Here is a 226,421-nt window from a genome sequence, read left to right as displayed (position 1 = left end):
TGTTCGAAGCCCCCAGCATCCTGTTCTTCGAGGCAGGCCTCGCGGTCTTTGCCGCGGCGATCCTGCCCAAACTCCTGCGCAATATGCCGCTCTCCATGCCGATGGTCTTCCTCGGTGCCGGAATCCTTGCTTTCACCTTGCTCCAGAACCTGCCGGACCCGGATCCGGTCAAGTACGGAGAATTCACCACGCATCTGACCGAAATTTGCGTCATCATCTCGCTCATGGGCGCCGGCCTCGCCCTGGACCGGCCGTTCCGCTGGCGCGAATGGTCCACTACCTGGCGCATGCTGGGGATCGTCATGCCGCTGTGCATCCTGGTTATGACGCTGCTGGGACTCTGGTTGCTGGGCCTCGGGCTGGCCGGAGCCATCCTCATTGCGGCGGCGCTCGCGCCCACCGATCCGGTGCTGGCCTCCGAGGTGCAGGTGGGGGAGCCTGCGGACGCCGAAACCGACGCCAATGAGGACGAGGTCCGCTTCAGCCTGACCTCGGAAGCAGGCCTCAATGACGGGCTGGCCTTCCCCTTTGTCTATCTGGCTATCGTGATGAGTCTGGTCGGGACGGCTCCGGAGGCCTGGTTCCCGCAATGGTTCGCCGTTGACGTACTGTGGCGGATCGGCGTCGGCGTGCTGCTCGGTTTCGGCACGGGCAAACTTCTGAGTCGGATTTTCTTCGCGGCACGGTACAAGAGTCTGCGGCTGTCCGAGCATTCCGAGGGCTTCGTGGCGCTGGCCGCCACTTTCCTGGCCTACGGCGTGGCCGAGATGGTGGAGGGCTACGGCTTCATCGCAGTATTCGTCTGTGCCGTCACGATCCGCTCTGCCGAGCACACCCACGGGTACCACAAGGTGCTGCACAGCTATGTGGAGCAACTCGAACGGCTTATGACCGTGGTTATCCTGGTGCTCCTCGGTGGCGCCATTGCCCGCGGCCTGCTGGCAGGAATCGGCTGGACCGAAGTGCTGGTGGCGTTGGTGTTCCTGCTCCTGGTCCGGCCGCTGGCGGGGTGGCTTGGCCTGATGCGCGGCAAGACAGGACCGCGCGAACGCCTCGCCATCGCCTACTTCGGCATCCGCGGGATCGGCTCCCTCTTTTATCTGGGGTATGCCCTCAGCCATGGGGAATTCGACGCCGAGGCGCGCGAGCTCTGGGCCGTTGTCGGGCTCGTGGTGGCGATGTCCATCGTCCTGCACGGAGCCACCACGGCTCCCCTGATGAACCGGCTGGATGCCCTGCGCAAAAAGGAAGCCCTTCGGCGATTCGGTGACGAGAACCAGGCCCCCAACACCACGGTGTGACAAACAACGACGGCGGCCGGCAGCTCGCGCTGCGATCCCACCTTGGCAGCCTTGGCAGCGGAGATACTAAGCATGCTGAATTTCGCGCTGAGCTAAGTCAGCGGTATTCCGTGGACGGCCAGCGCTGGTGTGGCTAGGTTGGAGGAAGTGGCGTGCCGATACGCGGCGCACCGAGTAAGGAGGTTTTTGATGGCTGCAAAGGACCGATCGAAGGCAGGCTTTACGGTACCGGGACTCTCGCTCGAGGATGGCTACAAGGTGGGCGAAACGCTGCAGATGCGGCTGCACGCCCTGAATGACCTGCAGTTGACCCTCAAGCACGCACACTGGAATGTGGTGGGCCGCGATTTCATCGGCGTCCACGAAATGCTGGACCCGCAGATCGAACAGGTCCGCGCCATGGTCGACGCGGTCGCCGAGCGCATGGCAACCTTGGGCGTTTCGCCCAACGGCCTGCCCGGCGCCATGGTCAAGGCCCGCAGCTGGGACGACTACTCCATCAACCGCGCCGGAACCGCCGAGCATCTGGCCGCGCTGAACGTCGTCTATAACGGCGTGGTGGAGGACCACCGCAAGGCCATCGAGGAGGTCGGCGAGCTCGATCCCATCACGGAGGACATGCTGATCGGCCAGACGGCGGAGCTTGAACTGTTCCAGTGGTTCATGCGCGCGCACCTGGAGAACGCCGGCGGCGAACTCTCCACCGAGGGTGCCAAGACCGAGAAGGACGCAGCGGCGAAGAGCAAGGGTTCCAAGTCCAAGTAACTGTGCGAACCGTCTGTCGGTCGGAACTTTGACCGCAGGGCGCTGAACGCAGGAACCCTGCCCGGCGGCCCTCTGGATATTCCGGAGGGCCGCCGGGCTTCTGCGTGAGCCCGCCCTGTCTGGCCTTCGGCCGCTGCCCCTATCCTTCGGCGTTGATGAAGCCGACGATGATCGCCGTCCACCAGGCCGTCTGCGAGATCAGCGCGCAGGAGACCATGTGGAACCGCTGGCCCAGCGGCAGCTTCGCGAAGGTGGTGCTCGGCGGCATCCTGACCAGCCGCTTCATCAGCGGAATCAGCATGATCCCGTTGAGCGTCGCGATCAGCACCGCGGCAAGTTTCACCTGCGTCAATGGTTCGGTCAGCACCGGGTTCAGGAACACGCCTGTGGCGAGCAGGCCGGCGAGTCCGCCCCAGATCAAGGTCCCGGCTGCCCCGTCCAGCCGGATGGTTTCGCTCAGTTCCCGCCGGCCTAGCAGCCAGAGGAAACCGTGCCAGTCCACCAGGATGATGGCGCCGAAAGCCACCACCAGGAACAGGATGTGCAGCACCAGGGCGATGGTGAAGACCGCGCCCTCGGTCCGCACGATGGATGAAAGGTAGACCGACAATGCCCAAGCGACAACGCCGGCAAGGACCAGCGCAGCCACCAACTTCCTAATGTCGCTCTCCGTCGCCGGCTTGCTCAGCCGGCGGTTTGCGGTTGCAAAAGTGCCCATGGCAATCCTCCAGGGTGACGTTTCCGAGCCCCCTGAGACTGAGCAACAACACCTCCAGATTGAGAGACGCACAAGACCCCCAAACGGTTCAATACACTGATCGATGTACTATTGCGGTATGGAAACCATCGTTCATTCTTCGGTGCTCTCCCGGTTCGGTTACGCGCTGTCGGACCCGACGCGCGCACGGATACTGCTGGCGCTGCGGGATGCCCCAACCTATCCGAGCGATCTGGCGGAATTGATCGGCGTCAGCCGGCAGAGCCTGTCGAACCACTTGGCGTGCCTGCGCGGTTGCGGACTGGTGGTCTCCGTTCCCGAAGGCCGTCGCGCACGCTACGAACTAGCCGATCCGAAACTGGGCCATGCTCTGACCGACCTGCTGGGTGTGGTGCTGGCTGTCGACCCGGCCTGCTGCAGGATTAGCGAAGCGGAGGGGTGCTGCTGATGCCCGCCTTCAAGGCAGATCCCCGGTTGGTGGCTTCCAACGAACGACGGCGGGTGCTGTCCCGGCGAATCCGGTTCTTCGTCGCTGCCACCATCACCTACAACGTGATCGAAGCAGTGGTGGCGCTCGCTGCCGGCACCGCAGCCTCATCCAGCGCCCTGATCGGCTTCGGCCTGGATTCCGTCATCGAAGTTTCCTCGGCCGCCGCCGTAGCGTGGCAGTTCGCCGGCCGCGACCCGGAAGCGCGGGAGAAGAAGGCCCTGCGTTTCATCGCGTTCTCGTTCTTCGCGCTGGCCGCCTTTGTCACGGTCGACGCGCTCCGGTCCCTGTTGGGCGCACGCGAACCTGACCATTCGAGCGTGGGCATCGTACTGGCCGCCGTCAGCCTGGTGATCATGCCGTTGCTGTCCTGGGCGCAGCGCCGCGCCGGCCGGGAACTGGGCTCGCGTTCTGCCGTGGCCGATTCCAAACAGACCCTGCTTTGCTCCTACCTGTCCGGTGTGCTGCTGGTGGGTCTCCTGCTGAATAGTTTGTTTGGCTGGTCCTGGGCTGATCCGGTGGCCGCCTTGGTCATCGCCGCAATCGCTCTGAAAGAAGGGCTGGAGGCGTGGAAAGGTGACGCGTGCTGCGCCCCGGGATTCCACTTCGATGTGGACGGCGATGCCGCGAGCCAGGCGCCGACAACAACCCCGCCTGCCTGCTGCAGTCACGACTAGACTCAACCCGAGAAGCTCGCGCAACTAAAAGGAACAACCCCGTGACAGCCAAGTCCACCATCAGCCTGCCCAACAAGATCGCCATCGGCATCATCGTCGCCACCGTGGTGGCGGTTATCGGCATCGTGGCCCTCATCAACACCAAGGACGCCGCTACGCAAACACCCCCGGCTGCAGCCTCCGAGGTAGTGCGCAGCGACAGCCACCGGTTATCCGCAGCCGAGGACGAAAAGGCGGTCCTGGTTGAGTTCCTGGACTTTGAATGTGAATCCTGTCTCGCCGCTTATCCGTTCATCGAGGAGCTGCGCCACAAATACGAGGGTGAACTGACCATCGTCAGCCGCTACTTCCCCCTGGCCGGCCATCCGAATTCCATGAACGCGGCCCTTGCCGTGGAAGCAGCCGCCCAGCAGGGCAAATTCGAGGACATGTACCACCGGATGTTCGAAACCCAGAAAGAGTGGTCGCACTCCGCGGACTCCCGGGCAGCGACGTTCCGCGGCTACGCCGAGGACCTCGGTCTCGATCTGGCGGCTTACGACGACGCCGTAGCCGATCCTGCTACCGCCGCCCGCATCGAGCAGGACAAGAATGACGGCACCGCCCTCGGCGTTTCCGGCACGCCGACCTTCTTCCTCGACGGCGAGCTCATCGAACCCTCCAGTCTCGAAGAATTCGAACAACTCGTGAAGGACGCCATCGCCAACTAGCCGGCGATCGTTCTCTGCACCGGAATAGGTACCGGTGCCCGGCTGCGGTTGGGGGATACGGCCGGGCACCGGAGCTTGATCGTTGGCCCAGGGTCATCTTCCCGGCGATCAAGACAGACAAAGTCTTACCGGCCCGGCTTGTAAAAACCCGAACACTCAATTGGAGGGGTTTTCAATCCCCAAAGCGTCCCAAAACTGAGGGTGGCAGGGGGAAGCCTGGGTACGGAAGCCGCGCGAGAGGCAACGAACGTCCGCTCCAGCAACAGGGCAGCGGGAACCGGGACGCGCGTCCGTCGGCTTAGCTACTGGCTGATCACCTGCGGGGTGCCCAGGGCCTTGAGGCCGGCGATGCCGAATTCGAGGCCGTAGCCGGATTGCTTGGCGCCGCCGAAGGGGACGCGGGGGTCAACGGCGCCGTGCTTGTTGATCCAGACCGTGCCGGCCTCGATCCGTGCGGCGACTTCGCGGGCCTTGGCCGGGTCGGAGGACCAGACCGAGGCGCCGAGTCCGACGTCGAGTCCGTTGGCCATGGTCACTGCTTCGTCGACGGTGTTGTAGCGGATGATCGGCAGGGCCGGGCCGAACTGTTCCTGGGCCACCAGCGGGTTGTCGTTGTCGATTTCGGCGACGAGGGTGGTCGGGTAGAAGTAGCCGGGCTGGCCGGGCTCGGGGTTGCCGCCGGTGAGGACCTTGGCGCCGCTGTCCTTCGCCTGCTGGACCAGGTCCGCGACGATGTCGAACTGGGCCTTGTTCTGCAGCGGGCCGAGCACGTTGTTTTCGTCCAGCCCCACGCCCATCGGCATGTTCCGGGCGACCTGGACCAGTTCCTCGCAGACCTGGTCGTAGAGCGAGTCGTGGACGTAGAGGCGCTTGAGCGCGGCGCAGGTCTGGCCGGTGTTGATGAACGCGCCCCAGAACAGGTCCTGCGCGATGGCCTTCGGGTCCGCGTCCTCGAGCACGATGCCCGCGTCGTTGCCGCCGAGTTCCAGGGTCAGCCGCTTCACGGTGTCCGCGGAGGAGCGGATGATGGCTTTGCCCGTGGCGGTGGAGCCGGTGAACATCACCTTGTCGATTTCCGGGTGGGAGGCCAGCGCCTCGCCGACCTCGCGGCCGCCGGAAACCACGTGCAGCAGGTCCGCCGGCAGGACCTGGTTGATCACCGCGGCCAGTGCCAGCACGCTCAGCGGCGTGTATTCGGAGGGCTTAATCACCACGGTGTTGCCCATCCGCAGCGAGGGCGCGAGCTGCCAGACGCTGATCATCATGGGCCAGTTCCACGGGCCGATCGCGCCGACGACGCCGAGCGGGCGGTAGTGCACCTCGGCATGGCTTTCGCCGTCGTCCACCACGACCTCGGGCTCCAGGGCGAACGACGCCGTGGCGCGCAGCCAGGCGGCGCACGCACCGACCTCGAAACGGGCGTTGGGTCCGTTCAGCGGCTTGCCCTGTTCTCGCGAGAGCAGCTCGGCGAGCGCCTCGGCTGATGCCTCGATGGCGTCCGCTGCCTGGTTCAGGTACTCGCTGCGCTTCTCGTGGCCCAGCGCAGCCCACTCCGGCTGCGCGGCGCGGGCGGCTGTGACGGCGGCATCCAGGTCAGCCGCAGTGTGGACAGGGGCGGATCCGACAATATCGCCCGTGGCGGGGTCGAAGATCTCGCGCCCGCCATCGACGGGCTGGATGGCGGCGAGCAGATGGGATGTGGTGGCATAGCTTGTCTGCACGGTGGAATCGGCGGTCATAGTGTTCTCCGGTGATCGTGTTGGGTTGGCAGGAGTTGCCTACCGGGGAGGGTCCGGGGCTTCACGGCGAGTCTTGTTCCTCGCCCTGATCGAGTTTTGCTGCGACGTCGCGGGCTGTTGTCAGACCGCTCTCGATGGCACCGTCGATGAAGCCGCCCCAGCCGTTGGCATAGTCGGAGCCGGCTAGGAAGACGTTTCCTTCGGGGCGCTGCATTTCCTCGAGGCTTTCGGACAGGAAGCCGGTGTAGTGCATGGGCCAGGTGGACTTGGCGAATTCGTCGCCGACCCAGGAGTGGCCGGTGATTTCAAGGACCTCAATGCCGGGAACGAGCTTCTCGAGTACGGCCTGGGCCGCGTCTTTGTCTTCGACGTCAACGGCGTTTCCGTCGGGGCCGAAGGCCACCAGGGTGGTTGTGTCCTCGTCAAAGTACTCCGACTGAACAAAATTGATCGGCCAGTCCTCCGCGCCGAAGGCCACAAACCGGTCCCACTTGCCCTTAACCTTGATCCACACTTTCGCGCCGAGACCGGCCTGGCCCCGAGAAGCGGCTGCCTGCTTGCCTTGAGAGAGCGCGGGAAAGAACTCGACCGTGTCCAGGGCATTCAACGGCAACGTCACGATCACGGCCTTCGCGGAATGGGTTGCCCCATCAGCGGTGGTGACGGTGACGCCGTCGTTGTTTTGCTCGACTCGTCTGACGGCTGTATTGAGGTACAGGTCCGCGCTGGTGTCGGCGAGGATCGCCTCGGCCAGCGCCACTGTTCCGCCCTGGACCTTGTAGGTGGCGCAGGCTTCGAACATGAGCATCCAGTCGCCGCTGGCGGCCGAGCACCAGCGAAGCGCCTGGGTGAATGCGGCATCCTCGATCTTGCCGTTGAAGTTCAGCGACCAGAAGGTGCGCAGGAGTTGGCGGGCTTCCTCATCCAGCTCGAGAGCGTCGATCCGTGCGGCGACACTTTCATGGTCCACGCCCTTGACAGCCGGATTGGTCAGCGGCTGGTACGGCAGCGGGATGAGCTCGCGCGTCTGTTCGAGCAGACGCTTGTTGGGCTGGTCGATGATTTCCAGCACGCGTTCGGCTGGCCCTTCATGCCGCTGCCCGTCCGCCCACCAGTAGGCCTTTTCGAACTCCGGCCCGGCGATAACGCCGATGCCGTAACGGGTCATCTCGGCCCACACATGGGGCTGGACCCAGTGGACCCAGGTGCCGCCGAGCTCAAGGTTGCGGCCCATCCGGTTCTCCACCCAAGTGCGGCCTGCGATCCGGTCGCGGGCTTCGAGGATCTTGACGGTTCGTCCCTGTTGGGTGAGTTCGCGCGCCGCGGTGAGGCCGGAAAATCCGGCACCGATGACAATGACGTCGGTGGTAGTGCTCATGATTGTCCTCTTTTCGGTCCGGCTCAGCTGTAGACGAAGAATTCGACGGTAGGCTCGACCACGGTCCAGCGGGTCTTGGCTCCCTTGGAGAAGGAGGCCATGCTGCCGGCCGTCAGATCGAAGGTGTCGCCGTCGAGGACTTCGATGTGGAGGTGGCCGGAGACTATGTAGATGGTCTCGTCTTCTTCGATGGGCAGGTCGAACGGTTCCGGGGCATCTGCCGGGGTGACATGCCAGATGCCGGATGCGAGGGCCTCGTTGCCGCCGTCGCCGTTGCGGCGCAGCCACTGGACCTGGCCGACCTCGAACGGCTCGTACTGGGTTTCGACGTGGTCGGTGTGGAAAACAGGTGCGGTCATGGTGATCTCCTGGTGGATTTAGTTGGTTGGTTCGGTGGTGGATACGGGGTCGGCGGCAGTCGGATACTCGGTGCGCCGCGGTTCGCGCAGCAACGGCAGTTGTTCCTGGCCGCGGCGGCGGATGACGTAGAGGACCAGCGAGAGCAGCAGGATGCCGACGCCGATGGAGAGTTCCAGCGGTCCGCCGTAGCCGGTGAGCTCGGAGGATAGTGAACCGACCACCAGGACGACGGCGCCGTAGATCGTCAGGGTGATGGCCAGCGGCATCGCGGTCTTGCCAGCGCGGAAGCGGCGTGGCATGTCGGGATGGTCCTTGCGCAGAATGATGAAGCCGCTGACTGCCAGCAGGATTGCCACCAGGTAGCCGAGGTTCGCTGCCACGAGGATCGAGATCGGATTCGAGACGAAGATGATCAAGAGGATGTTCATGACCACGGCGGTCAGGATTGCCCGGGCAGGTACCTGGTGCTTGTTGAGCTTCTCGAACTGCCGGGGAACCAGCCCGTCCAGTGCTGCCCCATACAGTGCACGCGAACCGTCGGCCATGCTGGCATTGACTCCCATGAGCAGTGCGCCGATGGAAATGATCAGCATGATGTCGGCGACGGGGCCAGCCGGCAGGACGCTGGCGAAGGCGTTGACGAAGACGCCTCCGACATCGGCCGCAGCGTCTTCACGCGAAACCAAGCCGCCAACACCGAGCGGAACCAGGGCAAACATCGCGAAGGTGTAGGCGCCCGATGCGGACAGCGCGCGCTTGGCGTCCTTGCGGGACTTGTATTCAGGGGTGAAGGCGGCGCACATTTCGGTGCCGTAGGCGGTCCAGCCCACCAGATACAGCCAGACAATAGCGTCCTGCCAGCCGCCCCAGTGGTCGGTGCCCTCGCCGCCGAGGCCCCAAGTGAGGTTCTCGAACTGCCAGTTGCCGCTGATGATGGGCGAGACGACGAAGATCAGCAGCGGAATGACCAGCAGTGCGCCGAGGAGTTTGTTCACCCATGCTGCCGGCTGCGCGCCGAAGAGGTTCGGGACCATGATGGCCACGATCAGGCCGATTCCCAACAGCTGGCTCAGTCCGATCTGGGCGATGCCCAGGTTCAGTACCCAGATCTGGTCCGGGAACCAACGCGCCTGGATGATCGCACCGGCTGTGAAACTGACCACGGAAATGACCGCGGACCAGCCGAACCAGTAGCCGAAGGTGGCCAAGGCACCGGCGGGTGCGAAGCGCTCCTTCCACGCCTCGTGTGCGTAGACGGGAACGCCGCCCGGCTTGTTGGGGAACATGGACGCCATTTCGGCAAAGAGGTTGTTTTGCAGCCAGCCGATTCCTGCTGCCAGCGCCCAAATGAACAGGGCGGACAGGGCACCGATGGCCGCCATCGTTGCGCCGAAGGAGACGAACAAGCCGCCGGAGACGGCCATGGCAAGCGCGAACGCATCCTGCCAACGGAGGGTTTTATGCAGGGATGACGGTTCTGCTGCAGGAACGGCTGCAGCAGGTGTGGTGTGGTCGGTCATCACAGGACCTTTCGGGAAGTAACGCCGCGAAGCATTCGAAGGAGGAGGGAAGGAAGCAGGTGTGTGAGCTAAAGCACGTAGTAAGAACTATGCATCTGCTTAGTTCTGTCCGTCAAGCCCTGGAGGCCTTTAAATTTCCGACGACGAACAGCAGTGTTCGACGCGGAGACTTGGCCCGGGCCCGGTGCGAGGTTGGATAAACTCGCTTCATGGCCAACGGACGAGCACACAAATACGGTGACGGGCGGGACGCCTTGCTGGCCGCTGTGGTGGCAGTGGTCGCGGAAAAGGGGCTACGCGGGCTGACGTACCGAGCGGTGGCGGATTATGCAGGGGTAAACAACACCCTGATTTCGCATCACTTCGGCTCCCGGGGCGCTCTCCTGGAAGCCGCCATGGAATGGGCCTCCGCCCGCTCCATCCGGCTAAGCGACCTCTCCGCCACGGAGGAAGTCAACGTTGAGTTCGCGCAGGCGTTGGTGGAACTCGTGCAGTCGGAGCCTGAACTACAGCTGTTCCAATACGAAATGATCCTGGAATCCCGCCGCAAACCCGAGCTCCGGCCGGCAGCTGTCAAGCTTTACGACAGCTACGTCGAATCGATGCAACAGGCACTTCGAAGGCACGGTTATCAGGACACGGAGCCTCTGGCCCGGGCCATTTTCGCAGCCTTGGACGGACTGGTCCTTCAGCAACTGACAGTGGCGGACACGGATTCGATCCGTGATGCGATTGTCAGAGTAGGGGAGTTGCTGGAGGGCCAGCCCGTGTCGCCGCCCCCGCTGCTCGAGGAAAATCACCTCTCCGGATAAGGGTGAAGCTGACGCTGGGGCCGTGAAATGTGGTTTTTCGGCCACTTTTCAGGGTGTGGCAGTTGGGTGCATAGCGTCGCCATCGCTGCCGTTTGAAACTGGCAGAGTGGAGAAAAGTCTGCCTACCCGGATCACCGCCGCCCTGATTTTCTTAGCATCGCCGATGGTCAGGAATTGGAGCATAAGGCCGTCCATCGCAGCAAAGATCGCCAGGGAGGCTTCGTCGCCTGTGTCGAACCCCCGTTGCAGTAGTGCGGCTTCAACTGTGCTGATGTAGTTCGCGTATAACCGCTCGACCATTGAGCGCACCTCGGTGTTGCGTCTGGATTCGAGGAGCATTTCGAACTGGAACAGCTGCAATTCTGGTTCTGCGGACACCGTTTCGATGAGGGAATCGGCGAAGTTCTCATCAAAGTCCGCAATTCTTTCCAGGCCGGTCTCCTTGATGGAGCGCTCAATGGCCCACTCCATCGTCGCAGCGAGAAGCCCCTCAAGTGAACCGAAGTGGTGTGAGACCAGCGTATGGTTTACGCCTGCCCTGGCTGCAACGGCACGGTAGGTTACACCCCGCAGACCTTTCTGCGCCACGATGTCGACAACCGCTGCCAATAGGGCGTCGCGCCCGTCCCCATACGGCAAGCGGCTAGAAGACTCACTCATGGCCCGATTCTAGCTCTTTGCAACCTACTGCCGAGGAAGCGTTGACAGCTCAAACTAAACAAACGTATAGTTTCGTGCTGTCGCCGGGATCACTGCCCGTAGCAAGCGCTGGCACATCTTCCTTGGATCAGAGCAGTCTGTGGACGCAAAATCCTCAGTCAGCTCCGCCGTGAAAACCGTCTGACTTCCACCTCTTTCCGAGGCCCGGTGACCCACACAAACAGCAAAGGAGCCTCGACATGACTTCATCGGATATTCAGGACTACATTCCCGAAAATCAGTGGCCGCCTATTTCGGTCATGCTGGACGGCTTTGGAGACCAGACCTTGCCTGCCTCCACTGCACTGGCTGGCGTCACTCTGCGCATTCCGTCAGATGCTGGCCCGATCGCCGAGTACGTCTTCCGAAACGATTCTTCTCTGACCTGGGCCGTCGAAGGCACGGAGGAGAAGGCATGGGGAACGGCTGGCTACAAAGCCATCGAGGCGCGGTCCGGAATCTTCATCATCGATTTCATTCGAGGTGAGGGAGCCGATGCCGAGAACGTCACCGTCATCTGGGATCGCAACACCGGGGCCGTGACCATGGGTGCGTCCCGTTTCGTCACTGTGGACGGCAGGACCCGGACCGTCACCGAGTTCAGCCAGACGAACACTCTCGGCTCGCCGGTGCGTCACGAACGCTCCTCCGCTTTGGTGGGTAAACGGGTTTTCTACCGCTACAGCGACGTCGAATCGTACGAACATATCTACCTTAACCGGGGCACCTTTACGTGGCACTGCATCCGGGGCGGCGAGACGGGGCTGGCCGATACGGACCGGTGCATGACATGGGAAGCGGCGGAGGACCTCTTCATTTTCTTCTGGACGGAAAAGGTTATGCCCGTCGAAGCAGTGCTGCTCGTTGACCTACGAGAGCAGCGCTCCATTGGCCGGATGTTCGGCTGGGAGGAGATCACCGGAGAATCGATGACTCTGCCCTTCAACTCCCGGCTCAGCGTTCTGAACGTCACGGAATATCCACAGGACACCGAGAAGGATTAACCAGGACGGGGATGTGTGGTGTCAGTCCGGACATCCCCGTACCGCGCGCCGTGACATGAACGAGTGAAACGCCTGCAATGATTGGGCTGTGATTACTGAACACGCGCTGTTGCCGGTCCGTCCAGGCCAGGAAGCGGCTTTCGAAGCGGCCTTTCGGGAGGCTTCGGCCATCATCTCCGGCATGCCGGGCTTTGGCGGGCTCTCACTGTCCCGGTGCATCGAGCAGGACGGCAAGTACTTGCTGCTGGTCGAATGGGACCGGCTTGAAGACCATACCGAGGGCTTCCGCGGATCCTCTGAGTACCAGCAGTGGAAGAAACTGCTGCACCACTTCTACGAGCCGTTCCCCGTCGTGGAGCACTACTCGCTGGTCGTCACGGCTACTTAGCCTCGACCTCCACGAAGACAAATTCGCCCGGCCCCGGGTTCACCACGTTGTGCTCGCTGCCCGCGGCCCTTGTATAGGACTGCCCGGCGGTCAGTTGGTTCACGGAGTCGCCGTCGTTAGTCTGCAGTTGCAGCTCCCCGGTTGTCATCGGCACGACGACGTAGTCCAGCTCGTGCCGGTGCCAGCCCGTCTCCGTCCCGGGCTGGAACCTCCACTCGGTGACGCGGAACTGCTCGTTGTCGATCTGGACCGTGGCGGTGGCCTTGCTGCGCAATCTGTCCTCCAAATTTTCCCGTGCAACTTCCAACCTAGCCGGACTAGATCCAACCTATCCGGCTAGGCTGTGGTTGATGGACACCAATGAGATTCTGCTGCAGCGTGCCGGCCGCCTCGGGCACATCATCCTGAACCGGCCCAAGGCCATCAACGCGCTCAATGACACGATGATCACCGCGATCACGGCCGCGCTCCAGGAGTGGGCAACGGACGACGACGTCGAAACCGTCCTGCTCTCGGGTGCGGGTGAGCGCGGGCTGTGCGCCGGCGGAGACATCGTCGCGATCTACCGCCACATCCAGGCCGGCGCGGAGAAGGAAGTGTTCTGGGAAGACGAGTACCGGATGAACTCGCTGATCTCGCGCTACCCCAAGCCGATGGTCGCGCTGATGGACGGCGTGGTACTCGGCGGCGGCATCGGTCTCTCCGCCCACGCCTCGCACCGTGTGGTGACCGAGCGGACCACAGTCGGTATGCCGGAAACGCGCATCGGCTTCATTCCCGACGTCGGGGGCTGCTTCCTGTACTCAAGGGCGCCGGGGGAGCTGGGCACCCACCTGGGTCTCACCGCCGGGACCGGTAACGGGGCGGACGCCATCCTGCTGGGCCTGGCCGACTACTACGTCGACAGCGCCGACCTGCCGGAGTTGTCGACGGCGCTCGCCGAAACCCCCGCGGAAGAAGCTATCGCGAGGTTCGCGCACCAGGAGGTGCCGCCGTCGGGCCTTGAAAAGGAGCGGCTCTGGATCGACGCTTGCTACGCGTACGACGACGCCGAAGAGATCCTCGCCGCGCTGCAGGAATCCGGCGAACCCAACGCCCGGGAGGCAGCCGCGGAGCTCGCCGCCAAATCGCCGACCTCCGTGAAACTCACGCTCGAAGCGTTGCGCCGGGCCCGCGGGATGGGCACGCTTGAGGAAGTGCTGGACCAGGACTACCGCCTGGGCATCCGCCTGCTCGCAGCGCCGGACTTTGCCGAAGGGGTCCGCGCCCAGGTCATCGACAAGGACCGCAACCCGATGTGGAAGCCCGCCACCTTGGCCGAGGTGGACCGCGAGACGGTGGAGTCCTACTTTGCTGACCTCGGCGAGGACGAACTTGGACTCAGTTCTGCGCACCTACCGGCCGGCCGAACAAAGGCGTAATCAGCGGGCAGCGGGAGCAAAGCATTCGCCGTCGTTATCAAAACGTGATCTAGTAGGGAGGCGGTCGGGACTCAGCCCGCTGCCGATGAGGAACGGAGTACCATGTCCACTCGGACCCTACTGAAACGTGCAATCGCTGCCACCACCGTGGCCACTGGCCTCGCCGCCCTGGGTGTTGCCGCGGCCCATGCAGCCGGCATGAACTACGTGTATTGGGAGCCCACCTACGTCCACTGCAAATGGAAGCAATGGACCGTGCTCAACGAAGAAGGCACCACGCTCCTCCGGGACTGCACGGAATCGAACGGCCAGTGGTACTTCACCACGCTGGAGTAAGCGGCCGCGGTTGCGGCCACTTGTCTTCAAGTACTTGAAGTTCCTATCGTTGATGTTGTGAGCGCACCAATCATCCGGCACACCTACTCGATCAAGGAGGCAGCGGCCCTGACCGGGCTGCCGGCCAGCACCCTGCGCTACTACGAATCCATCGGTGTCATTACCCCGATCCGTCGCGGCGAGAGCAGCAAGCACCGCGTCTACACGGACGACGACCTGGACCTTTTGACGTGGGTGTCATGCCTCAGCGCGACGGGTATGTCGGTCGCCGACATGCGCCGCTACCTCGCAAACGGAGCCCTCGGGCCGGCCGCTGCCCCGGAGCAGATCGCGTTGTTGAAGGCGCAGCAGGAGCAGCTGGAGGACGAAGCGAGGTCCATCGCCCTGCGCAAACGGTACGTAGCGCTGAAAATCGACTACTGGCAGGCTGTCCACGACGGTGACGGCGCCAAGGCCGAAAGGCTCTCGGACGAGGCACGCACGCTGGCCGAAGACCTCAAGAAAACCAGGAAACAGTAAACAACACGCCCCTCAATTCGCGGACCCCATGGTCCGCCGATCCGGCGTGCCCGAATCAGCCCCCTAAAAGGAGCAAACACATGACCACCATTTCCCACGCCTACGCTGCCCCGTCTGCCACCGAGGACCTCGTTCCCACGACCATCGCACGCCGCGACGTCGGACCGCACGACGTCCTGATTGAGATCAAGTATGCGGGCATCTGCCACTCGGACATCCACACCGTCCGCGGCGAGTGGGGACCGCAGGCCTTCCCGCTGGTTCCCGGCCACGAGATCGCCGGCATCGTCACCGAGGTCGGATCCGAGGTGACAAAGCACGCCGTCGGTGACCGGGTCGGCGTCGGCTGCATGGTCAACTCCTGCGGCGAGTGCAGAAACTGCACGGCCGGCGATGAGCAGTACTGCCTCAACGGCATGGTGGGAACCTACGGCGTGACCGACCGCGACGGAACCATCACGCAGGGGGGATACTCCACCCATGTAGTCGTTACCGAGGACTTTGTGCTCCGCATCCCCGACGGCATCGAACTCGACGTCGCCGCCCCGCTGCTCTGCGCGGGCATCACAACCTACTCGCCCCTGAACCGCTGGGGCGCCGGCCCGGACAAGAAGGTCGCCGTCGTCGGCCTCGGCGGACTCGGCCACATGGCCGTCCAACTCGCCCACGCCATGGGCGCGGAAGTAACTGTCCTCTCGCAGTCCCTCAAGAAGCAGGAAGACGGCCTCCGCCTCGGCGCGGACCGCTACTACGCGACGAGCGACGAGACCACCTTCACCGAACTGGCAGGCTACTTCGACCTCATCATCAACACCGTCAGCGCGTCGATCGACATCAGCGCTTTCCTGGGGCTGCTGACCGTGGACGGCGCCATGGTCAACGTCGGCGCACCCGCGGAGCCGCTGCCGGTCAACGCCATGGCGCTCATCGGCGGGCGCAGGTCGTTCGCAGGCTCCATGATCGGCGGCATCCCCGAAACCCAGGAAATGCTCAACTTTTGCGCCGAACACGGAATCGGGGCCGAGATCGAACTCATCTCCGCCGATAAGATCAACGACGCCTATGAGCGCGTCCTCTCCTCGGACGTGCGCTACCGCTTCGTCATCGACACCGCCACCCTTGTATAACGCAGCGGCTTAACAGGGAGCGTGGCGATCCTATCTGGCTCGCCACGCTCCTGAGGATTCCGCTTAACGGCCTTGCTGCCGCTCCAGGTAGGTCTCCAGGTTCGCCAGCGACGAGGCCAGGCCGGCAGCATGGTCTTCGGCGGAAATGCCGGCAGGGACATCGTCGGCGCGGATATCCACCCGCGTTCCGGCGGCCACCGGCGCGACTTCCCACGTCATCGTCATCGTTCCGGCATAGGCGGGATCATCTGATTCGAAGTCGACCGCCTGGACAACCCGGACGCCCGGAACGATCTCGACGAAACGTGCCTCGACGACGTCCGTGTCACTCGTGGCCTTGCCTGCTGCCGTCGATGGGTCCGTATAGGTGAGGACCAAGCGGTAGGAGCCGCCCGGCCGGGGGTCGAACCGTTCGAAGCTGCCGCTCATGCCCTCCGGCGGCAGCCAGGCCGTGAGCGAATCCGGGTCGATTAGAGCAGAGAAGACTCGTTCAGGCGGCGCCGCAACAACGCGGGAGGCCTTGTCAGTGTGTGACATGGTTCCATCGTAAAGCCCGCTGGCCTGCTGGGACCGGGGCGGGGCGTGCCGGAATCGAGGCTGGGAGGGGCCGAGCGTTTCGCCGGCGCTAGGGGTGCTTGCGCTTCCAGATGGCGTGACCCCAGCAGGCGGCCGCCACGAGGACGATACTGACGATCAAACCGAGGTTGAAGATGCTGCCGTAGCGCCTCTCGTCCGCCAGACCGGCGGTGAAAAAGGTGAACAGCGAGCTGCCCAGGAACAGCGAGAAGGCAAACAGGGACACGCTCGTGGCGCGGGCCTGCGGGGCGACGTCGGTGGCCCAGCCTTGCATGGAGGAGTGCAGGATGGCGTTGGATGCGCCGACCAGCAGCGCGGTCGCGGTCAGCGCCGCGGGCAGTTGCGACAAGGAAGAGGTCAGGTAGGCGACGACGAGGACCAGTCCGCCGAGGGCCATGAGTCGAGTGCGGCTGAAATGGCGGACCAGGCGCCGCATCAGGCGGGCACCAAGGATGACCCCGATGCCGTAGCCGGCGGCGAGGATGCCCGCCAAGGTGACCCCGATGCCGGCGTTCTGCAGCGCCGGGACGAAGTAGGTCAGGATGCCCATCAGCACCGCGCCTTCCAAGGCTGCCAGACCGTAAACCCCAAGGGCGGAGCCGGAAAACGCCAGGCGGAAATTGGCGCCACCGCAGTGCGCCGATCCATCGCCCGCCACCCCGCGAAGCCAGATCAGCAGGACCAGGCAGCCAAGAGCCGGCAATGCGAAGACCAGCCGCCAATCAAGCACGGCGGCCAACGTTCCCGCTGCGAGGGTGGCGATGGTGGTTCCCAGCGACGAGTAGATTTGCAGGTCGGATAGGCCGCGGGCTCGCTCAATCCCGGTCCGGGTATCGCCAAGGATGGTCAACAGCGTGGGATACAACGCCCCCGCCATGAGGCCGGTGAAGGCCCGGGCCAGGAGGAGCGGGAGGTAGGCGCTGAACAACGTGCTCGCCAACGCGCCGACCAGGACGCCCGCCAGCGCCGTGCGCAGGACGGCCATGCGGCCGAACCGGTCACTGAAGAAACCCCACAGCGGCTGCCCAACTGCATAGAGCAAGGCGTAGGCTGCCACGAGTTGGACGGCCTGGCCGAGGGACATTTCTGTCCGCTCTGCGAGCACAACCAGCATGGGCGGGGTGGCAAAGCGGTCGAAGAACGAGAGGAAGCCGATGGATCGCAGGACCGAGTCGGGCACGCGTGCCCGCGGCTTGCCGGACTTTCCAACGGAACCGGATGCGTGCGCCATCATCTGTTTACTGGTTCCTTGTCGTCGGGCCTGCTCCGGTAGCTGACATTAGCAGGGGTGAGTCCCTTTTCAGGCAGTGGCCGTTTGAGCGGCAGGCTGCAATAATGTGCACACCTGACCCAGGAGAATTGTGTAGAAATGGCCAACTTCGTACTGATTCACGGCGCCGGCGACGTCGGCTGGTACTGGCATCTGGTGGAAGCCGAGCTGCGTGCCCGCGGGCATGACGTGCTCGCCCCCGATCTGCCTTGCGAGGATGAGACTAAGGGCCTGAAAGAGACCGCGGACGTCGTGGCTCAGGAGATCGGCGGTCGCCAGGACCTGGTGGTTGTCGGCCATTCTTTCGGGGGAGTCACCGCGCCGCTGATCGCCGACCAGCTACAGGTCAAGGTGCTGGTCTATCTGGCAGGGATGATCCTGGCGCCTCGCGAGCGGCCCGCGGACTGGTGGGCCAACACCGGCTACGCCGAGGCTGCCAGAGAGCAGGCCGCTAAGGACGGCGGGTTGACCGGCAACGAGGACCCGTTCATCAGCTTCTACAACGGCGTCCAGCGCGAGCTGGCCGAGGAAGCGCTGAGCTATGAGCGAGGCCAGTCGGACGCCACCCAAGCCACGCCCTGGCCGCTCAAAGCCCATCCGGAGGTGCCAACGAAGTTCATCCTGTGCAAGGATGACCACATCTTTCCCGCCGACTTCTTCCGCCGGCTCGCACCCAAGAGATTGGGCGTCGTTCCGGACGAGATCCCCGGCTGCCACTGCGTCGCCCTCAGCCATCCCAAGGAGCTGAGTGACCAGCTGGAGAGCTACCTCGGCGCCTGAACACGCGGGGGCCGGTCCTCCGCCTGCCCCTGACGCGATGTTCCTCAACTGCTGTCAGGACACCGGCTCCGGCGATCGTGCGGATATGACGTATGTTTCTGTACACACCAGTTGCAAGTGCTTGGGGGAGAGACAATGACGCGGTTGGTCGTCAGCGATGGAGTTGTCCGCGTGGAGCTGAGCAGAGGGGAGAAGGTCGCCGGTCTGCTGCCGGATCTGAACATACCGGCCACTGCGGTGGAGGACGTGCTGGTCCTGAAGGACGGCTTCACCGGAGTCACCGGCATACGGGCGCCGGGCCTGGCACTTCCCGGCCGCGTGCGCATCGGCACCTGGCGCGGATCCCGGGGGAACACCTTCGCCGTCGTCCATCAGGGAAAGCCAGCCGTCCAGCTGACGCTGAAGGGCCAGAAGTACCGCCGTGTCGTCGTCGAGGTCGAGGATGTCGAAGACGCAGCCTGGCAGGTGCGGGAGGCAGCCGGTTTGGGTGAGAGTGGGGCGCCGGTTCTTGAAGGCGCCACCTTCCAGTCGGACGGCCTGAACCTCGCCGGAACCTGGACCCTCCCCGCAACCGGATCTGTGAAGGGCCTCGCCCTCTTGCTCCCCGGGTCCGGCGAAGTTGACCGGAACTCGGACCACCGCCGGATGCCGCTGGGCGTCACCCGTGATCTGGCCGAGGCGCTGACGCTGGAGGGCATCGCTTCTTTCGGCTACGACAAGCGGGGCGTCGGCGCGTCCGAGGGATCCTTTCTCGCAGCGGGCTTCCACAATAATTACGACGACGCCGCGGCGGCCCTCAAGATGGTCGCCCGGCGCTCGCCGGACTTGTCGGTCTTCGTGGTTGGCCACAGCGAAGGTGCCTTTCACGCCACCGCGCTCGCCGCGCGCCAGCGGGAGCGGGTTGCCGGCGTCGTCCTGCTCTCGGCATCGGCCCACAGTGGCCAGGAAACTTCGCAGTGGCAGGTCGGGCAGATCGCCGGTGCGCTGCCTGTCTTCCCGCGGGTGGTGCTAAAACTGCTGCGCACCGATCTGGCCAAGCAGCAGCGGAAGTCCATGGAGAAACTCCACGCCTCGGGTCAGGACGTGCTGCGGATGCAGGGCCGGCGGATGAACGCCCGCTGGATGCGCGAGTTCCTCCAATTCGATCCGCTGCCCCTCCTTAAGCAACTGGACATGCCTGTACTGGCCATCAGCGGCGGAAAGGACCTGCAAGTCAACCCCGCCGACCTGGAGATCATCGCCAGCACTGTTCCGGGACCGGTGGAAACCAAGTGCATTCCTGACCTGACGCACCTGCTCCGCCGGGATCCGCGGACGCCGATGCTCAGTGACTACAAGCGGCAGATCCGTGCGCGCACCGATACTGAGGTGCTGGAGACTGTGGCAGGCTGGGTGCGGACGCAAGTGCTGGCCGCACCCCTGCCACCGACCTAAAAAGTAGTACTATCCCTGCAGGCGCGCGCGTCGACGGCGCAGCGCGGCTGCTTCTTCCTGCTAAGTGGAAACCAAGGGTCTGGTGGCTACTTGGTGGCCTTGTATGCGTTCACGCGGCCATGTGCCCAGTGAGTGCCAGTGCCGGAAATTTTGTCGGCGGTTGATTCAATATTGGCGCGGACGGAAGTGTTGGTGGCGCCAGGATGTGAGGTCCAGGCAAGTGCGGCAGCGGCCGCGACGATCGGTGACGACATGGATGTACCGTTGCCGACGTCGTAACCCCGTGAGCGGTTGTACTGCTTGGCCAGGACGAAGTCGTGGTTCGGGAAGGTGGAGTAGACATTGACCCCTGGTGCGGCGACGTCCACCCACTTGGCCCCGTAGGTTGAGAAGGATGCCTTCGCGTCCTTGTTGTCTGTTGCCGCAACCGCAATAACGTTCGGATATGCGGCTGGGTAGATCTTGGACTGACTACCGGTGTTGCCAGCTGCGGCAACCAGCACAGCACCTTTGTTCCAGGCGTTATTGACGGCAGTTTCCAAGGTGCGCGATGAGGTGCGCTGTCCGATGCTCATGTTGATGACCTTGGCCCCATTGCTGACAGCCCAATTCAGAGCGTTTGCGATGCCGGATGTAGTGCTGACCCCGCTGTCATTAAGGACTTTGCCATCCAGGATTGTGCAGTCCGGGCATACGCCGGCGACGCCCTCCGTGTTGTGAGCGGCGGCAACAATGCCGGCGACGTGGGTGCCGTGACCGTAATTATCTTCACCGGTTGCCCCATTACTGAAGTTGGCTCGTGCAACGACCTTGGGTGTGATGTCGGGGTTGTCGCTTGCAACACCCGAATCGAGAACAGCAACTTTTATGCCGCTACCCGTCGTGACGTTCCACGCTTCGACGGCATCCACATCAGCGTCCACTTTGCCCCCGGGTACTGATAGGTCCCCGGCAGTGTTAGTGAACGACTGACCCTGGTTGTGCACGGCGTATTGCCGCGAGAAATACTCATCAGTTGTAGCGGCAGTAACGAGTTCGTCCGGCTCGGCATACTCAACCGCCGGGTTCCGGTCCAAGGCCTGGATGAGTTGGGATTCTTTACCGGCCGGTACCTTGATGAGGCGGGCGCCAGTGCTGCCGATACCTGGGCCCTCGCTGAGGCCATGCTGGCGCAATACGTCAGAGGCAGTACCGGTGTCGCGGAATTTGACGATTATTTGTCCCGTGGCGGGTGATGATTCGGATGCTGCATTGCCGGGGGCTGCCAAGGTGACTGTGCCAAATCCAATGACAGCCGCTGCGAAGCTAGCTAACATGACTTTTTTCATGAAGCTATCTTGCGCTAGTCTCCATTGGTTGGATAGCCCAAGCATGCCCCCCCAATTTGGAACTGTCTGTTTGAAATGCTGGCGGTCTGTCGCCTCATCCTGGAGGAATACTTCGGGCTCGAGGACGCGCCGGACTACCTCTCAGCCGAGCGTCTGCGGGACGCCCAGCCTTGCTCATGCAGGCGTTCGAACCCGTCCAACAGCAGGTCCAGCGCGAACTCGAACTCGAACTGGTCGTCGCAGCCCTGGCCGACGACGGACTCGTCGTCGTGGTCCGCCCTCATGGCGATCTCCATGACATGCGGATACTTCTCGGCCATCGCACGGAGCACCTCCGGAGGCACTTCCTCCGGGGCATTCGCGGAGTCGTCGAACACTTCCTGCGTGAAGCCCCACATCCGACTCCCCAGCGCATGCATTACGTGATGGGTCAGATCCACCGAGAACCCGCCAGCCCGGAACATCCCGATCATCGAGTCCATATACTCCAGCACCACCGGTGACTTGTTGGTCCGCGACTCGATCACCCGGCGTGCCCACGGGTGCCGGAGGAGGATCTGCCGCGCGGCGAGGACCCGCTGCCGGACCGCGCTCTTCCAATCCCCGCCACTGGCACCGGTGTCGATCTCGCCAACGATGACGTCGACCATGCCGTCCAGCAGCTCTTCCTTATTTGCGACGTGCTTGTACAGCGCCATTGGCACCACGCCCAGCTCCTGAGCGAGCTTCCGCATGCTCAGCGACTCGACTCCTGACTCATCCGCAAGAACGACGGCGGCGCTCAGCACGCGTTCCCGGCTCAGGGGAGCGCGGCGTACGGATTCCGTCTGCTGAGCCATCTGGAATCCCCTATCTTTAGGCAGCCAATTTCTATTGACAAGTGTACGCCGTACACCTACCTTTAGTTGCATCAGGTGTACGCCGTACACCAAAGGCGAATCGGGCCGCTTCTCCCGGACCATCCAACGAAGGATTCCAAATGAACGCCAGCAGAAAGACTGCGACTGTGGGGGCGGAAACCAAGGCAAGTCCCCGCGCCCGTCGAAGCACTCGAGGCCGGTGGCTCGTGCCCACCGCGTTGATCTTCGTCAGCCTCATCCCGGTGTTCTTCGGGACGGCCCGGCTGGCTGAACTGACGGGCGGGGCCGAGGTGACGCCGGCCAACCACAGGTTCTTCGACTCACCTATCCCCGTGCTGATCCACATTCCCGCCGCCATCGTGTACTCCTTGGTCGGGGCGTTCCAGTTCGTCCCCTCGCTCCGTCGCGGCAAGCGCGGCAGGCCCAGCTGGCATCGAATTGCCGGGCGGATTCTGGTACCCGCAGGCCTGCTCGTCGCTTTATCGGGTCTGTGGATGGCTGTCTTCTACGATCTTCCGGCCAGCGACGGACCGCTTCTGCTCGTTTTTCGTTTGATCTTCGGTTCGGCCATGGTGGCGAGCATTGTCATGGGTATTCTCGCGATCCGGCGCCGGGACTTCGCCGCCCACGGCGCATGGATGGCACGAGGCTACGCCATTGGTATCGCCGCGGGAACCCAGGCACTCGTGAGCATCCCCTGGCTTCTCCTTGTTGGCCCGGCCGACGTGCTGACTCGGGCGCTGCTGTTGGGGTCAGCATGGGTAATCAATCTAGCGGTCGCTGAGTACTTCATCCATCGCCGCGCCCGTCGGGCGGCGCGAAAGAACAATGTCTCCAGCCCCCTTGCCGCGCCGGCAGCCACAGCGTCCCCCTCTGATCGCTTGCTTCGATCAGCGCCGTCCAGCTACATGCCGGGCATGCCGGGTGACATGTCCCGTTCCATGTTCTGCGAGATCCCGGGGGCCGGATACAGCCCGGGCAAAAGAGCCGGATTCGCCGGAACAAGCAGGGCTAAAATAATCAAGGCGATGCCGGTGATCTTGCTGAAAGCGAGCCCACGCGACCAGGTCTTTTCCAGCAGGATTGCCGCGGCTATGACCGCCATCCACGTCAGGTTCATCGTGCCCACCAGGATCAGCACGACCATCATGCCCCAGCAGCACCCCACGCAGTAGATGCCGTGGTACAAACCGACGCGGACGTCGCGGAGGGGACCTTTGTATCTGGAGACGTGGAGGAGGAATGCAAGCGGGGAACGGCAGTGCCGAAGGCAGAAATTCTTGAGCGGGGTCAGCTGGTACATCCCCGCTGACACAAGCAGACCTGCTCCTATCCACGGGGCCGTGTCCTGTGCCTCCGCCGCCAGCATCCCGAACAGTTCAGCTGCCCCGTAGGCAACAAGGCCAAACAATAGCCAGGTCAGCAGGTAGCCGATAAGCAGGGCAGAAGAGCGGGAAGCTCTGACCCAGTTGTTCTGAACGATTCGAATCGAGCGAAGATATGCGGAGAGAAGCGGGGCCAAAGCGGGGAACATCATGGCGGTCATCATGAGTATCCAGCCAGCGAGGAATCCCATTAGGCCGATCCCCATGGTTCCGGGACCCGCTGGCATTCCGCGAGCGGCGAGGACAGTGAAGTACCAGGCCAGCACGGCGCAAACAATCAGCACCACTAGGCCCGGATGGGGCCGGGCCAGAATGGTGCTTGCAGAACCTTTATGCTGACCAGGCGAAGGGAGCTGAGAAGGAGTTCTTGCCGGCATTGTCCCAGCTCATCCCGAACACATCGACGCGCCCTTTGCTGGCCGTACCGGCTGCCAAGGTGTCGGCGGGGAAGCCCACTCCGCTAACTTTGATGCCCTTCTCTGTAGGATCCATGGGCGAGACGAAGTCCTCGACCGCAACATCCAAGGCAGTGCCGACCTTGACCTGGTGCTGGCGTCCGTTGTCCGAGTAAGTGATGTCCATAGACTCCGAGCCCGCCATCTCACCAACCAATTGACCCAGATCTTCCATCGGGCCACCCAGCTGGCCGCCGAACACTGCAGCGAGAGCTTCGGCCTGTTCTTTGGAGGCTGCCGAGTCCAGGAGTAAGCCGAGTTTCCAGCCTCCCTCGCTCATGAGTGCAGGCGCATCGCCGACGATGCAGACATTCATGCCGCCAACGTCGACCCCGTTTACTTCGCCGGTATCTACATGGAATGCCAGTGCTGCATTGCAGCGCTCGTTGTCGGCTGGGGCGGTAAGGCCCGAAGTCGAGCACGGACAAACCATGTCGCAATTGCAATTTTCGAAGTATGTACCTTCAACATGCCAAGCCATTTTGAGGCCCCTTCCGCAATAAAGGCATCCCCGCTATGAATTTTCCTCTCGGCCAGAAGGGGAATCAAGGCATTTTCGTCTAGTTAGGCGGCCGGTAGAAGGTTGTTCCGCAGCGAGCGCCGTTCACCCACGGCAGGAGAATCTGAAGGCGAAAAATATTCACGACGGCGGTGCTCCAGCCGCCGCTGTCGGCCGGGGGAGGGCAGTCGCGCCCCCTTCGTCCGATTGCACCTCGCGCAGGCAGCCACAAAGTTCTGCAGCGAAGTCGCACCGCCCCGGGACCACGGGTAGAAGTGATCTCCGTGCTCGGCAGGGCGCGAACAGCGACGGCGGAACCCGGCTTCCAGCTCGCAAAGCCCACCGGCGCGGGCCATGCCATCGCGGCGCTGCTGCCTGGTGAACCGGCGCACCGGGTCGCGGCGTCGGGCATCTCGAGCTGTCATGACGGCGCCAAGCACTGCGAACAGCGCAATCGCAACCATAGGAGCTACGGCAACGGGCACGACCTGTGCCGCCAACCCGCCCAGCACGTCCGCTGGGGCGGCAAGCACGGGAGGTACCTCGAGCCGCTGCAGGGCGAGAAACACGGATGCCAGCAGCCACAGTGACACGCACGTGCAGGCGTACCCCAAGAATTTGCGCGACCAATAGATGCGACCAAGTTCAGACACTGTTCCCCCAACATCACTGGGCCTCTGAGCCCGTCGGTCTCGAACAACATGATGGTCTCCATCGAACACCATGTCGATTGGATCAGCGATTGTGTCGGCTATCGGCTCCGTAAACCCCGGGCCTGGTACCTTGGGCGCATTGTCGAGGACAAACCACGGCTAGGCGATGAGCGCCACCGCCATGACCATCGGCAGCGAGACAACCGAGGCGATGGAGGTGACCATCGTCAGGGTCTTGAACGTTCCCTGGGTCGACAGTCCGAGCAGCGATTTGAACATCCAGAAGAAGTTGCTGTTGACCTGAAGAGCGAACATGGCCCCCGATGCGATGGCGAGGCCGATGACGATCGGCGGGACGCTGATCGACCCGAGTACAGGGCCGATGATCCCGGCGGCCGCGATGGCAGCCACGGACACGGACCCGATTGCCAGGTGCAGCACTGCGGCGATGACCCAGGCGAGCAAGATGCTGAGGATGACCGGCGCCGTTGCGTCGGCGGTGAAGAGGCCGGCCAGGATTGTGTCGAGTCCGGTCTCCCCGATGACGGCACCCAGCGACCCGCCGATGCCGGTGATCAGCAGGATCTCACCGGTGGTGTGAAAGCCCTCACCCATGGCCGTGTCCGTGCCCTTCGGGCCCAGGGTGCGCCGGCACAGCACGTAAGCACCGAGCAAGCCCACGAAGAGCGCGAAGTTGGCGTCGCCGAGGAAAGCGATGAAGTCGTTGGAGAACCCGAACAGCTCCGCGAAGGCACCGAAGGCGATCATCACCAGCGGTACGAGAATGGGCAGCAAGCAGACGAACAGCGGGGGAGTCCTGGTGTCCTTCTCGACCAGTTCGGTGGTCTCCAGTTCGACCATCGCCTCATCGACTTCTTCGTCCTTGTCCGCTTTCCAATAGCGGCCGCGCAGGAGCCAGCGGAAGATCAACGTGGTTACGATCGCGGTCAACGGCCCGAGCACAAGGCCGTAGACCAACCAGAGACCTAACGGAATGTCCATCAGGCCCGCGATGGAGACCGCGGCCAGTCCCGGGATCACGAAGACGTAGCCGGCGAAGATCCCGGTCCCGAGCGCCCCGGCCATGTGCGGTAAGCCGGTCCGGCCGATAAGGGGTCCGCTTGAGCGGGCCACCGGCGAGGCCAGGACAACCTGCACGTCCACGTAAATCGAGGGGAAGATCGTCGACATCGCCGCCGTCAACGCGTACGGAAGCCGGCGCGCACCGACACCGTTGACGAGCATCGTCACCATCTTCCCAAAGGCGCCGATCGCATGGAGCATCGCCCCGATGAGCACCCCGAAACCGATGAGCAGGCCAACCTCGCCCATGATTTCGCCGAAACCGGTGGCGATCGCAACGATCGTTGCCGTGAAGCCGACGCCGGTGGCGAGGCCAAGGTAGAGCGAGCCGATGATCAGCGAGATCACCGGGTCGACTTTGACCTTGATGATGAGCAGGATGATGACGATGATGGCTATCGCGGTGTGAAGGGCGATCATGGCCTGCTCCTGCCGTTACGCGGAATGGCGAGGTCTACCCGGCACCGTCGCCACATAGGCCCAACACTCTGGCCCCCAGTCCATACGCTGAGGTTGGCAGTGTCAAGGAATCCAAGTTAGTTAGTTCTTCGGCACAACCACTTCATGCTGGTGCACCTTGGACTCCTGCTTGCCCAGGATGCCACCGGCAAGCTTTAGGGTGTCGCCCTCCTGCAGGTAGGGGAAGCGTCCGGACATGGCGACGCCTTCCGGGGTGCCGGTGTTAATAAGGTCGCCGGGTTCGAGCACCATGTATTGGGACAGCCGGTACACCAGTTCGACGGCGTCGAAAACCATGTCCGTGGTGGAGCTGTCCTGGCGCGGATTGCCGTTGACCCAGGTCTGCAGCCGCACGCCGGCATCACCGGCCGCGTGAACTTCCGCCGCGGGGACAAGCCATGGCCCGACCGGAGTGAACGTGGGGCAGGACTTACCCAGCGTCCACTGCGCCCCCGAGTGCTCCAGTTGGAACTCGCGCTCAGAGATATCGTTGGCCAGCACGTAGCCGGCGATGTGAGCAGCCGCGTCGGCCGGGGAAGTGAGGTAGCTGGCGCGCCGGCCGATCACCACGCCCAGCTCCACCTCCCAGTCCACCTTTTCGGCGCGGGGCGGGATGACGACGTCGTCGTTTGGCCCGATCACGGTGTTGGGGTGCTTGTAGAAGACGATGGGCCGCTCGGGAATGGGGTTGCCCGATTCGGAAGCGTGGCCGGCGTAGTTCAGGCCGATGCCAAGCACGGCGCCGGGTCGGGCAATCGGCGCACCGATGCGCAGGCCGGCAGTATCAAAGGGCGCCAAGGCCTCGAGCGGCAGCTCGTCCAGCCGGTGCGCCCAGGTTTCCAGGAACGCCCCGTCGATATCGGCTGTGACCGGCCGGAGGTCGTACGCCTGCCCCTCCGTGGAGACGAAGACGGGCACTTCCTGTCCGGCCTCGCCGATGCGCATAACTTTCATGCGGGGTCCTTTCGCTATGGTCTGGGATCCGCGCCGGGCAACCAATCCGAGCCGGTGTGCCAATCGGCAAGCAGTGAGCCGCGTGCGCCAATGTTTCATGATGCGGAAACTAATTCTCGCTACGCGGTATGGTGACTTTATCCAGCGAGCGTGGGCGCGTCAAGTCTTTCCGGCACCGAGCCGAGCAACCTGCCCCACTTCGCATCCAGCAGAGGAGCCCCGGCCAGTTTGAGGGTGTGCCAGAGGGTGACGGCCACGGAGTCCAGTACGGGAACTCCGGTCTGCTCGATCTCCGCGGTGATGCGGGCGCCGTAAAGGTTGGTGCACAGGTAGACCAGGGCATCCGGGTTAGCGGCCGCGAGTTCCAGGGAGCCGGGCCGTATTTCCTCATCGGTAGCCCGCGCAAAGGACTCGTTGTCGCTCAGGCCCAGCGCGACGTCGTTAATTGTCTTGATGCCGGCCCGCCCGTAGGACTCGATAATGGCCTGGTTGACGTCCTGCGTGTACGGCGTGAACAACCCGATCCGTTCCGTGGCGAAGGCGGCGAAGGCCTCAAGATAGGCTAGCGTCGACGTGGTGGCGGGCAAGCCTGTGGCCTCGTGGATCTCCCCGACCAGCTGCCGGTCATGGTCAGCGCCGAGCCAGGAGCCGGACGTACCGTTCCAGGCGATGACATCCATGTCGGCCGTCGCCAGCAGTTCCGCGGCGTTGCGCATGACGTCGGCGTCGAACTGCTTGTCGGACGAGGAGTCCAAGGCAATGCGGGTGACCGGGATGCGGGTGAAGTGCAGGGTGACGTCCTCGCGGTCGCCGAGGATCCTGTAGCTCTGCGGCTCCAGACAGGTGTTGGACGAAGGGACGATCATCCCGATGCGGGTGGGACGGGTGGTGCTCGGCATTGCTGCTCCTAAAGTTGTGAGGCGAAGGCGGTCAGGAGTGCGCTTGGGCTAGAAGTGGGCAACCAGTGCGGCAGGGGACTGTGCGTGGTGCTCGTGGAAGCCGTCGCGTTCGATAAAGCGGCCCACGGGGCCGGGATCGTGGAAGGCTCCGCCGCTGACCACCACGCGTCCGGCACTAACAACGACGGCGGGCCAACCGGTGAGTGCCGTGCCATCGAAGGGCGAGAAATCCGTCCCCATGTGCAGGTCGGAGCCGTCGACTGTGCGTTCCTCGGCTGGGTCGAAGATGACGAGGTCCGCGTCGTAGCCCTCGGCGAGGACGCCCTTGCCCGGAACGGCATTGATCCGCGCTGGCCCGGTGGAAAACACCTCGACGAAGTCCTCCACGCGGGCCCCGGGGGACGCCATCAATGCGGTGAACGTGACAGGCATCCGGGTTTCGACACCGGGGAGGCCGTGCGGCATGGCGCGGACATCATCGGTCCGTTCGCGCTTCTGCGAAAGGTCGTAGCAGGAGTGGTCCGACGCGACGGTATGCACGGCTCCGGCGGCCAGGCGTTCGCGCAGTGCGGCAACCGTTTCCGGGCTGCGCATCGGCGGGCAGCAGGCGTACCACTCCGGGAACATCTCCCCGTAGACCGTCTCATCCAGCGTCAGGTAGTGCGGGCAGGTTTCGGAGAACGCCTCCTGACCCCGGCTCCGTGCCGCGGACACCAGATCCACGGCTCCCGGCGTCGTCTGGTGCACAAAGTAGACGGGCGCTTCGGCATATTCGGCCATGGCCAGCACCTCGCGGACCGAGATTTCCTCGGCCAGTTCCGGGCGGGTGCGATGCAGGTGTTCGATGCCGATGGTGCCGGCGTCGGCGTGCTGCTGCGTGCAGTCGGCGATGATCGGATCGTGCTCGGCATGGATGTAGGTTAGCCCGTCCAGCCGCACCATCTCGCGCATGACCTTCAGGATGGTGCTGCCTTCGGCCATAGTGGTGCCGCGGTTGGTGGTGTACATCTTCACCGAGCGCACGCCCTCGGCGGCGAGCTGTTCCAGCTGCCAGGGCACGGATTCGTCCCAGTCGATGACCGAGCCGTGCAGCGCGAAGTCGCAGCGCGAGATGGCGGCGAGTTCCTTCTTGGACCGGACGGCCTCCAGCGGGGTTTCCGTGTCGTTGCGGGGGATGCCGAAGTCGATGATGGTGGTGGTCCCGCCCCACAGCGCGGCAGTGGAGGTGGTGGCGTAGTCGTCCAGGGTCGAGAAGCGTCCGGTCACCTGGGCTACGTGGCAGTGTCCGTCCACGCCGCCGGGGATGACCAGTTTGCCCGCGGCGTCGAGGGTGCGCTGCGCGTCCGGGACGGGCCCGGTGGGGTCGAGGAGCGCTTCGATCCGGCGGTCGCGGACCACAATGTGGGCGCGCTGCCGACCGAAGCTGTTGACCACGGTGGCGTTGGCGACCACCAGTTCGGGGAGGGAAAATACGTCGGGCATGGCGGTGTTCCTATCTGGCGGCAGTGGCGGTCTGCGCGCGCTGCACGGTCTGCGGGGACTGCGCGGCGTCGAGGGCGGCGTCGAGGTTTTCGGAAAGGCCCCGGCGCTTCTTCACCGGGGGAGCGGCGAACGCACCGGCGCGGTGCGCGCCGCAGTCCATTGCGACTACGGCCTCGGCCATCCGGATGCCGGCTGAGATCCCGTCCACCACGGGCACCGGGATCTGCCCGCGCAGCTCGCGGGCCAGCCCGGCCAGCGGCGCACCGGCAAGAATAACGACGTCGGCGCCATCCTCCTCGACGGCTTGGCGGCTCAGTGCCAGCAGAGTGTCCTTGAAATCGTCCTGGACGGAGCCAACGGAGCCGAGGGTCTCCTTAATGGAGCGGATAGAGGTCAGCCGGCCGGCTAGGCCGAAGTGTTCCACACAGTCCCGGTACCAAGCCTTGATCCGGTCGGAAATGGCGATGATGGCAAACCGCTGGCCCTGCAGGGCGGCGGCACACAGGGCGGATTCGGTGATGCCGATGACCGGGACGTCGATGAGTTCCTTCAGCGCCGGCATGCCCGGGTCGCCGAACGCTGCGACGACAACGCCGTCCACCTGGTCCCGGTGCTCGGCGATGATTTCGGCGACAGCGCCGGCGGCAATCAGGGCTTCGAAGCGGGTTTCGATGTATTCGACGCCGTGGCCGGCGGTCTGTACCACCAGTTCGGTGGCTGGCGCGGCGGAGCGCAGCGCTTCGGCCTCGATGAGGCCCGTAACGTCGTCGCTGATATTGGGGTTGATGACAATGAGTTTCATGGATTCTTCCGTTGCCGTTCCTGTTGGGAGCGGCGGTAGTCGTCGGGAAACTGGTCGTGGTACTTCTCAACATGGTGCGCGGACTGCGCGGCTGCCTGGTCCGGATCGCCGCTGGCAATGGCTGCCCAGAGTTCGCGGTGTTCCTCGATGAGTTCGGGCAGATCGGTGGCGTAGCCAAGCAGCCAGTTCATCCGCCCCTGCAGGGGTTCCAGCGCGGTCCGCAGGAAGCCGTTGTCGGCAATTCGGGTAATTTCCTCGTGGAACTCGCTGTTGGTGCGGTGCGCTTCAACCAGCGAACCCTTGGCGAGATGGCGTTCGGCGTCGTCCAGGTAGCCCTTCAGCCGGTCCAGGTCCTCGGGCGTGGCTCGGATCGCCGCGAGCCGGCAGGCCAGTACTTCCAGGGAGTGCCGGACGGCAAAGAGGTCTTCAACATCCTTCTCGCTCAGGCTGCTCACCTCCGCGCCGCGGGCTCCGCGGTCGCTGACCAGGCCTTCCTGACGCAGCATCCGCAGGGCCTCGCGGACTGGAAGCCGGGAGACGTGGAACTCGGCGGCGAGGTCGCGTTCCACCAACCGGGTGCCGGGGACATAGCGGCCTTCGAAAATCCTCGAACGGATCGCATCGCGGACAGTATCCCGGAGCGGTTTGTCCTTTTCGCGGGTTTGTTCTGCAACACTCATCGTCTTCTCCATTCGGTCTTGTCGGCGGCGCGCTGTCCCCGGCACATCGGCTGGTCTTTCCTCTTCAATTTAGACGGGCAGGCGCTTGCTGTAGTCCAGCACCAGCACCGAGACACCCATGATCAGCGCGGCGCCGACAAAGTAGAGCAGCGCCCAGGTGTAGGAGCCGGTGGCCCCGACGATCAGGCCCACCACAATCGGGGTGACAAACCCGGCAATGTTGCCGCTGAAGTTCATTGCGCCGCCCAGCACGCCGGCGTTGGTGCGGCCGCCCAGGACAGCGGGGATGGACCAGAACAGGCCAACCCAGCGCAGGAAGAACAGCACCACGGACAGGAGCACAACGGCGGTCAGCGGATCCGGAACAGCGGTGACGCCGATCAGGCCGCCGACCACCATGATGCTGGAGATACCCAGCAGGGTGCGCATGACCTTGTTGGCCGAGGCGCCGCGGCCCCGCCAGCGGTCGGCCAGGGTGCCGCCCAGGATCTCGCCGACAAAGCCGGCGCCGAAGATCACGAAGGTGGACCAGCCGATGGTCTTCAGATCGAAGCCCTTGGCCTCGGACAGGTACAGCGGACCCCAGGTCAGCAGGCCGTAGAACACGCCGTTGAAGCCCAACCAGCCGAAGCACATGGCCCAGAAGGAACGGAACTTCAGGTAGGGAGCCAGGGCCCTGCGGCCGGTGCTGCCTTCCTTCGCGGCGGCGGCGTCCTCGGCGGCGTGGGATTCCTCAATGTAGGTCGCCTCGGCCTCGTTGACGCCCGGATGCTCGCGGGGACTGTCGCGGACGTACCACCAGACGGCAACGCCCATCAGGACGGTCGCGATGCCGGCGATGATGAAGGAGGCGCGCCAGCTGCCGGTGGCCGCGATCAGCCCGGCGATGACCAGGCCGCCCACGCCGGCACCCAGCGGAGCACCGGCGTCGAGAATCGTGGCGCCGCGGCCGCGTTCCTTCGGGTGCATCCAGAGGGCGTTGAGCTTTCCGCCGGCCGGCATGACACCGGCCTCGGTGACGCCGATGCCCATGCGGGCAATGAACATGCTCACGAAGCCGCCGGCCAGACCGGAAGCAGCCGTGGCGGCACCCCAGCCGACGCAGGAGGCGGTGACCACTTTGCGCGGGCCGAACTTATCGATCAGCCAGCCCACGGGAACCTGCATCAGCGCGTAGGTCCAGAAGAAGGCCGAGAGCAGCAGGCCGACGAGTTCGGGCGGGAGGTTGAATTCCTCCTGGATGACCGGCAGGGCAACGGAAATGGAGCCGCGGTCAATGTAGTTGACGGTGACGAGGACAAGGAGCAGCAGGAAGAGCTTCCAGCGGACGTTGGTGCGTCGCTGCGCGCCGTCCTTGCCGGTCTTGCCAGCCTTGCCCCGAGGAGACGGGGTTACGGTTTCAGTGCTTGGGAGAGACACAGCTTCTCCTTCGAAGACGGGTCGGTGAGCGGTTGTTAGACGAATGGCCGCCGGGATCAACGGCGGGCCGATCTCCAGAACCTCAATGCGGGGCCCAAGCGGTTGGAACGGGAATCCAACCTAACGGTCCGAGAAATCTTTTTGGGATCCCGTTTTGGGATCCCAAAACCCAATGTAGAAGCGACGCAGGCCACAGTCAACGGGTTTTTGGGCTTCTTGCGCATACCAAGAAGCGCCTTTCTCAAGAGCACCTACTGATAAAACAACGACGGCGTTCACCACCTTCTGCCCGCAGGCCACCTTCCGCCGTGCCCACCGCGGGTGCACCACGCCACGGTTGCTGCCGGTGCACTGGTGCTCCGGTGCTGCCGGAATGTTCGCGGCCCCTGGCTGGCAGTCGGACTCGCGGCGGCGTCGCATTTTGGTGTAGCGATTTGGGCTCTATTCGCATCCCAAAACCGTGATTCCGCGACAGTCCGCGGGCGAGGCGCTGTCGGGGGCTCTGACCCCTTGACTGTGATTGGTGTCACCCCTAACCTTGTTTCAATTCCTGAAAACAATTTTCCACCATATGAAAACAGGTAGCAATGACTGCATTACAGGACCAGAGGTCAACGTCGACCGCACTGCCCCTAAGCACCCGCCTCTACAACGAGGATCTGGCGCCCACCAAGAAGGCAGGCCGCACGTGGTCGGGCTACAACATTTTCACGTTGTGGGCCAATGACGTCCACAGCCTCGGCAACTACGCCTTCGCTATCGGGCTCTTCGCCCTGGGGCTGGGAGCGTGGCAGATCCTGCTGGCATTCCTTGTCGGCGCGGTCCTGCTCTTCCTGCTCCTGAGCCTCTCGGGCTTCATGGGGGAGAAGACGGGTGTTCCCTTCCCAGTCATGAGCCGCATCGCCTTCGGTATCCACGGCGCGCAGCTTGCCGCCGTCGCCCGCGGCGGCGTGGCCATCGCCTGGTTCGGCGTCCAGACCTACCTGGCTTCCGTCGTCTTGCGGGTGATGCTGACGGCCATGTTCCCCGGGCTGGCACCGCTGGACACCAACAACTTCCTCGGCATGTCCACCCTCGGCTGGATCTCCTTCGTGGCGCTCTGGATCCTGCAGGTCATCATTGTCAGCTTCGGCATGGAAATGATCCGCAAGTACGAGGCCTTCGCCGGCCCCGTCATCCTCGTCACCATGCTGGCCATCGCCGTCTGGATGTTCATCGAGGCCGGCGGCTCCATCGCCCTCTCCACCAACGAGAGCCTGACCGGCGGCGAGATGTGGCGGCAGATCTTCGTGGGCGGCGCCCTCTGGATCGCCATCTACGGCACGTTCGTGCTGAACTTCTGCGACTTCACCCGCTCGGCCACCAGCAAGAAGGCCATCACCCGCGGCAACTTCGTCGGCATCCCGCTGAACATGCTCTTCTTCGGCGCCATCGTCGTCGTTCTTGCCGGTGCGCAGTTCAAGATCAATGGGCAGATCATCGAGAGCCCGTCCGACATTGTGCAGACCATCCCCAACACTTTCTTCCTGGTGCTTGCCTGCCTCGCGCTGCTGGTGCTCACCGTGGCCGTGAACCTGATGGCCAACTTCGTGGCACCGATCTACATGTTCACCAACCTCTTCCCGCGCCGCCTGAACTTCCGCTCGGCCGCCATCGTCAGCGCCGTCATCGGCTTGGTTATCCTGCCTTGGAACCTCTACAACAACCCGGTAGTGATCGTGTACTTCCTGGGCGGCCTCGGCGCCATCCTCGGCCCGATCTTCGGCGTCATCATGGCCGACTACTGGATCATCCGCAAGGCGCAGATCAACGTCCCGGACCTGTACACCGAGGCCCAGAACGGCGAGTACCACTACAAGCGCGGCGTCAACCCGCGGGCCATCATTGCCCTGGTTCCGGCCGCCGTTATCGCCATCGTGCTGGCCCTGGCGCCTGCCTTCAGCGCCGTCGCCGGGTTCTCCTGGTTCTTCGGCGCCGGCCTGGCCGCGGTGTTCTACCTGATCGTGGCTGACCGCAAGGCTCGCTTCCGCGACGTCGACGGCGAAGCACTCGCCGTCGCCAGCGCCCACTAACCGTTCACTACCAACGACCAATCCCTATCCAGCAGGAGAATTACTTTGCGCATCCTCGTCGTGAATGTGAACACCACCGAGTCCATGACCGAAGCCATCGGCCGGCAGGCAGCCGCCGTGGCCTCGCCGGGAACCGAGATCGTCCCGCTGACCCCGCTCTTCGGCGCGGACTCAGTCGAAGGCAACTATGAAAGCTACCTGGCCGCCATCGCCGTGATGGAAACGGTCCGCAACTACCCGGAACCGTTCGACGCCGTCATCCAGGCCGGCTACGGCGAACACGGCCGCGAGGGGCTCCAGGAAATCCTGGACGTCCCGGTCGTCGACATCACCGAGGCCGCGGCCAGCACCGCGCAGTTCCTCGGCCACAAGTACTCCGTGGTGACCACCCTGGACCGCACCGTCCCGCTGATCGAGGACCGGCTCAAGCTGGCCGGACTCGACGCCCGCTGCGCTTCCGTCCGCGCCAGCGGCATGGCCGTCCTCGATCTGGAACTGGATCCGGACGCGGCCGTCAATGCCATCGTCGCCGAGGCTGCCATCGCCGTCGAGCAGGACAAAGCGGAAGTGATCTGCCTGGGTTGCGGCGGCATGGCCGGCCTGACCGAGCGCGTGATCGAGCGGACAGGAGTGCCCGTTGTCGACGGCGTTGCTGCCGCCGTCACGATCGCGGAATCCCTGGTTCGGATGGGACTAACGACGTCGAAAATCCGCACCTATGCGCCGCCGCGGCCTAAAACCTTCAAGAACTGGCCGCTGAGCTCCGTCCCGGTACTCGCCGGCCAAGCCTAAGCAACCCGAACGACCTACCTACTCACAGGATTGCAGAACCACCATGACAGAAACCATCAGCCGTCCCTCCTCCGCACCTACCGGCCCCGCCACCGCCTATGACCTGGTCATCCGCGGCAACCGGATCATGACCACCGCCGGCGAGGTTGCCCGCGAAGTCGGCATCCGGGACGGAAAGATCGTCGCCATCGAGCCGCTGGGCAACAACCTGGAAGGCGCGGAGGTCATCGAGCTCTCCGCCGAGGAAGTCCTGCTTCCGGGGCTAGTGGACACCCACGTCCACGTCAACGAGCCCGGCCGCACCGAATGGGAAGGCTTCGCCTCCGCCACCCGTGCAGCTGCCGCCGGCGGCGTCACCACCATCATCGACATGCCGCTGAACTCCATTCCGCCGACCGTCAACGTGGACGCGCTCGAGCAGAAGCGGGCGGCGGCACGCGAGCAGGCCTTCGTGGACGTCGGCTTCTGGGGCGGGGCCATCCCCGGCAACCAGGGCGACCTGCGCGGCCTGCATGACGAGGGCGTCTTTGGCTTCAAGTGCTTCCTGCTCCACTCCGGCGTCGACGAATTCCCGCATCTGGAAGCGGACGAGATGGAATCGGACATGGCCGTCCTGAAGACCTTCGACTCCATCATGATCGTGCACGCGGAGGACTCCCGCGCCATCGACCGTGCGCCCACCGCCGAGGGCGACCACTACGACAAGTTTCTGGCCTCCCGCCCCCGCGGCGCCGAAAACGTCGCCATCGCCGAGGTCATCGAACGCGCCCGCTGGACCGGCGCCCGCGCCCACGTGCTGCACCTGTCCTCCTCGGACGCGCTGCCGATGATCGCCTCCGCAAAGCGCGACGGGGTCCGCATCACCGCCGAGACCTGCCCGCACTACCTCACGCTCATCGCCGAGGAAATCCCCAACGGCGCCACCGCGTACAAGTGCTGCCCGCCCATCCGCGAGGCCGGCAACCGCGAACTGCTGTGGGAGGGACTGCTGGACGGAACGATCGACTGCATCGTCTCGGACCACTCGCCCAGCACGCTGGACCTGAAGGACCTTGAGAACGGTGACTTCGCCGTCGCCTGGGGCGGTGTTTCCTCGCTCCAGCTCGGCCTGTCGCTGATCTGGACCGAAGCCCGCCGCCGCGGCATCACCCTGGACAAGGTCATCGACTGGATGTCCACCAAGCCGGCCGCACTGGCAGGTTTGAACTCCAAGGGGAAGCTCGCGCTAGGGTACGACGCCGACCTGTCCATCTTTGCGCCGGACGAGTCCTACGTAGTGGATCCCGCCAAGCTCCACCACAAGAATCCCATCACCGCCTACGCGCAGAAGCCGCTCTCCGGAGTGGTCCGCAAGACCTACCTGCGCGGACAGCAGATCGACAACCAGACCCCGGCCGGACAGTTGCTCCGCCGCGGCATGGCCTGATCCGAACCACAAGGGGGCGGCTGCTGTACAGCGAAGTACAGCGGCCGCCCCGACCCCACGAAAGGCAGCAAGTCCCATGAGCAGCTCCACGGCGAGTACCCTGATCAACACGTTTGCAGTCGGCGACGACGGCACTGCGAACTGTGAAGATTCCACTTGCCTCTACTGCAACGGCCCGGAGACGGACTGATCCAGCCGCCGCCCCGGCGAAAGAGTGGACAGTCCCGCAGCTTCTGCTGCCGCCAGGAGTTCGTGGTCATAAGCCACCAGTACGTCCGCGTGCAGGCGGATAGCCGTCGCTAAATGGATGGCGTCCGCCGTTCTCAATCCGCCAGGAAGCGCCACTGCAAACAACAGGTCGTCCCGGGCGACATCCACCAGACTTATCGTGCTCAGAACCGTGTTGACCGCGCGTGCCGGAACTCCCTTGGCACGCCGATTCACAGCGCAGTGAAGCTCGGTATGAAGGAGCATAGAGGCCGCCAGTGTGTCACCGTCTGCCGAGAACTTGGTGAGCTGCTGCGCCAGTGGGCCGGACTCGGCTTCGTCGATGAGCAACTTCAGCACGGCGGATGTATCGAGGTAAACGATCATCGGTCTCCGCGAAGGTCATCGAGTATGTCTTCGCTGCTTTCGTCCAGCCGCGTCCTAGCGAGCAGAGTGAAGTCCACCGGGCCCGTAGACGCTGCAGGTCGGACGGCCCCTGCGAGGAGCAGCCGTTCAAAAGGCGATGACGACGGCGGAATAAGCGTCGCTGACACCTCACCGTTGTTTGTCACGTCGAGGATCTCCCCGTTTTTGACGCGCTCAAGGATCTTGCTGCTCTCGTTGCGAAGCTGGCGATGGGGAATGGTAGTCATGATAGGCGCCTCCGTAGCACATGTAGCAAGTGTAGCAAGTTTGCGGTCGCGTGGCTTGACCTAACCAACAGGGGCGGCTGCTAAACAGCGAAGTACAGCAGCCGCTTCCGTCTTCCTATAGTTCAGGTTTCCTAACCGGTACCCGTCGAAAATCGTCGCTGTACCTGATGCGAAGTCACCGGCATGCTGGACTATGGAAGCACCCAAATCAAAGGCTGGAAAGGCACCCGATGAGCAGCTCAACGGCGAGTACTCTGATCACCACTTCGGCAGCCGGCAACGGCACGGCCCGATTCTTCAACGCGGACGGCATCGGGCCCTACGATGCGAGCTGCGAAGACTCCAGTTGCCTCTATTGCAACGGCCCCGAGACAGACTGACAGCGTGAAATGTTGGAAGGGGCTGTGCCCGGTTTAAACCGGGCACAGCCCCTTCATATTAGTAGTTATCAGCCGACGCCGACCTCTGCAGGCTTACTCAGGCGGAATGTAGGAGTCCCAGTTCCGCACATCCCATGGACGCCCGGGAAGCGCGGGATGCGGTGTCGTGAAGCGGGTTGCTCCCAGCTCGATCGTCGTCGAATCCTGTGCTTCCTCGGCTGTCCTCGCGAGGGAGCGCGCGGACGTTGACGACCAACGGCCTGACTCTAGCCGGTCTGCCACGGTTTGGATTGCCGTAATTTGTTCGGCCGTTGTGAAGGTGCAATGTCCGTCTGCGGCGACGAAGGTTTGGCGCAGATCGTGGTTGTCGCCGGCTGCGCGTACTACGTCGGCATATGCCTCTTCCTCCGCAGTGGCACCCGCGGGGTCCCCCGTAGTGTGCAGCGACAGGACCGGCACGTCGAGGTTGCCGGTGAAGGTTGCCAAGCGCTCCACTGTGCTGACAGCTGCCTGGTCCGCGGTGATACGAGGTGCGTCTGCCAGCGTCTGGAGGTCGGCTTCCAAATCGGCACCGGCTTCGCGATAGGCGCGTTGGACCTCCGGCCAACGGCCGGAAGCCCTAAGCTCCTTCCGGTAGTCAACACCGTCATTCCAGGAGAACGCACCACCGATCGTTTGCTCGAAACCGGCCCGAACACCAATGCCCAGCGCAAACGGCATTGCGTCGGTGTACTCCGCGATCCGTTTGTCCAGATCGGTCGCGGGAACGTCCTCTCCTGTTTCCGCATCGACGGCGGGGATCTTGCTCAAGGCAGCAGCAAGGACAATGCGTGCCTGTCCGTGGTCGGTGGCTGTGGCTCTGGCGACCAGTTCATTCATGGCCGCTTGTTCGCGGCGCTCATCCTGAATCCGCGTTATGCTCATCTGCGAATCCGGGTCGACCAGCTCCCGCAGGGCGAATGCGCTGTCCAGCTTGGTGTTCCACATGCTGATCGCGCCTGCTCCGCCGCCGCACATGGGAACCGCCCCATCCAGCCAAGCCGGGGCTGCTTCTGTGACGATCCTGGTGACCAGGCCGCCCTGCGACCGGCCGCTGAGAATTACGGTGTCCGGACGTCCCGCGGTTTGACTGAAGATATCGACGGCGGTGGAAGCGTTGCTCCTATCCTGGGACAGGTTCCAGTTGTCGCTGAGCTCGTAACCTATGACTCCGTACCCCTGCTCGCCCAGCCAGCGGGGAACATCCCCGGTCAATTCTTCGCGCCCGGGCATGACGATCGTGGTCCCATTCCAACCGGCCGGCCGGGCGAGCGAATACGGTGTTCCATCCGGCAGCCGCCCCTGCTCGCTGACACTGCTGGTGTCGGCCATCCCGGCTGTCATGGTGCAGGTGAACGGCACAGCCAGAGCGGTAATCAGTAGCATGCGGGCAGTCTTGTTCACAGCTGTCCGTCCCTTCCGTGGTTGGCCGCCGCCGGCTGTTCCGCTTCCGCCCGAACCATCCGGTGGGGCTTGAGCTCTGCGAATTCGGCGCTGCCGAGGTCCACCTGAGCATCAGCGGCGATTTCGGCGGCGAGCTTGTTCAGCGCTTCGGGGGTGGCGGCATTGCTCCATGTCCCGGTGTCGAGCCGCTGCTGGACGGTGGTGAGTGCTGCGGCGATCTCGGCTCCCGTGTAGTCGCAGTGTCCGGGACGGTCGACAAAGGCCTGGCGCAAGAGGTTGTTATTGCCGTTGCTGCGGACTCGGTCTTCGTAGGTGCGCGCCTGGGTGACCGTCGGCGCAGTATCTCCGGATTCGTGCAGGGTCAGGACTGGCACCGGGATCTCCCCGGTGGGAGTTGCGTTCGTCTGCATGTAGCGGACGGCGGCGGGGTCGGCGCTGATGCGTGGTGCACTGTGGAGTTGTGCCAGGTCGTCCTCCAGATTCGCCCCTGATTCCGCGTACAAAGCCTTCACAAGTTCTGCTGTTCCTGAATGTTTGAGCTGGCGGGAGTAATCGACGCCGGTGTTCCAGGAGAAGTTTCCACCTGCCCTCGCTTCCAGCGGCTCTCTCGGAGAGACGACGGCGAACATGAATGCCTTGTATTGCTGGAGTTGCCGTGCTGCCAGGTCCTTGTTGCCCGGGCGCGGGTCAGAGGCCTGCGTCCACGTCGGAAGCTGTGCCATTGAAGCCGCCAACGAGATGCGTGCCCGGCCCTCCGGGGTTTGCTGCGCCTCATTAAGCACTTCCTGGAAAGCTGCCCTGCGTTCGCTCTCGTTCGTCACATTGACCAGCTCCAGCCGGTAGTCGTTCGGGGCCAGGAGGGTCTTGAACACGAAAGAGGCGTCCAGACCCTGGTTCAACATGGGGATGGCTCCGGCAACTGATCCGCACATGGGCAGGCCTGCATCGAACACGCTTGGATATTTCTCAAGAAGGGCCGCGGAGGTGAGGCCGCCCATTGAATTTCCCCAGGCGATAACGTGTTCGGGTTCGCCGAGCTTCTTGCTGGCTGCGTCAACAGCGTCCCGCTGGTCACGCAGCAGGTCTTCAACTGCCCATCCATTGGTGGTCGGCTTCGACCCGGCAAGGGCATATCCCTCGTCGAGCAGCCAGTCATGGATAGCGCCCGAAGGGCCACCGGCAGCTTCTCCACCGGCTGGGCCACCGATGTACCCGGGGCTCCAGACCAGAAGCGTCCCGTTCCAATTGCCGGGGGTCTCGATCACATAGCGAGCGCCGCTGGGCAGACTTCCACGGGCCACGGCGTTGCTGGAAACTGCGGTGCTGGCCGCCGCTTTCTGGGGTGGTGCAATCAATAAGGGGGAGGAGATGAGGGATGCTGCCGACAAGGCGGCAGCGAGTCGTATGGGGATCATGAACAGATTCCTTTCGTGCCTTCAACTTCGAAGGCATATTATTTTGCGAGCAAACAAGGAACTGTGGCCTATTCTCGGGGGTGGGAGTCAAGGCCGATCAGGGGAGGGGCTAGTTGGTGGTGACCAAGGACGCCCAGTTGGCAAAAGTATGGTGGTTGACGAGGTCTGCAAGGCTGGGATCGTTGACCGCTATGATCCGCCGAAATTTGGCTTCCGCCTCTGGTCCCAGGGAGTCGTAGAGGGCGGCGCAGCATTCGTATGCCCGGGTCCCCGGCCAGTCTGCTCCCAGCAATTGACGAGGCAGTTGGGGATCAATGCCCACCAAGGCACGCCACTCACTCATCAACCGCGTCCTGATCAGCAGGGCATCCTGGGCGCTTGTATCATCACCGGCCAGGGCATCACCGCCGGATTCCCAGCGCTGGATGAAGGCAGTATACGCATCCCGGACCGGGCCCAGTTCGAAGGCGGTTTCGACCATTCTTTGCTCGGCGCCCCCCGGTACCTCTGCGGCGCTGAATACTGTCAATTGAGTGATTCCTGTGGTTTCTCCCAAGTGCTGCGCCGCCTCAACATGGTGACCAGGGCGGATCCAGAGCGCGTCATACAGGTTTCCGAAATGTGCCGCGCGGAGCCCTTCCCTGAACGTCCGCCGAGCGGCCTTCTCCTCCTCGGGAACTGAGTAAGCAACGATTGTCCAAGTGCCGTCCCATGAATCGGTTGCAGGAGGGGCAAAGATGTATTGGACGTGCCGGTCCAAGGCTTCGCGGCTTCGGGGAGTCACCGCGTAGGCCGTTTCCCTTCCGTTCTTCGCCGATACCAGAAAGCCTCGCTGGGCCAGGCGTTGAATGGCCGCACGTGCCCCGGCCGCCGTGATGCCGAATTCGGACATCAATTGCACCAGCGCGGCCGAAGGAATGTGCTCCCGCCGGGCGAACCAATAGTCGCCCAAAAGCGTCGTCAGCAGACGTTGCGGACGTGCGCCCTGCTGGAAGCGCGGCAGGCTGGGCTCGGCTTCTGCAGTCATATGGAGATTATGTCACCGGCCTTCTGTACGGATTCCAGTTGGAGCGGAACACTGCGCGGGCCGTACTCCAGCCAGTTCATCATTTCCACTTCTCCTGCCAACCCGAAGGACGCCGTCGCGGACAGGATGGCTTCGAGGGCGATCAGCAGCTCAGTGCGTCCCATTGAAGCGGCAGGGCAGCGGTGGGCACCCCGGCCGAAAGCCAGGTGCCGGTTGGCCGGCCGCTTCAGGATGAATTCATCCGGGTGTTCAAAGACGGTTTCATCCCTGTTTGCGGAGGGAAAGATCAACGCTACGGGTTCACCCGCGGCAATTTCGCGGCCCGAGAGCTGGACGTTCTTCGTGGCCGTGCGGGCGAATACCCGGTAAGGGGCATAGAGGCGGAGGAATTCTTCGATAGCGGCGGGAAGATCCTCGGGGTGGCTGCGGAGGTGGTCCTGCAGGCCCGGGTTCTGTGCCAGATGGACTATACAGCTGCCCAGAACGGCTTGCGGGGCACCCATGCCGGCTACGATCATCTGGCGGATGGTGGCGATGGCCGACAGCTCTGTGATGTGGTTGTTCGGGTCGAGTGCAGCCAAATGGAGCCCGGCAGCCAGATCGGTCTCCGGGTCGGCTCCGGCGGAGAGCCTGTCCCGGTAGATCTGCTCCGCGATTTTGTACAACTCAGCACTCGCCTCGCCTATAACGGCGTCGTTCATTTCCTGGATGGCGAAGGAGTAGCGCACACCGATTTCCCGGACTCGGACAGCCAGTTCGGAGGGGACCCCGAGGAACGCGGCAAAGCAGTCCGCAACGTAGGGCATGGCGAAGTCGCCGCAGTACTCCGGGTTCTCGCTCGCCAGCAGGTTCCCGACGAGTTCCTTGGCGCTGCGCCGGAAGGCGTCTTCGTGGTTGCGCACAGCTGATCGCCGAAGGACCGGATCGATGACGTCCCGGTAGGCGTCGTGCTCCGGCGGATCAAAGTGCAGGGGCGGCCGCCGGCTGGACCTCGGTACGTGGGGGACCACGTTCTGGATCGAGGTGATGAATGTTTCCGAGTCGCGCGTGACCTGCATGACGTCGTCGTAAGTCATTGCTGCCCAGAATCCCCCGTAAGCGTTGCTCCAGGGGAGCGGATTCGTCTGGCGAAGCCGCGCATAGTCCTGGTGTGCGCTGCCGAAGGTCTCCTCGGCGGTTGGATCCCATTCGGATTGGCGGAAGGGACAAGTTCCTGCCGCCTGTGTTTCTGCGGTCACTGTTGGGCCTTTCGTATTTCCTGAAGCGGGGCGAACCATCAGAGGACCCGGCTGCGGATCCACCGCGCGGCGGATTCGATGGCAAGGACCACCACAATCAGGGAGATGAGGATGGCGCTGGTTGTTTCATAGCTGAGTGTCGCCACTGATTCGTGGAGCAGGAAGCCGATTCCGCCCGCCCCGACTATGCCCAGCACGGCAGACTCGCGGAGCGCAAGGTCGGAAGTGAAGAGGCTATTGCCCAGGAACGACGGCACGAACTGTGGCCAGACGCCGCTAATGAAAACCTGCAGCCTGTTTGCACCCGTGGCCTCCAGCGCTTTGAGAGGCGCCGGGTTGAGGTTCTGCAGCGAATCGGTGAAGAATTTGGCGGCCAGCGCAGTACACGAAATGGACAATGCGAGGAATCCGGCGAACGGGCCGAGACCGAGAGCTGCCACGAAGATCAGTGCGTAGATGATGTCCGGGATACCGCGCATGAGGACGGTGAGTCCACGCAGTCCGATAGCTAAGGGGGTTATACGCACCAGCAGATCTGTAGACAGTACCGCGATGACCAGACCGATCAGGACACCCACGGTAGTGGCGGTAACTGCCATGAGGACGCTCTCGAAGACGCCCAGGAAGATGGCCGTGGAGAACTCCGGCGGGAACATGCCTGTGACGAGTTCGACGGCGGACGGCAGGGATCGGGAGATCCGCTCCAGATCTGCTTCAAGAGACCAGAGTGCGTAAAGGAATACCAGCAGCGCGGACGAACCCAGGACCGCCCGTGAGATTCGGGAGCGGTCCCAACCGGGCTGGTGAACGGCACGGCCGGGCACGAAGAGCTGGGAACGGCTGCTCTCCCGCGCGTGTTCGGAGAGTTTTACCTGCAACCGGACCGACACGACCTCCAGGATGAGCAGAACAGCGATGATGACGAGCACGATGCCGGCCGCGCGGGGGTAATTCAGGCTGCCGATCGCGGTCTGCAGGGCAACGCCGATGCCGCCGGCTCCAACGATGCCGAGGATCGCCGAGGCGCGGATGTTGATGTCCAGACGATAAAGGACGACGCCGGTAATGGAGGGCAGCGCGCGGGAGAACGTGGTGGCGACGAAAGTCCGCAGCCGCGATGCGCCGGTGGCGCTTACGGCCTCGGAAGCCGTGGCGTCCTGTTCCTCAAAGATGTCGGTCATCAGTTTGCCGATCATTCCCACCGAGTGGAAGGCCACAGCCAGGCCGCCGGCCATCGGCCCGAGGCCGAAGATACGGACGAAGATGATGGCGAAGATCAGGGTCGGCACGGCGCGCGTGAGGACGATAACCAGGCGGGCCGCCCATTGGACGACGCGCGGACCCGTGAATCTGCTGGATGCCGCGGCGGCCAGCGGGATGGAGGCAATGGTGGCCAACCCCGTGCCGGCGATGGCAATCAAAAGTGTCTGGACCAGCAGGGTGAGCAGATCCGGGACGGCCCCGGTGGTGGGCGGGACCATGCGGGAGAGCAGTCGCCCAATGTCACCGAATCCATCCTGTAAGGAGGAAGGGGAGACGCCCATCCACCAGAGCCCGAAGAGGGAGGCTCCAACATAAACAATCGGGATAACCCAGACCGCAATGCTCCTGCGCGGCCGCAACTGTTGCGGCGGAACGGGCACGCTGTTCTTTGCCGGGGTCTCGAGGATGCCGCTAGGCATTGCCGTCCCCAGCCGTGGAGTCGGAAGCGTACACGCGGCGGATCATTTCCTCCGTGGTCGCGGCAGTTGGCTGATCCATCATCATCGACCCGTTCTTGAGCGCAACAATCCGGTCAGAAACCTGCAGGGCGAGGTCCACCTGGTGAAGGCTGCACACTACCGTGAAGCCATCCTCGGCGCTGATCCGCTTGAGCATGGACAGCACAGACAAGCTGGCAGCAGGGTCCAGGGACGCCACAGGTTCATCCGCGAGGACAATTTCCGCTTCCTGCATCAGCGTCCGTGCAATTGCCACCCGCTGCTGCTGTCCGCCGGAAAGCGTGTCACAGCGCTGGAACCGCTGGTCGAGCAGACCAACGCGTTCCAAATGCCCGGCCGCCTGTATGCGCAGGCTTTGCGGATAGGTGGAAATGCCGTAGCGAGGAAATTTGAGCCTACCCAGCGTACCCATGAGCACGTTTTCCAAGGCGGTCAGTCGTCCCACGAGACCGAACTGTTGAAACACGAAACCGATCTTGGTGCGCAGAGCCTGCAGTTCCCTCCGGCTACACTCGCTGGGCGTGGTGCCGAGGACGCCCACCGTCCCCGTATCGGGATGGTGGATGCCATTGATGAGGCGCAGGAGCGTTGACTTTCCCGCCCCGGACGGTCCCACAAGTGCCACAAACTCACCGGGGGATGCTGAGAGGCTGACGTCCGTCAGAACATGGTTCCCCGCGAAGCTCTTGGCTACGTTCTGCAGGACGATGCTCGGCTCTCGCTGTCCCTGCGGTGCAGGCGTGGGGGTGGTATGTACGTTCAGCATGCGTGATCCTTGTGTTGTGGTTGCGGCGTGAGCGCCGGTCACTGCTGTTCCGCCGTGCAGACCTCGGCCTTGGTGATCTCGCAGATCTCGCGGATCGGTTCGTAGGCTTCGTCGTTTGTCGGGACAAAGGCGAACGCTGCCGTTCCGCCCCAGACGCAGGAAGGCTTGCCTGCGAACTCGCCCCAAGTCTCGGGTGCTTCCGTTTCGGCACCTTCGCAGAATCCGTTTTCCGCAGCAGTGACAGCGTCGTACTTCGTCAGTGCCGTGGTGATCTTCGTCTGCAGGTCCTCCGGGAGCCAATTACCCACCACAACTGGCGGCCCGGGGATGACCGGCGAAGTCCAAATCTTGTTTACCTCTTCCGGCTTGAGGGCTCCGCGGGCGGGGAGCAGTTCATCGACGAACGTGGCGGCGGCGAACGCAACATCGCAGTCTCCCGCCAAGAGCGATGTCACGGCGGTGTCATGGCCGCCTGCAAAGATCGCTTCAACGCCGCTCTCGACATCGATACCTGCCTCAATTAGGCCGGCCGACGGAGAGAGGTATCCCGTAGAGGAAGCGGGATCGGTGAAGCACACATTCTTGCCCTGCGCATCCTCGAGGCTGGCGATAGTGGGAGTGTCACTCCGGACTATCCCGTACGACTCGACGCCGGATTCGCCGCCAGGCTCGCGCTGGTCCACGGCCACCGGGGTCACGTCCGCTACCCCGCTGGCGAGGTAGTAGCTGAAGGCTCCGTAGACGGCTATATCCACCCGCTCGGCTACCTGGGCTTCGACGACGCCGGCATTGCTGCTGACGGCTTCGAACCGGACCGGTAAACCTGTTTCCTTTTCAAGCGCCTTGATGACCGCAGCGAAGGATTCTTCGAGTTCTTGGCTTTCCTCACTGGGAACTGCCGCAAATACGAGTTCCTGGATATCGGACGAGTCGTCGCTGCCCCGGGCATTCGGGCTTTGGCCACAACCTGCGACCAGGGTGCCGACTGCGATGGCGGCGAGGGAAATCTTCAGTGCTTTCCGCATCATGGTTGCGCTTTCTAAGAGTCGTTGTTGTTAGACATCAGTTATGTTGCCGATCAAACACAAAACTGCCGCCTATTTGTGGAGGCAATTAGGAACGTTCTGTGCGGTGAATCACAAGTGAAGCAAGATTCGTTGAGAATGTCAACGGTCATAGGAGAATGGCAACGCTTTTTTTCCTACAGCCCTGAGACTGACTAAGTGCCTACTCGTTGACTGATCCGGCCTCTGCCGGAAGGTTGCGGATGCCCCAAGCCGAGACGAGGCCTCCGGCGATAGCGAGGATGGCGACGACCACGAGTACCCGGCGGAAGCCGTCGCCGTCGAGTACGGCCCCGAGAATCACGCCGGCGAATGCCACAGCGATCAGCCCGGCGATGCGTGACACTGCGTTGTTGATGGCGGAACCGATTCCGCTCTCGCCCGGACCTACAGCGGAGAGGATGGTGGAGGTCAGCGGGGCAACCGTGATGGCAAGGCCCAGCCCGCATACGAGCAGACCTGGCAGTAGCTGTGTCCAGAAGTCCACCGGGATTCGCGCGGCCGTCATCATCAAATAACCGGCACCGATCACCAGGGGACCCACCGCCATAAAGATACGCGGACCGAACCTCCCTGCCAGGCCCCCGATGGTGCCGGATAACAGCAGCATCAATATGGCAACGGGGAGGGTGGCCAGCCCGGCTTGGGTTGCGGAGAACCCGGCGACCTGCTGAAGGAACAGGACTAGCACCAGCATGCCCAACGACAGCGCGGCGTAGATGAACGCCGTGGCGATGTTGCCGATGCCGAAGTTGCGGATCCGGAACAACCGCAGCGGCATCATCGGATGCGCGGTGCGGTTTTCCCACCAGAGGAAGACCGTGAAGGAGACAACTCCCACGGCCAGGGAACCAACGACACCGGGATGGCTCCAGCCAAGCCGTTGCTGCTCGATCAGCGCGAAGACCGTCCCGCCCAAGCCGGCCGCGGCCAGCACGGCGCCAACCACATCCAGCGGCCGGCTTTGTGTAGAAGGCTGTCCCTTGAGCCGCCCGAGAATTACCAGGGTGACGGCAATGGGGAGCACGTTGATGGCAAAGATCCAGCGCCAGTTAAACAGGTCAACCAGGAGTCCGCCGAGCAATGGCCCCGCGATGGCAGAGGTACCTGTCCAGCCGGCCCATAACCCGATGGCTCGGCCCTTGGCTGCATCCCTGTAGGAGGACATGATCAGCGCCAGGGAGCTGGGCACAAGCAAGGCGCCGCCGAGACCTTGGACCGCACGTGCTGTAATCAGTACGCCGCCGGTTGGCGCCAGCGCGCAGGCCAGGGACGCCAAGCCGAAGAGGACCAGGCCCAGCCGGAGTATAAGGACCCTGCCGAACCCGTCGGACAAGGAGCCTGCAATGAGGATGAGGGCGCCCAGGGTCAGAAGGTAGGCATCAACAACCCACTGCTGCAGCGCCAGCCCACCGCCCAGATCCTCCGTCATTGCGGGCAGGGCAACGTTGATAATCGCGCCGTCCAGGAACGCCACGAACGAGGCCAGGATCGCGACCCACAGCACCGGGCGGAGCGCAGGATCGAGGCGGACGGCTGCCTTGCGCTCCGTGCGGGAACGCTTGTTCATTCCTGCCTCGCTTTCGGACCCACTGCCGGAGCCGCGGACCGGGAGGCCGTGGCAAAGCGCTGCCCCAACTCTAGCGAGGATTCGCGAATCCAGCCTGCTAACTTATGGTCATGACTGAACGCGTAGGACAACTGGCATCCATCTCGCTCGACTGCCCGGACACCGAGCTGCTCGCAACCTTCTACTCGCGCCTGCTGGGCCTAGAGGAAGCATTCGCCACTCCGGACCGCGGCGTCGTCGCACTCTCTGGAGCAGGTCCCATGCTCACGTTGATGCGGGTGGACAGCTATGTTCCGCCCTCCTGGCCGGAAGGTCCGCAGCACCAGCAGTTCCACCTGGATGTTGCAGTCAGCGAGCTGGAGTCCGCCGTCGCGAGTGCTCTTGCGCTTGGCGCCATGGAGGCGGAGCACCAGCCCGCTCCTAACCAGTGGCGGGTGCTGGTCGATCCCGTCGGGCATCCCTTCTGCCTCACCGTCGTCCGTCCAGACTGAGTTTTGGCGCTCGTTTCCGCGTAAGGCGCGAGCTAGCCCCTGACTTCAGACCAGCTGTGCCAGCTCCTTCAGGAGGTCCTTGACTCTGGTGTCCTGGTTCTCGGCCAACATCTCGTTGGTCAGGAAGGAGAACCCGACGTTCTTGTCGGGCCAGGCGCCGTGGAGCCCGCCGCCCGCGCCGGAATGTCCGAACGCAGGAGCCACGGGCCCGTAGGTCCCGATGGGATCTGCCAGCTCATAACCGAGGCCAAACCTCAGCGGCCGGTCGTTGATGGCATCCACGCCTTCGGACCACGTCCGGGTGGCCTCCCGCAGCGCCTCGGCGGAGACCAGAGAACCTTCAGGACTTGCCAGACGGGAGTACAGGTTTGCCATCGCGTCGGCGGTGGCGATACCGCCGCCGGCCGCCAGCTGCCCGCGGCGCATGGCCACGCTGTTAAACGGGTCCTTGTCCTCGGCGAGCAGGTTCCTGTACATCCGATCGACGATCCTGCGGCGTTCGGGGTCCTGGAGGTACGTACTGATGGCGTAGCTCTCGGAGCGGAAGATGGTGGCGAGCCTGGGGTCGAGTTCCTCGGGCAACCCGAGGAAGATATCCAGTCCCAACGGGGTGCTGATGAGTTCGGAAATCAGCTCCCCAACGCTCTTGCCGGTGGCCCGCAGGAGCAGCTCGGACATCAGGTAGCCGTAGGTTGTGGCGTGATAGGCAACCTTGCTGCCCGGCTCCCACAATGGGGTCTGCGCGGCCAGTGCTGCCGAGTTTCCGACATTGTCGTACTGGCTCTCTTCGCCCGGCGGCTCCGGGTCCACGTAGGGGAGCCCCACGGTGTGGTTGAGCAGGTGGTACACGCGCACGTCCTGCTTGCCTCCGCCTGCAAACTCTGGCCAGTAATCGGCCACGGGTCGGCGCACATCGAGCTGCCCGCGGTCCACGAGGATCGCCGCGACGGTTGCGACCACACCCTTGGTGCCGGAGAACATGACTGCGAGGGTCTTAGGGCTCCAGCCCTCCTCCACGGCCGCGGTGGGCGTGCCGCGTTTTATCGTGCTGCCGCCGTAGAAGCGCGCCAGGGGTTCGCCGTCCCGGTAGACACAGAACGCCATTCCTCCCTGCGAGCGTTGCAGGTGGTTGGCGAACGTTTCCTGAAGCCGTGCGAAGCCAGCGGCGGCCAGTCCGCCGTCGTTATTGCTTTCAAAAGGTATTTCCACAATGATCCTCAGAAGGTCGGGACGTTGGCCAGCAGTTCGCGGGTGTAGCTGTGTTGCGGATTTTTCATCACGTTGTCCGTGGAACCCAGCTCGACCAGCCGGCCGTTTTGCAGGACCGCCATCCGTTGCGAGATATGCCGTGCCAGCGCGATGTTGTGCGTGACAAAGAGCATGGACATGCCGGATTCATGCTGCAGGCTGCGGAGCAGGTCGATGATGGACGCCTGGACGGACACATCGAGTGCCGAGGTGACCTCGTCACAGACCAGCAGGGACGGTGCATTGACCAGGGCCCTGGCGATGGCTGCACGCTGGCGTTCGCCACCGCTGAGGTCGCGCGGACGCCGGTCCAGGTAGCTTTCACCGAGGCGGACCTGGTCGAGCGCTTCCCGTACCCGCCGCCGTCGTTCTTTGCGGCCCATCTTGCCCGACATCTGCAGGGGCATCTCAACGGACTCGCAGATGGTGCGGCGCGGATTCAGTGAGGAGAACGGGCTCTGGAACACGTACTGGATGCTCTGTCGCTGCTCTGCAGTGCGTGCACGGGTGCCCGCCGCAAGATCACCGCCGTTCAGACGCACGCTGCCGGCGTAGTCGTCATTCAGGCCGGCGACGCAGCGCGAGAGCGTTGTCTTGCCGGAGCCGGATTCGCCGAGCAGCATCATGGATTCGCCCTGGCCCAGCGTGAAGCTGATGCCGTCCAATACCTGGTTGCTGCCGTACGCCAGCCGCAGGTCCGCAACCTCCAGCAGCTTCCGCTCACGCGCCGCAGGTGCCGCCTGGGCGGGGCGGGCTTCCGCAAGTTGCCGGTCAACCACGGGCTGCTCGCCGGTGATGGCCGCAACCCGGCCAAGCCGCCGTTTGCCGGCCAGATCCGGCACGGACGCCAGCAGCTTGCGGGTGTAAGCGTGTTGTGGTTGGTAGAGCACCTGGGAGGTGGGTCCCTTCTCCACCACCTCGCCGGAGAGCATGACAACGACGTCGTCCGCTATTCTGGCGACCACCGCCAGATCGTGGGTGATGTAGAGCCCGGCAACGTTGTGCCGTTCGGCTAACTGGGCGATGGTGGCCAGGACCAACGCCTGTGTAGTGACGTCCAGTCCCGTGGTCGGTTCGTCCAGCACCATCACGGCAGGCCGGCAAGCGAATGCCATGGCAATGCCGACCCGCTGTTGCTGTCCGCCGGAGAGCTGGTGGGGATACCGGCGCTGGTACGACGCATCATTTTCCAGGCCTACCTCCGCCAACACCTCGGCGGTGCGCGTGCGCCGGTCCGCCTCCGAGGAGCCGTAACCGTGGACCTGCAGTACCTCGAGGATCTGGTCGCCGATGCGGATGGCCGGGTTAAGGGAGAGTGCGGGGTCCTGCGGGACATAGGAAATGGCGCCCCCACGCAGTTTCCGGCGGGCGGACTCAGGCAGATCAAGGATATTTCCATCCAGGACTGTCTCGGCGGCGCCGGCGAGCCGGACGGTTCCACCTGTGTTGACCAGTCCTTGGCGGAAGTGGCCCATGCAGGCCAATCCCGCAGTTGTCTTGCCGGACCCGGATTCCCCCACTAGGGCCAGGACCTTACCGGGGCGAAGCTCGAAGGACACGCCATGCAGGATTTCGTCGCCCGAGGTGGTGGCAATCCGCAATTCCTCCGCGCTGAGGACGGGCATCGTTATCGTTGTGTCTTCCTAGACCGAAGTGCTCATTTGCTTGCTCCCACGCTGGAGTTGGCCGCGGCGCGGGCCAAGGAATCGGTTATGAGGTTGGTGCCCACCGTGAGCACGGCAATGGCCAGCACCGGCAGCAGCACGCCCCAAGGCTCGAGCACCAGTGCAATGCGGTTCTCATTGATCATCAGGCCCCAGTCCGCGGTGGGCGGTTGCATACCCAGTCCGAGGAAGGAAAGCGAGGCTACAGCCCCGATGGAGTACGTCATCCGGAGGCCGAGCTCCACCATCAGCGGACCGGTGATGTTGGGCAGTACGTCCTGGGCCAGGATCTTCCATTTCGGTACCGCATACATTTCGGCGGCCCGGATGAAGTCCTCGGTGATCACGTCCACCGTCGCCGAACGCGTGACCCGGGCAATCCGGGGTGCGTGCGTGATACCGATGACCGCCACCAGAACCCACCCCTGCGGACCGAGGACGGTAATGGCCAGCAGCGCGAAGACCAGCTGCGGCAGGGCCAGCAAGACGTCATTGGACCGCATGATGATGCTGTCCACGCGGCCGCCCTGATAGGCGGCGGTCATGCCTGTCAACACGCCCAGCGACATGCCGAGCAGGGTAGCCAGGCCGGCGTACATGAGCAGCCTCAGTCCGCCGTCGAGGAAACGGGAGAGCACATCGCGGCCCAGGTTGTCGGTGCCGAAGACCCCGTCGGGCTGGAACGGGCGGCCGGTGAACTCCGTGCTGGTGTGGCCCGTAGCCCAGGGCAGCAGCAGCGGGCCGAGCAGGGCCAGGAGCACGACGGAGGCGGTCAGCGCGATGCCGATCTTTGCCTGCCGCTGACGGAACAGCCGGCGGAGGAGACCGGGCGGGGTTTCGACTTCGCGGGCAATGGCCTGGGGTGTATCAATGACGCTCATCGCGCGCCCCCTGTCCGTAGTTTCGGATTGGTGAGAATACCGACGACGTCGGCCAGCAGGTTCACGATGATGTACACCGCGGCGATCAGGACGGAGAGCACCTGAACCACCTGGACGTCCCGGTTGGTTACTGCGTCCACCAATGCCTGCCCGATGCCGGGGTAGCGGAAGAGGAACTCGACGACCACAACTCCGCCGGCCATCCATGCCAGTTGGATGGCGATGACCTGGGCCACGGGGGAGAGCGCGTGCGGCAGGGCGTGGCGCAGGATGACCTGCCGCTCGGGGACGCCCTTCAACTGGGCCATCTCCACATAACCGGAGTCGAGGACCTCCAGCATCGTCGCCCGCATCATCCGGGCGATGTACGGCGTAACCATCAGGACCAGGGTCATAGTGGGCAGGACCAGTTGGAGCGGATAATTCCACACGGGTTCTCCGGGCGGCGCCATCGTGACCGACGGCAGGATGGCGAACACCGTGGTGGAGAAGAGCGTGATCAGCGCGATGCCGATGACGAACTCGGGCAGCGCGGCCAGTACTAGGCTCGTGCCGGTGACCACGTGGTCTCCGGTGCGGCCCTGGCGAAGGGCGCTGTAGGTCCCCACGAGAAGGCCCACGGGGATGCTGATGAGTCCGGCTGCCGCCAAGAGGACCAGCGAGGCACCGATGCGTTCGCCGAGCAGGTCCGTGACCGGCCCGCCGGATGCTGCGGAGACACCAAAGTCGCCGGTGACCAGGCCGCCGAGCCAGGAAAGGTACCGCTGCCACGCGGGGTCGTTAAGGTTCATCTGCTCGCGCAGGGCGGCGAGCCGTTCCGGCGTGGCCTGCTGGCCCAGAATCGCCTGCGCCGGATCGCCGGGCAACAGCAGGGTTGCGACGAAGACGAGTATGGATACGGCGAGCAGGATGAGCACGCTGGTGCCCAGCCTGCGAAGGATGATCGGGGTCATGACGCGTTGCCTCCTAGCCAGACGCGGCGGAATTCGAATCCTGAGAGGGCCAGACCAGTGCGGTTCGGCACCAGGCCGGCAACATACTGCTGGTACGCATCTGCCTGGTTTGCGTGGCCCCAGATGATGTAGCCGCCCTCGTTGTATTCGATCTCCATCGCCTGCGCGATGAGCGCGTTGCGTTCCTGCGGGTCCACGGTGCCCGTTGCCTTTTTCACGAGCGCGGTGAACTCGGGATGGTCCCAGTGGGTCTCGTTGAAGGGCGAGGTTGGCAGCGTGCTGGCGTTGACTTGCGGCAGGTAATTCCGGGTGTAGTAGAAGTCCTGCGCGAAGTCCCACTGCAGGTAGCCGTCACCGAAAAACGTGGTGACGTCCACTTGCCGGATCTTCACGGTGATGCCGGCCGCGGCCGCCTGCTGGGCGAAGACCTGTGCGGCTTCCACGGCGCCGGACTGGATAGGCGCGGTTACCAATTCGACCGTGAGCCCGTCCGGATAACCGGCGTCGACGAGAAGCTCCTTAGCCCGGGCAATGTCCTGGACTCGCTGCGGCAGGTGGGAGGGATACCCCGGGTCGAAGGGGGAATACATGTCGTTGCCGAGGCTGCCGTTGCCGCTCAATACTTGCTCAATCATTTGTTGGCGGTCAACCACCAGCCGGAATGCCTCGCGGACCCGGTTATCGTCAAAAGGCGTCCGGTCCACCCGCATGGTGAAAGGCATCCACGCGCCGGTCTCCGATTCAAGGATGCTGATCCGGGGATCGGCGTCGATGACCTCCAGCAATGCCAGCGGGATCTGGCCGATGGCGTCCACTTGGGTTGAGAGGAGCGCATTGATCAGGGCGTCTTCGTCGCTGAAGTTCAGGATTTCCAGTTCGTCCAGGTAGGGCTCGTTGTCCCGCCAATAATGCTCGTTGCGCACAAAGACACTGTTGCGTCCCGGTGCGAAGGACTTGTATTTAAAGGGCCCTGTGCCCACCGGGTTGGCCGGGTCGTAGTCCGCGGGGACAATTCCCAGCGTGTACTGGCCCAATGCGTCGTCGAACGCGGCGTTGGGACTGTTGAGCCGGAATTCCACTCGATGGTCGTTAACGATGACCACTTCGTCGAGGATGGCCAGGGCTGCAGCGCCGCTCTTGGGATCATCCGGGTTGGTGATCCGCTTGAAGCTGGCGGCTACGTCCTTTCCGGTTACCGGCCGGCCGTCATGGAACAGGACGTCTGGACGCAGGTCCACCGTCCACACCAGGGCGTCGGGAGACGGCGTGACCTTGGTGGCCAGCAGGGGTTTGAGTTCGTAGTTTTCGTCCCGGTAGACCAGGGACTCGTACAGGTTCACTACCCGGGCGATATCGGTGGTGCTGACCGATGAGTGGGCGTCGAGGCTGTCTGCCGCTCCGCCCCCTGCCAGCCCCACTCGGAGGCGGCCGCCAGGCTGCGGCGGTCCTGTGGGCGCGGCGATTACTGAGGTCTGGCTGGCGCCGCAGGCGGACAAGAGCCCACCCAAGCCGATCACCAGACCCATTCCCAGCACACGGCGCCGGGTCGGATGGAGCGCTGGCCCGCCGGAGGGCAGGCTGCGCATGGGGGATGCTTCCACGGATCCTTCTTTCTCAGAGGGGAACGGCTAGGAGCTGACGGTCCTGCCGATCCAGTCCGGCGCCTCATCGTCGAGGCCGGCCCGGTATCTGCTGATGCTCTCCAGGACGGGATTGGGGAACGCGCTGCTTCTGCCGCTGCCTTGGTCCACATGCAAGGCCAGCAGTTCCTCGGTGGCGATGAGCTTCCCCGCTGTGCGCATCTCGTGCGCCAGGTGGAGCTTCTTCGCTCCGCCGCCGACGATCTGCGTGGTGACTGTCAGTTCCGCATCCAGCCCCGTCTCGGCCAGGTACCGGACATGTGCTTCAACTGTGTAGAGGGAGTTTCCGGTCGACTGCCGGTAGGCTTCGCCCATTCCGAGCCGGTCCATCACCTGGTCCGTTGCGAAGCCGAAGACCAGGACGTAAAACGCTTCGGAGAGGTGGCCGTTGTAATCGATCCACTCCGGCAGGACAGTGCAGCGGTATGCGGGCAAGGCCGCCACCGCCGTGTCCGTCATGGTTTGTCCGCCTTGAGCGCGGCAATCACATTGCGCACGGCGATAATCGCTTGGTCCCTCTCAAGGATCAGCTCTGCGACGGACCTGCCGTTGGCCTCTTCATCACATCCCGCGATCACCGCGTTGCGCAGCTCGGGAGTCAGTTCGGGGGCGTCCAGCCGGGTCCAGGGCGACTTCAGCGAAGGGCCGAAGTGGTCGAGCATATGCGCCATTCCGCCTTCCCCTCCTGCAAGGTGGAAGGTCAGCATCGGGCCTTGGATCGGCCAGCGCAGACCCGGGCCATCCGTAATGGCCAGGTCGATCTGCTCCACCGTGGCCTCGCCGTTGTCCACCATGTGGAGTGCTTCGCGCCAGAGGGCTTCCTGCAGCCGGTTGGCAATGAACCCGGGTACCTCGCGGTCCATCGTGATCACGGATTTGCCGATGTGCTCGTACCAGGCGGAGGCCCATTTCACGGCCGTGGCGGAAGTGGCTTCGCCGCCGGCTACTTCGACGAGCGGAATCAGGTAGGGCGGGTTGAAGGGATGCCCGACAACCAGACGGAACGGGTTGGCAGCCTCGGTAGCCATCTCCGTCATGCCGTAGCCGGAGGTGGAGGACGCAATAACGACGTCGGGGGCTGTTACCGCATCGATCTGCGCGAGCAGGGACCGCTTGAGCTCCAGGACTTCAGGAGCGCTTTCCTGCACAAATCCGGCCCCGGCCACCGCTTCGGCCAGATCCGTATGCACGCTGATGTTGTCCTTCGAGGCATTCGGCGCCAGACCCAGTTCCGTCAGGGCGGGCCACGCCGCATCGATCAGCCGGCGCAGCTTCGGCTCGGCATCGGGGGAGGGGTCCCACGCCTGCACCCGGTAGCCGCGGGCCAGGAAGTACGCGGCCCAACCACCGCCGATGGTGCCGATGCCCACACAGGCAACGGTGTCGACGTCGTTCATATCAAGTGGAGTGAACTCAGCAGTGGTCATAGGATTCAGGCTTTCTTCTCGAGCTTCAGGATTTCGCGGGCTTCATCGGGGGTAGCCACCGCGGCACCGAGGTCATGGACAATCGCGATCGCGCGTTCGGTCAGCTGGGCGTTGGTCGCCTTCACGCCCTTGCTGAGGTAAAGGTTGTCCTCCAGCCCCACCCGGACATGGCCACCGAGCAGCACGGACTGGGCCACCCACGGGAGCTGGTCGCGTCCGATCGCGAAGGACGTCCACTGTGCGCCGTCCGGCAGCATGTTGACCATGGCCTGCAGCAGGCCAGGGTTGGTGGGTGCGCCGTATGGAATGCCCATGCAGATCTGGTACAGCGGCGGCGGGGCAATCAGGCCCTCTTCGACCATGATGTTGGCAAACCATAGGTTGCCGGTATCGAAGATTTCCATCTCCGGTTTCACACCCAGTTCCTTGATCCGCTCGGCGCCTTCGCGGAGCATATCCGGGGTGCTGATGTAGACCTGGCTGCCCTCGCCGAAGTTGAGCGAGCCGCAGTCGATGGTGCAGATTTCCGGCCGCAGTTCCTCCACATGGGCCAGGCGCTCGCGGGCGTTGACCAGGTCCGTGCCCGGCAACTGTTTTGTCGGTTCGCCCGGATCCAGCAGCAGGTCACCGCCCATGCCCGCTGTCAGGTTGATGACAGGATCCACGTCGCTCTCACGGACCAGGCGGACTACCTCGCGGTAGAGCGCTACGTCGCGCGACCCCTGCCCCGTCTCCACATCGCGGACATGGATATGGACCACCGAGGCGCCGGCCCGTGCAGCGGCGATTGCGTCGTCGGCGATCTGCTGCGGCGTGACGGGCACGTGCTCGCTCTTACCTGTGGTGTCGCCGGCGCCGGTCAGGGCACAGGTGACGATGACCTTGCGGTTCATGCGGAACTCCCTTGCGATAGGACAATGTTGCGGTCAATAAAACTTTCGATATGGCTGTACATCTGATCGGCAGTCAGAATCCCGGTCAGGACCTTGATGCCGAGGCCGTCCACCATGCTGGTCAGCTCCATGGCGAGCTGGTCGGAGGGGATGTTTACGAAAACGCCGGATTCCTGACCCTGAAGGATCGCGTCCTCCACGGTCTTGTACCAGCGGCGGTAGCCCTGCGCGTGGTTCTCCTTGCCGGACCCATCAACCGCCACGTCGGCCCAGGTCTGTAGCCAGATCGAGAACTCGGCGCTGCCGCGCTCGCCGGCGGGAAGCTGGAGTTCGATCAGCCGCTTGAGCCGGCGGACCGGATCGGTGATGGAGTGCAGTTCGGCGATCTGGCGGTCGAAGGCTAGTTTGATGGAGTAGCGCAGTGCTTCGGCAAAGATTTCGCGCTTGGTCGAGAAGTAATAGTGGATAGCGGCTGTGCTCATGTCGCAGGCGTAGGCGATATCGGCAATGCGGACCGCGGAATAGCCCCGGCGGGCCAGTAACCACCAGGCCGCCTCGATGATGGCGCGCCGCTTCTGCGCGTGTTCGCTGTCCTCCCGGTGCTTCGTCGGGAGGATCCTTGCCGGGGGCGGCACGGAGGGCCCGTGCGTTTCATCGGATCCGGACAGCAGCCAGTTGACCGTAACGCCGGTAATGTCGGCCAGATCGGTCAGCTCCTGCGGATGGAAGCGCCGGGTGCCGTTGAGCGCCTTGGAAAGCTTCGTCTCGTCCAAGCCAATATGATGTGCCACCTCACGTTGCGCCATTCCGGAGTTCCTAATGGACTTCCGGACGCGCTCTGTGACCTCCGTCTCATTTGATGTCATGAGACGAAGCTACGCGTTGTTTGCGATTATGGCAAGGCTTTCTAACTCAAAGTCAGAAAATTGCGATTTTGCGGATTGGGCCGTGCTCTGGGGCTCCACGCCTCTTCGACCTCTGCGGTGGCGACGCCGCGCTTTACCGTCCTGCCATGCCGGAGCGATCGGAGCGGCAGCGCCGCCTGTCACACTATCCGTTTCCCCGGTGTCACATGAATACCAGTCAATCAATCGACACCGCAGGGAGAGAGAACCATGGCACGCACGACAGAAGTGGCCGTCGTCGGGGGCGGATACGCCGGCGTCATTGCCGCGAACCGCCTCAGCACGAACCCGGACCTGAGAATCACCTTGATCAATCCCCGGCGCGCGTTCGTCGAACGCATCCGGCTGCACCAGCGGGTCGCCGGGTCGCATGACGCGGTCGTCGACCTCTCCGAGGTTCTGGCGCCGTCCGTGCAGATCGCCGTCGACACGGTGACCCGGATCGATGCCGCGTCCCAGACGCTCGAACAGGCTGGCGGCACCACCCGGTACGACTACCTGATCTACGCGGTCGGCAGCCACAGCGCGACGCCGGTTGTGCCCGGCGCGGCGGAGCATGCCCACCCGCTGGGCACGCTCGAACAGGCTGATGCTCTGCAACGGGCCCTCGCCGCGGACCCCGCGGCGCCTGTCACCGTCGTCGGCGGCGGCGCCACCGGCATCGAGACCGCCTCCGAGCTCGCCGAGCTCGGCCGCTCTGTCACGCTGGTCTGCGGCGACGAGCTCGGTCCGTACCTGCATCCGGCGGCGCGGCGCGAGGTCGCGCGGCAGATGAACCGGCTCAGCGTCACCGTCCTCGCGGGCACCGGCGCGCAGGCAACGGCCGTGGAGCATGACGCCGTCCGCCTTGCCGACGGCCGGCAGCTGCCGAGCGGGGTCACCGTGTGGACCGCGGGGTTCGGCGTCCCGGACCTCGCCGCCCGCAGCGGGCTGACCACCGACGCCGTCGGGCGACTGCGCACCGACGAGACGCTGACCAGCGTCGACGACGACCACATCGTCGCTGCGGGAGACTCGGCCACCCCGTCCGGCGTGCCCTACCGCATGTGCTGCGCGTCCGCGCAGCTGCTCGGCGCCCATGCGGCCGGCACCGTCCTGCGGCGCGTCGCAGGCAGGGATCCCGTGCCGTTCTCGGCGCCGATCCCGGGCCAGTGCCTCAGCCTCGGACGAAGGGCCGGGGTGCTGCAGCTCGCCCGGCGCGACGACACCGCGATCGGCATCCACGTGGGCGGCCGGCTCGGCGCCCGGATCAAGGAGTCCGTGAGCGCGGGCAGCGTGAAAGGGCTGGGTATGATGGCGCACCGGCCCCGGCTCATCGCCGGTCTGACGCTGGTCCAGGATCCGCGGAGGTCGCGGCTCCTCAGCGAAACCCCCGCCCTTGTCGGGATCCCAGGAACCCTGACAGACTGAGAACCAACCCTCCGAGAGGTCGATCATGACCGACGAATCAGCCGGCCCGGCGACCGACATCTTCGTCGCCCACCGCAACCTGCTGTTCACCGTGGCCTACGAGATCCTCGGCTCCGCCAGCGAAGCCGAGGACGTGCTGCAGGAAACCTGGCTGCGGTGGGTCGACGTGGACCTCGACCAGGTCCATAACCGGCGCGCGTACCTGGTGCGGATCACGACCCGGCAGGCGCTGAACCGGCTGCGGACGTTGCAGCGGCGAAAGGAGGACTACGTCGGGCAGTGGCTGCCCGAGCCGCTGCTCACCGCCCCCGACGTCGCCGAGGACGTGCTGCTCGCCGAGGGCGTCTCGATGGCGCTCATGGTGGTGCTCGAGACGCTCGCCCCCACCGAACGGGCCGTGTTCGTCTTGCACGAGTCGTTCGGGTTCACCCACGACGAGATCGCCGAGGCCGTCGAGAAGTCGCCCGCGGCCGTCCGGCAGATCGCGCACCGAGCCCGTGCCTTCGTCGAGGCCCGCCGTCCCAGACAGGCGGCGTCCCCGGCAGAGACCCGAAAGGTGCTCGCGGCCTTTAAGCGCTCGATCGAGACGGGCGACGTGCAGGCGCTCATGGACGTGCTGGCGCCAGACGTCGTCGTACTCGCCGACGGCGGCGGCATCAAGCAGGCCGTCCCGAACCCGGTCCGTGGTGCCGACAAAGTCGCGCGCCTGTTCCTGGGCGGCCTGAAGAAGGCCGGCGGCGTGCTGACCGCGCACCACACGACGATCAACGGACACCCCGCGTTGCTGGTCACCTTGGACGACCAGTTGGATGGCATCTTTGCCGCCAGCGTCCACGACGGACGGATCGCCGGGATCTACTACATCCGCAACCCCGAGAAGCTCTCGGGCGTGGAGGCAGAGATCGCGCTGGCACGATGGTGAGGCAGGGGCGCGGGCTGGTCGCCGCGAGACCCTACCCTCATCGGGCCAAAGAGAACGGTCTCGTCCGTTTTCTTGCTATCACCTCAGGAAAGGCAACCAGGGGGCGCCAGTGTTGTGATGAGTCACGATATCAAGGGACTGAAAGGCCAGTAACAGGTGGGAACCCTGGGGAAGGCCGAACCTCAGACTCCAATTCGGTCCAGCAGGCCGTTGGCCACTCGCATCATCTGTGCAGCACAGGATTCCGTCAGGTAGCCGGCCGCGATCTGCCGGGGTTGGGGGAGCCTTATCCAGTCGGTGCCGACGCCGGTTCATCAGTTGGAGCGGGGGCAGGCGCAGGCCCCTGTTCCGGAGCCGGTGCCGGAGCGGGCTGCGGTGTGCTGGTGGTTATCGGCGCCGGGGGAGGAGTAGCCGTTCCGGGCTCCGGCTCGCCGGGAGGTTCCTGAACGGGAGCTGGCTGGGCATCGCTGCCGGGGTTTGCCGGAGACGTTGCACCCGGTGAGGGTTCCGGATCGGAGGTATCGGGCTCCGGCGCCACAGTAGTGGATACCGGAGCCGGTCGAGGCTCCCCGTCCGTGTCCTGCTCCTGCGCGGGCTGGGTATCTGAGTCCACGTCCGGATCAGCATCGGATTCGGTTTCGGTGCTGCTGCTCCCGCCGCTGGTGGCAACGTCCTTTTCGATGATGCCGAGAATGCGCGCCTTGTAGTCGTTCAGGCGGCCGTGGATCTCGTCCAGAGGAACGTCCTCGAGCGAGCGGCCATAGGCGGCTATCTCCTCCCACAGTGCCGCGAGCTCATCCATGCCTGCATCGCTTAACGGGCCGTCGAGGGTGAGGACAAGCTGGCTGGCCAGGGCGTAGGTGAGGCATTCGACGCAGTTGTAGTTGACGGCTGCCGACAGGTTCTGCGGAACCACAACGTCGGCCTGACCCAGGACCAGGACAACTTGGAATCCGACGGCGACGGCAGTGCAGTCGCGGCAGGACGCAAAGGCGTAGGCCTCGTTGGTGGTATCCACCGGCCCGTCTTCGGCCCAGACAAGGGCGAAGGCGACGTCGTAAACAACGGACCCGTCCTCGGTGTTCACGGCAAGGGCCTGGTTTCCGTCTTCCTCTGGGGCAAGAGGCCTGTCGAAGGGGAAGACCCAGGCCGGGGGCGTATCTGCGGCGGCAGGTTCAACAACGGTGGCGCCGGAATCGTCGTCGTTCGCTTGATCTTCACTGGTTTCCGCGAGGCCGGTCCCTGCGTTGCCGGCCTGTTTGTCGCGGGGAACGAGGACCATGGCCAGCTGCGGATCCTCCGCGGTTGGAAGGTCCGTACCGGACGGCCATGCCGTGACAGCTTGGCCTGCCCGGCCCTCGGTAAGTCCGGCGGAAGAAGCCGGGGTGAGGGAAGCGGTTGCATCGAACAGGGTTCCGCGTTCATAGGGCTGCACTGGGCGGTAGGCTCCGTCGTCAGGCCACCAGGCCCAAGCCAGGCCGGCGAGAACGGCAGCCGCGGCGCTAATGGCGGTCATGCGCCGAAACGGCCGGCCACGGGTTTTCGCCCAGACGGCGGTGACGAGTTGCCGGGCCATGCGCAGCAGGATGTAGGCGAAGCCGAGGATGGGAAGTGCGACGGCGGTGATGGCCAGCACCCGTACGGCCATTCCGGCAAGGTCGCCGTTGGAGCCGGCCTCCGCCAGCAGCCGCTGTTGTTCCAGGACGCTGGCCCAGGCCGTTCCCAGGACCCGGGGAAGCGAGACCACCATCAGAAACAGGCAGAACAGGAGCAGCGGAACCGTGACCAGGACCCACGCGGTCACGACGGCTCTGGCCCACGGCTTGAGCAGCTTGGGCTCGGGATCGGACCAGCGCCAGGGCAGCAGCCCGAGCAACGTGGGCTTGATCCGCTGGAACAGGTCGGGAACCCCGGTTGCGTCGGCGAGAATGTGGTACCCGTCGAAGCGGACCAGGGGCAGCAGTTGGCGCACCATCTGCAGTATCTGGGTCACCACTACCAGCAGCAGCGCGTCGAAACCGGTGAACCACCAAACGCCTATCGTGCCCACCACGACGATGGCGTTGAAGTACAGGCCGCCCAGATCCGTGCGGATCCGGCCGCCGCGTCCGAGCCGGTAGGAGTCCGTGACGTCGGTGTAGAAGGCAGGCCAGATCAGGTACAGGCCGACGCCCATGGCGCCCGGGGTTGCGCCGCCGCGGCGGGCCGCGGCGGCGTGGCCGAACTCGTGGAGACCGGCCGAGAGGATGGTGATGGCGAAAACCAGGAGCAGCAGCCCGGGGTTGGCGAAGGCTTCATGCGTCGCCGACCCCAGGCCCTTGACCAGGAGCACCCACCAGCACGCAGCCAGGAAGGCGGCCGTAACAGGCAGCGCGATCAGCGGATGGAACAGCGTTGCGAACGGAGCCGTCAGCTTCCGTGTCCGCTCGGGATCGGTGACGGTGTAGCGGAAGCGCATGCCCAGCAGGGGGCTGGCCTTCCTAACTTCGGGCTGTGAGCCGTCCGCGAGCCGCAGCAGGCCCAGCGGCAGCAGCTGTTTGTCAATCAGGGTCTGCACGTTGCCGGCCGTGATCAGCCTGCCGGTCCTGGCGCTGGCGTGTTCAGCGACCTGATCCGGGGTGCGGGAGCCGTCCACTCCCGCCAGAACCGCATACAGCAGGGGAGTGAGCTGGATTGTCTGGCCGTCTGCGCGCCGGACCAGCGCGGGCGGCTCCCGGTAGCCGGAACCTTGTGCCGGTCCGAGGAGTTGCACGCCGTCGGCCAGCGCCGGAACTTCCGTGGAAGTGGGTGCGGCGGACCCGGCATCGGGTAGCGGGCCGCCCGTGACCGGCGGCCCGCTCGGACTCATGCTCATTCAGGGACTATTGTTCGAGATCGGACTGCTGATCGGCGCTGGCTTCGGCTGCGCCGTCGATCTGCTGGTTGATGATGGCGTCCTGCTGCGCCACCGCGGTAGCTTCGCTGTCCACCGAACCGATGTTGGCGGCCACCGCGGCGTCGATGGGCGCGGCAACATTGGCGTTGGCCGCCACAGCACCGTTGATCGGGGCGGCGATGTCGGCGTCCGCGGCCAGGTCCACGTTTACATTGAGCAGGTTCCCGTCAAGCGTGGACCCAAGGTCCTCCGTGACGGATCCGGCATCGGGAACCGTGCCATCCGGCAACAGTGCGGGATCAGCGGTTTCCTGCCCGCTGACGCTCTCCTGCTCGGGCGCGGAATCGCCGACGGCGGCGTCCGTTCCTGCGGTGGAGTCCGCAGTTGTGTCGGCGCCGCCCACAGTGTCGTTGCTCTGGTCGATATTGCTGTCCTGCGCAGACTCGGCGGTCGCATCGGCCGCAATGCCCTGGTCGATGATGACTCCCTGGTCGGACAGCGCCTGCGCGGTGGATCCGTCCGAGAGGATGTTCGCCGAGGCAGCAGCATCGATGGGCGCCGCGACATTGGCGTTAGCCGCCACGGCCAGATCGATCGGCGCGGCCGCATCGATCGCCAAGTCGAGATCCGCATTCAGATCGAGAATGGACGCGACTTCCTTATCCGGCAGCGCGGTACCGGACTGGGATTCGAGTTCCTCCGGCGACAGCGGGGTGGGTCCCTGTTCGTTGCTCATCAAAATCTCCGTCTCCGGCGCAAGGCGCCTTCAGTTCCAACCACTGGCTGAAACATGCCGATTCCTGCCAAACAGCCCGGAGGTGCCCGAGCCCTAGTTATTGGAAGCATACTGATGAATCCTTCCATTGTGGCAGCAGAGGCAGGATTTGATGGGCCCCCCGCGCTCGATCACAAGACCACGAGAGATTCCACTGCCTCTACTGCAACGGTTCATGGACCCACTAACTGCGGCCTTGAAACGTTGAAGGGACTGTACCCGGCGCAAACCGGGCATAGTCCCTTCTGTTTCCGCCTGCCAAGCCATGCTGCCGTGCAGGACGGTCCTCCGAACTGCACTTCTACTTGGCGGGGTATTCCCATTCCCAGCCGGCAGCCGCGTAGCCTGGCTTGAATACAAGGGTGCCCTCCGGCGTTTCGGCGTCGAGGACAACTTTGCCTGTCGCCTGCTCGGCAGGGCCAATGTCCTGAGACAAGATCTCCGAGTCGTCCAGGCAGGTGTATGTCGCCATGGTGCCCAAGTCCGCATTTGAGGTCGTACCATTGGGCGCTATTGTCTTGAAGTCGTATGGATTGAGACCGAAGGACGGAAATACAGAGTCAGCGAGAGCCGGCTCGGTTTTCACAGAAACATCAAGAATGAGAATGTGTCCATTCTCTGCCTTTTCTGCAAATTCGTTCGTGCACTGACCATCGACGGTAATCGAATTAATCACGAAAGACGCTACTTCTGTGCCACTGTCGGTGATGCCCGCACCTTCGCCGACCTTCTTGATTAGGTTGCCCCGCTCCGACTTTTCTCCCGCAGGTTCTGCTGGCGTTGCCTCAGCATCTACCTGAGTATCTGAGTTTTCGGCGGTGGTCGTTTCTGATTCCACGGCCGGGGGGACGCTGGGGGCATCAGTGCTCCCCGCTGTACTTCCGCAGCCTGTCAAGAGCAATAGCGTGGCGATACATGCCAGTGATTTTTTCATTTTTGGTCCCCCTGATTTTGATTCTTAGAGTTCAATGCCGAGGTGAACAAGTACCGGGCAGGAGCTACGAATAATTCTAAACGTTTTACCACCGCGGATGGCTTTCAGAGGGTAATCGTTCGCTATCGTCATCGCTTCGTTAGAATCAGCCACCGAGTTCTCTGCCACGAAAATAGAGCCACTGTCAGATCATGTGATTTGCCTTCGTTTGGGGCAAAGCCTCTTCGCTCAGATCAGCCCATGGATGAGATACACCCATCCTCCGCGATTGGGCGGCAACTCATCGCAGCGTCTCAACTGCAATCAGAGACGGACTTGTGTATCCGGTCTTGAAATGTTGAAGGGACTGTTCCCGGGGCAAACCAGGCACAGTCCCTTCAGCGTCTACGACCAGTGGAACGTCAGGCCCTCACCTCAAACGCCGAGGCGGTCCAGCAGGTCATTAGCAACGCGAACCATCTGGGCGGCACCGGATTCTGTCAGGTAGCCGGCCTCGATCTGGTCGGCGTTGGCATCCTCGATGAGCGCGAGATAGGCCTCGCGGCTGCCATAGGTCTGCTCGAACTCCTCCTGCGAGATGAGCGAGTAGCTGCCGAACACCGATCCGGGCGCGGAAGCACCGTTGAACGTGGCCAGCGGGTAGTCCAGCAGGCCGTAGCGGACGCCGCCGGTGACGTTGCCGTGGTCGTCGCGGACCAGTTCGCCGTCGTCGTTCATCTCGAACCATTGCGACGGCGCTGCCGGTTCGCCGTCCTTGGCCCAATCGACCAAGGACTCGGTGGCGGCGATGATGGCTGGCTCCAGCGGGTACGGGTTGAGCGCGTCGATGAACTCCTGGTCCATCAGACGGGGGAGCCGGCCGCTGCGGTAGACCTCCTCATTGGCGGGCGTGACGGGGGAGTTGACATCCGTGTGCGGCGTGCCGGGAACCTGCCAGTGCCGGCGGTTCTCGGCCAGGTCCTTGTTCTCGGCGAGGACGTCGGTGCCGAACAGCGATGTGTCGCCCTCGGAGGTGACAGTGATGAACGGCGTATCCAGTGCTGGCTCCGAGCCGGGTACCAACTGGAGTCCGCCCACGCCGTCGGGATCCTGCGCAAGCGGACGTTCGAGCACCGCGCCCACGCTGTTGAGGTAGCCGTCGAAGATGTTGCCGCCGTTGGCTTCGCGGGCGAGGTCATGGAAGTTGCTGGTCCACGTGTTCAGGTAGATGCCGGACTGGGACTGGCCCATCAGCAGCACCGTCTCGGCGTCCTGCCCGCCGAGCACGCGGCGTGACTGGTCGCTCTGCAGCAGCGTGCCGGCCTGCGTGATGATGTCCCACGCCAGGCCTTCTTCCGCTCCCTCGACCACCATGAACGGGTCAAATGAGCCGGGGTTGTCCGGGTCGGCGACGATCCGCTGGTCCGCGGCTTCCGGATCGGTGTTCCAGCTCAGGTTCGCGTAGCGCTCGGCGTCGAAATTCTTGAGGGCGTCCACGTTCAGCGGCTTCGAGGTAATCCCGATGTAGGTGTGGCCTTCGGCCATGGCGTGCTGCCATACCCGGCGCCAGTGATCCTCCACGTCGTACCCGTTGGAGGCGTTGAGGATGTCCACCAGCACCACGCCGGAAGCGTCCTGCGGGTTGGCCGGCCGGCGGACCAGGATGCGGTTGGTGTAGGGAACATCTTCCGTAGCGACCTCGACGGCGCCGCTTTCGTCGCTGTACACATTGGCCGTGCCGGAGAGGAAGTACTCCTTCTCCACGTAGCCGTAGTCCTTCACATCGAACGACTCTTTTGCCTTGTCCATGGTGGAGAACATGTAGCTGTTGGCGTTCTCCGCGATGGGTCCCTTGACGGACGGGACCGCACTGAGCGATTCGGCTATCGCGTCCTGCGTCGAGCCGCGGGTTTTCGAGGGCGTGTGATCAGACTGCCCAAAGGCGGACGCCGGTGCTGCCGCCACCGTGAACGAAATGGCGCCAATGCACAGTGCCGCCATCGGCAATCGCCAGCTGCGTGGATTCCCCGGTATCTTCATTTCAAACTCCTTCTTCCGGCGCGCGGCACAATCGCCGTCACGCCTGTCCTAAGTGCGAGTGGTGCCGCCGGACCACAAAGTGGCCCGGCGGCGTTTCTACTGTTGCTGCGGGTGTCCGCTTACTTCTTGCCCGCGGGCGTCCGCACCTTGACGGTGTCGGCGAGCGTCAGGTCACCCGAGGAGTTACCGACCAGGACATCAAACTCACCCGTCGGCGTGGTCCACTCGTCGGCCTCTGCATCCCAGGTCGAAAGCGGGTGGTTGGAAGCATCCGGATCGATGGTGATCTCCACGCGCTTCTTCTCGCCCGGCTCAAGCGCGACCTTCTCAAACCCGACCAGCCGTTTCGGCGGCTCGTTCGCCGACTCGGGCAGGCTCAGGTAAACCTGCGGTACCTCGGAGCCGGCCACGTCACCGGTGTTCTCCACGAAGAACTGCACCTTGATCGGATGTGTTCCGTCGTTCACCTTCGGCGTCACGGTCAGCTTGGACGTCTCGAAGTCCGAGTAGGACAGGCCGTGGCCAAACGGGAACGCCACGCAGGAGTTCGAGCCGTCCTCGGCGATATCGCAGTTACCGCTGACATTGGAGTCGTACCAGCGGTAGCCGATGTTGAGCTTCTCGGTGTATTCGACCGTCTGCTTGCCGTCGATGATGTCGCCCGGGAACTGCAGCGTCGAAGCACTGTCCATGAAGCCCTTGCCCACGTAGGGGTAGGTGACGGGGGACTTGCCGGAAGGATTCTCAACGCCGAAGAGCAGGTCCGCCACAATGTTGCCGTCTTCCTGACCCGGGAACCACGCTTCCAGGATGGCGGGACCGGACTCGCCGACGAGCTCGGGATCCATCGCAACCCCGGCGTTGTCCTTCAGAACCAGGGACGTCTTCTCTGCCATGGCAGGGGCGGCATCCATGACGGCCTTGATCATGCCCACGGTGTTGCTGTTCTTCGCCTTATTCTCGCCATCCACCGTCGCGATGGTGTTCGACTTGTCCACGTACCAGTCAAGGTTGTTGCCGATCTCGACCCGTTCCTTGCCGGTGGTGTCGGTGAACGTTGCGCGGTCGGCACCCTCCTCGGAAATCGTTCCGGCCATCATCACTACGCTGTCAGCGTTCTTCGCTTCGTCCAGCGCAGTATCGAAGGTAATCTCCTCGCCATCAACAGTGGCGGTTGTGTTCGCGTCGTCGACGAGGATCAACTTGACGTCCGCATTCGTGTTCCCGAGGTTGCCCAGGACATTCTTGATGCCCTCCACTGGCGAGACGGTGTAATCAGGAACGACGTCGGAGCTACCGCCACCAGCGCCCATCGGCTTACCGACCATCGCACCACCGGCTACGGCCTGCTGCGCGTAGACCTGCGATGCCTTGCCGATCACCACGATCTCCTCCACGCCAGAGTCGATCGGCAGTGCGCCGTTGTTCTGCAGCAGCACGGAACCCTTGGTCCCGATCTCGCGGGCCTTCTCGCCGCCGGCCCCGTAGTCGATCGGGGTCTGCTCAAGCGGCCGGTCGAAAATGCCGTACTTGAACATCTGCGTGTACCGCCGGTCCAGTGCGGTATTGATGTCGGATACCTGGATATCGCCTGCTTCAAGCGCAGCGTTCAGCAGTTCCGGTGCCCACTGCTGCGGGGTCGGCATCATGTGATCCAGCCCGTTGAGCAGCGTATCCACCGTGCTCTTCGTAGCGAAGAAGTCGGACTGGACGTAGCCCTTGAAACCCCACTGGTCACGCAACACATCGTTCAGGATGTAGTCGTTCTCGCACGACGAGACGCCGTTGACGTAGTTGTACGCACACATCACGGAGGCGACATCGCCGTCCTTGACGGCCATTTCGAACGGGAGCAGGTACATCTCGTGCAGCGTACGTTCGTCGACGGTCTCCTGGATCGTCATCCGGTTGGTTTCCTGCTCGTTGGCAACGAGGTGCTTCGCCATCGCGATCAGGCCCTGGTCCTGCACTGCCTTCGTCTCCGCAACACCCATCGTGCCGGTGAGGTAGGGATCCTCGCCGAAGTACTCGAAGTTGCGGCCCAGGACCGGCAGGCGGGCCATGTTCATGCCCGGTGCTTCGAACACATGCAGGCCAAGGTTGTTCATCTCGGTACCGATCACGTCACCGAACATGGAGGCGACACCCGGATCGAACGACGCCGCTACCGAGGTGCCGGACGGCAACGCGGTGGCCTTGGCGGACGAGGGATCGGTGTAGGCGGCGTACGGTGAGGCGTTCGGATCGTCGGCCAGCGCCGGATCGACGCAGTCGTTCTGGCCCACGCCCACCGGACCGTTGGTGATGCGCAGCGTCGGGATGGCCAGTTCCGCAATCCCGGTGACATGGCGCGCGCCATAACATTCGGGCAAGTCAGGGAGGATCTCCGGATGCGCGCCGGTCAACTGCTGCTGCTTCTGCTCAAGAGTCATCGCTTCAAGCAGCAGGGATGAGCGCTCCTCGGGCGCCAGCGTGGTGTCCATCCAGGGGAGGTCAGCGGCAGCCACCTCGGGACTGCCTGTTGTGGCCGGATCAGCGACGGCGATGCCGGCTGCGGCGAGAGCCAGCGGCACGGCCGCGGCCAGCCCTATGAGCCCGCGTCTGCGGGAGCGGCCTGTCATATGTGGTCTCCTTCGACCTATCAGAGGACGAGGGCGCGGGGGAGCCACGCCCCCAACAGCCGCGGATGCCTATGCAGCGGCGAGTCTGCTGCAGGCGCCCGGGCGTCACTGGACAGACTCACCCGGCAGACCATGCAGTAACAACTGGTTGCCGTTTGTTGCCCTGAATCCGGCCGCGCCGCGGATACTCGTGCTAAGAGAATCCTGTGCAGCCTCCGGAACGGCCCCTATTTTGCTCCTGCTGGATCGCTCGACAAAGTGGTAAGTGCATCCAGCAACTTCGTGAGCGATTCTCTTGTGACATGCGGAAGAGGAACATTCGGTTTCCTGCTGGTGAAGCTGCTTGCCCGCATAACCTCAGCGTTTTGTCGGAATTCTGGAATCGTTTCAATCTCCTGCAGGAAATTCGCCAGCGCGTTGTCTTTCGGCCGCTGTTCTTCCGGAATCCGGGGAATTCTGGAGAAGTCGAGTTCCAACGAGGTGCCCATGCCGCTGTAGTAGTAGACAGAGAGCCGACCGAGTTGGCGACCATCGGGCGACAAGATGGCGAAGCCACCAGAGGGCAGGGTAGCTTGAGAGCCTAAGAAGTTCATTCCTCTGGCTTCGCCTTCGTTCACGAGGAACTCAAAATTCGGCACTGATGCCTGATCATTCGTTAGGGCCCACGAGCGGTAGGTGTCAAAGTCCCACAAGGTTCGGCTCTTGGCAGCCTCGTGTAGTTTGGCCTCAGCGATTTCTTGCCCGTAAATCTGCGGCACGAGGAGTTCAAGATCGCCTTGGGCTAGTCTGGCGTAGGCCACCGCGATGATCGACGTGGCGGGGCCAGACATTCTGTTGAGATATTCGATAATGCGCTTCAGAGGTGGATTGATGCGATCAACGGCGAGCACTAGCCGGAATCGGCCCTCATCGAGATTTAGCGCAAGGCGACTCCGCCATGACTCGAACTGCGCTAGGCGATCCAGGGCCTCGACGTTGTCCGCTCGCTTATTCCAAGAATCGATGAAATCGACAATATCCATCTTCCAGAAGCAGGACGCGTAGTCGAAGAGCTGACCAACAATCTCGCGGCGGATCTGTGGATTGGAGGCCAGCTTGCACTCCACGATGGTCAGCTCGCCGTTCACGTCCAGAACAACAACATCAGCGGGGCCACCCTCCGTTTGGAATTCGCGACATGCCATAGCATCCGGTCCTACTCCGGGAATAAGTGCAGGATGTTCCGCGAGGACGTGCTGGAGCTCCGACTCGAGTGCGTAGCCCTTGTCGCGTGGCGCCCGCCATGAACCGTCTTTCTGCTTGATGAGTATGTCTCCCACGGGATCCCCTTCCAAACGTGGACAGATGCACCCTGCTGCCTCCGATAGAAACCATTTTCTGTTCTTGGGTTGCAGAAAGGTTGATTTCCAGGATCATTGCGCAGGCCAGAAGACATCGATAGTTCCAGCTGCCACTAACATTTTTGCTTGCTGATAGGAGCAACAGTTCAGCCCGAGCTCTCTTGAGCCACCCGCCATTCATAGCCGCAGTCTTCGTTCCGACAGGACCATTGAGGAGCGTCTGGCTCGATGACGCAGCCGGCCATGATGGCTTTCGGCGCCGGCTTATCCCTTTCGGGTATCCACATGCCATAACGGACGGGCCAGGCTTCATGCCCACACTTGGGACAAGTTGTGGTGCCATCCTTAGCCATCTTCGGCCGTGTCCTCTCGACGCCGGTCCAGCCGCCGAATGCCCTAACGATTTCCTCCTGCGAAAAGCCCACAAGCTCGGAGACTTTGTCCAGAGGAGCACCCTGATGGTGGAGCTCTACCAGGAGCGGCCATTCCGGGGAATCTCTTAGATCGCGATGCATGCGAGCTCCTCCTCCTTTTCATCCTGACTGCTGGCGGGCAACTCCATCTCGGCAGCACGCACAGCCGCAGACCAGCCACCGAAGAAGTTGCGGACCGAGGACCCGGAGGGTCGCGGTTCGCCTGCGGCTTCGGCTGCCATGACCCACTCGGTGTAGCGCTCGACGCTTGGGTGGAGCTTTAGCCGCTTCATTTCCTGGACAAAGGCATCGATAGCGTCCTGGTATTCTGCCTCGGAGAACTTGACGAGGCCGGGTGTACGTCCTTGAGTAGTGGTCGCCAGTCCGAGTGATGCCAGGGCGGCGTTCCAGTACTTGTAACGGCCCATGAGAGTCTGCCGCGTGGGCGGCCACGGGCTGGATCCTTTCCGGGATTCCCAGCCCAGCGCGGGAACCAGTTCGTCGCGAAGCTCTTGGTAGCGTGCCCCGGTGATGGTGGTGTCCGGATGTTCGGCGATGTAGCGGTGGGCAGCACCGATGATGCCGAGGATGGTCGCGACGTCGTCGTCGTTGGCCGTTCCTGACTTGAGGATTCCCGCGAGTTCCTCCATCAGCTCCAGATCCACGTTCACAGCGGTGTAGTCGGGATCCGGTGCAAGCCCCAGCTCGGCGCCAACAAGGTAGTAGATCCCTGCTTTGATGACTGCGTCGGAGAAGATGTTCTGAGCCCCATGGCCGAAAACAATGTCGGAGCCGCGGAGGACAGTATCCGCAAGCACTACGTCCATCGCCAGGAACACGAACTTCAGTCGGGCAACGGTCTGCGCCTTGGTGTACCCCTGGGCCGCGATACGCCGGGCTGCGTCGCCGTATTGCGCCATGAAAGCGTTAGCTGTCGCCTGCATCTGGGCCTGCCTGGCTTCCAGACGCTTCTGTCGCGAGTCCTGCGCGAGGCTGCCGCCGATCCTAGTAACAATTTGGCGGACGCGTTCGCGCGTGACCCCATAGTCGGAGCCAATGGCTTCCAGCGTTTCGCCGTCGATGTAACGCTGCACCCAGATGGCGTTGCGCTGGTCTTGCGTGAGCGGCTGCCGTGGAGCGGCAGCACCGACCGGGCTGATCCCGGCAGCGCCGGCGGTGGCCGGCGGGAGGGTTAGAGTCATTCAGTCTCCTCAGATAGGTAACAAGGGCAGGAACGTTGGCCAGCTACGCCGGTACGTTCTAATGGAAAAGGTCTATGGGCCGGCACTGACACCATTCAGCGGCGAAGCGCGCGTTGGTCGCGGTACGGCGAGATTATGCGGCAAGTGCCAAGTGTGAACCGAGCAACTGCCCCTCTGCTTCTTCGCGCACTGCAGCAGCCAGGCGGCCTGTTTCTTCCGGAGACAATCCGGCTTCCCGGCACCGCCGGGCGAGCACGGCCATCCTGTCAGCGAAGGTGTTCAACGGGTCGCCCGGATGCCCTTTGACCCAGCGGAAATGTACGTCCGCGTGCTTGGTCAACTCTCGGATACGCAGCACTTCACTCGCACAGCGGCCGTTTGACGACGGCGGTTGGAAACCTGGCTGCACGAGCATGCGCAGTGCCAACTGGCTATCCGTGCTGACGGTGACGGCGCTTCGGCCGTCAAGTGCACCCGTATAAGCATTCCGGGCAGCAAGGAGAGCGAAACGAATCGCGCGCAGTTCGCCTTCGAGGACATTGCCGACGTCCACGGCCTTGTGTCCGAGGACAGGCGCGACGCTTCCTGCGAACGTCAGGACCCAGCCGTGGCCTACCCAGCGGGAGCCCCTGCCCCGAGATGCATCCGTGCCAATTTCGACGGCGGAGAACATCGTATCTATGCAGGAACGCGCGGCATCGTCCAGAGCCGTGATGGCAGGAACAGGCGGATAGAAGGCAGACACTGCCAGCCCCAGCCGGCGCAGGGACTCGGCCGTGTCCTCGCTTGTGCAGAAGACGTCTACTTGTTCGGAGCTGCTCAGATGGCGCACGGCGTCGTGCATTTCACTGAGCAGTGTTCCTCGATTAGCACCACAGGCAGTCGGCTCCATAGCGGCGGAACGAACGCCAAGGACATGCTCACCCTGTGTCCGAACCGCGGCCCAGATGTAGCGACCGTGTTGGTATCTAACGTGAACGGAGACTCCGCTGCGGACGGATACTTCGTCCGCAGCACAAATGAATCGGCGGACTGGTGGAACGGGTACTGGAAACTGCATGGCGACCTCCCTGGCCTGGTAGTTGGTTTGGCGGTATTTCTCCCTTTCTTAGATGCGCTGGGATATCTGCGGTCGGCTGAGCTTGCTGAGCTCCCTCAGGATCTTGGCGCCTTCGACGTCATAGACCTCTGTCAGATCGGCGACGGCACGGCCGGTAGTCCGCGTCAGGAAGGCCAGCGAGGCCTCTGTGGAACGAATCCCAGCACGCCGCAGGCCGTGAATAATTTCAAGTTTCTTGGCCTCTCCCAGCAGCAGCCGTACAGGTTTGCGCTGGTCATTGCCCGTGTCGAAAATTGCATAGCCGTCGCTCATCATTCCCCCAAGAATGTCCGTCGTTCTGACGTGGCAGCTGATGCCTGCCCCCATGAATTCACACTAGGGCCTGCCACTGACACTCTAGGAGCGACCAGTCTGCGTACGACGGCGAGGGAGGCTTTCGCGAAGATCCCACCCTTCGCGTGAGCCAAGGATCCGGCTGCTTACAGCTCCGCTTCCTGCGAGAGGCGGCGCAGCAGCCGACGGAAGCCGGGGTTCGGGGTGGCGTGGGGAAGTACCTCCCGGACCTTCTCAAGTGCCTGCTCAGGAGTCATGCCTGTAATCAGGGAGCCGTATAGCGCCGCGACCGTGGGAGTGCGGCTTTCCATCCGGACGCAGTGCAGCAGCACGCGCTTGCCTTCGGAGCGGAAGAGAGCGACGACGGCGGCGGCCTCCCGGAGCACGAACTCCAGGTGGGCGTTAGCGTCAGCCGCCGCTTCGTCTAATATCCAGAAGGAGGCGTGGTCGGCCAGATCTACATGGGTTTCGGCGGTGCCGACCCTCGAGAGGGAGACGACGGCGTCGTAGTCGCTGCGGCAGAGTGCCGGGGCTCCGCCCAGGAGCACATCGGCATCGAGCGGGTGGGCAACGACGTCGGTCCTGGAAGCACTGATGAACGCCGAGTTGTCGAAAACGGGCAGGTCCGGCCAGCGGCCTTCTGTCCGGCCCTCGCCGCGGGTCAGTTGCAGGGCCAACCGCTGAAGATCCCGCGCTTTGTACTCTGGCCAGCCGTGCAGCTTCCGCCGCCACTCGAACGGGACTGCAGTGAAGCCATAAGCGGCACCGAGCAGTCCGCCGGCAATCGCCGAAACGGTGTCGGTATCGTTCCCGCCGCGGACCGCGGACTCAAGCGCGGCACGAAGGTGGGTCGGGCCGGAAGCCGCGTCCGCCGTCGTCGTAATTGCGGACCATGCACCCTGGAAAGCTTCGACTACCCAGCCGTTGCGGGCGAAGTCGCGCGGCCTGCTGCGTTCGGCGGTTTCGATCCGCTCCAGCCACAAGGCTGCCCGGGCGGCGGGCAGGAGGTCCATGCCCGCCCGGATGTCCAGCTCGCCGGTGAGGACGGCCCGGCGGATGGCCAGGCACCAGAGGGCACAGGCTTCACCGGCCTCCGGATCGAAGTGTGTCAGTGCGCTGACTTCTATCGCGGCGTCGAACAGCTCCCGCTCGGGCCGGCCGAGGAAGGCAAGCGCCAGGGGAGCGGTGCGCATGAGGGAGCCGTTGCCGCCGGAGCGGCCGGAGGAGCGGTGCACCTGCTCGGAGGCAGCGTAGACGTCGGCCGCGGTGATAACGCTGCGACCCTCGGCGGCGGCCGCACTCCGGGCCCGAACCAGCACCGAGCTGGTCTGCACGCCCACATCCTTCGCATCGCGCGCCCACTCCGACCATGCCTGCGCCATGGCGCTCTTGGCACGCTCGTCCAAGCCGCGGCCCTCGCCGGCGGCTTCCAGCAGGGATTCGGCGATGACGATCGCCATGGACGTATCGTCCGTCCACTCGGAGGGGGCGAAGCCGAACGGTCCGCCGCCCTTCATGCTGACGTCGGCGGTGTCCGGCAGCGCGGGGCCGAATTCGTAGCTGGCGCCCAGGGCGTCGCCAGCGGCAAGGGTGACCAGAACGCCAGCGGCGCGGTCATTCTGCAAAGAGTTAAGGTTCATGGGGCCTCCAAGGGCGCTAAGTGATGAGGTCAAGTGTTGCGGATGAGGTGGAGCAGCGGCGGTTAGATCGCCATCATCGGGTGGTGCGTGTCCCAGCTGCTCAAGTGTGCCAGCGCCGGCAGCCGCTTTGGCGGTGCCCAGGCGATGCCGCTGGCGGTGACCCTGCCGTCACCGGTGGTGATCGCCGAGCCGTCCAGCCGGGCTCCCATCTCCGTCAACCGAACTGCGAGATCGCGGGCGGATTGTGTCGGCGTCTTGATGCTAGGCACGTTGCCGGCGAACACCTGGATGTCGAGCCACGCAGCCTCCACCAGCGGCCGATAGTGCTGCAGAAACAGCCTGTGGCTCCCGAAAAGCTCCAGCATGAGGGCCTTGCCGTCAAAACCAACGACGACGCCGCGCTGGCCTTCGACCGGCCGCGGCAGCTTGGCAAGGTCAAGACCTGCGTGACGGGTACAGGCGTCTAGATGGTCAACAAGTGAGCCGGAACCGGAGACAGTGTGCAGGCCCTGGTAACGGGCGATCCGCGCCCACACCCTGCCCTGCGTTTCAGGCCCGCGGGTTTCGCGGTTCAACTCCGCCCGGACGTTCAGCGGTGCCCGGCGTGCGGATCGGCCGTGTGCGGAAGCCCCGCCCCAGCGGCCCTGCTCCACGCAGTACGTTTCGACGTCGCGGGTTTCACCCGGCGCCAGGATCACGTCGTGGGCACAGACCCTGTGCTGGTGGCCGCCCTCCAGCAGTTCGCCCTCGAGCAGCAGAACGGGCTTGGTATCCCTGTTGGTGACGGTCAGTTTGGAAACCTGCGCACCGGAGGCAAGCTCAGTGATCTGGAGGTTCGCGGCCGCCCCGGTCGTCAGACCGACGGCGCCCCGGCCTTCGGTCCAGATCGGGAAGAGAGTGAGCGGGCCGAGCTTCCTGCCGGCCCCGATGTGCAAAGTGCTGATCTTCATGATTCCCCCCAATCTGCCGCCGGTGCCCTTCAACAGGAGGGGTCGATCCGGCGGCTAATCTTTTGCGCATCTTCGCGCTTAATCTCAAGATAGAGCAGTTTGAGAATTAGCGCAACCCTGCGTTTAATGAGTTCTGTGGCTAAAACTTACGGTGCCGGCAAGAGCCTAAACGACTATCCTCGCCCTTCCATAGCAGTAGACACCGCGGTACTGACAGTTTCCGGCGGCGAGCTCTGCGTCGTGGTGGTCGCACACGACAAGGTGCCTGGCCATGAGTGGGCCCTGCCCGGCACTTTCTTGCACGAGGGGGAGCGGTTAGCCGATGCCGTGCTCCGCTCCCTGCGCGAGAAGGCGCATGTGTCCGGGCGCCGTCCGCAGCAGCTGCAGGTATTCGACGATCCAAACCGGGATCCTCGAGGCTGGGTCCTCTCCGTCGCGCACGTCGACGTCGTTCCAATGAAAGACCTGGAGCCAGCGCTCAAGGGTAGTGGCGGCAAGCTCTTGCCCCTGGGCGGCCACATCCCTAACCTGCCCTACGACCACCCGGCCATCGTCGCCAAAGCAGTGGAGCAGACCCGCAATGCCTACGTCGCTGAACCGGATCCAGGCGGCCTGCTCACCGGTGCCTTCACTCTGCGCGACTTGCGCATGCTGCACGAGGCCGTCATGGGAGAGAAGCTCATGCGCGACACCTTCCGCCGGTTGATGGAGCCGAAACTCGTTCCCACTGGTGCAATGACCGACGGCGCCAGAGGCCGACCCTCGCGCCTATTCCGGCCGTTTAGGAGCGGGCCTCGGCCGGATGCATGGAAATACACGGGGATGGGGAACCCCCATTTGCCGTAGCAGATGGGCTGGGAGGGCAGCGGCGCAGCGAAGGTCTACCTTTGAATAACCAACAGCAACTGGCGCCGCATCCCCCGTTTCTACCAAACTGGCAATTGGGAAGCGGTGCGAGCCTCCTCCTCAACGAACGCAGGAACGAGCTTCCTTGCAGCGAGCCTCCGTCTACAGGTTTGAGCCTACGTCTGCGGCTGTTGGACAAATCGTTATTCCGGGGAATGCCAACTGCATGAGACAGCCTGTGAAATGGATTACTCTATTGTGGTGAATGCTTTTTTGGGGGAGGCAGAATGAACTCACTCACGCCTGTAGCGGGCTGTCGTCCTGAACCTAGCGGTAGTAGACCGCGTATCCGGCGGGCGTTAGAAGCCGACGCTTACCCGCTGCTGTCCTGGTCCATTCGCTGCCGCCTACGCAATGCGGTCGGTAGGTCCGCGGGACCGTCAGCTGCGAGACAACCTAGGCCCAGCCTGAGATCAAATGACCTATCACGAGCGAGGTACGTATGAAGACCATTGATTGGGCGCCCGATCCTCAGCTGATGGAGTCTATGCGAGCGGTGGGTTATACATTTCCAACAGCCGTCGCGGATCTCATTGACAATTCAGTTACAGCTGGCGCCACCCAGGTATGGATATCGGCTTTGCTAGATCCCTATCAGGTTATCGCGTTTCTAGACGATGGCATCGGCATGGACGCAGACGCGGCCCAGCATGCAATGAGGCTAGCAGGAACGAGCGCGACTTCGACGCGAGACAATGACGACCTCGGACGATTCGGGCTTGGACTAAAGACTGCTTCTCTCTCCCAATGTCGCAGGCTGACCGTCGTCTCAAAAAAGAACGGTAGCTACGCCGGGTATGTGTGGGATCTTGACTTCCTCTCGGAAACTAAAAGCTGGTCGTTGATCGAACTCTCGGCATCCGAACTCAGGGATGTGCCCCTGTGGGATCGATTAGCAGCCCTCGATTCTGGCACCCTTGTTCTTTGGGAAAATTTGGATCGCCTTCTACCATACAGCGACCGCGCAACCGACGATCTTGCTGAAGCCATTAGTCACTGTAGAGAGCACCTTTCTCTGGTATTCCATCGATATCTCTCTGGTGAGCATGGACGTGATTTTACCATTTCCATTAATGACACATCTATTGCTCCGGCTGACCCGCTTCTAGCGAAACACCGAGCAACAGTCAAAGGGCATCATGAGGAATTTTTTGTAGACGACGCAAAAATTGGAATCACTCCGTTTACCTTGCCTCATGCAAATAAATTAAGCCAATTGGAAATGAAGCGTGCACAAGTCGGGGGAACCTTTCGAGAAAGCCAAGGCTTTTACATCTATCGTGAAAAGCGGCTTGTCATCTGGGGAACGTGGTTTCGAATAGCCCCGAAACAAGAGTTGGGTAAATTGGCGAGAGTGCGAGTCGATATTCCGAATACCCTTGATCATTTATGGTCCTTGGATATCAAGAAGTCCCAAGCGATCCCTCCCGCACAACTTCGGAATCGGCTAAAGCTAGTGGCCGACAATATCGTCGGTCCTAGCCGGCGAGTTTACTCGTTCAAGGGGAGAAACGCTCTTGCCTCGCACGTGGACCACTTATGGAATGTTGTCGACGAGCGCGGCTTGTTCAAGTATGAGGTCAACCGCGTTCACCCACTGATAGATTCTTTGATGCAGCGACAGGATCAAGTCGGCGCGGCTGTCCTCGGAGAACTGCTGGATATGTTAGGGGCATCGTTCCCAGTTGATGATGTCTTCAATCGAATGGGGCAGGACCACAAGTTTGATGCTTCCGCTGTCGGAGGCGATGCTTTGAAACAAAGTGCCGGATTCGCTGCCCAGATTGCAAAATCTGCTGGTGTGCCGCGGGGTGTATTTGTGGAAAAATTTGTAGCTGCCGAGCCGTTTAGTAGCTTCAGGAATTCAATAGAAATTTTAGAGGAAGCGTACGATGCTGTCTGACATCAAAATCCCCATTCATTTAAGCCTAGAACAGATTCGCGACATGGTTATTGGGTCGTTCAAGGTGGAACGCGCTAATGGAAGCAAAGAGATAAGGAGTGACATTGAAGAAGTAGAGATCTGGAGTGTTCTCGATAAGCTGGTCACCGGTTTTTGCGAAGACGCGTCACCTGAGGCTGTGGCTGCCACTCATGTGGAACTTGTGGAGCTGCTGCAGGCCGGTGTGGAAACTGGCCGACAGACTGTTGTAACCAGTGAGTACGAGCCGTGGCTCCACGCCAAGAGATCTTCAATCGACTGGAAACGTTGGAAGGCCTTCAGGTCCCTGCTCTCTGACCAAGGGCGTACGGCATCGGTTCTAGACTCGTTGCATGATGCGACGGATGAGATCCTCGATCTCGTTGGAGACCCAAAGTCTAATGGTGCGTGGGCGCGCCGAGGACTCGTAATTGGAGAAGTGCAATCGGGCAAGACCCAAACCTACCTGGCACTAATGAACAAAGCAGCTGATGCGGGTTACCGAGTAATAGTTGTCGTTGCTGGAAATACTGAATATTTGCGGCAACAAACTCAACAGCGTGTCGACGAAGGTTTCATTGGGAAAGACAGCACGAAAGTCTCGAAGGGCGCAAAATCACTTAACACAAAACTGATTGGCGTCGGAAAGATTGATTCGAGTTTACAATCCCTCGGCTTCACCACTCAAACTATGGACTATCTGCAGCTGAAAAACGATGGAATGAATATTCCGGCCGTTTCGGAGCACTCGTTTCCATATGTCTTCGTCGTCAAGAAGAACACGTACGTTCTTGAAGCTCTAGATACTTGGGCCAAGGAACAAATTGGCGCAGATGGAAAGATTGGCGTCCCGATCCTTTTCATCGATGATGAATCGGATTATGCCTCAGTCAATACAGGAGACGCGGACGACCCCACGCAGATTAACGCCGCGATTCGCAGGCTTCTATCCCGGTTTGAACGGTCGTCCTATCTCGCTATCACTGCGACTCCGTTTGCCAACATATTTATCAATCACACTGATTATGGAAACGTCGCGTCCAAAAAGAAGAACGAAGAGAGCTCGGACGAAAAACTTGAAACGTCTGATCTTTTTCCCAAGGATTACGTTATGGCCTTGAAGACAGCCTCGAGCTACGTTGGGATCAAGCAAACCTTCGGTACTATAGATAATGCAAGCAATGCCTGCCTTTTGGACAATTCTGATGCGGGTGTATATTTCCCACTAGGTCATAAAAAAGACCTGCAGATCAATGCCTTGCCCGCGAGTCTCATCCGAGCGATGGACGCTTACCTTATAGCGAATGCGATCCGCGACATTAGAGGACAGACTAAGGCTCGGCGTTCGATGCTGGTAAATGTCTCAAAGTTTACCGACGTCCAAAATTCTGTTGCAGCACTAATCGACACAGAACTTGCAGCCACACGTAGAGAGATCGAGCTTTTCGCGGGCCTTTCCAGCACGAATCCAAAAGGACGAATCGCACGTCTCAAGGAGTGCTTTGAAAGTGTCTATTCTGGATCGGATATTCCTTGGGCGAAAATTGCGAGCGAACTCCCTTCTTCTAGCGAGCTTATTCGTGTCAAAGTATACAACTCCAACCCAAACAACTTGGGCATAGACCAAGAGTTCGACTCGCGCGTTCCTGACAGACAAATCGCACTTGGAGGCGACCTGCTCAGTCGTGGCTTGACCCTGGATAACTTGATGATCAGTTACTTTTTCCGTCGACCAAGAGCTGCCGATACCCTCATGCAGATGGCGAGATGGTTTGGGTACCGCAACGGATATTTGGATATGTGCCGTATTTGGATAGAACCTGAGGTGCGTCAGAACTACAGGTGCGTTGGTGACGCAGTCGATGAGTTGAAGAGTGAGTTGCGGCTCATGAGAGATCAAGAGCGAACACCCTTGGAATTCGGACTTGCAGTGCAGGAGCATCCGGAATCCCTGATCATCACCTCACGGAGTAAGTCCAAGCATGTAAAAAAGGCAGAAAAGGTCATAGATCTAACAGGACGCCGTGTAGAGACGACCCGACTGCCAGCTGACGTTTCATTGCTTGAAGACAATTTTTCAGTCTTCGAAGAATTCCTTGATCGTCTTCTGCACGATCACGACATGACTGTATCGAACAAACGCCATCCTAAATTTCACCAAGTTCCGAGAGATATGGTGGCCACCTTCGTAGGGAAGTACGAGACTTCACCCGAAGAACGTATTCTCGATTCGGGCGCACTCCAAAGAATGATTAAGGAGAGCACTAGCGATGCTTACAAGACTTGGGATGTTGTGCTTATCAATGGGGCGACCACTGGCACCCATTACCGGAACATCAAATCAGTTGACTTTCGCTTTCCGGAGCGCCGTATCGAAATGCGTGATGTAAGCGGTCACAACGAGGAAGCGTTCCTTGCCGTCAGTGGCTCGAAAGCGAGGCTGGCGGGAAGTGGTGATCTACGACATTTGCTGACTCCCGAAAGTCTCCAAGCCCTTGCTGATGGAGTTCCTGGGAAGAAACTTACCGAGATATCCGAGGACCATTACTATCAGTACTTGAACCGACCGGCAATTCTACTTTACCCACTCGCACCTAAAATAACTGTCAGTAATTCCACGAGCGAGGGTGACGCGGTGGAAGTCGAAGAATTGGATAATCCCCGCTCCTTTGTAGCGGTGAAGATCGCGCTCCCTAAAGCGAAGCATGGTGGAAAGATAAAGGGTGATGGCAAAGCGCTTTATTGGCTAAATACTGTCGCTGCCGAGGAGCATACCACTCAGTACTGGGAGAACATATGAATTCGGAAGCATGGTCTGTGACCAAATGGCGTGAGCGGGTCGCGGGCGTTCCCGGAAAGCTCTGGGAAGTCGATGCAGGCCTCCCTGTGCGAATGTACTATGGCTCAAACGACCGGGGGCATTACAGCTTTGGCTTCATAACCGATGTTGAACCGTCATCGCCGACGTTCTCGAACTCGATAAGTACTTCCATCGGAAGACGTGCGGTGGACGGTCGATGGACTCTCACCTTCATCTTGGAGCAACAAGACCTGTCAAGTGTTTTCACACAATTTTGTAGCCATATGTACTCGCGAGTGTCCTCCTCGACGAGCGTCCATCAAGCGCTGGGAACTATTGACGAAACCATTGGTGAGTGGGTCCGATTGTTCCGAAATTTTAGGGGCGATCGGCTGGGCATCAAGGAAATGAGAGGTCTGTTCGCTGAACTTCATTTCGGCTTTTGCTCACTTGATCCTCAACTCCCGGCGGATCTCGTTGTTGCGAGTTGGGACGGACCCTTCGGATTTGATCAAGACTTCAATTTCAACTCGTCCTCCTGTGAAGTAAAGAGCCGGAAGCCTGGTTCGAAGTCTGTCCTTATCTCGAGTCAGTACCAACTGACAGGATCCAATGTTTATTTAGCAGTCTTGACGGTTTCGGATTACGTTACTCCTGCCGAAGGGGCAGTAACTCTTCCAAGACTTGTTGAAACTATTCTGAATAAGCTCGCCTCGGAATCGCGCTACAGATTCGAGATGGCATTATTGGAGCTCGGTTTTCAGTACGAGGACTCATATTACGAAAATTATTACTTTTCAGTGGGAGAGCTTCGCATTTATCAGGTGCGAGATTCATTTCCTCATATAAGTGCGGAAACCCTGCCCGATGGGGTCGACCACGTGCGTTACAGTCTCCGAATAGACGCGCTAGCCGCTTTTAGATGTGACCTTAGTGAACTTCCCGTTTCCGGTGAATATAGCCAGATTGGTGAACAAAAATGATTCGGGAACTGATCGACTACGCACAGGATCTGATTAACCAAGTTGGCACGCAAGCTGCCGTTGATGGGGTCTTTAATACAGCTGCGTTCGTCTCCTTGATAGGAGACCGTCTAGCTGAATCTGGTGAATTTGATAGTATAACCTTGGCTCATTTTGATGGCACTGGTTCTAATCGTCGTCGATTGAGGGTCGATGGATATGACATCAGCAATTCTGACGACAGCATTGCATTGCTGGTTACTGACTTCCGGAATGAAGCAGAACCACATTCGGTGGGACAGGCCGAAGTTAGCAGCGCGTTTCGAGCGTTGCAGGGATTTCTAGAAGATTCTCTTTCTGGCGCGTTCTTGGTCGACAGGGAGGAGAGCTCGGACTCCTATCAGCTCGCGTACGATCTGAAGCAACGCGGGACAAACGTCAGCCGGTTCAGGCTATTCTTCGTCACAAACGGAGCCCTTGGCAAAAGGGTTCGTTCCTTGGAGACCCAAACGATTTCGGGTATTCCCGTGGAGTATCACATATGGGATGTGGAGAGACTTCGGCAGCTAGATGAATCAACACAGGGCCGCGAGGAACTCACAATCGATCTGAGGCAGTGGCAGCGGAGCGGCTTGCCAGCGCTGCGGGTGTCTGAAGAAGAGCATTTTTCAACATATTTGGCGGCCGTACCTGGACAGATACTGGCAGATCTCTACGCTGCTTACGGCAGCAGGTTGTTGGAATCCAATGTTCGCAGCTACCTGTCCAACCGCGGCAAGGTAAATAAGGGGATCCGCGAAACTATATACGGGCGTCCCGAATATTTTATGGCGTTCAACAATGGAATTACGGCCACAGCGTCCGCCGTGCAAATCGACCCAGTCAAGAGTACGCTCCTATCGATTACGGATTTGCAAATCGTTAATGGTGGACAGACCACGGCATCACTGTTTTACGTGAGCAAGGAAAGGAAACAGCAGCAGGTCCTATCGAACGTCCACGTTCAGATGAAGCTCGTCGTCGTGGAGGAAGGCACAGCTGCTTCTTTAGTACCGAACATATCTAGGTACGCCAACAGTCAAAATGCGGTCAGCTCTGCAGACTTTTTCTCTAATGCACCCTTCCATGTTCAAGTTGAATCACTCAGCAGACGCGTCTTGGTACCGGCTGTGCCGGGTCAGCTATACCAGACGAAGTGGTTCTACGAACGCACAAGGGGCCAGTACCTGAATGAGAAGAATAAACTATCTAAGTCGGAGGGCCTCAAATTCGAAAAAACTTATCCGCGAGCCCAAGTAATAACAAAAACGGACTTAGCGCGCTATGAAATGTCTTGGCTTCAAGCCCCCCATATTGTTAGCTCGGGTGCACAGCGTAACTTCTTAGCCTTCGCATCCAAAATTGCTGAGCACTGGGATAGAGACGAAGACCAATTCAATGAAAATTACTTTAAGGAAGCGGTAGCAAAGGCTATCCTATTCAGTTCGATACGAAGGGCCATTATACCGTCTGACTGGTATAAATCGGGCGGCTACTTGGCTAATATTGTCACATATACAGTCGCGAAGATTTCTGAATTATCTAGCTCCCGAGCTGACGGTAGAGTGATGAATTTTCAGGATATTTGGATCAGGCAAGAAGTCCCCAAACATCTTCTTGACTTTGCAGTCCTTGTTGCCCGCGACGTCTCACGGATTCTGACGTCGTCTGTCCGCGAGGTTCAGAATGTTACGGAGTGGGCAAAGAAGGAAAAGTGTTGGATTCTCGTGAAGAACCATGATATCCCGCTGCCTGCAGAGGTTGTCGCTTGGATGGCGGGCAAAGAAGAAGTTATTGAGCGCCGTCGAACGTCAAAGGTTACGCAAAAGATTGATTCAGGGATTGCAGTGCAGACTCGAGTTTATGGAATTGACCGCAGAGCTTGGTCAGAACTTAAGCAGTTTTCGACTGATATGAAATTAGGCAGTTCTACGGATCACGCAATTCTTGATCTGGCTATGGGGCGTAAGCCTGGAATATTAAGCGAATCGCAGTCTGTGCGCCTGATGAAGTTTGTTGCTCAAGCCAATTCTTATGGGTTCACAGGAATATCTACCTGAAGGGTTGGCGCGACACGCTTAGATGTAGGGGGTCCAAGTTGAGCCGTCAGTTAAGCGGCTCGACTCGAGCTGCCGCAGTAGCTACGGCGGTAAAGTAATTTGCGAATTCGATTTAGGGGTCTGCTCACATCAGTCCGTCCTGGGCGCAGCGCGGTGATTAAAAATGCGCGCGGCGGCAATTGCGCCAGCACCAGGAGAACCCCAACCATGGCTAAATACGACGGGCCGGTTTTCTAACCTTCTTTATCTGAAGTGGCTAACAGTACTTCGGCAACACGCTCGCCGATAGCTTTTGCTAATAATGGTGGTACGGCGTTCCCGACTTGGGTGAATTGCTGAGTCCGGTTGCCTAAAAATATGTAGTCATCCGGGAAAGTTTGCAGACGGGCCGCTTCTCGAACTGTGAGACTGCGCATTTGCGCCGGGTCGGGGTGAATATAATAGTGACCATCTTTGGCAATGTGGGACACTATGGTTGTTGAGGGTTCCCCACTCACTTGTACACGGAATCGATCTTGGAAAGGTACGACTTCAGCATCGATATTTTTGTGATTTGGCCAAAGCGCGCGTTCCAAGTCTCGAACCTTCAGACTACGGCCTTTCTCTTTTGAGAGGGCGCTTAAAACTCCGTATCTAAGTAAGTCATCTAGCATATGTCCGCGAGATTCGTGATTCCACGTCGGCATATTCAATGAACGTTCAGGACGGATAAAGTCGAAGTATTCGCGTATGGACGTGGAAATGTCTGCGGGAATTTCCCCGGGCTTGTTAATCGATGAGGTTTGTAAATCTTTCTTTCCGGCAAGGTTTATCTTCGCCGCTCCTACTCGCTCTATGACTTGCCGTCGTGTCTGAAGCCAAAGTTCGCCGCAGGGGTCCTCAGTTCGTGAAATGCTCGAGCGCAGGGAAGGTAAATTTCCTATAGCTTCCCCAAGGCTAATTTGTTCTTTAGGCTCTAACGGTCGGGGAACTCCCAAATCTTGACCTTTACGAACTCCAACGATGATCACTCGGTGACGTTTCTGCGGGATTCCGTAGTTTTCAGCCCTGATAAGGAAGTCTGTTGTGTCGAGTTTCTGACCTGCATTAGAGGAGACCATTGAGTATAAGTCATAAGAAAGACCGTCTGTCGGATTCTCCAAGTCTCGTCTAATCAAATTGAACATGCCTTGACCTTTATTGACCGATGATAAGAGCCCCTTGACGTTTTCCATGACAAATACGGCCGGCCGGTGTTCTTGAATAATATGTAGATATTCGCGATACAAGAAATGCTTGTGATCCTGCTCGAAATTTTTATCGTGCACTCGCCGGGAGCGGCCGGCGAGCGAGTATGCTTGGCAAGGGGGGCCGCCAATGAGAACCCACGGACCTGTATGAGGATCAAGGGCTTTCTTGATAATTTGGTCTGATTCGATTCGCGAATCCTCGCCGAGCTCGAACTGATGAACCTCATCCGCAGCATGTTTATACGAGAGTTGGAAAGCTTCATCTTCCATCAGCTCGGCAACGTCAATCTCCTTATGTAGGAATTTATCCAACAAAGCGGTGTGGCCATCACCAGAGGCCCTGAAATGCCGCATGGCACTGCGCAAGCGTAAGGTGCGGACAGCGGAAGCTTCCATCTCGATGGAAGCAACGGTCTGGAATGCTATAGAGCCTGACGCGTCCTTAACACTTGAAAATCCTTCGTTCAGCCCACCCGGACCAGCAAAGACATCGATAACTGGGATCACCAAGGGTACCTCCATTGCGGCCGGATATAGCGTAATAACGTTACCAGGTTACGAGGACAGTAATGTGCCACTCGGGAAGGATGCCTGGTTGGGGACAAGCACTGCATCATGGATCGTTAGCGTTGATCAAGGATTCCTCTGATTGCGTCAGGACCAGGCGACGACGAGGCGGGCGGCTTGGCGGGGGATGGTTACGTCGATGCCGGTGAGGTCCGTGAAGCGGCGGAGCCGGTTCATGAGGGTGTTGCGGTGGCAGAAGAGCTGGTCGGCGGACTGGGCGATGCTGCCGGTAGTCAGGTAGGAACGGACGGCTTCCTCTAGTCGTGCTCGCTCCGCCGGTCCGCTTTGGGCGAGTGCCACTTCAACGTCGGGGACTACGGGGACGCCGGTTTCCGAGAGGCGGTGGCGGGCGAGCCGTGCCCAGGCGTTGCGCATGGTGAGCGCCTGCCGGTCGCTGTCTTCGACCAAAGAGGCCAAGGCGCGGGCGGCTTGTGCGGCGACGCGCAGATCCGCGAGGCCGCGCACCTGCTCAACCAGTCCGCACCTGATCTGCCTCACCTGCTCGACGGCTTCCCTGACTGCGCTGCCGGGGCGGTCGTCGGCTGCCCAGAAGGCGACCAGCCCGTCGGGCAGCGGGTGGGTGAACACTTCGGTACCACGGCGGGAAGCCGCGGCGATTACGACACGGAGGGCGGCGGCGTCGTCCGTTGTTGCTGCGGCGACGACGAGGGGTGCGTCCTGATCGATGCCGAGCTCGTCGGCAATCCGGGTCAGCATTTCCGGGGCCGGGCTGACCGGTCCGAACATGGTGGCGACGTGGCCCTGCCGCACGGAGGACGCTTCCTGGGCCATGCGCTGGCGCTCGGCAATGTAGGTGGCCTGGGTCTGGGCGGCGTAGGAGTCCACCACCTGCCACACCGTCTCCGCCCTGCGCACCAGCAGCTCGGCGTCGCCCGGATCCGCCAGCGCCATGAGCTCGCCCCAGATGACGGTGAAGTCTATCCGGATGGCCGTCATCAGCGACTCCACGGGGATGCCGGCCCGGGCACGGGAGACGCCGACGTCCAGGGAGATGTTCTGCCGTTCGGCCACCAGGCGGTCGCTGTCCGCGCCGGGGCGCAGGCTTTCGATCAGCGACGCGAACGAGGCGGCGCCGGTGCGGCGGATCTCGCTGGCGGGGAGGACGCCGTCCCGGTAGTCGTCGAGTTGCAGGACGCGCTCGATGAAAAGGTCCGTCAGCGCGTCCACAGACAACTGGTCCAGCAGGCCGTTCCAGCGGGCGGCCGATGCGGCGTCGTCGTCGTTCTTTTGTTTCCTGTGTATTGCCATGGTGTTATCCGCCCCGATTTTTGTGCTTTTGCACATTCTAGTCCTCGAAACCCGCGACTTTTCGTGCGGGTGTGATGCGGCGCACTCTGGCAGGCTGGATGCATTCCCAGTCCGTTGCGCACCGTTCGGCACAACGGGCAGTCCGAACACCAAGCGTGGAGGAACCATGTCACAAACCCTGAACCTCGAGGCCGGGGCCACCCGGAAGATTACCGACAAGGAGGCGATGAAGGTCTCCATGGGCGCCCTCATCGGCACCGCGATGGAGTGGTACGACTTCTTCCTCTTCAGCGCCGCGGCTGCGCTGGTGTTCAACGTCCAGTACTTCGCCAACGAGAACGCCACGGCGGCGGCGCTGGCTTCCTTCGCCACCTTCGGCGTGGGCCTGGTGGCGCGTCCGCTGGGCGGCATGTTCTTCGGTGCCATGGGCGACAGGATCGGCCGCCGCAAGACCCTGATGGTCACCATTGTGGGCATCGGCGCGGTGACCGGGCTGATCGGCCTGCTGCCGACGTACGCCGCGATTGGCATTGCCGCTCCGGTGCTGCTGGTGCTGCTGCGCGTGTTCCAGGGCCTGTTTGTGGGCGGCGAGTGGTCCGGCGCCATGACCATTGTGGTGGAGAACGCGCCGCTGGAGCGCCGTGCCCGCTACGCCGCGCTGCCTCAGATCGGTTCGCCCATCGGCACCATCCTCTCCTCCGGCGGCTTCTTCCTGATGACGCTGTTCTTCTCGCAGGAGAGCTTCAACTCGTTCGGCTGGCGCATCCCGTTCCTGGCGGCCATCCCGATGCTCCTGATCGCCCTCTACATCCGCAGCCGGCTCGAAGAGTCCCCGGTCTTCACCGAGCTGATGGAGCACGACCAGGTGGAGAAGGCTCCGATCCGCACCACGCTGCGGGAGTCTTGGAAGCACATCATCATCGGCATGGCCGCGGCCCTGCTGGGCGTCGGCGGCTTCTACCTGGTCACCGCGTTTGTGGTCTACTACGGCGTGGCCATCCTGGGCTACTCCGCGCAGCTGATGCTGCTGGGCGGCATGATCGCCGCCATCGTGGAAATCCCCATCCTGATCCTGGGCGGACGACTGGGCGAGCGCTACGGCTGCAGCCGCGTGATCCTGGTGGGCGGCATCGCCTCCGCCATTGCCGCCGTTCCGTCCTTCATGCTGGTGGCCAGCGGCAACCCCGTACTGGTGGTCATCGGCATGGTCCTCGCCGTTGCAACGCTGTCCTTCCCGTACGCCGCCTCCGGCACCGTGCTGACCGGCCTGTTCCCGGCCCGCACCCGCTACACCGGCGTGGGCTTCGCGCAGAACACCGCCGGCATGCTCTCCGGCTTCGTGCCGCTGCTGGCCACCGGGCTGGTGGCCTCGGCCGGAAACCACTGGTGGCCCGCCGCCGCGATGCTGGTGTTCCTGAGCCTGTTCACCGCCGTCGCCGGTGCCGTGGCCCCGCGCATGAGCGTGGACCTGCCCGGCTTCAAGCACTAAATTCAACGTACGACGACGAACCCGACCCGCTTCCGGCGTCGACCTTCCTGATGAAAGAGCTCCACACTATGTCCCAGTCAGCCGGCCACCTGATAGTCCGCCAGCTTGAGGCACACGGCGTCCGCCGCGTGTATTCCGTCCCGGGGGAGAGCTTCCTCGATGTGCTGGACGGGCTGCATGATTCGACCGTGTCCACGGTGGTCTGCCGCCAGGAGGGTGGCGCCGGGTTCATGGCGCTGGCCGAGGGGCGCAAGACCGGGATCCCGGGCATCGCGATGGTCACCCGCGGGCCGGGCGCGGCTAACGCGATGATCGCCGTGCACACCGCGTGGCAGGACGCAACGCCGCTGGTGCTCTTTGTCGGCCTGATCCCGATGGCGGACCGGGGACGGGACTCGTTCCAGGAGTTCAGTCTGGAGGGCTGGTTCTCGACCACGGCCAAGCGCGTGGTGGTGCTTGACGACGAAAACCGCGCTGCGGAGACCGTGGCCGAGGCGATGCAGCTGGCGGTGTCCGGCCGGCCCGGGCCCGTGGTGGTCGGCCTGCCGGAGGACGTGCTGGTCCGGCTGACCGACGCCCCGGTGGTTCCGCCACGGGCGCTGGCAGCTGCCGTGCCGCCGCCGGCCGCGATGGAAGAACTGGCCAATCGGCTGGCCGCTGCCGCCCGCCCGCTGATCATTGTTGGTGGCGACGGCTGGGGTAACGACGGCGGGGCTCTCGCCCAGTGGGCGGCTGAGGCGCAGGTTCCGGTGGCCGCGGACTGGCGGGCGTACGACGTCGTTCCGCACAGCTCTCCGGCGTGGGCCGGCTGGCTGGGCTACGGCCGCGCGGACACGCTGGCCGCCCGGCTGGACGAGGCCGACCTGCTGTTGTTTGTCGGGTGCGGGCGTACCGATGTGCTCAGCGACGGCTACACCAAGGGCTTCAACGCGCCGACCGTGCTGGTGCTGCCGGACCCGGATGCCGCGACACATTCCGGCCGGATCGACCTGCACCTGGCGGTGTCGCCGTCGTCGTTTGTTGCGGCGTTGCCTGCTGCTGATGAGGCGCGCGGGAGCCGGGGGAGCGGCTGGATGGAAGCACTCGCCGAGGACCAGCGCCGGTATGCCACGCCGCGGTCGGATAACAGCCCCGGCGTGGACCTGGGCGTGGCCTTCGGCGTGCTGGAAGACCGGCTGCCCGCGGACAAGGTGGTCACGTACGGCGCCGGCAACGCGACACTCTGGGGCCACCGCTACCTGACCCACCACGGGTTCGGCTCGCTGATCGGGCCGCGCAACGGGGCCATGGGGCTGGCCGTTCCGGCCGCCGTTGCCGCATCTTTGATCGAGCCCGACCGGCAGGTGGTGGCGGTCTGCGGCGACGGCGACTTCCTGATGAACGCGCAGGAACTGGCCGTGGCAGCGGCGCACGGTGCCGCCCCGGTGGTGATCGTGGTGGACAACGGGATCTACGGCACGATCGTGCTGCACCAGCGCAACCACTACCCGGATCGGCCGTCCGGCACCTCAATGGTCAACCCCGACTTCGCCGACTGGATCCGAAGCTTCGGCGGGCACGGCGAACGGGTCGAGAAGACCGAAGAGTTCGGGCCCGCGCTGGAGCGTGCGCTGTCCAGCGGAAAGTTGGCGCTGCTGCACCTGGTGACCGATCCGGAGACGATGCCGCCGGGGACCGCGAACGCGCCGGAAGAGCTGGCCGAGGTTGCCGTGGAAGAAGGCGCGCGATGAAACTGGACCTGATCCTGCGCGACGCCGACATCATCACGCTTGAGGCCGACCGTCCCCGGGCCACTTCCGTGGGAGTGCTCGGTGGACGGATTGCCGGCTTTGATGAGGAGCTTGAGGGGTGCACGGCTCAGCGGGAAGTCTCGCTGGGCGGCGCCACCGTGGTGCCCGGCTTCATCGACGCGCACTGCCACACCACGTGGTGGGGGCTGGGCCTGGGCGCCGTCGAACTGGAGCAGGCCCGCGGCCTGGAGGAGCTCTACGCGCTGCTTGAAGCCGAGGTCCGGCGGCTGGACGCGGTGCCCGACGGCGCCCGTGACTCCTGGGTCAACGGCACCGGCTTCAACCACAAGCACCATGGCGGGGCCTTCCCGGACATCCGCCGGCTGGACGAGATCACCGGCGACCGGCCGCTGTACCTGCGGCACGTCTCCGGGCACCTGTCCATCACCAACTCCGCCACCTTGCGCTTGGCCGGCGTCTTCGCGCCCGGCTTCGCCGACCCCACCGGCGGTGCGGTGTTGCGCGGGCCGGACGGCTATCCGACCGGCGTGGTTGAAGAGTCCGCGCAGCAGCTGATCCAGAACCTGCTGCTGCCGTATCCGGTGGAGCGGATCGTCGAGGCGCTGGACGCGGCAACCACGCGCTACGCCGCCGAAGGCATCACCAGTTTCACCGAAGCAGGCATCGGCGGCGGTTGGATCGGGCACAGCCCGGTGGAAGTGCAGGCGTATCTGACTGCGAAGCGGGCCGGCAAGCTGCACGCCCGTGCCCAGCTGATGCCGGCGCTGGATTCGCTGCGGCCGATCGAGGCGAATGCTGCCGATATGCACGGCACCGGTTCCGGCCGAGGGCTGGACCTCGGCGCCGTCGCAGGCTTCGGCGACGAGTGGGTGTCGCTGGGACCGGTGAAGGTGTTCATGGACGGCTCGCTGCTGGGCGCGACCGCGGCAGTCACCGAGGACTACTGCGGCCACCAGCACAACACCGGTTACCTGCTGGATTCGCCCGAGGCCTACCGCGAACGCGTCGACGCCGCCTACCGGGCCGGCTGGCCGATCGCGCTGCATGCGATCGGCGATGCGGCCATCGACCTAGCCACAGACATTATTGTTGGCTGCCAGGAGCGCTACGGCCGGAACCACTTGCCCAACCGGATCGAGCACTTCGGCATCGCCCGGCCGGACCAGCTGGCTCCTGTCGCTGCCGCCGGGATCGCCGTCGCCCCGCAGGCCGCCTTCATCGGTCCGCTGGGCGACCAGTTCGCTGCCTTGGTGGGGCCCGAGCGCGAAGGCTGGCTGTACCGGGGCCGCTCGCTGGTGGATGCAGGCATCCTGGTGGCCGGCAGCTCCGACCTGCCGGTGGCCGACAACAACGTGCTCCGCGCCATGCAGTCCTGGGTGGACCGGCGCACCGAACAGGGCAAGATCCTTGGGGGAGCGGCCGAAGGCCTTACCGCCGAGGAAGCGCTGCGGACCTACACGGACTGGGCTGCGCGGGCCACCGGCACCGCCGACCAGAAGGGCACGCTGCGCCGGGGCAAGCTGGCGGACTTTGCGGTGCTCTCCGGGTCGCCGCTGGCCGCGCCCGACATATCCGCCCTTGAAGTGCTGGCCACGATTGTCGGCGGTGAATTCAGCTACGACCGGCTGAATTCACACATCGCTGCCAGCCCCGCACCCGAGTCTCTCTTCGCGCCCGAGCCGGGCGCCGCCGTCGTTCGCTGAACATCCACACGTCAGACCGAGCCGTTAGGATTCCACCCATGACCACCACCTCCGCCCAGGGCGCCCCGTCCGTCTCCGACGACGACGCGCGCGCCTTCCTGCACGACTTCCGCTCGATGAGCACGTTCGGGGCCACGCCGGGCGGGGGAGTGGACCGCCAGGCGGCGACGTTCGTCGACGGCCAGACGCGGACCTGGTTCCGCGGCCTGGTGGAAGGCCACGGCTTCGACGTCCGCTACGACCAGGTTGGGAACCAGTTCGCGCTGCTCGAGCTGGCGCCCGGCGCCCCGTACATCGCGGTGGGCTCGCACCTGGACTCGCAGCCGCTGGGCGGGCGGTTCGACGGCGCCTACGGCGTGCTGGCCGGAGCCCACGCGGCGATCCGGCTGAAGCAGCGGCTTGCGGCAGAGGGCACGGTACCGGCGTTCAACATCGCCGTGATCAACTGGTTCAACGAGGAGGGCTGCCGGTTCAAGCCCTCCATGATGGGCAGCTCCGTCTTTACCGGCAAGCTGCCCGCCGAGCAGGTCCTGGCCACCACCGATCCGCGCGGCACCACCGTCCGCGAGGCGCTGGAGGCGATCGGGACAATCGGCGACTTTTCGCTGGATCTAGCCGCGTATGTGGAGATCCATATTGAGCAGGGGCGGTCGCTTGAGGACGCCGGACTGACCATCGGTCTGGTCGAATCCACCTGGGGCGCCAACAAGTACGAGTTCATGGTGCACGGGGAGCAGGCGCACACCGGCGCCACCGTGATCGCCGACCGGCACGACGCGCTGCTCGGGGCGTCCTCGCTGGTGGTTGCCGCGCGGGAGATCGCGGACGAGTTCAGCACCGACGAGCATTCCGTCATCACCTCCTGCGGGGAGTTCACGGTCTACCCGAACTCGCCCGTGGTGGTGGCCAGCCGGGTGGAACTGTTGGTCGATGTGCGCAGTACCGACCCGGACGTGCTGGCCGCAGCCGACGCCGAGCTGCACCGGCGGGTGGCCGAGATCGAGCGGAAGGCGAGCGTGCGGATCGAGCGCGGCGCCGAACACGTCTGGGCCGCCAAGGCCTACGACGAGGCCGGCATGCGCCTTGCTGCCAAGAGTGCCGAGGCGCTGGAACTGCCGTATGGAACCGTCCGCACGCTGGCCGGGCACGATTCGACCAACATGAAGGACATCGTCCCCACGATTATGCTGTTCGTGCCCAGCGTCGAGGGCATCTCCCACAACGAGAAGGAACTGACCAACGACGACGACATGCTCGCCGGGGTGGATCTGCTCACCGAGGTGCTGGGGCGCGTGGTGGTGGGCGACTTCGTTTCGCCGAACGCCTAGGAGGACTGACAAGGCCGTTCCTGTGTCAGTGCTTGCTAAAAGCGTGCCCTGCGGCGGCGTGTCGCAATACCTCCGGTGGGATCATCGAATCGGGGGATTTGCAGCCAGCGAAGGAGCGGATCATGGCACGCGGATCGGGAATCATCGAGCGGTTCTACCGGGAAATCATGGAGGGAGGGAACCTGGACCTGATCGACCAGCTGGGCAGTGAGAGCTACACCGATCACGAGGAGCCCATGCCGGGGCAGCCGTCAGGTCTGGATGGCATCAGGTTCTACGTCGACACGTTCAGGAAGGCGTTCCCGGACATCAAGGCGAAGAGTATCGAACCCACGATGACTGATGGGGACCTGGAGGCGGCCCGGGTCGTCCTCACCGGCACCCACCAGGGTGAACTGATGGGGACTGCCCCCACCGGCAACACTGTGGAGTTCGGCGGCATCGACATCATCCGTGTTCAGGACGGCAAAGCGGTTGAGCATTGGGGAGCAACGGACATGCTGAAACTGATGCAGCAGATCGGCGCCGTTAAATTGTAACCAGCCGCGACGGCGAGAGAGCCGGCGTTGAACTGCACCCCGAAAGTTGAACTCGAAATTTTGAGTCTGCTTATCCGAGGTGCAGTTCCTTGTGCTTGGCGGTGCAGCGTCACATGTAATGTGGATCGTATGGGAGCCCGCGACAGGGTCAACGACTATCGGCGTCGGCGTCGGATACGGGAGCAGGGATACCGCCCCGTGCAATTGTCGGTGCCCGACGTGCGCACCGAGCAGTTCGCCTCCGAGGCGCATCGGCAGGCCGCCGCAGTGGCAGCCGCCGGCAGTGACAGCGATAACCAGGACTTCATCGAAGCCGTGTCGATCGCGTGGGACGAGTGAACTGCGGCGATATCTGGACCGTGGCAGGCAGCGTGTACGTGACCAAGACGGACTGCCCTCATCATCCGTCCTGTGGATGACGACTGCGGCAGTAGATAACCCCTCACTCAGAATCCCGCAACCCAGCTACGTAGATCAACAAGCTCACCCCGTCAGCGAAGCAGCTTGCCCTGGTCCGGAGGAGGCCCCGGACCAGGGCAGGCTACAACGGTTGGGCGTCGGAAATGCCGGGTTTCATGAACCGACGACGTAGTAACCTCCATTGAGCGCGTCGACGAGGATTCTCACCGGCTGCTTCTGAAGCTGGCCTGACAACAACCAGTTTGGCTTCCATACGAGTTCATGGCTTGCGATTTCTTTCACTCTAGGGTTCTGCGCCAGACGCAAATGGCGGACGGCGACCGTGCCTACCAACCGGGCGGCTTTGTCTCTTGCCGCTTCGAAGCTTGTGCTGTTCCAACCTGGATCGCTGACTTCGTGGCGCACCGCATCTACGGCCACCGGCTCCAACTCCGGCCAGGGATCGGTGATGAATGCCTTGCCCGTGTAGCGATCCACCAGGGTATTCATCCGCTCCTGACGCAGCGGGTTCCGGAACTTCGGGACAGCAAAGGTATGCACGAAACCTGAAAACGGGTGGTACTGAAGCTCTTCTGCTCCACGCACCAGCCCCGGAGCTTTCGCGCGCACAACGTTCCACGCCTGGTCCGCGGTGACAGCGGGGGCGAACTTCACCCCACTCATTTCTCGCGGCCCGCCATTTCTGCCTGGGCTGCCAAATGCTGGTCTTGTCCGAGCATCAGCGAGGCCGGGATCGGTCCGATTTTCGCTGTCTCATCGAGGGCGCGTTGGATCGACTGTGGCACGGCATGGGAGTCCTGTGTCAGAAGGGATCCGATGATCATGGCTGCGGTCGAGGAAACGATCCCGATAACCATGGGGTCGAGTCCCGTCTTGTCGCTCATTCCCAGGAGTTCCCACAGAACGGAACTGGCTGTTCCCGCCAGCATCGAGGCGATCGCGCCGACGGTGTTGGCTTTCTTCCACCACACCGCGCAGATGTACGCAGGAACGAACGCGCTGCCCAGAACCGTCGTCGAGAAAATGACGATGGCGGCGACGGCAGGCGGGTCGAAGGCGGCGATGAGGAAGCCAACAGCAGCCAAGGCAAGCACGATGACGCGCGATACCCAGACGCTCTGCCGGTCGGACATGTTCTTGTTGATGAACCGGGCGTAAATGTCCTGGCTCGCAATAGTCCCGGATTGCAGGAGCAAGGCGTCGGCGGTCGACATGATGGCCGCCATGATCGCTGCCATCACGATGCCGATGGCGAAGTTGGGCAGGACTTCCGCCGCCACTGCAAAGACTGCCGTTTCAGGGTTGGCCAGGGTAGGGACAAGAAGCAGTGCGAAAACGCCGATGATGTAGGGGCCGGGGATGAAGAGCAGGTTGAAGATTAGGGAATAGACGCCTGCCCTGCGGGCGACGCTGGGCCGTTTCATAGCCATGTGGCTCACGACGACGTGTGGCCATCCCATGTATCCCACGGAGAAGATCAGCAGCGCGCCGATGACGATTCCCCACTGGCCTTCGAAGGCCAGGTCTTTGCCCCACATGGTCAACAGGGAGGAATCAAGTTCGGCAACCTTTTGGTTGCCTGCACTCCAGCCACCGACGGCGTTCAGCGTGGCAATCAGAATCCACACCATACCGACGAGCATGATGATCGCCTGCACGAAGTCGGTATAGGCGACGGCGAGGTATCCGCCGAGGAACGTGTAGAGCACGATGACACCGACGGCTACTGCCAGAGCGACCGGATAGGGAACTCCCGAAACCATCTCCAGGCCCCGGCCGCCGGCGATGAACTGGGCCAGCACGTAAAAGAAGATGCAAAAGAGTGCAATGGGAGCGGCGACGGCCCTCGTCCACTTCGACGGATACCTGTGTTCCAGATACTCGATAGAGGTGATCGAGCCTAGGATCTGCGAGAGTTTTCGCATCCTCCGGCCGAGCACGGAGAGGTTGAGTATGCCGCCACCGAGATCGCCGAGCGCGTACCACATGCCGAAGTAGCCCTGCGTATATCCGAGTGAACCGGCGCCGAGGAACATGTAGCCGGACATCGAAGAGCTTTGCAACCGCAGGGCCGTTACGCTCGGTCCCAGACTTCGCCCACCGAGCAAGTACCCTTCCGCACCTTTGCTGCTGCGGCGCATCGCCCAGATGCCGATGGCAACCATAGCCACGAAGTAGATCAGCAGAAAGAGAATCTCAATTTTCATTTTCGGACTCCACATCTTCCCGGGTCCAACCGCGCGAGAGCCACACAAAGACCACCGTGTACAGGATCCAAAACGCAGGAACACCTACGAGCATTGCAGTCGTAAAGACCGGCAAATTGAACATGACCGGCTTCCTCCCCTCAAGGTCGATGAACCAAAGTGCTAGGACAGTGTGTCCTGAACCACAGAGGAACGATTAATGGCTACTCTTACACGGATGGGAGAGAAGAAGGCGTGACAAATAGCAGCGATAACAGCGCATCCCGGACAATCCGTCCGGAATCTTCCTCTTTAACCGTCCGCAGCATCGTTGCCCTGCCAGAAGTCGCAACTGGCAGGCCTGAGATTGTTGCCGGGGCCAGCGGCCTGGACCGTGCAGTGCGCTGGATTCACGTGCTTGAAACGGAAGCAGTGGGTCAGTTTGTTTCCGGTCAGGAATTGGTGCTCTCCACAGGCAGGGGGTGGCCATCAGACATCGAACTTCGGGACTACGTAGGAAGTCTTTCAGCAGCCGATGTTGCGGGCCTGGTCATCGAACTCGGTACGCGGTTCAGCAGAGTCCCGACCGCGTTGTTGGAGGCATGCGATCATCACGGCCTGCCCTTGATTGCCCTGCATGTGCCCACCAAGTTCGTGGCCATCACTGAAGCGGTGCACCGGCACATCTTGGCCCACCATCTGGAGGCACTGCGAACTCGGGATCGTATCCATGCCCGCTTCGCAGATCTGGTCCGCAACGGTGCACCGAACGAACATATTGTCCAAGAAGCGTCTGGTTTGCTCGGGACCTCGTTGGTACTTGAGGACCTTTCACACAGGATGGTCATTTTTGCTTCCGCAGGTGCATCGGACGAGGAGGCATTGCAGGATTGGCGTCCGCGTTCGCGTCTCGCCCACGAACAGGGCAACCATAAAAGGCTTGCCGTGCCGGTCGAAGCCCGTCAGCGACGTTGGGGCTACCTTGTGACGCTGGAAGGGGACGCGCTTCCCGGCGAGGCCGAGCTCATCCTTGGACAGGCCGCGCTGGCGCTATCGCTGGAACTCCTCGCCAGCCAGACACCCGACCCATGGTCGCGCGTCAGCCATAGTCGACTGCTGGGCATCCTGTTAGAACGAAGGCTCTGCAGCTGGGCAGACGTCAGGCACCGTCTTGAGGCCTCGGGCTTCTCCACCGAGAACCGGCTCTTCGCCGGTCTCGGCATCCGGCTGGATCCTTCGGACGGCCGTTCCTCAGAAGGGGAAATCGAAGAATTGCGGGCCGCGCTGATGGAGTCCGCGAATAGTGTTGGAGCGGATCTGATCTGTGCCACGGCACCTTCCGCATCACCGGCCGTTATGGCAGCGCTATCTGTTCGTTCGACGACGCCGGATATGGACGGAACGGTCAACGAGGTCATTGCGCGATGCCGAGAACGGATAGGTGTACACGTCGTGACGGCGGGATTCGTGGCCGAGGATGTGTCGGCTCTTGCGCGTTCACTCGATGAAGCCGTGCACCTAATGAGCGTGGGAGTGCCGGTGGGGTCTTCCCCTACCCCGATCATCCGTCGTACTAGTCGTGAGGAACTGCCGCTGCTGTTGCATAACATGTACTCGGATCCCAGGTCGCAGAGCTTCGTGGAAAGGACGCTGGGGCCGCTACTGATTCATGACGCCCAACATGGAACCGACCTCCTGAAGGTTCTGGCCGCATATCTAGAGCACCCGGGAAACCGCACTCTTGCCGCATCGAAAAGCCATCTTTCGAGGTCGGTGTTCTACCAGCGGCTTGCCGTCATCGAAAACCGCCTTGGGCATGCCTTGGACGACGGCGCCATGGTCGCTACCTTGTACGCCGCCTTGCTGATCTATCGCCAATCCGCCTCAACGTAAAACTCTTACTCGACGGGGCCGCGAGCTTCGCGTGGAAAGGGGTGCAGGAAGGATCAGCTGGCGAGGCACCCCAATGACCTACGCCGTGTCTGCGGCACCGGTCAGGGCGCTGAGGACTCGTGCGCCTTCTTCATCGAGGTAATCGGCGAAGTAGGCGGCGATCGCGTTGCGGGCGGTGTTGCCGGCTGCGAGGGCATCGCCGGCGGCGATGGCCTGGAAAATGGCGCGATCCCGCTCGACGGCTTCTTCCATGGCCGCTGTGGAGTTTCCGGAGCGTTCCATCCGGTCATTCATGAGGTTGAGGATGGATCCGGCGACTGCTTCGCCGCAGATCCGCAACAGGCTGTTGTGGCTGGCCTCCCAGACTGCAGTGTGGAAATCCAAGTCGGCGCGGTTGAAGCTGTCCGAGCCGTTGGCGACTTCCGCTTCCATGCGCTCGACGGCGTCGCGCATTTTCTCGACTTGTTCCTCAGTGTGCAGGACTGCGGCGAGCTGGCAGGCGGCGCTCTCCAGCACAATGCGGAACTGCACCAGTTCCGAAAGGGACAGCGAGGCGATGCGGGCCATGGTGGTGAAGGAGCGTCCGAGGCTGTCGGGTGAGACAGCGAGGACTTCCGGCCCGCTGCGCCCGCCGGGACGGGACGCGATCAGTCCTTGGCTCTGCAGGACGCGCAGGGCTTCACGGATGGTGGGCCGGCTGACCGAGAACTGCACCATGAGTTCGCGTTCGCTCGGAAGGTGCTGGCCCGGCTCGATCTCTCGGGAGAGGATTGCCTCTTCGATCTGCTGCACCACGCGCTCGTAGGTCAGCGTGGGCACCGCCGGCGTGAAGGTCAGCTTGCTCATGAGGTGCCTTCCGTCGTCGTAATTTGCAACCTCTGTCAGTAAAGATTGCCCTCGAAATGAGCTTTACGCAACTGGTAAGACCATGTAACTAGGTAGAAATATAGACATGGGATGGTGTTGGATAGATCACATCACTGAAGTGTCGTTCCTAATCGATGGAGAACGCTATGCGCCTGAGTAAGAATTACGGCCGTGCGGCAGTTGTACTGCTGGCCGGATCGCTGTCCTTGACTGCCTGCTCGGCCGGGTCCGGGGGCTCTACGGCCGACGGCGCTGCGGAGAATACCGCCGTCACCGTGGCGTTGACCGGGGAACCGGTGAACCTGGACTTCACGACGACGGCGGGCGCGGCGATTCCCCAGGCGCTGATGTCCAATGTGTACGAAGGGCTGGTGGAGATCGACCAGGAGGGCGAAATCCAGCCGCTGCTGGCGGAGTCCTGGGAACTGAGCGAGGACCGCAAGACCTACACGTTCAAGCTTCGTGAAGGGGCAACGTTCTCCAACGGGGAGGCCTTTACCGCGGAAGACGTGAAGTTCAGCATTGAGCGCGTCCAGTCCGATGCCTGGGTCTCCAGCCTGAAGGCCAAGATGGACGTGGTGGATTCCGTCGAGGTGGTCAGCGACACCGAAGTCGCGGTCACCCTTAAGCAGCCCAGCAACGCCTGGCTGTTCGACATGGGCACGCTGGTGGGCGCGATGTTCGACCCGAGCGGCGTGGATGATCTGGCCAACACCGCCATCGGCACCGGTCCGTACGCTATTGAGGCGTGGAACCGCGGTCAGTCCATCGAGCTGGCGGCCCGCGACGACTATTGGGGCGAGAAGCCCGGCGTTCAGACTGCATCGCTGCGCTACTTCGCCGACGCCGTCGCCACCACCAACGCGCTGCAGTCCGGCGACGTGGACGTGGTCTACAACATGCAGGCACCGGAGCTGCTCTCCAGCTTCGAAAGCGACGACAAGTTCCAGGTTCTGGAGGGCACGTCCAACGGTGAGATTGTCCTGTCCATGAACAACAACGAGGCACCGTTCGACGACGTGCGCGTCCGCCAGGCCGTGATGCACGCGATCGACCGCCAGGCGGTGGTGGACACCGCGTGGAACGGCTACGGCACCGTGGTCGGCGGCCCGGTTCCGCCGACGGACCCGTACTACGAAGACCTCAACGACGTCTACCCGTACGATCCGGCCAAGGCGAAGGAACTGCTGGCTGAAGCCGGCGCGGAGAACCTGAACATCACCTTCACCGTGCCCACTCGTCCCTATGCCACTGCCGTCTCCGAGATCGTGGTGTCGCAGCTGGCCGAAGTGGGAATCAACGCGAAGATCGAGTCCTCCGAGTTCCCGGCAGTGTGGCTGGATGAAGTCTTCACCAAGCAGGACTACCAGATGTCCGTGGTGCTGGCCGTGGAGGGCCGGGACGTGCTCTCGATGTTCAACAACCCGGACTACTACCTGGGCTACGACAACTCCAAAATCAAGGACAAGGCTGCGGAAGCCGACGCCGCGGACGAGGCTGGCTACGTCTCCGGAATGCAGGACGTGGTCCGCACCATCGTTGACGACGCCGCTGCCAACGTTCTGTTCATCTTCCCCAACATTGTGGTGGCCGATGCGAACGTAACCGGGATCCCGGCGAACTCCGTCACCGAGGCGCTGGACCTGACCAACATCGGCTGGAAGTAAGCTCTACAACCTCGAGTAAGGAGGGGCCGGCGTGGCAATCCGTTTGCTGATCAACCTGGCCCGGTTTGTGGTCACCTACGTGGCCGCTACGGTGCTGGTGTTCCTGTTCATGCGCACCATCCCGGGCGATCCGGCGCAGATTGCGCTGGGCGTGAATGCCACGCCGGAACTGCTCGCCCAGACGCGGGCGGAATTCGGTACGGACCGGCCCCTCATCGTGCAGTATTTCGACTGGGCCTTGGGGCTGCCCTTCGGGGATTTCGGCATCTCATATGTGACGCGGCAGGACATCAGCCCGCTGGTGCTGGACCGGGTGCAGGTCAGCCTGATCCTCGTGGTGCTGGCGATGATCGTCGCGTTGCTGATCGCGATTCCTTTCGGGACCTACGCCGCGGTCAAGCACCGCAATCCCAGCGGCATTGTGATCAGCGGGATCAGCCAGCTGGGCGTTGCGGTGCCGAACTTCCTGGCCGGCATCCTGCTGGTGGTGGTCTTCGCCGTCGGGCTGGGTTGGTTCCCGGCCAACGGCTGGACGCCGCCGGGGGAGGACTTCGGCGACTTCCTGTCCCGGGTGTTCCTGCCGGTGCTGGCACTCGCCTCCGTTCAGGGCGCCATCCTGACCCGGTATGTCCGCTCGGCCGTCATGGAGGTGATGAGCGAAGACTATCTGCGCACGGCCCGGGCGAAGGGCCTCGGCAAGCTGGAGGCCCTGGTCAAACACGGCCTGCGCAACGCCTCCATTCCGGTCCTGACCGTGACCAGCGTGCAGCTGGCGGCGCTGATCATCGGCGCCGTGGTGATCGAGCGGGTCTTCGTCATACCGGGCTTGGGCTCGATGCTGCTGGACGCGGTGGGCAACCGCGACCTGCTGACCGTGCAGTCCGTGGTGATGGTGCTGGTGGCCATCACCCTGATCATCAACCTGGTGGTGGACGTGCTCTACACCGTCCTTGACCCCCGCATCCGGAAGAAGGCGTAGTGACAGCCGAGCCCGCCGTCGTCGTCCGCAGTTCCCGGCGCAAGCCGGCACCCACCCTCCTGATCGGGGCGTCCCTGGTTGCCCTGGTGGTGCTGGCCGCGCTGGTCTCCCTGGTCTGGACTCCTTACGATCCGGTGCAGGCGTTCCCCGCCGACCGGCTGCAGGGTTCCAGCGCCGAGCACCTGATGGGCACTGACCGCTACGGGCGCGACGTGTTCTCCGGGATCCTGTACGGGGCACGGATCACCCTGCTGGTGGGGCTGATCGCCGTCGGCATTGCGCTGGTGATCGGCACGCCGCTAGGCATCCTGGCCGGCATGCGCGGCGGCGCCACCGAAGAAGTAACCATGCGCGGGGCGGACATTCTGCTGGCCTTTCCCGCGCTGCTGGTGGCCATCATGTTCGGCGCCGTCTTCGGGGCGAGCACGCTGACGGCGATGCTGGCCATCGGGATCGGGTCCATCCCTGGCTTTGCGCGGGTGGCCCGCAGCGGCACCCTGCAGGTGATGAGCACCGAATACGTGCTGGCGGCGAAAGCCTCGAGCCAGAGCGCGTTCCGGATTGCCCGGCGGCATGTGCTGCCGAACATCGCAGGCATGGTGGTGGTGCAGTGCTCGGTTTCCTTCGCGATCGCGGTGCTGGCCGAGGCCGCCCTGTCCTTCCTGGGCTTAGGGACGCCGCCGCCGGTGCCGTCCTGGGGGCGGATGCTGCAGGAGTCACAGCAGTTCCTGGGCACCTACCCGATGCTGGCCGTCTGGCCCGGCGCGGCCATTGCCGTGGCGGTGCTGGGCTTCAACCTGCTGGGCGACGGACTGCGCGATAAGTTCGACCCGAAACTGAACGGAGAGCGCTGAGCATGGACAGGACTGCGAACAACGGCCGGCTGCTTGAGGTGGCGGGACTTTCTGTGGCCACCAAGGACCGCACCCTGGTCTCGGACTTCAACCTGGTCATGGACCGCGGCGAGCGGGTGGGGCTGATCGGCGAATCCGGCTCGGGCAAATCCATGACGACGACGGCGCTGATGGGCCTGCTGCCCGAAGGGGTCCGGGCGAACGGCTCCATCCGTTTGGCAGGGCACGACGGCGACCTGGTCACCGCTTCGGATAAACAATTGCGTCGGATCCGCGGGAATGACATGACCATGGTCTTCCAGGAACCGCTCACCGCGCTGAATCCGCTGATGAAGGTCGGCCCGCAAGTTGCCGAGATCATGCTCAAGCACAAGTCGGTGTCGGCTCGGGCGGCGGCAAGTGCCAAGGCGGTGGAGCTGCTGGCCGGGGTGAAGCTGCCGGATCCGGGCGAGGCCGCCAAGGCGTATCCGCACCAGCTCTCCGGCGGGCAGCGCCAGCGCGTGATGCTGGCCATGGCGCTCGCGAATGACCCGGCCCTGCTGCTGTGCGACGAACCGACGACGGCGCTGGACGTCACGGTGCAGCGGCAGGTGCTGGACCTGATCCTCGAGTCCGTGCAGCAGCGCGGAACCGGCCTGCTCTTCATCACTCACGATCTGTCCGTGGTGGCCAACGTCTGCGACCGCGTGCTGGTCATGAACAACGGCCGAGTGGTGGAGGAAGGCAGCACCGAGGACGTGTTCTCCCGGCCGCAGCACCCCTACACACGCGGACTGCTGGCCGCCTCTGACCTGGACGCGACGGACGCGGACGGACGGCTCTTCACCGTGGCCTCCGCGGCAGCGTATGTGCCTCCGGTGCCGGAGCAGGTTGTCGCCGAGGTGCCGAAGGCTGCATTGCACGTGCCGGGCACGGACGGCGTTGCGGGACTGGGCCTTCCCGAGGCGAAGGCCGAAGCCGGAACCTTGGCCGGCCCTGATGCAACCATATCGAGTGTGCAGCAGGTGCCCTTTTCACCCCTGAGAACGGCACCTGCTGCACACTCGGTTCCGACTTCGGCGCTCGGCGCCTCGGCCTCAGAGGACCGGTCCACGGCGGCCGACCCAGTTGTGGCCGGCACGCCCGCGCGAACGGAACCAACCATCGCGGAGCCGGCAGCCGCCGTCGTTAGTCCGGTGATCAGCGTCAAGGACCTGGTCCGCACATACCAACGCCAACGGACCAGTCTGTTCGGCAAACCCACTGAAGTGCAGGCGCTGCGCGGTGTCTCCTTCGATGTTGCCGCCGGGCAGCGGTTTGGCGTGGTGGGCGAGTCGGGTTCCGGAAAGTCCACGCTGCTGCGGATCCTCGCCGGGCTGGACCAGCCCACGTCCGGCAGCGTCCGGGTCGCCGGCAATGAAGTGGCGGGGGCGAAAGAAAGCGAGCTGGCCCAGCTGCGCCAGCAGCTCCAGATTGTCTTCCAGGACCCGATGGGCTCGCTGGATCCGCGCATGCGGGTGCACGACATCATCGCCGAGCCGCTGCTGGCGCCGGGCCAGAAGGTGGACAGCGCAAGGCAGCGCAAGCTGGTAGGGGAGATGCTCTCCGCCGTCGGCCTCCCGGTGGACGCCGCCGAGCGGTTCCCGCACCAGTTCTCCGGCGGCCAGCGCCAGCGCATTTCCATTGCCCGGGCCCTGATCTGCCAGCCGCGCGTGCTGGTGGCGGATGAACCGGTCAGTGCACTGGACGTCTCCGTGCGGGCGCAGGTGCTCAACCTGCTCTCCGACCTTGTGGACGAGTACCAGCTGACCCTCGTGTTCGTGTCGCACGATCTGGGCGTGGTGCGCTACATCTGCGACAACGTGGTGGTCATGAACAAGGGCCAGATCGTGGAAAGCGGCAGCACCGCGCAGATCTACGAGGCACCCCGGCACGAGTACACCCGTACGCTCGTTAACTCCTCCATGTCCCTTCGATCAGAACTTGCCACGCGCGAAGCCGCGCTGTCCCGCTGAATCCTCCCGGAAGGCGCACCCATGTCCCCGCTATCCTCATCACCGCTCCACAACCTCACCGCCCGGGAACTCGGGGAAGCATACGCCGCGAAGGAGCTCTCCCCGGTGGACGTCGCCGATGCGGTGATCGAGCGGATCGAAGAGCGGGAGCCGGTACTCAACGCCCTCTACCAGTTCGAGCCGGAGGCTGTCCGGAAGGACGCTAAGGCCAGCGAACGGCGCTGGCTGGAAGGATCGCAGCGCGGCCCGCTGGACGGCGTGCCGATGTCGGTGAAGGAAAACATTGCCCGTGCGGGAGTGCCGATGCCCTCCGGAACGGCGCTGTCCAACCCGAAGGTGCCGCAGAACAACTCGCCAATTACGGACCGGATTCTTGAGGCCGGGGGAGTGATCGTCGGATCCACTACCATGCCCGACTGGGGCATGCTCTCCTCCGGCGTCTCCAGCCTGCATGGCATCTCGCGCAGCGCGTGGAATCCGGCCTGGACCACGGGCGGCTCCAGTTCCGGGGCCGGGTCCGCGGCCGCAGCAGGCTACGGCCCGCTGCACGTGGGCACGGACATCGGCGGATCCATCCGGCTCCCGGGTGCGTGGCAGGGCCTCGCGACGTTGAAGCCGAGCGCCGGCCTGATTCCGCTGGACGTTCCCTACATCGGCCGGGCCGCCGGTCCGATGGCCCGCACCGTCGCCGATGCCGCGCTATTCATGACCATTCTGGGCCAGCCGGATATTCGCGACTACACCGCCCGGCCCTACCCTCCCATGGACTGGACCGTGGGAGAATGCGATGTGTCCTCGCTCAAGGTGGCCCTGCAGACGGAGGCGAATGCGGGAGCTGCGGCTGATCCTGAGGTGCTTGCGGCAGTGAAGGGCGTGGCCCAGCAGTTCGCGGACGCCGGCGCCCAGGTGGAGCGGCTGGAGCCGTTCATTAATCAGGACATGCTGGACGGGCTGGACCGGTTCTGGCGGACCCGCTCCTGGGCGGACTACCGCGAATTGTCCGCGGCCGAGCAGGAGAAGGTCCTGCCGTACGTCGCCCGCTGGTGCCAGGGCGGCTCGCGGTTCGACGGCGGCGACACCATCCGCAACTTCGGCAGTATTGACCAGATGCAGAAGGCGACGATCGCGGCCACGGCAGAGTACGACGTCGTTATTTCGCCGGTCGCGCCGATGGCCGCGTTCCCAGCGGAGCAGCCCATGCCGGTGGACGATCCCGACCAAACTATGGCACACATCGCGTTTACCGTCCCCTACAACATGTCCGGGCAGCCGGCGGCCACGGTGAACTGCGGTTTTACCGCCGACGGGCGGCCGATCGGCGTGCAGCTTTCCGGCCGGGTCGGCGCGGACGACGGCGTCCTGCGCGCCGCGGCATGGTACGAAAGCGTCCGTCCTGCTGCAGCAACGCCGGACTGGATCAGCCTGGATTAACGACCCGCCTGGCGGCAGCCGTGTCAGCGAGAGTGGTATACGACCACTAGATCCGAGATTTCAACGCTCCCTTCGCCCTGGACCGCGATTGTTAGCACGTTGTCAGTGTCTTTCAGATGGTTTCCGGGAATAACCTCATGCCATGATCGCGGTCGAGTGGCTTCTGGCTCTGGGGGATCAAAGTTGTAGTCGACGATGTGTTCGTGGTCGTTGAAATGCATCAGTAAACGAACCACATTATTGACCTTGAGCCGAAAGAGCAGAAGCGCAGAGCGGCTCCTTTCAACTCCATGACAGTCGATGTTCTTGATGTGCAGGTCACTGATGGAGTTGTTTGCCGGGTCAGGAAGAAGGAAGAGATCGTCGCGGATGGCGACGAACTGAGCGAAGCTTGGCATGGTCGCACCTAACTCTAGTTCTGCCGATGCAATAGTTTGCGCCTGAATCCAGACCCTGACAAGGCTTGCGATCCGGCGCCAATCAGCGCGTCTACCGGGAGATGAAGCAACCTACTCCGGCGTACCGAAGGAGGCCAGCGCCGCCAGTGCTTCGCGGTCCGCATCCTGGAGCAGATGTCCGTAGTACTCGAAAAGGCTGCTGCGGGCCAGATGCTCTGCGAGGTGCGCGTCGCGGTTGCGGATGGCTTCGAAGACGTCGCTGTGGTGGGCGATGGTCCGCAGCATCAGCTCTCGGTCATCCCCGCTCTCTTGGATGGAAGACGTGATGAGCTCCTCGATGGACTGGCGGACGGCTTCGCCGGAGATCTGGATCATGGCGTTGCCGCTGGCCCGGGCCACTACGTCATGGAAGTCCAGGTCTGCCTGGCTGAAGGCCTGCTGGCCCTGCTGCCGAGCCTGGCGCATCCGGGCCATGGCCTTCTCCAACTGCAGCAGGTCCGTCTCCGTGCGCCGGGTTGCCGCCAGGGAGTTCGCGGCGGACTCAAGGGTCATGCGGTAGATCAGCAAATCGGACAGGCTGGACGAGGACGCCTGCGTCAGCCGGGTCATAAGCTTGCGCAACGGCGCGGCTGTGGGCGCGAGGATGACGGCGCCGCGTGGATCGCCGGGGCGAGCCGCTACGAGACCGCTGCTTTCGAGGACGCGCATGGCCTCGCGGACAGAGGATCGGCTGACCTCGAAACGGGTGACGAGTTCGCGTTCGCCGGGCAGCCTGTCACCAGTTTTGAGCTCGCCGCTGAGAACCGCTTGTTCAACATGCTGGACGATCGCTTCGAAAGCACGGGCTTTCGGCGCCGACTGCACTGTTGATGTCTCGCCCATCAAAGTTCCTTCCCTGGACGGTCCCGATTCAGTCTAGGAATTCGGCGGGTCGAAACGGCCGTCCACCGCGGTCCAGCCGCCGTCTACCATGAGCACTGAACCCGTCACGTAGCTGGAGGCTTTCGAGGCCAGGTACACCACCGCGCCGGCGAGTTCTTCCGGCTTCGACCAACGGCCCAGTGCGCCCTTCTGGGCATAGGCGTTGTACCACTCGGGGTTGTTCTTGATCTGGGCGGTCAACGGCGTTTCGACCACGCCGGGTGCGATCACGTTCACGCGCACGCCGTCAGGCCCGAACTCGGCGGCGGCGGTCCGCGCGAGCTGCACCAGGGCGGCCTTGGTTGCCGCGTAGACGCCTTGCCCCGGCTCCACGACGTAGGCGCGGATAGAGGCGAACCCGATAATGGACCCGCCGCCGTTGGCCGCCATCTTCGGCGCGAAGGCTTGGACCAGTGCGAAGGAGGCGCGCAGGTTCAGGTTCACCACGCGGTCGAACTCCTCCATGGTGTAGTCCGCGATCCGCTTGCGAACGTTCATGGCGGCCGTAAAGACCAGGGCGGAAATGTCGCTGAATTCATCCGCCGCGGCGCGGACTGCGTCGATATCCAGGACGTCCAGCTGGGCGGAGGTCGCGGAGCCGCCGATCATCGCGGCAGTTTCTGCCGCTGTCGTACTATCCCTGTCGGCACAAACTACGGTGGCGCCGTGAGCGCCGAGGGCAAGGGCTGCTTCGCGGCCGATGCCGCTGCCGGCGCCGATCACCAGGACGCGGTCGCCGGAAAACCGGAAGAGCTGGGTGTAGTCCATTCGTGGGTCCTTCGTGGAGGGCTGGTGCTTACGGTCTGATCATGGCCATGCGGGTCACGGTGAATTCCTCGATGGCGAAGCGCGGTCCCTCGCGGCCGATGCCGGAATCCTTCACCCCGCCGTAGGGCATGATGTCGGAACGGAAGCCGGGGATTTCATTGACGACGACGCCGCCGACTTCCAGCTCGTTGACGGCGCGGAAGGCGGTCTCCAGCGATTTGGTGAAGACGGCAGCCTGCAGGCCGTAGCGCGACTGGTTGACCAGCTCGATCGCCGCGTCCACGTCCGGCACGGTCTGCAGGCAGACCACGGGCCCGAAGATCTCCTCGCACCACAGCTCTGCATCCGCCGGGACGCCGGTGACGACGGTGGGCTGGATACTCCCGTCGCTGAGCTCGCCGCCGGCCAACACCTGCGCACCGCGGGCGGTGGCGCTGCCGATCCAGCCCATAATGCGCTGGGTGGAGGCCTCATTGATGACCGGGGCAACGCGGGTGTCCGCCGAACGGGGATCGCCGACCGTTACTTCGCCCAGCCTGGCCAGCAGCGCCTGCTCGAATTCGGCCGCGATCGGCTGCTCCAGGACAATCCGCTGGACGGAAATGCACGCCTGGCCATTGGCATAGAAGCCGCCACGCAGCACCGCATCAACCGCGTCGGCGATGACGGCATCCGCGGCAACGATGAAGCCGGTATTGGACCCGAGCTCCAGCACGGCCTTGCGCGGTGCGGCGTTCTTCGCGATCTGGTGGCCGACCGCGGCGGAACCGGTGAAGGAAACGACGGCGGCGCGCGGGTCGGCCACGAGCGTTTCGCCGACCTCGATGCCGCCGGTGACCAGCTGAACAGCGGCGGACGTGACGCCGTGATCGGCGAGGACCTCGCGGATCAGGTGCACCGCCCACAGCGTGGCCAGCGGGGTGTTCGGGGCAGGCTTGATGATGATCGGGCAGCCGGCGGCAATGGCCGGTGCAAGTTTGTGGCTTGCCAGCAGCAGCGGGTAGTTGAAACCGGCAATACCAACGACGACGCCGGCGGGGCGCCGCGTCCAGTACCCCACCATGCCTTCGCCGAGGGGCTGCAGATCCAGCGGCACGGTTTCGCCGTGCGTGTGGGCGACCTCCTCTGCGGCCGCGGCCCACGTGGTCAGGGTCCGGGCGACCTCGGTGCGGCAGTCGACCAAGGGCTTGCCTGTTTCCAAGACAAGGAGCTCTTCAAGCTCGGTGCTGTGAGCGGCCAGCGCACCGTGTACCGCCATCAGGACCGCTCGCTTCTTGCCGGCACTGAGCTTCGCGGTTTCGGCGAAGGCCTTTTCTGCCGCATCGAGGGCCAGCCGCGCATGGTCCAGGGTGCCCACCGGTGCCGCGGCCACCACCGAGCCGTCGAAGGGGAAGACCACATCGGCGCTGTCTTCACAGGGCGCCCAGCCATCACCTACAGGCAGTCCATCCGGGTATGCGTTCAAGTAGGGGGACACCATTCCTGCCTTCGCCGTTGAGGTCTCAGTCTGAGTTCTGCTGGTCTGACCAGTAGATGCTCAAGGCTAGCCAGAGCAGGACCACGCGGTCAATCAGTTTCCCGATTCTCGTGTGGATTGGCGTCATTTTTCTTACAACCGTTGACAAGTTTCGGCTGGACGGGAACAGTCGGAGCCAACAACCCGTTTCTGGATCCCGGGCCCTCCGCCGGATTGTCCAGCCAACCCACGGAGACGGTATCGATGACTTCCGCTTGGCGCAGCAGCGTCTCCCTGGTGGAGGAAACGGCGGCGTTGATCCGAGAGCGGGTTTTCGCTGGCCGCTATGAACCTGGGGACCGGCTCACCCAGGCCGGCCTCTCCGCCGAGCTTGGGCTCAGCCGGACCCCGCTGCGCGAAGCACTGCGGGTGCTCGAACAGGACGGAATTGTCGTCCTCGATCCGGCCGGCGGTGCCTCCGTGGCCGCGGCAAACCCTGCCCAGCTTCAGGACGCCTACGCTTTCCGCGAGGCGTTGGAAACGGCCGCCTGCCGGCTGGCCGGCCCACGATTGACTGGCAGTACGCTGGCGGAACTGGACCGGCTGGTCGACGAGCAGCGGAGGGTTGGCGGAACGCGCTTCCATCAACTGGTTTCGCGCTTCCACGCCGTCCTGCTCGAAGCCTCCGGCAACAGCTATCTGCAAAAGCACCTGAGCCTGGTGCGGATGACGGAGGAAGTGTTCCGTCCGCGCTACGGGCTCACCACGGAAGCCGCACTGGAAACGGTAGGTGCCCACGCCGCCGTCGTAAATTCCTTGCGGCAGCGTGCGCCGGACGAGGCGGAACGGCACATCCGCACGTACTTGGCCCAACAACTCGACATCATGATGCAGCAGGAAAGGCAGCCCCAGTGAGAACCCATAACATCGCCGTCATCCCCGGAGACGGCATCGGCCCCGAGGTGATGGACGCGTCCCTGATGGTGCTGGCGGCCGCGGAAAGCGCGTTCGGTTTCACCGCGGAACTGACACAGTACGAGGCAGGGGCACAGCATTACCTGCGCACGGGCGAGCTGTGGACTTCGGAACTCGAAGAGCGGCTGCGCGGCCACGACGCCATCCTGTTCGGAGCCATGGGCGATCCCGCCGTCAAACCCGGGATTCTGGAACGCGGGTTCATTCTTGCCATGCGGAAGGCGTTCCAGCAAGCGGTGAACCTGCGTCCGGTCAAGCTCTACCCGGGGGTCGCGACGCCGATCGCCGGGCTCACTCCGGAGCGTTGTGATCTGGTGATCGTGCGGGAAAACACCGAGGGCGCGTATGTGGGCCAAGGCTCCACGGTCCACGCCGGCACGCCCTATGCGGTCGCCGTGCAGGAATCGGTGAACACCCGTCCCGGGATCGAACGGGTGGTGGACTATTCGTTCCGTCTGGCGGCGAGTCGGCGCGGGAAGCTGACGCTGTGCCACAAGAAGAACATCCTGATCGAGGCAGGGAACCTATGGCAGGACACTGTGGACGATCTTAGCGCCAAGTACCCGGAGATCGAGGTGGACTACGTGCACGTGGACGCCATGTGCTTCCATCTGCCCGTGGCGCCGGAGCGCTTCGACGTTGTGGTCACGGACAACCTCTTCGGCGACATCATTACCGACCTCGGCGCCGTCATCCAAGGCGGGCTGGGCGTGGCCGCAAGCGCCAATCTGAACCTGGATGGCTCCGCACCCAGCATGTTCGAAGCGATCCATGGCTCTGCCCCGGACATCGCTGGCAAGGGCTGGGCCAATCCCGTGGGCGCGGTGCTCTCCACCGCCATGTGTCTGGCGCAGCTGGGCGAGCAGGACGCTGCGCTGGCTATTGAAGCCGCTGCCGTCCAGGTTCTCGCCGGCCTGCCGGAGCTCTCCGGGCCGGGAATGGGGAATGACACCGCCGGTGTCGGCAAGGAAATCGCCGCCCTGGTTGGAGCAGGTCTGCCGCCGGTTGCCGGGCGCTCGGTTATGGAAGACCTGGCCGGGCTGAAGGCGAAATAACCGCATGCCCAGGCCCTTCACGCTGATCCAGCTGCGGTACTTCGCCGTGGTCGCCGAGACCGAGAACATGACGTCCGCGGCCCAGCGGCTGAACATCACGCAGTCGGCACTGTCCAATGCGATCTCGCAGCTGGAGCAGGAGCTTGGTGTGCAGCTGTTCATCCGGCTTTCGCAGCGAGGGCTGAGGTTGAGCCCTGCCGGGCGGCAGTTCGCGCAGGAACTGCCGGCATTCCTGGAGCACGTGGATTCGCTGTACGAGTCGGCCCGGGGGCTCGCGGAGAACCTGACGGGCGAGCTGAAGGTGGGGATCTTTGCCCCGCTGGCGCCCTTCCGGGCACCGGTGATCCTGCAGGCATTCGAGCGGCAGTACCCCGACGTGAATGTGTCCTTCCTCGAGGGCGACCAGGAGTTCCTGCGCCGTTCGCTGCTGGAGGGGCACTGCGAGCTGGCGCTGATGTACACGCTGGGGCTCGGCGGAGGCGTCAGTACGCAGTTGGTGGAGCGCGTCCCGGCCCACGTGCTGGTCCATGAGGAGCATCCCTTGGCGGCGAACCCGGAGCAGGGGGTGGCGCTGCGGGACCTCGAGCAGGAGCCGATGATCCTGCTGGACCTGCCGCATACCCGCGAGTACTACCTGCAGCTGTTCCAGCTGGCCGGGGTGAAGCCGAACGTCCGGCACCGGGTGTCCGGCTACGAGACCGTGCGCTCCTTCGTGGCCCGCGGGCACGGGTATTCGCTGCTGAACCAGCGGTTGCACCACGATCTGACCTACGCCGGCGGACGCGTGGTGCCGCTGCGGCTGGTGGACGAAGTGCCGGGCATAGAGGTGGTGCTGGTCCGGCCGGAGGGAATGCGGCCGACCCGGCGCGCGTTGGCATTCGAAGCCGTGTGCAAGCAGCTGTACGGCGCCGAGCGGTAGGCGAGCCCTCGCCGTCGTTCTTCGCATCGAGAACATCGATAAGAGTTGCAGAAATAATGAATTAGACAGCTGTGAGCGCTGTCACAGAGACTGGAAGGCATCCCGAAGAGGTCTTCCCAGCGGCGGTCCTGTATCCCGGCAACGACGCCGGAACCGGCCGGACCTCAGCTAAAACACACAGGAGGAACCGCAGTGCGAGTTCACCAGTCATGTTTCCGCCACGTCATGCACGACCCCGCCGGCCCCGGCAATCCACGCCCCGAAGGGTGGCAGCGATGACCACCAACGAAACCCAGACGCGGCCCGGAGCGGCCAGCGCAACGGCCTTCGCCCAGTCCGGCAAGACCACCGGGATGCAGAAGCGCGTCCTGGCCGGCGGCAGCGTGGGGCAGTTCATCGAGTTCTACGACTTCGCCCTCTACGGGCTGTCCGCCGTGACGCTTTCGCAGCTGTTCTTCCCGGGCGAGAACGCCCTGATCGGACTGCTGGCCACGTTCGCCACCTTCGGCGTCGCCTTTGTAGCCCGCCCGATCGGCGGCCTGTTCTTCGGCCAGCTGGGCGACCGGATCGGCCGGCGCAAGGTCCTCTACATCACCCTGGTCACCATCGGCGGAGCTACCGCCGCGATCGGCCTGCTGCCGCCGTATGCCGCCGCCGGTGCCCTCGCCCCGGCGCTGCTGGTGCTCTGCCGGCTGCTGCAGGGCTTCTCCGCCGGTGGTGAATCAGTCGGCGCTCCGGCCTTCGTATTCGAGCACGCCCCGGTCAACCGCCGCGGCTTCTGGCTCAACATCACGCTGGCCGCCACCGCGCTGCCGTCCGTGGTGGCCGGCGCGATGATCCTGATCCTCAGCCAAAGCCTGTCCGACGACGCCTTTTTCGCCTGGGGCTGGCGCATTCCGTTCCTGCTGGCGCTGCCGCTGTCCCTGTTCGGCGTCTGGATCCGCTCCAAGACCGAGGAGTCCGAGGCCTTCAAGCAGGTCGCCGCGAAGGCCGAGCAGAAGGAATACAGCCCCATCCGCGACGCGTTCCGCGAGAACAAGGTGCGGATGCTGCAGGTCATCTTCGTCATGGGCCTGACCGCCATGGGCTTCTACTTCCTGTCCGGCTACTTCGTCGGCTACGTGCAGACCACCGGCAACCTCAGCCGCGAGGCGTCCCTGATGGCCAACGCCGCGGCGATGCTGTTCTACGCGCTGCTGCTCCCGGTCGGCGGAATCATCGGCGACCGGGTGGGCCGCAAGCCGATGCTGGTCGCCGGGTCCGCCGCGATAGCCCTGCTGGCCTTCCCCTGCTTCATGCTGGTGACCAGCGGATCCTTCGGCCTGGCGATGCTGGGACAACTGCTCTTCGTGGTCCCGCTGTGCATCTACGGCGGCGGCTGCTACACCTTCTTCGTCGAGATCTTCAGCACGAAGACCCGCTTCACCTCCGCCGCGGTCAGCTACAACCTGGGCTACGCGCTTTTCGGCGGCACCGCCCCGTTCATCGGCACCGCCCTGGTCACCGCCACCGGCATCGGCTTCTCGCCGGCGTTCTGGCTCTGCGGGGCAGCGGTCATCGTGTTCCTGCTGCTCACGCTGACCAAGGTCCCGGAAACCCGCGGCCGCCTCGGCTGACCAAGCACGACGGCGGGAGCCCGCCTTCCGCCGTCGTGCTCTGCCAACGCTTATATCGCCTTCACTTTTTACCGCCTTCGCTGGCCCGCGCGGCCGGCCGCTTAGCCTTCCAGGAGTTCCACCATGACAGCCGACGCCTTCCTCAAGGACTTCCACCACGTGGCCACCATCGGCGCGACGCCGAACAACGGGGTGCACCGCCAGGCCGGCACCGACGAGGACCGCCAGACGCGCGACTGGTTCGCCGGGTTCGCGGCCGAGCACGGCTGGGAGGTGCGGGTGGATGGCATTGGCAACATGTTCGCGCTGCTGGAGTTCCGGCCCGGGGCGAAGTTCGTGCTGATCGGCTCGCACCTGGACAGCCAGCCGCTGGGTGGGCGTTTCGACGGCGCGTACGGTGTGCTCGCGGGGCTGCATGCCGCGGCCAGGATCGAGGAGAAGGTGCGTGCCGGCGGTGAGCTGCCGCCGTTCAACCTGGCAGTGGTCAACTGGTTCAACGAGGAGGGCGGGCGGTTTGCGCCGTCCATCATGGGCAGCTCGGTCTACGCCGGCATCATGGACCGCGAGCAGATGCTGGAGGTGCGGGACCTGCAGGGCGTTTCGGTGCGCGAGGCGCTCGCGGGAATCGGCTACCTCGGCACGGACGAGGCGCCGGAGCCGGCGAGCTACGCGGAAATCCACATCGAGCAGGGCCGCATCCTGGAGCGCGAGGGCCTGACCATCGGCGCCGTGGACTCCAGTTGGTACACGCAGAAGCTGGATATCGAGGTGCTCGGCGAGCAATCCCACACCGGCGCCACCGCGATGGCGGACCGGCACGATGCACTGGTGGCGGCGTCCAAGATTGTCCTGATGGTCCACGATGTCACCGGCAACTTCGATGAGGAGGCGCTGGTTTCCTCCGTGGGGCAGCTGACGCTGGAGCCGAACTCGCCCATTGTGGTGGCGCGCCGCGTGCACCTGGTGGCGGACCTGCGCTCCAACAGCCCCGAGATCGTGAAATCCGCGCGGGACAGCCTGCTGGCGGACATCGCCGCGCTCGCCGAGGAGCACGACATCCGGATCAACGTGAAGGACTTCGACATCCGTGCCAACCAGTACTACCCGGAATCCGGCGTGGAGCTGACCGAGAAGATGGCGGCCAACCTGGGCCTGGGCGTGCGCCGGATCCAGACCATGGCCGGGCACGACTCGGTGGCGATGAACCGGATTGTCCCCTCGGTGATGATGTTCATCCCGTCCGTGGACGGCGTCTCGCACTGCGAGCGGGAGTTCACCACGGACGCGGACATGCTGGCCGGCCTCGACGCGCTGACTGAGGTTGCCTTGGAGCTGGTGAACGGCGCGCTGCTGGCGGACGAGGGCCCGGTCCCGGCCGAAGTCGACGCTTCATCTGCCGCCGTCGTTACCGGTTCCTCCGGCACCGTCGCCACCGCAGGAGCCAACTCATGAGCAAGCCGCATTACCTGAGCGCGGTGGAGGCGCTTCGCCTGTTCCGCTCCCGCGAGCTCTCCCCGGTGGAGCTGATGGAATCCGTCGTCGAGCGCACGGCGGAAACCAACGGGACCGTCAACGCCTTCACCGAGACCATGTTCGACGACGCCCTCGCCGCCGCCCGATACGCCGAGCAGCGCTACCAGCGCGGAGATTACGACGGCCGGGCCTCGGGTGCCGCCGCCGGTTCGGCTTTGCTTGGCCTGCCCATCGCAACCAAGGAGAAGCACGCCATCGCCGGGCGCAGCCTGAGTCAGGGGCTGCTGTCCTGCGCTGACGATGTTGCCGCTGCCGACCATCCCGTGGTCGAGCGGATCAAGGCCGCCGGCGGAATCATCCATGCGCGGACCACGTCGCCCGAGTTCAGCTGTGCGACCATCACGCACAGCCCGATGTGGGGCATCACCCGGAACCCCTGGAACCCGGAGTACTCACCGGGCGGCTCCTCCGGCGGGGCCGGCGCCGCGCTCGCCGCCGGCATGGCTACGCTCGCCACGGCGTCCGACATCGCCGGCTCCACCCGGCTGCCCGCATCCTTCACCGGTAACGTCGGCTATAAGGCACCGTACGGCCGGATCCCCGGGATGCCGCCGCTCTCCGCGGACTGGTACCGCGGCGACGGGCCGATGGCTCGCACCGTTGCGGACACCGCGCTGCTGACCAACGTCATGGCGGGCCCGCACCCGATCGACCACACCTCGGTGGGCCCGGCCGAACCGTTGCCTTTGGAGTTCGGCCCGGTCGATGGCATGCGCATCGCCCTGTGCGTCCGCCTCGGCGACTACCCGGTCATGGCCGACGTGGAAGCCAACACGCGCGCCGTCGCCGCTGCGCTGGAAGCAGCCGGCGCCGTCGTCGTCGAAATCGAACTGCCCTGGAACAGCCGGGAGATCAGCGAAACCATCTTCACGCACTTCGGCCACCTCCTCGGCCCCGCCATGGAGGAAGCGACCGCCGGCAGCGAGGACCAGCTCGCTGCCTACACCCGCCGCTTTATGGCCGACGCCCGTGCCGCCGCAACCCGCAACAGCCTGCTCGACGGGCTGAAGGCCGAGACGCGTATCCAGGCGCAACTCGCCACCGCCATGGCCGGGTTCGATGCCCTGATCTGTCCCGCGTCCGCGGTCTCGGCGCTGAAGGCCGACGAGGATTACCTCGACGGGATCGACGTCGGGGGAGTGCACCTGGACCACTACTGGCAGGCGCACATGACCGCGCCCTTCAACATCAGCAACCGCTGCCCCGTGCTCGCCGTCCCCAGCGGACTGTCCGAGGTCGGTGTGCCCACCGGCGTGCAGATCGTTGGCCACCCCTATGACGACCTCACGGTCTTCCGCATCGGTGCCGCCGTGGAGCAGGCCCGCCCCTGGGCCGGCAAGCTGCCGCCGCTTTAGGCCGTGACCTTCAGTCCCGACCTGGTCAAGTCATTCCCGAGTCGCGTCTTCTACAGGGGTGTAGGGCTATGGCGTCCAGATGAGAATGTCGGCGAGCCGAAGGACGGACAATCGGTGTCCGTCAGGGGTATTCCGAGTAGCCGCAAGGTCTGTGAGCCACTCGAGGTTTTCCCGGATGTCCTCCCACAGGGCCCGTCGGACGTGCGCCGGCCGTCTTGCGCCATAGAAGTCACGTACGCGGGAGTCGATGAGCGGCACGATGTGGGGTCGGCGGCGATGCAGCATCTTGGACACGGTTACGGCCGTCCACCACTTGACCGGGATAGCAGCAGTGTTGGCTTGGGCCAAACTCTCGAGAGACTGTTCGAGCTCATCCAACGTTTCATACGACTCGAATGATCGTGCTCCCTGGAGATTGACCAGGGCGTTGTCGAGAGCATGCCGAAGACGCTGCGCCGGTCCGTCTCCTCCTTCGGAAAGAGCGGGATGACGTCACGGCCGCTCAGTTGCAGGCTCAGGAGGTTGGCCATCAAAACGTCGGAGGGAGCGAGCGGTGCTTCGATATCACCCCTGTGGTCATAAGTATTGAAGGCATAGCCCAAGGTCGTGGAGGTGTATTTCGCCAGCTTCTCAGATGCAGACGTTTTCAGTGAAGCCAGACCGTTTGAAGCCATTACGGTTCCCCCTGTTTGAATGTGGTTACTGCTTTCGATAGCAACTGACGATCAGCCACGCCGTTCCATATGGCAAGGCTAGCCGCCGATCGGCGAGTCGTTGCCCCGGCGATAGGAATATGCTGACGAATAGCTCTTAACAGACCGCATATCAGGAATGCAGTGACCTGTTATTTACATCACATGGGAAGCATGCTTACATTTGATTGCACGTTCCATGCGGGGAGGGGGACAGCCATGGGAAACCGACTAGCGAAGCCGGTTGCTGTCTCTGCCCGCGTTCTCCTCGCCGCCGGTCTCGGCGCATTGGGGTGGACGTTCTGTTCGACAACGACGGCGGCTGCCTCCGACGAATCCGCGGGTCTACGTGCGCCCGAAGCGACGGCTCAAACAGTGGAGACCCCGGCCGCAGAATTGACCGACCCCGCAGCTGCAGCCGTCGACGCAGTGGTCGGTCAAGCCACTCCTGATCTGACCGGGGCTGAGGCGCCGCCTGCGGTCAATCCGGCTCCGGCTGATCATCGTGTAGTTCAGGAACTCGGTGCTGTCGTCGAGGCTGGCGCACCCGTTATCGAGACCCCGGCCGCAAAAGTAGTCCAAGCGGTGCCGGCAACGGAGGTTGTCCAAACGGCGGTGCCGACGGCGGAGGCCGTGGTCCAGGAACTTGATGTCGCCGTGCAGCACCTCGACGTTGCGGTGCAGGACGCGGGGCTGCCCGCCGTCCTGCCGGAGCAGCCCCTGAACTCCGTCACTGACACCGTCGTCGGCCAGTTGGATGAAGCCGTGGAAGTGGTTGCCGCTCCCATCGAGGTCGTCACCGCCCCTGTTGAACAGGTGCTCGAACCGGTGACCGACGAACTCCGTCTCGCTGTCCCGATTCTGCCCGAGCCTCCTGCTGTTCCGGTCACGGACTCTGAACCTGCACCCGAAGCGCAGGCACCGGCCGAGCCAGCCGCCGAACCGGGGCCTACCCAGGCAGAACCTGCCTCTCAGGTTGCTGAGACGGCATCGGGCGTATTCGCGTTGGGCCCGAAGGAAGCCTCCGGCTCGGCTGGAGTCGAAGAGGTGCCCCTCCCATCGGATGGTCCAGAGGGATTCGTTGCGACTGCGGAGGCCGTCGATCTGCAAGCTCAGCCTCCCAGCATGGACATTGTGCAGCTCCCGGCACCCGATGCAGCTGCCGGCATCAGCCGGGCCACTGAAGTTCCTTCCCCAACAGCAGGGCCAATTCCGGTGGCTGCGTTCCCGGTCACGAGCGGTGGTTCGTCAGGTGGTGGCGGCGGTGGATCTGCAGGCCACGGTTCGGCGGATGCTTACCTGACGGGCGGGCAATACCAGTGGGTCGCCGCTGGCCTGGCCCACAGGGCCGAATCTATAGCTCTGCCTGCGTCGCCGGTGTTTGATCCCGGCTCGACGCCTGACTGATCTTCTTCCTGCTGCGCCGGGCTTCCGGCGGCCGGTTTCTGCAGCGCGATCCCTCGCGCCGCATCTATGTAGTCGCCCCGACCGGTCTGCGCAGCTAACCATTCCTCCCCATGGCGGCGCTAGGTCGTGCCACACCACCTCTGGTATCCAGCCGTACCGGCCATCTGCCTGAAGTGCTTGCGAGGCAATCGATTGTTATCCGCGTCTTGAAGCGGACCCATAAACATCTAGTGGGATATCGTCCGCGGTCTCCCATGACCCCTCGAAAGGGTGAATTCAGATGACTAAAGCTTGGGATTGGTGAAAACAGACCAGCACCGCATTCCGTGCATACCGCGTGGAATGCGGTGCTGCTACCCGCTGGACCCCGCCTCCTCGATAGCTGTCCGGAAGATCGGCAGGCTGCGTTCGATCATGTCTTCGTTGGCCGTCAGGGATATACGGAAGAAGCCCGGTGTCTCGAACATGATGCCCGGAAAGACGAAGACATCCTTGGCTGCCAGTCTCTCGGTGAAAGCCAGGTCGTCGGGCACAGGGGATTCCATGTAGAGGTAAAAGGATCCTTCCGACCTGTTTGCCTTGTACCCCATCCCCACCAAGGCATCCACCATTACGTCGCGTTTGCGCTGCAACCGGCCGACGTCGATGGAGAACGTTTCCAGCTGCGGCAGCGCATACTGCAGGGTGGCGTTGGGATAGACCCAGCCCGTGGCCAGTTGCAGTGCCTGGATGACAGTCTGGAGCTGGTCCCGGTCGGGCATCGTGGGTGGAAGAGCGAGGTAGCCAATCCGCTCGCCGGGCGCGAGGTGGGTCTTGCCATACGAGTAGGCCAACAGCGTGAACGGGTAGAACTCCGTCGGACTGTGAAAGCGCAGGCCGTCGTACACAATGCGGTTGTAGGCCTCGTCGGAGACAAGGTAGATACGGCGGGAGTTCCGGGCCGAGGCCTCTTCCAGGAGGGCGGCCAATTTCATCAGCAGTTCCGGCGGGTAGATGCGGCCGGTTGGATTGTTGGGGGAGTTGACGATCACCACCCGAGTTCGCGGCGTGATGGCTGCGCCTATCGCGTCCAGGTCGAGGTCGAAGGTCTCGGTGTTGATCTGGACCTTCACCGGTGTCAGTCCGGACTCCACGAGGATCGGCTCGTAGCAGAACCACGGCGGCAGGCTATAGATAACCTCGTCACCGGGATCGGTCACGGCCTTTAACGCCAACGCGATGGCAGTGAAGCCTCCGGTGGAGAGATAGATGTGCTCGGGCTCGAAGGGCACGTCCAGAAGGCGCTGCAGCGAAGCCGCCGCAGCATCCTGCGCCTCCGGCAGGTTGGTCTTGTACGCGAACCATTCGTTGTTCTGCGGTGTCAGCACCTCCCGCAGCGCAGCCACGTACTCGTCCTGGGGCATCTGGTGGGGATTGCCGAAGCCGAAATCACAGGCGGTCGGCTCGAATTTGCGGCGCGCGTAAAGCGAGTTGTTCAGGAACGTGTTGATCAGCTGGTACGACGGGATGGCTGCGATGGCCGCTGCCCGTTGCGAAGCTGCAGTTCCCGGTGCTCCGGAAGCTTGAACGCCGGATTGTGTCGTGGTCATGGGAGTGTCCTTCGAGGCCGTGCCGATCAGGTCGGCGGACTGATGACTTCCCGTGCCGGAGCCCCCAGCGGCGGCGGTACGTTACATGTTCCTCCGGACCATCTGTGCACACAACGCATTCCCATGGCCCGGAGACCTTCCCGGCTCAGGCCACCTCGTGCCAGGCGGCTACGATGCCTGGAACGGCCCGTTCGAGTTCCTCGTGCGGAAGCGCAAACGGGGTGCGGATCCAGTGCTCCAGTCTATGATCTTCGACGGCGAACACGGAACCGGGAGCCAGCAGGACTCCGTGCCGTGCGGCGGCCTCGGCCAAGGCGGTCGAGCGGGGCGCGGGCAGGTTCCACCACAGCGAGAGCCCACCGGCCGGCAGATTCGCCTTCCAGCCGGACAGCTGTTCGCTTAGTGTTGCGTGAAGCCAGTCCCGCGCCGCGCGGATACGCAGGCGGGATTCGTCGGGCAATCCGTTCCCAGTCTGCAGCATCCGGGTGAGGACCAGCTGTTCGAGCACGGGTGCGCCGAGGTCCAGTGAGGTGCGCATCGTGGTCACCGCGCCCTGCAATGACTTGGGGCAGCGGATCCAGCCTAGCCGCAGGCCTCCCCAATGGGATTTGCTGGCGCTGCCGATGGAGGCGATGCGATCGGAGTAAACGGCCATCGGTTTGACGTCGGGCTTGGAGTCCCACCAGAGATCAACCGCGGTCTCATCGACGATACCCACGGTCTTGGCCGCGTCCAGCTGCCGTGCCCAGCGTTCGCGACCTTCGTTGTCCAGCAGTGTTCCCGTGGGATTGTGGAAATCGGGGAGGCAGAGCATCGCCGCCGGTTGGACTCGCCGCAGCGCCTGGCCCACCGCCTCCAGATCCGTCCCGTCCGGGCCGATGGGTACAGCGGACACCCGCGCCCCGTGGTGCCGTAGCGATGCGATGGTGTTGGGATAGCTGGGACTTTCCGCCAGTACCCGGGATCCGGGAGGCAGTACTGCGCGGATCACGGCGGCGAAGCCGGCCAGAGCACCGTTGGTAACGACAATCTGTTCCGGCGAGGTCTCCAGTCCGCGCCGCCGGTACGTCTGGGCAATCTCGCTGCGCAGCTCGGGCAAACCCAGCGGGAAGTAGCCCATGCCGGAAATGTAGGCAGGCAGCTGAGCCATGGCAGCTTCGTAGTGCTCCACCATGCCGACAGGGGCGGATGGTGCGGCACAGGTCAGATCCACCGCGTGGCGGCCGGCGGCTTCCAGCTCGACCCCGCCGTCGGGCATCGGTTCCTGGCCGCCCGACGCCGGACCGCCGGGAACCGTGATGACGGTGCCGGAACCCTGGCGTGCGGTAGCGAAGCCGCGGTCCCGCAGTTCCGAGTAGGCGCGCGAAACCGTGGTGCGGCTCAGGCCCAGCTCCGTGACCAGCTCCCGCTCGCTCGGCAGGACCGTTCCATGAAGCATCCGCCCATTAGTCACCAGCCGGCGGATGCCGCCTGCCAGCGAGGCGTACGCAGGTCCTTCCTCCGCCAACGGGCCGATCATCGAGTGCAGCCGCGTGGCGGAGACCCGCCGGTTCTGTACATCCATGTGGCCATTCTCTCGCAATTGGCTATTTTTTTGAAGGCCACTTTGAGGGAGTATTGATGCCATGAGCACGGAAGCAAGCCCCGACACCACCACTGATCTCAGTACCCAGCCAACGACGACGGCGGCGGCCGCAGTTAAGCGCCGCTTCAGGGGCGGCACTATCGAGCTCAGCAATCTCAGCCCGCTTGAGCAGCTCAAGGCAGGGCGCCTGCCGCGCCGTCTGCTGCAGCTGTTCATAGGCCTGAGCCTGTACGGGCTGGCGATGGCAGCGTTTGTCCGCGCCGGCGTCGGGCTTGATCCCTGGGACGTGTTCCACTACGGCATCGCCGAGCGGATCAACCTCAGCCTCGGCACCGTGGTCATTATCGTGGGCTTCCTGGTCCTGCTGCTCTGGATCCCGCTGAAGCAATGGCCGGGTCTCGGTACCGTCGCCAACGTCGTCTGGATCGGTGTCGCCACAGATGTCGGGTTGCATTTCATTCCCGCAGCAGATCATCCCGCCAGCCAGTGGGGCCTGTTCACAGTGGCGCTGGTGTTCAACGGGCTGGCAGGAGCGCTCTACATCGGCAGCCAATTCGGCCCCGGACCGCGCGACGGACTCATGACCGGATTACACCAGCGCACCGGACTCAGCCTGCGGTTGGTCCGTACCGGCATCGAGCTCACCGTCCTGGGCGTCGGTTGGCTGCTCGGCGGCATCGTTGGTTTCGGCACCCTGGCCTACGCGCTGCTGATCGGACCGTTCACACAGTTCTTCATGCGCTGGTCCATTGTGCAGCTGGACCGCCCTGCCCTCAAGCCGGCAACGAAGCAGTAGCCTCGCTGCCGGTTCGAGGCTCCGGACTAAAATTTGGTGACGGTGATGGTTGTCGCGGCGCAGGAATCGGCGTACTTGATCAGGGCCTTCTTCTCGGTGCTGTCCACCTTGAGCCCCCAGCGGACCTTCATCGCAACCCAGTCCGCTACGTACTTGCAGCGGTTCTTCGGCGGCATCCACGCCTCCGGACCCTTGGCTTGTTTGGCCGAGTTCAGAGCGGACGTCTGGGCGCTGAGTGCCCGGCCGTCGCCGAGGTCATTGTAGAAGGCGACACGGCGGGACTGGGACCAGTAGCGTGCCCCGGATCCCCAGGCTTCATGCACCGGGACAAGGTGGTCGATCTGCACTGCCGACGCCGAGTAGTGCGTGCGGTTGTCCCAGTTGGTTACCCACTTGCCGGTGCGGACTGTGCAGCCTTTGGAAGTGGTGTACTTGGTCCGGACCTTGGACTCCTGGATCAGTACTTCGGCCCTGGTGTTCTGGCAGTCCCGGTTCGTGTCCTTCCAAGAACCGAAGTAGCGGTCCCGGTCATAGCCGGTGTTCCGCTCCACGGCCACCGGCAGCGCACGCGCAGCCGACCGCAGTGATGCCTTATAGACAGTGGCTGCCTCGGCCGGAACGGCGAGTCCTGCAACCAGAAGAAGGGCTGCCACAACGGCAGCAAGAAATTTCCCCAACATAACAAGTCCCCAAACTTGATAACCCCAAAGCACGTAATGCGTGCGGTTATACGATACACGCCAGAGGCAGATTGCGATATGCCCGGCCGAGGACCAATCCGCGGGTTCCGGTCCTCAGCTGTAGTCGTACCAGCCCCTGCCGGACTTGCGGCCGAGGCGGCCTTGTTCGACCAGGTTCGTGATGGCGGGGTCGGGGCGGTCGGCGTCGTCGTTGGTTTCGGCGTAGGTAGCCTGGGCGATGAAGTCGATGACGTCCAGGCCGACCATGTCCATGAGTTCGAAGGGTCCCATGGGGTGGCCGAGGGCGGTTTTGGCGGTGGTGTCGATGTCTTCGAGCGTGGCGATGCCGGCGGCGTGCAGGGCGAGGGCTTCTTTCTGGAGGGCGCCCATGAGCCGGTTGGCGACGAAGCCGGGGATTTCGCGGTTGATCAGGACGGGTTCCTTGCCGAGGCGCCGGGCGAGTTCAAGGGTGTTGTCCACGGTGGCCTGCGACGTTGACTCGTTCCGCACGACCTCGACGCACTTCATCACGAGTGCGGGGTTGAAGAAGTGCATGTTGCAGACCTGCTCGGGCCGGCCGCTGGCTTCGGCAACCTTCGAGGAGCCGAGGGTGGACGAGTTGGTGGCGAGGATGGCGTGGGAGGGTGTGAGTTCGCCGAGCTGGGTGAAGATGTGCTGCTTGAGTTCGAGCCGTTCGGTGGCGGCCTCGATGACGAAGTCGGCATCCGCGGCGGATGCGGCGAGGTCCGTGCTGAAGGAGAGCCGGCCGAGGGCGGCGTCGGCGTCCTGCTGGCTGGCGCGGCCCTTGGCCACGTTCGCCTGCATCCGGGCGGTCAACTGCTCCTTGGCGCGGGCGAGCATGTCTTCGGCGATGTCCTGGACGGTGACGCGGTAGCCGGCGAGGGCGGCGACCATGCCGATCTGCGACCCCATGGCGCCGGCGCCGATGACCAGAATGTGCTTGATGTTCTCGATCGAGGGGTTCATGCGTTCCTTAGACTCCGGCCGTTCCGCCGCGCAGGTAGACAGTGGTGGTGTGGGTGAAGAATTCCTTGGCAGCGGCGCCCTGTTCCTTGGGGCCGTAGCCGGACTTTTTCGCGCCGCCGAAGGGCACGTGCGGGTCGGCGCCGGCGGACTCGGAGTTCACGTGCAGGATGCCGACGTCCAGGTCGTCGATCGCGTCCAGCGCAAGGGTGACGTCCTGGGTGAACAGGGCGGCGGAGAGCCCGAACTCACTGTCGTTGGCGAGCTCGAACGCCTCCTCCACGGTGGCGGCGCGGCGCACGGCCAGCACAGGACCGAAGAGCTCCTCGCGCCAGACGTCGAGCTCTTGATCCGCGGGGATTTCCAGGATGGTCGGCGGGACGAAGTAACCGGAGGCGAGGTCGCCGCCGTCGTACTTGTGGCCGCCGGCGATCAACCGCGCGCCCTGGGAGAGCGCGGTGTCGATGCCGTCGCTGATGGACTTGCGGGCGCCGTCGTTGACCACCGGGCCCATCTGCACGGCGGGGTCGGCCGGGTCGCCGACCGCCAGCGCATTGGCGCGCTCGGCCAGGGTGGCGAGGAATTCATCGGCGATGGCCTCGGCCACGATGAGCCGCGAGGTGGCGGTGCACTTCTGCCCGGTGGAGCGGAATGCACCGAGCATGACCTGTTCGGCGGCGAGTTCCAGGTCCGCGTCGGCGAGGACGACGGCGGCGTTCTTGCCGCCCATCTCGGCCTGCACCGGAACGCCCTGCCCGGCTGCCTCGGCGGCCAGGCGCCTGCCCACGCCGGTCGAGCCGGTGAAGGTCAGCCCGTCCAGCGCCGGATGCTCCACGATGGAGTTGCCCATCGAACCCGGTCCGATCAGCAGGTTCAGCACGCCGGCCGGCAGCCCCGCGGAATCCAGCGCCTGGGCCAGCCGCAGCGCCAGCAGCGGCACGGTGCTCGCCGGCTTCCAGACCACGGTGTTGCCGTAGGCCAGGGCCGGGGCGATCTTCCACGCCGGGATTGCGATGGGGAAGTTGAACGGGGTGACCACGCCGACCACGCCGAGCGGCTTGCGCGTGATGAGGATCTTCTCGCCGCGCCGCGGAGAGGAGAAGATCTCCCCGGCGGTACGGTCACCGTCGTTCCCGTAGTAACGGAAAATCTGCGCCGCGCGCAGCACTTCGCCCTTGCCCTCGGCCCGCGTCTTGCCCTCTTCGCGGGCCAGTTCCAGTCCCCAGGCTTCCGCGTTCTGCTCAATAACGACGGCGGCGCGGAGCAGTAGGGCGCCGCGCTCGTGTGCCGGGGTGCGCGCCCACTCGCGCTTGGCGGCAACTGCGGTGGTCATGGCCTGCTCCACCTCGGCCGGTCCGGCCTGCAGGCCCTGCGCGACGATTTCGTCCGGGCGGGCCGGGTTGTAGCTGGTGATGGGGGAGCCGGCGCCCGGCACCCAGGCGCCGTCGATGTAGTGCTGAAGCTGTACCGGGGAGGTCATGCGCGCTCCTTGAAGTAGCGGGACGGGAATCAGGGAATGGAGGCTGCTGCTAAATGCTGAAGGTTGCCCGGCCCGTGGAGCCCGGGCAACGTTCGGCGGCGGTGCGGTTACCGGAAGGCGGGGAGGCCGGTGATCTTCTGGCCCAGGATGAGGGTGTGGACCTCGTCCGTGCCTTCGTAGGTGCGCACCGACTCGAGGTTGTTGGCGTGGCGCAGCGGCGAGTAGTCCAGGGTGATGCCGTTGCCGCCGAGGATGGAGCGGCATTCGCGGGCGATCTCGATGGCTTCGCGGCAGTTGTTGAGCTTGCCCACGGAGATCTGGTGCGGCTGCAGCTGCCCGGCATCCTTGAGCCGCCCCAGGTGGAGCGCGAGCAGGAAGCCCTTGTTGATCTCCAGCGCCATGTTGACCAGCTTTTCCTGGGTGAGCTGGTAGCCGGCCAGCGGCTTGTCGAACTGCAGGCGTTCCTTCGAGTAGTCCACGGCGGCCTGCCAGGCGTCGCGGGCGGCGCCCATGGCGCCCCAGATGATGCCGTAGCGGGCCTCGTTCAGGCACTCGAACGGGCCGCGCAGCCCCTTCGCGTCCGGCAGGACGGCGTCGGCGGGGAGACGGACGTCGGTCAGTTCGATGTCGCACTGGATGGAGGCGCGCATGGAAAGTTTGGGTTCGATCGGGGTGGCCTTGAACCCGGCGGTTTCGGTGGGGACCACGAAGCCGCGCACGCCCTCGTCCGTCTGGGCCCAGATGATGGCGACCTTGGCCACGGAGGCGAGGCCGATCCAGCGCTTGGAGCCGTTGAGGATCCAGTCTTCGCCGTCGCGGCGGGCGAAGGTCTTCATGCTGGAGGGGTCGGAACCGGCGGTGGGTTCGGTGAGGCCGAAGCAGCCGATGGCTTCGCCGGCGGCCATCTGCGGCAGCCATTCCTGTTTCTGCGCTTCGGAGCCGTGTTTGTAGATGGCGCTCATGGCCAGCGAACCCTGCACGGAGACGAACGTGCGCAGGCCGGAATCGCCGGCTTCAAGTTCGGCTCCGGCGATGCCGTATTCCACCGCGGAGCGCCCGGCGCAGCCGTAGCCCTTCAGGTGCATGCCGAGCAGGCCGAGCTTGGCCATCTCCGGCACGATTTCCAGCGGGAAGACGGCCTTTTCGTACCAGCCGGCGATGTTGGGCTTGATCGCCGAGTCCACGAAGGAGCGCACGTTCTTCTGCAGCAGCCGCTCCTCCTCGGTCAGCAGGGAGTCGAGGGCAATCAGGTCATGATCCTGGGACATGGTTTTCCTTTTTTACTCAGAGTCTAGGGACGTACGACGGCGGGGGTCAGGCGAGTGCCGGGGCGACGGCTTCGGCGGTGGTTGCGTCGCGGCCGGCAGCGACATCGACGATCGCCTCGCGCAGGACCGCCAGTCCGTCGCGGAACAACTCGTCGCCGATGACCAGCGGCGGCAGCAGCCGGATGACGTTGCCGTAGGTGCCGCAGGTCAGGGTCAGCACGCCTTGGGCGTGGCAGCGGGCGGAGATTTCCTTGGCCAGGTCGGCCCGGGGTTCCAGCGTGCCGCGGTCGGCGAACTCAAGGGCCAGCATGGCGCCACGGCCACGGAACTCTGCGACGACCTCGGTCTCCGCGACGAGCGGTTCGAGCACTTCGCGGGCGGTGGCTTCGATGGCGCGGGCGTTGGCCAGCAGCGTGCCGTCCTCGAACGCCTCGAAAACGGCCAGCGCCGCCTCGCAGGCCAGCGGGTTGCCGGCGTAGGTGCCGCCGAGGCCGCCGGCATGGACCGCGTTCATCAAATCCGCGCGACCGGTGACCGCGCTGAGCGGGACGCCGTCGGCCAGGGCCTTGGCGCTGAGCGTCATGTCCCCGGCGATGCCCTCGTGCTCGCTGGCGAACAGGGCGCCGGTGCGGCCCATGCCGGCCTGGATCTCGTCGATCACCAGCACGATGCCATGCTTCGTGGCGATCTCGCGCAGACCTTTGAGGAAGCCGGGGGCGGGAACAATGAAGCCGCCTTCGCCCTGGATGGGCTCGATGACCATGGCGGCAAAGCTCTCCGCACCGTGCTCGGCCAGCGTTGCTTCGACGGAGGCGAGTGCCGCGGCGGCGACGTCCGCGCCCGAGGCGGGAACGCCGTCGTCGTTGGTTGTTGCGGTTGCAGACGCCGCGGGGCGGAGCGGGTTGGCCGAAGCGGCACGGACCACCTCAGTGGGGAACGGGCCGAAGTTGAGCCGGTACGGGTTCTCCTTGGCGGTCATCGCCATGGTCATCAGCGAGCGGCCGTGATAGGCCTCATCGAACACCAGCACCTTGCTGCGGCCGGTGGCGGAGCGGGCGATCTTGACCGCGTTTTCCACGGCCTCGGCGCCGGTGGAGAAGAGGGCGGTGCGCTTCTCGAAGTCGCCGGGAGTGTGCTCGTTGAGCCACTTGGCCACCTGGGTGAAGGACTCGTACTCGGTGACCATGAAGCAGGTGTGCGTGAAGCGCTCCAGTTGCGCGGCCACCCGCTCGCGGACCCGCGGGTTGCTGGCGCCGATGCTGGTCACGGCGATGCCGGAGGCGAAATCGATCAGCCGGTTGCCGTCCACGTCCTGCAGGATGCCGCCGTCGGCCCGGTCGATGAAGACCGGCAGTGCGATGCCGAAGCCGTCGGTCACGTGGGCCTGGCGTTCGGCGTGCAGGGCCTGCGAACGCGGACCGGGAATGGCCGTGGCCAGGTGGCGGGACTGGGGGAGCGGAGTGAGGCTGGAAGTCATGGGACAACGCTAATGTCCGCGCAAGCCATTGGTCATTGGACGCTCCATCCAAAACTTTCGCCGGTGTTGGATAATCAGACCATGGTTTCCTTGGCGCAACTCAGCACCGAACTCGGTGATTCCCTACGGAGGGCTACCCCTGGAAGCGTTCCCGGCATTCAGCTGACCGGCGTGCACGTTTCCGAACTCGAGGATCCCACCGCCTATCTCGAGGGCGGCGAACTGCTGCTCACCACTGGGATACCGCTGGGCGGCACGACCGCCACCGTTTCCGCCTACGTGGGTCGGTTGGCTGCTAAAGGCGTGGCTGCCCTTGGGCTCGGATTGGGCGAGGGGCTGGATGCTGTGCCGCCGCAACTGGTGGAGGCTTGTGCCGCCGACGGGATCGAACTGCTGGTAGTTCCCGACGGCGTCCCGTTTCTGGATGTGTCGCGCGCCTTCTGGAACTTGGCCGCCCGGAGCGGTCAGGCAGACCTGATCGCCAGCCTCGGAACGCAAACGGCACTGGCACGGGCGGCGATGCGGCAGGACGCGATTCCGTCCGTTGTGCAGGGGCTCGCCCAAGCCCTCGGGGGCTGGGCCGCGTATCTTCCGGCCGACGGCGGCGCCGCTACCATTTGGCCCGCTGGCTCCGCGGCACTGCTGCCCCACCTGCGCGAGGAGACCACCCGGTTGAATATGGCGGGAACGCACTCCGCCGCAACGTTCTGGCTGCACGGCACGCCGGTGGTTGAATATCCCATCCTTGTCGGGCGGAAGATCGAAGGCTTTCTGGCCATCGGCTCGGGACGCACGCTAACCAAGGCGGACCGGCAGGTCATCATGACCGTCTGCGTGCTGCTGGCCATGCGTGCCCAGCAGCAGGAAGAACTTTCCAGTACCGCCGGAGCGCTGGGCTCTGCCGCCGCCAAGCTCGTAGCCCGCGGGCATACCGAGGCTGCGCGGTTACTGGCTACGGACGTGGGCCTTCCTCCGCTGCCCGAGCGCGTTCGCGTCCTCGCGGTCCGGATGGACCCTGCCTCACTGGACCTGGCATCCGCGGCTTATGCGGCTATGGGCTTGGAAAGCGAGGACGGCTCTCTCCTGCCGGCGCAGGCGCTGACTGATTGTGAACTGAGATTCGCTGAGGACGGCATCGCCTACTTCCTCATCGACGCAGCCGCGCTGAGCGCGGAGATCGCAGTGGCGGGGGAGGAGGACGAAATTTACGACGACGAGTTGCTCGCATGGGCGCAAGCTGCGGCACCAACGGCTGAGTCAGGCGCCGCCCGGAAACCTGCGTGGCCGACGTCCTCGCGGCAGGTCCAACCTGCCACGGAGACCGGCGCAGCGTGGACCGGGCCGCTGCAGCTAGCCGAGGCCACCGGAAAATTCGCTGCCGTCCGGAGAGCCGCGCTGCTCGCGCCGGCCGGACGACTGGCGGGAACCTCAGGCGACGACGATGCCCGGGCGGACCGCTGGGCAGAGACGCTTGCCGGCTACAACCGGGCCGACCTGCTGGGCACCGTTGCCGCGTATCTGCGGCATCGCGGGCACTGGGAAGAAACCGCCCGGGCGCTGGACGTGCATCGGAACTCCCTGCGGCACCGGATGGCCGTGGCGGAGAAACTGCTGGGGATCAGCATCGACGATCCGGACGTCGCCGCCCACCTGTGGCTCGCGCTGCGGCGGCGCGGACTCTAGCCGTCCCCGCGAAGCCACTGCAATACCCTCTCAGTGTTCCCGCCCAGAGCAGGTGGAGCGCTGGACCTCGGCTCGAAGGCCGGGGACCAGGAAATCGGATGCCGGATCTGCCGACCCACTGACTCCCCCGCGGCGTCCTGGACTTCGATCGTCGGGTTCAATCCCAGGGACTCGGCGTACTCGATGCCCTCGTCGATGGAGGCAACGGGTCCGGCCGGTACACCCACGCCGACCAGCTTGTCCCGCCAGACGTCCGTGGATGCGGCAGCGAGTGCGTTTTCGAGCAGAGGGATCAACTCCGTCCGATGCTCCACACGTGAATTGTTGGTAGCGAAGCGGGCATCGTAGGCCAGCGCCGGTACCCCGATCACCTCGGTGAGTCGCCGGAATTGGCCGTCGTTGCCGCAAGCCACTGCAAGAGGTCCGTCGGCACATTCAAGAAGCTGGTAGGGAACGATCGACGGATGCTCGTTGCCCATCCGCTTCGGTACCTTGCCGGCGCCCAGGTAGGCCTGGGCCTGGTTGGCCAGAGCACCCTGCAAGCTGGAGAGCAAGTTCACCTCCAGATGACTGCCGCGTCCAGACGCAGGCCGCGCGTTGAGCGCTGCAAGGATGCCGATGGTCGCGTCCTTGGCTGTCAGCACGTCCACCAGCGCGACGCCGGCCTTATACGGGGCACCGTCCGCCTCGCCGGTGATGCTCATCAGCCCGCCCAATGCCTGGACGATGAAGTCGTACCCGGGCAGGTCCGCTCCACCCGCAGAGCCGAAACCTGAAATGGAGGCGTAGACCAGTCCCGGGTTCTCCGCCGCCAGTTCCTCGTAACCAAGACCGAGTTTGGCCATACCGCCGGGCTTGAAGTTCTCAACCAGCACGTCGGCTCGCCGCGCCAGTTCCCGCGCCAGCTCGAGGTCTTCCGGGCTGGACAGGTCCAGGCAGACGGATTCCTTGTTGCGATTTACGCTTTCGAAGTAGGTGGCGCCGGTAGGGGAGTATGGCGGGCCCCAGCTTCGCGTATCGTCTCCCGTGCCCGGCCGCTCCACCTTGATGACCCTGGCTCCGAGATCGGCCAGCGTCATCGTGGCGAGCGGCCCGGCGAGGACACGGGAAAAGTCGGCGACAAGGATGCCGTCCAAGGGCCGTTGTGGTGATGACGGTGGGAGGCTGGGCTGGGTTGGCATTGGAACCCTTTCGAGCGGGAAACAACCGGCGCAGCCGCGACGGTTACAGGACTGGTGTCCAGTGTAGGAAGGGCTGTCGGGAACCAGCATCGGATATCCCATCCAGGCCTTAGATGGTTTGCACAACGGAGACGTGCTCCCCGTTGATGTCCTGATCCAGTTGCCGGACTAAAATTTTGCCCATGCAGGACGCGCAGGTTCCTCCTGATTGTGCGGGCCAGCTGGACGGGGCGGACGCGGAGAGCCTCGCCGCGCAGGCCATCCTCGCGCGCCTGCAGGACCTGTCGCCCCTGCTTGGCCGGGACACGGACGGCGACCGCATTGAACCCAAGTCCCCGTTGTTCCTGCTCGACGAACGCTTCGCCCCCTCCCACAGTGTCAGCCGCATAGTCCGGCAGTCACTGGCCGCGGTCACGGACAATGCCAACGCGCTGCGGCGGCTGATGTTCGTCGAAGACCCCGGCGGCCTTGTCTATTACCGGCAGAACACGCATGCGCCATATTCGTTGGTGCGCACCATCATCGAGTGCGCGACGACGGTCCTATGGGCGCTGCTGCCCGAAGACGGCCGTGAACGATCCCGTCGGAGCCTGGTACTTATCGCCCGGGAGGTCTTCAACGCTTCATCCTTCTGGGATGCCTACCTGGAAGAATTCCGTCCAGGCGAGCATGAGCGTGCCGTGGAGTACTTCGACGGATTGCGCGGAGCGGTCAATGACGCCGCGCTGTCGATGCAGCTGCCACCGGTCTTCAGCCGGAAGGCGAGTGGCAACTGGGGTTACGCCACCAAGAACCGCACGCAGACGGCCATCCTGAAGGACCTGCGTGCTGACGGCGATGTGCCGGCCGAGCTGATCTTTGTCTGGCAGTTTTGCAGTGGATACTCCCACGGGCTGGAGTGGGCGTCTTCCATCGGGAACAGCTATCCCGACCCCGGCCGTGAGCCTGGTCCGGAGCAGCTTCCAGCCGGGAGCATGGAGCAGCTCCGCCGCATCTGTGACGCCGCGTTCGACCTCGTTCCCCGTGCATGGGAAGTCTACGACCTGTGCCGCCGCGTTTGGCCCTTGCTCTGACGAGTGCCGGCGGCGGTTCTATTGCTGCCCGGCGGAAATACATTGGAAACAAAGCTTTTCCTGCTGTTTACAGGATTTGTGACGCAAGGCATGCTCGCTGGAGGCGCAACGGGAATACCTTTGATTTCACGGGGTTCACTGTGACGGTCATGGTCCTCTCAGAAATGACCGACGCAAAACTCTTGCCAGATTAAACATTCATTAGTAGGGTTTTTCCGTGATGGTGGTCACGTGAGGTGCATCACGGAGCGGACATGGGGTTCCGCGTTGACATATTGACCGCTTCCAACCGACTTACTGCTTTGACTCACCGTTCAAGAAGGAGAGCAATGTCTGCCGAAATGACGAAGCCCGCTGGGGAGGCCGGCATCGATGAAGATGCCGCGCACCTTGCCAGCCTTGGCTATTCGTACGATCAGCAATTCAAGCGCGAAATGACGTTCTGGGGCAACGTGTCCCTGGGCTTCACCTATTTGTCCCCCGTTGTTGGTATCTATTCGCTGTTCGCGGCTTCGCTGGGCATCGCCGGGCCGCCCATGTTCTGGTCGCTGATCATTGTCGGCGTCGGTCAGCTGCTGGTCGCCACGGTCTTCGGCGAAGTCGTTTCCAACTACCCGGTGGCCGGCGGCGTCTACCCCTGGTCCCGGCGCCTCTGGGGCCGCAAATGGGGCTGGATGAACGGCTGGGTGTACCTGTGCGCCTTGCTGGCAACCATTGCCAGCGTTGCCTACGGCGCCGGGCCCTTCCTTAGTTCTCTGCTGGGGATGGAGAGCAGCGTCAACTCCGTGATTATGGCGGCCCTGGCCGTCATCCTGCTCGCCACCGTGCTGAATCTCGGCGGTACTAAAGTCTTGAACAAGGTGGCTATGCTCGGCCTGCTCGCCGAACTCGGCGGCGCTCTGGTGGTCGGCATCTGGCTGATGGTAGCGGCCCGCGAACACGATCTGGGCGTTCTGTTCCAGAGCTTTGGGGCAGGCGAAGGCAGCAACTACTTTATCGCCTTTGCGGCGGCCGGCCTCATCGGCATCTACCAGTACTACGGCTTCGAGGCCTGCGGCGACGTCGCCGAAGAGGTCCCGAATCCCGGGCGCACCATCCCCAAGGCCATGCGCATGACCATCTACATAGGCGGCTTCGCCGCGATGTTCGTCTGCCTGTCCCTGATCCTCGCCGTTCCCGATTTCGGCGCAGTCATCAGCGGCGCCGACGCCGATCCGGTGGGCAACGTGCTGCTCTCGGCCTTCGGGCCGGTCGGTTTCAAGGTAGTGCTCGCCGTCGTACTCATCTCCTTTGTCTCCTGCGTCCTGAGCCTGCAGGCGGCGTCCTCCCGCCTGGCCTATTCGATGGCCCGCGACGGGATCCTTCCGGCCAGCAAACTGCTCAGCAAGTTCAGCGAATCCCGCCACGTTCCGCCGTATGCCCTGCTGCTGGCCGGCCTGGTTCCGGCACTGATCGTGATCGGTTCCAAGGTTTCCGAGGATGCCCTGATCACCATCATTTCCTTCGCCGCCATGGGTATGTACATGGGCTTCCAGATGGTGGTGCTCGCCGCGCTGCGTGCACGGCTCAAGGGCTGGAAGCCGCGCGGCGCCTTCCAGCTGGGTGCCTGGGGCACTCCGGTCTACGTGGCCGCACTGGCCTGGGGCGTGCTCGGCATGGTGAACATGGCCTGGCCGCGGACCCCGGAAGCCGGCTGGTTCTCCAACTACATTGTGCTGATCTCGGCGGTCGGCGTCGTCGTTATCGGACTGGTCTACATGGCGTGGAAGAAGCCCTACCTCAAGGGTGACGCACCCTTCGGGGATGCGGTCCCCTCCGCGCCGGCACATTCCCTCAAGCCCTGACGCGGTTGCCGCGCCCTTCAGTTCCATCAGCAAAGAAAGAAACAGGTTCCACATCATGAGTACGCCTACCGTCCAGGTTCCCTACCTGAACATCTCGGATCCGTCGTTCGCCATGCAGTCCGAAGAGCTGCGCGCAGCCCGGGAGCAGAGTTGGTACGCACGGACCAACTACGGCATTGCCGTGCTGCGGTATGACGAGGTCAGCAAGCTGCTCAAGAGCCCCAAGCTCTCGCAGGGCAGCGCCAAGTGGCCGGCGCACAACGGCGTCCACGGCGGGCTTTTCTACGACTGGTGGACCAAGAACCTGCTGGTACTGGAGGGCGAGGACCATCACCGGATCCGGCGCCTGCTCAACCCGGCCTTCTCGCCCCGGCTGATCAAGGACCTGGTGCCGCGCTTCCAGGCGCTGGCGAACGAGCTGATCGACGCCTTCATCGACAAGGGCGAATGCGAGTTCATCCGGGACTTCGCCGAACCGTATGCCACGCGGGTGCTGACCATCCTGCTGGGCATTCCGGAAAGCGAATGGCCGACGATCGCCAGGCTGGCCTCCACCGTTGGACTGGCGCTGGGCGTGACCTTCAAGCAGGACCTCGAGAAGGTGGACGCCGCCGTCGCCGAGCTCTACGAATATGCCGAGGGGCTGATCAAGGACCGCCAGGCCAATCCGGGCGAGGACTTCGTCAGCCGACTGGTACTGGCTAACCGCGACGGCGACCGGCTCAGCGACGAGGAGCTGCGCAACGCACTGGTGCTGCTGATCTTCGGCGGCATGGACACCACGCGCAACCAGCTCGGACTGGCCATGCAGTCCTTCATGCACAACCCGGAGCAGTGGGAGCTGCTGGCTGAACGTCCGGACCTGGGCGGCAAGGCGGTAGAGGAAGTCATGCGGATCAACCCCACGGTCACCTGGGTGACACGGGAAGCAGTCGAGGACTTCACCTACCAGGACCTGTTCATCGAAAAGGGCACCACCGTCCACCTGTTCACGCAGTCATCGGGCACCGACCCGAAGGCTTTCCCGAATCCGGAGATGGACCTGCTCGGCGAGCACGCTCCGCATTACGGATTTGGCGGCGGCGTTCACCACTGCCTGGGGCACTTTGTGGCCCGCGCGGACATGAGCGAGGCGTTGCCGTTGCTGGCCAGCCGCATTGCCCAGCCGCACCTGACCGGCGGGGACGAGTGGCTGCCGGACTCGGGCAACACCGGTCCGATCCGCCTGCCCATCGGCTTCACCAAGCGGTCCTAGCGGCCCTGAAAACCTGCAGACATTCTAGGAAGGACAACACTGATGAAGACCATCGACGTAGACCGCAGCCTCTGTGACAACCACGGCCAGTGCGCCATCGCCGCACCGGATGTGTTCCGGATCAATGCCGACGGCGAGCTTGAGTACGAGGCAACTTTCGACGACGCCCTGCTAGACGAGGTGGAGGAAGCCATCGACGTCTGCCCGGTCCAGGCGATCTTCCTCAAGGACTGACATGAGCCGCAGAATTGTCATCGTCGGAGCCTCGATGGGAGGACTGCGCGCCGCCGAACAGTTGCGCGCGGCCGGCTGGGAGGAAGAGATCGTCGTCGTTGGCGATGAGATCCATCCGCCTTATAATCGGCCCCCGCTGTCCAAGGACCTGCTCGCCACACCTGGTTCCCGCGAGGAAGCGCTTGCCGCGGTACAGCTTCGGCAGCGCCGCACGGCCACCGACATCCAGTGGCGGCTCGGCTCCGCGGTTGTCGCGGCGGATCTCGCGGCGCGCACCCTGACGCTGGGCGCCGGGGAAGAGCTAGCCTACGACGGATTGGTGATTGCCACCGGTCTCCGGCCACGGCGGGTCCCGGTTCCCGGGCCCACTGCCGGCCGCCATGTGATCCGCCGTCTCGAGGACACTTTGGCGTTGCACGGCGAGCTTAAGCCCAAAACCAGGGTGGCGGTGATCGGCGCCGGTTTCATCGGCTGCGAGGCTGCGGCGACCGCGGCCGGTCTGGGCTGCCAGGTCACGCTCATCGAGGGAACCGGCGGCCCGATGGAGTGCCCGCTCGGTCACGAACTGAGCGCCGGTATCCGCACCTTCCTGCAGACGCAGGGCATTGACTGTGTGCCCGGCAAACGGGTCACCGAGTTCCTCGACATGCCCGGAACCTACACGGAAGGCGCCGGCCGCTGTGCAGGTGTCCGGCTCGAGGACGGCACGGAAGTAGCCGCCGACGTCGTTATTGAAGCCGTCGGCTCGCTCCCGAACGTCGAGTGGCTGGCGGGAAACGGGCTGGACCTCAGCGACGGCGTGCTCTGCAACGAACACCTCCAGGTGCTCGGAGCGGAACACGTGGTTGCGGTGGGCGACGTAGCCCGGTACCCGGACCGTCGCGCCGGAGGACCTGCCCGCCGCGTCGAGCATTGGGCCACTCCGGCGGATACGGCCAAAATTGCCGCGCCAGCACTGGTGGCGGGCCTCACGGGCGACGTTGTTCCAGAGCCGGCGGCACCGTTGCCGTCTTTCTGGACCGATATCTTCAAGACCCGGGTCCAAGGGGTGGGCAGCCCCGCTCTGGCCGACACCATCGAGGTTCTCGAAGGCGACCCTTCCCGCCCCTGGGAGGGAACCGCCCTGGCCTACTACAGAGACGGCCGGTTGATCGGCGCCGTGACCGCCGCCCTGCCGGCTGACCGCCAACTGCACTACCGCAAGCTCGTGAACGAATCCGGCATCCCCGCCGGCGCCGACCTGGCTGCCGTCTGACCGGCTTCGCACACTGACGAGAAAGAAGACCATCATGACACTCACCCCCGTGCGGCCCGATCTGGCCGCCAACGACCTGCAGCAATCCCTCAAAGACCGCGGCGCCTTCGCGCGGCACCAGGAGCGCAATCTGCGTCCCGAAACCGTGCGCGACCTCGGCCGCAAGATCGAGGAGGCCGGCGTCGAGTACGTGTACTACGCGCTGCCGACCATCGGCTCCCGCATGGTGGCCAAGATGGTCCCGGCCAACCATTTCAAGCGGAATCTGGAAAAGGGCATCTGCTTCCACCGGACGGCGCTGTCCGACCTGCAGAATGACCGCCACGGCAACCTAATCGGCGGCGGCATCGAGGCGCGCGAGTTCTGGGCACTGCCGGAGCCCGATACGTTCGTGGTGCTGCCGTGGGATACCTCGGTAGCGCGGATCTTCTGCACGGCCTACGAGCCCCCGCACCTGCCGGAGGTCGGCGGCCGCCTGCTGCCGATCGACACCCGCTCGCTGCTGATCCGCTCGCACGAGGCCTTCACCGCCCGCACCGGCTTCGAGGTCCGCTCCGGAACCGAACCCGAGATGACCTGGGAGGGCCCCGGCCTCGAGGTGGTCAAGAAGCCCGGCAGCAGCCCGGCCTATCAGGTGGAGAACCTGGAGCGGATGCGTCCGATCTACAAGAAGCTGGTCACCTACGCCAAGGCCATGGGCCTGGACATGATCGAGGGCGACTACGAAGACGACGGCCAGCTCGAGCTCAACTGGATGTACGACCGGGTGGAAAACACCGCGGACCGGCTGGTCACCTACCGCCAGATCTGCAAGCAGGTAGCCCGCGAATTCGGCGTCACCGCCAGCTTCATGCCCAAGCCCTACAACGGCCAGATGGGCAACGGCTGCCACCACAACCTGAGCCTCTGGGACGGCGACACCAACGTCATCGAGGACGACGGCAGGGTGGAACTGCACGTTTCCGAGACGGCGAAGCACGCCATCGGTGGCCTGCTCACGCACGCCCCCGGTTCGATGGCGGTCATGGCCAGCACCGTGAACTCCTACAAGCGGTTCTGGGACGCCGGCCAGTTCGCTCCCAGCACGGCAAACTGGGGCCTGGACAGCCGCGGCTGCCTGGTGCGCATCTCCTCCAACGGCCGGATGGAGTACCGGGTCCCGGACGCCGCCGTGAACCCGTACCTGTCCCACACGCTGCTCATCGCCGCAATGGAGGACGGTCTGAACCGCCGGCTGGACCCCGGGATGCCCGACGACGGCGGTGCGGACGTTCCGGCCCTCGGCGGCCAGCTGCCGCTCACCCTGGGCGACGCAATCGACGCCTTCGTCTCGGACAGCTATCTCACCTCGGCGCTGCCGGCGGACCTGGTATCGATCTACACGCAGCTGAAGCAGGAGGAATGGGCCCGCTACTGCGGCGCCATCACCGAATGGGACCGCGAGATGTACTGGGAGACCATTCCGTGAGCCGCATCGAAACCCTTTCAACGGGCATCCTCCGCCTGGCCTGCATCGACTCCGAGGCGCCGCCGCTGTTCAACCTGGTTGACGACGCCGGCAAACGCCGCGGGTACGAGCCGGAGGCGGCCGAGCTGGTCGCCTCCGTGCTCGGCCTGCGCATCGAATGGGCCTACCTCGACTGGGACGACATGCTGCCCGCCGTCCGCGACCACCGCGTGGATGCGGTCTGGTGCGGCCAGGGCATCATCCCGGAACGCCAGGCCGTGGTGAACTTCACCGACCCGTACGCCGTGTTCGACGAGACCGTGCTGGTGCGCAAGGGCGATCCGGCCCGTTCGCCGGAGGACCTGACCGGCTACAAGGTCGCGGCCATCGAAGGCAGCGCCAACATGAGACTGGCCGTCACCTTCGAGGGAGCCGAACCGATTGCCTTCACCGGCGCGGACGTGTTCGGCGACATGCTGGCGGCCCTGCGCAACGGGGAGGTGGATGCCATGGTGGACGACGACGTCGTGACCGTGCCGCTTGGGGCGGACCCGGCGTACGATGTCGCTTTTACACACCCCACGGGTAACCGGTGGGGGATCGGGGTGGCCAAGGACAACCCCTTCCTGCTTGCCGAACTCAACACGGCACTGGCCACGGTGGTGGCGGACGGGCGGCTGGAGCGGATCTGGACCAAGTGGATGCCGCACCTGCCGTACCCGCTGGCGGCGGAGGTAGCCGCATGAGCCGCCCCTTGATCGGAGTTCCGGGCATGTGGTCCAACTCCGTCCACGGCCTGCGCTTCGATGGCGTTGCCGTGGCGGCCAAGGTGCTGCGCTGCATCGTGGCTGCTGGCGGGGAACCGGTCATCATGTTCCCGGGAAGCGGTGACAGCGCCGCCGAGCAGGTTGCCCGTTTCGACGGCGTGCTGCTTCCCGGCGGCGCCGACGTGGCGCCCGAGCTCTACGGAGCAGAACCGGACGAACATTATTGGCCCACCGACTACTCCGGCCAGGACGTGTATGAATCGGCCGTCATGGCCGCCTGCATTGAAGCGGAAGTGCCGCTGCTGGCGATCTGCCGCGGCCTGCAGTTGCTCAACGTGTCGCGGGGCGGGACCCTGCTTCAGCATCTGGAACCAGGAACCGTGCAGCATAAGGATGCGATACATCCGGTTGCGGTTTCGGAAGGGTCATTGCTGGCAACCGTGGTCGGCAGCGGGCAGGTGGATGTCTCCTCGTACCACCACCAGGCCGTGGGTGTGCTCGGTGAGGGCCTGCAGGTAACGGCCACCGCAGCGGACGGCGTGGTGGAAGCGCTCGAAGTGCCGGGAGCTGCCACGCTCGCTGTCCAGTGGCACCCGGAAGACACCGCAGAGACCAATCCCGCCGACCATGCGCTGTTCGTCTGGGTTGTCGACGCGGCCAGGCAGCGCCGTGACGCGGCTGCCGCTGCGGAACTGGCAGGTGCCCGGTGAGCGGGCTGCGGGTCAACCCTGCGGATGTGGTTCCCGCCGCCTTCGGCGACCTGCCCGCGGATGCGCCGCGCGTCGCCGTCGTTGTTTCACTGACGTTCCCCGGGATGACCCAGCAGACCCTGGAACTGATGGAGCGGTTTACGCGTGTCGCGTTTGAAACACTGCTGGCAGCCGGTGCTAGGGCCGAACTGGTGGACAGTGCGGCGGAACATCTGACTCCGGAAGCGGAGCTGGCCAAGTACGACGGAGTTCTCTTCCTGGGCGGCGGCGACGTGGATGCGTCGCTGTATGGCCACACCGGGCCGGTGGCGAACTCCTACGGAGTCGATCTGCGGGCGGATGAGTACTGTGTGGAACTGATCCGCGGTGTGCTGGAGCGGGACCAGCCGTTGCTCGCCATCTGCCGGGGGTCGCAGCTGCTCAACGTAGCCTGCGGCGGCACGCTCATCCCTGATCTGGACCCCTGGCATCTGCACCGCGGGGGACCGGGACAACCGATGTTCCTGGACGAGAAGGTGAACCTGGCTCCGGGCTCGAAGGTGGCGGCCATCCTTGGCCGTCCCACGGTGACCGTGCGCTCGGGGCATCATCAGGCGGTGGGAACCGTGGCAGCTGAACTGAACGTTGCCGCTCTGGCACAGGACGGCGTGGTGGAAGGTACGGAGCATCCGGGCAAGACCTGGGTGGTCGGCGTGCAATGGCATCCGGAGGACTCGGACGGGGACGCGAATGATCGATCCCTGTTGTTCGAAGAGTTCGTGCGCCAAAGCAGGCTGAATCCGGTGGCTGCGCCCGACAGGCCGCAGGAGCCGGCCAACGCCTAATCAGTTAATCTGCGCGGTCATTCGGCCGCGCAGATCAGGTGCAGGTTCAGGTTGGGGACGTTCAGCGGTATGAAGCAGAATCCTTCCGGTGCTTCTTTGATCCGTTCCCCGACAATGAAACGTCCGGAGTTGCCCAGGATCACGCGGTTCTGGCCATTCAGGATGGCGGCATCTCCAGGAATCCGGCGGACGATCGGAATGAACTTGTTTTCGATGTCGCGGATCCGGATGTCGCAGCCCGTCACACCAATGAAGGATCCGTGGACGTAGGTTGGCACGGCATGGGTCATGATGTATTCGTCGAAACCGAGATAGTCAACATAGGGGCCGGCAACGGATTGCCTGCCGGTCTTGGCTGCGATGGAAAACCAGGGGAGTTGCTCATAGTCGTAAAACCGTTCGCCCTCGGGGGCTAAATCAAAATCCAGTTTTTCGATATTTCCCGAATCAGTTCTGAACCACCATTCCAATACTCCCTCGGCGTCTTTGATTGCCGAGATCGAGAAGATTACTCCCGCGCCGACAACAATGTCGTGGGAATTGAGGAATGCGGTGGATATTTCACGTAATCCGGTAATGTCTTTAGGCGATATTTTTATGCCTGCGGGAATTTTTGCTTCGAGCTGTTTTTCCACCGTGTGAGCGGCGTCGTACAGGTCTTGGTACAGCTCATTGAGCCATGCCTCGATGGCCGTCGCACTGCTGATGGCGCGGGGTGAGGCGGGCGCGGTCATGAGATCTCCTGTTCATCGCCTGCGTGGGCAAGCGTGAGCTTGGTGTCAATGAGGTGGTAGGTGTTCCGCCGGATATGTTCGACAACCAGGCGCTGGGCGTTGTCTGGTTCGTCCGCCCTGATCGCATCGACAATCCGCACATGCTCACGGGCGGCCGTAACGGGGTCGAATACACCCGCGATCGGGCTCCACAGAAGCTGGCCGACTTCGGACTGCAGGCGGATCTCCAGGCTGGTGAGCCGCGGAGACTGGGCAACCACGGCCAGCTCAATGTGGAAGCGGCTGTCTGATCGCGCCTGGGTTTCGGGGGAATCGGCTCCGGCCAGTGCCTTGGCCAGCTGTTCCAGCCGGTCCAGATCCTTAGGATGTGCACGATCGCATGCCAGGCGGGCCGCTGCTGCTGCCACAGCGGTTTGCTCGTCGCCGAGATCCCGTAGGTCGGCAATGGAAGTGTCCCGGAGATATTTCCGCAACTGCTGTTCCTGGGCCGCCGGTGACTTGACCACAAACGTTCCGCCGTTCCGGCCCCGGCGTGTTTCAACTACGCCCCGCTCCCTGAGTTCAGCGAGGGCTTCACGAAGGGTTGCTCCAGCTACGCCGAACATATCGGAAAGCTCGGACTCCACGGGCAGCCGTTCGCCGACGCGGAGCATGCCCAAGGCAATGGCCGTGGATATCCTCTGGACTATCGCCTCGGACCGTTCCTTTTCGGGCAGGGAGCGGTAAATCTGGGACTGCAACGCCGGCGGTGATGCCACGATTCTCTCCCTTCCGCGGACCGACAACTGAATGTCGGGTTTCCGACGAATCACATATGGTGCATTCTACTTTACGGTCGCTGCTGTATATCATCCATTCGGCGGAGAAGGACATATCAAGAAATGTCTCGAATTTGCTGGATATGAAGTCGTCCTGCCGATATTTTTGAAAGCATGACTTACTACAAGAGTATAAATCCTGCTACCGGCGAAACGCTGCAGGAATTCGCGGCTGCCGGCGATGAAGAAATATCCGGGTCACTCAAGAAAGCGCAGACCGCCTACGACTCATGGCGGCAGAGTGCCATTCCGGAGCGAACTGCCGTGCTGCTGCGCGTGGCCGAACTCTACCGGGACCGTCGGGATGAGCTGGCCAGAATCATCAGCCTGGAAATGGGAAAGCCTGTCAGCCAGGCCAAGGGCGAAGTCGGGCTGGTCGCGGACATTTACGAGTACTACGCAACCGAAGGTCCGGCGTTCATGGAAGACGAGCTGCTGACCGTCCGCGGCGGCGGAGAGGCCGTTGTCCGTTCGGCACCGGTCGGAGTGCTGCTCGGCATCATGCCGTGGAACTATCCCTACTACCAGGTGGCCCGGTTTGCCGCCCCGAACCTGATGCTGGGAAACACAATCCTGCTCAAACATGCGCGCAACTGCCCGCAGTCGGCGCTCGTGATGGAGGAAATCTTCCGTGACGCCGGGTTGCTCGACGGCGCCTATGTCAACATTTTTGCGACCAACGAGCAGGTCGCTGAAATCATCGCTGATCCGCGCGTCCAGGGCGTCTCCCTGACAGGCAGCGAGCGTGCAGGGTCCGCGGTAGCGGAGGTGGCTGGCCGCCACCTTAAGAAGTATGTGCTCGAGCTGGGCGGAAGCGATCCGTTCATTGTGCTGGACTCCGATGACCTGGACGCAACCGTCAAGGCTGCAGTCGGCGGGCGCATGAGCAACGCCGGCCAGGCCTGCACTGCCTCCAAGCGGTTCATCATCGTCGAGGACCTCTATGAAGAATTCGTGGATAAATTCACCGAGCGGATGGCACGGATCAAGCCGGGTGACCCGCTGAAGCCCGAAACGCGCTTCGGCCCGCTGTCATCGGAGGCTGCCGCCGAAGAACTGATCGAACAGGTTCAGGATGCGGTGGGCAAGGGGGCTGAACTGCTCACGGGCGGCAAACTTGTCGAAGGACCGGGGGCGTACGTGGAACCGACTGTGCTTACCGGCGTGAAGCCCGGCATGCGCGCCTACTCGGAAGAGCTCTTTGGCCCCGCCGCGGTCATCTACAAGGTTCGGGATGCCGAGGAAGCCATCGAACTGGCGAACGGGTCGCCCTATGGTCTCGGCGGAGCCGTCTTCAGCGTTGATGTAAAAAAGGCCAAGGAAGTTGCCGACCGGTTGGACACCGGCATGGTGTTTATCAATTCTGTGGCAGATTCGCAGCCTGATTTGCCTTTCGGCGGTGTCAAACGCTCCGGCGTTGGCCGCGAGCTGGCCAAGTACGGCATGGCCGAATTCGTGAACAAGAAGCTGATCCGGGTGCCTGCCGCAGGTTAGGAAGGGCCGCAGCAGCTGCCTTCCAGCGGGGCCTGCCGAGGGCAAACGTCCAGTGTGACTATTGCCCTCGGCAGGAGTAATGCTGTTTTCAGGAGTCCAGTGCTGCATCGAGCTTGTCGATGTTGCCGCTCATCCACTCCACGTAGGAGACATCCTCGGGAAGCGTTTCGGTGAAGTCGACTACCGGCACACCCGTCTCTTTGGCCATGGACTTCAGGCTCTCTGACTGTGGACCTTCCACCTGGCTGTTGTAAGCCAGCAGGACGACGTTTCCTGAGGTCAGGAGGTCCTGCGCTTCCTTGAGTTCGGCCGGGGGAGCGTCGTTCCCGGCTTCGATCGCTGCAATGAACCCCTCCGGCGTCTTATCGACAAGCCCGACGTCGGTGAGCAGATGCTCGGCCAGCGGCGCGGTGGCGGCGAGGGCACTGCCCTCATGTTTCTCCCGCAGATCCGCAACGCGACCTTCAAGGGTTGCCAGATCATCGGTGAACACCGCCGCGTTGGACTCGTAGGTGGCAGCATTCTCGGGATCCAACTTGGCCAGCTGCTCGGCAATCTCATCGGCGATCCCGGCCATGGCCGGGAGCGAATACCAGACGTGCTCGTTGACCGCGCCGTGGCTGTGATCGTGCTCGTCGGCATGTTCGTCAGCCGGCTCATCGTCGTGGGCTTCGTGTGCCTGCGCCTCGTCTCCATCGGCGGCATCAAGTCCCGAGACTTCGAATGCATCGATCACCGGTGCGGCTTCCGCGTCTCCTGCGAGCTGTTCCATGAACGGGTCGAAGCCACCCCCGTTGCGGATAACCAGATCAGCCTCGGTCAAAGCAAGACGGTCCCTGGCTGTGCCCTCGTAGGAGTGCGGGTCCTGGGTAATGCTGTCGATGATCGCCGTGGCCGACACGTTCCCGCCGCCGACGGCTTCCGCGATGTCGCTGTAGGTGTTCGTGGATGTGACGATGCTGATCTTGTCACTGGATGCTGCGGTCGCCTGGGTACCCGCTTCGGATTGGGATCCGGCGCAAGACGTCAGGGCGACGGCCAGGACTGCCGTTCCGGCTAGTGCCGATCGGCGGAGTTTGGAGTGCATACCTATTTACCTCGGTGGTTGGGACTGCCTGTTGTCTGGGGAGTGCTGGACCGGCTGATGCTTCAGCCCTGGCGGGCTTTCATCCGCGGGTTCTTCTTGTTAATGACGAACGTGCGGCCGCGTCGGCGGACAACCTGCGCACCGGGTATCTTCTTCAACGCCCGAAGGGAGTTACGCACTTTCATTTTCTTCTTGGCTCCATTTCTGCTGCTTCTGTGGATTCGCTGGTATCCAGCCCGAAGGGGTCCGGAAACCCGCCGGAATGCTGGGCGGTTTCGGCTGGCGTCAGCGCGCAGCCATCGAGAAGTTCTTGGATTTCGCCTGGCCGGATGTCTTCGCCGGTGACGGCTATGACCGTCGCCCTGTCACCGGATTCGGGATTCCAGTCCAGGACGGCGTCCGTGCTTCCGGCCGGGTGGTTGCTGGCGGCATCGGGCAGATCCGCCGCCCAGGGGCCGGTGTTCTCGAGCAATACACGCGGACCGATGCCTTGGATCGCGATCCTGCAGGTTGGCGCCGAAGCCATCCACAGACGCCCACGCAACCAGACGCACCCTTCGGCCAGTTGGGGTAGAGCTTGCCGGAAGCGCCCGGGATGCAGCGGCCTGCGAACCCGGTGCAGAACGGTAGTGAACAGGGTGGAAGTGTCCGCAGCCGGAATCCGCACCGTACCCGGCACGGACCGCGCCCGGGCCTCGGCGGCATCGTGGCGAGCCGGGGAGCGAGTTGATCCTGCTTCGATCAGGGTGGAGTGCGGCGCGAGTTCGCGGAGCAGCAACAAGCCTCTGCCTCGGTGGTTCCCTGCGCTGGCGGGGAAAGGGCCGGCCAGGAAGACCGTGTCGCTGAAGCTCAGTTCCTCCAGGTGGAATTCGCCCGCGGTTCGTTCCTCCTTGCGGGCCGCGGTGTAGCCGGAGCCAAAGAGTGTGTGCCGGTCCCACATCTGATCTTCCAGGGACGAAGGATCGCACGCCAGGACGACTGCCCCGATGGTAAAGGGACTCTTCACCCCCTGCGTGATTCCGTGGACCGCCATGGACGCCGCCATCGTGGGCGGCAGCCCCATAATGATGTGCTCGTAGCCGTCGGCAAGCAGGCGCTCCACCGTCGGTGCCACGTCCAATCTGACGGTGCAGCTGAGGCAGCCGTGCTCCAGCAGGTTTTCATGCCGCTCCAGCAGTCGGCCGTCATGGAGAACCTGCCGCACCACGGTGCCGTTTTCCAGCAGGTCATGGATGACGACGGCGGTATTCACCTTGCCGCCGGAGAGGTGATCGAGTGCCGGGGCGCGGCACAATGCGTCCAAAGAACTGACGAGTGTGATGTGCATGCCAGCCAGCATACATGAGAATGATTCTCATTACGACAAAATGGGGAATTTTCAACTGCGACCGATGGCCAGCTCTGAAGACCGCTAGCAGGACATAGGAAAACGGCCGGCGTAGCTGGTGTACCAACTATGCCGACCGTCCTCAGCGACCTGCCTGATTGAAGGGTTAGGCCTGTGGCTGCAGCGTCCTGGTGCGGCTTGCCAGCAGCAGGCCGGCATAAATGGCGGCGGCCAGCAGTGGTGTGAGCAGCGTTCCCGCGGTTGATCCCCAAGCGAATCCGGACTGGATCAGGCCGATGCCGATGGCTGCCGAAACACACCATGCGGTGACGCCTGCGGTGTTCATCTTCGGGAACGAGCTGTCGGGCAGGTGGCCAGATTCAGCGGGTCTGCCGGAGCGCCGGTGCAGCGCAATGTGCGTCAGGGCGATCGCGACCCACCCGGTAACCAGTGCACCCTGCCAGGACAGAGCCACCAGGAGGTACTGGACCACGGGCAGCAGCATCAGCAGGAAGATGATGACCGCGCCGAGGAGATTCCAGACGATCGCTGGCAGCTTCACATTGAAGGCGCGCTCGCCGAACTCCCGCAGGTTTGAGATGCCCAGGGCATAGTTCGCGGTGTTGATTCGCGTTTGCGAAACAAAGACCACCAGCAGGCCGAACAAGCCCATGAGGGAGACCAGGCCGCCGGCTACACCGGTTTCGGTGGCTTCCAATCCCGGAATGGTGAAGGTCAGGAAGATCCCGATCAGTGCGTTAGCGCCGAAGGCCAGCGCGTAGAACAGCCAGCCGAAGGTGTACGTCTTGTGGAACTTCTCGTCCTGCGGTTTGCCCAGCGCGGCGAAGTCCATGGTGTACATCATCAGGATCCAGACACCCATGAAGGCGGCGAAGGTGCCGAGCCAGCCCGGTCCACCGTCGGCGAAACCGAGTGCAGGCACCGAGTGGGTGAGCCAGTTGTCGGAGAAACCATGGGCGGTTCCGGCCCAGATGACTGCGGTAATGAGGCCGCCCCAGTAAACGGGCAGGAGCCAGCCGTTGATCTTGTCCAGCCAGCGGTGGATCCCACCCGCTACCAGGGGCAGGGTGTAGAGGACGACGACGGCGTACCAGAGCGCCATTGGTCCGCCGAATTGTGCCTGGAACGCGAATGCGAGGATTGCGCCTTCGAAGACGGCGTAGTAGATCGCCGTGGCGGCAAAGATGATCGTGGCCAGCAGTGCGCCCGTACGGCCGAGGAGGCTTCGGGAGAACTGTGCGACGGTCAGGCCGTTGCGCACTGCGTAGCCGGCCAGGACGCGATTGATGAGGCCGTAGCTGAGGATGGTCAGGCCCAAGCCGATCAAGGCGTCCCGGGTCCCGTAGGCCTGGGCAAGGGCGGCGCCGATGTAGACGAAGAACATTGCGCTGACCAGCCCGTACCAGGCCATGGTCAGTGAGCCGCGGCTCATGCGCATCGAATTGCTGGTTTCCTGAGGTAGTGCTTCGGTTGATGACACGGTTGTCTCCCGTAAGCGGGCATGGCGTCAGGAACAGACGTCCCTGACGCCATGCGGTGAGGATGGATTGTGGCCTTTCGGCCGGATGGTTAGTGCCAGTGGGCGGAGGAGCGCCGGCCCATCAGTTCGCGGTACTGCTCTGTTGTGGTGGGGTAAAGTTCGCCGGTTCCCCAGTCGAGAATGACACCGTAGCGTCGGATTACGTCGAGCATGTGCAGTTCGCCGCTCTGGTATTTTTCGGCGATATCGGCGGCGTCTTCGGTCAACCATCCAAAGCGGTGGCTGCGGATGTCGGTGCGGAGCTTATCGCTGGCTGCTTCATCGATCTCGAACTGGTCCAGTTCGGCGTCGATCTCATGGACGACGACGCCGTAGTCCGCCGCCGCGCGCTCGATGGAAACGTAGCCGTCGATGACATCCTCAAGGACCTCAGCATATGGCCGCTCCAGCGGGTCGCCGTAGCCGCCGCCACCAGCGGACGGCCGGGTGAACGAGTCGCCGGATTGGATAGGCACCGAGGAGAAATTGGAGCCGAGGAAACGTTCATCCGCCGTGCCCTTGTTGAGCCAGACGCCATGGGGAATGGAGGGCAGGCCGCCTTCGATACCCCAGGTGATGGAACGGGCGCGGTCGCAGCAGTAGCTCATCACGGTACTGGTGGCATCGGTGAGGATGCCGCCCTTCTCGATGCCGAGCCCGCCCCGGAAGCGTCCGGGCCCACCGGAATCCACGGCGATCTGGTGAGCGGTGGTGAGGACTGGGGAGAGGCGTTCCTGGCCTTCCACAGGTTGCACAGCCAGGCCCGGGCCGAACACGGGCGCGGTGGCGCTCGCGCCGTCCTTGCTGGCCCTGCCGCCCCAGCCGCCGGCCATCCAGTCGTACCACATGAAGTATGGGTCGTCGGAGGTGCGGTTGTCCCGTCCGCCAACCAGCAGATACTCGAGATTGAAGGCGCACGCCATGGCACGTTCGGGCATAATCCGGGACCACAGTTCGAAGATGCCGTTCATGAGTTTTTCATACGGGCCGGAACAGAAACCGGTGACGGCGTAGGGCCAACCGGCGTTGACCACTGTTCCCTCCGGCCCGATCTCCGCGTCCACGGCGGCGTAGAAGCCGGAATTGAGCGGTACATCCGGGAAGAAGGTTTTGGTTCCCGCATAGATGGCGGAGTGCGTAGTGCCGTAGCCGGAATTGAGGAACGTTTCCACCGCCGGGGCGGATCCGGTCAGATCGTAGTGGATGCCCTTGCCGTCGAGTGTCAGTTTGATGTGGATCGGCACGAGGCCTTCGCCCTTGCCCGGGTCGAAATCGATGTAGTCCACGGTTTCCCATTGGCCCTGCGGCAGGGTCTCGAGCCGCCGGCGGACAATCCGTTCCACGTAGTCCTGCGTCTCCTGCATGGCCGCCACCACCGTGTCTTTGGAGTACTTGTCCACCAGGCGCAGTACCTCGCGCTCGCAGACCGCGGTGGCTTCGGACTGGGCGTGGAGATCGCCCATGGCCTGCTGCGGCGCCCTGGTGTTGGAGACCAGCAGTTGGGCCACGTCGTGCAGGAAGGTGCCTTTACTCCAGATGCGGACCGGCGTGATGCGCAGCCCCTCGCCGAAATGTTCCTTCGCGTTGACGTCGAACGATCCGGGGACGTTTCCGCCGATGTCGGCCCAGTGGCCCTTGTTCTGGGCGAAGGCAATCACTTCGCCTTCCGAGAAGACCGGTCTGATGAAGCTAACGTCATTGAAGTGGGTGCCGCCGCGGTAAGGGTCGTTGATGGCGAAGACATCGCCCGGGTGGATATTCGTACCGAACTCTTCGAGGATGGCCTTGCACTGGAAATGCAGCGTCCCCACATGGACGGCGATGTCCCCGCTGCCCTGCATCACGGTGTTGCCGTTGGCATCGCAGAGCGCGGAGGAAAAGTCGCGCGAGTAGATGACAAAGGAGTAGCAGGTGCGCAGTATCTGCTCGCTCATCAGGTCCACACTGGTGGCGAAGGCGTTCTTGAGGACTTCGAAGGTGACGGGGTCCAGCCCTGAAGCCAGGCGGGCTGCGGAATGCGCGGAATGGGTGTCGGGTGCCAGTATCGTGTCAGTCATTACTTGGCCTCCTCGTTCTTGAATTCGGTCAGGTGGATGCGGATGTTCAGCCACTCATCGATCTCCGCGGTTGTCCGCGGCGGGACTACCGTGGTGGAGTCGAGTTGATCGATGATGGCGGGCCCGATGAACGTGGCGCCAGCGGGCAGGGAGGAACGGTCGAAGACGGGCGTCTGTACCCAGCCGTCCGAACCGAAGTAGACCGGGCGCACGGATTCCGGTTTGCCGGGATCGGCCAGGAGTTTTTTCTCCGGAGCAAACGAAGGCTTCGGGGTCTTGCCGATGGCCGACAGTTGCAGCTGGTAAATTTCCACAGGTTGGTTGTCCTGGCGGAAGGCGAACTCCCGTTCGTGCTCCTGGTGGAAAGTCTGGATGGCTTCCTTGAGGGCGCCATGGCCGGAGCCCATGGGAACGGCGAGCGAACGCCACTGGCCTTGGTAACGCATCGAGATGACCCGCTGCAGCACAGAGTCTTCCTCATCGACGCCTTCATGACGCAACCGTGCGGTGGCCTCGGTTTCGAGGTTCAGGAACTGTGCTTCTAGATCCTCTGGGTCGGCTTCGGAAGCCAGCGCCGTATACATAGCGGACAGGTCGTGGCGGATGTCTACCAGCAGGCAGCCCATGGCCGAGGTAACACCGGGGTTCGGAGGTACGACGACGGTGGGGATGTTCAGTTCGCGGGCCACCTCTGCCCCATGCAGGGCACCGGCTCCGCCGAAGGCAATGAGCGCAAAGTCTCTCGGATCGTAGCCGCGGCGGATGGAAATGAGACGGACCGCGTCGGCCATGTTGGCATTGGCGACCTGCAGAATTGCGTGCGCAGCCTCTTCATGACTCATACCGAGCGGACCGGCGATGACGCGGTTGACGGCGTCCTGGGCGAGGCCGCGGTCCAGGTTCTTGGCGCCGCCGGCCAAGGTTGTGCCTAGGCGGTTCAGCACCACGTTCGCATCGCAGTTGGTCGGCTGGTCGCCACCGGTGTTGTAGCAGGCGGGCCCCGGATCGGCGCCGGCCGACTGCGGTCCGTTCCGGAGGGAACCTGCGATGTCAATGTGAGCCAGGGAGCCGCCGCCGGCTCCGATGGTCAGCACTTCGATGCTGGGGAAGACGATGGGATGGCCGTATTCGACCTGCCATTCCTTGGTAATGCGCAGCTCGCCACCGGATACCAGCGCAATGTCCGTCGACGTACCGCCCATGTCGAGGCCGACGGCATTCTCGTAACCGCACTGCTGTGCAACGTGCTTGGCCGCAATGGCCCCTGCGGCGATACCTGAAGCGGCGAGCCGTACCGGATAGCGCTTCACCATCCGCGGCGTCATCGATCCGCCACCGGAGTGCAGCAGTAGCAGGTCTCCCGTGTAGCCGCCGCCCTTGAGCTCATCCGCCAACCGGTTGACATAGCCGGAAACCAGCGGGGCGAGCACCGCATTGGAGACGGCGGTATTGAAGCGGTCGTGCTCGAAAATCTCCGGCAGGATCTCGGCTGACGTTGAGACCGTTGCGTCGGGGAGTTCCTCCTCCAGGATTTTCCGCATGCGCACTTCGTTCTCGGCGTTGGCATACGAGTTGATGAAGCAGACTGCAATGGTAGTGACGCCACGCTTGCGCAGCAGGGCGGCAAGGCGGCGGGCATCGTCTTCATCCAGAGGCGTGACGATGTTGCCGGCATAATCCACCCGCTCGGTGACCTCGAAGCGGTCCCGCCGGCGGATATAGGGGCCGGTAACGTCGTTGTAGGCGTCCCACAGGTCGTCCTTGGTGCCGTCGCGGATTTCAATCACGTCGCGGAAACCCCGCGTAGTAACCATGGCAGCTGTCGGGAAGTTGCGCGTAATGAGCGCATTCGTGGCAACGGTGGTCCCGTGCGAGAAGAGCGAGACGTCTGCCAGATTGATCTCGGCACGTTTGACGCCGTTCATGACGGCCAGCATCGGATCCGCAGGCGTGGAAGGGACCTTCGTGACCCGCATGCGTTGTGTTTCTTCGTCGAAGATGCAGACGTCGGTGAACGTCCCACCAACGTCGACGGCGACTCGGACATTAGCCATCTTGTGATTCCTCCAAGGAAGTGGTTTTGCGTAGCCACTACGATCCAGTGTGACCCAGCTCTCTGTCACTAGAGGAATTGAAATACCATTGAAAGCACGATTGTAGTTTTTACAATGACCGCGCCAGCGCCTTTTATCCGGCACCAACGGCAAACTTTCAAGGAAGCATTCGATGGACGCAAGGCCTGCACTTTCACTCTCCGATGTCGTCGCGGAGGACGATTTGGGGTTGCATGCGGTTGTGCCGGGGGACCCGAACGCCGTCGTTATTGGGGCACATACCAGCGAGATCCACGACCCGGCGAAATGGCTTGAACCCGAAACCGTCATGCTGACCACGGGACTGCGCTTCGTCGGAGCCGAGAGCGATTCAGGGCTGGCCGATAAGCTGGTTGCGGAATTGAAGACGGCCAAGGTAGTGGCGCTGTTTTTCGGGGTGGGAGTGTACTTCCAGGACGTTCCCCGCACGCTCACCGCTGCGTGTAAACGAGCGAATTTCCCGCTATACACGGTTGCGGCGGAAGTGCCCTTCCACCACATCGAGAATTTCATCAACCAGTCCAAACTTTCGCCGGACTCCTATGTCCTCAAGCGTGCCATGCGGCTGACGAATGACCTGCTGCAAAGTGTCTCCGCCGAGAACCCTGTCCAGGCGCTGATCGCCAGGCTCGGTTCGGTCTGCCGCGGAACCGCGGTGTTGTATGAGGACTCCGGCCGGATTGTTGAATCAACGGGCGAAGGCCCGTCTCATCTGATCTGGAACGAACTGCGGGATCGAAAGCAGGTGTCGGACCGGATGTCCATTGGCCGCTGGGAGGTCATGGCCCGCCCGCTGGTGCTGCGTGGTAACGGCTACTGGCTCGCGGTCGCGAGCAGGAACACCGGCGTGATCGAAGAACTGGGCGAGATGCTGCTGGAGACAACCCAGCGCCTGCTCGGCGCGATCAACGGCATCAGCCAGTTCTCCGTTTCGAAGGAACGCCATGAAAACGCCCAGTTGCTCAGTATGCTGCAGGACGGCATTCCGGTGGCAAGGGAATACCGGCACTGGGAACGGATGCGCCCGTTTCGTTTTGTGCCCTATGAGCGGGTTCGTGCCGTCGCGGCAGCAAATCTGGAGCAGGAGCCGATTCCCGCTCCGCTGGTGGAAAGACTCCTGCAAAGGGCTTCGGTCAGCGGCTTGGGTCTGCTGCTGGCGGAAAACGGTCGGACGCCGGAGAGCCCGCCGGGATTCCACGCATTGGTTTCTGACACCGCAGCTCTCGAGGCTTGGCTGGGTTTGGCGGAGGATGTGTTCATCGGGCTTTCCGAGCCCTTTTCGGATCTCGCCACCACACCGGACGCCTTCCGGGAGGCCGAAACGGCCGCCGGAATCGCTGGCCGGAGGGCGAGAGCGGCCGGGGCGAACGGATCCGGCGGCCGGTGGATCGTACGGTTGGACGAGGTGGACCCAGTGACGTGGTTGCTGGCCAGACGGCAGTCTCCGCAGGACTCGGACAAGCTGGGTAAGTTCGCCCAGGGGCTTGACCGGGACAAGGAGCTTAGGCAGACGGTCCTGTGGTACCTGGCCCGGAACCTGGACATAGCGCAGGTTGCCAATGTGCTCTTTGTCCACCCGAACACCGTCCGGTACCGGTTGAAAAAAGCCGAGAACCTTGTTGGAGGTCCGCTCTTCAGCTCGCGGGTCATCGCGAATCTTTACTTGGTCTATCACGAGGACATCCTCGCGCTGGAAGAGACCGACCTGGTGTGAGGGAGGCGCTGGGCGTTCGAAAAGCGCCCGCGGTGTAGCTTGGGGGATAGCCAATGACAGTTTCCGAGGGGAGCCCTGACCATGACCGATCTTTATCTGTCCGGAGATCCGGTTGCTGATGATCTGCTGAACGCGAATCCGTTCGCCCTGCTGACAGGAATGCTGCTCGATCAACAGATCCCGATGGAAGTAGCCTTCAGCGGTCCGGCAAAAATGGCCGACCGTCTCGGCGGGTTGGATGCGCAGCAGGTCGCACAGCTGGATCCTGAAGAGTTCCTCGAAGTATTCCGGCAGAAGCCCGCGGTCCACCGCTTCCCTAAGTCCATGGCCGGCCGGGTGCAGGATCTCGCGCGGACAATCGTTGAGGATTACGACGGCGACGCGTCGGGCATCTGGACGGCCGGAAATCCGAGTGGCGCTGAGGTGCTTGCGCGGCTGAAGGCGCTGCCCGGATTCGGCGAGCAGAAGGCGAAGATCTTCCTAGCGTTGCTGGGCAAGCAGTTTGGGCTGGAGGCCTCCGGCTGGCAGGAGGCAGCAGGGGACTACGGGCGCAGCGATGTCGCGATGTCGATCGCCGACGTCACAGGCCCGGAGTCTCTTGTCGCAGTGCGCGAATACAAGCAGCAGCAGAAGGCCAAGAACAAGTAGCGGTAACCGGATGAAGCGGCGGAGCTGATGGCCCGTCTGGTCCGCGCAGTCGTCAGTTCAAATTTTCGCCGAGCAGGCCGTACTTCATGATCACGTTGCCCTTGCTGGTGATTTGGGAGTCCTGCAGAAACAGGCGCGTTGTCGGATCTTCTGGTTCGAATAGGTGCTTGCCCTTGCCGGCGATGACCGGATGCTGCATCAGCGTCAGTGAGTCGAGCAGCCCGGCGAAAAGCAGTTGGCGCACAACAGAGATGCTGCCGCAAACGGCTATATCGTCGCCGTCGCCCTTCTTGAGCTCCCGCACGAAGTCTTCCAGTCCGCCGTCGATTAGCCGGGCGTTCTGCCACTCGAGATTTCCGCTGAGCGTCCGGGAGGCAACAAACTTCTCGATCGGGTTGATGAAGTCGCCGAACGGGTCCGTGGCAGTGGGCCAGTAGTCGGCCCACTGCTCGTAGGTCGTCCGGCCCAGAATCACTGTGGAAGTGCTGTTGATGAAGTCGCCCAGGCCCGCGCCGAGTTCGTCATCGAAACTGTCGAACTGCCACTGGTCCGGGGATTCGACGACGCCGTCGACGGAATGGAAGAGGCCTGAGGTTACTTTCCGCATGAGTGTTCTCGTTTCTGCTGCTGGCTGCTTGGAGCGGACCGTTTGTAGAACTGGCTGGTCGCAGGCTAGCGGAGGCGGATGGGAAGGACAATAGGCCGGGCCGCACGCAGCGGTGGCACGGAATCAGGCATTTCAGTAAGTCCCCTTAGGATCTGGGCTAGCCTTAGGGCATGACGCGGCCAAATGTTTCCCCTGGAACCGTTACTGTCTTCACCGATGTCATGTGCGGCTGGTCCACGCTGGCGCTGCACCGCTTCTATGAAGCGCGCGACGCAGCCGGATTGACCAGGCGCCTGCATGTTGACCTGCAGTTGTTCCTGCTCGAGGACCTCAACCGCACTGCCCTCAAGACCTCGATGATCGAGCCGGAGAAGCCTGCCATCAATGCGCTGGAGCCGGCGCTGGGGTTCAAAGAGTGGCAGCGCGATCCCTCCGGGTGGCCCGTGACCAGCCTGCCGGCCAACGAAGCGGTCCACGGTGCCAAAGAACAATCGCTCGCGGCGGCCGAGGAACTCGACATGGCGCTGCGGTTGGCGTTTTGGCGGGACAGCCGCTGCATCAGCATGCGCCACGAAATTCTCGACGTCGCAACGGCGTGCAGGGAAGTCGACGTCGACAGGCTGCGCGATGCTTTCGACACTGGCCGGGCACGAGGGGCCATGATGCGGTCTTACTTTGCCCACCGCGACGAGGTCCAGGGCAGTCCGCACTTCTTCCTCGCCGACGGTACGGATGTGGCGAATCCTGGGATGGAGCTGCACCAGGAAGACCAGGACGGCGCCGAAGTTCCCGTGGTCGATGACGACGAGCCGGGTGTTTACGACGGGCTGGTCCGGCACGCGGCGATTGCCGCCGGCGTCGGATAGCCGCACCGCCGATCGCTCGCATAACGGATTGAAAACGGCCCGCGGGGTTGTGGGGCGGTGCTGAGCTTGGCAGAGTGGTAAGTGTGCTGATGGATTGGCGCAGACAGCCTCACAGCAGGACAATCAGGAAAGCGGGTACACATGCAGATCGACAAGCAGCAGATCCTCGACCTCCTCCGGTCTACGGGCGACACAGGTAAGGCCGAGCAGGCGCAGAAGGACCTGCCTGACCAGGTAGACACCGAACGCGATTCCGGACTGCTCTCGAACCTCGGGATCGATGTTAATGCCCTCTTGAGCAAACTCCCCGGCGGGCTGGGCGAAAAGCTCGGCGGCTTCGGAGACAAGCTCGGCGGCTTCGGCCGCTGACCAAACAGCCACCATCTAAATAAGCTCCGGCCCGGCACACCGCACGATAGTTGGGGGTGTCGGGCCGGCTCCTTCCCAAATTGCCAAAGCCTGAGGAGTTGCCATGCTGATCCTGTTCGGCTTCAGCCGGAGGCCGCGCGTGTTGGCCACCCGGCCGGGCACGTGCCCGTTCTGCGGCGTGCACGGGCCGCAGCGCCTCATCGAGGAAGCCGGTAAGTTCTCCATCTTCTTCGTCCCCATTTTCACCACCAGCCGTCGCTATTACTCGGAATGCCTCAACTGCGGGCGCCAGAACGAGATCTCCCGGCAGCAAAAGGACGCACTCCTGCATGGGTAGCAGCGTTATTTCGCGGTGCCGGTACCCATCACAAGCGGGTTGAGCGGCTGCCATTTCGGCCCGATGAAGAACTCTTCGTCCAGCTTCACGGTAAAGCCGGCGGCAGCCATGGCTCCAACGGTGTCGCGGTTGGGATTGCAGCCCTGCGCGACGAAGCGCCAGACCGGGCGGACCAGATCCTGGACCTTGGCATGGGCGCCGAACCCGCGGACATGTTCGAGGAACAGCAGTTTCCCGCCGGGCTTGAGCACTCGCCGTGCCTCGGCCAGGGCGGATGCCTGGTCCGGCACCGTGCAGAGCACCAGCGTGTAGACGACGGCATCAACGCTGGAATCCGCGACCGGCAGCTGGCCCGCTCCGCCGTCGTCGATCGTCACGTCAGCCCTCGCGGTGCCGAGCTTTGCTTCCAACCGCTTGCGCATGTCCGCGTCCGGTTCCACCGCAACAACAGTGCACGACGGCGGGAAATACGGCAGGTTCGCGCCGGTTCCAGCACCGACGTCGATCACCCTGCCCTGCAGGCCGGACAGCAGTGCCGCCCGGCGCTGACCGAGGACCTGGGTCTCGGCGAAGCGCGTCGCGGAGTCGTAGCGTGCGGCAAAGAACGCGCTTTTCAATCCCAAGGTGTACCTGCCTCCCGTGCGGCATCCGCCTTGCGCCCGGCAGCCGTGCGCCGCTCAGTAGTCATCGTCGCGAACATCTTCGTCCCGGTCCGCATCATTTTCGGCTTCATCGTCCTGCGCCCCTGCCGGAGCGGGACCGAGCGCGGCGAGGACTTCCTTAGCCACGGCCTCGCTGGACTGCGGGTTCTGCCCGCTAATGAGGTTGCCGTCGAGGACCACGTTGCTGGCCCACGCGGGACCCGCCTGGACAATCGCGCCGTTGGCCCGCAGCGTCGATTCCACCAGCCAGGGTGTGTTGTCGCCGGTGCCGCCGCCGAGTTCCTCCTCGTCCGTGAAAACGGTCAGACGCCTGCCCGCAAAGGCGAATTCGCCGTCGTCGTTCCTCGCGCTGAGCAGTCCGGCCGGGCCGTGGCAGAACGGGGCGATGATGATTTCCTCGCGGTCAGCCTCGGCCAGCAGCCGGCCAAGGTCCGAGTCCGTGGCGAGGTCGGCCATGGGGCCGTGGCCGCCGGGCAGCACAATCGCGTTGAAGTAGGAGGCCTCGACCTCGGCGAGCACAAAGGGGTGCGAAAGCTCGGCGTCGATCTCCGCCAGGTAGGCGGTGAAGTCCTCGGCCTTCTGCTGGCTGCCGGCCGACTCCGCGGTAAGGCTGACGGCGTCCACTGTGGGCTTCCTGCCGCCGGGCGTCGCGATGTTGACGGTGTGGCCGGCCTCGCTCAGCAGGCGGTGGGAGACCACCAATTCCTCGGCCCAGTAGCCGGTGGGGTGCTCGGTGCCGTCCTTCATCGTGAGCGAGTCTGCGGCCGAAACGACCATGAGGATCCGTGCCATGCTAATGCTCCTTGCGCCGGGATGGATATCTCCACCGTGCCACAGCGGCGGCGCCGGCAACAGGTGCTGAACCGGCACTCTTGTTTTCCCAAACGTTCCGGTGGAAGTATTCGTTCATGACTACGTCCCTGACAATCGGTTACGCTGCGATGCTCGAGCAGTTCCACCCCCGCGAGGCAGTTGAGCTCTCCGAGTATGCCGAGCAGAAGGGCTTCTCCGGCGTGATGGCGGCGGACCACTTTCAGCCGTGGGTGCCTGCACAGGGTGAATCGGCCTTTGTCTGGAACGTGCTTTCCGCGCTGGGGGAGCGGACCAAGGGGGATATCGGCCCCGGCGTCACCTGCCCGACTTTCCGCTGGCATCCGGCGATGGTGGCGCAGGCCTCGGCGACGCTGGCCGCGATGTATCCCGGCCGGCACTGGCTGGGGCTGGGGTCGGGGGAGGCGCTGAACGAGCACATCACCGGGCAGTACTGGCCGGAGCCGCCGGAGCGCATCAACCGGATGTTCGAGGCGATCGAGATCATCAACAAGCTCTTCACCAACTCGCTGGCGGGCAAGGATATTCGGCACAACGGCGCCTATTACAGGATGGAGTCCACCCGGTTGTGGACCATGCCCGAGGTGCCGCCGGAAATCCTGGTGGCCACCGCGGGCCCGGTCACGGCCAAGCGCGCGGGCAAGCATGCCGGCGGCCTGATTACCGTGGGGGCGCCGCTGGATAAGGTGGCGATGCTCTTCGACCGGTTCGACTCCGGCGCGAAGGAAGCGGGCAAGGATCCGTCCCGTATGCCCAAGGTGCTCCAGTTGCATCTGAGCTGGGCGCCGACCTACGAGGAAGCGCTGTCCAACGCCATGACCGAGTGGCCCAACGGCGGCATGAAGTTCCCCAAGGGGGACATCCGGTCGCCGTTCGAACTGGAGCAGATGGCCAAGCTGGTCCGGCCGGAAGACTTCGAGGGCCGGCTGGTCATCTCCGAGGATCCGGACGTGCACCGCGCGTACATCCAGAAGTTCGCGGACCTGGGGTTCGACCGGATCTACCTGCATAACGTGGGCCGCAACCAGCGCGAGTGGATCGACGTGTTCGGCGAAAAAGTCCTCCCGGCGCTGGCCCGATGAGCCTGCGCGCGCTGTCCGTCTTCGCCGTCGAGGGCATCGGCGAAATCGCTGCCGGTGACGATCTGGCGGCCATCATCCAGGGCGCCGCCGGTGGGGAACTGCAGGACGGGGACATCCTTGCGGTCACCTCCAAAATCCTGTCCAAGGCCGAGGGGCGCATGCGACCGGCGGCGGACCGCGAGGAGGCGATTACGGCGGAAACGGTGCGGGTTGTCGCCACGCGCGCCCATTCGAACGGCGTGACCCGGATCGTGGAGAACCGGCTGGGCATAGTCTCCGCCGCGGCCGGGGTGGACGCCAGCAATACGCCCGAGGGGACCGTCCTCCTGCTGCCCGTTGATCCGGACGGTTCGGCGCACCGGCTCCGCGCCGAACTGCACCGGCGCTGCGGCGTGAACGTCGCCGTCGTCATCACGGATACCCTCGGCAGGCCCTGGCGGAACGGGCAGACGGACGTGGCGATCGGGGTTTCCGGGCTGGCCCCGCTGGCCGATCTGCGTGGTTCGGTGGACAGCGCCGGCCGCCGGTTGAGCGCCACGGTCACCGCCGTGGCGGACGAGATCGCTGCGGCGGCGGACCTGGTCAAAGGCAAGACCAGCGGCTGCCCGGTCGCCATCGTGCGCGGGTTGGGCAGCCTGGTTTCGGCTCCAAATAACGACGACGGCGGCGGCGCCTGCCTTGGCCACGAGGGTGCGGCCGCGTTGATCCGGCCCGCTGAACAGGACATGTTCCGGCTGGGCACCGCGGAAGCCATGGCGGCGGGCCGGCAGGAAGGCCTCGAAACCGGCCGCCGCGAGGGGTTCGACGCCGGCCGGCGGGAAGGCTACCGGCAGGGCTATGAAGCAGGACTGAAGGCCACCAGCGGCCTGCCCGTGAGCGGGTGTTCCAGCACCACGGCGTCCACCTCGTAGACCCGGCGGATCAGGTCCGGCGTCAGGACCTCGTTTGTGGGACCGGCCGCTGCAACTTTGCCCTCCTGCAGGACGATCACCTGGTCGCAGTAGGCGGCGGCGATGTTGATGTCGTGCAGCGCCGCCAGGACCGCCACTCCGTCGGCCGTCAGGTTCCGGACCAGCTCCATGGCGGCCAGCTGGGCGTTGATGTCCAAGTGGTTAGTCGGCTCATCGAGCAGCAGGACTTCCGGTTCCTGGGCGAGGGCTTTGGCCAGCTGGACCCGCTGGCGCTCGCCGCCGGACAAGGTGCCGTACTGACGTTGCGTGAAGCCGTCGAGGCCCACGGCGGTGAGGCTGCGCCGGGCAACGCCCAGATCCTCGTCGCTGGTTCCTGCCAGCAGGGAACGGTAAGGGAGCCGGCCCAGCAGCACTACATCCAGCACGGTCAGCGGCAGGTCCGTGTCTGCACTTTGCTCCACGAAGGCCAGTTGGCGGGCGCGCTCCTTGCGACGCAGGGCATGGAGGTTGGAACCGTTCAGCTGGACGGAACCGGTATGCGGCACGGCGACGGCGCCCAGCAGCTGCAGCAGGCTCGATTTTCCCGCGCCGTTGGGGCCCAGCAGCCCGGTCACGGCGCCTGCCGGGACGTGGCAGTCCATACCGTCGAGAATGAGCTTGCCGCCTGCCCGATAGCCAAGGCCCAGTCCTTGCAGCGAAACGCCGGGCGGCGCGGCGGGAGAAACAGGCGTGGCCGGGCAGCCGGAACGCCCGTTTGAGGTCAGGGGCTGGGCAGGGCTTGTTGTCGGATTCATGAGGTGTTCCTCCAGCGCCAGAGCATGATGATGAAGACCGGCGCTCCGAGCAAGGCGGTAATGATGCCGACCGGGATTTCGCGCGGATCGAACAGCGTCCTGGCCAAGGTGTCTGCCCAGACCATGAACAGGGCTCCGGCGAGGGCGGAGAGCGGAAGCAGCGCACGGTGCCGTGCGCCCGTCAGCAGCCGGACAGCGTGCGGCAGGATCAGGCCGACGAAGCCGATGGAACCGCTGACCGAGACCATCGCCCCGGTGAGCACGGCCGTTCCGCCCAGCAGGAGCCAGCGGATGGCGGTCACGTTAAGTCCGAGGGCCGCTGCTGCTGTGTCGCCGAACGCGAAGCCGTCAAGGATCCGGCCGGACAGCAGCACCGGCGTCCCCGCCATGGCGAAGGCGACGCCGGTGATCGCCACGGAGCTCCAGGTTGCGGCCGACAGCGAGCCCATCATCCAGCTGAGTACTTCGCGGTAGGAATCGCCCTGCGCGGAGAAGAAAATGATGAACGAGGCCAGCGCGGAAGCCAGCGCGGAGACCGCCAGCCCGGCCAGAACCGTGCGGGTGGGGGTGATGACGCCCAGTGCCGAAGCCAGCCCCAGGGTGAGGGCCATCGCGGCCATCGCCCCGGCGAACGCGGCCACCGGCAGCAGTACGGCGGCGCCCAGCAGGAGGACCGCGACGGCGCCCAGTGACGCGCCAGAACTCAGACCCAGCAGGTAGGGATCCGCCAGCGGATTACGGGTGAGTGCCTGCATGACCGCGCCGCTGACGGCCAGGCCGGCTCCGACCAGCGCAGCCGTGAGCAGCCGGGGCAGCCGCAGCTCCCAGACAATGCCGTCCTGAATGGCGGTCAGCTCGACGGCGACGCCGAAGTGCTCCGGACGGAGGCCCAGATGCCCGAGGACGGAGCCGAGTACCTGCAGCGGCGACAGACTGGCCGGGCCGATCGAGACAGCGACCAGCACCGAGGCGACGAGCGCGGCCAGCAGGACCACGCCCCACAACACCCCGGAGATCGGCCGCTGGCCGGACCGGGAACCGGCTGCGGTGGCGGGCGCCGTCGTCGTTATCTTGTGCCCGGGGTGCTCGCGCAGGCTCATGGCTAATCCAGTTCCGCCAGCTGGTCCACCAGGGACTGGACTGTTTCGACGCTGCGGACACCGGCTTCGGAAGCGGCGAAGGGGACCACGAGATACCGGCCTTCCTTGACCGCGTCCAGCTGCGAGATCACCGGATGCGCCTCCAACACGCCGATCTTTTTCTCGGTGCTGCCCCAGCTGGAATCCACCAGCACAATGACGTCCGGATTCCGCGCGGCGACAACTTCCCAGGACAACGGGGACCAGGCCTGGTCCACATCGGCGGCCACGTTCCGCAGGCCCGCCGCCGCCATCACCAGCTGGGGAGCTCCGCTGCCGCCGCCGACAAATGGCGTGTCGGAGCCGGAGCTGTACCAGAGCGCCGAGAGTCCCTTGCTGTGCGGCTCGATTGCGTCGAGTTGCTCCCGCTGTTCGGCGACGAGCTGGTCGGCCGCGGCGCCGGCGTCGAAAATCCGGCCCATCTCCCGGATGTCCGCGAAGATGTTCTCGAAGGTCAGCGGAGCCGGCCGGTAGCCCGGCTGCTGGCACGCCGCGGGCGAGACGTAGGTGTTGACGCCGAGCTTGCCCAGTGCCTCGCGCTCACCGGCGCCGTCCGCGGAGAAGTTGGATTCCCACCCGGCGTAGACAAAGTCCGGCTCCAGCGCCAGCACCGGTTCCTGGGCCGGCAGCTGGTCGGAGATCACGGGGATGTCCTGCTGCCACTGCTCCGGCACGCGGCCGTCGGCGAAGGCCGTGCCTACCATCCTGTCGCCCAGACCGAGGGCGAGCAGCAGCTCCGTGCTGGTGGACTTGATCGTGACGGCGCGCTCCGGCGGTGCCGTGAAGGTGACCTTGGTGCCGCAGTTATCCACCGTGAATGGAAAGCCCGACGGCGGAGCGGAGCCAACCGGGGCGGTGCCGGCCGGAATGGAGCCGGCGGGTGCGGGGCCGGCGCACCCGGTGAGCACCAGCGAAGCCGCGGCCAGGAGGGGCAAAACGGAGCGTAACGAGGCGGGATTGCGCATGGGACCTCGGTTCGTCAGCCAGGCGCAGTGGTGTTGCAGCCAGCGCTCCGGCGCGTTGTTCAAAGGAACCGGCGACAGCCGGTGACCGGCGGCCCAATTCCAGGCCGTGCGGGCCGGTCATACGCAACCGGTGGGTCCGAGACCGAGTATAGGCCCCATTTAAATTCCGTTGGAGGTTTCGGACTTCGGACCATGGTTTTCCAAGCACGGTGCGGCTATCGTTTCAGGCACGTGACGGACGTTAAGCCCAGTCTTTAAGGCATATCGGAGGCAGTCGATGACAACGGTTAGGGCAGCACTCACCCAGACCACCTGGACCGGGGACGAGGAGTCCATGGTCAGGAAACACGAAGACTTTGTGCGCAAGGCAGCGGCCGAGGGCGCCCAGGTGATCTGCTTCCAGGAACTGTTCCACGGGCCCTATTTCGGCATCGTCCAGGACAGCAACTACTACGACTTCGCACAGCCGGTGCCGGGTCCGTTGACGGAACGCTTCGCCAAGCTCGCCGCCGAGCACCACATGGTCATCATCCTTCCGGTCTATGAAGAGGAACAGCCGGGCATTTACTACAACACCGCCGCGGTGATCGACGCGGACGGGACGTATTTGGGCAAGTACCGCAAGAACCACCTGCCGCATGTGGACAAGTTCTGGGAGAAGTTCTATTTCCGGCCCGGAAACCTCGGCTGGCCGATCTTCGACACCGCGGTGGGCAAGGTCGGTTTGAACATCTGCTACGACCGGCACTTCCCGGAAAGCTGGCGGGCACTCGGCCTCAACGGTGCACACCTGGTCTTCAACCCGAACGCCTCCAAACCCGGCCTCTCCAACCGGTTGTGGGAGCTGGAACAGCCGACGGCCGCGGCCGCCAACGGCTACTACGTGGTGGTGCCGAACCGTGTGGGATCGGAAGCCAACGAGTTCGGCGACGAGGCGGTGAACTTCTACGGCACCTCCTACGTTGTGGACCCGCAGGGGAACTACGTGGGTGAGCTGGGCAGCGGCAGCGAGGAAGAACTGCTGATCCGCGACCTGGACATGGACCTGGTGCGCACCGCCCGCAACAGCTGGCAGTTCTACCGAGACCGCCGCCCTGACGCCTATGGGCCGATCGTCGCGCCGTAAGCCGCCCGGCCCCGAGAACTTGGCAGGAGAAACTCGATGTCTACAACCCTGATTACCGGCGGGACCGTGGTCAGCTCGACGGGCCGCAACGAAGCCGACGTGCTGATCGACGGCGAAAAGATCGCGGCCGTACTGGCCCCCGGTTCCACCCTGTTGGGCCATGACCTGAAGTCTTCGGTGGACACGGTGCTGGACGCCGCCGGCAAATACGTTGTCCCCGGCGGGATCGACGCGCACACCCACATGCAGATGCCCTTCGGCGGCACCGAAGCGAGCGATACTTTCGAAACCGGTACACGTGCTGCGGCCTGGGGAGGCACGACGACGATCGTGGACTTCGCCATCCAAAAGTACGGCGAACGGGTGATGGACGCGCTGAACGCCTGGCACGACAAGGCGTCCGGCCAATGCGCCATCGACTACGGCTTCCACCAGATCATCGGCGACGTGAACGACGATTCGCTCAAGGCCATGGAGGGCCTGATCGGCGAGGGCATCTCCAGCTACAAACTGTTTATGGCATACCCGGGAGTCTTCTACAGCGACGACGCGCAGATCTTCAAGGCGATGCGCGTCGGGGCGGACACCGGGTTGATGACCATGATGCACGCCGAGAACGGGCCGGCCATCGACGCCATGGTGGCCGAACTGCTGGCCCAGGGCAAAACCGATCCGTACTACCACGGGGTGGCCCGGGCGTGGCAGATGGAAGAGGAAGCCACCCACCGCGCCATCATGCTGGCCAATCTCACCGGCGCCCCGCTGTACGTAGTCCACGTCTCCGCCAAGCAGGCCGTGGCCCAGCTGGCGGCAGCCCGGAACAACGGCCAGAACGTCTTCGGCGAAACCTGCCCGCAGTACCTGTACCTCTCGCTGGAAGACCAGCTGGGGGCGCCGGGTTTCGAGGGGGCCAAATGGGTGTGCTCCACGCCCTTGCGGTCCAAGCTCGAGCATCACCAGGACCACATGTGGCAGGCGCTGCGCACCAACGATCTCCAGATGGTCTCCACGGATCACTGCCCGTTCTGCATGAAGGGGCAGAAGGACATGGGCGTGGGGGATTTCTCCAAGATTCCCAACGGCATCGGCGGCGTGGAGCACCGGATGAACCTGATCTACCAGGGCGTGGTGGACGGCAAGATCCCGCTGGAGCGCTGGGTGGAAATCACCAGCACCACCCCTGCACGGATGTTCGGGATGTACGGACGCAAAGGCGTCATCACCCCCGGTGCCGATGCCGACGTCGTTATTTACAACCCGGAAGGGCATACGTCCATCGGGTTGGAGAAGACCCACCACATGAACATGGACTATTCCGCGTGGGAAGGCTTCGAGATCGACGGCCACGTGGACACCGTCCTGTCCCGCGGCCGCGTCATCGTCGACGACAACCAGTACCTTGGCAGCAAGACGCACGGGCAGTACCTCAGGCGTGCTCCCAGCCAGTACCTGATCTAGGAGCGAGCGATGGAATTCGGAACAGTCCTCCAGTGCAACCCGCCGGCTGCCCGGACCGTGGCGTTGGCGAAGAAGGCCGAAGAGCACGGGTTCGACTACGTCTGGACCTTCGATTCGCACCTGCTGTGGCAGGAGCCCTATGTGATCTATAGCCAAATCTTGGCCGAGACGCGCACCATCAAGGTGGGCCCCATGGTCACCAATCCGGCCACGCGGGACTGGACGGTCACGGCGTCCACCTTCGCCACCCTGAACCAGATGTACGGCAACCGGACGGTGTGCGGAATTGGCCGCGGCGACTCGGCGGTGCGGGTGATCAACGGTGCGCCGACCACCCTGAAGACGCTGCGCCAGGCCGTCCATGTGATCCGCGAACTGGCCAACTCGCGCCCGGTCGAATACAACGGGGCCACCCTGCAGTTCCCGTGGAGCGCGGGGTCCGAGCTGGAGGTGTGGGTTGCCGCCTACGGTCCGCTGGCGCTGAAGCTCGCCGGCGAAGTGGGCGATGGTTTCATCCTGCAGCTGGCGGATGTGGACATCGCGGAATGGATGATCCAGACCGTGCGCCAGGCTGCGGCCAACGCCGGACGGGATCCCCTGGCGGTCAAGTTCTGCGTGGCCGCGCCGATGTATGTGGGCCAGGACTGGGAACACATGCGCGACCAGTGCCGCTGGTTCGGCGGCATGGTGGGCAACCACGTGGCGGACATCGTGGCCAAGTACGGCTCGGACTCCGCGGTGCCGCAGGCCCTGACCGATTACATTGCCGGCCGCGACAGCTACGACTACAACGAGCACGGCCGGGCCGGCAACACCCACACTTCCTTCGTCCCGGACGAGATTGTCGACCGGTTCTGCGTGCTCGGCACTGCCGAGCAGCACATCGAGAAGCTGGAAAAGCTCAAGGCGCTCGGCGTCACCCAGTTCGCCGGCTACCTGCAGCACGACAACAAGGAAGAGACCTTGCGGGTCTACGGCGAGACCATCATGCCCGCGCTCCGGGAGCACGTGGTGGCCAAGGCCGAAACGGATCGGCCTGACCGAACGCGGCAACAGGCCTCCACGTAACGGCGGCAAACAGAGTACGACGGCGGTGCGCGCCTAGTGCACGATGGTTTTCACCGCGTCGGCGCCGGTCTTGACCACGTTGCGCTCCATCGCGTTGTGCTCTATTGCATCGGGCCGCAGGCGTGCCGCCAGTTCGCCGCGGCTGTGGACGCCGACCTTGGCGAAGACGGACTTCAAGTGGTCCTGCACGGTATGCGCGGAGATGAAGAGCCGGTCCGCGATCTCCGCCGTCGAACGTCCGGCAATGACCTCGGCGCAGATGTGCCGCTCGCGTGGAGTCAGCCCGTAGGCAGCCAGCAGCAGGGCGATCAGCTCCTGGCCGGCGGCCGGTTCAATAACGACGGCGGTCGAGGTGTCCTCCGCGCCAAGCAGCGGGGACGCGTGGAGGATGGCCCAGTGCCCGCGGGCATCGCGCAGCTTCGCCCGGAACTCACCGGTCGGCGAGGTGCGCGCGCCGGCGGCCATCACGCTCATCATGGTCAGGAAGCGGCCGGGCGAGATTTCATCCAGCCGGTTCCGCCATTCCAACGCACCAGGTGTTGCCGACCGCAGTTCGCCCTGCGGCCCGGTGACGACGATGGCCCGGCCGGTTCCAGGCGGAGTCCCGTGCAGTTCGGAGCGGACCGCCAGCCGGGTCGCCGAGGCGATGGCCGGAGCCACGGCAACGAGGAACTCCATTTCCCGTTCAGTGAAGTCGCGGCCGGCGCGGACCATTCCTGCCGCGCCCCAGCAGGCGCCGTCGGCCAGGAAAAGGACGCGCAGCTCGCGGTCCAAACCGAGCGGCCGCCACACCTGGTTGAGCCGGATGCTGTGCCTGCGCTCGTGTTCCGGCAGCTCGGACAGTGCGGCAACCGATTGCTTGCGGGCGGCCAGCTCGGCAAACCGGTGGGGTTCCGCCGTCGCATATTCGGCCTCCGCCAGCAGCGGTTCATACTCTGCCGGAATCCTCGCCTCGCCGCTGGCCATGGTGCTGATGACCAGCGTTTCCGGGTCGATGGTGGCCCAGCAGGTCAGCTCGGTGCTGATCTCCCGGCAGACGAGGCGGATGGCCTCGGCGTGCAGTTCGCTGACGCCCAGCCCGGTGGCGGCAAGTGCCGCGATGTTCCTGCGGACGCGGTAGGCCCGCTCCTCCCACATAAGAAAAGTATCCCACCGGGCGGCACTGCACGGATCCCCATAATTCTGGGATCGACGCTGTCACAGCGGGTTTCTAGCGTGGAGTCATGGCACATCTTATTCAGCACACGGCCGCCGGCGAGGGCAAGGAGTTCGTCTCGCCGGACGCCGTCCTGACCGTGAAGATCGACGCCGCACACACGGGTGGGAACTACGAACTCTTTGAGGTCGATGCCCCGCGCGGCCCGGCCACACCGCCGCACCGCACCGGTTGGGCGAAGGCGTACTACGTACTCAGCGGCCGCATGATCGTCCAGATCGACGACGACGGGTACGATCTGGGGCCGGGGGAGTCCATCGCCATCCCGCCGGCGGCCCTGCATACGTTTACGGTGCTCAGCCCCGCGGTCACGTTCCTGACCGTGAGCCTGACCGATGGCATGGGGAGGTTCCACGCGGACCTGGACGCCAGTCTGCCGCACGGCCGGCCGATGGAGGAAAACCTGGCCAAGGTCCGCGAGGTGCTGGCGCGCCACGACGTCACCGTGGAAGGAATGGAGCGCGTGCCATGACCGGGGTGGTTTGGGGCTTCGCGTTGCTGGCGGCGGTGCTGCACATATTCGTGTTCGTTTGGGAAGCGCTGCTGTTTCACCGCCCCGGTGTTCATGGGCGCATTTTTTCGACGCCGGCCGTTGACGTTCCCGCCATCCGGCTGTGGGCGTTCGGAGTCGGCTTCTACAACCTCTTCCTGGCCGCCGGTCTGATCCTCGGCGTCGTTCTATGGGCGGCGGGTGAGGTTGCCGTCGGCCGGGCGCTGGTCGTCTACATCTGCCTGTTCATGTTCCTGTCCGGCATCGTGTTGCTCATCGCGGACCGGCTGGCCATGGGCCGGCCGCGCGGAACCGGGATCGGTGGTGCCGTAGCCCAAGGTGGCCCGCCTCTGGTCGCCCTCATCGCCGCGGTGCTGTGAGCCCAAGATTTCCCTCAGCTCATGCTCGGAAACTATGACGTGGCGGACTAGTTTCTGATAGATGTTTCGCAGTGTGCGCCGGGCCGAGACGTGGACCAGACCCAAGCTTTTAGCAAGAACCAGAGGCTAAACCTTTAGGCAGGACTTGTAAGCTGCCGAGTCCCACGGACCCTGGCCTCAAAGGGGCGTTCCTTCCAGCAGCTGAAGGAGTCATCATGTCTAATCTTCCCGACAGAAAACCGATCAGGCGCCGCGCCTTCGCCTCGCTTGCAGCAGCGGTGACCCTGGCCGCTTCCCTGGTCCCGCTCGCAGCATTGCCCGCCAGTGCCGACGTTGCCGCGGTTGGCCCGGTCGATCAGCAGACCGGTTTTCCCACGTGGTATTCGGACGGCAGCGTGAAACTGCAGCTGTGTTACATGGCTAACGCAGGATGTCTGGCCGAACCGCCCAATCCAGCCGCGCCGGCGTCGTACCCCGACAACTTCCCGGAGGAGGCCTTCTGGTTTGCGGCGGAAGCCAGCGGCGGGAACCTGCGGCTCTACGAGGCCGCGCTGGAAGCCGCCCACGTCAACGGCCCGGTCACGCAGGGCGAGCAGATGGGCTTCGGCCGGCTGCGCTTCATCATCGAGAACCTTGTCCCCGACGCGTCCTACACAGTGACCCACCCCTACGGCGTCACCACACTCACGGCCGAGCCCGACCCCAAGAACGCTGCACTCGGGCGCATCAAGACCACGCTCGACTCGGGAGTCTGCGCGCCCACTGCGCTGGTGCCCTGTGACTGGGCGGGAGTCGGTGCCGCGTTCCTGGGCGACTACGCCGTGGGCACTACCGCCTCGTTCCTGCGCCAGACCGGTGCCGCGGCCGGAATGCTGGGGGATATCAACACTCCGAGGCCGGTGACCGGAGCCCCGTCCGGCACGAACGCCGTCGTTGTTACCGGACCAAACGCCGGCGGCCCGGGCGTGGACACGCTGACCGTCGACACGTTCACGGTCCAGGGGTTGGTATTCAACGGCGACGACGGCGCCCCCAGCACGCCGGACCTGACCGCAGCGAGCGACAGCGGCCGTTCCTCCACGGACAACATCACCAATGCCACCACGCCCACGTTCGCCGGCAACATCCCTGGTGCACCGGCTTCCACAGGGACCGTGGAACTGATGCTGGACGGCGCGAGCACTCCTGCCGCCTCCGTTGCCATGACCAACGGCTCCTACTCGCTGAGACCGGCGACGGCGCTGGCTGCGGGCGTGCATAAGGTTCAGGCCCGGATCGCCAACCCCGCCTACACAGTAGACCCCGTTACCGGTGCTCCGACGGATCCTGCCGTGCCGCAGTACCTGGTTTCCCCGACCCTGACATTCACGGTGGACACCACTGCACCCGCTGCCTCGATCGTGGCTCCCTTCCCATCTACTCCTACACTGGACAACACACCGACGCTGAGCTACACCGCGAATGAAGCAGGTTCTCGATTCGAATGCCAGCTGCTGCCGAGCAACGCCATCTGGGACCCCAGCTGCACCTCACCGAAAACGTACGACGCGCAGGTCAACGGAACTTACCTCTTCAACGTCCGCGCCACCGACGCCGCCGGCAACGTGGGGACCACGGCTACGCGGACGGTTCGCATTGGGCCGGCCGACACCGCAGCTCCCACAGTCACGGCGCGTGGCCCCGGTGCATCGGCCACTAACGTGGCCATAGGCAGCAACGTGTCGGCAACGTTCAGCGAGTTCATGCAGGGCGTTTCCGGAACCACTTTCACCCTGAGGAACGCTGCTGGGACCGTCATCCCGGCCACCGTGACCTATGACCAGGCGACACGAAGGGCGACCCTGAATCCGACGTCGAACCTCGCTCCGAACACTGTCTACACGGCGCGCCTGACCGGCGGCACCACCGCCATCAGGGACACCGCGAACCTCGCGCTGGCCAGCACCAGCTGGACCTTCACCACGGCGGCCGCTCCCACGGTCACGGCGCGGACGCCGGGATCCGGTGGCACAGCGGTCTCGTCCACCGGCAACATCACCGCGACCTTCAGCAAGGCGGTCACGGGCGTTAGCGGTACGACGTTTACGCTGAAGAATGCCGCTGGCACAGTCATTCCCGCCGCCGTCAGCTACAACGCTACTACGCGGGTCGCGACCCTCAATCCGTCGGCCAACCTCGCTGCAGACACGAGGTACACGGCGACGCTGTCCGGAGGAACGACGGCGATCCGGGACACCGTTGGCACCCCGCTGGCGAGCACCAGTTGGTCCTTCATCACCGGCGCCGCTCCGACGATGACCGCAAGGACGCCGGCGGTCAACGCCACGGGAGTTCGACGGGCCAACAACATCACGGCCACCTTCAGCGAGCCGATGCAGGGAGTCACCGCCACGACGTTCAGGCTGAAAAATGCCACGACAGGCGCGGCCGTGACGGCAACGGTCACCCGTAACGGCACCACCAACCAGTGGGTCCTGAACCCGGGGGCAACCCTGGCCTCGAACACGCGGTACACCGTGACGCTGACAGGCGGCACCTCCGCCGCCCGGGACCTGGCGGGTAACCCGGCCGCCACGACGGTCTGGAGTTTCACGACCGGAACGCTCTAACCAGGCAATGAGGACTGCCCGCGTATGCTCCCAGGCATGCGCGGGCAGTTCTTGTGTGAGGGCGCCGTCGTTATTCTGACCTAAGGCGCCACCACGGTCATAGTGCCGTGACTGGCCGCACCGATCGTGGTGCCAAAACTACTGCTGGCGTCGTTGAGCACGCGGTGCAGCCAGGCAGCGTCATCCCTTGTAGCCCGCTCCAGCCGCATGCGCCGGGAGCGCATGGGCACAAGGCGCAGTTCGCGCAGTTCCCGGGTGCGTGTGTCCATGGTGACGAAGTACAGGAGGCGGAGGTCGTCACGGAACTGCTCGTAACCGCTGATGCCCTCGTAGTCGTTGATCAGGTCGCCGCAGCCGTACAGGATCGGCCGGCTGCGGTAGACCTCGATCGGACGCGGATGGTGCGACGAGTGGCCGTGCACTATGTCGATGCCGCCATCTATCAGCCAGTGGGCAAACTGGATCTGGCCGCGGGGAACGTTGTAGCCCCAGTTCGAACCCCAATGCAGGGAAGCGACGGCGAGATCGCCCTCCCGCCTGGCCGCGTGCACGCGTTCGACGATCAGCCCGACGCTGTCCTCGGACAGATCCGGCAGCAGCGCCACGCCCGGGCGGTGGTCACCGGCAGCATTGGCAGAGGAGATGCCGCTTGATTCCAGGCCGGCTGACCAGACAAGCACTCTCCCGTGACCGATGCTCAGCACCGCCGGGTTCCACGCTTCCTCGGCGTCACGCCCTGCACCAGCGGTGCGAATTCCCGCCCCATGCAGCGTGTCCACTGTGTCAGTTAGGCCGGCGACACCGAAGTCCAGTACGTGGTTGTTCGCCAGCACGCAGATGTCGATGCCTGCGATGGTGAGGCAAGCGATGTTGTCCGGGCGCATGCGGTAGTGGATGCCCTTGCGCGGGGCGAAATCGCCGTCGTTGGTGATGCTGGTTTCCAGATTGATCACCCGCGCGTCCGGCGCCGCTTCGCCGATGATCTTCAACGCGTCGCCCCACGGCCAGTCAGGCTCTACGGGGCGGGGAATCGACCCGTTGGCTGCTTCGGCCAGTGCAACGTAATCCCGGGCATCGCGGATGTACCCCTCCCGCAGTTTCGGCGACCCCGGGCTGGGCAGGATCTGGTCCACGCCCCGGCCGGTCATCACGTCTCCGGCGAGGAACAATTTGGTCGTTTCGGAAGCCATTCGAACCGCCATTCCCACTGCCTGTCAATATCCACTTTATAGCTAAGCGATCCCGCTTTCCGGCTTTACCATGGGAGTCGCACCTAGTGGTAATACCGGGTTATACTTCACTTATGAAGACTGCGGTTTCTATGCCCGACAAGACTTTTCAGCGGGCCGAAGCACTGGCAAAGTCGCTCGGTTTGAGTCGGTCAGAACTTATATCGCGCGCTGTTGATCACTATGCCGATGAACTGGAACGGTCCTCGCTAACTAGTCGGATCGACGCAGCGATCCAAAGATGTGGGATCGACAACGATTCGACGACTGCTGTTGTCAAAGCTGGCCACGCGACGTTGTCGGCTGATGGTGATGAATGGTAAGCCGCGGCGAAATTCTCTGGGCTGACCTCGGGCCACCGGAGGGAAGCAGGCCTGCCAAGCGCAGACCAGTTCTTGTGGTCCAATCGGATAGCTATAACAATTCGCAGATAAAAACGACCATCGTCGCAGTAGTTACATCCAAGCTGGCAATAGCGGATATGCCAGGCAACGTATTCCTGCCGGCTAAGGCTACTGGCCTGCCGAAGGATTCCGTGGTTAACGTTACGCAACTCGCCACCGTTAACAAGTCAGATCTTTATGAGCTCGCTGGAACCATCCCCCTTGATCTGATGCGAAGGGTCGATGACGGCATCTCCGGCGTTCTGGCTGCCGACATTTGACTGGCTCTTAGGCGCTTCCTGTAGAAAGCTCCGTCGTCTGGTCCACAAACGGTTCAGCCCGGCCGATCATCGAGCAACCGGGCTGGACTGAATATTGTTCCGTCCTCGTTTAGGCGCCTTTAGGGGCGAGGACGATGTCGAAGCGGGTGCGGGCCCAGGCCTGGCCGACGAGGTCACGGCCGTCGGGGGTGGGGGTGCCGGCGGGCTGCTGGTCGAATTTCTTGATGAGGGAGTCTTTGACGCCGAACACGGAGTCGCCGATTTCGATCTGCGGGTCGCCCGCGACGAAGATGTGGGTGACGAGGGTGCGCAGGTTCTCGGCGGTGACCATGAAGTGCAGGTGCGAGGCGCGGACGGGGGAGCGGCCGACGGCTTCGAGCATTTTTCCGACAGGCCCGTCATGCGGAATCGGGTACGGCGTCGGGGTCAGGCCCCAGAAGCTGTAGTTGCCGCTCCCGTCGGAGTAGAGATGTGCGCGTCCAGCGACGCGGCCGTCGGTGTACTGGACGTCGTAGAACCCGTCGTCGTCGGCTTCCCAGACCTCGATCCGGGCGTTGGGTACGGGGTTGCCGTCGGTGTCTTTCACGGTGCCTTCGACCCAGCAGGGCTGGCCGGCGGCGCCGCCGGCGATGTCCCCGCCGATCGGGATCTCCGGGGCGTCTTCAGTGAAGAAGGGCCCGAAGACGGTGGCCTCGGTTGCATCGAGGGTTTGTTTGACGGCCTGGTTGTTGACGGCGATGGTCTGCATGGAGGCGCCGAGGACGTCGGAGAGCAGGATGAATTCCTGGCGTTTGTCGTCGGTGATGTGGCCGGCGGCGGTGAGGAACTCGATGCCCTTGTTCCACTCGTCCTCAGTGAGGCGGACTTCGCGGATGAAGTTGTGCAGGTGCTTGGTCAGGGCCTGCATCAGCCGTTTCAGCCGCTCATCCTTCGCTCCGTCGAAGGACGCAATGACGGTGTCCACGAGCTGCTGCTCGACGGCCTGCTGTTCGGGGCTCAAGCCGCCGGTTCCTGATGCAGTGGTGTTGGTTTCGGTCATTCTGGTTCTCCTAAAACTGGATGCGTCCCGGTCACAGGCCCGGGGTGGTGCCGGCGGTGGCGGCGCGAAGCAGTTCGGTGAGGTTCTGCTCGGTGGGCTGGCGCGGGTTGGACGCGGGGATGATGGGCAGGATGATGTCGACGGCTTCGGCGATGTTGTCTTCGGTGAAGCCGTAGTCCTTCAGCGCCTTTGGAGCATCCAACGTCGCACGGAGTTTGTTGAGGCCTTCCACGGCGTTGCCGGTGCCGAAGGCCGCGGCGATGCGTGCGGCGGCGTCGGGGGCGTCGGGGGCGTTGAACGCGAGCACGTACGGGAGCACGGTGGCGTGGGTCTGGGCGTGGGGCATGTTCCAGGTCCCGCCGAGGACGTGGCAGATCTTGTGGTGCATCCCGGAACCGGCCGACGCGAACGCGACCGCGGCCAGGTACGCGCCGTAGAGCGCCTGCTCGCGTCCCTCCAGCCCGGAGGGGTCCTGCTTGACGAGGGGAAGGCCTTGGTTGAGGGCGCGGATGCCTTCGGCGGCCAAAGCCTGGTTGATCGGGTCCGCCCGCGGTCCCCACATGGAGTCCACGCAGTGCGCCAGGGCGTTCAAACCCGAGGCGACGGAGAGGTCCGCCGGCAGCGAGAGGGTCAGTTCGGCGTCGTAAATCACCGTTGCTGGGAGGACGCGGTCGTCGATGCCGGTGGTCTTGCGGGCGGCTTCGGTCAGGCCCCAGACGTTGGTGGCTTCGGAACCGGCGTACGTGGTCGGGACGGCGACGATCGGCAGGCCCGAGGTGAGGGCGATGGCTTTGGCCAGGCCGGTGGTGGACCCGCCGCCGACGCAGACCAGCAGGTCGATCCCGTGCTCCGTGGCTGCGGCGCGGGCTTTTTCGGCCTTCTCGATCGGCACATGCGGGGCGACGTCGTCGTAATCCAAGGCCACGTCGATGTCCGCGGTGACGTTCTTCGCGATCGGGGCCTCGAACTCGGAGGCGATCACCATGACCTTCCGGGCACCGAGGCGTGCGACCTCGGCGGCCAGGTTCTCGGCTGCCTTGCCGGAGCCGAACAGCACCCGCTGTCCCAATGTGACATGTTCAAAATTCAGGCTCATGCTCAGGCTCCTCGGTTCAGGATGGCGGAAACGGTGTCCAGAAGCGCGGCTTCCGGGTCGGTGGGCAGGCGGTCGGTGCGCCAGCCGATGTGCTTGTCCGGGCGGACCAGTACGGCACCATCTTCTTCTACGCCGCGCAGTTTCGCCCAGTCGAAGTACAGGTCTGTAATGTCCTGGCCGGGGCCGATGACTACGGTCCTCACCGTCACGCCGAGCTGGTCGCTGACCTTCTGGGCTGCGGTTGCCCAGTCCTCGCCGGTGATGCCTGTAAAGAGGGTGAACTGGCCGTAGGGTGCCAGATCGTGCGTGGAGTATTTGCGGGCATTGTCGCCGACCCAGGCGTGAGGCAGCCGGACGCCGGGATGGGTGGACGGCTCATAGTAGAGTTCCGGATCCCGCTGCGGCGCCGGCTTGGTGCTGCCGTCACCGACCACAGCCGAGGAGACGTAGTGCTGGCCGAGCTCCACGCCGTGCGCGTTGAACTCGTAGTTCTTGATCTCCATGGCTTCCTGGACGGCCCGGCGCTTGGCTGCGCCCTCGGGCGTGCTGTCCTTGCGGGATTCGATCAGCGCGAGCATTTCCTCGGGGGTCTCGGCCTTGTCGATGCCGAGGGCCTCGAACAGCTTCACGAACTCGCGGCCGGACTGGTTGGCGCGGGTGACAATCTGCTTGGCAACCGGGGCGCGTTCTTCCGAGTAGGTCTCCAGCAGTTCCTCGCCAGCCTGCCCGCTGAGCACGGCGGCCAGCTTCCAAGCCAGGTTGTAGGAGTCCTGGATGGAGGTGTTGGAGCCCAGGCCGTTGCTCGGCGGATGCTTGTGCACGGCGTCGCCAGCGCAGAAGACGCGGCCCTTCTGCAAGTGCGTGGCGTACTGCTCGTTGTTGCCCCAGAGCGAGATGCCGGTGATTTCGACGTCGAGATCCGGCACCCCGATCAGGTTGCGGACCACCTGCCGGGCGTCCTCTTCGCTGACCTCCGGGGTTCCCTCGTTGATGTCGAAGCCCCAGACGATCAGCCACTCGTTCCATGGCCGCACCATCCGGACCAGGCCGGCGCCGATGCCGCCGATGTTGGAACCGGGCTGCACCACCCAGTAGAGCACCGACGGGCGGTGGCCCACGAGCTCGGCGATGTCCGCCTTGAAAGTGATGTTCATGGAACCGGCGATGTCCATCTGGCCCTCGTACGGCAGTGCGATATCCGCCGCCACCTTCGAGCGCGCTCCGTCCGCGCCGATCAGGTATTTGGCGCGGATGGTGTACTCACTGCCCGTGAGCCGGTTGAGCACGCGGACGTTGACGCCGTCGTTATCCTGCGTGTGCGAGAGGTACTCGGTGGAGAACTGGGTCTGGGTGCCGCGCATCGTTGCGTTCTTGACCAGGATCGGCTCCAGATAGGTCTGCGGGATATCGCAGTTCAACGACGGCGAAGCCAGCTCGTAGTCCGCATGCCGCGCCGGGTGGTTGCCCCACGTGAGGATGCGGCCGATCTCCTCGCCTGCGATGGAGGTGCAGAAGACGGTGTCGCCGATCATGTGGTGTGGGGTGGCGTCGGCCAGGACCTGTTCCTCGATTCCCAGGTCGCGGAAGATCTCCATGGTCCGCTGGTTGGTGATGTGCGCCCGCGGCGTGTTGGCCGTCCAGCGGTACTTGGTGATCATGATGTTGGGAACACCGAGTGAGGACAGGAACAGGGCGGCCGAGGAACCGGCGGGGCCGGAGCCGACAATCAGCACATCCGTCTCGACGACGTTGGAATCCGGGGTCTCGGTTTCAGCGACCCCGTCATTGAAAATCACCATGGCATTACTCCACTTTCGATAGCCGGACTTTCCGGGCAACTGCTACGAGTGTTGCAGGCCACACTGTGCTTGTGCGTGGAAATCCGGATCACGGCGGAAAGCAGCAAAACAACGGCGGAAATATGCAAAAAAGAGGCTCTACGCGCCGCCCTCATAGGTCCCGTATTCCGGAAGCCCGGTGGTTTGGTAGGTGTGGATCGCCAATCCGGCAGGCGTCACCTTATGGCTGGTGAGCTTCAGGCCGGCGGGAGCGCCGCCGTCGGGGAACAAGCGTCGCCCGCTGCCGACTACTACCGGGGCGATGACGAGCCTCAACTCGTCGACCAAGCCGGCGGCGAGCAGCGATTGGCCAAGCCTGGCGCTGCCATGGATCTGCAGTTCCCCACCGGGCTGTTGCTTGAGGTCCGCGACCTTTGCAGGAATGTCCCCGGACAGGATGGTGCTCGGATTCCACTCTGCGTTGGTGAGGCTGTTGGACGCGACGTATTTTGGCATGCTGTTCATCTTTTCCGCGAACGGATCATCGGGATCGGTCATATTCGGCCAGGCCTGGGCGAACTCCTCATACGTGCGCCGTCCCAGCAGTAGGCCGTCAGCCTCTGCCAACCAATCGGCAGCTTGCTGCATGAACGTCTCGTCCATATGCGGAACGAACCAGCCACCCTGGGTGAAGCCGCCGCTGGTGTCCTCGTCGGGTGATCCCGGACCCTGGGATACGCCGTCCAAGGAAAGAAACTCGGTCAGGGTCAGTTTCATGGCTGCCTACTTTCGGTTGGTGGCCTGCTGGTTCAGGCGTCGGTCATGCGACGTCGGTCAGTGTGCGGTTTTGCGGGCCTGCAGCGGACTGACACCAAAGAGTTCCTTGTAGGCCCGGGAAAAGTGCGCCTGCGAGGAAAAGCCGAGTTCCGCGGCAAGCCGAGCCAACGGTTGCCGGGGGTTGCCCGGATCTGCTAGCAGGCGGCGGGCCAGCTGCAGCCGTTCTTCCCGGATGAATCGCACCACGCTGATACCCTCTTGCGCGAAGACCCTTGAGAGCTGCCGGTCGCTGATCCCGATGGCGGCGGCCACCAACGGCGCCGACAGCTGTGGGTCGCGCAGCCGCTGCAGGATGAAGGATCTGGCGGCGCCGAAATGGCCGATGCCCCCGCCGTCGTCGCCGTTGACCAGGACGCGGAACAGGTCCAGAGCCGACGCTTCCAGACCGGCGCCGTCCGGCTCCGGATTTGCCAGCGCGCTCTTCATCAATCCGGCCAGCGCGTTCGCATGTTGGCCAGCAGCCACCGAGCTGCGGAAGTCGAAAATCTGCGGGCGACCCAAACTGCTTCGCCCGGAAATCTCTTTGTAGACCGGCCGCGGAATCTTGAGCGCGAGTTCACGCAGCCCATGCGAAAACCCGCGCATGAACGGCTGGTCCGCGTCGTAGAGGACGGCCTGGCCCGGGCGCAGCATCTCGCAGCCGTCCCGGTGATAGAAGAAGGCCTCGCCGTCGAGATTGAAATAAACAACGACGGCGTCCGCCGGGTTCGTGGAGATATAACTTTGGGTGCGCTCTACTACGTGTGGATTCCCGACCACATGCGCGAACTGGATGCGCGGAAGCTGAAGGTTGAGCTCGGTTGCTTCGAGCGCCGCCTCGCTGAGCGTGCGGCAACCGAGGCCGATGAGCGAGCGGGCATTATGGTTTTCCCACAGTTCCACGCGGCGCGGCTCGGGCAAGCCGGCAGTCGAAAACCGGACCACCCCAGGGGCAGATCGCGTGGCGGCTGAATTCCTCGCAGCAACCGTCGCCGAACGGGTGCCTGTGAGCTGTCTCATACCAGCCAAGCGTACGTGTGGCGGCGGCATTTTTGCTAGCGGAGATCCGGCAGACGATGCGTTGATCAGGCTTCGGGCCAATGTGACTCAATCCAAGCGATCACGGGCTTGATGGTTTCGTCCGAGTTGGACTCGAAAATGAGGCCGTGACCGTTGCCGTCGATGCCGTACTCCTTCAGGTTCAGCCATGCGGCGGCTGCCCCTGCCGTGTTCAGGAAACTGACCACGTCCGGGGTGAAGCCAGTGAAGGGGGAGGCGCTGCCGCTGATGACGGCAACCGGCTTGCCTTCGAGCGCGGGCAGCCGCAGGGAATCGGGGTCGGCAGCCTGTGCTTCTTCCGGCGTGCTGATGGACGGTCCGTAATTCAGCGGTGCGGAGGTCAATCCCCAGGACAGCGTGCCCATGCCCGGAATCTCCGTAAAGGCTGGCCCCACCGGTTCGACGGCGGCAATGCCCTTTACAAGCTCAGGCCGGGCGTCGGCAACGAGCCAACCGGCGGGCCCGCCTGCCGAGTGCGTGACGATGACTGCTGGACCGATGCGGTCCAGGAGCCTGGCCAACCGATCAGCATCCATGGCTTGCGAGTCGGCCAGGTCCGCAGGGAGCGGGCCCATCGAAGCGATCAGTTGGTCGAGATGCGCAGAACCGACCTCGCGGTCATAGCTCCAAGCAGTTTGGGCGTCGGCGGCTTCCTCGGGCAGGAAGAGACCTTGGGCTGCTTCGTACGGAAAGGCGCCGCCCATCGGTCCCACCACATCCGGATGGTAGGGAGAGCGGCCGTGGCCGGGCCGGTCCACCACATAGACGGCGAAGCCGGCTTCGACGAAGCGCTGGGCCCAGCCCGGCCGGCCATCCGGCGTGCCGGTCCAGTCTGTGCCCTGGCCACCACCGCCGTGGACCAACACCAGCGGGTAGGCCTGCGTGACGTTTTCCGGGGCTTCCCACGCTACGAACATCGGGCCGCGCTGAACGGTGCCTCCCGCCGTCGTCAGCCGTTCACCGGGAATCCAGAATTGGCCTCGGCGCGAGGTGACCAGGGGTGCGTCGGAGAGGTGCGGGGCGATTGCAGTCATATCAGGACTCCTTGGAGGACAGCAGGTCGTGCAGCAGCTTGCGGATGCGGGCTACTGAATCGTCATTGATGTGGTGCTCGGTTTCGTCATACGTATTGAGTTCGACGGCGGCGCCCGCCTTGGAGAGGGCGACGGCGGTCGCTTCGATCCGCGGAAGGGGCACCCAGATGTCTTCGGCAGCCGATGCCATCAGGACCGGGACGCCATCCAGGCGGCCTTCTTCGGGCCATTCGTGTTCATCCGGGCCGATGTACCCGCCGGTGTGCAGCACAACGCCGGCGTACCGGTTCTGGTTTCGCAGCAAGTATTCCGACAACAGGCAGGCACCTTGCGAGAAGCCCAGCAGCACCGTTTTTTCCGGACCGATGCCGCGCTCGGCCAGCCAGCCCCGATGCTGCCCGACGGCCTCGAGCGCGTGGTCCAGATGCGGCTGGTTCTTGTTCAGGGGCTCCATGAACCCGGCCGGATACCAGGTGGAGTCGTTCGCTGCCGGCATCAGATAAGCCAAACCCGAAAGGCCGACGCGGTCCGCCAGTTCCTGCATGAATGTGGGTGACTGGGATCGTCCATGCACGGCATAGACAACCAGGCCTGCGTCGGTCAGCGGAGCCCCGTGGAGTACAGGGTCCTGCTCCAGATGGGGGTTGGGCTGCATCATGCCAGCGCAGAGTGGTCGCCGAGTTGATGCCAGGTCCGGTTGTGGTAGACCAGCGGGTGGGACTGTTCAGCGGGACGGGAATCAACGTCAGGGATGTTCACCTGCAGAACCTGCACGGCGACGACTGTGGAGTCGCCGGCTTCCATCTGATTCACAATCTTGCCGCGGAGCCAGGCGTTGGCGGTGGGGAGGACGGGTTCGCCTGTGACCAGGCGGGTCCAGATGCTGGTGTCCGCGAAGCGGTCTATGCCGCTGGTGGAGAACGTTTTGGCCAGGTCGATCTGGTCCGCGCCCAGGAGATGGACGACGACGGTCTCGGCACGCCGGAGCGCGGGGGCAGAAGACGAATGGCCGGATAACGAGAAAACCAGCAGCGGAGGGTTGGCCGAGACGGAGAACACCGAGGTTGCGGTCAGTCCTACCGGTCCGTCGCCGGGGTCGGCAGTAACGACCGAGACGCCGGCAGGATGATTGCGGAAGGCCGCTTTGAAATCGTCTGCCGTCAGCATCTGGTCAAAGTGTCCCTCGGCCATGCGCGCCGGGCTGGCTTGGGTTGAAGGGCGGGTCATAGTGGCTCCTGGAATCTTGGGGCGTGCCGGCCGTAAAGCGACCGGCACGCCAAATGGGGAGGAACGGGCTACTGGTCTTTCAGATCGAGGAAGACCCACTGCGCGTTCGGCGCCAGACCGGCCAGCTGGCGTCCGCAGTTCTGCAGGACGACTGGCCCGGAGGTGACGTGCTGGGTACCGGCATGCATGTCCCTGAAGAAGCGCTGCACGTCTCCGGAACGCAAAGCCGCGGTGGCAGCCCACTTGTACACCGTCTGGGTCACCTCGTGAGCTGACCACGTGGTGTTATTCAAGGCCAGACGGGTCAGCGTTTCCTGCTCGACAGAGAGCAGCTCGCCCTTGTCCAGTGTCGCCTCGTTGTCTGCCCAGGTCTCCATGACCAGAGCGCGGGCGGAACGCAGCTTAGCTTCGGCCTGGGCATAAGCGGCATGGAACTGGTCCGTGTCCACCGATGCCCCGGGAGCGCCTGATTTCTTCTGAGCGAGTTCCCTCATTTCGTCCAGCAAACGTCGAGCTACACCGAGTGCCCAGCCCGTGTGGCAGATACCGGACATGTTGGCCAAACCGAGGTGGTAGATAGCGCCGCCGTTGAGGGCGTCCATGATGGAAACCTCGTAGGTGTAACTTTCCGGCACAAAGAGATCCTCGATCACATAGTCGATGCTGCCAGTCGCCCGCAGCCCCATGACATCCCAGTTGTCAATCAAGGTGGCCTGTTCCTTGGGCAGAGTGAAGACCAGCGCTTGACCGGTCTCTTCGCAGAAAGCGGCCGTGTGGATGTGGGTTGCCTGGTGCATGCCGGAGGCAAAGGACCAGGATCCCGAGAGCCGGTAACCGCCGTCGGCCTTTGTTGCCGTTCCCAGACGCGTGCCCTGACCTGCGATCAATGCGTAGTCGTCACCACCGGGGAAGAGGTCCTGCCTGGCTTCTTCACCAAGCCACGCCGCAGTGGTGCCGGTGATCATCTGCAATGCCATGAACACCCAGCCCGCGGACGCATCGGCGTACGAGATCTTTTCGATTGATTGTATTACCTGCCGCGGGGAGAACTCGTAACCACCCAGGTTGCGTGGAATGCCGACTTTATAGACGCCGGATTCCTTCAGTGCGGCCTCCACCTCGGGGGTGAGCCGGCCGCCTACCTCGTTGGCCTCCGCGTTGGCCTTGAGCAGTGGGGTGATGGCATCCAGACGCTCCATCAGCGCGTCGAACTCATTGCTGACGTGAAGTCGGGAATCCGTAATCGTTTGTTCACTCATGGAAATAGCTCCTTTGGTCCTGCTGGGCCGTGCCGCGTTGGCTGTTAGACGTCGATGTGCTCGAGCTGTTCGAAAATTTGTGTGCGCTGGTTTTCGAACTGCTCGGGCAGCTGGAACCTGCTGCCCAGTTCCTGCGGGGATTCGTCACAGGTCCAGCCACCGTCTTCGTGCGTAACGGCGAGCTCGAACAGGGCGCCGCCTGGGGTGCGCACGTAGACGGACTTGAAGTACTTGCGGTCCTTGAGCTCGGAGATGTCGGTGTAGCCGGCGCCTTCGATTTCGAACTTAACCTCGTCCTGGTTTTTCAGGGTGTCCAGGTTCCAAGCGAAGTGGTGATACGTGCCGGAGCCGTAGTGCCAGGTGCCTTGATCGTCGGAGATGTTGGCAGTCAGCTCCACGTGGTTCCCATACTTGGCGTTACCGACCTGGAAGACCGCACGGTCGCCTTCTTCACTGATCTGGTCCTGCGAAAAGAACGTGTCATTGGCGAAGTCAACCATTCGTTCGGGAGTGGTGACGTGGATGCCGACGCCGTGAATGCCATGGATGGCGTGCTCCTGCGGCACACCGTTTCCAGCGAAGCCTTCGCGTTCGTCCCCGTCGGTGCCGACGAAGACGTACTCGATGCCGGACGGATGCCGGAAAGCCAGACGGCGCTGGTCGAAGGCCTCTATGTTCTGGACCTCGACCTTGTGCTGGTTGAGGCGCTGGTGCCAGAAGTCGAGTGACGTCGACGGGACCGATAGCAGGACCTCGCGGGCTTGGTTTGTACCGCGCTTGCCGTACAGCCCGGCCTGAGCCCACGGGAACGTGGTGACGACAGAGGACGGGTCGCCATTGGCATTGGAGTAGTACAGGTGGTAAATCGGCTTCGAACCGTCGAAGAGCACGGTGCGCTTGATGAAACGCATTCCGAGCGTTTTGACGTGGAAGTCTACGTCTTCCTGCGCTGTGCCGACGGACAGGGTCACATGGTGTGAACCTTCGATGTAAGTCATGATGTGTCTCCTTTGACGTGTTCAACCCGCATGTTTTTTAGGGGATGGTTTTACCGTAGATGTGATTAGCGCCACTGGAATCACGAGAGAGTGCCCGCCGATATCGAATGCGTGCAGCGTTGACAGGAAAGTGTGCTCGGTCTCCGGCGACAAGCCATTCTTGGATGGTTGGCCCAGATACTGCTACCCGAAGCGAGGACATTCATGTCGCCAAGTCCCATATATACAGTCGCCTTTCCAACCAAGGAATTGGCCGAAGGTCAAGGTCAGGCGCCGGATGGAATCCGCTACGTGGTCGCGGATATAGGATCGGCCCACTGGCATGAAGTGTCAGGGGAAACGGACATGCTGGTCCTGCCGTATATGGTTCCGGCCAATGAGCTAAAGAGGCTGTCCGGATCCGCTGTTTCGTTGGTGCAGAGCCAGACAATGGGATACGACGGCGTGACCGACTACCTGCCGGCAGGGGTTGCTTTCTGCAATGCAGCCGGCGTGCATGAGACGGCCACAGGTGAACTCGCATTGACAATGATATTGGCCAGCTTGCGAGGCATTCCGGATGCCGTTGACGGGCAGCGTACGGGTGAATGGCGCCATAAATGGCATCCGGGACTAGCTGATAAGCGTGTGCTCGTTATCGGCGCCGGTGGAGTGGGGCGGGAAATTGTCCGAAGACTTGAACCCTTTGAGGTCAGCATCACCAGGGCGGCGCGCACAGGGCGGACGGATGGTTTCGGGGTCGTGCAATCAATCGTGGATCTTCCGGCCCTGCTGCCTGAAGCCGACGTCGTTGTTCTGGCTGTACCGCTGACGGCGGAAACCAAGAGCCTTGTGGACGCCGCATTTTTGGCATCGATGGCGGATGGCGCATTATTGGTCAATGTGTCGAGAGGTCCGGTGGTCCGGACGGACCAGCTGGTCGCCGAGCTGAATGCGGGCAGATTGATGGCGGCACTCGATGTGACAGACCCGGAACCGCTGCCAGCGGAACATCCTTTGTGGAGGACCCCAAATACGCTGATCACTCCGCATGTCGGCGGGCATACTGGTGCCATGTTGCCGCGGATTACGAAGCTGTTGAAACGACAAATAGCACGCGTAGCTGTGGGCCAGCCTCCATTGAACCGGGTGCTCTAGTAATCCGACGGATGCACTAGGAAGCATCTTCCAGAGCTGCCCTCCGGAAATCTGCGGGTGTTAGTCCGGTAGAGGCCTTGAAGATTTGCCCGAAGTGTGATGCGCCTTTGAACCCCCAACGCTTGGCGATCGCAGCGGCGGGCACGTTGATGAGCATGGGGTCGGCCAGGTCGCGGCGGCAACGCTCCACGCGACGTTCCCGGATCCATGCGGAAACGCTGATCCCACTGTCTTGGAAGAGGCTGTGCAGATACCGCAACGAGATGAAGTGCGCGCCCGCAATTTGCTGCGGACCAAGATCTGGGTTCCCCAGATGCTCATCAACATACTCGTGAATGCGATGCATCAGGGATTCGCGGGTCTCCGGCTGGCGTGCTGGGACGTGCAGCGCAGTTTGGCTCAGCAGCATAGATCCTACGAGATTCATGACACCACTGACAGTCGAGTAACGATTGACATTAGTCATGGAATCCAGCGTCTCGTTCAGCGTGCTGAGGAGCGCCCACACGGATGGGGCCAAGCCAGAGCCAGCGTCGATCCGCGTGGCCGTCATTTCGTTCAGAGCGTCGCTTGAGGTGCTAATGAGTTTCTGCGGGAACTTGATGCATAGTGCTCGATAGCCGTCACTGCTGGCCAGCGAGGCCGGCTTTGTTGAATCGTAAAAAGTGAATTGCCCCGGCCCGAGAACTGCCGTTCGGTCATCTTGCGTCAGCCGGAATTCGCCTGAGAGTTGTAACGTCATCAGGTACTCAGGACGCTGACCCTGTTCAATTTTCGAAGCATCACGATAGGCGGCGTGCCGGTCACATGTCATGTTGATAAATTCGAGGTCCGCAAACGGCCTGCTCCGTACAGACCCCTTGAAGGACTGCGGTTCATCGAAATCGAAATCAAAGCTCAGCAGCGAGCGTGCAACAGTGTCACGCCAGCTTGTGGACGGTACCGGTTGATCTGTCGATGTTCTTTGTTGTGCTGAGCCCGCTGAGTTTGCATGAGCCATGGCCAAAACACCCTCCTCGGATTGCCTGGTCGAAATCTCCATTCCTGCCTGCCGCGCTGCGCAGCTAGTAAGTGGATGCAGTCTACCGCCCGGGTTGTGGTGCGTGTCACGGCGTCAAGTTTTGTTGCTTCGGTGCATGTCTGCAGCAGTGCACGGATTCGACAGTAGGGTGCACGGTCTTTGGATGCCGGTGACCTGGATCACTAATACGCTCTGGGGAAAGGCCAGCAGGGCCATCCAACGGCTGGCTCCACTGCGGCCCTCAGGTGAATCCGATTACCGACATAAGGACGTGCGGACGACGATGTCTACTGCCCGAACAGATGCGGCCACAACGCCGCAAAGCATCCAGGAACTTTTCGATCTGACCGGCGAGACGGCCGTCATCACAGGAGCCGGTAGCGGACTGGGCAAGGCCATAGCCGAAATTCTTGCTCTGGCCGGAGCCCAAGTGGGGCTGATCGACGTAGACCAAGAGCGACTTGCCACGGTCGCGGCCGGTATCGAGGCCAACGGTGGGAAGACCCTCAACCTGACCGCCGACGTCTCCGATTCCACCTCGATTGCCTCCGCCATTGGAGACATCAAGGACCACTTCGGCGGACTAAACATCGTCTTCGCCAACGCCGGAATTTCCCGTGGACCAGGTTTCCCGGAGGGCGAGGGCACGCTGGCAGGCACACGGCAGGAGGACTGGAACGCGGTGGTTGACGTCAATCTCAACGGCGTCTTCAACACGCTCAGTGCCGCATCGGGAGCAATTGCCGACGGCGGGCGGATCATCGTCACCGCATCCACAGCTGGATTCCGCGCAGATCCGATGGTCGGCTATGCCTACGTCGCCACCAAGGCCGCCGTGCTCAACATTGTGCGCCAGGCCGCGCTGGAACTGGCTCCGCGGGGCATCCGGATCAATGCGATTGCACCAGGTCCGTTCCGGACGAATATTGCCGGCGAAGGAGCCCTGGACGCTCCGGAACTCAACACCATGTGGGCGGAGACGATCCCCCTGGGCAGGATGGCCCATCCGGAGGAATTGAAAGGACTGGCGCTTTTGCTGGCCTCCAACGCCTCGAGCTTCATGACAGGCGGCGCTTATGTCATTGACGGCGGCGCCCTCGCATTGTCGCATGCGCACTGAACGCCATGCTGCCCCAACCCCGTCTGCCGGTCCCCGGACCACAGGCACGGATGGACACACTATGAGTACAACAACCCCGTATGTCCTTGAATCCAAAGACATCAGCAAACACTTCGATGGCGTCTTCGCGCTGAACGAAGTGGACCTTCGGATCCGACCGGGCGAGATCCACGCGCTGCTCGGCGAGAACGGGGCCGGCAAGAGTACGCTCATCAAAATCCTCACCGGCGTCTACACTCCCGACTCCGGCTCGGTGCTTCTAGACGGCGACGGGGTCACGTTCAAGGGCGTGAGCAGCGCCCATAAGGCAGGCGTCGTCGCGCTATACCAGGAACTGTCCATCGTGCCCAACGTCTCCGTTGCGGAGAACATCGTGCTGGGTGACGACATGCCAACCCGTGCCGGTCTGGTCGATTGGAAAGAGCTTCGCCGGATTGCCCGTGAGCAGCTCGACCGGCTCAATCAAAGCCATATCCCGGTTCAGCGAATGGCCGGTCGGCTCACTCCGGTCCAGCAGACCATGGTCGCGGTCGCACGTGCCATCGCCGTCAAAGCCAAGGTCCTGATTCTCGATGAGCCGACCGCCGCGCTGACGGACCATGAGATTCAGGATCTGTTTCGGGTGCTTCGCAACCTCCGCGCCGAGGGCGTCGCCATTGTCTATGTTTCCCACCGGCTGGAAGAAGTGTTTGAGCTCTGCGATCGCGCAACCATTATGCGCAACGGGCGCGTGATGACGACGACGGATGTGGCCGACACGACCATCCGCGAGGTCATCTCCACCATGGTGGGGCGGAAACAGGAGGACCTGTTCCCCACCCGGGGGATTCCGGGTGCCGGTACGGCAGTGGAAATTCACAACCTCACGGGCCAGCGGGTCAAAGATGTTTCGCTTTCGGTTAAGGAAGGCGAAGTGCTCGGAATCGGAGGTCTTGCCGGATCTGGCCGCAGCGAACTGCTACGCATTATCGCCGGCGCCCAACGGCATACTTCTGGTCGAATAGTCATCGACGGGCAGGAAACCAACCACAAGTCGGTGGCCGCCGCCCTGAACCATGGCATAGCCCTCGTCCCGGAAGAACGGCGCAGTCAGGGAGTGGTACTGTCCCAATCCATCGGTGAGAACATCGCCGTTGGGAATTTGACGTCGATCAGCAAATGGGGACTGGTAACGCGGGCCCGCATCAAATCCTTGGCATCGAATTCGATAGCGGAGCTCCAGATCAAGAGCCGCGGACCCCACCAAACGGTAGGCCAGCTCTCTGGGGGAAACCAGCAAAAAGTTGTGCTTGCCAAATATCTGGCACGGAACCCCAAAGTCCTGCTGCTTGACGAACCAACCCGGGGCATCGACGTCGGCACGAAGTCTGAAATCTACGGACTGATACGGGGGCTGGCAGCCAAAGGCGCCGCCGTCATCGTGGTCAGTTCCGAGTTGCCGGAACTGATCGGCCTGGCCGACCGCATCGTCCTGATGCACGAAGGACATATCTCCGGTGAAGTCTCGGCAGCAGGCGCCGACGAAGAGCAGCTTCTGACGTATTGCTATGGAAGGGCAGCATCATGAACACTGCACAGAAAACACCGGTGGAGAACAAGCCGCCGCAAGGACCAACTACGCAGACCCGCGCGGCAGCAGGGGAGGGCGCCCGCCGGTATACCCCGGTGCTTGGTGCCATCAAATCAGGCGGGACAATCATCGGCTTCGTCCTGCTGGTGGCCGTCTTTGGCATGATGCGTCCGGAGGTGTTCCTGACCTTCGGGAACCTGCGCAACGTGCTGGAGCAGGTGGCTATCTTGGCGATCATTGCTTCGGTGCAGACCGTGGTGATGGTGGTGGGCAACTTTGACCTCTCCGTCGGTGCGACGGCATCGCTCTCCGGGGCCGTTGTCGCCCAGCTGTTGATCGGCGGCCAAGGAATCGCAGTCGCGATTGCTGGCGCGTTGGTGGTGGGAGCCCTCGTGGGCGCGGTCAACGGGTATCTGACTGCCTACCTGAAACTTTCTGCTTTCGTGGCCACCCTTGCCACCATGACGTCCGTCTCGGGGTTGGCTTTTATCGTCACCGACGGCACCACACTGTTCGGGCTGCCGCAGGGGTTTATGTCCCTCGGGCAAGGCCGTTGGGTCGGGCTGCCGATCCCGATCTTCGTGGCCATTGCCATTGCAGTCATGGTGTGGTTTGTGCTCCGTAACACCACCATTGGACGTCGCTGGCACGCCGTTGGCGGCAACGCCGAAGTCGCCAAGCTCAGTGGGGTCCACGTGAACCGGGTCCGTTTCCTGGCTTTCGTCGTGGCCGGAGCTGGTGCCGCCCTGGCTGGAGTGGTCCTCACTAGCAGGCTGGCAAGTGCCACGGCGACCAGCGGTGATTCCTACATGTTGCTGGCCATCGCCGCGGTATTCCTAGGCATGACCATCTCCAAGGAAGGTACGGCGAACATCGGCGGAACGCTGATTGGCGTAGGTATTCTCGGCGTCCTGAGCAACGGGCTCAACATCATCGGCGTCAGCACCTACGTGCAGCAGTTCCTGACCGGCATCATCATCATCGCTGCCGTGGCGTTTTCGCGGCTGGGCAACAAGGGAGTTTCCTAGTATGAAAAAACTACTCGCGCTGATCAACAGCCTGGCATTGGCACTCATCCTTGCCGGTTGCGGGGGAAATGCGGAATCCTCCGAGGGGGCATCAGACGACGTTGAAGTCGCCGTCATCACCGGTTCCTATGGGACTCCGGCAGCCAAGTACGCCATTGATGCTTTCAAAGAGCTCGGCACAGGCAAGGGATGGAATGTCACCGTTGCTGACACGGACTTCGACTTCAACCAAGTCAACTCTCTGATGCAGGATGCGTCCCTGCGCAAGGTGGACGCAATTGTCCTGGGATTCCCTACTCCTGAGCAGATCACCGTAGGCCTCCGCGCGGCCAATGACGCGGACGTGCCCGTTTACGTGATCGATGGCGGAACAGCGCCGATGGAAGGAGTTGCACTGAACGTCACAAGCGACTCTGTGCAGCTGGGCGAAATCAGTGCTCAGGCACTGCTGGACGCCATGGGCGGACCCGGCAAGGTACTGGTCATTGGCCATGATCCGCATCCGGGCATCCGGCTGCGGACTCAAGAAGCCATTTCCTATCTGGAGAAGGCCGGTGCCGAAATCGTAGACATCAAGCAGGTAAAAGAACCGGCCTCATCCCAGGGTGAAGCACTAAACTTCACCACAGATTTCCTACAGGCCAATGCGGATGATCTCGACGGCGTATGGGTTGGCTGGGACGCAGCAGCAATGGGCGTGGTGCAGGCGCTCAACTCTACTAAGCGAACGGAGATCCCCGTTACAGGCATTGATGCCACCGAGCAGGCAGTGGCGGAAATCGGCAAGGACGGGCCTTTTGTGGCTACCGTCTTCCAAGACTGGGATGCCATCGTCGGACGCATGGCAGAAGTCATGGAGGCAGATTTCAACGGCACTGACCCTGTCACTAACTACGAAGAAATGCCGGGAATCCTCGTGAACCAGGACAACCTGGACAGCTTCAACTCCTGACTTCCTCACTCCTTTCGAAAGGCAACGATCAAAATGCGCAATAACAGATTCCTGTCGGCCGCGGCTACGGCTGCAGTCACCCTCCTGGCCGTCACCGCTTGCGGCGGAGGCGCCGACGCGTCGGCGGAACCTGAAGGCAACGGGGCCCCGGTAGTGGCCGTCTTCACCGCCTCCTATGCCACACCCGCCGTCAAGACTGGCGTGGACATGTTCGAGGATCAGGCCACTGAGAAGGGCTGGCAGGTATCCGTTTCAGATAGCGCCAATGACTACAACAAGCTCAATGCCCAGATGCAGGATGCCATTTCCCGGGACGTGGACGCCATTGTCATGGGATATACCTCGCAGGAAAAGACCAGTCTGGGAGTTTCAGCTGCCAATGATGCCAACATCCCGGTCTTTGCCATCGACGCCGGTATCGAACCGTACGAGCCCTATGCACTCAACGTGACCAGTGACAATACACAGCTCGCGACCGCGAGTGCCCAGGCGATCATCGACGCCAATCCCGACGGCGGGGATGTTCTGATTGTTGGGTGGGACTCTCATCCAGGCATCCGCCTTCGCACCGACGTGGCTACCGAGCTATTCGAGAAAAACGGCTTCAATGTTGCCGCCAATCACCAGATCCAGTCACCCGGGGCTGCCCAGGAGGAAGCACTGTCCTTCGTGCAGGACTACCTCCAGTCACATCCAGGCGAAGCAGCGCCGGTTGGTGTTTGGGCCGGATTCGATGCTGCCGGTTTCGGAGCGGTCCAGGCAGCCGAGGCCGCCGGTGCCGAAGGTATTGCCGTGGCCAGCATGAATGGCGATGATTTCGCCATTGCCGAGATCGCCAAGGGTGGTCCGTTCCTTGCCACTGTGCTGCAGGACTGGCCCACCATTATCGGCGATGTGGTCAGCGCGATGGACACCTACTTCATTGACGGCACCCTTCCCGAAAACAACCACATTGAAATCGAGGGAACCCCGATCACCAAGGGCAACGCCAGTGAGTTCTGACATCCAGGGAGCGGTGCTGACCGCCCCGGGCTCCTTGGAATTGAAGGCGTTGCCTGAACCGGGAGAGCCCGGACCTGGGCAGGTCCTGCTCAGTCCGGAGGCCGTAGGAATCTGCGGTTCGGACCTGCATTATTTCGACGGGGACATAGGTGCTCTGACCGGTGAGAGCGACTGGTTTCCTCGAGTGCTCGGCCACGAATTCGCGGCCATTGTCGTGGCGATCGGCGACGGAGTGGATCCGGACCGGATCATTCCGGGAAACCGCGTAGTGGTCTGGCCGCTGGAGACCTGCGGCAGCTGTTACGCCTGCGACCACGGAAGGGAAAACGCCTGCTACGACATGCGAATTATCGGTGTCCACCGGGACGGAGGCATCAGCCAGCGGCTTCTCGTCCAGCAAAGGGCTGTGTTCCCGATCGCCGATACGGAACCGGAAATCGCTGCCTTCACTGAACCGCTCTCCGTGGCCGTACATGCACTGGCCCGCGTCAACATCGGTGAAGATCAATCCGCCAATGGAACCCGGGTAGCGGTACTGGGCGGTGGGCCGATCGGGCAGGCTGTTTCTCTGGCCGCAACAGTCTGGGGTGCGGACACCGCCGTCGTCGATCTCAAAGCAGACCGCAGAGCGATGGCAGAGCGTCTCGGGGCAAAGCTGACGTTGGGCGCCAGTCAGCGTGCTGTGCCAGTGGAGCTGCGGAAGTGGAGCGGAGGCTATGGGCCAGATGTTGTCATTGATACCACGGGGGTTCCTTCGGTCTTGTCGCAGGCAGTCGACATTGTCGCGCGCGGCGGGGACGTCGTCGTCGTTGGTCTGACCGGAGGAACCGCGCCGTTTTCGCCGGGCGTGCTGCCGGAGAAGGAGGTTTCCATCCATGGGGCTAGCTGCGCGGCCCCGAAGGATTTTGCTGCTGCAGTCCGGTTGGTTGAATCCAACAACGACGCCGTTGCCGCCTTGATCTCCCATGTCCTCCCCTTGGATAGGGTCAAGGACGCGTTCGGGGTGGCGCATGAGGCAGCTGAGGGAACAATGAAGGTAGTCGTCAGAATTCCGTGAACCAGTTGCAATTGCACTACGTCGAAAGGACACTTTTCAGATGGTTTCTTCCATTGCACTTCCCCGCATTATGCGCATCGGCGGCGGAGCTATCGGCGAGCTCGGCAGCGTTCTAGCAGGTTTGGGCCTGTCCAGGCCACTGCTTGTCACGGATAAGTTCTTGGCCAGCACCGGTGCAGCTGGCCGGTTGCTGGCCAACCTCAGGGATGCAGGGCTGGAGGGTGAGGTGTTTTCCGAAACTGTTCCGGACCCGACCAGCGATTCGCTGATTGGAGGACTGGAAGCGGTTGCCGCCCACCGGGCCGATTGCCTCGTCGGCTTCGGCGGCGGCAGCCCGATGGATACGGCCAAGGCCCTGGGACTGCTCTCGGCGCAGGGCGGGGAGATGCGCGACTACAAGGCGCCGCGGAACAACGGCGGCCCTGCCCTGCCAGTAATCGCCATCCCGACAACTGCCGGAAGCGGATCCGAAGCCACGCAATTCACGGTCATCACGGACAGCGCGACTGACGAGAAAATGTTGTGCACCGGCCTGGCTTTCCTTCCCGTGGCCACGATTGTCGACTATGAGCTGACCGTCTCGATGCCTCCGAGGCTGACCGCAGATACCGGGGTGGATGCACTCACCCACGCCGTCGAGGCGTATGTCAGCAGGAAGGCGAACGTTTTCTCAGATGGCTTGGCTCTGACCGCTATCGGCACCATCGGTCGGAATATCCGTCAGGCGTACGCGGACGGTGATGACCGGGAAGCGCGTGAAGCCATGATGTTTGCGGCAACGCAGGCTGGCATCGCTTTTTCGAATTCCAGTGTGGCCTTGGTGCATGGCATGAGTAGGCCGATTGGGGCGCATTTCCACGTGGCCCACGGCCTGTCCAATGCCATGCTGTTCCCAGCAGTCACTGCCTTTTCGGTGCATGCCGCCGCCGGCAGATACGCAGAATGCGCCCGTGCCTTCGGAGCCGCCGGCCAAGGGGATTCAGACGCACTGGCCGCTGACAAGTTCGTCGAAGCCCTTGCTGTCCTCTGCAAGGACCTGGATGTTCCTACCCCACAGAGCTATGGCATTGACCAAGAGAAGTGGAATGAACTGAGCCCGCTGATGGCACAGCAGGCGCTCGCTTCCGGGTCGCCGGGAAACAATCCCGTCGTCCCCACAGCAAACGAGATCGAGGATTTGTACGCCCAGATTTACAGCTGAGAACGATACGGAAGCTTGGTCTTGACCGTTACCCCGCGGGCTGGGCGCCGGCGTCCGGAAGGCGGACGGTGAACTCCGTCTTCCCTTCGCTGCTGCTGACGTCGATGCGGCCGCCGTGGGACTTCACGATGGCATCCACGATGGACAGGCCCAGGCCGTGGGTGCCGCTGCGGTCAGAGCGGGCGGTGTCTGCCCGGGTGAAGCGGGAGAAGATCTTGTCGATGAAGTCCGAGGGGATGCCGGGGCCGTCGTCGGCCACGGTCAGGACGGCGGCGCCGGGCTCGGCCGCCAGCGAGGTGACCACGGTGGTTCCGGGACCGGTATGTTTGTGCGCGTTGGTCAGCAGGTTGATGAGGACCTGGCGCAGCTGGCCGGGGTTGGCCCGCACTGTCACGGGGTCGTCGGGCAGCTGCAGGACCCAGCGGTGTTCGGGCGCGGCGGCGCGGATGTCGCTGACGGACTCGACCACCAGCTGGGTCAGGTCGACGTCGTGCTGTTCCGCCCGGTGTCCTTCCTCCATCCGCGCCAGCAGCAGCAGGTCCTCCACGAGTGCCGTCATGCGTTTGGACTCGGACTCCACCCGCGAGATGGAGGAGCGGCCTTCTTCGCTGAGGTTCTCGGTCAGCCGGATCATTTCGGAGTAGCCGCGGATGGCGGTCAACGGAGTGCGCAGCTCGTGACTGGCGTCGGCGACAAACTGGCGCAGCTTGGTCTCGCTTCGATGGCGGGCGCTGAACGCGCCGGCAACGTTGTCCAGCATCAGGTTGAAGGCGTGGCCCAGCCGTCCAACTTCGGTGGCCGGGACCGCGATCCCGGCGGGCACGCGTTCGGCCATGGCGACTTCCCCTTCACCTAGCGGCAGCCGGGAGACGCGGGTGGCCACGCCGGAGAGTTCCTCCAGCGGGCGCAGCGTCCGGCGGATAATCAGCGTGCCCAGCAGCGCCGCCGCGGCCAGACCTGCCGCGGAGACCACCGTCATGGTCCGGGTCAGGGAGGCGAGGGTTTCCTCCTTGGCGATTAGCGGCAGGCCGGTAACGATGGTGTACTCGCGGTCCGGGTTGTACGTCGCCACCAGCCGGTAGTCGCCCACCGAGAGCGCGCGGTCAACCGGCGGAACGTCCAGGGCCAGGTCGTCGAGGATCTGTTCATCCGCCTCGGTCAGGTCCTGCCTCTCGCCGTCAGGGGTGAAGATGCCGGCGCCCCGGACACCGCGGTCACCGATGCGGGCATTCAGCGTTCCCGCCCGGGTGCCTGGGCCAGCCAGCGCATCCGCAAGATTCGCCGAATCCTGGGCGCCGTCGTCGTTCTCTTCGTCTTCATCATGATGGTCTTCATCGTCCGAGTCCTGGCGGAACTCTTCCTGCGACCGGTTGGCCCGGGCGGAGGCCTGCGCCAGTTGCTCGTCCAGCTGTCCGGTCAGGAACGAGGTCATCGCGGCGTGCGCGGAGAGGCCGACGGCGAGGCAGATCGCAGCAAGCAGCGCCAGCGTGATCAGGACCAGTCTTGTGCGCAGCTGCCAGTTCCGGAACGGGCGCCAGCCGCCGCTGTGCCGGTGGCCGGACGCAGGCACAGACGGCGGGCGGGAAGGCCGCTTGTCGCTCTGCATGGGCTTCTCTTTCAATCTGATCGCCGCACTGATGGGATGTAGTAACTGTAGTGGTTATTGTTGTCTCAGTATCCGCGCAACTTGATACCAGGGGAGTAATCATGGCCGCACAGGATCCCACCGAACTGGTCAGCGGGCTGCCCAAACTGAGACACCCGGACGGCAGCCCGGTCCGGGCGCTGGTGGTCGACGACGAGCCGCAGCTTTCGGATCTGGTGCGGATGGGACTGCGGATGGCCGGCTGGGCCGTGCACGTTGCCCACGACGGCCCGTCGGCCGTGAAGGTTGCCCGCGATGTCCGCCCGGATGTGCTGGTGCTGGACGTGATGATGCCCGGGTTCGATGGCGTGGAGGCGCTGGTGAAGATCCGGGCTTTTTCGCCCAACGTGCCGGCCCTGTTCCTGACCGCCAAGGATGCCGTGGCGGACCGGATCACCGGCCTGGCCGCGGGCGGGGACGACTACGTGACCAAGCCGTTCAGCATGGAGGAACTCATGCTGCGCCTGCACCGGCTGGTCCAGCGCTCCGGTGTGGCGGCAGCGGCGGCGGCGGAGCTGGTGGCGGGGGACCTGGTCCTGAACCTCGATACCCGCGAGGTCACCCGCGCCGGGACGGACATCCAGCTCACGGCGACGGAGTTCGATCTGCTGCATTACCTGATGGACAACGTGCGCACGGTGGTCAGCAAGAGCCAGATTCTGGACCACGTGTGGAACTACGATTTCGGCGGCCAGAACAACATTGTGGAGCTGTACATTTCCTACCTGCGCAAGAAGATCGACGCCGGCCGCTCGCCGATGATCCACACGGTCCGCGGCGTAGGTTACGTCCTCAAGCCCGCTGTTTGAGAACTGGACTGAGGGAAGCAATTCGGCCGGTCCGGCGATGCGCACCGGACCGGCAGGGCTGCCGGTCCAAAGGGGGGGTTCAGACCGGCATGACTGATGGCTACAGCGGTTGGGTGATGAATGCGAGGAGCTCCGGAATGACCGGCTGGATTTTCGTCACCCAGAAATAGATGCCGCAGGCGATCAGGCCTAGGGCCAAAATGGTCCACGTGAACCACGATGATGACCAGAAATGCCAGCGGTTCCCCGCTCCGGGTGAGCCCGTGGTCCCCGGGGATTCCGTGGTCCTGCTGGTCGTGCTGGTCCCGCTCGTCGTGGCCATGGCCCGTGCGTCGGGCTGCCGATGTTTGCTTGTCATGTGTTAACGGTGGAACCAGGGCATAAGCGGGTGCTATGGCGAACCTGTGAACGGGCTGTGCCTCCGACGTCGCCACCCACTGGGCAGCAGATGCCCTTCCCGGGCATGAAAAGGGCATCTGCTGCTCAGTCGATGGCAGGGATTGAGGAGGCGCGGGAAATCAGGTCTTGACGCTGATGGTGCCCGCTGCGCCGTCGACCGTGATGGTGTCTCCGGTGGCGATGCGGGTGGTGGCATCGGGGACGCCGACGACGGCGGGGATGCCGTACTCGCGTGCGACGACGGCGCCGTGCGAAATGGGCCCGCCCATCTCCATGACGAGGGCGCCGGCGGTCAGGAACAGCGGCGTCCAGCCGGGATCGGTGGACGGGGCGACGAGGATTTCGCCGGGCTCCAGGTGGGCACCGGCCGGGTCCAGGATGACGCGGGCCTTGCCTGTCACCGTGCCGGCCGAGGCTGGCGCTCCGCTGAGGGTTCCGGGCCGAAGTTGCGCTCCCGCCGTCGTTGTTGCGGCAGCGCGGCCCATGGCGGCCTCGACGTCCGTGCCGTCGGAGAGCAGGAGCCGGGGGATACGGCGGCGGCGCAGCTCGCGGTTGTAGGTGCGGCGGCGTTCGGCGGCGAGTTCGTGCAGGTCCGCGCCGCGCAGGCCCACGCGGGCTTCGGCGAGGTCCAGGAAGAAGATGTCGCCGGGGCTGGCGATCCGGCCCTCATCGGCGAGGACCGTTCCGACCTGCCGGAGCTGGGCGCGGAGTGCGGCGAGGGCCACGATGAGGCCGAACTTCGGGTACTCGCGCCGGCCCGCGGTGGCCCTGACCCGGCGCAGGCCGTAGGCCACGAGCCTGCCGCGGAGCCGGCCTCTGGCCCGCGCGCGCTGGGCCAGCTCGGCGGCCTTGGCTTCGGCGGTTGCGGCGGCGCGGGCGAACTGCCGGTCCGGTGCCTGGTCCGGATCGCTCAGGCGCAGGTAGTTGGCGAGCACGTTGATGATGTGGGCTGGCTCCTCGGACCAACGCGGGATGCCGATATCGATCTCCGCCACCGCACGGTGGCCGTACTTCTCCAGGAACGCGGCCAGCTCGTGCTGGGCGGTCGCGGGAAGCGAGCCTTGGGCATAGCGCCGGGCGAGCTCCTGCGGATCCACGTCAGTGAGGGCGCGGGCTGCCTCGGCGTCGTCGCGGATGATGGTGGCGGCGTGCCACAGCTCCAGGTCCATCTGCGTGGTCACGTTGTCGGGCAGTCCGCGCAGGACCGCCTGCAGGTCACCGGGCTGCACCAGCGGACCCAGCAGCCAGCGCACGATGCCCAGCCAGATGTAGCCGGCGGCCGGCGGCGGCAGCTGCTTGAGCAGGCCCGGCGTGATCATCCCGCCGAGCATGCGTTCGACGAAGTCCAGCCGCCGGGCGGGCGTGGCCGGCTCGGGCAGCACCAGCATCCGGTGGAATTCCTGCTCGGCCCGCCTGCTGCGTTCCAGCGCCGCGGCCGGCCGGAGCAGGCCGTTGAGTACCTGGGGGATCATCGCCAGTTGCGGCATGGATTTGAGCGAGCCTTTCAGCGATCCTCGCAGCGACCCCTTGAGCGCGCCCAGTTTTGGCCTGCTGATGATGGGGAACCGTGGATCCTCCATCAGGTACCGCAGCGCCCCGACCGAGCGGGCATCGGCGGCCCTCATGGCGGCGGGGATGATGCGCCGTCCGGTCTTGCTGCGCAGCACCGGCGTCACATCGACGAAGAGCCGCAGCCCGGCCTGGCTGTAGCTGAAGGGGACCGGCGCGCCGTAACTCCCGCTGGCCGGCCGGTAGGCGTCGGCAAGCACCTGGAACGCGGACAGCCCCATCGGCGTCAGCGGCCGGGTGAGTCCCTGCAGCAGGCTCGCGCACAGGTAGGCGCGGGTGCCGCCGTCGCTATTTTGGCTGCCGTCAGCGCTGCCGCCGCTGCCGCTCGCGTCGGTGGTGTCCGCCGGCGCGGGCAGCGGGTACAGGGTGGTGATGGGGCGCGACTGCACCAGTTGGATTGCACCGTCAGGCCCGATGGCCCACTCCAGATCCTGCGGTTCGCCAAAGTGTTCCTCCGCGCGGGTCCCGAGTGCGGCCAGCGCGCGGACTTGTTCGTCGGCTAAACATGCCTCGCCGCTGCCGGCGGGGCTGCCGCCCAGCGTCTGCTCGAGGATCCGTCCGCTGGCGGTGTCCACCACGAACTGGTCCGGATTTACGGCCCCGCTGACCACCGCCTCGCCCAGCCCGGATGCAGCATCGATCACTGCCTCATGGCGCCGCCCGGTGAGCGGGTTGGCCGTGAACAGCACGCCGGAAACCTCGGCGTCCACCATCGTCTGGACAACGACGGCGATGCTCACCGAACGCTGGTCGATGCCGCTATCGCTGCGGTAGGCAACGGCCCGTTCCGTCCAGAGCGAGGCCCAGCACCGGCGGACCGCATCCAGCAGCGCGTCCTCGCCGGCCACATTGAGGTAGGTGTCCTGCTGGCCGGCGAAACTGGCCTCCGGCAGGTCTTCGGCGGTGGCGGAGGAGCGCACCGCCACCGCCAGCCGCCCGTCGCCGTCGTTGTTCGCGAGCTCCGTGTAGGCAGCGCGGACGGCGTCGGCGATGTCCTCCGGCATGGGCGCAGCCTCCAATACGGCGCGCGCACGTTCCGCCAGCCCGGCCAGCGCGGCGGCGCCTTCGGCGGAAGTGTCCCGGTTCCCGCCGGCACCAATACCCGCACGGGCACCTTCATCGGCAGTGGCGCCGGACCTGCCCGCTCCCGCCTCCAGCTCAGCCAGGATCGCATCCAGGCCGGCTTCCGCCGCGACCCGCTGGTACGCCGTCGTCGTAATACAGAATCCGTCCGGCACCGGCAGGCCTGCGTTGATGAGCACGCCGAGGTTCGCCGCCTTGCCGCCCACCCAGGCGAGCATCCCGCCGTCGAGCTTCGCCAGCGGGAGGACGGTTCCGGGCCGGTCCAGCAGGTGCCGTGCCGCGCTGTTCATCATCGGGCTCCTTTGAATCAGGTCATCTAAATCAGGTCGTCCATCAGCCGGGCGAGGATGTCGTTCATGGCCAGCAGGCCGATCAGCTTGTTGCCCTCCACCACCACCATCCGGTTGAGGTGGTAGCGGCTCATCAGCGCCGCGGCCTGGTGCACGGAGAGGTCCTCGCCCACGGTGATCACCGGTTTCGACGCGGCGTCGTACACGTTGAGCAGGTCCACATCTCCCTCCTCGGCGACCACGGTACGCAGCAGTTCGCTGTAGGTCAGCAGCCCCCAGGAATCATGCGGGTGCTGGCGGTCTACCACCAGGCTTTTTACCCGGCGGGTTTTCATCACCGACAGTGCCTCGCGCAGGGTGCTGAAAGGGGAGATGGTGACGATGTTGCGCACCATGACGTCCTTGACGGTCAGCATGTGGTTCCTCCTGTGATCTCGGGTCCTCTAATATCAGGTGTCTTCATGGCGCATGTGCTCCTCGAATTTGGCCACTTGGCGCAGGTCGATCCCGGTCAGGTGCTCGATGGGAATGCTGAAGGCGAGGCCGCGGGAGTTGCCGTCGTTGACCAGGATGGTGTGCAGTTCCTTCAGGATCGACGTGGACAGGTGCGAGCCCACTACCATCAGCAGCACGGACTGCGATCCCTCGAACGTCAGCCCGAAAAACGTCCGCTTGGACTCGCCGCCGATGCCTTTGCCCGGCAGGATGGTCACACCCGTGGCGCCGGCACGCTGGGCATGTTCGATGACCCGGTCCTCGAGATGGTCCGGGGCGATCACGACGACGGCGGTGAATTTCATGACGTTTCCTTCCGCAGGGTGGGAATTCTTTCCAGGAGCATGGCGTAGAGCAGGACGGAGATGATCGGAAAAATGGAGGCGAAGGCGATCAGCCCGAAGCCGTCCATCAGCGCATCGCGGCCCTCCAGCGCGGTTGCCAGCCCGATGCCCAGGGCGGTCACGAGCGGGACGGTGACTTCCGACGTCGTGACTCCGCCGAGGTCGAAGGCGAGGGCGACAATGTATTTGGGCGCCAGGAAAACCAGGACAACGACGACGCCGTAGGACACCATAACGTAGTAGTGGAACGGCCCGCCGACAAGGATGCGGTAGACGCCCAGCGTGATGCCGGCCGCCACCCCGACGGCGACCACGACTCGGATGATGAAGCCGTTGAGCCTGCCGCGCGAGGCGTCCTGGGCCTGGCTGCCGATCGCCACCAGCGCCGGTTCGGCCATGGTGGTGGCGAAGCCGATCAGCAGGGCGAAGAGCAGGATGAGTACGGGCACGTCGCGTGCGATCAGTTGCTCGGCCATCTGCGTGCCGATGGGGAAGAGCCCGATTTTGAGTCCGACGACGAAGGCATACAGACCTACCAGGACCATGACGAAGCCCACCAGGACCCGCACCGGGTGGGCGATCTTGTGCTTGAGCACCAGGTAGTGGAAGAACAGGACCACCAGCACGATCGGCAGCACATCGCGCACCGTCTCGGCCAGCCCGAGGGCGAAGTCCGCCGCCCAATGGCCGGCCCCTGCCCCGGGCGCGGCGGCAACGGCTCCGGTATTGCCGAAAGTGTAGACCCAGACCCCGTACAGCTGCACGCCGATAATCGGCACCATCACACACAGTGCCACCAGGCCGAAGCCGTCTGCGAGCACGCTGCGCCCCCTGATCGAGTTGGCCAGACCCAAGCCGATGGCGGCGATCATCGGTACGGTCACGATGTTGGTGGTGACGCCGCCGGAATCGTAGGCGAGGCCGACAACCTCCTGCGGCGCGATGAAGGTGATCGCCAGGGCCAGCGCATAGCCGCCGATCAGCAGCCGGTGCACCGGCCAGCCGCGCAGGATGCGCAGCAACCCCAGGACCAGGACGAAACCCACGGACACCGCGACGACCACGCGCAGCGTCAGCCCGTTGATCCTGCCATCGCTGACAATCTCAGCTTGTTCCGCGACGGCGATCAGCGCGGGTTCGGCGACGGCGGCGGCAAACCCGATGGCGAAGCCGAAGGCCAGCAGCGGTCCCAGCGCACCCCGGCGGGTGAACTGGTTGGCGATGTTCTTGCCCACCGGAAAGACACTGAGGTCCAGGCCCTGCAGGAACATCGCGATGCCCACGCCCACAATCAGCAGCCCAACCACCAGCTGCAGGGGATCCTCGGGCAGCCCGCGGAAGACCACCAGCTGGAACACCGCGACCACCACCACAATAGGCAGGAGGTTCCTCATCGCCTTCAGGAATTCGCGGGCGAAGCCGGTGAGGTGTTCCATCTCGTTTGGGGGACTTGCCTACGTAGCCTGCGCGTCCTGCCCGGTGTCCGCCCACAGCACGTCCAGGTTGCGGAAGACGGGCGGCCCGTCGCACAGGGCGGCGAACTTCGCGGCGAATTCGGAAGTCTCCGGACGGGCCGAATTTTCCATGGCCGACTCATACGAGTCGAACTCCACAATGGTGTAGTAGTTGCCGGGCCGGTCCCGGTCCGCGGTGACCTTTACCCCGCGGAAGGAGGCAGGCGTGCTTCCTTCCGACCTCGACGGCGTCCCTAGTTTTTCAATCTCCTCGATGCGCGAGGTCTTGAACTCGATGATCTGCACAAACCCGGCCATGGCTGTTCCTTGTTAGCGGTGGATGCTGATGCGCATCACGCTAGACCCCGCGGGGGAGCGGCGCAATAGTTGATGTCCCGGGCCACCAGGTGGCTGACCGCCCGGGACAGATCCCCCAACAGCCACAGATCGAGCGAACGGTCCCGATCAATGGTTGCCGGTTAGGAGTGGGGTCCTTTCCGGCTCCTTACATGATCGGGGCAGCACCCCTCGCTGACGCTCAAGGAAAGCTCAAGTTTTGTGCAAGAAACCGAAATCCGCCAACTGTACGATGCTCCAGCGCCCTACTTGCTGCCGCTCGCCCGGGCTGAACCGCACGGATGCGTCCGCCGCCAACTCGTCCAGCACCCCGCCGTGGCCTGCGTCCCCGGCGTCCGTCTCCGCGGCCGCGGCGCCCTTGCCCTCCGCCGGGGCACCTTTCCGCTCCGCCGGCGGCATGTACGTGTGCACCAGCTCCCAGTTGCCCTCGAGCAGCTCGTGGTTATCCAGCGCCTCGGCCAACTGCGCCGCCAGCAAACCCTCGGCGCCACGGTAGACGAAAACGGGAGGCGGGGCGCCGCCGTCGTTGTTGGGGGTTTCTGCTGCCGCGAAATACTCACCCTGAATGCTCATGCGAGCAGTGTAAGCACACAAATTACGACGGCGACAGGCCCTCCCGCGCTTCCGGTTCCATCTCCTGCCGGGTGCCATCTCCTGCGGGGTGTCAGCCCTTGCCGAGGAAGCGCAGCAGGGCCTCGTTGACCTCGGCCGCGTGCGTCCAGAGCAGGCCGTGCGGCGCGCCCTCGATTTCGACGAACTCGGCGCTGGGCAACGCCTTGGCGAACTCGCGTCCGGTAGCGTCGATGGGCAGGATGTTGTCCGCCGTGCCATGCACGATCAGCGCGGGCACATCGATCTTGGGGATGTCCGCGCGGAAGTCGGTCAGCCACGTCGGCTGGGCGGCCACCGAGGCGACGGCGCCGGAGCGGGCGGCGATGTTCCAGCTGGCGTTAACGTGCTCCTGGCTCAGGCGCTCGGTGCCCAGGAACGTGTCGGAGTTGTAGAAGTTCTTGAAGAACTCGGTGAAGAACGCATACCTATCCGCCGTCACCGCCTGGCCCAGCCCGTCGAACACCTCCTGCGGGACGCCGGTGGGATTGTCCTCGGTCTGCAGCAGGAACGGCTCGAGCGACCCGAGGAACGCGGCCTTGCTGACCCGCTTGGAGCCGTACGTGCCCAGGTAGCGGCCCACTTCGCCGGTGCCCATGGAGAAACCCACCAGCACCACGTCGGTTAGGTCCAGGGTCCCCAGTACCGTGTTCAGGTCCGCGGCGAAGGTGTCGTAGTCGTAGCCGGTGGTCGGCTTGCTGGACTGGCCGAAGCCACGGCGGTCGTAGGTGATGACGCGGTAGCCGGCCGTCAGCAGCGCGGCCGTCTGCTTCTCCCAGGACGAGCCGTCCAGCGGGTAGCCGTGGATGAGGACAACGGGTTGGCCGGCGCCATGGTCCTCGTAGTGCAATTCGATTTTGGTGCTGTTCTCGGTTCCAACCTTGATGTAACCCATGGCAGACGTCCCTTCGACAGATGGCAACTCGGGGGTTCCCCCGCACTGCCACCCAGCTTAGGCCCCGCGCGGCGGGAGGGTCACGGCCGCGACCTCCTGTACCCGAGGACGGTCGTGGTCCCCATTTTCGACGACGCCGGTCTGCCACCAGAACTTCAGTCCGTCCGGGGTGTCTTCGAGGCCGGCCAGGTTGTTGTCGAACCACGGCCCCTTGATCGTTTCCCAGCTGAACGGCGGATCCGGCACCTTCGCCGACCTTGCCATCAGGGCGCCCACCGGACCGGCGACGCCGTAGGACATGATGGCGGTGAACGAGCGGATCAGCCGGGGCAGGGGATTGCGGATCGGCGAGCAGACCGCCTGCACGATCCGGCTGCCGACGGGCCGCTGGACCTCGGCGACATAGGAGAAGTGCACGTCGCCGGACAGGAACGTAATGGTTTCCGGGGCCGGTCCGCGCTCGCCGTCGGCCACCTCCAGCACCATGGCAGCCACCTCCTGGAAGCTCTTCTGGAACGCGCCCCAGTGTTCCAGATCGATGGCCTGGCGCAGTTTCTCCCCGAGCTTCGCCGCAGGCTTGCCCCAGACCCCTTCGGAGAGCGCCTCGTTCCAGGACTCGAGATGGTGCAGCCCGGTGGGCAGCAGGAACGGCAGCGAGGTTGCCACCAGCACATGCCGGAAGCCGCCCTGCAGCCGGCCGTCCAGCCACGCCATTTCCTTGCCGTCCAGCAGCGAACGGTGTTCGGGCTCCAGCACGCGTGCGGCGCGGGAGTCCAGCACAATCAGCCGCACGCCGCCGATATCGCGCGAGAAACTCCACCGGTAGCTCTCCGGATAATGGTCCGCCTTCTCCGCAAAGGCATCCAGCGCCTCGCTCAGATCGAGTTCCTCCTCGCCCTGATGCTCGGCAACCAGCCGCCAGACGACGTCGTCGGCCCTTTGCTGCGGGGAAAGATTGCCCAGGTGCTGGTAGACCCAGTAGGAGGCCAGCCCGGACACAATCCTCCCGTGCCACCAGGAAGTCTGCTGCATCTGCTGCTTCCAGGTCTGCGAGGCGTTCCAGTCGTCGCGGATGTCATGGTCGTCGAAAATCATGGCGCTCGGCAGGGTCGAGAGCAGCCACCGGTTTGCCGCATCCGACCAAGCGAGAGAGTAAAGGTGCGCGTACTCCTCGTAATCCTTGAGCTCCTCGCCGGGAGGTTCGCTTATGTCGCGGCGGGCGCGGATGAACTCCTGCATCTCGTCGCTGGTGGAATCCGCATACACCTGGTCGCCCAGGAACATGATCAGATCCGGCCAGGACACGTCGCCGCCCTTGGCCATTTCGAAGGCGTAGGCGCGCATTGCGTCCACGCCGTGGGTGCGGTTGCCGTTCTTATCGTGCGGGACGCTGGTGCGGCAGGTGCCGAATTCCAGCCGCACCGGTTTGTCCGGCTTGAGCGTCGCAATACACGACGGCGGGAATTCGGCTCCCGCTGCCGGCCAGACTTCCTCGCCGTCGATCTCCACTGTGTAGGGAGTGACGCTGCCGGGCTCCAGACCGGCTACTTCCACCAGTGCGTAGTGGTGGCCGTGCACGGCGAAAGTCCGGGCGTTCCACGATCGGCCTCCCGCCCTGACAACAACCCGCGCGGCGTCGCGCGTTTCCACCCAGATACTCGCGGTCGTCTGGTCCACGTACCGCATCATCGGGCCAAGCACGAGGGGCGATGTCGTCATGAATCAGTTCTACCTGCCCAAGCGGCCCGCGGCTACAAAATCGGCCACCCCAAAATCGACCGCCCCGGCATTCATGCCTCAAAGGCCAAGGCGTCAGGAGTCCTCGCCTAACTCCCCACGGGCTTCCTGTTCGTCGATAAGTCCCTCGGACAGGAGCCAGGTGACGGCGTGGTGGCGCATGCGCCTTTCGTGGAAGGCGTACCAGCCTTCCTGGACCTTGGGGTAGCCGTACAGCGCGTCCTTGAAGTGGCGGAACGGACGCTTCCTTTCGATGGCGCGGAACAGGGCGGCCCGCACCTTCTCGTCCTCGAGCGTGGAGATGAAGTCCTCCATATCCCGATAGCCTCGGTGCGAGTCGGCCATTTCCACAGCCACGAAGCCGCGTTCTTCCAGTTCCTCCGGCGAGAGGCCCTCGTCCACCATGTCGCCGGTCAACTCCAGCTCGCCGGTGTCCGGATCCAGCCACCACTGCATCTCATAACTGGCGTTCTCCATCGCCGTGGTCAGCATGTCCAGGTCAATGTCCTTCAGACTGAGCATTCCCTGCCTCCCTTGAGTCGCGGCCGAAAGCGTGGGCACCAGCGTACTGCCGCCAGTTCCTACCGGTAGATTTCCCGCCGGTGGCCGATCTCGCATGTTTTGGTCACTCAAGTCCGAGGTCTGCTTTGACTTCTTCCCAGGGGATGGAACCGCCCTCGGCGCGGGCTTCGCGTGCGGCTTTGAGATTCTCGGCATCTTCCAGCGCTTCCAACGCGCGCTCAGCGAGCTCGGCATTCATGAGGACTACGGCCTCTCGTCCGTGCCGGGTAATCGACACCGGCTCCCGTGTCGCCTTGTCTATTGTTTCGCTCCAATGCTGGCGAGCAAAAGCGGCGGAAATAGAATCGCCCACGGTCAAGGCTCAGCGCTCCAGCTTGAACTCGTTGGCCAGGGCAATGCGGCGGCCGCTGATCTGCGAGGGCGTGATTTCCACAAAAGTGGACTTGACCGACGCTGTCCACGGACGCAGGGACAGTTGCTCCGCCGTCGTTATTTCTGCTTTGGTGGTGAGCTCATGGACGGTGCCCTTGACCACCACGCTCCAGACCGAGTGGAGGGAGCGGCCGTCCGCCTCCAGCGCCACCTTGTTATTGATGGCCATCGAAACCAGTTTGGTGCCCTGCATGGTGCGGATCAGGATCCGGCGGTCGTGGGCCAGGAAGTTGACCGGGTACAGCTCCGGCTTGTCCGCCACGCTGACGGCAAGCCGGCCCAGCATCGTGCCGATCAGCAGGTCCCAGCATTCATCCTCGGTCAGCTCGATGACGGGATTGTCCGGGTCCGGGATGGCAGGGAGGCTGGCGGGTGGCTCGTTGCCGGTCCGGACATCCTCCGCATGGAGGGTGGGTGGCGGGCCGTTGCGGTGCAGGGGCATGGGGTATTTCCTTTTGGCAGGCCAAGCTGGCTCAGTCATTGTTTTCAGGTCCGACGGCGATGCGCCGCCCCGTGAGTTCCGATGGTTCCAGTTCCAAAAACATCACCCTGCGCGTGAGGGTCCACGGCTTGAGTTGTCGGCGCTCGATTGCCGCAATCTCATCCGGACCGGTCAGTTCACGGAGCATGCCCTTGGCCATCACGCTCCAGACGGTTGAACCGCTGCGCCCGTCCGCCTCCAGCACTACATGGTGCCGGGCCCGGCGGACGATGTCCCTGACGTGTTCGGAGCCGTGGAGCAGAATGCTCTTCTCCGCCGCCCAGAAGTTGACCGGAATGACATCCGGTTCATTGCGGTGGCTGACCGCCAGCCTGCCCAGCGTCGTGCCCGCGAGAAGTTCCCAACATTCGTCCGAGCCCAACCGGAGAGTCGGCTTGCCGGCGTCGGGCATCCGCAGATCATCACTCATGGCGCCACTTTGCCATGAACCGGCTGTGCTGGATAGGGGAGCCGAGGATTCCTCAAGAGTAACCCCAATAATGGCCACGCCGCCCGTTCCCGGAACGGCTTTTGCAAACGTCAGGAGTTGGTCTGGTCATTGGCGACCGGATGCCGCAAAGCCTTCAGTTCGTCACGTTCCAGCAGATGGGACACGAGTACGCCGATCGCCAACGCCCAGAAGGCCGGCCCAAGGCCCAGCAGCGAGATGTCGGACAACGCCACTGCAAAGGCAAAGAGCGGCCCCAGCTTCAACGGGCAAGTCGCTGCGCGGCTCGGTGCGATATGTCAACGATTTCCGCTGTCGCAAGTGGCTGTCGTGGCGCCGAGGATGAACAACTGAAGGCCAGTTCCCAACGGTTCGGAAACCCTTCCTGAACACTCGATCAACTCTTGCCAAAGTAGGGCCTTTGCTGCGAATTCCAGCAGCAGGCCGAGCCTACTTTTGGATGTGATTACTCCTGCACCCCACAAACGCCATGTCCTTGCTGTTGCCGCAACCATCACCGCGGTCGCTGTTGTTCTACCCATTGCCGTCTCGGAAAGCGCAAATGCCGAAACAACTCCGCAAAAGCCTGTGGCTGCGCAGCTTGACCTGGGTGCAGCAGAGCTACCTGAACACCGGACCGCAACCGAACTGGCATCCGGAGTCACTCTGACCTCCATAGACCGCGGCAGCAGCAATGCAGACCTCTTTTGGACTGTCGAGGTAAAAATTCCGTCCGGAACAGACGGGATCGCCGATGCAGCTGTGGCGCCTCAAGGCGCGGCTCGGCAGGTGGTCGCCGGGCTTGCAGCCCGGGGAATCGACGCCCGATTGGAGCATGTAGTGGCAGCCGAACTTGATGATTCCGGCGGTGATCTGGGCTACCGGGTGCGGGTGGGCGAGTTCGCCAGCCGGGGCGAGGGAGCAGGTTCCGTGGCCAAGATCCGTGCCGCGGGTTACTCATCTTCCGTTTGGTACAGCGGCTGGGACGGGGATTCGGCGGGCGGCGACCAACAGCGCGGACCGTGGAATATCGATGTACTCACCATCGACCCAAAGAAGTTTGACGGCGGGCTGGCCGCTTCATTCGGCCCTGATCTCGAACGCCGCGAGACTACCAGTGAGCTGGCTTCGGCCGCCGGTGCTCTCGCAGCGGTCAACGCAGGGTTCTTCGTTTTTAATGCGCAGCATGGGGCCGAGGGCGATCCTGCAGGTGCCGGCGCCTATTCGGGGCAGGTACTGAGCGAAGCGGTAGGTGACCGTCCCGCTTTGGTCATCGACGGCAGGAAGGCGACTGCCGACGTCGAACGTCTGGGCTGGAGCGGGACGGTCAAGGCCGGGTCGGACCGGCTCGCGCTGGACGGCATCAACCGGGTGCCTGGGCTGATTCGCAACTGCGGCGGCACGGCCGACGATCTGCCCTCCGCCGCGCCTTTGCACGATGCCACTTGTACAGATGCCGATGAACTGGTCGCGTTCACGCCGGAATTCGGTGGGGCGACGCCCGCTGGTCCGGGAATCGAAGTGGTGCTCGATGCCGCGGGAAGAGTGCTCTCCGTCAATGACAGGCGGGGCGCGGCGATCCCCGCCGGAGGGCATACCGTGCAGGCCACTGGCGCCGAAGCCGATCGCCTGGCAGCTATCGCCGCACCGGGCCGGAAGCTGAAAATCAGTTCGGAGTTCACGGCGGAAGATGGCAAAAACCTGCATCTGGGCAAGGACGCCCATGTTGTCAGCGGCGGGCCCTACCTTATGCAGAACGGCGAGATCGCAGTAACGGCTGCACGAGACGGTCTGGTCCATGCAGACAATCCAGGCATGTTTTACGGGTGGGTCCACCAGCGCAACCCGCGCACTATCGCAGGGATCGATGCCGAGGGCCGGCTGATCCTGGTCACGGCGGACGGACGGCAGACCTCTTCGTTGGGACTGAGTATTCATGAAGCTGCCACGGTCGCCAAGTCCTTGGGCATGGTGGAGGCGATCAATCTGGATGGCGGCGGTTCCACCACCATGGTCGCCGGGGGAGAAGTGGTCAACGTGCCATCGAATACTGGCGCCACCGAACGCGGCGTCGGCGATGCCCTGCTGGTGCTGCCGGAGAAGGCCGGCTGACGGAAGCCGGCCGGTGGGAGCCCGCTGAGCACAAACTGTCAGACCCGGTAGCTAATGTTCAGAGCGTCTTATTAAGCACTCAATACCGGGGGAAACCATGGGAATCGAAACCAACTCGCCGTCCGTCCAGCCGATGCCGGCAGCACCGCCGCCAGCCGGGCCGCAGCAGCACAAGGACGCAGGAAAAGGCCTGGCCATCACCGCGCTGGCCATCGCGATCGTCTCGCTGCTGCTCTGCTGGATTCCGATCGTGAACAACGTGGTGTTCTTCCTCGGCGTCATCGCGCTTGGTTTCGCCATTCCGGCTGCCATCATCTCGTTCAAGCGCCGGTCCAAGGCCAAAGGGATGTCCATTGCCGCCTTGATCATCGCGGTGCTGTCGCTGGTGGGCGTCATCGCAACGCAGGCGTTCTACGTCTCCATGATCGACAGCGTCGCCGAGGCCGTTGAGGAGGGCGCGGACGGCGTAGTCCCGGTGACCGAAGCAGAACAGGAAGCAGCCGCCGAGGTTCCCGCCCTGGCTCTGGGTACGTCCTCTCCGGTGGGCAATGAGTACAACGTGACCGTCAACTCCGTGAACCTGGACGCGACGGCGGACATCCTGGCCATGAACGAATTCAACGGGGACGCTTCCGGGCAGTACGTACTGGTGGACGTGACCGCCGAGTACACGGGCAGTGGAGAGGGCGACCCGTGGATCGACCTGTCCGTGAACTTCGTCGGCAGCGATGCGCGGCAGTACGACTCATCCACCTGCATGGCGTCCCTCGAAAAGGCCGCCCTGGACGTGCCCACACTGGAGAATGGCGGCACCGCCGACTTCCAGTTGTGCATGGACGTTCCGGCCGACGCGGTTGAAAGCGGCAAGCTCTTCGTCGAGCCGATGATCTCCTTTGACAATGACTCACGGATCTACTGGGCCGTTCAGTAACTGCTAGCGAAGACCGGGAACAACGACGTCGGCCGCTCACCCGAGAAAGGTGTGCGGCCGCCGTCGTCCTTCAATTAGATTGGACGGATGAACGCAAAGCCCATAGTTACCGTCCTGGCAGGAGACAGGCCCGTCATCGGACTGGAGAAGCTGCAGGAGCACGCGGAGTTCAGGATCACGGACATCGAGGGCCTGGGAGCCGCATTGTCCGGGGCGGACGTGCTGTACCTGTGGGACTTTTTCGCCGAGGGGCTGCAGGATGTGTGGCCGAACGCGGACGCGCTGAAGTGGATCCATGTGCCGGCGGCCGGTGTGGACAAGCTGCTCTTTCCGGAGCTCATCGAATCGGACGTGTTGGTCACGAACGCCCGCGGTATCTTCGACCGGCCGATGGCGGAATTCGTCCTCGGCGGCATCCTGCATTTTGCCAAGGGATTCGGACTGGCCGGCGAGCGGCAGCGCCGGCAGCAGTGGAAAAGCTGGCCGACAACGGAGGTTGCAGGGGCGCGGGTGCTGGTAGTTGGCACCGGAAGCATCGGCCGTTGTACCGCCAGGCTCCTGCGCGCCGTCGGAATGGACGTCGATGGCATGGGCCGTACCGCCCGGACCGCGGATCGCGACTTCGGGATGGTGCACGCCGGCGCAGACTTTGCCAAGGTCGCCGGCGGCTATGACTACGTGGTGCTTGCCGCACCGCTGACATCGGCGACAGAGCGCATGGTCAGCCGAGCGGTCCTGGAATCGATGAAGTCCTCTGCCGTGCTGGTCAACGTGGGCCGGGGCAGACTGGTGGACCAGGACGCGTTGGTCCAGGCTCTGCAGGCTGGGCGGTTGGGCGGCGCCGTGCTCGATGTCTTCGAAACCGAGCCGCTGCCCCAAGACCACGAGTTGTGGCAGCTGGACAACGTGCTCGTTACTCCGCACATGTCCGGTGATTCGCAGAACTGGCTGGACGAACTGGCCGCGCAGTTCGAGAGCAATTTCCATGCCTGGCGGCAGGGGAAACCACTGGCCAATGTGGTGGACAAGCGGCTCGGCTTCGTCCCGTGGGACCGTTAGCCAGGGGTCACGTCTGCCTCAATGGTGTCCGTCATCTGAGTCGTCTTGTTCATCATCCCACTGGTCCCAAGACTCGTCTCGTTGGTCCTCCCACTGGTCCCAGGACTCGTCCTGTTGGTCCTCCCAGCGATCCTGGTCTTCGTCATCCCAGCCGTCCCGGCCGTCGTCGTTGTCCCGCTGTTCCTGGTCCTCATTGCCCTCGGAGTTCCGCCAATCTTCCCCCTGATCGGAGAAGGTTTCCTCAGGGGCCGGAAGTTCCGGCGTTTGGGCCACGTCCGGCTGGGCGGTTTCCGCGGCCAGCAGCTTCAGATCGTTGCGGACTTCGACCAACGCCTTCGCAGCTTCCTGCTGCATTTCCGCGGCGATATGCCCACTCGCGGCCGCCTTGTCCAAGTCGTTCTCCAGCAGGTCAACTTCGTCCAAGGCGGTGGAAAGGTTCTGTTCTAATGCCAGCTGCCTGATGGTGCTGGCCCGTTCCTGCAGTGTGTCGAGAACCTTTGCGGCTACATCCTCCTGCTGGGCGCAACCTGCCAGCACCGCTGCGGTGACTACGCCGGCCAAGAGCCTTCGGGTGAGGACTGTCGGCCGGTTCATGGTGTAAGGCTTTCTTCGAGCTGCTGCAGGTGCTCGTCCAGCTCCGCAGGCACTGCCGGAGCGGGCGTTTGCACGGGTTCGGACCTCCCTGACGTGGCGATCACGGCACCGAAGATCAGCGCCGCAACCATGAGGAGCAGGACCGCTGCCGCGAGAGCGAGTTGCAACTTGGGTGGCTTTCGTCGGCCGCGGGCCCGGGCGGCCGCGGACCCAGACTGCGCTGGTCGATCGAGCCCATCGACCGGAGCCGGTTGCCGGGGAGGCCTCTCCGGCAGATTCCGCCAGGGCAAGCCTTGGGTGGCGTTGGTCATTTGGCTCGTCTTCAGGACGGGCAGGGCAATGTGTGCTGTCGGCGGTTCTGGGCCGAGCCGGGCAGGGGCCGAAGGCATGGCAGCGGCAACGGCACCTGAACCCGCTCTGGCAGCGGCGGCGGGTGCCTCGCTGCCGGAAATCGTGCGGAGGGCCTGTGCGGCCTCGACCGCAACAGGCCGATGCCGGGGGTCCCTGGCTGTCATGGCTTCAAGAAGTTCGGCCAGATCCGGGCCGAGATTCTCCGGTATTCTTGGTCGGCGCGCCAGCCTGGCTCGTGCCGATGCCAGGGGCGGGCCGGGGTACTCCAATTCGCCCGTGAGGCACTGCAGCAGCACCAGGCCAAGAGAGTAGACGTCCGACGGAGCTCCAACCGCTGCGCCGGTCACCTGTTCGGGACTGAGATAGCCGGCGGTGCCCAAAGTGGTCCCGGAGGAGGCTAGCAGCGTTCCGTTGATCATTCTGGCAATGCCGAAATCGGCGAGCTTGGGGTGGGGAGCTTCATCGTCAAAGTAGCGGGCCATTACGATATTGCCCGGCTTCACATCCCGGTGGACGATGTTGCGCCGGTGGATGTAGTGGAGGGCGGAAGCCAATTCGGCGCCGAGCCGGACCGTTTCCAGCCGATCCAGCCTGCCGGCATCGAGGTAGCGTCCGAGGTCGACCCCCGGGATGAGCTCCATAACGAGCCAGGACACGGTCCCGCCGTCTAAAGGGGAGCTGCCGGCATCGTAGAGGGTGACCAGGCCCGGGTGGTTCAGCCGTGCCAGCGTCGCGATTTCCTCCTGGTGCCAACGGAGCCGCTCCGGGTCAACGGGGTCCGGACGGTAAACCTTGAGTGCCACCTCGCGGCCAAGGACTTCGTCCCCGGCACGGTAAACCGTACCCATGCCGCCCAGCCCGATGACCGGACCCACCCGGTAACGGCCGCCCAGGAGACTGTCCGAGATACCCGGAACCAGGTGGTCCGTCATCAGATTCCCCGTCGTGTCCGGCGGGGTTCTGGTGGCAAAGACGCCGTCTTTAGCTGTCATAGCCGTCCGCTCCCTGCAGCCAGAAATGCCCTCTGGCCTTGCTCGCGTATTTCCCCATGCGGGGCTATGAGTAGGACCTTAGGCGGTCAACCTATGAAGAAGCTGTGACGCTCCTTTGTTCCTTTTCAGGCCTTGGTTGCCGTGTGACCACGTCCCAGGAGAAGACCGAGGCCGAGCATGGCGATACCGAGGACAAAGTGCAGCCAGTTATCGGCCATGTTGAGCGGAACGAAGTTGGCCGGGGACTCGTGCCCGATGACCAGCCCGTAGATCCACAGCACCAGGTAGATGGCTCCGCCCCAGATGAGGTAGCTCCGGGAACCGGTCCAGCTGCGCGACAGCGCCAAACCGACGACGCCGAAGAGCAGGTGCACAATGTTATGCAGGATGGAGACCTGGAACAGTCCCAGCAGCATGGCACCGGACTGGTGCCCGGCGAAACTGAGCTGATCGACCCCGCTGGTAATGCCCGGAACGAAGCCCAGGATCCCGACTAGCAGGAAGACCGCGCCGACGGCCAAAGTAACTGTCTGAACGCTGGTCCGCCTGCCACCACGGATGCTGGTTTGATCTGACGTAGTCATGATGCTCTTCCTCTCTGATGGACTTGCTTCCCGGCGGCCACGTAGTTGTGTGGTCTCGCCTGTCCGGTATTCGGAGCGGACGCGCGGGTGGTTTGGACGTTCTGTGAAGATCCGGCCAATACTTTTGGTCCGCGGCTACGAATACCGGGTGTGAAGAAGCTCAAGAGAATCCCCTTGTCCGTCCTGGCCGCAGCGCTCGCCGGGCTGGTTTCGGCCGGAGTGCTGCTGGGAGTCGCCCAGCTGGCCGGCGTCTGGTTCCGTCCGGCCGCTTCGCCGCTGGTCGCTCTCGGCGCCGCGTTCATCGATTTCACACCGGCCTGGCTGAAGAATTTCGCCGTCGAAACCTTCGGCACGGCGGATAAGACTGTCCTGTTCATCGCGATGGGTGTGGTCACGGCGGTACTGGCCTGCCTGGTCGGACTGCTCGCCCGGCGCCGCTGGACGTGGGGTGCCGCGGCGGTGGTGCTGCTGGGCGCAGTGGTCGGTGCCGCCGTAATCACCCGGGCGGGCGCCGGTGTCCTGGATCTAATCCCGACGGCGGCAGGAACCCTGGCCGGACTCGTTTCGCTGCGGCTGCTGGAGCGCCGCATTCCGAAGGCAAGAGAAACAGGGGCGGCAACTGCCGAATCTGGTCCGGACGTTACGGCCGGTCAGGTTGTTCCGGACGAAGGGTCGGCGCAGGTCGGCCCCGCGGCCTCCGGCCCGCCCACTAGACGTTCCTTCTTTGCCGCAGCAGGTCTGCTCGCCGTGACCGCGGCCGTCATGGGGGCCGGCGGCACCGCGCTCGCCGGCCTGCGCAACAGCGTGGAGGATTTCCGTAAGGCACTCCGGCTGCCCTCGCCTTTCCGCAAGGCAGAACCACTGCCGGCGGGTGTCCATCCACCGGTCGACGGGGTGGTCCCTTTCGTCACGCCCAACGCGGACTTCTACCGGATCGATACGGCGCTGGCCGTGCCCCGGGTTGATCCACAGACCTGGCAGCTTCGCGTGCACGGCATGGTGGAGGAGGAGTTCACCATGTCATTCCAGGAGCTGCTGGATTCCGAACTGCTGGAGTCCTATGTGACGCTGACCTGCGTCTCCAACCCCGTGGGTGGCGACCTGGCCGGCAACGCCAAGTGGCTCGGCTATCCGCTGGCGAAGGTATTGGAACGCGCACGTCCGCTTCCCGGCGCGGACATGGTGCTCTCCACCAGTGTCGATGGGTTCAGCGCCTCGACTCCGCTGGAGGTGCTGCGGGACGGCCGTGATGCGCTGCTCGCGGTCGGCATGAACGGCGAACCGCTGCCGCTGGACCACGGTTTCCCCGTGCGGATGGTGGTGCCCGGGCTCTACGGTTTCGTTTCGGCTACCAAGTGGGTGGTGGATCTGGAGGTTACAAGGTTCCAGGATAAGACCGCCTACTGGACCGACCGTGGCTGGTCGGAGCGCGCCCCCATCAAAACGGCGTCGCGGATCGAATCCCCGCGGCCGTTCGCGCGTGTGCCGGCAGGAAAGGTCGCGGTCGGCGGCACCGCGTGGGCGCAGCAGCGCGGTATCAAACGGGTGGAAGTCCAGGTGGACGACGGGCCCTGGCAGGAAACCGAGCTGGCCGCCGAAGCCACGGTGGATACCTGGCGCCAATGGTCGTTCAGCTGGCAGGCCGAGCCCGGGCAGCATTATCTGCGCGTCCGGTCCTACGACGCGATGGACGGACTGCAGACCGATGAGCGGGCGGACCCGATTCCGAACGGCGCCTCGGGCTGGCATTCCATCAGCGTCACCGTGGAACCCTGACCGGTCCCAAGTTTTTCCGATTTCATCCAATCCATCCCGGCACCGGTTCCGAATACATCATGACAGCCCGGAAGCGTTGCTTCCGGAACAGGAGGCGGCAGCAGCCGCGCCACCCTCAAGGAGAAAAGCCATGTTGAAGAACAGCAGCAGGAACTTTGCAGCACTCGGAATGATCGCAGTGGCGACCCTCGGCCTGTCCGCCTGCGGCGGCGCGTCCGAAGAGTCGGACAATGCCGGCGCGGCCCCCGAATCCACCACCGGATCCGATTCGACCACAACGGAGTCCATGGCCCCGGAGTCGGGCGAAGCCATGGATCCGGCCGCCAACCTCGTCGGCCCGGCCTGCGCCGACTACGCAGCCGCGGTGCCGGACGGCGCAGGCTCCGTGGCCGGCATGGCGCAGGACCCGGTCGCCGTCGCCGCCTCCAACAACCCGATGCTGACCCAGCTGACCGCAGCCGTCTCCGGCGAGCTGAACCCCAAGGTCGATCTGGTGGACACGCTCAACAGCGGCGAATTCACTGTCTTCGCACCGGTGGATGAGGCCTTCGGCGCCATCCCCGCCGAGACCCTGGAAACCCTGAAGACCGATGACGCCACGCTGAGTACCATCCTGACCTACCACGTGGTGGAGGGACAGCTGAGCCCGGACGAGATCGTCGGTGAGCACACCACCGTACAGGGCGAGTCCCTCGAGGTCAGCGGCAGCGGCGACGAGCTGATGGTCAACGACGCCAACGTTGTCTGCGGCGGCGTCCAGACCGCCAACGCCACGGTCTACATGATCGATTCGGTCCTGATGCCGCCGGCTAAGTAGCCGGAAAAACTCCGCTAGGGGAGCGGAAAGGGGAGAACGACGGCGGCAGCCCGCCTGCCGCCGTCGTTCATCGTAAAAAATGCAGGGCCGACACAGGAACGAGGGAGGTGCGGAGTGTCCGACGGGCGTGAGAACCTTGAATCCATGCGATTGCCATGGCTGCGGCCCGTGGGGCCGGACGCCCCGCCGACACAGGAGGAGCTCATCCGGCGCGTGGCGCTGGGGGACGAATCCGCGTTCGAATCGCTCTACGATTCGGTGTCGCCCACCATCTTCGGGCTGGTGCGCAGAGTGGTCAGGGATCCGGCCCAAAGCGAGGAAGTCACGCAGGAAATCTTCGTCGAAATCTGGCAGAACGCGGCCCGGTTCGACGCGGACCGCGGCAAGGCCCTCTCCTGGATCCTGGTGATCGCCCACCGGCGGGCCGTGGACCGGGTGCGGGCCAGCCAGGCCAGCATGGACCGGGACCTGCGCCAGGGGGCCAAGGAATACCAAGCCAGTTACGACGACGTCGCGGATACAGTTGAACTGCGGCTGGAGTCCGAACGCGTGAACAAGGCGCTCGCCAGCCTGACGGACAGCCAGCGCGAGGCGATCACGCTGGCCTACTACGGCGGCCATACCCACCGGGAGGTTGCCACTATGCTGCACATTCCGGTGGGAACGGTAAAGACGCGGATCCGCGATGGCATGATCCGCCTTAGGGACAAGTTGGGAGTGGCGTGATGGACGAGCAGTTGCATCTGTTGACCGGCGCCTACGCCCTCAACGCCTTGGACGATGACGAACGCGACGCTTTTGAGCGGCATGCCCTGGGCGCCGTGGATACCCGCGAGGAAGTCCGCGGATTGAGCGAAACCGCCGCCATGCTGGCCTACGGCACGCCCGCCGTCGCCCCGCCGCCTGAGCTCAAATCCAAGGTCATGGCCTCCATCCGCAACACCCGCCAGCTGCCCGTTGACGCAGTGGTCGCGGACCTCGACACGAAACGGTTCGAGAGCGGAGCGGGCCGGACCGGCCGCAGGGCCAGGGTCGGCGGCAATGGCCGCGGTTCGGACGGTGCCAGGGCCAGAAGTACGACGGCGGTGCGCTGGCTCAGTGCCGCGGCCGGAGTTCTGCTGGTCACCACCGCAGCACTGGGCGGCTGGGCCGTGGGCGTCTCCAATGACCAGGAACGGACCGAGCAGCGCCTCCAGGCGCTGGCCGAGCAGCAGAGCCAGGTGATGTCGGTCCTGACGGCGCCTGACGCCAAGATGATTCCGGGCCGGATGCCGGACGGCGCCGCCGTGACCATCGCCTTGTCCGCGCAGGCTGACAAGGGCGCAGTCATCACGCACGACCTCCCTCAGCTGGAGCAGGACCGGACTTACGAGCTCTGGCTGATCTCGGACGAGGGCGCCCAGCCCGCCGGCCTGATCCAGGCGGACGCCGCGGGGCAGACCAGCATGAGGCTGCTGGAAGGCGTCTCCGATGCCACCCATCTGGGTATCACGGTGGAACCTGCCGGCGGATCGCCGCAACCCACCACGGACCCGATCATGCTGCAGGAACTGTAGGTGGGTCCAGCTTGGCTGCCAGCCTTTAACGAAGCGGGCGGCCACCTCAAAGGTGACCGCCCGCCGTCGTGAGTCGGACTGAGTAGGAGCTTAGTAGGCGCGGACCCGCTGCTCGACCACGAGGTGGATGAGTGCGAAGGTCTTCTGCTCGTCGATTGCCTTCAGGGCCGCTTCGAGTGCGGCGGGCACATCGGCGTCGTTCTCTACCTTGATGCCGAAACCACCGAAGGCCTGGGCCATCAGCGCGAACTCCGGGTTCTTCAGCTGCGTGCCGGAGATCCGCTGGGGGTAGTGCCGCTCCTGGTGCGTGCGGATGGTGCCGTACTCCTGGTTGTCCATCACGATGACCAGCGGAGTGGCGCCGTACTGTGCGGCCGTGGCCAGCTCCTGGCCGTTCATCAGGAACTCGCCGTCGCCGGCAATGGTCACCACACGGCGTCCGGGGTGCGCCAGCGACGCAGCAATAGCGGACGGGATCGAGTAGCCCATGGAACCGTTGCGGGCGCTGAGCATCGAGGCGTACTGCTGGGTGGGGAAGTAGCGGTGCGCCCAGTTGGTGTGCTCGCCGGCGCCCAGCGTGACCATGGCGTCTTCGGGCAGGCCGCGGACCATGTTGGCCATCAGGGTGTCCATGCGGGCCTGGCCGGCCGTGGGCTCGGCTGGCGGCAGTGCTGCGAACTTCTCCTGCTCGGCGCGCATGCGCTCGGTCCAGGTCTTCCATTCCGGCTTGACCGGCAGGTCCATCATGACCAGGTCGCGGACAAAGACATCCGGCTTCGCCACGATCTGGTGCGAAACCGCGCCGGAACGGCCGCGCAGCGACGGGTCGATGGTGACGAGGAAGTTCTTCTTCGACCAGTCCTGCCGGACCAGGAAACCGTCGGTGATGACGTCGCCGGGCACGGTGCCGACGAAGATCAGCAGGTCCGTTTCCTCCAGCAGGTCGTACGTCGGCTTGGGCCGGCCATAGCCGATCGGGCCAACGTAGGACGGCGAATCGAACGGGACAATGCCTTCGCAGCGCCACTCGGCGGCAGCGGCAATATGGTGGTCCTCCAGCCAGTTGGACAGCGCCGTTGCGCCTTCCTGGGTCCAGTCATTGCCGCCGACAACAAACAGCGGCTTCTCGGCATCCTTGAGCGCGGACTTCAGCGCCTTCCAGTCCGTGACGGTCATGCCGCCCTGGGCCACGGGGATTTCCGGGTGCAGCGTCGGCTCGATCTGCTCGCGGATGATGTCTTCCGGCAGACCAACGACGACGGGGCCCGGGCGTCCGTTCATCGCGGCGAACATGGCTTCGGCGACGATTTCGGACGCGCGCTCGGCATGGTCCAGCACCATGACGCGCTTGGCGCCGGTGTCGAACCAGGACTTGATGTCGAACTCCTGGAAGGCCTCGCGGTCCCGGTGCTCGAAGGGAATCAGCCCGACAAAGAGGACCATCGGGGTGGAGTCCTGCCACGCGGTGTGCAGGCCGACGTGCGCGTTGGCCGCTCCCGGGCCGCGGGTGACCATGGCGATGCCGGGGACCTGGTTCATCTTGCCGTCGGCCTCGGCCATGTAGGCGGCGCCGCCTTCGTGGCGGCAGACCACGGTTTCGATGTCGGACTCATGCAGGCCGTCGAGGACATCCAGGAAGCTCTCGCCGGGAACCACGTAGGTGCGCTTTACCCCGTGCGCCACCAGCGTGTCCACAATGACGTGCCCGGCTGACTTCAGCAGCGGCTGCTGCTCCTTGGCGTCGGCTGGTTCCACGGTCAACTGCGTCATGGGTGTCCTCTTTCATCTTTGAATGAACAGTTTGGTCGATTCGTCAATGTGCGGTCGCATGGATTTTGCACATTGCAATTGAGCAAAAGTTACATCACTTAGCGGGTAGGACGTCAGCGGGCAGGACACAGTGGGGTAATGAATGTGAATCGCGGCACTTTGGGTTGTTTTCGCTGATTGCCGCGCTCCGGTGGGCTGGAGAGGTGGGACGCCAAGCACCAACTGTAAGCTGGACGAATGCTTCGACGCCCTGCTGGCCTGTCCCTGGTTCCGCCCGGCCCGATCCCGCTGCACGCCGATTGTGGCGGGGGCAGGACACATTGCGGCCCTGCCGGGAGGGAGTAGCCGCGTGCACGAGCTGACAGTGCTGGAGCAGCAGATCGTCACGGCACTTCAAATCGACCCGCGTGCGTCCTGGCGGAAAATCTCCTCGGTCCTCAGGGAACCCGAGCGGACCGTCGCCCGCCGGGGGAGCGAACTGCTCGAATCCGGTGTCGTCGGCGTGCTCGGGATCCGGTTGCGGCCGACACCGGTACTGGTTGAAATGCGCTGCGCCCCGGGGACTGCGCGGGTCGCAGTCCAGGCGTTGGCTCAACGAGCGGATACTTCCTTTGTCTATATGGTCACCGGTACTGCGGACTGCCTGGCCGAGATCCTGACCGACAGGGACCGGCTGCATTCGGCGCTGGCCGATGAGCTGCCAGGAATTGCCGGACTCCAGCATGTCAACACCTATCCGATATTGCGCTACTTCAAGACTCTGCGGGCCTGGCAGCCCGGACCGCTCACGGCTGACCAACGTGCCGCATTGCAGCCCGTCCCGCTCAAGGACCCGGCAGTGTTCGGCGAATACCCGGAGATGACTAAGGTCGACGAGCAGATTGCCACGGTGCTGTGCGAGGACGGCCGGGCGTCCTTTGAAGCCATTGCCCGGCGGGTGGGAGTCTCCGAGGCAACGGCACGACGGCGCACCGAATGGCTGCTGGAAACGAACACCGTGCACCTGCGCGCCCTGGTCGAACCGGCAACGCTGGGACTGCCGGTCGAGGCATTGTTATGGATCAAAACCAGCCCCGCCCAGCTCGAAACCCTCGGGCAGCGCTTGGCCGCGCTGCCGGAGACACGGTATGTGGCAGCGATTACCGGGGACTACCAGATCCTTGCGGACGTCACCGTGGCGAACAACCAGGCGCTGTACGACTTCACCAGCAGCGGTGCCTGGACCTCCGACGTTGCCCAGATAAGCACGTCGCTGCTGCTGCATGCGCGCAAGCGCGGCGGCCGCCTCACACCAGGGAAATAGCCAAACTGCGATCCCGGTGACGCTATCAGCCGCCGCTGCCTTCGGTGATAGTGCCTCATGACGGATTAGGGCAGAGTTTTGGCAGATTCCGTCAGCTATTGATCTGGATAGGCCGAAAGCCGCATTGTTGTTCCAACAAGAAACAGTTTGAGACACACATCACATCTTGAGGAACCATGTCACCCACAACCTCCAGCACTGTCTCCGCCGCCGGCGAATCCACTGACATTCTGGCCATAGCCAACATGCCAGTGCTGTGGATCTGCGCAGCCGGCGTCTTCGCCGTGATCCTTATCCAGTCCGTCATCTACATGAAGGCCGCCCGCAAAGCCGCCCCGGCGGCGGAGATCACCGGCCCGGAGCTGAAGACCGCCTTTCGGTCCGGCGCGATTGCCGCCATCGGCCCGTCCCTCGCCGTCGTCATGGTGGCCATTGCGCTGCTGGCGGTCTTTGGTACACCTGCTGTGCTGGTCCGGATCGGCCTGATCGGCTCGGCTGCCTACGAGACCGGCGCGGCAAGCATCGCAGCCGGCAGCGCCGGGGCCGAACTCGGCGGACCCACTTACACGCAGAACGTCTTCGCCATCGCCTTCTTTGCCATGAGCATGGGCGGCGCCATGTGGATGCTTGCCACTCTGATCCTGACTCCGTTGATGAAACGCGGCGGCACCAAGCTGGCCAAAGTCAACCCGGCGGCCATGTCGATTGTCCCCGGCGCAGCCCTGCTCGGTGCGTTCATAGCCTTGGGTATCGCCGAGGTACCCAAGTCCATGATCCACGTCTACGCACTGCTCACCTCCGCCGCCGTGATGGGCCTGTGCGCGGCAATCGGCCGTAGCCGCAAGCGCGCTTGGCTGCGCGAATGGGGCCTGGGTTTCGCCATCGTCGCCGGTCTGGTGGTGGCCTACATGGCCCACACAGCCGGAACCCCCGTCGCTTGATCCGCCGCCCTACCGGAACGCTCTTAAGGAACGCATAATGTCTGCATCCAGCATCTCTACCCCCATCACAGCGTCCGAGGCCGAGTCGGAGCTTGCCGAATTCGACCGCACTACCTCCCGTTGGGGACGCCTGACCATGATTGCGGGCCTCATCCTCTCGGTGGCCGGGCCGCTGTATCTGGTCTTCTTCGGCGGCCTGGACATCAGTGCGGCGCAGCTGTGGACCGCCTTTGCGGCCGTGGCCGCTGTGTTCGCCGTCATCTGGATCGTCGAGCCGGTCACCTATTTCCCGATCCTGGGGCCTGCCGCCATGTACCAGGCCTTCATGATCGGCAATATCTCCAGCAAGCTGCTTCCCTCGGCCCTGATCGCGCAGACCCGGATCGGTGCCAAGCCCGGCACCCGCCGGGGTGATTTCGCCGCCGTCGCCGCTATCTGCGGTGCCGCGGCAATCCACCTGGTCTCGCTGACCCTGTTCGTGGGCATCCTTGGCACCTGGCTGATCAGCATCATCCCGGTCGAGGTCATCGACGTTGCCCGGCTCTACATCCTTCCGTCGGTGTTGGGTGCGGTCGTGGTCCAGGCGATCCTCACCATCAAGCAATTGCGGATCACCATCATCGCCGTGGCCGTCGCGCTGTTGGTCCAGTTCGTCCTGTTGCCGCTGGTCCCGGCCATCGCCTTCTTGACGACAGGTATTGCCGTGATCGGAACCATTATCGTTTCCTGGCTGGCACGGGACCGTAAGCCCGTTGCCGCCGTCGAGAATTAAACTTTTAGAGCTACAGGAGAAATGATGACCAACACCCTCGACGCCGTGGAACAGACCGCCGGGCTTGCCCTCACGCAACAGCAGCAGGCGGAACTGCACGAACTCTACCGGCACCTGCACGCCCACCCGGAACTGTCCATGCAGGAGCACCGGACGGCGGAATTCATCGAGCAGCGCCTGGACGGGCTGGACATCGAAAACTTCCGCTGCGGCGGTACCGGCGTGGTGGGCGTACTGCGCAACGGCGAAGGCCCCGTGGTCGGCTTCCGCGCCGATACCGATGGCCTGCCGATCGAGGAAGATACGGGTCTGGATTACGCCAGCACGGACACCGGTATCCTGCCGGACGGCGCCGAGGTCCCGGTGATGCACGGCTGCGGCCACGACACCCACACGGCGGTGCTGCTGACTGTGGCCCGCATGTTCGCGGAGTCCCGAGGAGCCTGGGCCGGAACCTTGGTCCTGATCTTCCAGCCCGGTGAGGAGACCGCCGCCGGCGCGGCCGCCATGGTGGCCGACGGGCTGTGGGAGCGCGCCCCGAAACCGGAAATCGTCTACGGCCAGCACGTCATGCCCGGGCTTGCCGGTACCGTCTCGCTCTCGGTCGGCAGCGCCATGGCCATGGCAGACTCGCTGAAGGTCACCGTGCACGGCCGCCAGTCCCACGGCTCGCAGCCGCAGGATTCCATCGATCCGGTCGTCCTGGGTGCCCACATGGTGGTCCGGCTACAGACGATCGTCTCGCGCGAGCTGGATCCCAGGCAGGCTGCCGTGGTCACCGTCGGCACTTTCCACGGCGGTCTGAAAGAGAACATCATCCCCGCGGCCGCGGAGTTCACCCTGAACATTCGCACTTTCGATGACGGTGTCCGTGCCCGGGTGCTCGCCGCGGTACGGCGCATCGTCTCAGCCGAGGCCGCCGCCTCCGGAGCGCCCGAGCCGGAGATCGAGGAGCTGTACACCTTCCCGGCCTGCTACAACGAGCCCGCCGAGGCCGAAGGCTTGGCCGAGGTACTGCGGGGCGCGATCGGACAGGAGGCGGTCTCGGTAGTGCCGGCGCTGATGGGCAGCGAGGACTTCGGCCATCTCGCCGCAGCCATCGATGTGCCGGCCGTGTACTGGTTCTTCGGCGGCCACTCCGAGGAAGTAGTCAAC

Annotated in this window: 207 protein-coding genes and 1 pseudogene (2 of these 208 running past the window's edge); 92 read left to right on the top strand and 116 right to left on the bottom strand. The window is 63.8% G+C overall.

The genetic code is table 11. The features are described from left to right. Positions 1-1,301 carry the 3' portion of a cation:proton antiporter gene (locus AC5RWO_RS07475; protein WP_498730598.1) on the top strand. Its footprint begins 1 nt before the window's first position, so the window shows 1,301 of its 1,302 coding nt (coding positions 2-1,302); only part of the start codon is in view: it crosses the left edge, with 2 bases visible at positions 1-2; its stop codon occupies positions 1,299-1,301. A gap of 189 nt (positions 1,302-1,490) precedes the next feature. After that, positions 1,491-2,066: a Dps family protein gene (locus tag AC5RWO_RS07470; protein WP_498730596.1), complete on the top strand. Its 576-nt coding sequence runs from the start codon at positions 1,491-1,493 to the stop codon at positions 2,064-2,066. Between the two features lie 139 nt (positions 2,067-2,205). Here AC5RWO_RS07470 and AC5RWO_RS07465 read toward each other — a convergent pair whose 3' ends face one another. Beyond that, positions 2,206-2,784 carry a hypothetical protein gene (locus tag AC5RWO_RS07465; RefSeq protein WP_498730594.1) on the bottom strand — a complete coding sequence of 193 codons (579 nt, stop codon included), beginning with the start codon at positions 2,782-2,784 and terminating at the stop codon, positions 2,206-2,208. A gap of 118 nt (positions 2,785-2,902) precedes the next feature. Between AC5RWO_RS07465 and AC5RWO_RS07460 the strand changes: the two genes are divergently transcribed. The 3 genes from AC5RWO_RS07460 to AC5RWO_RS07450 are packed head-to-tail and all read left to right on the top strand — an operon-like array spanning position 2,903 to position 4,658. Further along, positions 2,903-3,232: an ArsR/SmtB family transcription factor gene (locus tag AC5RWO_RS07460; protein WP_498730592.1), complete on the top strand. Its 330-nt coding sequence runs from the start codon at positions 2,903-2,905 to the stop codon at positions 3,230-3,232. Further along, positions 3,232-3,948, top strand: a complete 717-nt coding sequence (locus AC5RWO_RS07455; protein WP_498730590.1) for a cation efflux transmembrane domain-containing protein — start codon at positions 3,232-3,234, stop codon at positions 3,946-3,948. The genes AC5RWO_RS07460 and AC5RWO_RS07455 overlap by 1 nt, the downstream gene beginning before the upstream one ends. A gap of 41 nt (positions 3,949-3,989) precedes the next feature. Next, positions 3,990-4,658, top strand: a complete 669-nt coding sequence (locus AC5RWO_RS07450) for a DsbA family protein (RefSeq protein WP_498730588.1) — start codon at positions 3,990-3,992, stop codon at positions 4,656-4,658. A 302-nt stretch (positions 4,659-4,960) separates the two neighbouring features. Here AC5RWO_RS07450 and AC5RWO_RS07445 read toward each other — a convergent pair whose 3' ends face one another. The 4 genes from AC5RWO_RS07445 to AC5RWO_RS07430 form a co-directional block, all read right to left on the bottom strand. Then, entirely contained in the window at positions 4,961-6,397 is a 1,437-nt protein-coding gene (locus AC5RWO_RS07445; protein WP_498730587.1) for an aldehyde dehydrogenase family protein, read from the bottom strand. Positions 6,398-6,458: 61 nt separating this feature from the next. Beyond that, complete coding sequence (locus AC5RWO_RS07440) at positions 6,459-7,775, bottom strand: flavin monoamine oxidase family protein (RefSeq protein WP_498730585.1); 1,317 nt, start codon at positions 7,773-7,775, stop codon at positions 6,459-6,461. Between the two features lie 23 nt (positions 7,776-7,798). Then, a complete protein-coding gene (locus tag AC5RWO_RS07435) occupies positions 7,799-8,134 on the bottom strand; it encodes a cupin domain-containing protein (RefSeq protein ID WP_498730583.1) in 336 nt (111 codons plus the stop codon). A gap of 18 nt (positions 8,135-8,152) precedes the next feature. Next, positions 8,153-9,655: an APC family permease gene (locus AC5RWO_RS07430; protein WP_498730581.1), complete on the bottom strand. Its 1,503-nt coding sequence runs from the start codon at positions 9,653-9,655 to the stop codon at positions 8,153-8,155. 209 nt (positions 9,656-9,864) lie between these two features. On the opposite strand from AC5RWO_RS07430, the gene AC5RWO_RS07425 reads away from it, so the two are divergent. After that, complete coding sequence (locus AC5RWO_RS07425) at positions 9,865-10,467, top strand: TetR/AcrR family transcriptional regulator (protein WP_498730580.1); 603 nt, start codon at positions 9,865-9,867, stop codon at positions 10,465-10,467. A gap of 48 nt (positions 10,468-10,515) precedes the next feature. On the opposite strand, the gene AC5RWO_RS07420 is transcribed toward AC5RWO_RS07425, so the two are convergent. Further along, positions 10,516-11,127, bottom strand: coding sequence for a TetR/AcrR family transcriptional regulator (locus AC5RWO_RS07420; RefSeq protein WP_498730578.1), 612 nt, complete (start codon positions 11,125-11,127; stop codon positions 10,516-10,518). Between the two features lie 239 nt (positions 11,128-11,366). Between AC5RWO_RS07420 and AC5RWO_RS07415 the strand changes: the two genes are divergently transcribed. Continuing rightward, a complete protein-coding gene (locus tag AC5RWO_RS07415) occupies positions 11,367-12,170 on the top strand; it encodes a MoaF C-terminal domain-containing protein (RefSeq protein ID WP_498730576.1) in 804 nt (267 codons plus the stop codon). Between the two features lie 88 nt (positions 12,171-12,258). Next, the gene (locus tag AC5RWO_RS07410; RefSeq protein ID WP_498730574.1) at positions 12,259-12,558 is read left to right on the top strand and encodes an antibiotic biosynthesis monooxygenase family protein; all 300 of its coding nucleotides are present in this window, start codon (positions 12,259-12,261) and stop codon (positions 12,556-12,558) included. On the opposite strand, the gene AC5RWO_RS07405 is transcribed toward AC5RWO_RS07410, so the two are convergent. Next, positions 12,551-12,832, bottom strand: coding sequence for a cupin domain-containing protein (locus tag AC5RWO_RS07405; RefSeq protein ID WP_498730572.1), 282 nt, complete (start codon positions 12,830-12,832; stop codon positions 12,551-12,553). The two genes, AC5RWO_RS07410 and AC5RWO_RS07405, sit on opposite strands and share 8 nt — an antisense overlap. A gap of 76 nt (positions 12,833-12,908) precedes the next feature. Here AC5RWO_RS07405 and AC5RWO_RS07400 point away from each other — a divergent pair, with 76 nt between their 5' ends. The 4 genes from AC5RWO_RS07400 to AC5RWO_RS07385 all read left to right on the top strand — a co-directional run bounded on the left by AC5RWO_RS07400 (position 12,909) and on the right by AC5RWO_RS07385 (position 15,961). Then, the gene (locus AC5RWO_RS07400; protein WP_498730571.1) at positions 12,909-13,979 is read left to right on the top strand and encodes an enoyl-CoA hydratase/isomerase family protein; all 1,071 of its coding nucleotides are present in this window, start codon (positions 12,909-12,911) and stop codon (positions 13,977-13,979) included. A gap of 102 nt (positions 13,980-14,081) precedes the next feature. After that, positions 14,082-14,315: a hypothetical protein gene (locus AC5RWO_RS07395; RefSeq protein WP_498730570.1), complete on the top strand. Its 234-nt coding sequence runs from the start codon at positions 14,082-14,084 to the stop codon at positions 14,313-14,315. 57 nt (positions 14,316-14,372) lie between these two features. Then, entirely contained in the window at positions 14,373-14,834 is a 462-nt protein-coding gene (locus tag AC5RWO_RS07390; protein WP_498730568.1) for a MerR family transcriptional regulator, read from the top strand. Between the two features lie 80 nt (positions 14,835-14,914). Beyond that, a complete protein-coding gene (locus tag AC5RWO_RS07385; protein WP_498730566.1) occupies positions 14,915-15,961 on the top strand; it encodes an NAD(P)-dependent alcohol dehydrogenase in 1,047 nt (348 codons plus the stop codon). A gap of 63 nt (positions 15,962-16,024) precedes the next feature. Here the strand turns inward: AC5RWO_RS07385 and AC5RWO_RS07380 are convergent, their stop codons facing one another. Both AC5RWO_RS07380 and AC5RWO_RS07375 read right to left on the bottom strand, forming a co-directional pair. Continuing rightward, the gene (locus tag AC5RWO_RS07380) at positions 16,025-16,498 is read right to left on the bottom strand and encodes an SRPBCC family protein (RefSeq protein WP_498730564.1); all 474 of its coding nucleotides are present in this window, start codon (positions 16,496-16,498) and stop codon (positions 16,025-16,027) included. An 88-nt stretch (positions 16,499-16,586) separates the two neighbouring features. Beyond that, positions 16,587-17,771 carry an MFS transporter gene (locus AC5RWO_RS07375; protein ID WP_498730562.1) on the bottom strand — a complete coding sequence of 395 codons (1,185 nt, stop codon included), beginning with the start codon at positions 17,769-17,771 and terminating at the stop codon, positions 16,587-16,589. Positions 17,772-17,906: 135 nt separating this feature from the next. On the opposite strand from AC5RWO_RS07375, the gene AC5RWO_RS07370 reads away from it, so the two are divergent. Further along, positions 17,907-18,587 (top strand): alpha/beta fold hydrolase, encoded by a 681-nt coding sequence (locus tag AC5RWO_RS07370; protein ID WP_498730560.1) that lies wholly within the window; start codon positions 17,907-17,909, stop codon positions 18,585-18,587. 135 nt (positions 18,588-18,722) lie between these two features. Then, entirely contained in the window at positions 18,723-20,021 is a 1,299-nt protein-coding gene (locus AC5RWO_RS07365; protein WP_498730558.1) for an alpha/beta hydrolase, read from the top strand. Positions 20,022-20,107: 86 nt separating this feature from the next. Here the strand turns inward: AC5RWO_RS07365 and AC5RWO_RS07360 are convergent, their stop codons facing one another. Both AC5RWO_RS07360 and AC5RWO_RS07355 read right to left on the bottom strand, forming a co-directional pair. Then, positions 20,108-21,349 (bottom strand): S8 family serine peptidase, encoded by a 1,242-nt coding sequence (locus AC5RWO_RS07360; protein ID WP_498730556.1) that lies wholly within the window; start codon positions 21,347-21,349, stop codon positions 20,108-20,110. 134 nt (positions 21,350-21,483) lie between these two features. Then, on the bottom strand, positions 21,484-22,188 hold the full coding sequence (locus tag AC5RWO_RS07355) for a TetR/AcrR family transcriptional regulator C-terminal domain-containing protein (RefSeq protein WP_498730555.1): 705 nt from the start codon (positions 22,186-22,188) through the stop codon (positions 21,484-21,486). A 140-nt stretch (positions 22,189-22,328) separates the two neighbouring features. On the opposite strand from AC5RWO_RS07355, the pseudogene AC5RWO_RS07350 reads away from it, so the two are divergent. Beyond that, a pseudogene (locus AC5RWO_RS07350) lies at positions 22,329-22,991 on the top strand (DUF2306 domain-containing protein); the annotation flags it as partial. Between the two features lie 122 nt (positions 22,992-23,113). On the opposite strand, the gene AC5RWO_RS07345 reads toward AC5RWO_RS07350, so the two are convergent. The 10 genes from AC5RWO_RS07345 to AC5RWO_RS07300 all read right to left on the bottom strand — a co-directional run bounded on the left by AC5RWO_RS07345 (position 23,114) and on the right by AC5RWO_RS07300 (position 32,979). Then, positions 23,114-23,743 carry a DUF2182 domain-containing protein gene (locus AC5RWO_RS07345; protein WP_498730908.1) on the bottom strand — a complete coding sequence of 210 codons (630 nt, stop codon included), beginning with the start codon at positions 23,741-23,743 and terminating at the stop codon, positions 23,114-23,116. Positions 23,744-23,924: 181 nt separating this feature from the next. Further along, the gene (locus AC5RWO_RS07340) at positions 23,925-24,530 is read right to left on the bottom strand and encodes a DUF1326 domain-containing protein (protein WP_498730554.1); all 606 of its coding nucleotides are present in this window, start codon (positions 24,528-24,530) and stop codon (positions 23,925-23,927) included. Positions 24,531-24,613: 83 nt separating this feature from the next. Next, positions 24,614-24,904, bottom strand: a complete 291-nt coding sequence (locus AC5RWO_RS07335) for an HNH endonuclease (RefSeq protein ID WP_498730906.1) — start codon at positions 24,902-24,904, stop codon at positions 24,614-24,616. A 456-nt stretch (positions 24,905-25,360) separates the two neighbouring features. Beyond that, on the bottom strand, positions 25,361-26,704 hold the full coding sequence (locus AC5RWO_RS07330) for a GntP family permease (protein WP_498730553.1): 1,344 nt from the start codon (positions 26,702-26,704) through the stop codon (positions 25,361-25,363). Between the two features lie 120 nt (positions 26,705-26,824). Continuing rightward, complete coding sequence (locus tag AC5RWO_RS07325) at positions 26,825-27,697, bottom strand: fumarylacetoacetate hydrolase family protein (protein ID WP_498730551.1); 873 nt, start codon at positions 27,695-27,697, stop codon at positions 26,825-26,827. A 137-nt stretch (positions 27,698-27,834) separates the two neighbouring features. Continuing rightward, entirely contained in the window at positions 27,835-28,596 is a 762-nt protein-coding gene (locus tag AC5RWO_RS07320; protein WP_498730550.1) for a maleate cis-trans isomerase family protein, read from the bottom strand. A 48-nt stretch (positions 28,597-28,644) separates the two neighbouring features. Beyond that, positions 28,645-30,078, bottom strand: a complete 1,434-nt coding sequence (locus AC5RWO_RS07315; protein WP_498730548.1) for an amidohydrolase family protein — start codon at positions 30,076-30,078, stop codon at positions 28,645-28,647. A 10-nt stretch (positions 30,079-30,088) separates the two neighbouring features. Further along, on the bottom strand, positions 30,089-30,880 hold the full coding sequence (locus AC5RWO_RS07310; RefSeq protein ID WP_498730546.1) for an aspartate/glutamate racemase family protein: 792 nt from the start codon (positions 30,878-30,880) through the stop codon (positions 30,089-30,091). Beyond that, positions 30,877-31,560 carry a GntR family transcriptional regulator gene (locus AC5RWO_RS07305; RefSeq protein ID WP_498730545.1) on the bottom strand — a complete coding sequence of 228 codons (684 nt, stop codon included), beginning with the start codon at positions 31,558-31,560 and terminating at the stop codon, positions 30,877-30,879. The genes AC5RWO_RS07310 and AC5RWO_RS07305 overlap by 4 nt, the downstream gene beginning before the upstream one ends. Positions 31,561-31,629: 69 nt before the next feature. Then, positions 31,630-32,979 carry an MFS transporter gene (locus AC5RWO_RS07300; protein ID WP_498730543.1) on the bottom strand — a complete coding sequence of 450 codons (1,350 nt, stop codon included), beginning with the start codon at positions 32,977-32,979 and terminating at the stop codon, positions 31,630-31,632. Between the two features lie 587 nt (positions 32,980-33,566). Between AC5RWO_RS07300 and AC5RWO_RS07295 the strand changes: the two genes are divergently transcribed. Genes AC5RWO_RS07295 through allB form a run of 3 tightly spaced genes read left to right on the top strand, consistent with a single transcriptional unit; the run spans position 33,567 to position 37,269 of the window. Then, positions 33,567-35,051 (top strand): NCS1 family nucleobase:cation symporter-1, encoded by a 1,485-nt coding sequence (locus AC5RWO_RS07295; protein WP_498730542.1) that lies wholly within the window; start codon positions 33,567-33,569, stop codon positions 35,049-35,051. 45 nt (positions 35,052-35,096) lie between these two features. Next, positions 35,097-35,843, top strand: a complete 747-nt coding sequence (locus AC5RWO_RS07290; protein WP_498730540.1) for an aspartate/glutamate racemase family protein — start codon at positions 35,097-35,099, stop codon at positions 35,841-35,843. A gap of 43 nt (positions 35,844-35,886) precedes the next feature. Continuing rightward, the gene (gene allB / locus AC5RWO_RS07285; protein WP_498730538.1) at positions 35,887-37,269 is read left to right on the top strand and encodes an allantoinase AllB; all 1,383 of its coding nucleotides are present in this window, start codon (positions 35,887-35,889) and stop codon (positions 37,267-37,269) included. 162 nt (positions 37,270-37,431) lie between these two features. On the opposite strand, the gene AC5RWO_RS07280 is transcribed toward allB, so the two are convergent. Both AC5RWO_RS07280 and AC5RWO_RS07275 read right to left on the bottom strand, forming a co-directional pair. Continuing rightward, on the bottom strand, positions 37,432-37,863 hold the full coding sequence (locus AC5RWO_RS07280; protein WP_498730537.1) for a type II toxin-antitoxin system VapC family toxin: 432 nt from the start codon (positions 37,861-37,863) through the stop codon (positions 37,432-37,434). Then, entirely contained in the window at positions 37,860-38,129 is a 270-nt protein-coding gene (locus AC5RWO_RS07275; RefSeq protein WP_498730536.1) for a type II toxin-antitoxin system Phd/YefM family antitoxin, read from the bottom strand. The genes AC5RWO_RS07280 and AC5RWO_RS07275 overlap by 4 nt, the downstream gene beginning before the upstream one ends. A gap of 230 nt (positions 38,130-38,359) precedes the next feature. Between AC5RWO_RS07275 and AC5RWO_RS07270 the strand changes: the two genes are divergently transcribed. Next, positions 38,360-38,509, top strand: coding sequence for a hypothetical protein (locus AC5RWO_RS07270; RefSeq protein WP_498730534.1), 150 nt, complete (start codon positions 38,360-38,362; stop codon positions 38,507-38,509). A gap of 93 nt (positions 38,510-38,602) precedes the next feature. Here the strand turns inward: AC5RWO_RS07270 and AC5RWO_RS07265 are convergent, their stop codons facing one another. The 8 genes from AC5RWO_RS07265 to AC5RWO_RS07230 all read right to left on the bottom strand — a co-directional run bounded on the left by AC5RWO_RS07265 (position 38,603) and on the right by AC5RWO_RS07230 (position 48,753). Beyond that, positions 38,603-39,952 carry a hypothetical protein gene (locus tag AC5RWO_RS07265; RefSeq protein WP_498730533.1) on the bottom strand — a complete coding sequence of 450 codons (1,350 nt, stop codon included), beginning with the start codon at positions 39,950-39,952 and terminating at the stop codon, positions 38,603-38,605. Then, complete coding sequence (locus AC5RWO_RS07260; RefSeq protein WP_498730531.1) at positions 39,949-41,367, bottom strand: prolyl oligopeptidase family serine peptidase; 1,419 nt, start codon at positions 41,365-41,367, stop codon at positions 39,949-39,951. The genes AC5RWO_RS07265 and AC5RWO_RS07260 overlap by 4 nt, the downstream gene beginning before the upstream one ends. A 109-nt stretch (positions 41,368-41,476) precedes the next feature. After that, a complete protein-coding gene (locus AC5RWO_RS07255; protein WP_498730529.1) occupies positions 41,477-42,394 on the bottom strand; it encodes a PaaX family transcriptional regulator in 918 nt (305 codons plus the stop codon). Next, positions 42,391-43,632 (bottom strand): cytochrome P450, encoded by a 1,242-nt coding sequence (locus tag AC5RWO_RS07250; protein ID WP_498730527.1) that lies wholly within the window; start codon positions 43,630-43,632, stop codon positions 42,391-42,393. Before AC5RWO_RS07250 ends, AC5RWO_RS07255 begins: the two co-directional genes overlap by 4 nt. A 38-nt stretch (positions 43,633-43,670) precedes the next feature. Beyond that, on the bottom strand, positions 43,671-45,314 hold the full coding sequence (gene phnE, locus AC5RWO_RS07245) for a phosphonate ABC transporter, permease protein PhnE (protein ID WP_498730525.1): 1,644 nt from the start codon (positions 45,312-45,314) through the stop codon (positions 43,671-43,673). After that, positions 45,307-46,119, bottom strand: coding sequence for a phosphonate ABC transporter ATP-binding protein (phnC, locus tag AC5RWO_RS07240; protein ID WP_498730524.1), 813 nt, complete (start codon positions 46,117-46,119; stop codon positions 45,307-45,309). The genes phnE and phnC overlap by 8 nt, the downstream gene beginning before the upstream one ends. Before the next feature lie 38 nt (positions 46,120-46,157). After that, positions 46,158-47,147, bottom strand: coding sequence for a phosphate/phosphite/phosphonate ABC transporter substrate-binding protein (gene phnD, locus AC5RWO_RS07235; RefSeq protein WP_498730522.1), 990 nt, complete (start codon positions 47,145-47,147; stop codon positions 46,158-46,160). 199 nt (positions 47,148-47,346) lie between these two features. After that, a complete protein-coding gene (locus AC5RWO_RS07230; protein ID WP_498730520.1) occupies positions 47,347-48,753 on the bottom strand; it encodes a DHA2 family efflux MFS transporter permease subunit in 1,407 nt (468 codons plus the stop codon). Between the two features lie 110 nt (positions 48,754-48,863). On the opposite strand from AC5RWO_RS07230, the gene AC5RWO_RS07225 reads away from it, so the two are divergent. Continuing rightward, positions 48,864-49,244 (top strand): VOC family protein, encoded by a 381-nt coding sequence (locus tag AC5RWO_RS07225; RefSeq protein WP_498730518.1) that lies wholly within the window; start codon positions 48,864-48,866, stop codon positions 49,242-49,244. Positions 49,245-49,289: 45 nt separating this feature from the next. Here AC5RWO_RS07225 and AC5RWO_RS07220 read toward each other — a convergent pair whose 3' ends face one another. The 9 genes from AC5RWO_RS07220 to AC5RWO_RS07180 all read right to left on the bottom strand — a co-directional run bounded on the left by AC5RWO_RS07220 (position 49,290) and on the right by AC5RWO_RS07180 (position 58,756). Beyond that, positions 49,290-50,453 (bottom strand): serine hydrolase domain-containing protein, encoded by a 1,164-nt coding sequence (locus AC5RWO_RS07220; protein WP_498730516.1) that lies wholly within the window; start codon positions 50,451-50,453, stop codon positions 49,290-49,292. Between the two features lie 8 nt (positions 50,454-50,461). Beyond that, the gene (locus AC5RWO_RS07215) at positions 50,462-52,117 is read right to left on the bottom strand and encodes a dipeptide ABC transporter ATP-binding protein (RefSeq protein ID WP_498730515.1); all 1,656 of its coding nucleotides are present in this window, start codon (positions 52,115-52,117) and stop codon (positions 50,462-50,464) included. A 32-nt stretch (positions 52,118-52,149) separates the two neighbouring features. Continuing rightward, on the bottom strand, positions 52,150-53,037 hold the full coding sequence (locus AC5RWO_RS07210) for an ABC transporter permease (protein ID WP_498730513.1): 888 nt from the start codon (positions 53,035-53,037) through the stop codon (positions 52,150-52,152). After that, entirely contained in the window at positions 53,034-53,990 is a 957-nt protein-coding gene (locus tag AC5RWO_RS07205; RefSeq protein WP_498730511.1) for an ABC transporter permease, read from the bottom strand. Before AC5RWO_RS07205 ends, AC5RWO_RS07210 begins: the two co-directional genes overlap by 4 nt. Next, the gene (locus tag AC5RWO_RS07200) at positions 53,987-55,516 is read right to left on the bottom strand and encodes an ABC transporter substrate-binding protein (protein WP_498730904.1); all 1,530 of its coding nucleotides are present in this window, start codon (positions 55,514-55,516) and stop codon (positions 53,987-53,989) included. Before AC5RWO_RS07200 ends, AC5RWO_RS07205 begins: the two co-directional genes overlap by 4 nt. A 102-nt stretch (positions 55,517-55,618) precedes the next feature. Then, the gene (locus tag AC5RWO_RS07195) at positions 55,619-56,089 is read right to left on the bottom strand and encodes a thioesterase family protein (protein WP_498730510.1); all 471 of its coding nucleotides are present in this window, start codon (positions 56,087-56,089) and stop codon (positions 55,619-55,621) included. After that, the gene (locus AC5RWO_RS07190; protein ID WP_498730508.1) at positions 56,086-57,057 is read right to left on the bottom strand and encodes a 3-hydroxyacyl-CoA dehydrogenase NAD-binding domain-containing protein; all 972 of its coding nucleotides are present in this window, start codon (positions 57,055-57,057) and stop codon (positions 56,086-56,088) included. Before AC5RWO_RS07190 ends, AC5RWO_RS07195 begins: the two co-directional genes overlap by 4 nt. Positions 57,058-57,062: 5 nt before the next feature. Then, positions 57,063-57,950: a beta-keto acid cleavage family enzyme gene (locus AC5RWO_RS07185; protein ID WP_498730506.1), complete on the bottom strand. Its 888-nt coding sequence runs from the start codon at positions 57,948-57,950 to the stop codon at positions 57,063-57,065. Further along, the gene (locus tag AC5RWO_RS07180; RefSeq protein WP_498730504.1) at positions 57,947-58,756 is read right to left on the bottom strand and encodes a TetR family transcriptional regulator C-terminal domain-containing protein; all 810 of its coding nucleotides are present in this window, start codon (positions 58,754-58,756) and stop codon (positions 57,947-57,949) included. Before AC5RWO_RS07180 ends, AC5RWO_RS07185 begins: the two co-directional genes overlap by 4 nt. 309 nt (positions 58,757-59,065) lie before the next feature. Here AC5RWO_RS07180 and AC5RWO_RS07175 point away from each other — a divergent pair, with 309 nt between their 5' ends. Continuing rightward, the gene (locus tag AC5RWO_RS07175) at positions 59,066-60,265 is read left to right on the top strand and encodes an NAD(P)/FAD-dependent oxidoreductase (protein ID WP_498730502.1); all 1,200 of its coding nucleotides are present in this window, start codon (positions 59,066-59,068) and stop codon (positions 60,263-60,265) included. Between the two features lie 25 nt (positions 60,266-60,290). Then, on the top strand, positions 60,291-61,187 hold the full coding sequence (locus AC5RWO_RS07170) for an RNA polymerase sigma-70 factor (RefSeq protein WP_498730500.1): 897 nt from the start codon (positions 60,291-60,293) through the stop codon (positions 61,185-61,187). Between the two features lie 286 nt (positions 61,188-61,473). On the opposite strand, the gene AC5RWO_RS07165 is transcribed toward AC5RWO_RS07170, so the two are convergent. The 11 genes from AC5RWO_RS07165 to AC5RWO_RS07115 form a co-directional block, all read right to left on the bottom strand. Further along, positions 61,474-64,035 (bottom strand): hypothetical protein, encoded by a 2,562-nt coding sequence (locus AC5RWO_RS07165; protein ID WP_498730498.1) that lies wholly within the window; start codon positions 64,033-64,035, stop codon positions 61,474-61,476. A 13-nt stretch (positions 64,036-64,048) separates the two neighbouring features. Further along, on the bottom strand, positions 64,049-64,798 hold the full coding sequence (locus tag AC5RWO_RS07160; RefSeq protein WP_498730496.1) for a peptidoglycan-binding protein: 750 nt from the start codon (positions 64,796-64,798) through the stop codon (positions 64,049-64,051). Positions 64,799-65,138: 340 nt separating this feature from the next. Then, positions 65,139-65,771 carry a DUF4352 domain-containing protein gene (locus tag AC5RWO_RS07155; protein WP_498730495.1) on the bottom strand — a complete coding sequence of 211 codons (633 nt, stop codon included), beginning with the start codon at positions 65,769-65,771 and terminating at the stop codon, positions 65,139-65,141. 414 nt (positions 65,772-66,185) lie between these two features. After that, the gene (locus AC5RWO_RS07150) at positions 66,186-67,790 is read right to left on the bottom strand and encodes an alpha/beta hydrolase domain-containing protein (protein ID WP_498730493.1); all 1,605 of its coding nucleotides are present in this window, start codon (positions 67,788-67,790) and stop codon (positions 66,186-66,188) included. A 119-nt stretch (positions 67,791-67,909) separates the two neighbouring features. Continuing rightward, positions 67,910-70,411 (bottom strand): beta-glucosidase family protein, encoded by a 2,502-nt coding sequence (locus AC5RWO_RS07145; RefSeq protein ID WP_498730491.1) that lies wholly within the window; start codon positions 70,409-70,411, stop codon positions 67,910-67,912. A 227-nt stretch (positions 70,412-70,638) separates the two neighbouring features. Further along, on the bottom strand, positions 70,639-71,730 hold the full coding sequence (locus AC5RWO_RS07140; RefSeq protein WP_498730489.1) for a hypothetical protein: 1,092 nt from the start codon (positions 71,728-71,730) through the stop codon (positions 70,639-70,641). 520 nt (positions 71,731-72,250) lie between these two features. Then, positions 72,251-73,366, bottom strand: a complete 1,116-nt coding sequence (locus AC5RWO_RS07135) for a sigma factor-like helix-turn-helix DNA-binding protein (protein ID WP_498730487.1) — start codon at positions 73,364-73,366, stop codon at positions 72,251-72,253. Between the two features lie 133 nt (positions 73,367-73,499). Next, entirely contained in the window at positions 73,500-74,210 is a 711-nt protein-coding gene (locus AC5RWO_RS07130) for a ribonuclease HI (RefSeq protein WP_498730485.1), read from the bottom strand. A 264-nt stretch (positions 74,211-74,474) separates the two neighbouring features. After that, entirely contained in the window at positions 74,475-74,738 is a 264-nt protein-coding gene (locus AC5RWO_RS07125; protein ID WP_498730484.1) for a hypothetical protein, read from the bottom strand. 167 nt (positions 74,739-74,905) lie between these two features. Then, positions 74,906-76,399 (bottom strand): ADP-ribosylglycohydrolase family protein, encoded by a 1,494-nt coding sequence (locus AC5RWO_RS07120; RefSeq protein WP_498730482.1) that lies wholly within the window; start codon positions 76,397-76,399, stop codon positions 74,906-74,908. Between the two features lie 62 nt (positions 76,400-76,461). Beyond that, positions 76,462-77,349, bottom strand: coding sequence for an ARPP-1 family domain-containing protein (locus AC5RWO_RS07115; RefSeq protein WP_498730481.1), 888 nt, complete (start codon positions 77,347-77,349; stop codon positions 76,462-76,464). A 135-nt stretch (positions 77,350-77,484) separates the two neighbouring features. Here AC5RWO_RS07115 and AC5RWO_RS07110 point away from each other — a divergent pair, with 135 nt between their 5' ends. The 5 genes from AC5RWO_RS07110 to AC5RWO_RS07090 all read left to right on the top strand — a co-directional run bounded on the left by AC5RWO_RS07110 (position 77,485) and on the right by AC5RWO_RS07090 (position 86,037). Then, positions 77,485-78,195 (top strand): NUDIX hydrolase, encoded by a 711-nt coding sequence (locus AC5RWO_RS07110; protein WP_498730479.1) that lies wholly within the window; start codon positions 77,485-77,487, stop codon positions 78,193-78,195. Positions 78,196-78,697: 502 nt separating this feature from the next. Then, the gene (locus AC5RWO_RS07105; RefSeq protein ID WP_498730477.1) at positions 78,698-80,158 is read left to right on the top strand and encodes an ATP-binding protein; all 1,461 of its coding nucleotides are present in this window, start codon (positions 78,698-78,700) and stop codon (positions 80,156-80,158) included. Continuing rightward, a complete protein-coding gene (locus tag AC5RWO_RS07100; protein ID WP_498730475.1) occupies positions 80,148-82,976 on the top strand; it encodes a Z1 domain-containing protein in 2,829 nt (942 codons plus the stop codon). Before AC5RWO_RS07105 ends, AC5RWO_RS07100 begins: the two co-directional genes overlap by 11 nt. After that, a complete protein-coding gene (locus AC5RWO_RS07095; protein WP_498730473.1) occupies positions 82,973-83,959 on the top strand; it encodes a PD-(D/E)XK motif protein in 987 nt (328 codons plus the stop codon). Before AC5RWO_RS07100 ends, AC5RWO_RS07095 begins: the two co-directional genes overlap by 4 nt. After that, positions 83,956-86,037: an AIPR family protein gene (locus AC5RWO_RS07090; protein ID WP_498730471.1), complete on the top strand. Its 2,082-nt coding sequence runs from the start codon at positions 83,956-83,958 to the stop codon at positions 86,035-86,037. The genes AC5RWO_RS07095 and AC5RWO_RS07090 overlap by 4 nt, the downstream gene beginning before the upstream one ends. A gap of 233 nt (positions 86,038-86,270) precedes the next feature. Here the strand turns inward: AC5RWO_RS07090 and AC5RWO_RS07085 are convergent, their stop codons facing one another. Together AC5RWO_RS07085 and AC5RWO_RS07080 are read right to left on the bottom strand one after the other, a co-directional pair. Further along, positions 86,271-87,773: a DNA cytosine methyltransferase gene (locus AC5RWO_RS07085; protein WP_498730903.1), complete on the bottom strand. Its 1,503-nt coding sequence runs from the start codon at positions 87,771-87,773 to the stop codon at positions 86,271-86,273. 147 nt (positions 87,774-87,920) lie between these two features. Continuing rightward, on the bottom strand, positions 87,921-89,102 hold the full coding sequence (locus tag AC5RWO_RS07080) for an RsbRD N-terminal domain-containing protein (protein ID WP_498730469.1): 1,182 nt from the start codon (positions 89,100-89,102) through the stop codon (positions 87,921-87,923). A 166-nt stretch (positions 89,103-89,268) separates the two neighbouring features. On the opposite strand from AC5RWO_RS07080, the gene AC5RWO_RS07075 reads away from it, so the two are divergent. The 6 genes from AC5RWO_RS07075 to AC5RWO_RS07050 all read left to right on the top strand — a co-directional run bounded on the left by AC5RWO_RS07075 (position 89,269) and on the right by AC5RWO_RS07050 (position 96,251). Further along, the gene (locus AC5RWO_RS07075; RefSeq protein WP_498730467.1) at positions 89,269-90,591 is read left to right on the top strand and encodes an MFS transporter; all 1,323 of its coding nucleotides are present in this window, start codon (positions 89,269-89,271) and stop codon (positions 90,589-90,591) included. A 68-nt stretch (positions 90,592-90,659) separates the two neighbouring features. After that, positions 90,660-92,321, top strand: a complete 1,662-nt coding sequence (locus AC5RWO_RS07070; RefSeq protein WP_498730465.1) for a thiamine pyrophosphate-dependent enzyme — start codon at positions 90,660-90,662, stop codon at positions 92,319-92,321. Beyond that, on the top strand, positions 92,318-94,045 hold the full coding sequence (locus tag AC5RWO_RS07065) for an amidohydrolase (protein WP_498730464.1): 1,728 nt from the start codon (positions 92,318-92,320) through the stop codon (positions 94,043-94,045). The genes AC5RWO_RS07070 and AC5RWO_RS07065 overlap by 4 nt, the downstream gene beginning before the upstream one ends. Before the next feature lie 38 nt (positions 94,046-94,083). After that, positions 94,084-95,373, top strand: a complete 1,290-nt coding sequence (locus AC5RWO_RS07060) for a M20 family metallo-hydrolase (RefSeq protein ID WP_498730463.1) — start codon at positions 94,084-94,086, stop codon at positions 95,371-95,373. A gap of 122 nt (positions 95,374-95,495) precedes the next feature. Next, positions 95,496-95,912: an ester cyclase gene (locus tag AC5RWO_RS07055; protein ID WP_498730461.1), complete on the top strand. Its 417-nt coding sequence runs from the start codon at positions 95,496-95,498 to the stop codon at positions 95,910-95,912. A 129-nt stretch (positions 95,913-96,041) separates the two neighbouring features. Continuing rightward, positions 96,042-96,251 (top strand): antitoxin MazE-like protein, encoded by a 210-nt coding sequence (locus AC5RWO_RS07050; protein WP_498730460.1) that lies wholly within the window; start codon positions 96,042-96,044, stop codon positions 96,249-96,251. 234 nt (positions 96,252-96,485) lie between these two features. On the opposite strand, the gene AC5RWO_RS07045 is transcribed toward AC5RWO_RS07050, so the two are convergent. After that, positions 96,486-96,986 (bottom strand): hypothetical protein, encoded by a 501-nt coding sequence (locus AC5RWO_RS07045; RefSeq protein WP_498730458.1) that lies wholly within the window; start codon positions 96,984-96,986, stop codon positions 96,486-96,488. A gap of 5 nt (positions 96,987-96,991) precedes the next feature. Next, complete coding sequence (locus AC5RWO_RS07040; protein ID WP_498730457.1) at positions 96,992-98,539, bottom strand: sodium/proline symporter; 1,548 nt, start codon at positions 98,537-98,539, stop codon at positions 96,992-96,994. A 159-nt stretch (positions 98,540-98,698) separates the two neighbouring features. Between AC5RWO_RS07040 and AC5RWO_RS07035 the strand changes: the two genes are divergently transcribed. Then, positions 98,699-100,411, top strand: a complete 1,713-nt coding sequence (locus AC5RWO_RS07035) for a PucR family transcriptional regulator (protein ID WP_498730455.1) — start codon at positions 98,699-98,701, stop codon at positions 100,409-100,411. Between the two features lie 78 nt (positions 100,412-100,489). On the opposite strand, the gene AC5RWO_RS07030 is transcribed toward AC5RWO_RS07035, so the two are convergent. Next, the gene (locus tag AC5RWO_RS07030) at positions 100,490-101,257 is read right to left on the bottom strand and encodes a FadR/GntR family transcriptional regulator (protein ID WP_498730453.1); all 768 of its coding nucleotides are present in this window, start codon (positions 101,255-101,257) and stop codon (positions 100,490-100,492) included. Positions 101,258-101,424: 167 nt separating this feature from the next. Here AC5RWO_RS07030 and AC5RWO_RS07025 point away from each other — a divergent pair, with 167 nt between their 5' ends. From AC5RWO_RS07025 to AC5RWO_RS07005, 5 genes are read left to right on the top strand one after another with little or no spacing between them, the layout of a single operon-like run. After that, positions 101,425-102,945 (top strand): ABC transporter substrate-binding protein, encoded by a 1,521-nt coding sequence (locus tag AC5RWO_RS07025; RefSeq protein WP_498730451.1) that lies wholly within the window; start codon positions 101,425-101,427, stop codon positions 102,943-102,945. Between the two features lie 31 nt (positions 102,946-102,976). Then, the gene (locus AC5RWO_RS07020) at positions 102,977-103,924 is read left to right on the top strand and encodes an ABC transporter permease (RefSeq protein ID WP_498730450.1); all 948 of its coding nucleotides are present in this window, start codon (positions 102,977-102,979) and stop codon (positions 103,922-103,924) included. After that, entirely contained in the window at positions 103,924-104,778 is an 855-nt protein-coding gene (locus AC5RWO_RS07015) for an ABC transporter permease (RefSeq protein ID WP_498730449.1), read from the top strand. Before AC5RWO_RS07020 ends, AC5RWO_RS07015 begins: the two co-directional genes overlap by 1 nt. Positions 104,779-104,780: 2 nt before the next feature. Further along, entirely contained in the window at positions 104,781-106,772 is a 1,992-nt protein-coding gene (locus AC5RWO_RS07010) for a dipeptide ABC transporter ATP-binding protein (RefSeq protein ID WP_498730447.1), read from the top strand. Between the two features lie 21 nt (positions 106,773-106,793). Beyond that, the gene (locus AC5RWO_RS07005) at positions 106,794-108,203 is read left to right on the top strand and encodes an amidase (RefSeq protein ID WP_498730445.1); all 1,410 of its coding nucleotides are present in this window, start codon (positions 106,794-106,796) and stop codon (positions 108,201-108,203) included. 23 nt (positions 108,204-108,226) lie between these two features. On the opposite strand, the gene AC5RWO_RS07000 is transcribed toward AC5RWO_RS07005, so the two are convergent. The 4 genes from AC5RWO_RS07000 to AC5RWO_RS06985 all read right to left on the bottom strand — a co-directional run bounded on the left by AC5RWO_RS07000 (position 108,227) and on the right by AC5RWO_RS06985 (position 111,770). Continuing rightward, positions 108,227-108,601, bottom strand: a complete 375-nt coding sequence (locus tag AC5RWO_RS07000; RefSeq protein ID WP_498730443.1) for a hypothetical protein — start codon at positions 108,599-108,601, stop codon at positions 108,227-108,229. A gap of 111 nt (positions 108,602-108,712) precedes the next feature. After that, a complete protein-coding gene (locus tag AC5RWO_RS06995) occupies positions 108,713-109,483 on the bottom strand; it encodes a FadR/GntR family transcriptional regulator (RefSeq protein ID WP_498730441.1) in 771 nt (256 codons plus the stop codon). 33 nt (positions 109,484-109,516) lie between these two features. Continuing rightward, positions 109,517-110,290: an SDR family NAD(P)-dependent oxidoreductase gene (locus AC5RWO_RS06990; protein WP_498730439.1), complete on the bottom strand. Its 774-nt coding sequence runs from the start codon at positions 110,288-110,290 to the stop codon at positions 109,517-109,519. Positions 110,291-110,318: 28 nt separating this feature from the next. Continuing rightward, complete coding sequence (locus AC5RWO_RS06985) at positions 110,319-111,770, bottom strand: aldehyde dehydrogenase family protein (protein WP_498730438.1); 1,452 nt, start codon at positions 111,768-111,770, stop codon at positions 110,319-110,321. A 240-nt stretch (positions 111,771-112,010) separates the two neighbouring features. On the opposite strand from AC5RWO_RS06985, the gene AC5RWO_RS06980 reads away from it, so the two are divergent. From AC5RWO_RS06980 to AC5RWO_RS06955, 6 genes are all read left to right on the top strand, one after another. Then, positions 112,011-112,661, top strand: coding sequence for a GntR family transcriptional regulator (locus tag AC5RWO_RS06980; protein ID WP_498730436.1), 651 nt, complete (start codon positions 112,011-112,013; stop codon positions 112,659-112,661). Further along, on the top strand, positions 112,658-113,776 hold the full coding sequence (locus AC5RWO_RS06975) for a 3-isopropylmalate dehydrogenase (RefSeq protein WP_498730434.1): 1,119 nt from the start codon (positions 112,658-112,660) through the stop codon (positions 113,774-113,776). Before AC5RWO_RS06980 ends, AC5RWO_RS06975 begins: the two co-directional genes overlap by 4 nt. A 4-nt stretch (positions 113,777-113,780) precedes the next feature. Next, complete coding sequence (locus AC5RWO_RS06970) at positions 113,781-114,695, top strand: LysR family transcriptional regulator (RefSeq protein WP_498730432.1); 915 nt, start codon at positions 113,781-113,783, stop codon at positions 114,693-114,695. A gap of 275 nt (positions 114,696-114,970) precedes the next feature. After that, entirely contained in the window at positions 114,971-116,311 is a 1,341-nt protein-coding gene (locus AC5RWO_RS06965) for an MFS transporter (RefSeq protein ID WP_498730431.1), read from the top strand. Between the two features lie 123 nt (positions 116,312-116,434). Then, positions 116,435-117,763 (top strand): M20 family metallo-hydrolase, encoded by a 1,329-nt coding sequence (locus AC5RWO_RS06960; protein ID WP_498730429.1) that lies wholly within the window; start codon positions 116,435-116,437, stop codon positions 117,761-117,763. Next, positions 117,760-119,199 (top strand): amidase, encoded by a 1,440-nt coding sequence (locus tag AC5RWO_RS06955; RefSeq protein ID WP_498730427.1) that lies wholly within the window; start codon positions 117,760-117,762, stop codon positions 119,197-119,199. Before AC5RWO_RS06960 ends, AC5RWO_RS06955 begins: the two co-directional genes overlap by 4 nt. A 66-nt stretch (positions 119,200-119,265) precedes the next feature. Here the strand turns inward: AC5RWO_RS06955 and AC5RWO_RS06950 are convergent, their stop codons facing one another. Together AC5RWO_RS06950 and AC5RWO_RS06945 are read right to left on the bottom strand one after the other, a co-directional pair. After that, the gene (locus tag AC5RWO_RS06950) at positions 119,266-119,577 is read right to left on the bottom strand and encodes a DUF6308 family protein (protein ID WP_498730426.1); all 312 of its coding nucleotides are present in this window, start codon (positions 119,575-119,577) and stop codon (positions 119,266-119,268) included. Continuing rightward, positions 119,496-119,873, bottom strand: coding sequence for a hypothetical protein (locus AC5RWO_RS06945; RefSeq protein ID WP_498730923.1), 378 nt, complete (start codon positions 119,871-119,873; stop codon positions 119,496-119,498). Before AC5RWO_RS06945 ends, AC5RWO_RS06950 begins: the two co-directional genes overlap by 82 nt. Positions 119,874-120,110: 237 nt before the next feature. On the opposite strand from AC5RWO_RS06945, the gene AC5RWO_RS06940 reads away from it, so the two are divergent. Next, positions 120,111-121,298: a hypothetical protein gene (locus AC5RWO_RS06940; RefSeq protein ID WP_498730425.1), complete on the top strand. Its 1,188-nt coding sequence runs from the start codon at positions 120,111-120,113 to the stop codon at positions 121,296-121,298. 353 nt (positions 121,299-121,651) lie between these two features. Here AC5RWO_RS06940 and AC5RWO_RS06935 read toward each other — a convergent pair whose 3' ends face one another. Both AC5RWO_RS06935 and yczR read right to left on the bottom strand, forming a co-directional pair. Further along, a complete protein-coding gene (locus AC5RWO_RS06935) occupies positions 121,652-122,887 on the bottom strand; it encodes an aminotransferase class I/II-fold pyridoxal phosphate-dependent enzyme (protein WP_498730423.1) in 1,236 nt (411 codons plus the stop codon). A 145-nt stretch (positions 122,888-123,032) separates the two neighbouring features. Beyond that, positions 123,033-124,451: a MocR-like transcription factor YczR gene (yczR, locus tag AC5RWO_RS06930; protein ID WP_498730421.1), complete on the bottom strand. Its 1,419-nt coding sequence runs from the start codon at positions 124,449-124,451 to the stop codon at positions 123,033-123,035. Between the two features lie 61 nt (positions 124,452-124,512). Here yczR and yczE point away from each other — a divergent pair, with 61 nt between their 5' ends. Next, on the top strand, positions 124,513-125,268 hold the full coding sequence (gene yczE, locus AC5RWO_RS06925) for a membrane protein YczE (protein WP_498730420.1): 756 nt from the start codon (positions 124,513-124,515) through the stop codon (positions 125,266-125,268). Positions 125,269-125,294: 26 nt separating this feature from the next. Here the strand turns inward: yczE and AC5RWO_RS06920 are convergent, their stop codons facing one another. The 5 genes from AC5RWO_RS06920 to AC5RWO_RS06900 all read right to left on the bottom strand — a co-directional run bounded on the left by AC5RWO_RS06920 (position 125,295) and on the right by AC5RWO_RS06900 (position 131,157). Beyond that, positions 125,295-125,921, bottom strand: a complete 627-nt coding sequence (locus AC5RWO_RS06920; RefSeq protein WP_498730419.1) for an HNH endonuclease family protein — start codon at positions 125,919-125,921, stop codon at positions 125,295-125,297. Positions 125,922-126,062: 141 nt separating this feature from the next. Next, complete coding sequence (locus tag AC5RWO_RS06915; protein WP_498730418.1) at positions 126,063-126,935, bottom strand: 3-hydroxyacyl-CoA dehydrogenase family protein; 873 nt, start codon at positions 126,933-126,935, stop codon at positions 126,063-126,065. A gap of 7 nt (positions 126,936-126,942) precedes the next feature. Further along, positions 126,943-128,412 (bottom strand): aldehyde dehydrogenase family protein, encoded by a 1,470-nt coding sequence (locus AC5RWO_RS06910; protein WP_498730416.1) that lies wholly within the window; start codon positions 128,410-128,412, stop codon positions 126,943-126,945. Positions 128,413-128,519: 107 nt separating this feature from the next. Beyond that, positions 128,520-129,680, bottom strand: coding sequence for an acyl-CoA dehydrogenase family protein (locus AC5RWO_RS06905; RefSeq protein ID WP_264670607.1), 1,161 nt, complete (start codon positions 129,678-129,680; stop codon positions 128,520-128,522). A gap of 46 nt (positions 129,681-129,726) precedes the next feature. Then, entirely contained in the window at positions 129,727-131,157 is a 1,431-nt protein-coding gene (locus AC5RWO_RS06900; RefSeq protein ID WP_498730414.1) for an aminotransferase class III-fold pyridoxal phosphate-dependent enzyme, read from the bottom strand. Positions 131,158-131,238: 81 nt separating this feature from the next. Here AC5RWO_RS06900 and AC5RWO_RS06895 point away from each other — a divergent pair, with 81 nt between their 5' ends. Beyond that, positions 131,239-132,840 carry a PucR family transcriptional regulator ligand-binding domain-containing protein gene (locus tag AC5RWO_RS06895; protein WP_498730412.1) on the top strand — a complete coding sequence of 534 codons (1,602 nt, stop codon included), beginning with the start codon at positions 131,239-131,241 and terminating at the stop codon, positions 132,838-132,840. On the opposite strand, the gene AC5RWO_RS06890 is transcribed toward AC5RWO_RS06895, so the two are convergent. Further along, positions 132,837-134,021, bottom strand: a complete 1,185-nt coding sequence (locus tag AC5RWO_RS06890) for a CaiB/BaiF CoA transferase family protein (protein WP_498730410.1) — start codon at positions 134,019-134,021, stop codon at positions 132,837-132,839. The two genes, AC5RWO_RS06895 and AC5RWO_RS06890, sit on opposite strands and share 4 nt — an antisense overlap. Positions 134,022-134,203: 182 nt before the next feature. On the opposite strand from AC5RWO_RS06890, the gene AC5RWO_RS06885 reads away from it, so the two are divergent. The 9 genes from AC5RWO_RS06885 (at position 134,204) to AC5RWO_RS06845 (ending at position 143,430) form a co-directional block, all read left to right on the top strand. Beyond that, a complete protein-coding gene (locus AC5RWO_RS06885) occupies positions 134,204-135,094 on the top strand; it encodes a hypothetical protein (protein ID WP_498730409.1) in 891 nt (296 codons plus the stop codon). 329 nt (positions 135,095-135,423) lie between these two features. Beyond that, positions 135,424-136,938: an APC family permease gene (locus AC5RWO_RS06880; protein ID WP_498730408.1), complete on the top strand. Its 1,515-nt coding sequence runs from the start codon at positions 135,424-135,426 to the stop codon at positions 136,936-136,938. 55 nt (positions 136,939-136,993) lie between these two features. After that, entirely contained in the window at positions 136,994-138,193 is a 1,200-nt protein-coding gene (locus tag AC5RWO_RS06875) for a cytochrome P450 (protein ID WP_498730407.1), read from the top strand. 42 nt (positions 138,194-138,235) lie between these two features. Further along, entirely contained in the window at positions 138,236-138,427 is a 192-nt protein-coding gene (locus AC5RWO_RS06870; RefSeq protein WP_498730406.1) for a ferredoxin, read from the top strand. 1 nt (position 138,428) lies between these two features. Beyond that, positions 138,429-139,682 (top strand): NAD(P)/FAD-dependent oxidoreductase, encoded by a 1,254-nt coding sequence (locus AC5RWO_RS06865; protein ID WP_498730405.1) that lies wholly within the window; start codon positions 138,429-138,431, stop codon positions 139,680-139,682. A 34-nt stretch (positions 139,683-139,716) separates the two neighbouring features. Continuing rightward, a complete protein-coding gene (locus tag AC5RWO_RS06860; RefSeq protein WP_498730404.1) occupies positions 139,717-141,150 on the top strand; it encodes a glutamine synthetase family protein in 1,434 nt (477 codons plus the stop codon). Further along, entirely contained in the window at positions 141,147-141,875 is a 729-nt protein-coding gene (locus AC5RWO_RS06855; protein ID WP_498730403.1) for an ABC transporter substrate-binding protein, read from the top strand. Before AC5RWO_RS06860 ends, AC5RWO_RS06855 begins: the two co-directional genes overlap by 4 nt. After that, entirely contained in the window at positions 141,872-142,606 is a 735-nt protein-coding gene (locus tag AC5RWO_RS06850; RefSeq protein ID WP_498730402.1) for a gamma-glutamyl-gamma-aminobutyrate hydrolase family protein, read from the top strand. The genes AC5RWO_RS06855 and AC5RWO_RS06850 overlap by 4 nt, the downstream gene beginning before the upstream one ends. Next, complete coding sequence (locus AC5RWO_RS06845; protein WP_498730401.1) at positions 142,603-143,430, top strand: gamma-glutamyl-gamma-aminobutyrate hydrolase family protein; 828 nt, start codon at positions 142,603-142,605, stop codon at positions 143,428-143,430. Before AC5RWO_RS06850 ends, AC5RWO_RS06845 begins: the two co-directional genes overlap by 4 nt. Positions 143,431-143,447: 17 nt before the next feature. On the opposite strand, the gene AC5RWO_RS06840 is transcribed toward AC5RWO_RS06845, so the two are convergent. Together AC5RWO_RS06840 and AC5RWO_RS06835 are read right to left on the bottom strand one after the other, a co-directional pair. After that, complete coding sequence (locus AC5RWO_RS06840; protein WP_498730400.1) at positions 143,448-144,164, bottom strand: cache domain-containing protein; 717 nt, start codon at positions 144,162-144,164, stop codon at positions 143,448-143,450. Continuing rightward, positions 144,161-144,922 (bottom strand): FadR/GntR family transcriptional regulator, encoded by a 762-nt coding sequence (locus tag AC5RWO_RS06835; protein ID WP_498730398.1) that lies wholly within the window; start codon positions 144,920-144,922, stop codon positions 144,161-144,163. The genes AC5RWO_RS06840 and AC5RWO_RS06835 overlap by 4 nt, the downstream gene beginning before the upstream one ends. Before the next feature lie 174 nt (positions 144,923-145,096). On the opposite strand from AC5RWO_RS06835, the gene AC5RWO_RS06830 reads away from it, so the two are divergent. Then, entirely contained in the window at positions 145,097-146,476 is a 1,380-nt protein-coding gene (locus AC5RWO_RS06830) for an NAD-dependent succinate-semialdehyde dehydrogenase (protein WP_498730397.1), read from the top strand. Positions 146,477-146,564: 88 nt separating this feature from the next. On the opposite strand, the gene AC5RWO_RS06825 is transcribed toward AC5RWO_RS06830, so the two are convergent. From AC5RWO_RS06825 to AC5RWO_RS06800, 6 genes are all read right to left on the bottom strand, one after another. Beyond that, the gene (locus tag AC5RWO_RS06825) at positions 146,565-147,563 is read right to left on the bottom strand and encodes a metal ABC transporter solute-binding protein, Zn/Mn family (RefSeq protein ID WP_498730395.1); all 999 of its coding nucleotides are present in this window, start codon (positions 147,561-147,563) and stop codon (positions 146,565-146,567) included. 62 nt (positions 147,564-147,625) lie between these two features. Further along, positions 147,626-147,748 (bottom strand): type B 50S ribosomal protein L36, encoded by a 123-nt coding sequence (ykgO, locus tag AC5RWO_RS06820; protein WP_133409460.1) that lies wholly within the window; start codon positions 147,746-147,748, stop codon positions 147,626-147,628. After that, positions 147,745-148,890: a GTP-binding protein gene (locus AC5RWO_RS06815; protein WP_498730393.1), complete on the bottom strand. Its 1,146-nt coding sequence runs from the start codon at positions 148,888-148,890 to the stop codon at positions 147,745-147,747. The genes ykgO and AC5RWO_RS06815 overlap by 4 nt, the downstream gene beginning before the upstream one ends. 166 nt (positions 148,891-149,056) lie before the next feature. After that, on the bottom strand, positions 149,057-150,391 hold the full coding sequence (locus AC5RWO_RS06810; RefSeq protein ID WP_498730392.1) for a purine-cytosine permease family protein: 1,335 nt from the start codon (positions 150,389-150,391) through the stop codon (positions 149,057-149,059). Positions 150,392-150,480: 89 nt separating this feature from the next. Beyond that, entirely contained in the window at positions 150,481-152,487 is a 2,007-nt protein-coding gene (locus AC5RWO_RS06805) for a hydantoinase B/oxoprolinase family protein (RefSeq protein ID WP_498730390.1), read from the bottom strand. Continuing rightward, positions 152,487-154,541 (bottom strand): hydantoinase/oxoprolinase family protein, encoded by a 2,055-nt coding sequence (locus AC5RWO_RS06800; protein WP_498730388.1) that lies wholly within the window; start codon positions 154,539-154,541, stop codon positions 152,487-152,489. The genes AC5RWO_RS06805 and AC5RWO_RS06800 overlap by 1 nt, the downstream gene beginning before the upstream one ends. A gap of 172 nt (positions 154,542-154,713) precedes the next feature. Between AC5RWO_RS06800 and AC5RWO_RS06795 the strand changes: the two genes are divergently transcribed. Together AC5RWO_RS06795 and AC5RWO_RS06790 are read left to right on the top strand one after the other, a co-directional pair. Then, on the top strand, positions 154,714-156,294 hold the full coding sequence (locus AC5RWO_RS06795) for a helix-turn-helix domain-containing protein (protein ID WP_498730387.1): 1,581 nt from the start codon (positions 154,714-154,716) through the stop codon (positions 156,292-156,294). Between the two features lie 81 nt (positions 156,295-156,375). Beyond that, the gene (locus AC5RWO_RS06790) at positions 156,376-156,942 is read left to right on the top strand and encodes an HhH-GPD-type base excision DNA repair protein (protein ID WP_498730385.1); all 567 of its coding nucleotides are present in this window, start codon (positions 156,376-156,378) and stop codon (positions 156,940-156,942) included. Between the two features lie 52 nt (positions 156,943-156,994). Here AC5RWO_RS06790 and AC5RWO_RS06785 read toward each other — a convergent pair whose 3' ends face one another. After that, complete coding sequence (locus AC5RWO_RS06785; protein ID WP_498730383.1) at positions 156,995-157,549, bottom strand: dihydrofolate reductase family protein; 555 nt, start codon at positions 157,547-157,549, stop codon at positions 156,995-156,997. A gap of 170 nt (positions 157,550-157,719) precedes the next feature. Between AC5RWO_RS06785 and AC5RWO_RS06780 the strand changes: the two genes are divergently transcribed. From AC5RWO_RS06780 to AC5RWO_RS06770, 3 genes are all read left to right on the top strand, one after another. Beyond that, a complete protein-coding gene (locus AC5RWO_RS06780; RefSeq protein ID WP_498730381.1) occupies positions 157,720-158,415 on the top strand; it encodes a DsbA family oxidoreductase in 696 nt (231 codons plus the stop codon). 141 nt (positions 158,416-158,556) lie between these two features. Further along, positions 158,557-158,784 carry a hypothetical protein gene (locus AC5RWO_RS06775; protein ID WP_498730380.1) on the top strand — a complete coding sequence of 76 codons (228 nt, stop codon included), beginning with the start codon at positions 158,557-158,559 and terminating at the stop codon, positions 158,782-158,784. 103 nt (positions 158,785-158,887) lie between these two features. Further along, the gene (locus AC5RWO_RS06770) at positions 158,888-159,121 is read left to right on the top strand and encodes a zinc-ribbon domain-containing protein (protein ID WP_498730378.1); all 234 of its coding nucleotides are present in this window, start codon (positions 158,888-158,890) and stop codon (positions 159,119-159,121) included. A gap of 5 nt (positions 159,122-159,126) precedes the next feature. Here the strand turns inward: AC5RWO_RS06770 and AC5RWO_RS06765 are convergent, their stop codons facing one another. Next, positions 159,127-159,744: a class I SAM-dependent methyltransferase gene (locus AC5RWO_RS06765; protein WP_498730377.1), complete on the bottom strand. Its 618-nt coding sequence runs from the start codon at positions 159,742-159,744 to the stop codon at positions 159,127-159,129. Positions 159,745-159,798: 54 nt separating this feature from the next. Then, positions 159,799-160,575: a type 1 glutamine amidotransferase domain-containing protein gene (locus AC5RWO_RS06760; RefSeq protein WP_498730375.1), complete on the bottom strand. Its 777-nt coding sequence runs from the start codon at positions 160,573-160,575 to the stop codon at positions 159,799-159,801. Between the two features lie 116 nt (positions 160,576-160,691). Between AC5RWO_RS06760 and AC5RWO_RS06755 the strand changes: the two genes are divergently transcribed. Further along, entirely contained in the window at positions 160,692-161,696 is a 1,005-nt protein-coding gene (locus tag AC5RWO_RS06755) for a TIGR03557 family F420-dependent LLM class oxidoreductase (RefSeq protein ID WP_498730374.1), read from the top strand. Next, complete coding sequence (locus tag AC5RWO_RS06750) at positions 161,693-162,607, top strand: coenzyme F420-0:L-glutamate ligase (RefSeq protein ID WP_498730372.1); 915 nt, start codon at positions 161,693-161,695, stop codon at positions 162,605-162,607. Before AC5RWO_RS06755 ends, AC5RWO_RS06750 begins: the two co-directional genes overlap by 4 nt. On the opposite strand, the gene AC5RWO_RS06745 is transcribed toward AC5RWO_RS06750, so the two are convergent. Genes AC5RWO_RS06745 through AC5RWO_RS06735 form a run of 3 tightly spaced genes read right to left on the bottom strand, consistent with a single transcriptional unit; the run spans position 162,532 to position 165,505 of the window. Then, positions 162,532-163,401: an ABC transporter ATP-binding protein gene (locus AC5RWO_RS06745; protein ID WP_498730371.1), complete on the bottom strand. Its 870-nt coding sequence runs from the start codon at positions 163,399-163,401 to the stop codon at positions 162,532-162,534. The genes AC5RWO_RS06750 and AC5RWO_RS06745 overlap by 76 nt on opposite strands. Next, the gene (locus tag AC5RWO_RS06740; protein WP_498730370.1) at positions 163,398-164,501 is read right to left on the bottom strand and encodes a putative F420-0 ABC transporter permease subunit; all 1,104 of its coding nucleotides are present in this window, start codon (positions 164,499-164,501) and stop codon (positions 163,398-163,400) included. Before AC5RWO_RS06740 ends, AC5RWO_RS06745 begins: the two co-directional genes overlap by 4 nt. Before the next feature lie 2 nt (positions 164,502-164,503). Continuing rightward, on the bottom strand, positions 164,504-165,505 hold the full coding sequence (locus AC5RWO_RS06735; RefSeq protein ID WP_498730369.1) for a putative F420-0 ABC transporter substrate-binding protein: 1,002 nt from the start codon (positions 165,503-165,505) through the stop codon (positions 164,504-164,506). A 277-nt stretch (positions 165,506-165,782) separates the two neighbouring features. On the opposite strand from AC5RWO_RS06735, the gene AC5RWO_RS06730 reads away from it, so the two are divergent. Genes AC5RWO_RS06730 through AC5RWO_RS06720 form a run of 3 tightly spaced genes read left to right on the top strand, consistent with a single transcriptional unit; the run spans position 165,783 to position 169,157 of the window. Continuing rightward, positions 165,783-166,631 (top strand): nitrilase-related carbon-nitrogen hydrolase, encoded by an 849-nt coding sequence (locus AC5RWO_RS06730; RefSeq protein ID WP_498730367.1) that lies wholly within the window; start codon positions 165,783-165,785, stop codon positions 166,629-166,631. Positions 166,632-166,667: 36 nt separating this feature from the next. Then, positions 166,668-168,089 (top strand): dihydropyrimidinase, encoded by a 1,422-nt coding sequence (gene hydA, locus AC5RWO_RS06725; RefSeq protein WP_498730366.1) that lies wholly within the window; start codon positions 166,668-166,670, stop codon positions 168,087-168,089. 9 nt (positions 168,090-168,098) lie between these two features. Next, a complete protein-coding gene (locus AC5RWO_RS06720; RefSeq protein ID WP_498730365.1) occupies positions 168,099-169,157 on the top strand; it encodes a TIGR03842 family LLM class F420-dependent oxidoreductase in 1,059 nt (352 codons plus the stop codon). Positions 169,158-169,190: 33 nt separating this feature from the next. Here AC5RWO_RS06720 and AC5RWO_RS06715 read toward each other — a convergent pair whose 3' ends face one another. Beyond that, the gene (locus tag AC5RWO_RS06715; RefSeq protein ID WP_498730363.1) at positions 169,191-170,294 is read right to left on the bottom strand and encodes a LuxR C-terminal-related transcriptional regulator; all 1,104 of its coding nucleotides are present in this window, start codon (positions 170,292-170,294) and stop codon (positions 169,191-169,193) included. An 86-nt stretch (positions 170,295-170,380) separates the two neighbouring features. On the opposite strand from AC5RWO_RS06715, the gene AC5RWO_RS06710 reads away from it, so the two are divergent. The 3 genes from AC5RWO_RS06710 (at position 170,381) to AC5RWO_RS06700 (ending at position 173,852) form a co-directional block, all read left to right on the top strand. Further along, the gene (locus tag AC5RWO_RS06710; RefSeq protein ID WP_498730362.1) at positions 170,381-170,845 is read left to right on the top strand and encodes a cupin domain-containing protein; all 465 of its coding nucleotides are present in this window, start codon (positions 170,381-170,383) and stop codon (positions 170,843-170,845) included. Beyond that, complete coding sequence (locus AC5RWO_RS06705; RefSeq protein ID WP_498730361.1) at positions 170,842-171,243, top strand: DUF1304 domain-containing protein; 402 nt, start codon at positions 170,842-170,844, stop codon at positions 171,241-171,243. Before AC5RWO_RS06710 ends, AC5RWO_RS06705 begins: the two co-directional genes overlap by 4 nt. A gap of 215 nt (positions 171,244-171,458) precedes the next feature. Next, positions 171,459-173,852, top strand: coding sequence for an Ig-like domain-containing protein (locus AC5RWO_RS06700; RefSeq protein WP_498730359.1), 2,394 nt, complete (start codon positions 171,459-171,461; stop codon positions 173,850-173,852). An 80-nt stretch (positions 173,853-173,932) separates the two neighbouring features. Here the strand turns inward: AC5RWO_RS06700 and AC5RWO_RS06695 are convergent, their stop codons facing one another. After that, a complete protein-coding gene (locus AC5RWO_RS06695; protein WP_498730358.1) occupies positions 173,933-175,042 on the bottom strand; it encodes a CapA family protein in 1,110 nt (369 codons plus the stop codon). A gap of 355 nt (positions 175,043-175,397) precedes the next feature. On the opposite strand from AC5RWO_RS06695, the gene AC5RWO_RS06690 reads away from it, so the two are divergent. Next, positions 175,398-175,745, top strand: coding sequence for a type II toxin-antitoxin system PemK/MazF family toxin (locus AC5RWO_RS06690; protein WP_498730357.1), 348 nt, complete (start codon positions 175,398-175,400; stop codon positions 175,743-175,745). 109 nt (positions 175,746-175,854) lie between these two features. Here the strand turns inward: AC5RWO_RS06690 and AC5RWO_RS06685 are convergent, their stop codons facing one another. From AC5RWO_RS06685 to AC5RWO_RS06640, 10 genes are all read right to left on the bottom strand, one after another. After that, complete coding sequence (locus AC5RWO_RS06685; protein ID WP_498730356.1) at positions 175,855-176,784, bottom strand: dioxygenase family protein; 930 nt, start codon at positions 176,782-176,784, stop codon at positions 175,855-175,857. A 31-nt stretch (positions 176,785-176,815) separates the two neighbouring features. Next, the gene (locus AC5RWO_RS06680) at positions 176,816-177,880 is read right to left on the bottom strand and encodes a maleylacetate reductase (RefSeq protein WP_498730355.1); all 1,065 of its coding nucleotides are present in this window, start codon (positions 177,878-177,880) and stop codon (positions 176,816-176,818) included. A 2-nt stretch (positions 177,881-177,882) separates the two neighbouring features. Continuing rightward, positions 177,883-179,679, bottom strand: coding sequence for an FAD-dependent oxidoreductase (locus AC5RWO_RS06675; RefSeq protein WP_498730353.1), 1,797 nt, complete (start codon positions 179,677-179,679; stop codon positions 177,883-177,885). Between the two features lie 138 nt (positions 179,680-179,817). Continuing rightward, the gene (locus AC5RWO_RS06670) at positions 179,818-180,435 is read right to left on the bottom strand and encodes a dihydrofolate reductase family protein (protein WP_498730351.1); all 618 of its coding nucleotides are present in this window, start codon (positions 180,433-180,435) and stop codon (positions 179,818-179,820) included. A gap of 57 nt (positions 180,436-180,492) precedes the next feature. Further along, positions 180,493-181,377, bottom strand: a complete 885-nt coding sequence (locus AC5RWO_RS06665) for a helix-turn-helix domain-containing protein (protein ID WP_498730349.1) — start codon at positions 181,375-181,377, stop codon at positions 180,493-180,495. 182 nt (positions 181,378-181,559) lie between these two features. After that, positions 181,560-182,567, bottom strand: coding sequence for an alpha/beta fold hydrolase (locus tag AC5RWO_RS06660; protein WP_498730348.1), 1,008 nt, complete (start codon positions 182,565-182,567; stop codon positions 181,560-181,562). A 1-nt stretch (position 182,568) separates the two neighbouring features. Then, entirely contained in the window at positions 182,569-183,225 is a 657-nt protein-coding gene (locus AC5RWO_RS06655) for an alpha/beta hydrolase (RefSeq protein WP_498730346.1), read from the bottom strand. Continuing rightward, positions 183,222-183,794 carry a flavin reductase family protein gene (locus AC5RWO_RS06650; protein WP_498730345.1) on the bottom strand — a complete coding sequence of 191 codons (573 nt, stop codon included), beginning with the start codon at positions 183,792-183,794 and terminating at the stop codon, positions 183,222-183,224. Before AC5RWO_RS06650 ends, AC5RWO_RS06655 begins: the two co-directional genes overlap by 4 nt. A 68-nt stretch (positions 183,795-183,862) precedes the next feature. Continuing rightward, a complete protein-coding gene (locus AC5RWO_RS06645; protein WP_498730343.1) occupies positions 183,863-185,053 on the bottom strand; it encodes an acyl-CoA dehydrogenase family protein in 1,191 nt (396 codons plus the stop codon). Between the two features lie 44 nt (positions 185,054-185,097). Then, positions 185,098-186,051, bottom strand: a complete 954-nt coding sequence (locus tag AC5RWO_RS06640) for a VOC family protein (protein WP_498730341.1) — start codon at positions 186,049-186,051, stop codon at positions 185,098-185,100. A gap of 249 nt (positions 186,052-186,300) precedes the next feature. On the opposite strand from AC5RWO_RS06640, the gene AC5RWO_RS06635 reads away from it, so the two are divergent. Next, entirely contained in the window at positions 186,301-187,188 is an 888-nt protein-coding gene (locus AC5RWO_RS06635) for a 2-hydroxyacid dehydrogenase (RefSeq protein WP_498730339.1), read from the top strand. A 16-nt stretch (positions 187,189-187,204) separates the two neighbouring features. Here the strand turns inward: AC5RWO_RS06635 and AC5RWO_RS06630 are convergent, their stop codons facing one another. After that, positions 187,205-188,230, bottom strand: a complete 1,026-nt coding sequence (locus tag AC5RWO_RS06630; protein WP_498730338.1) for an AraC-like ligand-binding domain-containing protein — start codon at positions 188,228-188,230, stop codon at positions 187,205-187,207. A gap of 262 nt (positions 188,231-188,492) precedes the next feature. Here AC5RWO_RS06630 and AC5RWO_RS06625 point away from each other — a divergent pair, with 262 nt between their 5' ends. The 7 genes from AC5RWO_RS06625 to AC5RWO_RS06595 all read left to right on the top strand — a co-directional run bounded on the left by AC5RWO_RS06625 (position 188,493) and on the right by AC5RWO_RS06595 (position 196,139). Further along, complete coding sequence (locus tag AC5RWO_RS06625) at positions 188,493-189,329, top strand: SDR family NAD(P)-dependent oxidoreductase (protein WP_498730336.1); 837 nt, start codon at positions 188,493-188,495, stop codon at positions 189,327-189,329. Between the two features lie 61 nt (positions 189,330-189,390). Then, entirely contained in the window at positions 189,391-190,896 is a 1,506-nt protein-coding gene (locus tag AC5RWO_RS06620) for a sugar ABC transporter ATP-binding protein (protein ID WP_498730334.1), read from the top strand. Then, the gene (locus AC5RWO_RS06615; RefSeq protein ID WP_498730332.1) at positions 190,893-191,927 is read left to right on the top strand and encodes an ABC transporter permease; all 1,035 of its coding nucleotides are present in this window, start codon (positions 190,893-190,895) and stop codon (positions 191,925-191,927) included. The genes AC5RWO_RS06620 and AC5RWO_RS06615 overlap by 4 nt, the downstream gene beginning before the upstream one ends. A 1-nt stretch (position 191,928) precedes the next feature. Beyond that, positions 191,929-192,879 (top strand): sugar ABC transporter substrate-binding protein, encoded by a 951-nt coding sequence (locus AC5RWO_RS06610; RefSeq protein WP_498730330.1) that lies wholly within the window; start codon positions 191,929-191,931, stop codon positions 192,877-192,879. A 33-nt stretch (positions 192,880-192,912) separates the two neighbouring features. Further along, positions 192,913-193,881 (top strand): sugar ABC transporter substrate-binding protein, encoded by a 969-nt coding sequence (locus AC5RWO_RS06605; RefSeq protein WP_498730328.1) that lies wholly within the window; start codon positions 192,913-192,915, stop codon positions 193,879-193,881. Next, the gene (locus AC5RWO_RS06600; RefSeq protein ID WP_498730326.1) at positions 193,871-194,938 is read left to right on the top strand and encodes a zinc-dependent alcohol dehydrogenase; all 1,068 of its coding nucleotides are present in this window, start codon (positions 193,871-193,873) and stop codon (positions 194,936-194,938) included. The genes AC5RWO_RS06605 and AC5RWO_RS06600 overlap by 11 nt, the downstream gene beginning before the upstream one ends. A gap of 40 nt (positions 194,939-194,978) precedes the next feature. Then, positions 194,979-196,139, top strand: a complete 1,161-nt coding sequence (locus tag AC5RWO_RS06595; RefSeq protein WP_498730324.1) for an iron-containing alcohol dehydrogenase — start codon at positions 194,979-194,981, stop codon at positions 196,137-196,139. Positions 196,140-196,167: 28 nt separating this feature from the next. Here AC5RWO_RS06595 and AC5RWO_RS06590 read toward each other — a convergent pair whose 3' ends face one another. After that, positions 196,168-197,745: a sensor histidine kinase gene (locus AC5RWO_RS06590; protein ID WP_498730322.1), complete on the bottom strand. Its 1,578-nt coding sequence runs from the start codon at positions 197,743-197,745 to the stop codon at positions 196,168-196,170. A gap of 101 nt (positions 197,746-197,846) precedes the next feature. On the opposite strand from AC5RWO_RS06590, the gene AC5RWO_RS06585 reads away from it, so the two are divergent. Further along, complete coding sequence (locus AC5RWO_RS06585; protein ID WP_498730320.1) at positions 197,847-198,593, top strand: response regulator transcription factor; 747 nt, start codon at positions 197,847-197,849, stop codon at positions 198,591-198,593. A gap of 100 nt (positions 198,594-198,693) precedes the next feature. On the opposite strand, the gene AC5RWO_RS06580 is transcribed toward AC5RWO_RS06585, so the two are convergent. The 14 genes from AC5RWO_RS06580 to AC5RWO_RS06515 all read right to left on the bottom strand — a co-directional run bounded on the left by AC5RWO_RS06580 (position 198,694) and on the right by AC5RWO_RS06515 (position 209,944). Continuing rightward, entirely contained in the window at positions 198,694-198,951 is a 258-nt protein-coding gene (locus AC5RWO_RS06580; protein ID WP_498730319.1) for a hypothetical protein, read from the bottom strand. Positions 198,952-199,111: 160 nt separating this feature from the next. After that, the gene (locus tag AC5RWO_RS06575) at positions 199,112-201,937 is read right to left on the bottom strand and encodes a PEP/pyruvate-binding domain-containing protein (protein ID WP_498730317.1); all 2,826 of its coding nucleotides are present in this window, start codon (positions 201,935-201,937) and stop codon (positions 199,112-199,114) included. Between the two features lie 23 nt (positions 201,938-201,960). Then, on the bottom strand, positions 201,961-202,350 hold the full coding sequence (locus tag AC5RWO_RS06570) for a CBS domain-containing protein (protein ID WP_498730315.1): 390 nt from the start codon (positions 202,348-202,350) through the stop codon (positions 201,961-201,963). A gap of 33 nt (positions 202,351-202,383) precedes the next feature. Next, positions 202,384-202,734, bottom strand: a complete 351-nt coding sequence (locus AC5RWO_RS06565; protein ID WP_074699439.1) for a P-II family nitrogen regulator — start codon at positions 202,732-202,734, stop codon at positions 202,384-202,386. Further along, on the bottom strand, positions 202,731-204,209 hold the full coding sequence (locus AC5RWO_RS06560) for a DUF1538 domain-containing protein (RefSeq protein WP_498730313.1): 1,479 nt from the start codon (positions 204,207-204,209) through the stop codon (positions 202,731-202,733). Before AC5RWO_RS06560 ends, AC5RWO_RS06565 begins: the two co-directional genes overlap by 4 nt. 18 nt (positions 204,210-204,227) lie before the next feature. Continuing rightward, on the bottom strand, positions 204,228-204,545 hold the full coding sequence (locus AC5RWO_RS06555; RefSeq protein WP_498730311.1) for a hypothetical protein: 318 nt from the start codon (positions 204,543-204,545) through the stop codon (positions 204,228-204,230). 231 nt (positions 204,546-204,776) lie between these two features. Continuing rightward, on the bottom strand, positions 204,777-205,157 hold the full coding sequence (locus tag AC5RWO_RS06550; RefSeq protein ID WP_498730309.1) for a hypothetical protein: 381 nt from the start codon (positions 205,155-205,157) through the stop codon (positions 204,777-204,779). 91 nt (positions 205,158-205,248) lie between these two features. Next, complete coding sequence (locus AC5RWO_RS06545; protein WP_498730307.1) at positions 205,249-206,088, bottom strand: alpha/beta fold hydrolase; 840 nt, start codon at positions 206,086-206,088, stop codon at positions 205,249-205,251. Positions 206,089-206,145: 57 nt separating this feature from the next. Then, positions 206,146-207,807 carry an alkaline phosphatase D family protein gene (locus AC5RWO_RS06540; RefSeq protein WP_498730305.1) on the bottom strand — a complete coding sequence of 554 codons (1,662 nt, stop codon included), beginning with the start codon at positions 207,805-207,807 and terminating at the stop codon, positions 206,146-206,148. Between the two features lie 93 nt (positions 207,808-207,900). Further along, complete coding sequence (locus tag AC5RWO_RS06535; protein WP_498730303.1) at positions 207,901-208,347, bottom strand: UPF0158 family protein; 447 nt, start codon at positions 208,345-208,347, stop codon at positions 207,901-207,903. Positions 208,348-208,450: 103 nt separating this feature from the next. Next, positions 208,451-208,699 (bottom strand): type II toxin-antitoxin system Phd/YefM family antitoxin, encoded by a 249-nt coding sequence (locus AC5RWO_RS06530; RefSeq protein WP_498730902.1) that lies wholly within the window; start codon positions 208,697-208,699, stop codon positions 208,451-208,453. A 9-nt stretch (positions 208,700-208,708) separates the two neighbouring features. Further along, positions 208,709-209,221, bottom strand: coding sequence for a pyridoxamine 5'-phosphate oxidase family protein (locus AC5RWO_RS06525; protein ID WP_498730301.1), 513 nt, complete (start codon positions 209,219-209,221; stop codon positions 208,709-208,711). A gap of 31 nt (positions 209,222-209,252) precedes the next feature. After that, positions 209,253-209,690: a pyridoxamine 5'-phosphate oxidase family protein gene (locus AC5RWO_RS06520; protein WP_498730299.1), complete on the bottom strand. Its 438-nt coding sequence runs from the start codon at positions 209,688-209,690 to the stop codon at positions 209,253-209,255. A gap of 110 nt (positions 209,691-209,800) precedes the next feature. Next, positions 209,801-209,944 (bottom strand): hypothetical protein, encoded by a 144-nt coding sequence (locus AC5RWO_RS06515; RefSeq protein ID WP_498730297.1) that lies wholly within the window; start codon positions 209,942-209,944, stop codon positions 209,801-209,803. A 226-nt stretch (positions 209,945-210,170) separates the two neighbouring features. On the opposite strand from AC5RWO_RS06515, the gene AC5RWO_RS06510 reads away from it, so the two are divergent. The 3 genes from AC5RWO_RS06510 to AC5RWO_RS06500 all read left to right on the top strand — a co-directional run bounded on the left by AC5RWO_RS06510 (position 210,171) and on the right by AC5RWO_RS06500 (position 213,810). Beyond that, positions 210,171-211,820, top strand: coding sequence for a phosphodiester glycosidase family protein (locus AC5RWO_RS06510; protein WP_498730295.1), 1,650 nt, complete (start codon positions 210,171-210,173; stop codon positions 211,818-211,820). A gap of 97 nt (positions 211,821-211,917) precedes the next feature. Beyond that, a complete protein-coding gene (locus AC5RWO_RS06505; protein ID WP_498730293.1) occupies positions 211,918-212,751 on the top strand; it encodes a hypothetical protein in 834 nt (277 codons plus the stop codon). Positions 212,752-212,838: 87 nt separating this feature from the next. Next, positions 212,839-213,810: a D-2-hydroxyacid dehydrogenase gene (locus tag AC5RWO_RS06500; RefSeq protein ID WP_498730291.1), complete on the top strand. Its 972-nt coding sequence runs from the start codon at positions 212,839-212,841 to the stop codon at positions 213,808-213,810. A gap of 18 nt (positions 213,811-213,828) precedes the next feature. Here the strand turns inward: AC5RWO_RS06500 and AC5RWO_RS06495 are convergent, their stop codons facing one another. The 3 genes from AC5RWO_RS06495 to AC5RWO_RS06485 form a co-directional block, all read right to left on the bottom strand. Continuing rightward, positions 213,829-214,404 (bottom strand): hypothetical protein, encoded by a 576-nt coding sequence (locus AC5RWO_RS06495; RefSeq protein ID WP_498730289.1) that lies wholly within the window; start codon positions 214,402-214,404, stop codon positions 213,829-213,831. Beyond that, on the bottom strand, positions 214,401-215,747 hold the full coding sequence (locus AC5RWO_RS06490) for a serine/threonine-protein kinase (RefSeq protein ID WP_498730287.1): 1,347 nt from the start codon (positions 215,745-215,747) through the stop codon (positions 214,401-214,403). The genes AC5RWO_RS06495 and AC5RWO_RS06490 overlap by 4 nt, the downstream gene beginning before the upstream one ends. 125 nt (positions 215,748-215,872) lie before the next feature. Next, entirely contained in the window at positions 215,873-216,331 is a 459-nt protein-coding gene (locus tag AC5RWO_RS06485) for a DUF4383 domain-containing protein (RefSeq protein ID WP_498730286.1), read from the bottom strand. Positions 216,332-216,481: 150 nt separating this feature from the next. Between AC5RWO_RS06485 and AC5RWO_RS06480 the strand changes: the two genes are divergently transcribed. The 4 genes from AC5RWO_RS06480 to AC5RWO_RS06465 all read left to right on the top strand — a co-directional run bounded on the left by AC5RWO_RS06480 (position 216,482) and on the right by AC5RWO_RS06465 (position 220,480). Continuing rightward, positions 216,482-218,107 carry a molybdopterin-dependent oxidoreductase gene (locus tag AC5RWO_RS06480; RefSeq protein WP_498730285.1) on the top strand — a complete coding sequence of 542 codons (1,626 nt, stop codon included), beginning with the start codon at positions 216,482-216,484 and terminating at the stop codon, positions 218,105-218,107. A 130-nt stretch (positions 218,108-218,237) separates the two neighbouring features. Beyond that, positions 218,238-218,924, top strand: a complete 687-nt coding sequence (locus AC5RWO_RS06475; RefSeq protein WP_498730283.1) for a fasciclin domain-containing protein — start codon at positions 218,238-218,240, stop codon at positions 218,922-218,924. Between the two features lie 144 nt (positions 218,925-219,068). Next, on the top strand, positions 219,069-219,650 hold the full coding sequence (sigK, locus tag AC5RWO_RS06470; protein WP_074702956.1) for an ECF RNA polymerase sigma factor SigK: 582 nt from the start codon (positions 219,069-219,071) through the stop codon (positions 219,648-219,650). Next, positions 219,650-220,480 carry an anti-sigma factor gene (locus tag AC5RWO_RS06465; RefSeq protein ID WP_498730281.1) on the top strand — a complete coding sequence of 277 codons (831 nt, stop codon included), beginning with the start codon at positions 219,650-219,652 and terminating at the stop codon, positions 220,478-220,480. Before sigK ends, AC5RWO_RS06465 begins: the two co-directional genes overlap by 1 nt. A 90-nt stretch (positions 220,481-220,570) precedes the next feature. Here AC5RWO_RS06465 and AC5RWO_RS06460 read toward each other — a convergent pair whose 3' ends face one another. Beyond that, the gene (locus AC5RWO_RS06460) at positions 220,571-222,250 is read right to left on the bottom strand and encodes a thiamine pyrophosphate-dependent enzyme (protein WP_498730279.1); all 1,680 of its coding nucleotides are present in this window, start codon (positions 222,248-222,250) and stop codon (positions 220,571-220,573) included. A gap of 349 nt (positions 222,251-222,599) precedes the next feature. On the opposite strand from AC5RWO_RS06460, the gene AC5RWO_RS06455 reads away from it, so the two are divergent. The 4 genes from AC5RWO_RS06455 to AC5RWO_RS06440 all read left to right on the top strand — a co-directional run. After that, positions 222,600-223,553: an Lrp/AsnC family transcriptional regulator gene (locus AC5RWO_RS06455; RefSeq protein WP_498730277.1), complete on the top strand. Its 954-nt coding sequence runs from the start codon at positions 222,600-222,602 to the stop codon at positions 223,551-223,553. Positions 223,554-223,729: 176 nt separating this feature from the next. After that, positions 223,730-224,494: a DUF5058 family protein gene (locus AC5RWO_RS06450; protein WP_498730275.1), complete on the top strand. Its 765-nt coding sequence runs from the start codon at positions 223,730-223,732 to the stop codon at positions 224,492-224,494. Between the two features lie 37 nt (positions 224,495-224,531). Beyond that, positions 224,532-225,266 (top strand): hypothetical protein, encoded by a 735-nt coding sequence (locus AC5RWO_RS06445; RefSeq protein WP_498730274.1) that lies wholly within the window; start codon positions 224,532-224,534, stop codon positions 225,264-225,266. Positions 225,267-225,290: 24 nt separating this feature from the next. After that, a protein-coding gene (locus tag AC5RWO_RS06440; protein ID WP_498730901.1) for an amidohydrolase crosses the window boundary here: on the top strand, positions 225,291-226,421 show its 5' portion. Its footprint extends 117 nt past the window's final position; only the first 1,131 of its 1,248 coding nucleotides appear in the window; the start codon lies at positions 225,291-225,293; its stop codon lies beyond the right edge, outside the window.

It is taken from the genome of Arthrobacter sp. B055-34 (genome assembly GCF_059090425.1).
Note: the sequence above shows the minus strand (reverse complement) of the source record. Positions and strands in the feature narration are given on the sequence as shown.

Bases quoted from the DNA above. Each gene is read 5' to 3' on its own strand.
- AC5RWO_RS06585 (WP_498730320.1), top strand. From the start codon at position 197,847: ATGGCCGCACAGGATCCCACCGAACTGGTCAGCGGGCTGCCCAAACTG.
- AC5RWO_RS06605 (WP_498730328.1), top strand. From the start codon at position 192,913: ATGCGCAATAACAGATTCCTGTCGGCCGCGGCTACGGCTGCAGTCACC.
- AC5RWO_RS07060 (WP_498730463.1), top strand. From the start codon at position 94,084: ATGACCACCACCTCCGCCCAGGGCGCCCCGTCCGTCTCCGACGACGAC.
- AC5RWO_RS07095 (WP_498730473.1), top strand. From the start codon at position 82,973: ATGAATTCGGAAGCATGGTCTGTGACCAAATGGCGTGAGCGGGTCGCG.
- AC5RWO_RS06935 (WP_498730423.1), bottom strand. From the start codon at position 122,887: ATGACCACGACACAATCCGGCGTTCAAGCTTCCGGAGCACCGGGAACT.
- AC5RWO_RS07440 (WP_498730585.1), bottom strand. From the start codon at position 7,775: ATGAGCACTACCACCGACGTCATTGTCATCGGTGCCGGATTTTCCGGC.
- AC5RWO_RS06735 (WP_498730369.1), bottom strand. From the start codon at position 165,505: ATGCGCAATCCCGCCTCGTTACGCTCCGTTTTGCCCCTCCTGGCCGCG.
- AC5RWO_RS07065 (WP_498730464.1), top strand. From the start codon at position 92,318: ATGAAACTGGACCTGATCCTGCGCGACGCCGACATCATCACGCTTGAG.
- phnE (WP_498730525.1), bottom strand. From the start codon at position 45,314: ATGCCTAGCGGCATCCTCGAGACCCCGGCAAAGAACAGCGTGCCCGTT.
- AC5RWO_RS06450 (WP_498730275.1), top strand. From the start codon at position 223,730: ATGTCACCCACAACCTCCAGCACTGTCTCCGCCGCCGGCGAATCCACT.
- AC5RWO_RS07340 (WP_498730554.1), bottom strand. From the start codon at position 24,530: ATGGCTTGGCATGTTGAAGGTACATACTTCGAAAATTGCAATTGCGAC.
- AC5RWO_RS07455 (WP_498730590.1), top strand. From the start codon at position 3,232: ATGCCCGCCTTCAAGGCAGATCCCCGGTTGGTGGCTTCCAACGAACGA.
- AC5RWO_RS07030 (WP_498730453.1), bottom strand. From the start codon at position 101,257: ATGAGCAAGCTGACCTTCACGCCGGCGGTGCCCACGCTGACCTACGAG.
- AC5RWO_RS07205 (WP_498730511.1), bottom strand. From the start codon at position 53,990: ATGACCCCGATCATCCTTCGCAGGCTGGGCACCAGCGTGCTCATCCTG.
- AC5RWO_RS07120 (WP_498730482.1), bottom strand. From the start codon at position 76,399: ATGAACCTTAACTCTTTGCAGAATGACCGCGCCGCTGGCGTTCTGGTC.
- AC5RWO_RS06630 (WP_498730338.1), bottom strand. From the start codon at position 188,230: ATGGAGATTTCGACCAGGCAATCCGAGGAGGGTGTTTTGGCCATGGCT.
- hydA (WP_498730366.1), top strand. From the start codon at position 166,668: ATGTCTACAACCCTGATTACCGGCGGGACCGTGGTCAGCTCGACGGGC.
- AC5RWO_RS07430 (WP_498730581.1), bottom strand. From the start codon at position 9,655: ATGACCGACCACACCACACCTGCTGCAGCCGTTCCTGCAGCAGAACCG.
- AC5RWO_RS06460 (WP_498730279.1), bottom strand. From the start codon at position 222,250: ATGACGCAGTTGACCGTGGAACCAGCCGACGCCAAGGAGCAGCAGCCG.
- AC5RWO_RS06545 (WP_498730307.1), bottom strand. From the start codon at position 206,088: ATGGGTTACATCAAGGTTGGAACCGAGAACAGCACCAAAATCGAATTG.
- AC5RWO_RS07295 (WP_498730542.1), top strand. From the start codon at position 33,567: ATGACTGCATTACAGGACCAGAGGTCAACGTCGACCGCACTGCCCCTA.
- AC5RWO_RS06915 (WP_498730418.1), bottom strand. From the start codon at position 126,935: ATGAACCCCTCGATCGAGAACATCAAGCACATTCTGGTCATCGGCGCC.
- AC5RWO_RS07180 (WP_498730504.1), bottom strand. From the start codon at position 58,756: ATGGCGCAACGTGAGGTGGCACATCATATTGGCTTGGACGAGACGAAG.
- AC5RWO_RS07080 (WP_498730469.1), bottom strand. From the start codon at position 89,102: ATGGCAATACACAGGAAACAAAAGAACGACGACGACGCCGCATCGGCC.
- AC5RWO_RS06905 (WP_264670607.1), bottom strand. From the start codon at position 129,680: ATGTCCCAGGATCATGACCTGATTGCCCTCGACTCCCTGCTGACCGAG.
- AC5RWO_RS06695 (WP_498730358.1), bottom strand. From the start codon at position 175,042: ATGGCTTCCGAAACGACCAAATTGTTCCTCGCCGGAGACGTGATGACC.
- AC5RWO_RS06720 (WP_498730365.1), top strand. From the start codon at position 168,099: ATGGAATTCGGAACAGTCCTCCAGTGCAACCCGCCGGCTGCCCGGACC.
- AC5RWO_RS07000 (WP_498730443.1), bottom strand. From the start codon at position 108,601: ATGCCAAGCTTCGCTCAGTTCGTCGCCATCCGCGACGATCTCTTCCTT.
- AC5RWO_RS06760 (WP_498730375.1), bottom strand. From the start codon at position 160,575: ATGGCACGGATCCTCATGGTCGTTTCGGCCGCAGACTCGCTCACGATG.
- AC5RWO_RS06750 (WP_498730372.1), top strand. From the start codon at position 161,693: ATGAGCCTGCGCGCGCTGTCCGTCTTCGCCGTCGAGGGCATCGGCGAA.
- AC5RWO_RS06940 (WP_498730425.1), top strand. From the start codon at position 120,111: ATGGGAAACCGACTAGCGAAGCCGGTTGCTGTCTCTGCCCGCGTTCTC.
- AC5RWO_RS06805 (WP_498730390.1), bottom strand. From the start codon at position 152,487: ATGACTGACACGATACTGGCACCCGACACCCATTCCGCGCATTCCGCA.
- AC5RWO_RS06650 (WP_498730345.1), bottom strand. From the start codon at position 183,794: ATGACCCGCCCTTCAACCCAAGCCAGCCCGGCGCGCATGGCCGAGGGA.
- AC5RWO_RS07055 (WP_498730461.1), top strand. From the start codon at position 95,496: ATGGCACGCGGATCGGGAATCATCGAGCGGTTCTACCGGGAAATCATG.
- AC5RWO_RS06490 (WP_498730287.1), bottom strand. From the start codon at position 215,747: ATGACAGCTAAAGACGGCGTCTTTGCCACCAGAACCCCGCCGGACACG.
- AC5RWO_RS06960 (WP_498730429.1), top strand. From the start codon at position 116,435: ATGACAGCCGACGCCTTCCTCAAGGACTTCCACCACGTGGCCACCATC.
- AC5RWO_RS06615 (WP_498730332.1), top strand. From the start codon at position 190,893: ATGAACACTGCACAGAAAACACCGGTGGAGAACAAGCCGCCGCAAGGA.
- AC5RWO_RS06825 (WP_498730395.1), bottom strand. From the start codon at position 147,563: ATGCACTCCAAACTCCGCCGATCGGCACTAGCCGGAACGGCAGTCCTG.
- AC5RWO_RS06475 (WP_498730283.1), top strand. From the start codon at position 218,238: ATGTTGAAGAACAGCAGCAGGAACTTTGCAGCACTCGGAATGATCGCA.
- AC5RWO_RS06565 (WP_074699439.1), bottom strand. From the start codon at position 202,734: ATGAAATTCACCGCCGTCGTCGTGATCGCCCCGGACCATCTCGAGGAC.
- AC5RWO_RS07425 (WP_498730580.1), top strand. From the start codon at position 9,865: ATGGCCAACGGACGAGCACACAAATACGGTGACGGGCGGGACGCCTTG.
- AC5RWO_RS06655 (WP_498730346.1), bottom strand. From the start codon at position 183,225: ATGATGCAGCCCAACCCCCATCTGGAGCAGGACCCTGTACTCCACGGG.
- AC5RWO_RS07145 (WP_498730491.1), bottom strand. From the start codon at position 70,411: ATGACAGGCCGCTCCCGCAGACGCGGGCTCATAGGGCTGGCCGCGGCC.
- AC5RWO_RS06540 (WP_498730305.1), bottom strand. From the start codon at position 207,807: ATGACGACATCGCCCCTCGTGCTTGGCCCGATGATGCGGTACGTGGAC.
- AC5RWO_RS06790 (WP_498730385.1), top strand. From the start codon at position 156,376: ATGACCGATCTTTATCTGTCCGGAGATCCGGTTGCTGATGATCTGCTG.
- AC5RWO_RS06560 (WP_498730313.1), bottom strand. From the start codon at position 204,209: ATGGAACACCTCACCGGCTTCGCCCGCGAATTCCTGAAGGCGATGAGG.
- AC5RWO_RS06495 (WP_498730289.1), bottom strand. From the start codon at position 214,404: ATGAACCGGCCGACAGTCCTCACCCGAAGGCTCTTGGCCGGCGTAGTC.
- AC5RWO_RS07275 (WP_498730536.1), bottom strand. From the start codon at position 38,129: ATGACTACCATTCCCCATCGCCAGCTTCGCAACGAGAGCAGCAAGATC.
- AC5RWO_RS06465 (WP_498730281.1), top strand. From the start codon at position 219,650: ATGGACGAGCAGTTGCATCTGTTGACCGGCGCCTACGCCCTCAACGCC.
- AC5RWO_RS06610 (WP_498730330.1), top strand. From the start codon at position 191,929: ATGAAAAAACTACTCGCGCTGATCAACAGCCTGGCATTGGCACTCATC.
- AC5RWO_RS06700 (WP_498730359.1), top strand. From the start codon at position 171,459: ATGTCTAATCTTCCCGACAGAAAACCGATCAGGCGCCGCGCCTTCGCC.
- AC5RWO_RS07345 (WP_498730908.1), bottom strand. From the start codon at position 23,743: ATGTTCCCCGCTTTGGCCCCGCTTCTCTCCGCATATCTTCGCTCGATT.
- AC5RWO_RS07010 (WP_498730447.1), top strand. From the start codon at position 104,781: ATGGACAGGACTGCGAACAACGGCCGGCTGCTTGAGGTGGCGGGACTT.
- AC5RWO_RS07190 (WP_498730508.1), bottom strand. From the start codon at position 57,057: ATGACCACTGCTGAGTTCACTCCACTTGATATGAACGACGTCGACACC.
- AC5RWO_RS07115 (WP_498730481.1), bottom strand. From the start codon at position 77,349: ATGAAGATCAGCACTTTGCACATCGGGGCCGGCAGGAAGCTCGGCCCG.
- AC5RWO_RS06830 (WP_498730397.1), top strand. From the start codon at position 145,097: ATGACTTACTACAAGAGTATAAATCCTGCTACCGGCGAAACGCTGCAG.
- AC5RWO_RS07315 (WP_498730548.1), bottom strand. From the start codon at position 30,078: ATGCCCGACGTATTTTCCCTCCCCGAACTGGTGGTCGCCAACGCCACC.
- AC5RWO_RS07165 (WP_498730498.1), bottom strand. From the start codon at position 64,035: ATGAGTCCGAGCGGGCCGCCGGTCACGGGCGGCCCGCTACCCGATGCC.
- AC5RWO_RS07385 (WP_498730566.1), top strand. From the start codon at position 14,915: ATGACCACCATTTCCCACGCCTACGCTGCCCCGTCTGCCACCGAGGAC.
- AC5RWO_RS07330 (WP_498730553.1), bottom strand. From the start codon at position 26,704: ATGATCGCCCTTCACACCGCGATAGCCATCATCGTCATCATCCTGCTC.
- AC5RWO_RS06690 (WP_498730357.1), top strand. From the start codon at position 175,398: ATGGTAAGCCGCGGCGAAATTCTCTGGGCTGACCTCGGGCCACCGGAG.
- AC5RWO_RS07470 (WP_498730596.1), top strand. From the start codon at position 1,491: ATGGCTGCAAAGGACCGATCGAAGGCAGGCTTTACGGTACCGGGACTC.
- AC5RWO_RS07130 (WP_498730485.1), bottom strand. From the start codon at position 74,210: ATGCACGACGCCGTGCGCCATCTGAGCAGCTCCGAACAAGTAGACGTC.
- AC5RWO_RS06445 (WP_498730274.1), top strand. From the start codon at position 224,532: ATGTCTGCATCCAGCATCTCTACCCCCATCACAGCGTCCGAGGCCGAG.
- AC5RWO_RS06990 (WP_498730439.1), bottom strand. From the start codon at position 110,290: ATGGACTACACCCAGCTCTTCCGGTTTTCCGGCGACCGCGTCCTGGTG.
- AC5RWO_RS07125 (WP_498730484.1), bottom strand. From the start codon at position 74,738: ATGAGCGACGGCTATGCAATTTTCGACACGGGCAATGACCAGCGCAAA.
- AC5RWO_RS06895 (WP_498730412.1), top strand. From the start codon at position 131,239: ATGGTTTCCTTGGCGCAACTCAGCACCGAACTCGGTGATTCCCTACGG.
- AC5RWO_RS06730 (WP_498730367.1), top strand. From the start codon at position 165,783: ATGACAACGGTTAGGGCAGCACTCACCCAGACCACCTGGACCGGGGAC.
- AC5RWO_RS06670 (WP_498730351.1), bottom strand. From the start codon at position 180,435: ATGAAACTGACCCTGACCGAGTTTCTTTCCTTGGACGGCGTATCCCAG.
- AC5RWO_RS06965 (WP_498730431.1), top strand. From the start codon at position 114,971: ATGACCACCAACGAAACCCAGACGCGGCCCGGAGCGGCCAGCGCAACG.
- AC5RWO_RS07230 (WP_498730520.1), bottom strand. From the start codon at position 48,753: ATGAACAAGCGTTCCCGCACGGAGCGCAAGGCAGCCGTCCGCCTCGAT.
- AC5RWO_RS07175 (WP_498730502.1), top strand. From the start codon at position 59,066: ATGGCACGCACGACAGAAGTGGCCGTCGTCGGGGGCGGATACGCCGGC.
- AC5RWO_RS06640 (WP_498730341.1), bottom strand. From the start codon at position 186,051: ATGACTTACATCGAAGGTTCACACCATGTGACCCTGTCCGTCGGCACA.
- AC5RWO_RS06580 (WP_498730319.1), bottom strand. From the start codon at position 198,951: ATGACAAGCAAACATCGGCAGCCCGACGCACGGGCCATGGCCACGACG.
- AC5RWO_RS07445 (WP_498730587.1), bottom strand. From the start codon at position 6,397: ATGACCGCCGATTCCACCGTGCAGACAAGCTATGCCACCACATCCCAT.
- AC5RWO_RS06535 (WP_498730303.1), bottom strand. From the start codon at position 208,347: ATGCTCAGTCTGAAGGACATTGACCTGGACATGCTGACCACGGCGATG.
- AC5RWO_RS06870 (WP_498730406.1), top strand. From the start codon at position 138,236: ATGAAGACCATCGACGTAGACCGCAGCCTCTGTGACAACCACGGCCAG.
- AC5RWO_RS06875 (WP_498730407.1), top strand. From the start codon at position 136,994: ATGAGTACGCCTACCGTCCAGGTTCCCTACCTGAACATCTCGGATCCG.
- AC5RWO_RS07355 (WP_498730555.1), bottom strand. From the start codon at position 22,188: ATGGCTCAGCAGACGGAATCCGTACGCCGCGCTCCCCTGAGCCGGGAA.
- AC5RWO_RS06705 (WP_498730361.1), top strand. From the start codon at position 170,842: ATGACCGGGGTGGTTTGGGGCTTCGCGTTGCTGGCGGCGGTGCTGCAC.
- AC5RWO_RS06860 (WP_498730404.1), top strand. From the start codon at position 139,717: ATGACACTCACCCCCGTGCGGCCCGATCTGGCCGCCAACGACCTGCAG.
- AC5RWO_RS06625 (WP_498730336.1), top strand. From the start codon at position 188,493: ATGTCTACTGCCCGAACAGATGCGGCCACAACGCCGCAAAGCATCCAG.
- AC5RWO_RS06800 (WP_498730388.1), bottom strand. From the start codon at position 154,541: ATGGCTAATGTCCGAGTCGCCGTCGACGTTGGTGGGACGTTCACCGAC.
- AC5RWO_RS06645 (WP_498730343.1), bottom strand. From the start codon at position 185,053: ATGAGTGAACAAACGATTACGGATTCCCGACTTCACGTCAGCAATGAG.
- AC5RWO_RS06840 (WP_498730400.1), bottom strand. From the start codon at position 144,164: ATGACCGCGCCCGCCTCACCCCGCGCCATCAGCAGTGCGACGGCCATC.
- AC5RWO_RS07215 (WP_498730515.1), bottom strand. From the start codon at position 52,117: ATGCCCGTCCTCAGCGCGGAGGAATTGCGGATTGCCACCACCTCGGGC.
- AC5RWO_RS07150 (WP_498730493.1), bottom strand. From the start codon at position 67,790: ATGAAGATACCGGGGAATCCACGCAGCTGGCGATTGCCGATGGCGGCA.
- AC5RWO_RS06525 (WP_498730301.1), bottom strand. From the start codon at position 209,221: ATGCCCCTGCACCGCAACGGCCCGCCACCCACCCTCCATGCGGAGGAT.
- AC5RWO_RS06785 (WP_498730383.1), bottom strand. From the start codon at position 157,549: ATGCGGAAAGTAACCTCAGGCCTCTTCCATTCCGTCGACGGCGTCGTC.
- AC5RWO_RS06500 (WP_498730291.1), top strand. From the start codon at position 212,839: ATGAACGCAAAGCCCATAGTTACCGTCCTGGCAGGAGACAGGCCCGTC.
- AC5RWO_RS07415 (WP_498730576.1), top strand. From the start codon at position 11,367: ATGACTTCATCGGATATTCAGGACTACATTCCCGAAAATCAGTGGCCG.
- AC5RWO_RS06710 (WP_498730362.1), top strand. From the start codon at position 170,381: ATGGCACATCTTATTCAGCACACGGCCGCCGGCGAGGGCAAGGAGTTC.
- yczE (WP_498730420.1), top strand. From the start codon at position 124,513: ATGAGCACGGAAGCAAGCCCCGACACCACCACTGATCTCAGTACCCAG.
- AC5RWO_RS06745 (WP_498730371.1), bottom strand. From the start codon at position 163,401: ATGAATCCGACAACAAGCCCTGCCCAGCCCCTGACCTCAAACGGGCGT.
- AC5RWO_RS06795 (WP_498730387.1), top strand. From the start codon at position 154,714: ATGGACGCAAGGCCTGCACTTTCACTCTCCGATGTCGTCGCGGAGGAC.
- AC5RWO_RS07460 (WP_498730592.1), top strand. From the start codon at position 2,903: ATGGAAACCATCGTTCATTCTTCGGTGCTCTCCCGGTTCGGTTACGCG.
- AC5RWO_RS06680 (WP_498730355.1), bottom strand. From the start codon at position 177,880: ATGAGCCTGAATTTTGAACATGTCACATTGGGACAGCGGGTGCTGTTC.
- AC5RWO_RS06520 (WP_498730299.1), bottom strand. From the start codon at position 209,690: ATGAGTGATGATCTGCGGATGCCCGACGCCGGCAAGCCGACTCTCCGG.
- AC5RWO_RS07335 (WP_498730906.1), bottom strand. From the start codon at position 24,904: ATGGCCCGCGCCGGTGGGCTTTGCGAGCTGGAAGCCGGGTTCCGCCGT.
- AC5RWO_RS07395 (WP_498730570.1), top strand. From the start codon at position 14,082: ATGTCCACTCGGACCCTACTGAAACGTGCAATCGCTGCCACCACCGTG.
- AC5RWO_RS06985 (WP_498730438.1), bottom strand. From the start codon at position 111,770: ATGGTGTCCCCCTACTTGAACGCATACCCGGATGGACTGCCTGTAGGT.
- phnC (WP_498730524.1), bottom strand. From the start codon at position 46,119: ATGCTGAACGTACATACCACCCCCACGCCTGCACCGCAGGGACAGCGA.
- AC5RWO_RS07400 (WP_498730571.1), top strand. From the start codon at position 12,909: ATGGACACCAATGAGATTCTGCTGCAGCGTGCCGGCCGCCTCGGGCAC.
- AC5RWO_RS07070 (WP_498730465.1), top strand. From the start codon at position 90,660: ATGTCCCAGTCAGCCGGCCACCTGATAGTCCGCCAGCTTGAGGCACAC.
- AC5RWO_RS06620 (WP_498730334.1), top strand. From the start codon at position 189,391: ATGAGTACAACAACCCCGTATGTCCTTGAATCCAAAGACATCAGCAAA.
- AC5RWO_RS06505 (WP_498730293.1), top strand. From the start codon at position 211,918: ATGGGAATCGAAACCAACTCGCCGTCCGTCCAGCCGATGCCGGCAGCA.
- AC5RWO_RS06550 (WP_498730309.1), bottom strand. From the start codon at position 205,157: ATGAGCATTCAGGGTGAGTATTTCGCGGCAGCAGAAACCCCCAACAAC.
- allB (WP_498730538.1), top strand. From the start codon at position 35,887: ATGACAGAAACCATCAGCCGTCCCTCCTCCGCACCTACCGGCCCCGCC.
- AC5RWO_RS07465 (WP_498730594.1), bottom strand. From the start codon at position 2,784: ATGGGCACTTTTGCAACCGCAAACCGCCGGCTGAGCAAGCCGGCGACG.
- AC5RWO_RS07360 (WP_498730556.1), bottom strand. From the start codon at position 21,349: ATGAAAAAAGTCATGTTAGCTAGCTTCGCAGCGGCTGTCATTGGATTT.
- AC5RWO_RS07195 (WP_498730510.1), bottom strand. From the start codon at position 56,089: ATGACGGACACGGCGGTGGCGGCCTTGCCCGCATACCGCTGCACTGTC.
- AC5RWO_RS07260 (WP_498730531.1), bottom strand. From the start codon at position 41,367: ATGATCCCCATACGACTCGCTGCCGCCTTGTCGGCAGCATCCCTCATC.
- AC5RWO_RS06850 (WP_498730402.1), top strand. From the start codon at position 141,872: ATGAGCCGCCCCTTGATCGGAGTTCCGGGCATGTGGTCCAACTCCGTC.
- AC5RWO_RS06780 (WP_498730381.1), top strand. From the start codon at position 157,720: ATGACGCGGCCAAATGTTTCCCCTGGAACCGTTACTGTCTTCACCGAT.
- AC5RWO_RS06595 (WP_498730324.1), top strand. From the start codon at position 194,979: ATGGTTTCTTCCATTGCACTTCCCCGCATTATGCGCATCGGCGGCGGA.
- AC5RWO_RS07090 (WP_498730471.1), top strand. From the start codon at position 83,956: ATGATTCGGGAACTGATCGACTACGCACAGGATCTGATTAACCAAGTT.
- AC5RWO_RS06900 (WP_498730414.1), bottom strand. From the start codon at position 131,157: ATGACTTCCAGCCTCACTCCGCTCCCCCAGTCCCGCCACCTGGCCACG.
- AC5RWO_RS07435 (WP_498730583.1), bottom strand. From the start codon at position 8,134: ATGACCGCACCTGTTTTCCACACCGACCACGTCGAAACCCAGTACGAG.
- AC5RWO_RS07375 (WP_498730562.1), bottom strand. From the start codon at position 17,771: ATGATGGCGCACGCATCCGGTTCCGTTGGAAAGTCCGGCAAGCCGCGG.
- AC5RWO_RS06815 (WP_498730393.1), bottom strand. From the start codon at position 148,890: ATGCACATCACACTCGTCAGTTCTTTGGACGCATTGTGCCGCGCCCCG.
- AC5RWO_RS07255 (WP_498730529.1), bottom strand. From the start codon at position 42,394: ATGACTGCAGAAGCCGAGCCCAGCCTGCCGCGCTTCCAGCAGGGCGCA.
- AC5RWO_RS07320 (WP_498730550.1), bottom strand. From the start codon at position 28,596: ATGCCGAGCACCACCCGTCCCACCCGCATCGGGATGATCGTCCCTTCG.
- AC5RWO_RS07040 (WP_498730457.1), bottom strand. From the start codon at position 98,539: ATGAAAATTGAGATTCTCTTTCTGCTGATCTACTTCGTGGCTATGGTT.
- AC5RWO_RS06675 (WP_498730353.1), bottom strand. From the start codon at position 179,679: ATGGTGATTTTCAATGACGGGGTCGCTGAAACCGAGACCCCGGATTCC.
- AC5RWO_RS07075 (WP_498730467.1), top strand. From the start codon at position 89,269: ATGTCACAAACCCTGAACCTCGAGGCCGGGGCCACCCGGAAGATTACC.
- AC5RWO_RS07305 (WP_498730545.1), bottom strand. From the start codon at position 31,560: ATGAGTGTTGCAGAACAAACCCGCGAAAAGGACAAACCGCTCCGGGAT.
- AC5RWO_RS06570 (WP_498730315.1), bottom strand. From the start codon at position 202,350: ATGCTGACCGTCAAGGACGTCATGGTGCGCAACATCGTCACCATCTCC.
- AC5RWO_RS07050 (WP_498730460.1), top strand. From the start codon at position 96,042: ATGGGAGCCCGCGACAGGGTCAACGACTATCGGCGTCGGCGTCGGATA.
- AC5RWO_RS07155 (WP_498730495.1), bottom strand. From the start codon at position 65,771: ATGAAAAAATCACTGGCATGTATCGCCACGCTATTGCTCTTGACAGGC.
- AC5RWO_RS06955 (WP_498730427.1), top strand. From the start codon at position 117,760: ATGAGCAAGCCGCATTACCTGAGCGCGGTGGAGGCGCTTCGCCTGTTC.
- AC5RWO_RS06865 (WP_498730405.1), top strand. From the start codon at position 138,429: ATGAGCCGCAGAATTGTCATCGTCGGAGCCTCGATGGGAGGACTGCGC.
- AC5RWO_RS07185 (WP_498730506.1), bottom strand. From the start codon at position 57,950: ATGAACCGCAAGGTCATCGTCACCTGTGCCCTGACCGGCGCCGGCGAC.
- yczR (WP_498730421.1), bottom strand. From the start codon at position 124,451: ATGGATGTACAGAACCGGCGGGTCTCCGCCACGCGGCTGCACTCGATG.
- AC5RWO_RS07370 (WP_498730560.1), top strand. From the start codon at position 17,907: ATGGCCAACTTCGTACTGATTCACGGCGCCGGCGACGTCGGCTGGTAC.
- AC5RWO_RS06775 (WP_498730380.1), top strand. From the start codon at position 158,557: ATGCAGATCGACAAGCAGCAGATCCTCGACCTCCTCCGGTCTACGGGC.
- AC5RWO_RS06755 (WP_498730374.1), top strand. From the start codon at position 160,692: ATGACTACGTCCCTGACAATCGGTTACGCTGCGATGCTCGAGCAGTTC.
- AC5RWO_RS07170 (WP_498730500.1), top strand. From the start codon at position 60,291: ATGACCGACGAATCAGCCGGCCCGGCGACCGACATCTTCGTCGCCCAC.
- AC5RWO_RS07200 (WP_498730904.1), bottom strand. From the start codon at position 55,516: ATGGGTCTGGTGATCGGCTTGGGTGGGCTCTTGTCCGCCTGCGGCGCC.
- AC5RWO_RS07380 (WP_498730564.1), bottom strand. From the start codon at position 16,498: ATGTCACACACTGACAAGGCCTCCCGCGTTGTTGCGGCGCCGCCTGAA.
- AC5RWO_RS06885 (WP_498730409.1), top strand. From the start codon at position 134,204: ATGCAGGACGCGCAGGTTCCTCCTGATTGTGCGGGCCAGCTGGACGGG.
- AC5RWO_RS07325 (WP_498730551.1), bottom strand. From the start codon at position 27,697: ATGAAAGTTATGCGCATCGGCGAGGCCGGACAGGAAGTGCCCGTCTTC.
- sigK (WP_074702956.1), top strand. From the start codon at position 219,069: ATGCGATTGCCATGGCTGCGGCCCGTGGGGCCGGACGCCCCGCCGACA.
- AC5RWO_RS06555 (WP_498730311.1), bottom strand. From the start codon at position 204,545: ATGGCCGGGTTTGTGCAGATCATCGAGTTCAAGACCTCGCGCATCGAG.
- AC5RWO_RS07310 (WP_498730546.1), bottom strand. From the start codon at position 30,880: ATGAAACTCATTGTCATCAACCCCAATATCAGCGACGACGTTACGGGC.
- AC5RWO_RS07005 (WP_498730445.1), top strand. From the start codon at position 106,794: ATGTCCCCGCTATCCTCATCACCGCTCCACAACCTCACCGCCCGGGAA.
- AC5RWO_RS07365 (WP_498730558.1), top strand. From the start codon at position 18,723: ATGACGCGGTTGGTCGTCAGCGATGGAGTTGTCCGCGTGGAGCTGAGC.
- AC5RWO_RS06880 (WP_498730408.1), top strand. From the start codon at position 135,424: ATGTCTGCCGAAATGACGAAGCCCGCTGGGGAGGCCGGCATCGATGAA.
- AC5RWO_RS06980 (WP_498730436.1), top strand. From the start codon at position 112,011: ATGACTTCCGCTTGGCGCAGCAGCGTCTCCCTGGTGGAGGAAACGGCG.
- AC5RWO_RS06715 (WP_498730363.1), bottom strand. From the start codon at position 170,294: ATGTGGGAGGAGCGGGCCTACCGCGTCCGCAGGAACATCGCGGCACTT.
- AC5RWO_RS06575 (WP_498730317.1), bottom strand. From the start codon at position 201,937: ATGATGAACAGCGCGGCACGGCACCTGCTGGACCGGCCCGGAACCGTC.
- AC5RWO_RS06770 (WP_498730378.1), top strand. From the start codon at position 158,888: ATGCTGATCCTGTTCGGCTTCAGCCGGAGGCCGCGCGTGTTGGCCACC.
- AC5RWO_RS06890 (WP_498730410.1), bottom strand. From the start codon at position 134,021: ATGCCAACCCAGCCCAGCCTCCCACCGTCATCACCACAACGGCCCTTG.
- AC5RWO_RS07280 (WP_498730537.1), bottom strand. From the start codon at position 37,863: ATGATCGTTTACCTCGATACATCCGCCGTGCTGAAGTTGCTCATCGAC.
- AC5RWO_RS07225 (WP_498730518.1), top strand. From the start codon at position 48,864: ATGACTGAACGCGTAGGACAACTGGCATCCATCTCGCTCGACTGCCCG.
- AC5RWO_RS06910 (WP_498730416.1), bottom strand. From the start codon at position 128,412: ATGACCTCCCCGGTACAGCTTCAGCACTACATCGACGGCGCCTGGGTG.
- phnD (WP_498730522.1), bottom strand. From the start codon at position 47,147: ATGATGCGGAAAGCACTGAAGATTTCCCTCGCCGCCATCGCAGTCGGC.
- AC5RWO_RS07160 (WP_498730496.1), bottom strand. From the start codon at position 64,798: ATGAGCAACGAACAGGGACCCACCCCGCTGTCGCCGGAGGAACTCGAA.
- AC5RWO_RS06995 (WP_498730441.1), bottom strand. From the start codon at position 109,483: ATGGGCGAGACATCAACAGTGCAGTCGGCGCCGAAAGCCCGTGCTTTC.
- AC5RWO_RS07210 (WP_498730513.1), bottom strand. From the start codon at position 53,037: ATGAGCGTCATTGATACACCCCAGGCCATTGCCCGCGAAGTCGAAACC.
- AC5RWO_RS07420 (WP_498730578.1), bottom strand. From the start codon at position 11,127: ATGAGTGAGTCTTCTAGCCGCTTGCCGTATGGGGACGGGCGCGACGCC.
- AC5RWO_RS06740 (WP_498730370.1), bottom strand. From the start codon at position 164,501: ATGAGCCTGCGCGAGCACCCCGGGCACAAGATAACGACGACGGCGCCC.
- AC5RWO_RS07100 (WP_498730475.1), top strand. From the start codon at position 80,148: ATGCTGTCTGACATCAAAATCCCCATTCATTTAAGCCTAGAACAGATT.
- AC5RWO_RS07105 (WP_498730477.1), top strand. From the start codon at position 78,698: ATGAAGACCATTGATTGGGCGCCCGATCCTCAGCTGATGGAGTCTATG.
- AC5RWO_RS07270 (WP_498730534.1), top strand. From the start codon at position 38,360: ATGAGCAGCTCAACGGCGAGTACTCTGATCACCACTTCGGCAGCCGGC.
- AC5RWO_RS06945 (WP_498730923.1), bottom strand. From the start codon at position 119,873: ATGGCTTCAAACGGTCTGGCTTCACTGAAAACGTCTGCATCTGAGAAG.
- AC5RWO_RS07025 (WP_498730451.1), top strand. From the start codon at position 101,425: ATGCGCCTGAGTAAGAATTACGGCCGTGCGGCAGTTGTACTGCTGGCC.
- AC5RWO_RS06485 (WP_498730286.1), bottom strand. From the start codon at position 216,331: ATGACTACGTCAGATCAAACCAGCATCCGTGGTGGCAGGCGGACCAGC.
- AC5RWO_RS06590 (WP_498730322.1), bottom strand. From the start codon at position 197,745: ATGCAGAGCGACAAGCGGCCTTCCCGCCCGCCGTCTGTGCCTGCGTCC.
- AC5RWO_RS06685 (WP_498730356.1), bottom strand. From the start codon at position 176,784: ATGACCGAAACCAACACCACTGCATCAGGAACCGGCGGCTTGAGCCCC.
- AC5RWO_RS06660 (WP_498730348.1), bottom strand. From the start codon at position 182,567: ATGACTGCAATCGCCCCGCACCTCTCCGACGCACCCCTGGTCACCTCG.
- AC5RWO_RS07135 (WP_498730487.1), bottom strand. From the start codon at position 73,366: ATGACTCTAACCCTCCCGCCGGCCACCGCCGGCGCTGCCGGGATCAGC.
- AC5RWO_RS06970 (WP_498730432.1), top strand. From the start codon at position 113,781: ATGCCCAGGCCCTTCACGCTGATCCAGCTGCGGTACTTCGCCGTGGTC.
- ykgO (WP_133409460.1), bottom strand. From the start codon at position 147,748: ATGAAAGTGCGTAACTCCCTTCGGGCGTTGAAGAAGATACCCGGTGCG.